Below are 230,686 nucleotides of genomic sequence, written 5' to 3' on the forward strand. Positions count from 1 at the left end.
TTGGGATACATCTGGCAGATTCTGCTCAACGGAGCCTTGACTTTACTGGAAAAGCCGCTTTTGGCATTGGATGAAAAATACGGATTTATCGGTTTGCTCATACTGATGTGCTGGCAACAGATCGGTTATATGATGATCATTTACATAGCAGGATTGCAGTCGATCCCGGATGATTATATTGAAGCAGCAAAGATTGATGGAGCTACAGAAGGACAAATATTATGGAAGATCAAAATTCCGAATGTTATGCCGTCAATTACCATTTGTATGTTCTTATCCCTTACCAATGGCTTTAAGTTATTCGATCAGAACTTAGCACTGACCGGCGGTGAACCGGCACATGCTTCCGAAATGCTGGCGCTGAATATCTACAGTACTTTCTATGCGAGAAGCGGACCACAGTGGAAGGGTTATGGACAGGCGAAAGCCGTGCTCTTCTGTATTTTAGTCATCATCATTTCCATGATACAGTTGAAGGCAACCAAATCTAAGGAGGTGCAGCAGTAATGAAAGAGAAAACAACCTTAAAAAGCAAGATCTTATTTGTTGTACTTTTGATCCTTAGTTTAGCATGGATCTATCCGGTATTTATGATCCTGATCAACTCCTTTAAGACGGATCGAAATATCACGACAAGAACGGTATTCCAACTGCCGAATGCAGATAGTTTTGCCGGTCTGTCAAACTTTGTGGATGCACTAACCTCCAAGGGTTTTGCAAAGGCATTTGGTTACAGTCTGATGATCACGATCACCTCAGTTGTACTGATTCTGATCTGCTGCTCTATGTGTGCATGGTTTATCACAAGAGTCAATGGCATCATATCCAAGATTTTATATTTCCTCTTTGTATTTTCTATGGTAGTGCCATTCCAGATGTTGATGTTTACCTTATCTTCTACGGCAGACAGATTGGATTTGAATAAACCATACAATATCTGTATTATTTACCTGGGATTTGGAGCGGGACTGGCGGTATTTATGTTCTGTGGTTTCATGAAGTCCATACCATTGGAGATCGAGGAAGCGGCGATGATCGATGGCTGTAATCCTTTGCAGACCTTCTTTTTGATCGTACTTCCGATCTTAAAACCGACACTGATCTCCGTTGGAATTTTGGAAACCATGTGGTTGTGGAACGATTATCTCTTACCATATCTGGTACTTGATCGTAAGAAGTATATGACCATTCCGATTTTGATCCAGTACTTCCAGGGAAGTTACGGAAAAGTAGAAATGGGACCAATGATGGCTTGTATCCTTATGACGGTATTGCCGATCATCATTGTATATCTGGTTTGCCAGAAGTACATTATCAAGGGTGTTATGGCTGGTGCTGTCAAAGGCTAAGACTTGTTCCCTTATAAAATTATGAGGTGAAAAATATGAATAGAAGTAGTGGAATATTACTTCCCATATCTTCGCTTCCATCACCATATGGTATAGGCACCTTTGGAGCGGCAGCATATGCTTTTGCTGATTTTTTGCATGAGGCAGGGCAGAAATACTGGCAACTTTTACCACTGGGGCCTACCAGTTATGGGGATTCGCCTTACCAGAGTTTTTCCACCTTTGCGGGAAATCCGTATTTTGTGGATCTGGATCTTTTGATCGAGGATGGACTGCTTTTGGCGGAGGAAGTAGAAGCATGTGACTGGGGAGAAGATCCCCGTCATGTGGATTATGGAAAGATTTACGAAAGCCGCTTTGCCATATTGGCAAAGGCAAAGGCAAGAGGCTATGCGAGAGACTATGAGGATGTGCAGGCTTTTTGTCAGGAAAATGAGCAGTGGCTGGATAATTATGCACTTTACATGGCATGTAAAAAGCATTTTGGCATGAAGGCATGGAGTGAGTGGGAGGATAAGGATATCCGTATGCACCGCCCGGAAGCGGTCGAAAAGTACCGCCGGGATTTGCAGGAGGATATGGAACTCTTTATTTACATCCAGTATCTCTTTTTTAAACAGTGGAATGCCCTGCGTGCCTATATCAATGATCTTGGCATTGAGATCATCGGGGATTTGCCGATCTATGTATCCATGGATTCTGCGGATGTGTGGGCAGAACCGGAGTATTTTGTTTTAAATGAGGAGCGTATCCCATTGGAAGTGGCAGGTGTACCGCCGGATTATTTCAGTGAGGATGGGCAACTCTGGGGCAACCCGATCTATGATTGGGAGGCTATGGCAAAAGATGGATACGGTTGGTGGATCCGACGGATCGAAGGAGCCGGCAAGTTGTATGATGTGATTCGTATCGATCACTTCCGCGGATTTGATACCTATTGGGCAGTGCCTTATGGGGAAAAGACCGCTAAGATCGGTCAGTGGAAGCAAGGACCGGGCATGGATCTGGTCGGACTTTTGAAAAAGACATTTCCAAAACTGGAATTTATCGCAGAAGATCTGGGTGAGCAGTCACCAAGTGTCAGACAGTTGCTTGCAGACAGTGGCTTCCCAGGCATGAAGATCTTAGAGTTTGCCTTTGATTCGGATGAGCCAAGCGACTATCAGCCGCACACCTATCCGAGACACTGCATTTGTTACACCGGAACCCATGATAACAGTCCGGTCATGCTCTGGAAGGCAGAGGCAAAGCCGAAAGATGCCGCCTATGCAGCAGAGTATTTAGGCATTGGGGACGAACCTTATTATTGGGGCTTTATCCGCGGTGGCATGCGGTCGGTAGCACTTCTCTTTGTGGCACAGATGCAGGATTATCTGGGACTGGGCAAAGGACATCGCATGAATGTGCCGGGGACGGCAAGTGGAAACTGGACCTGGCGTATGCTTTCGGAAGAGGCAACGACAGAGATTGCAGAGAAACTATATCGCATGACCAAGATATACGGTCGTCTGCAAAAGTAAATAAAAAAGAAAAGAGGTGGCTTTAAGACCCGTAGGAACGTGGTTTTAAGGGCACCTTTTCTTGACAATCAGAGGCTTTTTGCCTATAATAGATTGATTAAATATCAGAAAGGATATGCAGACATGGAAAAGAAAAATATCTTGACATATGGTGGACTTAAAAAATACGAAGATGAACTTCAGGAGTTGAAGGTTGTTCGTAGAAAGGAAGTTGCTCAGAAGATCAAAGAAGCAAGAGAGCAGGGCGACTTATCAGAGAACGCAGAGTATGATGCAGCAAAGGATGAGCAGCGTGATATTGAGGCTCGTATCGAGGAATTAGAGAAGATTCTTAAGAATGCAGAAGTTGTAGATGAGGAAGAAGTAGATCTTGACAAGATCAGTGTTGGATGTCAGGTCAAGATTTTGGATATTGAATTTGACGAAGAACTGGAGTACAAGGTTGTAGGTTCTACAGAGGCAAACAGCCTGACAGGCAGAATTTCTAATGAGTCACCGGTTGGCAGAGCCATCATGGGAGCAAGCGTTGGAGATATCGTGACCGTTGAGACTCCGGCAGGCGATTTACAGTACAAGATTTTAGAGATTCAGAGATCAAACTAATAGATATAGAGGTGTTACATGGCAAATCAGAATAATACACAGGGACAGGATCTGGACAACTTTTACAGATCAGACGTGAAAAGTTAGCCAACTTGCAGGCAGCAGGTCAGGATCCTTTCCAGATCACAAAGTATGATGTGACCCATCATACATCCGACGTAAAGGAAATCTATGCCGCACATGAGGCAGAACTTCTTGCTGGCAGAGAGGATCCGGATACCGAGGGTATGGATGAAGGGGAAGCAAGAGAGATCATCAAGAAAGAATACGACGAGAGAAGAAGCATTATGGATGCTTCTCCGATCCGGGTGTCTATCGCCGGACGCATGATGTTCAAGCGTGTGATGGGCAAGGCTTCTTTTGCAAATATCCAGGATTTAAAGGGCAACATTCAGATCTATGTGGCAAGAGATGCCATTGGTGAAGATTTATATGCTACATTTAAGAAATCAGATATCGGTGATATCTGGGGTGTTAAGGGATATGCTTTCCGTACAAAAACAGGAGAAGTTTCTATTCATGCAGAAGAAATGACACTTCTTTCTAAGTCTTTACAGATTTTACCGGAGAAATTCCATGGATTGACAGATACAGATACCCGTTATCGTCAGAGATATGTTGATCTGATTATGAATCAGGAAAGCAAGGATGTATTTGTAAAGAGATCACAGATTATCAAGGAAATCCGTAAGTTCTTAGATGGACGTGATTTTATGGAGGTGGAGACACCGATGCTGGTATCCAATGCCGGTGGTGCTGCTGCTCGTCCATTTGAAACACATTACAATGCTTTGAATGAAGATGTAAAACTTCGTATTTCTTTGGAATTATATCTGAAGAGATTAATTGTTGGTGGATTAGAGCGAGTATATGAAATTGGACGTGTGTTCCGTAACGAAGGTGTAGATACCAGACATAATCCGGAATTCACATTGATGGAATTATATCAGGCATATACAGATTATGAAGGAATGATGGAACTTACAGAGTCTATGTTCCGTTATTTGGCAGAGACTGTATGTGGTGGAACCAAGATTTCTTACCAAGGTACAGAGATTGATTTAGGAAAGCCATTTGCACGTCTTACTATGACAGATGCTGTCAAGAAATATGCTGGCATTGACTTTGATCAGGTGGCAGATGATGAAGAAGCGAAGAGATTGGCAGAAGAACATCATGTTGAATATGAAGAACGCCATAAGAAGGGCGATATTCTGAATCTGTTCTTTGAGGAATATTGTGAGCATGAATTGGTTCAGCCGACATTTATTATGGATCACCCAATTGAGATCTCTCCACTGACAAAGAAAAAGCCGGAAGATCCAAACAAGGTAGAACGTTTTGAATTGTTTATCAATGGATGGGAAATGTGTAATGCATATTCAGAGTTGAATGATCCAATTGATCAGCGCGAACGTTTTGCAGCGCAAGATGCAAATGCAGCAGCAGGTGATGATGAAGCAGAACATACTGACGAGGATTTCCTGAATGCACTTGAAATCGGTATGCCTCCAACAGGTGGTATCGGTTACGGAATCGACCGACTGGTTATGCTGCTTACAGACAGTGCAGCGATTCGAGATGTATTGCTCTTCCCGACAATGAAGTCACTCGGTGATGTAAATAAGAAAAATGATGAAAAAAATCAGGCTGCCGAAGAAATGAAAGCAGAGCCGGAAAAAATTGATTTCTCTAATGTAAAGATTGAGCCTTTATTTGAGGAAGAAGTTGATTTTGATACATTCAGCAAGTCAGATTTCAGAGCTGTAAAGGTTAAAGAGTGTGTTGCAGTACCGAAGTCAAAGAAACTGTTACAGTTTACGCTTGATGACGGAACAGGCACAGATCGCACGATTTTAAGCGGTATTCACGCTTATTACGAGCCGGAAGAACTGGTTGGTAAGACACTGATTGCCATCACAAACCTTCCACCGAGAAAGATGATGGGTATTGAATCTTGTGGTATGTTACTTTCAGCAGTCAATAATCTGAAAGACTCAGAAGATGAAGAACTGCATCTGATTATGGTTGATAACCACATTCCAGCAGGTGCAAAGCTCTATTAAGATGATGTATGGATGTACCGTTTCACAAAATAGACGGGATGTACTTCATTTGATAAAAAACTGAAAAAACAGCGATTTACATCAAACTTACATCATTTGATGCAGAAATCGGTGCAAGCAAGAAAAAATCGCATAATTAGTGCAATGAGTGGGCAATTCCAATCGGAGTTGCCCATTTTAAAACAAACAGAAATACAAATCGGGATTTGTGGAGATAGACTAGTGCGAACATACGAGAATAAAGATGAACTTAAGAACGAGATAAATAAAAGTTTTGCAAAGTACATTTCAGAATTTGATATTATTCCGGAATCATTAAAAGATAAGAGAGTTGAGGAAGTTGACAGAACTCCAGCAGAAAATCTTGCTTACCAGGTTGGCTGGACAACTCTTGTTATTAAATGGGAATCAGACGAAAGAAAGGGTATTCCTGTCAAAACTCCTTCGGATAATTTTAAGTGGAATCAGCTTGGCGAATTATATCAATGGTTCACAGATACATATGCTCAGCTGTCACTGCAAGAATTGAAAGACAGATTGAATGAGAATATCAACTCTATTTATGCAATGATTGATTCTCTGAGTGATGAAGAATTATTTAAACCACATATGAGAAAATGGGCTGACGAAGCAACTAAAACAGCTGTCTGGGAAGTATACAAATTCATACATGTTAATACAGTTGCTCCGTTCGGAACCTTTAGAACCAAGATTAGAAAATGGAAAAAGATTGCACTATAACTTCCAGTTTGCCAACTTGCCCTTTGAGAGAGGAGAAATCCTTTTCTCAAAGGGCTTTTTCTATTTATACAGATATTCGCAAACTACAAGATAAAGCCAAAACTTCATATACTCTAATTGATGGTTTATTCCATACGAGAATAAAAATAGAGTAGACGAATTATTTAGCAATCTTCATCAAATCTTTATTTTTCCCTGATAGATTATATTTCAGTGAGAAATGAAATATAGAAGGAAGGATAGTAAAGATGGAAATGATGTTGCAGACACAAAATCTATGTAAATATTTTAGAAAACAGAAAGCGGTAAATAATGTTTCGCTTAATATCGAAAAGGGACAGATTTATGGACTGCTTGGACCGAATGGTGCGGGAAAATCTACCACATTGAAAATGTTGATCGGTATGATGAAACCCACTGCAGGAAAGATTTACTTTGATGGAAAACTTTGGGATAGGAAAGATTTATCAAAAATAGGAGCGTTAATTGAAAATCCGCCTATTTATGAAAATCTTTCCGCCAGAGAGAATTTGAAGGTAAGACAATTATTGCTTGGTACAGATGAAAACAGAATTGATGAGGTCTTGCAGATTGTATCACTCACAAACACCGGAAAGAAGAAAGCAGGACAGTTTTCTTTGGGGATGAAGCAAAGACTAGGCATTGCAATGGCATTGCTTGGAGAACCGGAATTTTTGATATTGGATGAACCTACGAATGGATTAGATCCAATAGGCATCGAGGAATTACGAGAGCTGATCCGGTCTTTTCCGGAACAGGGAATCACTGTAATTCTCTCCAGTCATATTCTCTCAGAGGTACAGTTACTTGCAGATAAAGTCGGGATTATTTCAGGTGGAATCTTAGGATACGAAGGAGCATTAAAGCAGGGAGATAATCTTGAAGATTTGTTTATGAATGTGGTAAGAAAAAACCAGAAAGCAGGTGAAATCCATGGTTAATATTATAAAAGCAGAACATCAAAAAGCCAAAAGAACCATGCGAAAAAAGTTTATCTGGGGATTTCCTCTTCTTACATTTGTTATGGCATTTATATTTACTCTTGGGATGACAAATGCTTATGCAGAAAGTGTTTGGAACTGGTGGTATACACTTTTGCTGCCGGGGATGATTGCTCTATTTTGTTATCTTTCTGTGGCGCAGGAGAAAAAGATAAAATACTATCATTTAATGACTATTCCCATAGACAGAAGAAAATTGTTGCTGGGGAAAATTATTTATATTGGGTACATGATTTTGTTTTCTAATGTGATTGTGTTTGCAGGAGCAACGCTTGGAGGCTTTCTTCTAACGACACATGTTCCAGTTGGAGGAGCGTTGATTGCAGTATTGTTTCTGACGGTTTCTGAGTTATGGGAGATTCCGGTAGCTTTATTTTTAAGTGAACGATTTGGAATGATTGTAAACCTGTACGTCTGCCTGTTTATTACCGTCAGCGGCGTGGTAATATCACAAACCAGAATCTGGTATGTACTTGTTTCTGCAATCCCTATGCGAATGATGTGCCCGTTGCTTCATGTTTTACCAAATGGACTTGCCGCAGAAGCAGGGAATCCTCTTTTGGATACGGGAGTCATTGTTCCGGGAATGTGTCTCTCAATCATCTGGTTTGTTTTTGTAACGGTTCTGTTTTTGAAATGGTTTGAGAGAAGAGAGGTGAAATAAGATGATTGGAAGATCTCTTAATGCAGACTTGCGAAAGATGAAAGGAACATCTGTGATTCTGGCACACTTACTGATTCCGATTATAACCAGCGTTATATTTTTAATATATTACTTTTTTTCACCATGGAATGAAAATATGAAAGTGATTGCATTTTATCAGGCAATAGGAGCAGGACTTCCGGTACTTATTGGAATTTTTACAGCAAGTGTGATGGAACAGGAACAAAATGCAGGTGATTTTCAAAATCTGTTGTCTTTACCAGATAAACCTGCAGCATTTTTATCGAAACTGTTGATGCTACTGGTTTTGTGTCTGTGCTCTATCCTATTGACAGCAATCATATTCGGAATTGGATTTGGAAGAATCGCATCAAGCGATATCGAAATCATGAAAGGATGTATATTTGCAGCATTGCTGCTGTGGGGAAGCAGTGTTCCACTTTATCTGTGGCAGCTGATTCTGGCTTTTCAGTTTGGAAAAGGGGTATCCATTGGAGCAGGGATTATATCAGGACTAATTAGTGCATTGATGCTTACCGGACTTGGAGATTATGTGTGGAAATATGTATTTGTCTGCTGGACGGGTAGAGTACCATATACTTATCTGCAATCTGTATTGGGAGAAACTAGTGTAGGTGAATGGTTGTCATTCATACCAGGTTGCTTAATATTTACAGGGATTAGTATGGTATACTATTTTTGGTGGGTAAACCACTGGGAAGGAAACAGAATATCGGAATAGAATCGGGGGAAACTATGGCAAAAATACTGGTAGTTGATGATGAACCGGCAATTTTGGAAATGATAGAAAGCATTTTGAATAAGGATGGACATCTGGTTACCAAAGTAAGTAATCCACTAAAAATTAATATGGAAGAATTACATCGTTATGACCTGATTTTACTGGACATTATGATGCCTGGAATGGATGGCTTTGAATTATGCAAAAGAATCAGGGCACTTGTGGATTGTCCGATTTTGTTTCTTACGGCAAAAACGGAGGAAAACAGTCTTGTAAACGGACTTTCTTTAGGAGCAGATGATTATATTTCAAAGCCATTTGGAGTGATGGAACTTCGGGCAAGGATCAATGCACATCTTAGAAGAGAGCACAGGGAACATTCTGTCCGGATGGTTTTGGGGAGGGTCTGTATTCAAATATCTCAAAAGAAACTATTGGTTGATGATAAGGAACTTCCTCTTACGAAAGCGGAGTACGAAATCTGTGAATTTCTGGCTAAAAACAGAGGACAGGTTTTCTCGAAGGAACAGATTTTAGAAGCGGTCTTTGGCTTTGACAATGCGAGTAATGACAGTACTATAATCACGCATATCAAAAATATAAGAGCAAAATTTGCGGATTATGATTATATGCCGATAAAAACAGTCTGGGGGATTGGATATAAATGGGAAGAGTAAAGAGAAGCAATGCACTCAGCAGGATTTTTATGAGATATGTACTGGTCATGCTTGGATCATTAGTTGGTTTGGTGATTGTTGCTTATCTGCTGCTGTGCCTTTTGATTAGTGTGGGCTGTATTTATCCGGCAAATTATGCAGAGCAAAAGATTAATGAAGCATATGATACGATTCTACGTGCAGATAAAGTGACTGCTGAGATGATTCCCGCACTTTGTGATTATGTAATCTTTTCAGAGAATGGAGAGAAAATAGGTGGAGATTTGTCAGAACAATACGAACAGATAGCATGGAATGTTGCAAAGTACGGAAACGCATCCGGGAAATATTTTTATAAAGTAATTGTAAGGGAAAATGAATATGTTGTATTGCAATATCGCCTGACACCTCAATATCATTCAGCTTTTTTGAGGGAGCATTTTATAGAACCACAGAATGTGATGAGTATTATGTCTGTGATTGGAGCGGTAGCGATTATCATCATTCCGTCCATACGTTTTGGAAAAAGAATCAAAAAGCAGATGCAGCCTGTATTAGACGCAATCGGACAAATAAAGGATCAAAATCTGGAATATGAGACATCCTGTTCCGGTATCAAAGAGTTTGATGACTGTTTATCGGCAATCGATGATATGCGAGATGCATTGCGAGAATCTTTAGAAAAGCAGTGGAAAACAGAGCAGGAAAAGAAACAGCAGATGTCTGCTTTGGCGCATGATATTAAAACACCTCTTACGATTGTACGGGGAAATGCAGAACTACTTTCAGAGACTGAACTGACCACAGAACAGAAGAATAATATCACTTATGTTTTGAACGGCACAACACAGATACAAAGTTATGTAAAACAGTTGATAGATGTCACAAAATCATGGAATTGCAGTGATGTTACCTATACAACGGTGAGGTTAGAAGATTTTTTCGCAGATATAAAGGAACAGGCACTCGGACTGGTAGAAATCTATCACCAGAAGATAGATTGGAAGGCGGAACAAAGTGATAAAAAGGTAACGATTGCTTATGATCCAATGTTCCGAGCCGTAATGAATGTGATTCAGAATGCAGTGGAGCATACAAAAGAAAATGGAATCATTTATATTGACGCAAAGGAGCAGGATGGCCGGCTGACATTCATTGTGGAGGATAGCGGATCAGGATTTACAAAAGAAGCATTATTGCATGGCACAGAGCAGTTTTTTATGGATGACACAAGTAGAAATGGCGAAGCCCATTATGGGATTGGGCTTTTTTTCGCAAAAACTGTGGCTGAAAAATATGGCGGAGGGATTAAACTTTCAAGTTCTGAAAATACAGGTGGGGCGAGGGTAGAAATATTTTTCCTGAGTAGTCAAGAAACAAGCTAAATAGACCGCAATTAAGCTATGTAAAAGAAATTTTACATGCATTTATCTAAGGAGAACGCATGATTTTAAGCGGTCTTCACGACTAGTACGACTCTATTAATATTTATAATAAAACAAAATTACAATAAGATGTTTAAAATTACAATACGTATAAACAAATCGGTGATAAACTGGGATTATCAAAAAGAGTTTATGCCACAAAATATCAATTTGGAGGCAAAGTTGCTGGAGGAATAGAAGATGAAGAAAAAAAAGTGTGTTATTTTGACAATTGTACTGCTTCTTGTTGGTTGGATTGCCTTTTGTGGTTTCCAGTGGAGTTGGGGACCGTTTGACTTTTTGCATAATATAAAGACAAGTAAGTTGCCTGGCAATGCCACGGAATACGATTTAGAATATGCAGGAACCGTAGAAAACAGCGTGCTGCAGGGAAAGACGATTTGCTTTCTTGGCTCTTCTGTTACCAAGGGAGCAGCTTCCGGTGACGTTTCTTTTGTCGATTATATCGGACAGAGAAATCAATGCACGGTGGTAAAAGAGGCTGTTTCCGGTACAACACTTGTGGAAGAGGGCGTAGATTCCTACATTACCAGATTGAAAAAATTAGATCCGAATATGCAAGTTGACCTCTTGGTCTGCCAGTTGTCTACCAATGATGCATCACAGGGAAAGGAACTTGGAAAAATAAGTGATTCTGATGACATTTCGGATTATGATACAAAGACGATAACCGGCGCGATGGAATACATCATCGCTTATGCAAAGGAGACGTGGAACTGTCCGATCGTATTTTATACGGGAACAAAGTATGAGAGCGAAGCATATCAGCGCATGGTAACAAGGCTATTGGAACTTCAGGAAAAATGGGGCATCGGCGTCATTAATTTATGGGATGATGAAGAAATGAATCAGGTATCCAAAACAGATTATGCACTGTATATGGCAGACCCTATTCATCCTACCAAAGCAGGCTACCTCAAATGGTGGACGCCGAAGATTGAGGAAGGACTTTATGCACAATTTGAGTAAGGAAAGAGGCAAAAGAATAAACAGGTATTTAATCCATATCTTCCATTAGACACTTACATCCCGGATGGGGAACCACATGTGTTTGGTAATAGAGTTTATATTTATGGCAGCCATGATAAGGAGGGTGGGAATTTGTAATGGATACGCATGCACCGGTGATGAGAAAAATCATGCCGGGTATCATGAGCAGGATTTTTAACAAAACAGTGGAAGAAATCAGGCAGGAAGAACCACAGAGCATTTTAGGAGCAAATTTTGTGGAAAAACAAATGTAAAGGTTGTGACGCGGGGCGCTTCCGGTTTATTCCGCGTGATGACAGAACCAGAAAAGTTCGTTGCAGAAATTCCGTTAGAGGCTTCTGACAAATGGAAAGAGAGTAGAAAGTTATAAAACTTGTTATTCTTCATTAAATATTTAAGGACACTGGGGTTTTCTGCAACTAATGATATATTTGCGGAAAATGCGTGGTATTTTAGAAATGCACTTGTCCGTGCAAACTATACGAATCTGCAAAAAGGTATTCATGAAACAACAGAGTATCTGGAAACATTTCTCAGAAATCTGCCTTTGAACGAGAAGAATGAACTTCATAATCGAAATCTTCATATAAGTGGACTTTTGAATGAAGAAAAAGTGGACATTGGAGATGAAGAAGTGGATATTGAGAACGAAAAAGTGAACATTCAAGACCCAAAAGTGGATGTTGAGAGTGTGCTTTCCGAAAAAACTAGCGATTTTTCGGTAAAAACGACAGAACATATCCATAAACTCTTTGAAAAGTTTGGCTTTGATGAGGTGTTTGGAAGAAGTGCAGTTATGGAGCTTCTTGAACTGAAAGGTTCAGGTGCTTCAAAACTTCTTTCCAATTTGGCGCAGGCGGATATTATTGAACCAGTGTCCGGTCACGGAAAAGGAAGATATAAATTCAAGAAGTAATTAGAAATTCCAAGGAACGATGGCTATGAAGAATAAATTAGAAAAAATCGGTCAAATTTCTTCGCAGTGTTATTGCCGTATGCTCAAAACTCAGAAAAAAGAGATTGTAGTATAATTTTTTGAAGAATATTGATTTTGGCTAATAGATAAACAAACCAAATAAAGGATAATGAATAAGGCATTGGTCATAATTGGCTGATGCCTTTTTGCGTGCACCAAAAGCTTGTTACAAGGTAAATCAGTTGGTACTGGTCAATTTAGAAATAATGGATAAGTATCTGGAGACATTCCATATAGTTGAGGATTGCATTGATGAAACAATAATTTTAAAAAGAGTATTGACAACGGAAAGACTCGCATTACAATAGTGGTGTGGGGTATAACTACTATGAAAAGTTTTGAATTTTTGGAAAAACTCGGTTTTTCATCTAACGAGGCAAAAGTATACGGCACGTTGATAAAATACAAAGTGCTAAACGGCTACGAAATCGCCAAATTATCCGGCGTTGCGCGTTCGTTGGTTTATGAGGTCATCAATCGTTTGATTGCAAAGGGCGCGGTCATCCGTATAGACGGAGAACCTAATTTTTACAAGCCTATCGAGTATCAAGACCTTATCCGCAGCATTAAGGAAGAAAACGAAAAGAATATTGCCTGCGCCGAACGCGAACTTCAACAACTCGCAACGGAAAATGCCGACGTCGATTACGTAATGAATATAGTGGGCGAAGAAAAATACGTTGCCAAGGCAAAGGAACTTATCGACAGCGCGCAAGCGGAAATTTCGCTGTCCATTTGGCGGGAGTCGTTCGAAGTGCTGCGTAGTAATATCGAAAACGCAATATCTCGCGGAGTAAAGGTGCATATTTTTACCTTCGAAAGTATTTCGGTCGTCGGCGCAACGGTGTATTCGTACAATATCAACGACGTTTCAACTCTGTTTCCCTACCGCAGAACAACAATCATAATCGACGGCGGAGAGTGCTTAGTTGGCGAAGAGGGTGATCGCAACGTTTACGTGCATACGCGCAATCATTCGGTTGTTTCTCTTGCCACCGACGAAATAGTTTTGAATGTTTTTTGGAATAAACTTATCGAAAAAGAAAACCTGTTGTCCAAGGGATGCTCCGGTGCGGATTTTTTGCAAGCCATACACAATTTGGCGGAGCGCTACGGCATTACCGACGAGATGACCAAGAATTTTCTTGTTTACAATTTTCAAAAGGAGAAAACGCAAAATGGCAAAAAATGTTGAACGATTACAGGCGCGCGAAGCCAAAGAACTTATCCGCCGCGAAAAGCAGTTGGGCGCAAGAAGCAACAAGTTTTATATGATTTACTTGTTTATGATTTTGGCGCTCATCTACATAACGGACGAAATGGCGTCTACTATATCCATTCAGTTTCAGGCGAATATAGTTACGGAATTCTTCGTAAAAAATATGGGTATGGAATACGGCGCGGGATTATCGCTCTTTTCCGCCATAGGTTTTATTTCCTATCCGGTAACGGTGCTTATTATTTTCTACCGTCCCCTTGCGGACAAATTCGGGCGTAAGCCGTTTTTGGTTATTAACACATTCTGTATGGGGTTAGGGCTGTTCATTGTGTATTTATCTAAGGATATCTACGTTTACATGATAGGCAGCACGTTGATGAGTTTTATGGTGTCGCACGATATGCAATGTGTGTACATACTGGAATGCTCCGACGAAAAGTCCCGCGCCCGTAACTACGCAATCGTAAAAGCGGTGGCGATACTGGGTACGTTGCTTGTTCCGTTGCTTAGGGCTACGCTTATGCAAAATGTAAGCGAGCGTTGGCACGTTGTATATTTAGTTCCGGCAATGATCGGTTTTGTAATGGCGTTTTTCGCGTTGCTTTTTGCAAAGGAAACAAACGCGTTTTTAACCAAAAGAATAGAGTACTTAAAAACTCCCATCGAAGAACGCGAACAACGCAGTAAGGAAGAGTGCGAGCAAAACGCTCAAGGCGGAATTCTGACCGCTGTAAAATTCGCATTCAAACACAGGCAATTACGCTTTTTGATTATCGCCTGCTGTTGTTTCTATCTTGCTTCATTAGGTACGGCAACGTACAGTACGGTTATGGCAAAGTCTGCTTTGATGACGGAAGAAGAAATAACTCTTGCTCTATTCTTGTATCCCGTAGGCAACGCGCTGTTTACGTTAATATCGGGTTTTGTGTCGGACAAATTCGGGCGCAAAATAACTATAATTGCGATGTCTTGTTCGGCGTTGGCGTGCTATTTGCTGTTTATTTTAAGCGGTATGTTCAAGTGGACTCCGTATTTGACAGGCTTTGCAATCGGCGGATTTATGGGCAGTTACTGGGGCGCGGGCGATACTATCGGCGGAATAATGTTCTCCGAGTCTTCTCCTACAAACTTGCGTTCGTCCGTAACTGTAATCAACACGTTGCTTAACGGAATTATGGGCGGACTTGCAACGGTTATCAGTATGATACTGCTTCCTATCATTCCCGAAAAGATGTTCGGCTATATGTACTTGGGTTTGACTGTGCCGGGGCTTGTGGGCGCAATCGTAATAATGTGGCTGTTTGTCGGCGAAACTCGCGGGCTGGATCTTAAAACGGTAACGGGTACGGAATGGGATAAGCCTAAAAAAATTAAAGAAGAAACACAGGACGGTGAATAAAAATGGATAACAAATGTTTTGAACTCGGCGCAAACGAACAGCCGTTGGATATTATCAAGGAAACATGCGGTTTTGCAGGCATATTCAAACAAATAGGAGTGATAGGGGATTCTTTGGCGTCGGGTGAGTTCGAAAGCCACGACGAAAACGGCAGCATAGTTTATACCGATATGTACGAGTATTCGTGGCCCGCTGTTTTGGAGCGCATTACGGGGACGAAGTACAACAATTATTCTCGCGGCGGAATGACCGCGCGTGAGTATATGCAAAGTTGGGCGGATACAAACGGATTTTGGCAATGGAATCAAGCGTATATCATTGCGCTGGGCAATAACGATTCGTTTGTCTTCGGACATCCGTTGGGAAGCGTCAAGGACGTCAACGCAGAATGTCCGCAGGATAACGCCGATACGTTCTTCGGCAATATGGGCAAAATCGTTTGCAAACTTAAAACGATCGAGCCAAATGCGCGTATTTTTGTCGTTACTCCGCAACTTCGCGGTGAAGCCTGCGATAAAGATATTCGTTATATCGCAAGCGAACTTGCCAAATTGTGCGATATGTTTGACTTTACGTACTTGCTGGATATGACTGCGCATGCGCCCGTATACGATGCCGAAATGCGTAAGTCGTTCGGGCTGGGCTTCCATCCGAACCCGATGGGGTACTATGCTTACGCATTGATGGTGGCTAATTATATCGATTACGTTATACGTAGTAACCCTCGGGAATTTGCAACGATACCGTTTGTCGGTACGTCGCTCAAAAACAAAGATTACAAATAGTATGTATTTACTGAAATGAAAAGTGTTGGCGTAAGTTTTAGTAGATAAGAGAAGGGATATGACACATTTGAACCATTTAAGTTTATAGGTGGTGTCGCTAAGGGGTATGCTTGGAGTACGGCAATCGGATTTCGGGCAGTGGACGGACTCAAACCATTAAAATATTTGATTGATACCGCCATTCAGAATATTGAAGGCAAGATTACGATGAAAGAAGCGCAGTTGTGGAGCTTTTTGAACTGAAAGGTTCAGGTGCTTCAAAACTTCTTTCCAATTTGGTGCAGGCGGATATTATTGAACCAGTGTCCGGTCACGGAAAAGGAAGATATAAATCAAGAAGTAATTAGAAATTCCAAGGAACGATGGCTATGAAGAATAAAGTAGAAAAGTCCTCGTCAATACCACTAGTGTCATTCTTTTATGCTAGGAGAAGGTGGAATCTTGTTATTTTATAGGAGATGGCAGAGGCATGCATGCTTCTGCCATCTTTAGGTTTGTGGGTATTGATTCGGAATTGAAGTGCCCAGACTTTTTTTTCTATATTGTAGAGGGGTGATATTATAGTGTTTCTTAAAGGATCTCTGAAAATGGCTCTGGTTAGCAAATGTTAACAAGGATGCTATTTCTGAAAGAGATTTGTCGGAATGAGCTAGTAGAATCTTCGATTCCTCGAGCTTCGTACGGATAATAAATTCCCCTGGTGTAAATCCAAGTTCTTCGTGAAAAAGTTTGCTTGTATGTGATCGACTATAGCCCAATTGTTGAGCAACATCATCTACAGTGAGGCTCGAATACACATTTTGGCGTATGAAATGAATACTTGAGAGCAGTGACTGATCAAGATTTTGGGGTAGCGGAATAGAGTGGACTTTCTCTGCAAAGAAAAGAGCGCAGCGTCCGATTAAAAAGTCAATTTGTTCAATATCTTCAAGCTTTGTAATGTCGGAGTAATAATTTGCAACAATCTCGCTACATTCCTTTAATGGTATTCCTCCTCGTCTGGCTGCCTCTGCAAACAGAGCGATAGAATAGTATCCAATCTGCTTATGTTGCATAATACTGTTCTCCCCCCACGGAAGTTCTGTGTATGCCTCTGGGGAGCAAAGGTATTCCATAACAGAATGGATATTACCGGTTTCTATGTACATAATAATTGAATCTGGCTCGATAAGCATGGAAGAGGAATCCTCGTTGAATGATTGTTTCTTCATATATGTTTGATTGGAGGTGTCGGACAAAGTGTCATTTTGCAGGCGGAAAAAATCATTCCTGGTAATATCATCCTGGTTAAAAATGTATTGCAGAAATAAAAGTCTGTCAATGAAGTCAAGCTGCGTATAGAGTGGTATAGTTTTATATATTCTTTCAATTAGTTTACGTTTCACAGCAGGCACCTTCATTTGGTAAAAAAGATAAGAAAGCTGATTATCTGATAATGGGAGCGAAGAAATAGGACCTATAAGAAGTTTATATTCGGTATCTTTTATAGAAATACTTCCCCAGAAGAAATTGTCTTTGGTTTGATAGTATGAGATTGAATTACCAACGAAATTGGGGTTTTGTAATACCTCATGAGGATGATATGTCATTAATTCTGTTGGAATTGAAGATATCAGTTTTTCAGATTCATATAAATAAACAGGTATCCGGAAAATATTATATGAGTATTTACATATGGATTCCAAATTATGCTCTGACCAGTTCATTATTAATTCCCCCTAATAAGATAATAGTACAATAAAAGAGACGATTGTGCAATATTAAAAATATTAGATCTGATATATATAGAATAAAATAAAGATGTTCGTATACTGTAGGAGGTCAAAATGAGCGAGAAAAAAATAACAATGTTTCAAAAAGTGGTATGGAATTTGCCATCTCTAACATCGAATGGATTGTGGGGAATAATGGCGGGATATCTGACATATTATCTGACGCAGAGTGTGCTTTTATCATCGGCATCTGTTGGAGGAATACTGATGGCATCAAAAATATTTGATGGTTTTACAGATTTAATTGCAGGATACATTATCGAAAAAACAAATTCAAAATGGGGAAAGGGACGTCCATATTCATTATTTGCTTCTGTCGCGTGGGTATTTATTATTCTAATTTTTGCTGTACCAAGTTTCTTTAGTACAACAGCAAAACTCACATACGTTTTTGTATGTTATACGCTTATCAATTCTGTAGCATTAACATTTTTTAACTGTTCTGAACAGGTTTATATGCTTAGGCTATGCCAAATGAGAAGGATAAGTCATCTACTCTTGCAATAGGTGGAGCAATTGTAACCTATGGAAGCACAATACTTGCAATTGCAATGCCTATAATTATTACCACGTTATGTGCTAAAAGGCAGGGATGGACTGTTTTGGCTTTGGCAATGGGTATTCCTTCTATCATTTTAGCTGCACTCAGATTTGTTTTTGTAAAAGAAATTCCATTTACAAATGAAACAAATGATACTGCTAAAAAAACAAAGGTTTCTGTATTGGATATGATCAAGCATATTATTGGCAATAAATATGTATTGATCTGTCTTGGATTAGTATTCTTTTATTATTTTAATTCAAATTTGGGAACAATTGTAACAGGCTATTACTTTACATATAACGTCGGTAATCTTACATTATTATCAATCATCAGTGCGACTGCATTAATAACCCCAATTTTTCTTTTGTTTATTCCTAAAATGCTTGAAAAGTGGGGAAAAACTAAGGTTCTTAAGATGGGATTGTTATGTAATTTACTTGCATGTATTGTGAGAGCGTTTGCACCATTAAATCTTGTACTTTATGCAATAACTTCCCTTGTATGTTCATTTGGAACACTTCCTATGGTTTATTTTATTGGATTATTGCTTATGGATTGCATGGACTATGGCGAATGGAAAATGAAATACCGGGTTGAAAGTGCTTATTCAGCGGTGAGCAGTGCAGGTCAAAAAATTTCAGCCGGAGTGGCAAGTGGTGTGGCTGGACTTATCATGGGAGCAACAGGATTTGTTAGTGGTGCAGACACACAGAGTACTTTGGCAATGGCAGGAATCAAGGGATTAACCATTTATGCACCTATTATCGTGGGAGTAATACTGTTTGTTCTTATCAGTGTTTATAAACTGGACGACAAAATGGATCAAATCAAAAAAGAGATTGGACAAAACAGAGAATAGTAGAGAGAAAAAAATGGAATTAGATTTCAATAGAGATTGGCTTTTGATGAAAGAGGATGGGTCTAGTTGTCATGTTAATTTGCCACATGATGCAATGATTCATGAACAAAGAAGTTTTTCAAATAGAAATGGTGATAAGACAGGATTTTTTCCGGGCGGGAAATATGTCTATAAGAAGGAATTTTCGCTTGATAGCAGAAGTTCGGATGAGCAGATAATAATACATTTTAATGGGGTATACGGTCGAACTAAACTTCTATTAAACGGGCAAAATGTAGGAAATCATTTGTATGGATACACTCCATTTGATGTGGACATAACGGATGCAAGTGTTGATGGGCAAAATGTTTTGGAAGTCATTGTTGATAATACACTCGTTCCCAATACCAGATGGTATTCCGGCAGCGGAATCTATAGAATGGTAACACTGATTAGGAGAGATAGAACACATATTGATGATGTTCGAATCAATACAGTTTGTATCAATCCCCCTACTATTCATGTTTCATGTAACATGAAGAATGCAAATGTAATAATAATAGATGCGGATGGTAAGATTGTAGCTGAAGGACCACTCGGTGACCTTGTGATTGAAAATGCTAATTTGTGGAGTTCAAAAACGCCGTATTTATATACCTGTCAGATTAGCACTGAGTCTGAATATGTAGAGAAGAAGTTGGGAATTCGTGAGTTGAAGTGGAGTTCAGAGAAGGGGTTAACAATCAACGGACAGGTTGAAAAGTTAAGAGGTGGATGTATCCATCATGATAATGGTGTGATAGGAGCCTGTGCATTCAAAGATGCAGAATATCGTAAGGTTCGGATACTAAAGGAAGCCGGATATAACGCAATTCGTTCGTCACACAATCCTTGTTCTGAAAGCTTACTAGATGCTTGCGATGAGCTTGGAATGTATGTACTAGATGAAGCGTTTGATGGGTGGTATATGCCAAAGAATCATCATGACTATAGCAGAGTATTTTGGGATGAGTATAAAAGTGATTTATCGACAATGGTAGAGAGAGATTATAACCATCCTTCTGTCATTATATATTCTATAGGCAATGAGGTTAGTGAAGTTGGTACGGAAGAAGGAATTAAGCTGGCTTCAGAAATGACAGAATTTGTAAGGAAGCTGGATAGTTCAAGACCAGTAACCTGTGGAATAAATATTATGCTCACTGTCTGGGCAAAACAGGGAATGGGAATATATAGAGATGAAGCCGAATATGTAGCTGAACCATTACCAGAATTAGATTATGTTGAAGAAAAGAAATCGGGTTCCGCTTTCTTTAATGCTCTTGCACAGAAATTGGGATCTCTAATGTCAACCCAGACCAAGACAAAAAAGGCGGGAGTTGTTGTGGATGGGATAGCAGGTTGCTTTGATGTATTGGGATTAAATTATGGGCAATGCAGATATGATATGGAACTTAAAAATCATCCAGAACGAATATTGCTTGGTACGGAAACATATATTGGTGATTTGGCTTATAATTGGTCAAGAGTGATGAGTTCAAATGTCTTAATTGGCGACTTTTGCTGGACCGCTATGGATTATATCGGAGAAGCAGGAATTGGCGCATGGCAGTATGAATCGAGTAAAGAGATGCCACTTTTAGCCGGAAGTGGAGCAATTGATATCCTAGGAAATGCAGATGCACAAAATGGATTTCAAAAGGTGGTTTGGGGACTGGAAGATATATATATTGGCGTTCGACCGGTTAATATGAGTTCACAGAAAGTCTTAAAGAAAGCATGGAGATTTACGGATGCCATACCTAGCTGGAACTGGCCCGGGTATGAAGGCGAGAAGGCTCATGTTGAAGTCTACAGTAATGGAAGCTATGTAAAGCTTGAATTAAATGGAAAGACACTTGGAAAGAAGAGAGTTAAGGGCTATCGCACTGATTTTGTCTGCAAATATGATAAGGGGACGCTCACTGCAATATCCTATGATCTTCTGGGGAAGGAATTAGCTAGGACGGTGCTTTCTTCTGGCCACGGTATCTCAGAATTAAGTGTGAAAGCTGAGAAAAAAACATGAAAGCAAATGGACAGGATTTGAATTACATTATTCTGGAGTCCATAGACGAAGCAGGAATATGGTGCCCCGCAGAAGAAAAAGAGTTGACGGTTTCAATAGAAGGTCCTGCAGTGATTCAAGGCATAGGTACAGCGAAGCCCTACTCTAATCGATCTTTTACGGATAATGCGCAGAAGACCTATCAGGGCAGATGTCAGATTGTGATAAGATCTTTATATGAGCCAGGAGAAGTTACTATACATATCAAGACAGCGGATGGGATGGATAAGACGGTAAGGATGGATGTGATGTGATTGGGGGAGATGGAAAGTTGCGTTATTCCATACGCCAGCAAGAAGTGATGGTTTATAGATAAACTAAAATGTGTTAGGAATAAACCTGTTCGATATGATATAGAGTGAATTAAGGAATAATCCAAAGGAGACGTGGAACTGTCCGGTCGTATTTTATACGGGAACAAAGTATGAGAGTGAAGCATATCAGAGCATGGTAACAAGGTTATTGGAACTTCAGAAAAAATGGGTATCGGAGTCATTAATTTATGGGATGATGAGGAAATGAGTCAGGTATCCGAAACAGATTATGCACAATTTGAGTAAGAAGAAAGTAAGGAGGCAAAATGAAGAAACAGGTATTTAATCCATATCTCCCGTTAGACACTTACATTCCGGACGGAGAACCACATGTGTTTGGTAATAGAGTTTATATTTATGGCAGCCATGATAAGGAGGGCGGGGACTGTTTTTGTCTTCTCGATTATGAAGCGTGGTCTGCACCAGTTGATGACTTAACAGATTGGCGTTGTGAGGGAATAATTTATCAAGCCAAGCAATGCAGACATTACTGTGAGGAACGGCAGGATATGTATGCGCCGGATGTCGTGCAGGGAAATGACGGACGCTATTATCTGTACTATGATTTATCAGGTCGGGGAGACCATGGATTTGATGGACCGATTTCTGTGGCAGTGTGTGATACACCCGCCGGTAAATATGAATATTATGGAGATGTCTGCTATCCGGACGGAAGACCTATGCAACGGTTTATTCCCTTTGACCCAGCGGTTATAAATGATAACGGGCATATTTACCTTACATATGGATGGGGACTTGGAATGGATACGCATGCACCAGTGATGAGGAAAATCATGCCGGGCATCATGAGCAAGGTTTTTAACAAAACAGTGGAAGAAATCAGGCAGGAAGAACCGCAGAGCATTTTAGGAGCAAATTTTGTGGAATTGTGTGGTGACATGCTTACAGTAAAAAGTGAGCCGGTAAGAATTCTGCCTGCACTCAACAATGCGAAAAAGGGCAGTGAACTGCGGAAACATAGCTTTTTTGAAGCAGCTTCCTTACGTAAATTTGGAGATTTGTATTATTTTATCTATTCTTCTCATGTCAACCATGAACTATGCTATGCAACCAGTAAATATCCGGATCATGGATATAAATACCGGGGTGTCATTGTATCGAATGGTGATATTGGTTATCATGGCAGAAGTGCGAAGGATCGCCTTGCTGCTACGGGAACCAATCACGGAAGCATTGAGTACATCAATGGAAAATATTATATTTTTTATCATCGACTGACACATAATACCGCTTTTTCCAGACAGGGATGTGCAGAAGAAATAAAAATCTTGCCGGATGGTACCATTAAACAGGTGGAGATGACAAGTTGTGGTTTAAACGGAGAACCGCTTGTGACAGAAGGAAAATATCCGGCAGCAATTTGCTGTAACTTGACCAACGGAAAAATGCCACATTTAAGTAATGTGCAAAAAGGAAAATATTCACCTAACGTCAATCACGAGGGGAATACGCGCTTTGTCAAGGATCTGGAAAATAAAACACTGGTCGGATATAAATACTTTGCTTTTAGTGGAAAAACAAATGTAAAGGTTGTGACGCGAGGAGCTTCCGGTTTATTCCGCGTGATGACAGAACCGGGAAAAATCGTCGCAGAAATTCCGCTAGAGGCTTCTGACAAATGGAAAGAGAGCAAAGGTGTATCATTTATGGCAGAAGGAGTGAAGCCATTGTATTTTGAATACAGGGGAAGAGGAAAAGCAGATTTTCTGAAATTTATTTTGACGGGAAGAGAATCATGATGGACAGTTGCGTTGGTGCGAGGAATACATTCGCCCACAGATCGAAGCACTAGTAGAGCAGTTTGGACTTGAACATTTGGGAAGAGAGCAGTGAAGAATTATATGAATCAATTAAAGAAAAGATTTTATAAGGTTCCTATCTTTATAAAGATCAGGAAGCAAAGTACGATTATATAGCTGATGTGTTTGATACACTGATAGTGCGTGATATACGCAAAAAATACAAGATAAGAAATACGCAGCTGATGGATAGAATTGTGGATTTTCTTATGGATAATGTGTCTAATCTTTCTTCTGCGCGTAACATTACCAATACTCTCGGAAGCATGCAGGAGAAGATACACCATACGACAGTTGGTAATTATATGCAATACCTGTGCAATGCATTCGCGTTCTACAAGGTTAGGAGATATGATATTAAGGGGAAAAAGTATTTATCGAGCAACAACAAATACTATTTGAGTGACCATACTTTCCGTTATGCAAAGCTTGGAACAAAAAATATGGATTATGGACGCATATTGGAGAATATCGTGGCTGTTGAGCTTTTGCGTAGAGGATATGAGGTTTATGTGGGTATATTATATAAGAAGGAAATAGATTTTGTCGCAGTAAAGCGGAGTGAGAAAATCTATATTCAGGTATCTGATAATATCAGTGAAGAAAAGACCTTTGAAAGAGAGGTAGCTCCACTTTTGCAGATTAAGGATGCATACCCTAAGTATGTGATAGCCAGAACCAGGCATGATGAATACCAGTATGAGGGAATAAAGGTTATTGATATTGCGGATTGGTTGTTGGATAAATAATTCTATTAGCCAAAAATGAAAAAAATAAGAAATTGGCTAATAGAACAAAGCGAACCAAATAAAGGATAAGGTATAAGGCATTGGTAATAATCGGCTGATGCCTTTTTTGTGCACCATTTTAAGCAGATATAAAGTGGTTTATAAGAAAATAATTGAAAATAAATCATATTTTTTTGACCAATTTTTGCAATCAGCTTTTTTAACTCCAAGTAAATGATAGAAGCCAGCAAATAAAGGATGGCAACAGAAAGGAGAAGTTGATATGCAGGAACAGAAGAAGTATAACTTGGCGGATGGTAATATTCGTAAGCGTTTTGTAACGTACAAGCAGGCTGCAGAATTATATAGCATCGGTTGGAGTTTGAGAGATTATTCTAAGACAAACCCTGATTGGGTAAGAAATTTTGTTGAAAGTATTCATAATGTTTATAATCACATACAGCAAAGTTTAGAAGATGAAGAAGATAATTTACCAAGAGGACGTACTTATCTAAATCCTTGGTAATGCACAAAACGATGTGGCACTGTCAGTGATAGGTGTTTGTAGAGTGAACTACCAACTTCTTGGGCATAAGAAATTCAGACTTAATCCACGCCCATATAAATTTCTCCGCTGTCATTCCGTTGTATTTCACAAATCCGAGAGCCGCAAACGGTGCTGCTCCCAAAATACACACCCACGATACTGTTTCTGATAATAGAAATCTTCATATAAGTGGACTTTTGAATGAAGAAAAAGTGGACATTGGAGATTCAGAAGTGGACATTCAAGACAAAAAAGTGGATATTGGAAGTGTGCTTTTCGGAAAAGGCAGTAATTTCTCAGTAAAAACGACGGTTCATATTCATAGACTTTTTGAAAAGGGATATGTTAAAATATAAGAATCATTGCAAAATAAAAGGAGCAGGCACATGAGAAAATATATCAAGCGTTTAAAAGCGAGAATTTCCTTGAACAAAAAGCAGTTTATTACATATTCCATACTCAGAACTCTGGTCATTTTGACAGCAGTACGCTGCATTTTTACACGGAATTACGAGAGTCTGGCGATATGTATTCTTTCTCTTATCCTGTTTCTCCTGCCATCCCTTTTTGAGCAGCTTTTGAAAATAGAGATTCCGCCGGTATTTCAGATGATCATTTATGTATTCATCTACGCGGCAGAAATCTTGGGAGAAGTCAATAAGTATTACACGGCGATTCCGGGATGGGACACCATGTTACATACCATCAACGGTTTCCTGTGTGCGGCGATCGGCTTTTCTCTTTTCAACATCTTAAACCGCGGTAGCAAATCCATGCAGTTGTCACCCTTTTATCTGGCAATCGTTGCCTTTTGCTTTTCTATGACGGTGGGTGTTATCTGGGAGTTCGTCGAATTTACCTTTGATCAGGTATTTCTCTTGGATATGCAAAAAGATTTCATTGTCTCAAATATTGGTTCCGTGACTTTGGACGAAAGCAAAACCCAGACCCCGGTGCGGATCTATGATATTACAAAGACGATCATAGAAACAAAAAATGGAGATACCTATGTAGTGGATGGCGGTTATCTGGATATCGGAATCATTGACACCATGAAAGACCTTATGGTCAATTTTGTCGGTGCCCTTGTCTTTAGCGTGATCGGCTATTCTTATGAGGCAAAGCATAAAGCAAAATCGCTTGCAAAGGATCTTTTGATCGAGCCATTGACGGAAGATGCGATCAAAGAATACGATGACGATATTGAAAAGAGTGTCAACAGCAAGGGCATCAGAAACATCCATGACTCTGGAGGCTATGGCTGCCAGCGAGGACACCATCAACGCTGAAATGGAAGGTATCGAGGCTTAGGCTCGTTGATTTCGGTATTGCAGAGGTGTGATGCCGTAGTGTTTTTTGAACACATTTTGAAAATAACTCTGACTGGAGAAGCAAAGATAGCTGCTGATCTCACCAAGCGATTTGTCTGTATATCGCAGGAGAGAGGCAGCTTCTTTCATGCGCCGCAGGGTTATGTAGTCGTTTACAGACATACCGGTTTCCTCCTTGAAATGGCGGAGCAGGGAGGAACGACTATGGGAAGAATGCGCTACAACATCAGAAACACCAATGGGCTGGTTGATATGTGTTGTGATATATTGCAGGCACTGCTTGGTATCAGCAGAGATCGTCCGGGGGGATTTCTGCATGGCTACACGGTTGGCAAAATCCATGGTCATATTGTATTGGAGATTTTTGACCGCATCTTCACTTTGCAGTTTTTCACATTCCTGTGTATAGGTATCAATCAACTGATAGGTCTCTTCAATGTCCATGCCGCCTGGAATGGCAGCGTCTTTACCAACACTGACAACCAGTCCGATCAATAAATTCTTAGCCTGTCGCAAGGGAGTTTCCGCCAGTTTTCCTTCTTTGACATTCAATGTTTTGGCGGTTCTTAGTAAAAAATTCTCCAGACCGATTACATCGCCCTGACGGACCAGGGAAAGCATCTGTTGCTCAAAGAGGTAGGTGCCATGCTGTGCTTGTTCTTCTCTTGCTGTGTAGGCACGTTCTGCCTGTTGTTTTCCGATCTCTAACTGATATTTCGTATCGGTCAGACGAAAGGCTTCGTTTAAATCCAGTTTTTCCCCATTGAGAATAAAATGCAAAAAAAGTAAAAGTTCCAGAAATTGATTATATGTATACAAGGGAATAGCGGTTAAAAAGGATGCAATCTCGTCATATCTTGCTATTGGCAGACCATTCTTGGTCATATAGGAACGGATGAAAGATCTGTCAGGAGGCGTGCTATAGGCAGGCCCTAAGATGAAAAAATGCTGTTTGTCTTTGCAGACGACATAGCCATAGTACCCGGTGTCTGAGGATACATAGACGGATGGTGAGGAAGCATCACATAGTTTTGGCGTGACGAAAGGATAAGGATCCGTATTGTCATAAAATCCGGCAGAACACACATATTGATGACCTTTGTACAAGGCAATGGCAGATAGTGGGCAGCAAAAAACATTTCGCAAAAGTTGGAATAATCATCTATCATAGTAAAAACCTCCTGATTCAAATATACAATAGAATGTACGATATTACAATACAGAGGCGTGGAGATTTCTTATACTGATAGAAAAAGAAGGGAAAAGGGGATCCCGGAAAGGGTGAATGTATATGGGAAAAGAGGGCTTTTCAGAAGGGTTTTTATGGGGAGCATCATCTGCAGCAGCGCAGATAGAGGGAGGCTGGCAGGAAGATGGGAGAACGCCGAGTATTTGGGATATTGCCAAGCCAAAGCAGATCAAACATGGGGAAAACTGTCATGAAAGCTGCGATCATTATCATCATTGGAAAGAAGACGTGGCTCTGATGAAGAAGATGGGGCTTAAGGCATACCGGTTTTCTATCAGTTGGTCTCGTGTGATACCGGAAGAGGGAAAGGTAAATCCAAAGGGAATTCAATTTTATTCGGATTTGGTGGATGAACTGCTTGCAGCAGGAATCGAACCCTTGGTTACAATTTTTCACTGGGATATGCCGGTATGGATGCTGAAAAAAGGAGGCTGGTTATCGTCCAAAATCATTCCGGCGTTTCAGGATTATACCAGGGTGGCAGTGGAGGCGCTTTCAGATCGGGTAAAGTGGTGGATCGTCATGAATGAACCGGGCTGTTTTATCATGAATGGTTATATGCAGGGAGAACATGCGCCTTTCAAACATCGCTATCTGGCGTTGTCGCGACTGACACGCAATTGTATGTTGGCACATGCCGAGGGGGTCAAAACGGTCAGAGCGTATGCAAAGCAGCCGGTCAAGATCGGGATCGCACTTTCAACTGGTGCGTATGTTCCCGACACAGAGTGTCCTAGCGACATACAAAGAGCGCGCGAACTTAGTATGGATAAAGGAAATGGTCTGATGGGGAATAAATGGTGGATGGATCCGATCCTTGCCGGAAAGCCGGTGCGTGCCTATGGTATTTATGCATCACATCAGAAAGATATGGAAGCCATCTATCAGGAATTGGATTTCGTCGGATTAAATATCTATACATCCTATAATTATGCAGAATGGGGTGCAGAAAGACAGGAAGCAAAGCCTGGAACACCGCGCAATTCCCTCGGTTGGGTCATTGATGAACGCGTTATGTACTGGAATGTACGTTTCGTGTACGAACGATATCATCTGCCTATCATGATCACAGAAAATGGTGTTGCTGAACACGACGTTGTAAGTATCGATGGTGCCGTCCATGATCCGCAGAGATGTGATTTTATCTATCGTTATCTTGGACAGTTAAAGCGTGCAGCCAGTGAAGGGATTCCGATTTTGGGATATTGTCATTGGTCTGTTATGGATAACTTTGAATGGGCGGAAGGCTATGATCCACGGTTTGGTCTGGTCTATGTAGATTATCCGACGCAAAAAAGAATTGTTAAGGATTCTGCGTGGGAATACAAGAAAATAATAGAAAGCAATGGAAGTATTTTGTAGGGGGTTACACATGAAAAAAGAAGTTAGGTTATTAGATCATGGATTGTTTGAAAAGCCTTTTATGGATTCAAAGGCACGTACAAGAGCAGTATCGACAAAAGAGATTGCCTTTGGACATTTGATAGGACCACTGGGGTTGATCTTAATTGTTAACACGATTGCAGCACTGGTAGAAAAATTCTTCACACAGCAGACAGGTGCTATGTATGGTACGGCAAATGTGAATATGATTCGTATTATGGGTAGTCGTTATGAAGTTGTTATGACTGTGGCAAAGATCCTTGCAGTCGGTATGGGGCTCTTAAACGGATGGCTGGTTCAGCATACACATTCGAAACAGGGAAGACTGCGTCCCTGGTATCTGATTTTTGGTTTTTGTTCGATTATTATTGGTGCTCTGATTTTTCAGTTTGCGGGACCGAATGATCTGGGAGAAGCTTACTGGTATTACTTTTTCTTTTTACTGATCTGTTATCATACCGTGGGTTCCAGTTATTTCTTTGTCTTTAAAGATACGATCGTTTCGTTGACATCGCGAAATCCATCGGAGAAGATGCGCTTGAAATTTGTCCGTCAGTTATGCTGGACATTGATTTCCGGAATTTTAATTGGAATGATGGTTTCTATGGTCGTTCTTCCGATGTGGCTGGAAAATGACATTAGCGGTTATCCACTACTGATGATCATCTTATCCGTGATTGCCATACCATTGCTTTTACTGGAGTACTTCTACACCCGTGAGCGAATCACAGAGGATGTCACACAGGAATACGGAGATGAGAATAAGATTCCGTTAAAAGAACAGATGAAGGCTCTGTTTACCAACAAATATTATGTTTTGTTGACCATCATTGTAACGGTAGGAAGTATTGTTGATAATTTTAAGGGTGGTAATGTCCAGTACTTCTATATCAAGTTCTTATTGGGAGGTGCGGATAACCCGATCATGTTTACACTCTATCAGGTCGCAACCGGTATTCCGCTGGGGATAGGAGCCTTTGCTATTTATCCATTGGCAAAGAAGTTTGGGATAAAAAACGTATCCATTGTAGGATACATCTGTGTTCTGATAGGAAGTGTTGTTGGTCTACTGAACCCATCCAATATTCCGGTTGCAATTGCGGCTGGCTTCCTGCGCCAGACAGGTATGCTTCCAAATGCTTATGTGTTTGCAACACTTGTATGTTATGCCTATGACAGCGTGGAACATGATTCCGGTTATCGTCTGGAAGGCTTGCTTGGACCTGCCATTGTCCTTGCGGTCCAAACGATATTGACGGCTCCGTTCGCAGGAGGATATGAGTCCGGTATTTTAAAACTGGGATTTGTGGATGTTCAGGGCATTACACCGAACAGCGATGTACTTCAGTTTATGACTTTCGCATTTTATATGTTTGATATTGTGGCATCCATTATTTATATCGTACTTTTGCCGTTTGTTGATATTGAAAAGAAATTACCGCAAATTAACGAGGATTTGCGTGAACGTCAGAAGCAGATTGCCTTATCCAAAGGAGAAGAATGGATAGAACCGGAAGAAATTGCCAGACGGGAACGCGAAGAAACTGATCGTATACAGGAACAGGATCGTATCCATGATTTAGAGGAACGTTGCGCAAAGAAAGGACTTGACTTTGAGACAGAAAATCGCAAATATCTGGAGAAACAGTCAAGGAAGAAGAAAAGATTTGGAAAGAGGTAAGAAATGACACGTGATTTTAACGATGACTGGTTGTTTCAGAAAGAAGGTCAGGCTGAGGAAAGGGTTCATCTGCCTCATGATGCCATGATTACAGAACCGCGGGATGCTTCTTGCAGAAATGGTGTCAATACAGGTTTTTTCCCGGGAGGAAAATATGTCTATACCAAATATTGGAAAGTTAATCCGGAATGGTTAGAGAAGTCCGTCCGTGTTCATTTTGAAGGGGTTTATCAGAATTGCCATGTCTTTTTAAATGCAGTGGAAGTTGGCAGCCATAAATATGGATATACGCCGTTTGATATTGATTTGACAGGTAAGTTGCAAGCGGGTGAAAATTGTCTGCGTCTTATGGTAGATAACTCTCTAGAACCCAACTGCCGTTGGTATTCGGGGGCAGGTATTTATCGCCCGGTGCAACTGATTGTGGAAGAGAAGCAGCATATTGAGCGAATTCGCGTGAAAACACTTGCAATCAATCCTGCGGTGATTTCTGTGGATGTTATAGGAGATAGTCTGGAGGCTGTGACCGTTTCCATTTGTGATAGAAGCCACATTCTATATGAGGGAGAACCTGGGAAAATTACACTACAGCAAGTACAATTATGGAGTGATGAAACGCCAAAACTATATACCTGTATTGCAAAATGTAAAACAGATGAAAAACGATTGGATTTTGGCATTCGTAAACTGGAATGGTCAGCAGAAAAAGGACTTTTGGTGAATGAAAAAGAAATACTGTTGCGAGGTGGCTGCATTCATCATGATCATGGTGTCCTGGGGGCGTGTGAATTTTGGGATGCGGAAGAACGACGTATCCGTATATTAAAGGATGCGGGATTCAATGCCATCCGCATGGCGCATCACCCTGCGTCACAGATTTTACTGTCTATTTGTGACAGACTCGGCATGTATGTTATGAACGAGACTTTTGATGGCTGGTATGTACCAAAGACATATCATGATTATGCCAGATATTTTGACGAATGTTGGAAAGACGATGTTAGAAGCATGGTGGAATCTGCGGAAAACCACCCGAGCGTGATCATGTACTCTATTGGTAATGAGGTATCGGAGACAGCGACCCCAAAAGGCATTAAAGTCTGTCGGATGATACAGGATTATGTGCATGGATTAGATGACACGCGACCGGTAACAGCTGGTATCAATGTGCTGCTGAATGTATATGCGCATATGGGGATCGGTGTCTATCGTGACAAGGGGGAATATCAGCCAAAGCCTTTGCCACCGGGGAAAAGTTATCATGATAAAAAGTCGGGATCCGCTTTTTTTAATGCAATGGCACAAAAACTGGGTCCGCTCATGTTCTTTATGAGTAAAGGCAGACATGGGGATAAGGCGTGTGCGCCGGCGGGAGATGTATTAGATATCATAGGATTGAATTATGCGTCCTCGCGCTATGATGAAGATGCGAAAAAATACCCTGAGCGCATGATGGTTGGCAGTGAGACTATGGTGGCAGATTTACCTTATAATTGGAGTCGAGTGAAGAAATATCCGCAACTTGTCGGGGATTTCGTTTGGTCGGCATGGGATTATCTGGGAGAAGCCTGCATTGGAGATTGGACGTATCATTCCTACAAAGGTCTTCCTTTGCTGGCTGGTCAGGGGATGATTGATATTACGGGAAAAGCACTGGCATCCATGTATTACATGCAGATTGTATGGGGCTTGCGAAAGAAACCATTTATTGCTGTTAGTCCGCTGAATCATGCAGATGAGACGCCAACGAAAGGAGCCTGGCAGTTTACCAATGCGATTGATAGTTGGAGTTGGGAAGGCTATGAAGGTGTAAAAACGACGGTTGAGGTATATGCGGCGGGCGAGTCGGTTCGACTCTTTTTAAATGACAGACTGATTGGGTGTCGCAGGCTGAAAAAATTTAAGTCAAGTTTTTCCCTAGTTTACCAACCGGGAGTTTTACGGGCAGAGGCATTAGATACCAATGGAAATGTAATCGCGCAGCATTTCCTTGGAACAGCCCAAAAGGAGACGATTCTTTGGGCGGAAGCCGAGAAGAAAGAACTACGCGCCAACGGGCAGGATCTTTGCTATGTTCCAATTGAATTTACAGATAAGAAGCATTGTCTCAAGCCTTATATAGAGAAGCGTGTGGATATTGCGGTAGAGGGCTGTGTAAGTCTGGCTGGATTTGGCAGTGCCTTGTGTAAGACCAACGAGGTGTTTGACCGGAACCATCATATGGCATATCGGGGAAGATGTCTTGCTGTGCTTCGCGCAAAGAATGAGCAGGGGAAAGCCAAGGTTAGCATTTCCGCAGAGGGAGTGGAACCGGTAGTTATTAGATTGGAGGTAAAATAAAATGAAGAAATTTCAGTCGTTTGGAGTTCTTACACCAGAGGAATCAGAGCGTGAAAAAAAGCATAAGTCACTTGCCAGAAGAGCAGCGGCAGAGGGATATGTTTTGCTGAAAAATGAAGGCCTTCTGCCTTTGCAGAATAAAAATATCGCCCTATATGGAGCAGGCAGCAGGCGTACAGTGAAAGGAGGTTCCGGTAGTGGCGATGTTTACGAGCGCCATAGCGTGACCATCGAGGAAGGCTTAAAAAATGCCGGATTTACCTTCCCGACGACTCTGTGGATGGATCGTTTTGAAAAAAAGTTTCAGGAAGATATTGCGGAGTGGGAGGCGATGGTAGAAGAAAAGATAAAAGGTTTCTCACCAGTGCAATCCATGAAAATGTTTGATGTGATCCATGAATATCAGAAACCGAATCCAGCGTGTACGCCGATATTGGAAGATGAACTGAGTGACGAGACAGATACCGCTATTTATGTATTATCCAGACAGGCGGGCGAAGGCGGTGACAGACGCTATGAGAAGGGGGATTATCTTTTGTCGGATGTGGAAGAAGAAAGTCTTCGTCTTCTGTCTGCACATTATAAAAAACTTGTGCTGGTTTTAAATTGTGGCAGTGTGATAGATCTGTCCATTTTGGATCAGGTACGGATTGATGCCGTTATTTTCTATGCGCAAGGTGGTATGGAAGGTGGAAATGCCCTTGCGGATATTTTGACCGGAAAGGTAAATCCATGTGGAAAACTTACAGACACATGGGCATATCACTATGATGATTATCCATGCGCCGATACGTTTGGCTATCGCAATGGGGATGTGTCACAGGAAGATTACCGGGAAGATATTTATGTGGGATATCGTTATTTTGATGCCTTTTCTATTCATCCGCGTTTTCCGTTTGGTTTTGGTTTGTCCTATACAACTTTTTCTATGGGAAGAAAGGCTGTTCTGGTAGATGGAAGTAAGGTTACAGTAGATGTTTCTGTTAAAAATACCGGTAAATATGCCGGACGTGAGGTGGTTCAGTTATATTTGCAAAAACCACAGATGGTGCAAGGAGTAGAGGAGAAGTCACTGGCGGCATTTGCAAAGACCGGATGTCTGCAGCCGGGGGAGACAGAACTGGTTACTACAACTTTTGATGTCTGTGATCTTGCGGTTTATGATGAGGAAAAAGAAATGTTTGTCCTGCCGCAGGGCGAGTATGGAGTTCTGTTGGGAACGCATGCAGGAGCGGTCAGCCCTGTGGCGGTATTGACGCTTTCAGAAGATGTGGTTGTGGAGCAGGTGTCTGCCGTACATCCATTTGCACGTTCTTATGAACGTATGCAACCGGAACAAGGCAAGCGTGTTTACGAAGAAAGTCTTACCCGTTACGCGATGCAGGTGGATCCGAGGAGACGAAAAGAGAAGACACAGGCAAACCCTTATCAGAAGCGAGTAGAGGAACTTTTGCGAAATTTAACAATTTCCGACCGTATCAGATTGGTCACTGGCGGTGGATACAGCATGAAATGCTACAACAATGTCATGGGGGCGCAGGAAGAACCTGCACCAAATTATTAAAAAAAGGCGTCCCTAATATTGTTATGTCAGATGGTCCGGCAGGACTGAACGTTGTGCCGTGTACTGCGATCGCAAAAGACGGCACACCGCGTTTCCCGGATGGCGTACTTGTAGATTGGCGCTGGGGATGGATAAAAAAGCACGAGGAAATGATTAAACATCTTCCGGGAAAATATCAAAAGGTATATCGTTATATGACTGCCTGGCCGAGTGAAACACTTCTTGCGCAGAGTTTTGATATTGATTTACTGGAGGAAGTGGGACAAGCCATTGGCAGGGAGATGAAGGAAATAGGTATTTCTATATGGCTTGCGCCAGGCTTGAATATTCACAGAAATCCGCTGTGTGGAAGAAACTTTGAGTATTATTCAGAGGATCCGCTGGTATCCGGAAAGATGGCGGCAGCGGTGACAAGAGGCGTGCAGTCTGTAGGAGCGTCGGCGTTTCTGTCAAGCATTTCTGTTGCAATAATCAGGAAGATAATCGTATGGAAATGTCCTCCAATGTCACACAAAGAGCCCTGCGTGAGATTTATCTTCGGGCGTTTCGTATTGCGATTGAAGAGGGAGACCCATGGACGATCATGAGTTCTTATAATCGTGTGAATGGTCTGCATGTCTGCAATAACAAAGAACTTTTAACGGATGTCTTACGTGGAGAATGGGGATATCAGGGGCTGGTCATGAGTGACTGGACAGCGACAAATCAGTGTTCCCATGCCAAGGCAATCAATGCAGGAAATGACTTGATCATGCCGGGCGATAAATCTGTCTGGAAGGCGTTAGAACAGGCAAAAAAAGAAGGACTCCTGCAAGAGGATGCCTTACAACAATCCTGTGAAAGAGTCCTGACCTTAATCTTGAAGAGTGAAACCTGTAAAGATTTTCGTTAGGTCGGCGCATTTGCATTTTCAGCAACGATCTGATAAACACTGATCTTAAACTGCTGTTCCGGTGTAATGCCGACAAAGCAGCAGCCGTATTGAATAGAGTCATCGATACATTCGGCACGGATGACTTCAATAATGGTTTGGATACTTTCTTTGTTTTCAAGTGTTATATTGGCATCATAGTAGGTGCCGAGTTTGAATTGGTAGTCGGATTTGAAAGCCATGCCCGTTGTGGAAATATCTACGACATTGACATCAACGGCAGTTGGCTGATCCGCACTGTTCTCTATCATACCATAAAAAGCAGAAAAAATGCAGAGATTAAGCGGATACTTTTCGGTTGATTCGTGTGGCTTGACGTGATAGAGTAGTCATAAAAGATTGAGGACGAGAGGAAGATGGCATGATAAAGTTTATTTCATGGAATATTGATTCTTTAAACGCGGCACTGACATCAACATCGGCAAGAGCAGAACTTTCCAGAGCCGTATTAGACACCATAAAAGGGGAAAATGCAGACATTATTGGCATACAGGAGACAAAACTGCCTGCAACCGGAATGACAGACAAGCATAAGGAAGCATTGGCTTTCTATTTCCCGGACTATCAGGTGGAGTGGGTCAGTTCCGTACCGCCAGCCAGAAAGGGCTACGCGGGTACCATGGTTTTATACAAAAAGTCCCTGCAGGCACAGATGAGTGCACCGGCGATCGGCGCACCGGATACCATGGATGCGGAGGGAAGACTCCTTTGTCTGGAATTTGAGGATTTTTACTTTGTAAATGTTTATACACCGAATGCGGGAGACGGCTTGAAACGCCTTGCAGACAGGCAAAAATGGGATGCCTGTTATGCAGATTATCTGAGTGGGCTGGATCAAAAGAAACCGGTCATTGCCTGTGGTGATTTTAACGTGGCACATGAGGAGATCGACTTGGCGAACCCGGACGGCAACCATATGTCTGCGGGCTTTACAGATGAGGAGCGAGAGGGCTTTTCCCATCTGCTTGCCAAAGGTTTTGTTGATTCTTTCCGTTATCTGCATGGCAATGTGGAAAAGGTCTATTCCTGGTGGGCGCAGAGGGTCAAGACCAGCAAGATCAACAACTCCGGATGGAGAATTGATTATTTTCTGGTCAGTGACAGGATCAAGGATGGAATCCTAAGATCCGAAATGCTGGATTCAGGCGCCAGACAGGATCATACACCACTGGTACTGGAGATGGAAGAAAGTAAGTGATAAGCATATATAGGGTAGGGAGGTGCAAAAAACAGCGCAGGCAGCGAAGATTACCGCTTTAGGCAAGGAAACAAACCGCCCGGTGTCCTAAAAGACGCCAGACGGTCTGTTTTATATTTGAAAGATCCTATCTGCAATTAAATGTCCGTTGCAGATAAGTGCTGTGTTCTTATATAGTCACCGATCTTTTTGTCGGAACCAAGGATGTGATTGGATAACCATGCCAGAAGAAAATCGATCAGATTGATCAGATATTCCTGCTGGTTGTCGTCCATGGCATCCAGTTCGGACAGATCGATCTCTACCAGACGCTCTACAAAAGCAGAATGGGCGCGCTTTTGTGCCTCAAACTCCGGATAGGAGATCTGCTCCATCAGGCTTCCTCATCACTGAAATGAAACTCGGTGTATTGCCTTAATTCGGCAAGCAGGCGCATGATCTCATCGTACTTGTCATGAAGCAATTCTTCGTGGATCAGATCGTTGACTTCACGGATGATGGCAAACAACTGCTTGTGTTCGTTGTCGACCAGTTCGATACCGGTCTTGTACTTGTCTGTAAAGGCAAAAGGATCTTCGGTCGGCTCCGGTTTTTGACACATTTTGCCGATCATGATATCACTGCTTAAGATATGATGATAGAGCCAGCGTACCAGATAGGTCAGCAGATCATTTAAGGATGTGCGGGCGGCTTCCGGGGAGGATGTATCCAGTACAAAGGTATTCATCTTTTCTGTAAAAGCCGTATGTTCCTTACGCTGTAAGGGCAGTTCCGGGTCGTTGATGCTCTCCATGTAGGCTTCCTCATGGGCAAAATGTGTGGCAGCGTATTCCTTTAAACGAGGCAGAAGGCTGTCGGCGATGGTTGTGACATCCTCGGTGTGCGCTGCGAGATCGATCGCCTCGTTGATCATTTGGAACAATCTGCGGTGTTCGTTATCAATTTCTTCTATATGTATCATGCAATCTTCTGTAAATTCGTACATAAGAAACCTCCTTCCATAGATACCACAATCATAGCACAGAAACTTGGGGAGTCAAAGGAAACTATCGAAAATATACGAAAAAAATTCCATTTTATCGGTGGGTCTGTGCCTTGAACTGAGAGACATTTAATAGTATAATTTTTTCGATTGTTAGAGTAGATGCATGAGTGAGGAGGAAATTTTATGACACAGTGGAAAAACTTAGATACCCTTGCTTCTTTTGGTGAGTTGGCAAAGGTTCAAAAAGTAAATTTAGTAGAGGCTATGTCCGGACAGAACGGAGCAGATCGTGTAAAGAAATACAGCGTTCCGATGGCAGAAGGTCTTACATATAACTACGCAGCAAAACAGGTTGACGATCAGGTGATCGACGCACTGGAAAAACTGGCAGCAGAGGCAGAACTTTCTGACAAATTTGCAGAATTATACAATGGTGCCGTGATCAATACCGGGGAGAACCGTCTGGTTCTGCATCATTTGACCAGAGGTCAGTTGGGAGATACTGTTACCGCAGACGGCGTGGACAAGAGAGCCTTTTATGTAGAGCAGCAGCAGCGTATCGCTGATTTCGCCAACAAGGTACACAGTGGCGAGATCACCAATGCCGCAGGCGAGAAATTTACGACAGTAGTCCAGATCGGTATCGGTGGTAGTGACTTGGGCCCGCGTGCTATGTATCTGGCACTGGAGAACTGGGCAAAGAAGAACAAAACCTTCAAGATGGAAGCCAAGTTCATCAGCAATGTAGACCCGGATGATGCAGCAGCCGTACTGGCATCTGTTGATGTAGCACATTCGATTTTTGTTCTCGTGTCAAAATCAGGCACGACTTTAGAGACACTGACAAATGAGTCATTCGTCAAGGATGCATTGGCAAAGGCAGGACTCGACGCATCCCGTCATATGATCGCCGTTACCAGTGAGACATCACCGCTTGCCAAGAGTGATGATTATCTGGCAGCCTTCTTTATGGACGATTACATCGGTGGACGTTATTCTTCTACCTCTGCCGTAGGCGGAGCCGTACTTTCACTGGCATTCGGACCGGAAGTTTTTGCAGCATTCTTAGACGGTGCAGCAGCAGAGGACAAACTTTCAGCCAATGCTAATGTCAGAGAAAACCCTGCTATGTTAGATGCCTTGATCGGGGTTTATGAGAGAAATATCTTGGGCTATCCTGCAACCGCAGTCCTTCCGTATTCACAGGCGCTCAGCCGTTTTCCTGCACACTTGCAGCAGGCAGATATGGAGTCCAACGGTAAGTCAGTCAATCGTTTTGGAGAGCCGGTAGATTATGTGACCGGACCGGTACTCTTTGGTGAACCGGGAACCAATGGCCAGCATTCTTTCTATCAGTTGCTCCATCAGGGAACCGATATCGTGCCATTGCAGTTCATCGGCTTTAAGAATAGCCAGATCGGTACAGATGTTGTGATTCAGGACAGCACAAGCCAGCAGAAACTTTGTGCCAATGTCGCAGCACAGATTGTTGCATTTGCATGTGGTAAAGCAGATGACAACCGTAACAAGAATTTTGAGGGCGGTCGTCCATCCAGCATCATCATTGGAGATCAGTTGAACCCACAGGCACTTGGCGCTTTGCTTGCACACTTTGAAAACAAGATCATGTTCCAGGGATTCCTTTGGAATGTCAACAGTTTCGACCAGGAAGGAGTACAACTTGGCAAGGTTCTGGCAAAACGTGTTCTGGCTCATGAGACAGACGGCGCATTAAAAGAATTTAGTGATCTTTTGAACATTTAATTTTACAGAAAAATGTGATAGTATAAAGCGACGAGGTTTCGTTGCAAGAAAAGGGCATCCTCGAAATGAGGGTGCCTTTTTAGACGAAGAGGATGAAATGATGACATTAAAAGAACTAGAGATAGGACAGAGTGCAATCATTACGCGTGTGGGCGGAGAGGGTGCTCTGCGGCAACATTTTTTGGATATGGGAGTCATCCCGGGAGCAGAGATTACTTTGATCAAATATGCACCGATGGGAGATCCTATGGAATTTCAGGTGCATGGCTACGAATTGACCTTGCGTTTGGATGACGCAGCGCAGATTGATGTGGAACTGATTGCTGCAAGAGCACGCAGCCACGAAGGAACAAGTGATATCAATAAATCTGTTCATCCGGGTCTTGGTGAGGAAGGCAAGTATCATAGCAAGGGCGATGGGGATCCATTACCGGATAGCGAAGACCTGACCTTTGCTTTGGTGGGAAACCAGAATTGTGGCAAGACGACACTGTTCAATCAGTTGACAGGTTCCAACCAGCATATCGGAAATTTTCCGGGGGTAACCGTAGATCGTAAAGATGGTCCGATTCGAGGACAGGCGCATACGAAAGTAACAGATCTGCCGGGAATTTATTCTATGTCTCCTTATAGCAGTGAGGAAATTGTTTCGCGTAACTTTGTATTAGAGGAACATCCAAAGGCAATCATCAATATTGTGGACGCGACAAATATCGAGAGAAATCTTTATCTTACGATGCAGTTGCTGGAGATGGACATACCGACTGTTGTGGCGCTTAACATGATGGACGAGATGACGGGAAATGGCGGTTCTATTGATGTAAATCACATGGAAGAAATGCTTGGAGTTCCAGTGGTTCCAATCTCGGCAGCAAAAAATGAGGGGGTGGATGAACTGGTGCGCCATGCCATGCACATCGCGAAATATCAGGAGAAGCCGGGAAGACAGGATTTTTGTGATGAAAATGATTTTGGTGGGTCTGTACATCGCTGCATTCATGCCATCTGTCATTTGATCGATGATCATGCGAAAGCGGCAGAGATCCCGGTGCGTTTTGCAGCAGCAAAGATTATCGAGGGCGATGCTCTGATCATGGAACGCCTGAAATTGGATGACAATGAAAAAGAAGCGATTGAGCACTTGATCCTTCAGATGGAAAAAGAACGTGGTATCGACCGGAGCGCTGCTATTGCCGATATGCGATTTACCTTTATCGAAAAGGTATGCGAGCAGACGGTAGTTAAGCCAAAAGAAAGCAAAGAGCGTATCCGAAGCCAGAAGATTGACCGCATACTGACCGGAAAATACACGGCAATTCCTTGCTTCTTTGGCATTATGCTTCTGGTATTTTATCTGACTTTTAATGTGATCGGTGCATGGCTGCAAAATTTGCTGGAACTTGGCATATCACAATTATCCGATGCGACAGAACAACTGATGATCGCGGCGGATGTTAATGAAGTATTGCGAGGGCTGGTCATCGATGGCATTTTTACCGGCGTGGGAAGTGTCTTGAGTTTCCTGCCGATCATTGTAACCCTCTTCTTCTTCCTTTCTTTGATGGAGGACAGTGGCTACATTGCCAGAGTTGCCTTTGTCATGGATAAACTGCTTCGGAAAATCGGTCTGTCAGGCAGAAGTATCGTCCCAATGCTGCTCGGATTTGGATGTACGGTTCCGGCACTTATGTCAACAAGAACACTTCCGAGTGAGAGGGATCGTAAGATGACCATTTTGTTGACACCATTTATGAGTTGCTCTGCAAAACTGCCGATTTATTCTTTCCTGATCAGTGCCTTTTTCCCAGGACATGGAGCCTTGATCATGATGGGATTATATATACTTGGAATTGCTGTGGGCATTCTTGTGGCACTTGTTTACCGCAAGACGCTGTTTAAAGGAGAGGCAGTGCCATTTGTCATGGAACTGCCGAATTATCGTCTTCCGGGAGCAAAAAATGTGTTGCAGCTCTTATGGGAAAAAGCCAAGGATTTTATCCAGAAGGCTTTTACTGTAATCTTCATGGCAACCATCTGTATATGGTTCCTTCGCAGTTTCAGCCCGCACTTTAGCCTTGTACAAGATTCAAAGGACAGTATACTTGCCATGATCGCAAGCGTGTTAGTGCCAATCTTTAAACCACTTGGTCTGGGAGATTGGAGGATCTGTGTTTCCCTGATCAGCGGATTTATGGCAAAAGAAAGCGTGGTATCTACACTGGAAGTGCTTTTTGGCGGTGCGATGCAGCAGTTTATGACACCACTTGCAGCTATGTGCCTGCTTGTATTTAGTTTATTATACACACCGTGTGTTGCTGCAATTGCATCTATTCGTCGGGAATTAGGACGCAAGTGGGCGTGGGGCGTTGTTATCTGGCAATGCGTGATTGCCTGGCTCGTTGCCTATGCGGTAAATCTAATCGGCGGATTTATATTAGGATAAAAGAACAGGGAGAATGACGATATGAATATAGATCTTTTGATTGAGATCATGAACCTGATCGGGGATGTGGCATTTGCCGTGTCCGGGGCAATGACCGCGATCGAGAAGCGGATGGATATTTTTGGCGTCTGTGTCCTTAGCATTGTAACGACTGTAGGCGGGGGCATGACCAGGGATGTTTTGCTTGGCATTCTGCCCCCAATCGCTTTGCAAGATCCACTGGATATCGGTGTGGCGACGGTTGTTGCCTGCATTGTCTTTATCTGGGCGGCACGAAAGAAGCATCTGGATCAGAGCCAGAGCCCTATCACGGCAAATATGCTCAATATTTCCGATGCGATAGGGCTTGGTATTTTTACGGTCATTGGTATCAATGTGGCGCAGAGTCATCTGGAAGATGCACATGCTTTTATCCTGATCGTTGTCGGTGTGATCACCGGTGTCGGTGGAGGTGCCCTGCGAGATGTGCTGAGCGGTTCCATTCCTTATATTTTTAAAAAGCATGTCTATGCCATGGCATCTGCCGTAGGCGCGATCGCCTATGTGGTCATGGATGATCTGGTGGGCGTAGCATGGGCGACTATTCTCTGTGCGATCTTAGTGATTGCGATCCGGCTTCTGGCATCCTATTATCGGTGGAACCTGCCGCGGATCCATGAGATCGAGGAGAAAATCGGAAGCAACACAGAACCGTGATCTTTGGAAGGGGAGAAGATAGGACATAAAGTGAGAGGTGATATGGCGGATGAAGATACAGTTGGCACAGACACTGAGAGATTATGACAAGAAAAACTTGCCCAAGGATATGTTTGCGGGGCTGATCATTATGGCAGTTTCTATCCCGATATCCATGGGATATGCGCAGATTGCGGGCTTGCCCGCAGTTTACGGCTTGTATGGATCGGTATTCCCTATTCTTCTGTTTGCCCTCTTTTCCACATCGCCCCAGTTCATTTTTGGCGTGGATGCGGCTCCGGCGGCATTGGTCGGATCGGCGTTGCTTGGTATGGGGATAGAAAGTGGATCGGCAGAGGCGATGTCTGTCGTTCCGGTACTTACCTTCTGGGTAGCGGTATGGCTCTTAGTATTCTCTCTGCTTGGAGCCGGCAAATTGGTCAATTACATCTCAGCACCGGTCATGGGTGGTTTTATCACGGGTATCTGTACCACGATCATTCTGATGCAGGCACCGAAACTCTTGGGAGGAAGTGCAGGGACAGGTGAGTTGCCGGAATTGCTCTTGCATTTATGGGAAAGCCTGCCGGGATTGAATGTGCCGTCTCTGCTCTTGGGACTTCTGGCACTGTGTATCCTTTTGTTATCCAAGAAGATCATGCCAAAGTTTCCTATGGCAGTGGTCTTGATGGCGCTTGGCGTTTTGCTGTCTAAGTATCTGCCTTTGCAGACCTGGGGGATCGCCACTTTATCAGCGGTAGAGCCGGGTATGCCAGAATGGAGCCTGCCGGATCTTTCCGCAGTGCCTTTTGTGGATGCCATGACCATCAGTTTATCGGTTGCTGTCGTTATCATGGCAGAGACCCTTTTGGCAGAAAATTCTTTTGCCGGAAAGAACGGTTACCGGATTGATGACAACCGGGAGATCTTTGCCTTTTCTATGGGTAATTTTGTGGCGGCTCTGACCGGCTGTTGTCCGATGAACGGATCGGTTTCCAGAACTGCCATGGGAGAACAATATCAGGCTAAGACCCAGTTGACAGGGATTGTCGCAGGGCTATCCATGATCGTTCTTCTGCTGTGCGGAACCGGGTTTATCGGTTATCTGCCGGTGCCTATCTTGACGGCAATCGTGATCTCTGCCCTGCTTGGCGCGACGGAGTTTGATCTGGCGGCAAGACTGTGGAAGGTCAGTCGGACGGAGTTCTTTATTTTTGTCGGTGCTTTTGTCGGCGTTTTGCTGCTGGGTACGATCAACGGCGTTTTGATCGGTATGATCCTTTCTTTTTCTGAAATGATCATCCGTACCTCCAAACCGGCAAGGTGCTTTCTGGGTATCCAGCCGGGGCACAAACATTTCCGGGATCTGACGGAGAGCGACCAGATCCATGCTGTTTCCGGTGTCTTGATCTACCGCTTTAGCAGTAATCTCTTTTTGCCAATACCGCGGTCTTGGAGCAGGACATTACAGACCATATCACGCCGGAGACAAGGGCAGTGATCTTGGATGCCAGCGGTGTCGGCAGCCTTGATATTACCGCGGCAGACCGACTGGGAATTTTGTACCATAAATTAAAGGAAGAAAATATCCGTTTTTACATGACAGAGCACATTGCCGGTGTCAATGACCAGTTGCGCAAATTGGGACTGGGCTACATGATCGAGGAAGGAGCCGTCCGGCGCACCATCCATATTGCCCTAAAGGATATGGGCTATCAACGTCCTTATCCCTTGGAAGGCGGCGTGGATAATGAGGAGCGCAGTGCTTCGCGCAAGCGGGCAGACAACCGTGTGCAGGAATTTGTCTGGGCGTTTGGCAAGGAGAGCGAAGAACAGATCGAAAAACAGATTGCTCTACAGATTGAACAGTTGAAGCAGACAGGCGATGTCGAGGAACTTTTGCATGGCAGGTGGAGTCATATGGAGGCCTTGGATGAGGATGAGTGGTTGGAACATCTGGAGGAACATCTAAAGGAGATCGTTAATATTTCCGGTAAAGATGAGGAAACTTTAGCAGCCCGTCTGGAAACTCACAGACAGGAAGTGCATGACCGCATTGCCCTAGAGCATCCGGAACTGGCGGAACGTTTTAAGGAGCGCAGACATTTGCTGGACGATCATCTGAAAGAAAGACGACCGGAAGTATATGAAGTGGTCGTTCGGATGCGCCAGAAGAAAGAGCAGGAAAAAGAGATAGGAGAAAAGTATGGCAGAAGCAGTAGTAACACTGAAAAAAGGGGAAGGAAGAAGCCTGAAGGCGGGCGGACTCTGGATCTATGATAATGAGATCGACACCATCATGGGAACTTTTACCAATGGTGATATTGTACTGGTACATGACTTTGACGGATATATCATGGGACGTGGTTATATCAACCAGAATTCCAAGATCCGCATCCGCATGATGACAAGAGAACCGGATCAGTTGATTGATGAAGATTTTCTGCGGCGGCGTGTGGAAAATGCATGGCAGTACCGCAAGGATACGGTGGATACTTCCTCCTGTCGTCTGATCTTTGGCGAGGCAGACTTTTTGCCGGGATTGGTCGTGGATAAATATGAGGATGTCCTGGTGGTCGAGTCGCTGGCGCTGGGGATCGACCGCATGAAAGAGACCATCGTCGGGCTTTTGAAGGAGACACTGGCAAAAGACGGAATCATGATCCGCGGTGTCTATGAACGAAGCGATGCCAAGGTGCGGCTCAAAGAAGGGCTTCCGCGTGTCAAGGGCTTTATCGGGGAGCCTTTTGCCACCAATGTGGAAATTGTGGAAAATGGTGTACACTACATGGTGGACCTTGTGGACGGACAAAAGACGGGCTTCTTTTTGGATCAGAAGTACAACCGTCTTGCTATGCAGCGCATCTGTCAGGGCAAGACCGTCTTAGACTGCTTTACCCATATGGGAACTTTTGCCCTGAATGCCGGGATAGCCGGAGCCAAGGAAGTCACAGGGCTGGATATTTCCGAGTTTGCCATAGAACAGGCAAGAGCCAATGCAGTTCTCAATCATCTGGAAGATCGTGTAAAGTTTCGCTGTGCCAATGTCCTGGATGAATTGCCGCGTCTGGCAAATGAGGGGGCAAAGTATGATGTGGTGATCTTGGATCCGCCTGCCTTTACCAAGTCAAGAGAGGCGACAAAGAATGCCATCAAGGGCTATCGTGAGATCAACATGAAAGGCATGAAACTGGTCAAAAATGGCGGTTATCTGGCAACTTGTTCCTGCTCCCACTTTATGACACAGGAACTTCTGGCAAAGACCATCAAGGAGGCAGCCAAGGCAACCCACAAGCGTCTGCGTCAGGTGGAATTTCGCACCCAGAGCCCGGATCATCCGATCCTGTGGGCGGCAGATGAATCTTATTATCTGAAGTTCTTCATCTTCCAAGTTGTAGATGAGAGATAGACATAAAAAGAGTAGGCAATCAAATGCCTACTCTTTTATGGTTCTAAAATAAATTTACTGCTGACCTCTGACACTCTTGATGAGGTTGACGCCTTCTTCCTTTCCCTTGCTGATCTGTGTAGCAAAGGATACCAGTTCGTCGGATACCTTGATGATGCGGTCCGTCTCGCGCTCATTGGCAAGAGCGATATTGTGGAAGTGTTCCATATTCTTGCCGGTAATCTCGGCATTGTTGGCATTTTCCTCTGCGGAGGATGCCAGATTGTTTACAGTGTTTTCGATACGGTTCTTGTGATCGCCTAACTCAGTGATCTCGGTATCAATATCAGAGATAGACTGGGTTACCAGATTGATCTCCTCGTTCAACTGACCAAAGATATCCTTTGTCTCGTTGATCTTTTCGTTTTGCTTTGCAAAGGAATCGGTAACTTTCTCGGTAATCTCTACACTGACATTGGCATTGCTCAAAAGTTCATTGACAATCGTATTGATCTGCTCGGTAGAAGACTTGGATTGATCGGCAAGCGCGCGGATCTCGTCAGCAACAACGGCAAAGCCCTTGCCTGCATCGCCCGCTCTGGCAGCCTCGATACTGGCATTCAGCGCCAAAAGGTTGGTCTGTGCGGAAATATCTGCGATCAGTTCTGTAGCGGTACGAATCTGCTGGGTGGACTGGTTGGTAAGTTCTGTCTGCTGGCGCACCTGCTCAATGGCCTGACCGCTTTCCTCACTGTTGAGGATCAGTTCGCGGATGATGGTCTCTGCGGCTTCGTTGCAGGAACGAACCTTGTCAGCAGAAGCATTGAGGGCAGCGACATTGGCTACGATCTTGTCGATCGCATCGCCGATCGCGTTGATCTTGTCCTGCATATCCAGTGTGCTGTCTGCCTGTGCGCCGGTATTGTCAACGATGGATGTAATGGCTGACTCGGTATCGGTCATGGCATCGGACATCTCACCGGAGATCTGTTTGAAACTCTCGGAAACAGCGGCAAGTTCTTGTGTTGCACTGGAGATCTGTGTTACCATAGTAGCAAGACCAATGGTATTGCTCTGGATGGTACGGACAGCCTCGCCGAGTGCATCGTCGCGCTGTGCAAATTTTTTAAATTTCTCTTTTTGCTTTTCGGATTCTGCCGGTGCTTCCTTACCACGGATAGCGGCTAAGAAAGGGTGCAGGAGCGAAAGGATAAAAGAGGTCAGCAGTCCGAAGATAGCGGCGATGACGATGATCTGTATGATCATGGCAACCAGTGTATTCAGGAAACCATGAGATAAGAGTTCAAATAAAATAATCTCAAAGGCAAGCATCAGTACTAAAAAGCCTATGAGGGGTTTGAGTAGTTTGGCTATAAGATTTTTTTTGTTGTCCATAGGGAATACTCCTTCATATATAAATATCCATTATTTTAGTTCCTATTATTATAGCGTGAAAAATGTCATTTTTCAACGGAATTGTGATAATAGACAGATGTGGAAAAGAAAGGTGGCTAGGTATGAAAAAAAAGCAGAAAACAGTATGGATCACGGGTGCAAGTTCCGGTATTGGACTGGCATTTGCCAAAGCATATGCGAAAAAGGGATATCGCCTGATCTTAACAGCAAGAAGACAGGGGCGTCTGGAAAAATTAGCAGAAAATTTAGGAGTTCCCTGTCGGATTGAGACGGCAGATCTTTTCAAAGAGAAAGAGTGCTATCGTGTCTGTGAAATTTTAAAAGAGGAGACCATAGATATTTTTATCAATAATGCCGGATTTGGAAACTGCGGCGATTTTGCAAGGACAGATCTTTCCAAGGATATGGATATGATCCGTGTCAATGTCGAGGCTATGCATATCTTATGTAAGGAGGTCCTGCGCCAGATGCAGGTCAAGGGCAAGGGAACCATCCTCAATGTGGCATCGTCTGCCGGACTTTTGCCGGGGGGCCCTTATATGGCAACCTATTATGCGACCAAGGCATATGTTGTCAGTCTGACAAAAAGTATTGCAGAGGAACAGCGGGAGAAAAAAAGCGGTGTTTATGTCTGCGCGCTCTGTCCGGGACCTGTCGATACAGAGTTTAATGCGCGGGCGAATGTTGTTTTTGCCCTGCCCGGTATCACGGCAGACCAGTGTGTAGCGGAAGCCCTGCGAGGGATGCGCCTGCGCCGTACCATCATCGTGCCGACCTTTATGATACGCATAGGTGCAGTCTTGCAGCGTCTGGTGCCTGATTTTATCATGCTGCCACTGGTGGCAAGCCGACAGAAGTCAAAAATACGCATTCGTTGAGATGGACATCGGTGTGGCATTGCAAAAAAAGAAAAAAGGGGTACAATTCTTAGCGAGAAGTATTGTAGAGGGCAAATATTTATTTAAAATAGAAGAGGCAGGATGATGGGAAAAAAAAAGAAACAAAAGATGCAGACGTCGGAGACCTTTCTTTTGAGTGCGATCTTAGCGGTGTCGGGAGGCTTTCAGGATGCTTATACCTACAATGTGCGCGGGGAGGTCTTTTCCAATGCACAAACCGGAAACGTGGTACTCATGAGCCAGCACTTTTTGATGGGAGATTGGTATAAGGCACTGCATTATCTATTCCCGATCGTGGCATTTGCCTTTGGTGTGCTGGTGGCAGAGCAGATCGGGCATAAATACAAATATGCCAAACATATCCACTGGCGTCAGATCATTGTTGTGATCGAAATGACCCTGCTTTTTGTTGTGGGATTTATCCCGGCAAAATATAATATGGCGGCGAATATGATCGTTTCCTTTGCCTGCTCCATGCAGGTGCAGACCTTCCGTAAGGTGCACGGATACGGCTATGCCAGCACCATGTGTATCGGTAATCTGCGCAGTGGAACCGAGAGTCTGTCCGTCTATCTGCGTGACCACCAGAAGGGAGCCTTGAAAAAGGCGGCGCATTATTATGGAATCATCCTGATCTTTGCGCTGGGCGCAGGATTTGGCGGTATCTGCTCCCTGCATTGGGGCATGAAAGCCATCTGGGTATCCAGTGCGCTTTTGCTTGGTACCTTCCTTATGATGGTAAAGGAACGTCGATAAAGATATTGAACGTATGTTCGAAATGTGTTATCATACATAAAACAAAGAAATTAGGGCATTTGCTATAACAAGTGCCTTTTTTCGTATCAAATTATAAAGGGGGGATAGGCTTGGCTGAGGATAGAATCTATATTGCGATCGATCTGAAATCCTTCTTTGCATCGGTGGAGTGCAGGGAGCGGGATCTGGATCCTTTGAATACCAATCTGGTCGTGGCAGATGCTGCCCGCACGGAAAAGACCATCTGCCTGGCGGTCACACCCTCACTCAAGTCCTATGGTATTCCCGGCAGAGCCCGCCTTTTTGAAGTCGTACAGCGTGTGCGGCAGGAAAATCAAAAGCGGGCAGCGGCAGCACCGGGGCACCGCTTGGAGGGCACTTCCTATTTACATGACGATCTGCAAAAGGATCCATCCCTTGCGATTGATTATCTGATCGCCCCGCCACGGATGGCACTCTACATGGAATACAGCACCCGGATCTACCATATCTATCTGCAATATGTCGCCCCGGAGGATATTCATGTCTACTCCATTGATGAGGTCATGATGGATGTGACTGCCTATCTGCGCACTTATGGCATGAGTGCCAGAGATCTGGCACGCAAGATGATACAGGATGTCTTGGAGGAGACCGGCATTACGGCGACCGCCGGGATCGGCACCAATCTCTATCTCTGCAAGATCGCTATGGATATTGTGGCAAAGCATGTGGAGGCAGATGCGGACGGTGTGCGCATGGCGGAATTGGATGAGATGTCTTACCGCAGGCTTTTATGGGATCACAGACCCCTGACAGACTTCTGGCGGGTCGGCGCGGGTTATGCGCGCAAACTGGAGGCGAGCGGCATCTACACCATGGGGGATGTGGCACGCTGTTCCATCGGGCGGGAGGATAACTTTTATAATGAAGACCTCTTGTATCGGATGTTCGGTATCAATGCGGAACTTCTGATCGACCATGCCTGGGGCTATGAACCCTGCACGATGGACATGATCAAGTCCTACCGTCCGACCACCAACAGCCTTTGTTCGGGACAGGTTCTGCAGTGTCCTTATGATTTTACCAAGACCCGTCTGGTCGTACGGGAAATGATCGATCTGCAGGTCTTGGATCTGGTAGATAAGGGACTGGTGACAAATCAGGTCGTCCTCACGATCGGCTATGATATCGAAAACCTGACAGATCCCAAGCGGCGCAAGGCATATCGCGGAGAGGTCACCATTGACCGCTATGGCAGATCTGTGCCCAAACACGCACACGGTACTGCCAATCTGGGCAGGCACACATCCTCGACCCGGCTGGTGACAGAAAAGGTTTTAGCACTTTATGACCGCATTGTGGATCCGGCACTCCTGGTACGCCGGATCAATCTCTCGGTCAATCATCTGATACCGGAGGCGGATGCCCGGGAAGATCAGACCTACGAGCAGTTGGATCTCTTTACCGATTACCGGCAGAAGGAAGCCGAAGATCAGCAGGAAAAAAAGGATCTGGAACGTGAGAAAAATATCCAGCATGCCATGATCGATATTAAGAAAAAATATGGCAAAAACGCCATCTTAAAAGGCATGAATCTGCGAGAGGGCGCGACGGCAAAAGACCGCAACCGCCAGATCGGAGGGCATAGGGCATGATGCAGAGAAAAAGTAAGGACTACAGTGATATCATAAATCTGCCACATCCGGTATCAAAGAAGCATCCGCAGATGTCTTTATATGATCGGGCGGCACAGTTTTCGCCTTTTTCTGCCCTGACCGGACATGAGGCGGCGATTGCGGAGACCGGGCGTTTGACAGAGGAGAGAACTGAACTTGACGAGGATGCTAAGGAACGTCTGGATGAGAAATTGCAATATCTTTTGTCCCGTTTACAGGTGTGTGGATCTGAGGGACTGCCCATCCGTGTGACCTATTTTGTACCGGATGAGAAGAAAGAGGGTGGCGCTTATCAGGAATATACCGGCAGTCTCAAACGTCTGGATGCCTACGCGCGTGCCCTGATCTTTAGCGATGCTACAGAGATTTCTTTAGACGCCGTCTATGATATTGCCGAAGATACAAAATAAGCATTTGCATGCAGACAGGCTGTGCTATAATAGGTAGCAGTAATGTTTTTATAAAAGCAGGAAAGAAGGAATACAGCATGAGTCAAATGAAAGAATTACAGGACGCGATGATCGCAGCAATGAAAGCAAAGGATAAGTTTCGTAAGGATGCGATCTCTGTTTTGGTATCCGCTGCAAAAAAGAGTGGTATTGATGCGGGCTGCCGTGAGGACATCCCGGATGATATGGTAAATGCAGCAGTCTTAAAGGAATTAAAGTCTTGCAAGGAACAGATCGACACCTGCCCGGAGAGCAGAGAAGACCTCTTGGAAGAATATAAGAAGCGCTATGAGATCATGAGTGAATTTGCACCAAAGCAGATGGATGCAGAGGAGATCAAGGCATACTTGCAGGAGAAGTTTGCAGACGTGATCGCCACAGGCAACAAGGGACAGATCATGAAGGCTGTCATGGCTGACTTAAAAGGCAAGGCAGATGGCAAGCTCATAAATGGCATTGTCGCAGAATTGATGAAGTAGAGGATTGCGTATGAACATCTTTGAGGTGGTGGGACCGGTCATGGTAGGACCGTCAAGTTCTCATACAGCGGGAGCCGTCAAGATCGGCTATATTTCCGGGCGCTTGCTGGGGGAGCCTTTGGTGCGGGCAGAGATCAACCTGCATGGCTCCTTTCTTGCGACCGGGGACGGACACGGTACGAAAAAAGCGCTGGTGGCAGGACTTTTAGGTATGCAGACAGACGATATCCGCATCCCACAGGCACTGGAGATCGCTGAGGAGCGGGGAATTGTCGTCAGTTTTGGACAGGCCATCCTGCGTGAGGCACATCCCAATACCGCGCAGTTGATCTTACATGGCAGATCCGGGCAACGTCTGGAGATCATCGGACAGTCGCTGGGCGGCAGCCGGATCAATATTGCACAGTTGGATGGCATTGAGACCAACTTTTCGGGAGAGTCACCGACGCTTGTGGTCTATAATGAGGATCGTCCGGGGCATGTATCCGAAGTGACGACCATGCTTTCTAACCAGAATATCAATATCGCATCCATGCGCCTGTATCGCTCCAGCCGTGGCGGCGAGGCTGTCATGGTGGTTGAGTGTGATCAGGAAGTGCCAGAGAGCGGCATTGACTGGCTGCGTGGATTTGACGGTATCCGTAAGGTAACCTATCTTGGAATGACGGGAGAATAGATAGATGTATCATTCGATAGCAGATATTATCAGACAAAGTGAAGAGAAATCATGCCCTTTCTGGCAGATCGTCCTGCAGGCGGATATGGAGGAGAGAGGTGTTTCCTATGAGACATCTTTTGCGACCATGCGCCATATGTATCAGGCGATGAAAGCTGCGGATGCGGGCTATGATCCGACTATACATTCCGCATCCGGTATGGCTGGCGGTGCAGGGGAGAAACTGCATGTCTACAATGCCAAGGGTGCCAATCTCTGTGGAGAACTTGTAGGACAGGTCATGGAAAAAGCCATCAAGATGGGCGAGTCCAATGCCTGCATGCATCGTATCGTTGCAGCGCCTACGGCGGGCTCTTGCGGTGTGATCCCGGCAGTTTTTCTGGTGGTAGAGGAGAGGCTTTCTCTGCCTGAGGAGAAAATGGTTGAGGCTATGTTTGTCTCTGCCGGTATCGGTGCAGTCATTGCAGAGAATGCCTCACTTGCCGGAGCATCCGGCGGTTGTCAGGCGGAGATCGGTTCCGCCAGTGCCATGGCGGCAGGCGGACTGGCTTATTTACAGGGAGGTTCTGCCGAGCAGATTGCAGATGCAGCAGCCTTTGCCCTCAAGAATATGTTAGGACTTGCTTGTGATCCGGTCGGGGGACTGGTAGAAGTTCCCTGCATCAAGCGCAACGTGGCAGGCGCAGTGAATGCATTGACTTCAGCCCAACTGGCGATGGCAGGGATCACGTCTGCCATTCCGGTAGATGAGGTCATTGATGCCATGCGCAGGATTGGCAATGAGATGCCGTCTGCGATCAAGGAGACCAGTCTGGGCGGACTTGCCACTTCTCCTACGGCAGTCAGACTGACAGAAAAGTAATGCCGGACTATTTGTCCAGCATTTTCTTGTATTCACGCGGCTGACGCCGACGTGCTTTTTAAAGAGTTTAGAAAAATAACCGAAATCAGGAATACCGACCGCCTCAGCGACCTCAGCGACGCTCATGTTGGTCGTATTAAAGTAGCGCAGGGAGGATTGGATGCGCTGTTTGCCGATATAAGAAGTCAGCGTCTCGCCGACTTCTTTTTTAAATGCATTTGACAGATAGGAAGGATTTTTGTCAAATTCCTCTGCCAGTACAGAAAGGCTCAAGTCGGTAGCTAAATGTTGGTCGATATAGTTGACGACATTGCGAATCAGATAGGAGTATTTTTCATAGGTGTAGTTTTTGGCAAGCAGGGCATATTTTCTGGTCATCTCAAAAGGCAGATGTGTCAGAGCGCGTTGGGAGTTGAGTTCTGCAATCTTGAGGTCAAAGTTCTGCATTTGGTTAAAGACGTAGTAAGGATGAACTGCGGTCTCCAAAAGCCTTGCCGCGAGAAAGGTATTCATTGCAAATAATTCATGTCTTATCTGTGGCAGAGGACTGGACTGAAAAGGAGCCGCATAGTCTAACAGGGATTTCATATGATCGAGAGCCTGCGACTGATTTCCACTGGTTACAGCCTTGCTGCATGCCTCGATACGCTTGTGCATTTCCTCAATATAATCAGAAGAAAACTTATGAAAGCGTTCTTCGCTGGGATTGAGGGCGTGCTTTTCTGATTTGTAATTGACATATTCTACACGGTGATCCGCGAAGGCAGGAAAAAAGAACGTTATCAGATGCTCTATGGTCAAGATCAGATCGTTCAACTCTACGACCGGCAGGGACAGATAAAAGTGGGACATGGTCGAGGTATGCTGGGGAGCAATGCCGTTTTCTTTCATGATGCGGTTGATATTTGCCTGGTTGATCGGTTCCGTCCGAAATGGCATGATACCGATCAGATCCGGTTCTTCATCTGCGGTCAGGGAAATGATCATATTGTAAAAGCCCAGCGTGCTTTCCAAGACAACGATACGATAGGGAGAGTCCTCTGCTATAGAGAAGATGGGCGAATTGGTAGAGTATTCACCCCAGACCATGCGCCTAAGTCCCATATCCATTTTTTCGAAATCGTGGTAGGGCGCATGCATGAAAAAGGAATCGACCTTAAAACTGTCCGCTAGTGTCTGCTTAAATAATGGGAAAAAATCATCCGTACTGATATTCTCAAATGCCATAAGTGCTCCTTTCGTATATGTTTTTTCTATGTTTGACATATTTTGTTTCTATATATTTCCAGGTATCTGTAATTTTTTTGTCAAGAATACAATTCATGTAAAAATTTTACCAAAATAGCAAAAGTAAGACAAGAGCAATTTATCCTGGATTGCTATACTGGGTTCACAAAGCAAGTGAGAAAGAAAAGAGCCGTGTGCTCATTTTCGAAAAAGGAGGGTAAATTTAATGGCAACAAAGAAGAACATCAATGCATCTTGGAACTTCACAAAAGATGCAGTTTCTGTTGCAGAAGGCACATCCGTTTTATCTCAGGGCAACTGGGAGACATTGGATCTGCCTCACACATGGAATGGTGATGACGGACAGGACGGTGGTAACGATTACTATCGTGGAACATGCTATTATGCAAAGAGCATGAAGCGTGACGAGTTTGGCTCAGATCCGATCGTTTATATGGAATTTGAGGGAGCAAACTCAAGTGCATGGCTTTATGTCAACGGCAAAGAGGCAGGACACCATGACGGTGGTTACTCTACCTGGAGAGTCAATGTCACAGATCTTCTGGCAGAGGACAATGAGATCGTCGTTGCAGTAGACAATGCACCAAACGACCATGTATATCCACAGATGGCAGACTTCACATTCTATGGCGGTCTCTATCGTGATGTTAATGTGATCAGTGTATCTGATGCACACTTTGATCTGGACTATTACGGAACACCGGGCATTGCCGTAACACCGACGGTAGAGGGTGCTAACGCTAAGGTCGAGGTTGAGGTATTTGTTACCGATGCTGCAGAAGGCGACACTTTAGAGTATGTTATCAAAGACGGTGACGCTGTGGTGGCAACCAAGACTACTTCTGCTGATGAGACAAAGGCAACTTTTGAGATTGAAAACGTGCATCTTTGGAACGGACGCAAGGATCCACATCTTTACACCGCAGAAGTTTCTTTAAAGAGAAATGATGCAGTATTAGATGAAAGAAGCACGCGCTTCGGCTGCAGAACGTTCGCTATCGATCCGGAAAAAGGATTTATCTTAAACGGAGAGCGCTATCCACTGCACGGTGTATCCCGTCATCAGGACAGACCACACATTGGTAACGCTTTGACACATAAAGAACACAAAGAGGATATCGACCTTATCCTTGAAATGGGTGCCAATACCATCCGTCTTGCTCATTATCAGCACAATCAGTATTTCTACGATCTGTGCGATGAAGCAGGACTTGTGATCTGGGCAGAGATTCCATATATCTCTAAACATTTACCAAACGGACGTGAAAATACCGTTTCACAGATGAAAGAACTGATTACACAGAATTACAATCATCCATGTATCGTTGTCTGGGGACTTTCAAACGAAATCACTATGGGTGGAGCAGAAGATGCTGATCTGATTGAAAATCACAACATCTTAAATGATTTGTGCCACCAGATGGATCCAACAAGACTTACGACAATGGCTGTTGTATCTATGTGCAGTATTGATGCAAAATATGTACAGATTCCAGATGTGATTTCATACAACCACTATTATGGATGGTACGGTGGAACAACGGATATGAACGGAGAGTTCATGGATGACTTCCACAAGAAATATCCAAATATTCCAATTGGTATGAGTGAGTATGGATGTGAAGCTTTAAACTGGCATACATCAAATCCTGTTCAGGGTGATTATACTGAGGAATATCAGGCATACTATCATGAAGAACTGATTAAGCAGCTCTTTACAAGAGATTTTATCTGGGCTACACATGTATGGAATATGTATGACTTCGCCGCTGATGCAAGAGCAGAAGGTGGAGAGAACGGCATGAACCATAAGGGCTTGGTTACATTTGATAGAAAGTACAAGAAGGATGCTTTTTATGCATATAAGGCATGGTTATCAGATGATCCATTCGTGCATATCTGTGGTAAGCGCTATGTAGACCGTGTAGAAGATACAACAAAGGTTACGGTATACTCTAATCAGCCAGAAGTAGAATTGTTTGTAAATGGTGAAAGCCTTGGTAAGCAGACAAGTGATGTGCATTTCTTCTACTTTGATGTACCAAATGCAGGCGAAAGTACACTTGTTGCAAAAGCAGGTGATTGCAGTGATGAAAGCAAGATTCGCAAGGTGGATACCTTCAATGAAGAATATCGTTTGAAGGAAGAAGGCGAAGTTCTTAACTGGTTTGATATTGATATGCCAGAAGGATACTTCAACATCAATGATCAGATTGGTGATATCATGAAGACCATCAAGGGTAAGATGTTCATTGGCGAATTGATGCTTAAGATTATGAAAGACGCTGATGGCGGCGCAGCAGGAGCAGCAGCTGGTGTTGACCGTGAAGGCATGATGAAGATGCTTGGTGGTTTCTCTGTTAAGCGTATGCTCAACCTTATGGGAACTGCAGGCGGTGGCAAGCAGTTTACAAAAGAAGAACTTCTTGAACTGAACAGAAAACTCAATAAGATTAAGAGAAAAGACAAATAATAAAAAGTGTTTTTTAGGAGGAGTTTATTATGAGTAAAACAAAAGAAGTAAGACCTTTTGGCTTACGAGACAAAATCGGCTACATGTGTGGCGATTTGGCAAATGATTTCTCATTTATCTTTGCAAGTAGTTATGTAATGGTATTTTACACAAAGGTTATGGGTATTTCAGCAGGTATGGTAGGAACGATGTTCCTTGTTGCAAGATGTCTGGATGCATTTACAGATATCGGCATGGGACGTATTGTTGATAATTCAAAGCCGACAAAGAACGGACGTATCCGTCCATGGATTCTTCGTATGTGTGCTTTCGTAGCACTGGCATCCTTTATGATGTATCAGTCATTCCTGGTTGATGCTTCTTATGGTGCTAAAGTAGCATATATGTTTATCACATATATCCTTTGGGGATCTATCTTCTATACATCCATCAATATTCCTTACGGATCTATGGCATCTGTTATTTCAGCAGAGCCTAAGGACAGAAGTTCTCTTTCTGTATTCCGTTCTATGGGTGGTGGTGTTGCCGGTATTATGATTGGTATTATGGCACCGATGCTTGTATATCATACCGATGCACAGGGTAACCAGGTTGTATCTGCATCTCGTATTTCTGTGGTTGCAGGCGTATTCTCTGTCATCGCTATTATTTGTTACTTACTTTGCTATACACTCACAACAGAACGTGTTGCATATGTGCCAAAGCCAGCAAGCGAAAAGAAATCAACAGCAGAGACATTAAAGACTCTTTTTACAAGCAGAGCTTTGTTAGGACTTGTACTTTCAGCTGTATTACTTCTGTTGGCATCTCTTATGGGGCAGGGTATTAACACATACTTATTTGCTGATTACTTTAAGAACACAAAGGCATTGTCTGTATTTGCATTATTGATGCTTCCATGTATGATCGTACTTGCAGGTATTTCTACAAAACTTGCTACAAAATTTGGTAAGAGAGAATGTAGTATGGTTGGTATGTTCGTATCTGGTATTCTCTACTTTATCATTGGATGCTTACACATCAAGAATGTATGGGCATTCGTAGGAATGGTATTCGTAGCTATGCTTGGTATGTACTTCTTCCAGATGCAGTGTTGGGCACTTGTTACAGACGTTATCGATGATATGGAAGTACAGACAAGAAATCGTGACGATGGTACGATTTATGGTATCTACTCATTCTCAAGAAAGATTGGACAGGCAATCGCTGGTGGTCTTTCCGGATGGGCACTTGGATGGATTGGATACGATGAACTTGCAGCAGGACAGACAGAGGCAGTTGCAAATGGTATTTACAACTTGGCTACTTTCTTCCCAGCAGTGATCTACATTCTTTGTGGATTAGTACTTATGTTCATTTTCCCTCTGAATAAGGCAAGAGTAGATGCAAACGTTGCAGAACTTAAGAAGAGAAGAGAAGCAGCAAACTAGTCATTTATTAAGAAAAACTCAATTACGAATGAAAATCCACATGTCAGATCAAGGCATGTGGATTTTTTCCTGTGTTTTATTAGGAGTTTCGTAAATTTTCGGTAAAAATGCCGAAAAAGCGTAGATTTTGCAGGGACTCTATGTATATAATAGAAATATGTTTACAAAATGCTGATGAAGGGGGATTTCAATATCATGACAGAGACACAAAAATATCTTTATGCGGATAGTGATCGTCAGACCGAGCATGTGAACCGGTTGGAATGGCAGGTCTTTACGATTTTTTCTATCTGTAATTTTATGATCGTATTTGTTGCTTTTTTGAGGGGATACAGGACAGCGGCATTTACAGGGACGACTTTTCTTATTTCGGCGGTCACGGTGGTGGCTATGCTGATCGCATATCTGCGCAAGCGCGACAGCAGCAAGATCCGTTGGATATCACTGGTGGCACTGGTGCTTTTGACACTGTTTACGACCACTGCCTTTGACAGTTATTATATGCGCTTTGCAGTTGTTGCACCGATGGCAGTCTATATCCTGTATTATGACTCCAAGTTCATGGTCAGTTCCGCGGTAGCGATCATGCTGACAGAGATCGCAACAACCGTGCAAAAGTTCTTTAAACCGGATTGCACGGTAGACCGTATTGACATCTGTACGGCAACGGCGATCGTTATCTTCTACCTGATCGTAGTCTGCTTTATCGAAGGGACCGGCAAGAAGTTCCGTCTGGATATGCTGGGCAGCCTACAGGATGAGAAAGACCAGCAGGAAAAGATGATGCAGGATGTCATCTATGTGGCAAGTGAAGTACGAAAGGGTACGGCGGGTGCCATGGATATCATGAACCAGTTGAATGAATCCACCAGCGTTGTGACAGGGGCAGTCAAGGATATTTCCGACAGTACCCAGTCGACCGCAGAGAATATACAGAACCAGACCGTGATGACCCAGAGCATCCAGGATGCGATCGAAAAGACCCTTCATCACTCTGAGAGCATGGTTACGATCGCGGAAAAGGCAAAGGAGTTAAACGAGGAAAACTTATCCATCGTCAAGGAGATCCAGAACCAGTCTGAAACGATCGCAGAGACCAATGATGAGGTGGCAGTAACCATGCAGACTTTGCAGGAACGTGCCAATGCCGTTAAGGGTATCGCTGATACCATTTTTGATATTTCCAGCCAGACCAACCTGTTAGCGCTTAATGCATCCATCGAAAGTGCCAGAGCAGGCGAAGCGGGCAAGGGCTTTGCAGTCGTTGCAGATGAGATCCGTCAACTGGCAGAAAAGACCCGTGTGGAGACGGAAAACATTGCATCGATTCTGGGTCAACTTTCCGAAAATGCAGCAGATGCCGTGAATGTCGTTGCCAAATCTGCAAGCGCCGCCGGACAGCAGAATGAACTGATCGGCAGAGCAGTAGAGACCTTTGATGAAATGAATACTAATGTAGGACAACTGACACAGGATATCTCAGATATCGACACTATGCTGACAGATCTTTCCGAAGCCAACAATCATATCGTGGACAGCATTACCCACCTGTCAGCAACCTCGGAAGAAGTTACGGCAGCGTCGGCGCAGGCGGAGGGCTTGAGCAGCAAGAACCTGACCAATGCCGACCAGACCAAGAGTATTCTGGATCAGGTACTACATGTTTCCAAGCAATTAGACAAATATGTCGGCACAGAAGAAAGCGATGTGTCGGAGATTATTCTTTAAACACTACCCCGGAAGAAAAATTTTCCTCCGGGGTATAATATTTTTTTTCAGAATACCGATAATCATTGTGTAAAAGCAAAAAGAGCTTCATGTTTCAAGGAAGAAAGGAGAGTGCCATTATGCGTATAGAAGCATATAATCAGGTAGCACAACTCTATAAGACGAATAAGACTTCAAGCACCCGCCCGGCGTCAGCAAGTGCTATGGGAAGAGACGAAGTGCAGATTTCATCTTTTGGACGTGACTATCAGATCGCAAAGAAGGCAGTCGCAGAAGCTTCGGATATCAGGGAAGATAAAGTTGCTGAAATGAAATCAAAGTACGAGTCAAATGATTATCAGGTAGATACCGGAGATTTTGCAAGCAAATTGCTTGAAAAATATCAGATGGGACTGTAAGGAGAATCGTAAGTGGCTAGTTTAGTAGAAGAATTACTCGTAGGAATGAAAAAAGAAGATGCATGTTATACCAGATTACTGGAACTGTCCGAGAACAAGAGACAGGCGATCATTGCAGGTGCAGTGGCTGATCTGGAAGAGGTGACTGCTACAGAAGAAAGTATCAGTAGTGACTTGAAAAATCTGGAAAACAAGCGCGTGAGTATTCTTCGCGATATGGCTGTAGTTTTAGGACATGACGGTGAGCAGTTGACTGTGACCAATGTCATCGAGCAGTTAGACGGACAGCCAAAAGAGCAGGGCGATCTGACGGCAGCCAGAGACGCACTTGTAGACGTTGCCACACGTTTACAGACAGCAAATGCACAAAACAGTGTACTTCTCCAGCAGGCATTAGAGATGGTTGAGTTTGACCTGACTTTGTTCAAGAGTCTGAAGCAGGCACCCGAAACAGCGAATTATGACAAGAATGCTTACAACACGGGAGAACTGCTTGGCAGCAGTAGCTTTGATACATCCCAATAAAAGGATAACCGGGGCTTTTGAATTAGAGTTAGAGGAGGATATACCATGGCTAATGGATTCGGAAGCTTGTACGTGGGAGCGTCAGGATTACAGACACAACAAAATGCACTGAATGTTGTTGCCAACAATTTAGCAAACGTAAATACGAAGGGCTATGTACGCCAGCAGGTCGTATTTGCAGATAGAAATTATACATCTTTTGCATCAGCATCTATCAGTACACAGCGGGCAGGACTCGGTGTGGATATCGGTGATGTGGTTCATGCGAGAGATCTTTTTTTAGATAAAGCATATCGGTCCGCAACAGGACGTCAGGCATTCTATGCCGCCAGTTATGATGCGGTCTCCGAGGTAGAGACATATTTACAGGAAACGCAGGGACAGGCTTTTCAGACCTCGCTTGCCGATCTGTATGAAGCATTTTCTGAATTTGCAAAGGATCCGTCCGATGCAGTCAACCAGAATCTGGTCATGCAGAAGGCATCCCTTTTTGTCAGCCGTGTAAGTAGTCTGAATCAGGGACTTCAAAGTTATCAGTCAACGATCAATCGTAAGATTTCCGATGATGTTGACCGCATCAACGAACTGGGCACCAAAATCCAGGAATTAAATTTACAAATACAGAGAGTGGAAGCAGGCAAAGTGGAGACAGCCATGGATCTGCGCGATCAGAGAGACCTCTATTTAGATGAACTCTCCAGTCTTGCAAAGGTATCTTATTCCGAAAATGTTGATGGTATTGTCAAGGTACAGATCGACAATGTGGAATTTGTTACCGAGAATAATGTCTACCAGATGGCGATGCACGAGGATAAACTGACAGGTTTCCAGACCCCATACTGGCCGCAGTTATCTGATACCGAGAATGAAGACTACTATTATGTATTCGATACGGACAATGCCAATGCCACCAACGGCACGGATGTGGGAGAGGTCAAGGCGCTTCTTTTGGCAAGAGGTAGCGGTCATGCCAATTATCTGGATATGGCAGGGCTTAGCGCATACGACTATAGTACCGGGCTTTCCAATTCCATCATGATGAATACAGAGGCGGAACTGGACACTCTTTTCCATAGCATCGTGACCGCCATCAATGATACCCTCTGTCCGAATACGACCTATGGGGCAGTTAATTCCAATCTTGGCGGAGGTAGCATAACCGGTGTGGATGCGACAGGAAAGACTTGGACGATCACGGCGGATACCAAGATCTTAGATGAGGCAAATGCTTCGGTCGGCAGTGATGGAGAATTGCCGCCACACGAACTTTTCTCCCGCATCGGTTGCGACCGTTACACCAAGGTATCCCTTGCGGATGGCAGTACAGTTTATGTATATAACGAAGAAGATCCGAGCGATGAATCGACCTGCTATACCATCGAGGATACCGTCATCAACCCGGACATCATCGATGAAAAGAGTCTGATTCCCTATAAAAAACAGACAGGAGAGATCGATTATACTTTGGGCGCCAATCTGGAGCGTATCTGGGATCAGGAAAATTACCTGCTCAATCCTACCGATACGACACCATGTACCTTTACCGATTTTTACATCAAATGGATCGGCGAGGTTGGAACCGTCGGTTCTGTCTACAGTACGACTTCTGACAGTTTGCAGGGGACAGCAGATACCATCGACAACAACAGGCAGATGGTAGTAGGGGTTTCTTCCGACGAGGAACTGACCAACATGATCCGTTATCAATCAGCATACAACGCATCCAGCCGATATATTAATGTGGTGAGTACCATGATCGATTATCTGCTGAACTCATTATAGAAGGGAGGGCAAAGACGCTATGCCATCTTCATTTTTTGGACTTACCGTTGCCTACTCGGGCTTAAATGCCTCACAGGCATCCATCAATACAACGGCAAACAATATCTCCAATGTGCAGACCAAGGGATACAGCAAGCAGGTCGTCAATCTGACCGCATCTTCTGCCCTTCGCTGCTATCAGAGATACGGCAGCACAGGAACCGGTGTTACGGCGGATTCCGTTACTCAATTACGTGATGAATATTACGACGAGAAATACTGGAACAATCAGGCGACACTGGGGCTTTACGAAAAGAAACTTTACTATATGGAGCAGATCCAGAACTATTATACCGACGGAACGTTTTCGACCACAACAAGTTCCGGTTTCTCTACCATTTATGCCAAGATGTTCAATGCCTTAGATGCTGTCAAGACTAATGCCGGATCAAGTGCATCCCGCAATGAGTTCTTAAGCACCGCCGGAGAACTCTGCACTTATTTTAACAGTACGGCACAGCAGTTACAGAGTTTACAGACTTCCATCAATGATGAGATCAAGACGACGGTCGACAATGTCAATTCCATCGCCAAGAAGATCTCCATGCTCAACAAGCAGATCAATATCATTGAGATGGAGGGGGGACATGCCAACGAACTCCGCGACCAGCGTGCAACGCTGGTAGATGAACTTTCCAAGATCGTACCGACCAAGGTCGAGGAAAAGAAAGTAACCAACAGTAATTACGAGGATCAATATACAGGGGCTACCTATTATACAGTCAAGATCAACGGACAGACCCTGGTTGACAACTACGAATACAATGCCCTTGCCTGCAAGTCCAGAGATTACAAATACAATCAGTCCGATGTGGAAGGACTTTACGATCTGGTCTGGGCGTCCACAGGAGCAAGTTTTGATGCGACTGCGACTAACATGAGCGGCGAATTGCGTGCCATGTTTGAGATCCGCGATGGCAACAACAGCGAGAATCTGACCGGACGTGTGACGAAGACGAGCAGCACTTCCATGACGATCACGGGAGCCAATATTACAGATATCGACAAGATGAACATGCCGGCATCCGGCTCTATCTGGGTCAACAATAAGCAGTATTTCTATGATTCCTTTGAATGTGAAACGGATGCCGATGGCAACATCACTTCCTATACCTTTGATCTGAACAAGCCGCTCACGACGGATGAACAGACCAAACTTGCCAACAAGAAACTGGTAGTCGGGGAGAGCGTTAGTTTCATGGGGGTTCCGTATTACATGAACCAGATGAACACTTTCCTGCGATCTTTCTGTGAGGCGTTTAACAGCATTGAAAGAACCGGCGTGGATGCCGATGGCAATGACATGGGATCTGTCTTTGTGGCACAGAACAAAGCGCTGGGGACAGAGTATGATATGTCCGATGCCTTAAATGAGACCGATGCCAACGGCAATGTCTCTGGAACGACATTTACTTCTTCGGCAAATAATTACTATCAACTGACTGCGGGCAATGTCAAGATCGCAGAGGAATGCAGCGACCCGGATCGTTTTGCGACCCATACCAAGTCAGATACAGAGGATGGCGTAGATGCCTATGATCTGATCGAGCAATTAAAAAATCTGCAGAGCAAGACAGAACTCTTCCGCGGTGGCGGTGGCGATACTTTTTTACAATGTATCTATGCAGATGTTACGGTAGATACGCAGGAATGTGATGTTTTTACCGATAACTATACCAGCATAAGTACAACGATCAACAACCAGAGAATGTCCGTATCCGGCGTGGACGAGGACGAGGAGGCATTGGATCTGATGAAATTCCAGAATGCCTACAATTTGGCATCCAAGTGCATTTCCGTATTGGCAGATATGTACGACCAGTTGATCTTAAACACAGGTGTGTAGTTTAGAACGTGTGATTTATAAGAAAAGGAAAAGGTGACGAGTATGCGTGTTACGAACAATATGATTTTGAGGAACTCTTCCTATAATATCAATGGAACGAAAGGCAGTGTCAATTCATCCATGAACCAGATGACGACACAAAAGAAGATCAATAAGCCATCCGAAGATCCGGTGGTTGCCATTCGCTCCCTTCGTCTGAGCACCGGCCTGAGCCGTGTTGATCAGTATTACAAGAAGAATATCCCGGATGCAGAGTCCTGGCTGGATGTAACTGAGACAGCCCTCAACAACATGAAGTCATTGATGACGGATGTGCGTACCAGTGTGTCAACGGATCCACGGATACCCTGAATCAGGAAGACCGCAATACCATCCTCAAGCAGTTGAAGTCTTTGCAGAGCCAGTTGTATGCAGAAGGTAATGCAGACTATGCGGGAAGAACGGTATTTACCGGCTATCGTACCGATCAGGATCTGGTATTTACGGAGAATGAAACCAAGACCTCTTATCAGATCGATCAGACCTTTACCTATGAAGATCTGGAGAGTTTTCGCTATTATACCGGCAATGTCAAGGTGCCGGCAACTAAGGATGAGGTCTTAAACAGCGATATTTCCGATACCTTGCAGTCTAATTATTACAGACTGCGTACCTCTTATAACAAGATCGATGACATGCAGGCATTTTCTTACACGACCAAGGATGCCAACGGTCAGGAACAGACCAGGACCATCGATCTGGCAAATGCAACAGATCAGACCGGCACCAATGCCGATGGCTCTAATTTTACCTACAAGACGGCTACCGCAGTAGATGCAGGCGGTGCGGCAGTCAATCCGGCAAGAACCATGTATGTCTTTGATACTGAGGAGGACTGGGCGGCTGCTATGGGACAGAAGCAGGTCGGCGACAATGATATTGTCCTGATCAAGGAAAACGGAAACATTGTACTTGGCGAGCAGGTTTCCTCGGAGTTCCGTACCAACAAGGCGACCATTTCTACGACCTATGACAAGACCGGATTTGACAAAGGGGAACTGCGGCCGGAGTATTATTTCAACTGTACCAACAAGACGGATGCCAACAATCCGATCAGTTATAAAAAGTATGATGAAAATGGCAAGGAAATCGGCTATGATATCAATTATACCGTTGCCAACAATCAGGAACTGACGGTAAATACCGAGGCATCCGATGCTTTCAACAGTGATATCCAAAGAGATATTGACGATATGATCACATCTGTGACCAATGCGATCAGCGCGCATGACAAACTGACCGAGCTAAAGGCAATGAAGGGGGAAGCCCAGTATGCCGAGAAAGAGTACCAGACCAAACTGGATGAATGGATCACGGCAGCCCAGAAAGAGGCTGATTACGCAGACGACCATCTGCAAAAGTTGTTCAGTTCTGAGATCGGCAAGGTTGACGGCTATCTGAGCAATATTAACCTGTCTATCACCCAGGTGGGGTGTACAGGGGACCAGTTGCAGTTGACCGAGACCAGAATGAGCAACCAGCAGGAGACTTTGCAGGAATTGCAGTCTGACAATGACAACTTGGATCTTTCAGAGATCATCATCAATTATACAGCCATGTATAATGCTTATCAGTCATCACTGACGGCAGCAGGAAAACTGAGTGGCATGACACTTTTGAACTATTTATAAAATGTGCCATAACAAAGGCAAAAGGAGAGGAATATGCGAGTAGAAACAAGACTATTTGGGGAAATTGATATAGCAGAGGAAAAGATCATCACCTTGGGCAGAGGCTTGATCGGTTATCCGGATATGAAACGTTTTACCCTGATCTTTGATGAGGAAAAGCAGGGCAAGATCATGTGGCTGCAATCACTGGATGAGCCACAGTTTGCTATGCCGGTCGTAGATCCGGCGGGCATCTGCGCGGACTACAATCCGACCGTCAATGATGAACTTTTAACACCACTGGGTCAGTTTAGTGAGGAATCTTTGTTTGTGCTGGTGACGATCCGTGTGCCATCGGACATTACCCGGATGACGATCAATCTTAAAGGACCGATCATCATCAATACCGATAATCTCCGTGGCGAGCAGATCATCGTGGAAGATGAAGTGCAGACACGTTTCCCGATCTATGACATTTTAAAGAGCAGAAAAGAGAAGGCAGGTGAGTAAGAGATGCTGGCATTAACGAGAAAAAAAGGCGAATCCATCGTCATCAACAATAATATTGAGATCAGCGTATTGGAGATCCGCGGAGACCAGATCAAGATCGGTATCTCTGCACCAAAGGATGTGCCGATCTATCGCAAGGAAGTATATTTGCAGATCCAGGAAGAGACCAAGGAAGCCATGAATGTGGAAGGTCTGGAAGCACTGGAAAACCTGTTTTAAAAAGAATGGATAGGAAGAGATTTGTGGGAGAAGATCCGCAAATCTCTTTTTGCATATGGGGTTAAGAATTCCAGCGCACAGTCGATATAAGATGTAGAAGAATTGATGTCGTTTATATTTTGCACACGGAGGTGTAAGGATGAAAGTAGAATCAATGCAACAGGTAAACAGCAGTTACCAGAGCCAGGGAAGTGCTAATGTGGCTGCGCAGGCTGTACCGGCAAAGAGTGGTACAGCGTCTACCAATGACATGAGCATGCAGCAAAAGGCAAAGGATGCTGTTACGATCACGGAAGATGGTGTCAAGACAGGAAATGTTCGGGAAGATGGACAGGCGAGCAACGAACAGATCCGTCAGGCTGTAGATACGATCAATAAGAATGCACACAATGAGGAGGCTGTCTTTGGCATCCATGAGGCAACCAACCGTGTGACGATCAAGATTGTGGACAAGGAGACAAAGGAAGTCATCAAGGAGTTTCCACCGGAAAAGACATTGGATATGATCGCGAAGGTCTGGGAAATGGCGGGGATCATGGTAGACGAGAGAAGATAGGAGGCAGCATATGACAATTCGTATGTCAGGTATGGTATCAGGTATGGATACAGAATCATTAGTGTCCGCTATGGTATCTACTTATGTATCAAAGAAAGAAAAATATCAGAAAGCCCAGACCAAGTTGTCCTACAAGCAGGATGCATGGAAGGCTTTGAATACCAAAGTATATAGTTTATATTCATCTATCAGTAGTCTGCGTTTTTCATCTGCTTACAGCATGAAAAAGACGACGGTTTCAGATGCAACAAAGGCAACGATCACTGCGGGCAGCAATGCCATCAATGGTACACAGAGTCTGCAGATCAAGCAGTTGGCAAGATCCGGTTATATCACAGGGGCCAAACTTGCCAAAGGCACGAATGAGGATACGACACTGGCTTCTTTGGGCTATACCGGTGCAGATACGACAATCTCTGTCAAGACAGCATCCGGCACCAAGGATATCACGATTGGTAAGGACAGCAAGATCTCTGATGTTGTCAAAGCCATGAATGATGCAGGTGTTAAGGCTAGTTTTGATGCGACCAACTCCAGAATGTTTGTCAGTTCCACAGAGACCGGTACAGCCAATGATTTTGCTCTGACGGCCGCAGATGGCAATGGACTCAAGGTCTTGTCATCCCTGGGAATCCTGGTGAAGTCCGATGCGGCAGATGCTGCCTATAAGGCAAATGCTGCTTATGCACTTGGTACCATGGGCACCGATGCAGACGGCAATGTGGTTTCCTATTTTGAATTGGATGATGATGGCAATATCAAGTATGATTCTGACGGAAAGGCGATCGTGCGCGCAGGCGTTACTTACAGTGCTTCCGAGACTCAGAAGGCAATCCAGGAGATCATGGAAAAACTTGCCAATGCCTATGACAGCAACAGCAAGTTAGATGCAGAAAAGAAAGAACTGACTTCAAAGATTGATTATACCGAAGCAAAAAATGCGGTAAATGATGTTCTTGCAAAAGATAAAGGCGACCGCCTGATCCAATTATTAAAGACGGAAAATCAGGATAAGGTCTATGTCGGACCGGATGGGCAGACCTACACTGGACGGAGTGAGGTCAAGGACAACGATGGTAATGTAACCGGCTATCACTATTACAATACTAAGACTATCAAGGTCAACGGAACCTATCTGGATGTAGAAGATGAGGACAAGCCGTCTTTGGATGTATCTGCGGATGAGAAGATTGAACTGGCATCCAAAGAGATCAATACCCTTGCAGAGAAGTTGGGTTTGATCACGAAAAAAACTGAGACCGCGGAAGATGGCACAGAGACCGAAAAGACAGATTCTACAGCTTTAAATACCTTGAAATCACAGTTGAAGACGGTAATGGCTGTGGATGATAATGCCATCTATACCGACGAGGATAAGGCGGCATATTATCTGAGCGATGATCAGATGACAGAGGCAAAGGCAAGACTGGAAGAGATCGCGCTGGCAACCAAGACCAACGATGCTACCATTGCGGCTAACAGTTACTGGGATGTCAAGGATTATTCTGCGTACTATGAGAATGGAGTTTTAAGCAGTGATAAACTGGCAGATCTGGCAGCATCCATTACGGATAAGATCACAACGGCAAAAGAGATCGTGACCGGAGAGACAGCGTTTGCTTACAACGAAGGTGCGACCCGTGTAGATGCACAGGATGCGACCATCATCTTAAATGATGCGGAGTTTACGTCATCAACCAATACCTTTAATATCAATGGGCTGACGATCAAAGCACTTGCAACGACTGCTGCGGGTGAGACACTCAGCATCAATACCGATACGGATACCCAGGGGCTTTATGACAAGATCAAGGATTTTCTGACTCAGTATAATGAGATCATCAATGAGATTACCAGTCTTTACAATGCAGATTCCGCTAAGGGTTACGATCCATTGACAGATGATGAAAAGTCTTCTATGAGCGATTCCGAGATTGAAAAGTGGGAGACCAAGATCAAGGATGCCATCCTGCGAAAGGATTCCACGCTGGGAACCATTCAGAATGCTATGACGAGTGCCATGATGCAGTCTTATACAGTCAATGGTAAGTCCTATTCTCTGGCAAGTTTTGGTATCTCTACCTTGGGATATCTGAATGCTTCCAAGAATGAGAACTATGCATATCATATCGATGGGGATTCTGAGGATACTGCTACCTCCGGCAAGACCGACAAACTCATGACGGCACTGGAAAACGATCCGGATTCTGTTATTGACTTTATGAAGCAGTTGACTTCCGGTCTGTATACAGCACTGGATAAGCAGATGAAGGGTACCAATTTAAGAAGTACCTATACCATCTACAATGACAAGCAGATGGCTTCTGAGTATAGCAACTACACCACCTTGATCAAGCAGTGGGAAGAAAAGATCCAGGATTATGAAGATCGTTACTATAACCAGTTTTCAAAGATGGAGTCCTCTCTTGCAAAACTGCAGAGTTCGACATCATCCTTGTCATCCTTGTTTGGAAATTCATAATTGAGTAGGAAGGGGAAAAACAATGGTACCTAATAATGGGTATAATGCGTATGCAAAGAATAAGATCATGACGGCTTCACCGGCAGAACTGACACTTATGCTCTATGAGGGGGCAATCAAGTTTTGCAATATTGCGGTCGTTGCGATCGAAAATAAAGATTATGCCAAGGCGAATACCAATATCCAGAAGGCAGAACGGATTATCGGTGAGTTTAAGGCAACCTTGAATCATAAATATGCAACGGCAAAAGATTTCGATGCTGTCTATGATTATCTTCTGGATCGCCTGATTCAGGCGAATATGAAAAAAAATCCGGAGATTTTAGAAGAGGTCTTAAAACATCTGCGCACGATGCGTGATACATGGAAAGAAGTCATGAAGATCACAAAGAACGGCACAGTGGTAGCATAAGAGGAGCAAAGATGGACGAGAAGAATTATATTCAGATTTTAGAAGATAGTCTGGAATCCAAGATCGATCTCTTACGCCGCCTGCAGGTGCTGTGTCAGGAACAGGCAGAGATCTTGAAAGATCCCAATGCGATGCCGGAAGCCTTTGAAGAAAATATAGAGGAAAAGGGCAAGTTGATCGATCGGCTTTCGGCTCTGGATCAGGGCTTTGATGCTTTCTTTGCAAAGGTCAAGGATCAGTTGGAAAACAATCGGGATCAGTACCGTGATTCCATCGCTCACATGCAGGAGATGATCCGGGAGATCACACAGCGCAGTTCCAACTTACAGGTCTTGGAGAAGCAGAACTCTGAATTGGCAAAGGCAAAGTTCAGCCAGATCCGCACCCAGACCAAGGAGATCCGTCAGAGCCGTAAGGTTGTCAATTCTTATTATCAGAATATGATGAAGATGAATACGGTTGATCCGCAGTTTATGGATCGGAAAAAATAAAAAATTTCCATTTAGGTATTAAGTATTGGAAAATGTCTCCGATATAGAAAGTACAAGGGCAAGAAACACTTGCTCGTGAGGAAGCCGGAGCGTGTACGGCGAGGGCTGACTCACTGATAATCAATCACATCTGTCATGGAGGACAGATTATATTCAAGGAGGAATGAATTATGGTAGTACAACACAATATGCAGGCAGCAAACGCTAGCCGAGTTCTTAACGTAACAGCTGGACAGCAGGCAAAGAGCACAGAGAAGTTATCTTCTGGTTACAGAATTAACCGTGCAGCAGATGATGCAGCAGGTCTTTCAATTTCTGAGAAGATGCGTAAGCAGATCAGAGGTCTTGATCGGGCTTCTACAAATGCACAGGATGGTGTATCAGCAGTGCAGACAGCAGAAGGTGCTTTGAACGAAGTACACTCAATGCTCCAGAGAATGAATGAGTTGGCAGTTCAGGCAGCCAACGGTACAAATGCATCAAAGGATGTTCAGTCTATCAAGGACGAGATCAAGCAGTTAAATACGGAGATTACTCGTATTGCAGATACCACCGATTTCAATGGCAAGAAGATGTTAAAAGCTGGTCAGGATGAAGTAAAGATTTTTGTAGGCTATACATCAGATGCTCAGAATAATATTTCCATTGCGAATAAAGATTTAAATGCTGTAGCAAATGCTATTTCAGCAGATGCATTTATGACGGCACAATCTAATAAGGCAACGTCAGCACAGGCACAGAGTTTCCTTTCTACAATCTCATCACAGATTGAGACAGTTTCTAGTATGAGATCTGATTTCGGTGCTATCCAGAACAGACTTGAGCATACAATCGACAACTTGGATAACGTTGTAGAGAATGTAACATCTGCTGAGTCACGTATCCGTGATACAGATATGGCTGATGAGATGGTTAAGTACTCTAAGAATAACATTCTTACACAGGCTGGCCAGTCAATGCTTGCTCAGGCAAATCAGTCAACACAGGGTGTATTATCACTTCTTCAGTAATCTAGGTTACTAGGAGTAAATTGTAAAGTATTCGTACACAATACTTCCGGGAGTCATGGGAGACCATGGCTCCTTTTTTAGATGAATAGGAGAATAGATATATGCATAATCCAATACTTACAATATCTATATTAATATCAGGTGAGTACAATGACGTAAAGAGATGTCTGGATTCCATTCAGCCGCTGATGAGACTGGTTCCATCAGAACTGATTCTGACGGATACAGGTTGCAAGCCCGAGGTGCGCAGGCTGATAGAGCAGTACACGGACCAGATTATGGAGTTTACCTGGATCAATGATTTTTCTGCAGCCAGAAATGTGGGGTTAAAGGTGGCTCGCGGAGAATGGTTTATGTATCTTGATGATGATGAATGGTTAGAGAAGGCAGAGAAACTAGCCGAATTTTTTATGTCAGAGGAGCAGAGGGATTATGACGTGGTATTGTACTACCAGCGCAATTATTCTGATATGGATATGTCCGGCTATATGGATTATGCTGTTGACAGGATTATACGGATTAGTCCCGAATTACATTTTGAAAATCGTGTTCACGAAGCCTATGCCGGAATCAGAGTCAGAAAAAAGAAACAATTGAACGTAATAGCTCATCATCTTGGTTATGTTTATAAAAATGAAGCAGAACAACAGGCTAAATTTATGCGCAATGGCAAGCTCCTGGAACTTGAATGTAAGGAAAAACCACAGGATATGCGGCTTTGGCACCAATACGCTGCAAATTACTGGATGGTGAAGGACTGGAAAAAATCAGCAGATATCTGTTATCAAGCGATTAAGAAACCGAGCGATTCCAAATATTGGGATATGCTTCACACGGATTTGTTGTACTGTCTTGCAATGGAACAATCCTGGGAGAAGTTGATTGCTACGGGTCAGGAATTTGTTTGCAACAATCTTTATCCTTATCAAAAGTTTGGCGTACGCCAGTTTCTCGTAAAAGCATATTTTATGATTGGACAGTATGATAAAGTTTGTGAACAGGTTACAAAGGTAATTAATGCCTATAGATATTATAAAAGAGATCCTCTGCAGTTTGCAGATGGACAACTTGGGGGATACATCTTTTTTAATCGGGATAATATCTCAGAGATGTTATTATATATTGTGGTGGCAGTAATTCATGAGGAAAGAACAGATTTATTGCAACTTATAGCAAACAAAGAGATATGTAATGAAATGGCATATTTAGAGAGAGAAAGAAGAGAAGAACTGGCAGGGTATACACTCCAATGTGAACTGGTGACGAAGCATAAAGAATATATAGAGAACCATACATATATCAGGGAACTTTTGAGAAAAACAGGAGTTTATGATTATATTGCTCAATTGTATGAAATAAACGTGGAAGAGGAGAAAACGGCAGGAGACGTTTTGTTAGATAGGCTGGAATTTGAGCCCTCATTTTTTGAGCCTGAGACAAGAAATAGCTTTTATATTGAGCCGATGATGAAAAATGCCTGGGCAGCACAGCTGGAACTGTTAGACTTGATTGGAGAAATATGTCGTACATATGACATAAAGTATTTTGTGGATTGGGGAACTTTACTTGGGGCCGTAAGGCATCATGGTTATATACCATGGGATGATGCTGCTGATATTGGAATGCTTAGGGGGGACTATATACGGTTTCGTGAAGTGATAGAACAATATGAGGGATTGACGCTCCACGATAAAATTAACACAGAAGGTTGGGGAATGCATGCTGCAAGGGTCTCCACAAAAGGCAGAATAAGTCTAAGCAGAGGTAACTTAAAGGCGCATAGAGGCTTTCCTTTTCCGATAGGAGTTGACGTGTTTATAATCGATTATGCCCTGATGATGAAGAACTACGGAAAGAGCAGAAGAATATATTGATGGAAATTGCCGCAGTATATAATGATAGAAAGTGGCTTAGGGAGAATGAATTTTCATCAGATGAATATGAAAAACATTATGCGCGTTATGTTCGTGGAGTCAGAATGATTGAGGAACACTGTAGTATGAAGTTTTCCCAGACATATCCAACTGAACTGGAGTTGCTAATCCTTATAGAGGAAGTTTCAGGAATGTATGGACCGGAAGATGGTAGGATGTTAACACAGGCAACCTGTTTAGTGGCATATGACAATTATTTTATTTCGGAGACGGCGTATAAAGAGATGATTATGATGCCTTTTGAAAATATTATGGTTCCGGTGCCTGTAGGTTATGACGAGATTCTTCGCGCCAAATATGGAGAAAACTATATGGTGCCGGCTAACATAGGAGGAGGACATAATTATCCATTTTATAATTCGTATATTAGAGAATTGTATGGTAAGGGAGAGACGGAAGATATTACGGAACAGAGGATTTACATAGAGAAAGCAACCAGTCATTATTATGTCGATTTTATAAACAAAACATCAGAAAGCGCGGTGCCAACAAGTCTTGATAAAATACCGGCAGCTATGCTGGAGGTTTTGGCAGAAATTCAAAGAATATGCACTAAGTACGATATAAAATACTACGCATACGGGGATACATTGCGTGGGGCAGTAGAGTATCATGGATTTATGCCGGGTATAGAAGATATAGACTTGGCCATGCAGAGATCTGATTATGAGAGATTTCTTGACTTGCTGAAGACGGATTTGGGAGTTTGGTTTGACTATAGCAATGTGTATGTGAATGAAAGACATGAGGATATGCGATGTTATGTTATGTCCGATTCGTATCTGGTAAATGAGCAGGAATATGAGGGGAGATTTCACGGCTGTCTACATATGGTAGCAGTATGTGTAACAGCAATTGATGATGTGCCAATGGAACCTCAAAAACGTAATATGAGCACTATGTATATAAAAGAATTACTAAAGACAGCTAACACCATGCCGTCACTACCGCCATATTCTGAAGATGTTTTGCATGTGGTACAAGAGTGGCGGCAAATTTCAGATGTGGATATAAATGAAGAGGCTGATTTACGAAGAGAATTTATCAGATGTGCAGATATGGTAGCTATGGCGTATAAGGAGCCAGAGACAACGATGGTAAGGGTGTCTGCAGAACTGCAGAATAATATGGATAGAATCTATGCAAAATCTTGGTTTGAAGAAACAGTTGAAAAACCATTTGAGGAAATAACAATATCGATACCAATAGGATACAAATATATTTTGGGGGAAGAATGATGCAGGATATTGAAAGACAGATACAGGTAATTAATAAAATAATCCATGCTACAGACGAAGAAATCCATAATCTGAAATTTCTGTTGGATAGAATTAATGAATTTGGAATCACACCGTTGGCATGGCTGCAGGAACTGGATGACAAACCAATTTATACAGAAAATGGAATGATACAAGTGCCCGGGGAACTTGCAAGTTTTTGCCTTTTTTTGTCAGAACAAGAAATACATACCGCGTTAGAGGTGGGAGTATATAGGGGAAGAAGTTCGTATTTTATTTGTGCGGTACTGTATCGTATGTGCCCGAATCTAGTTTATCATATGGTGGATATTGCAGATTACTTGGATGGATTTGAAGAATTTCAACAAGTGCTTCCCTGCTTGAAAAAACATATTCCAAATACTACTGCAGATTTTATTGCCCAGCAGTATGATTTTGTTTTTATCGATGCGGATCATAGTTATGAAGGCTCTATGGCAGACTATCTGAATGTGGGACAATATGCGAAGAAGATGGTTTGCTTTCATGATATATACGCTCACGAATATGATTCGCAAAAAGGGGGGACAGTGCGTACCTGGGAAGAAGTGTGCACAATGACACCGGGCTTGCCAAAGATGGTTTTTTCACAGTTCCCAAATCGATGGATGGGGATTGGTGTTGTCATCAATCTTTCAAATGGCGATGCACCTATTACGGCGCCGGAAACCTATCATACGGTGGTCGCGAATAGGGATGATTTTATGCGGAATATTGAAAAGAAAACTGGTTTATATGTCTATGGCGCCAGAAATGATAGTCGTAGAATGTATCGGGCATTAAAGCAGATGCATTGTCCGGTCATAGGACTTCTGATTAGTGAAGAATCCGAGAATCCGGAAAAGGTCGAAGATATTCCGGTATTTAATATCAATGAGATTGTGGTGGGTGATACGGAGGAAATTGTTATTTGTTATCGTCCATCAATCCGTCAGGATGCATTGGATAAACTGGAAAAATATAAAGAACAGTTGATAGTATGCGATGATTTGATCGCTTCATTTATCAAGGGGTAGGAGAAAAGAATGCTACAGTTTACGGAGGACTATTTTCAAGAGGAAGAACGCGAGGGATTTGTGGTTTCATCTATGATGAAACGAGTGTGGGCAGCTCAGCTTGTGGTTTTAGAAGAGATTGGGAGAGTATGTCAGAAACTGAAAATTCCATTTTGGGCAGATTGGGGTACGATGCTCGGCGCTGTGCGTCATCATGGGTTTATTCCATGGGATGATGATATGGATATTTGTATGATGCGAAAGGATTATATGCGCTTTTTGCAGGAAGCCCCCGGTTTGTTGGATCATTGGTATGAGTTGAAGAGCGTCTATAATGATCCCACATATGATATTGTGAAAGCACGTATCATCAATGGTCGGCATATGAATTTCGAATCCGCATTTTGCAAAAATTCTATGGTTGTCCTTATGTTGTTGGAATTGACATTTTTCCTATCGATAATATTCCGATGGATGAAAAGAAATTAAAAAATCAGGTGGACCTGTTAAAATTACTTTTGAAGATAGAGGCGAGTATTCCGGAAGAAGCACCTTATAGTCAGGATGATATTTCGCTGATTCAAAATATGGAAAAGACATTGGGAATAGAGGTAGACTATCAAAATAGATTGCGTCATGAAGTTAAGAGAGCATTTGATTTGGTATCCGCCCAATATATTGATGAAGATACACCGGAAGTAAGTTGTATGATGGCATTGGCCGCGGATTGGGACTGGTATCACTGCAAACGGGATTGGTATAATAGGGATATAGAGATGCCTTTTGAAAATACAACAATACCGGTTCCAAGTGGTTATGATGGTATTTTAAAATGCAATTACGGCTCTGATTATATGATTCCTAAAAATGTCGGAAGTTCACATGATTATCCGTTCTATAAGGAACAGATGCAGGGGCTAAAAGAAGTTATGGAAAGAGAATTCCATCAGCAACTTTCAGATGAAATGATGGAACAGATAATCGATATGAAGGTGGCAGAAAACTATAGATAGATTATAGATAAATCAAGGATGATTTATTAGAATCATGGAGGAACAGATGAAGAAGGTAATTACTTATGGGACTTTTGATTTATTCCATGAAGGACACTACAGATTGCTAGAACGGGCAAAGGCATTAGGAGACTATCTGATAGTAGGTGTTACCACAGAGCACTTTGACGAGGCCAGAGGCAAAGTGAATGTGGTGGATTCGATTATGGAACGAATTGAAAATGTGCGAAAGACTGGTTTTGCGGATGAAATTATAATTGAGGATCACGAGGGACAAAAGATCGAAGATATCCAAAAGTATGGGGTGGATATTTTTACGGTGGGATCTGATTGGATTGGAAATTTTGATTATCTGAAGCAGTTTTGTCAGGTCGTCTACCTGGAACGCACACCGGATATCTCCTCCAGCATGCTTCGGAAAAATAAATTTCAGATTATTAATGTGGGTATTGTGGGAACAGGGCGTATTGTTCCGCGATTTATTGCAGAGGCAAAGTATGTTAGTGGTATCAATATCCGATGTACCTATAACCCGGAGATTATCGACACCTATGCCTGGGACAACCGACACGACATTCCAAACTACCACGATACATACGAGGATTTTTTGGATCAGGTGGATGCTGTCTATATTGCATCTCCCAATGAAACCCACTACGAATATGCAAAACAGGCTTTGGAAAGTGGAAAACATGTCTTATGTGAAAAACCGGTTGCCTTTACCAAAAGAGAGGCAGAGGAGTTGTATGGCTATGCCAAAGAACATCAAATAGTGTTGATGGAGGCGGTTAAGACAGCCTATTGTCCGGGATTTGGTCAGCTTTTGAACGTTGCAAAAAGTGGCAGGATTGGAGAAATCCGTGATGTGGAGGCATGTTTTACCAGACTTGCAACTATGGACTCTAGAGAGCGGTCAGATGCATCCTATGGTGGCAGTTTCTTGGAATTTAGTAGTTACACTTTATTACCGGCAATCAAACTATTAGGGACAGAGTATAAAGATGTGCATTTTGACATTCTTTTTGATGATAAAGGTGTGGATGTATATACCAAGGTGAGTCTGACATATGACGATGCTATGGCATTGGCAAAAAATGGTGTGGCGGTGAAGTCAGAAGGACAACTGGTAATTGCCGGTACCAATGGCTATATTCTGGCACCATCTCCTTGGTGGCTTACCAGGAGATTTGAAGTGCATTACGAAGACCCGGGAAGGTAGAAGTCTTTGAGCCGACATTCCAAGGGGAAGGCTTTCGTTATGAAATCAGTGATTTTGTGTCCAAGATAAACGGAGTGGATCGAAATGGTTATAAATTAAAGGCAGAAGAAGCCATTGCTATGGCAGGAATCACAGAGGCATTTATGAGAGAGAAGGACAGGTTATTGCATGGAAAAAGCAGGTATTAGCATTGGCATCGTCGGGACCGGAAGAATTGCAGAGCGATTCTGGGATGAAAGCCTGTATGTGGAAGGCATACAGGTGGCAGCCATCTATAACAGGCATATGGAGAGTGTACGATGGTTTGCAGCGAAAAAGAAGATATCCGGTGAAGAAGATATTTTACTTACAGATGATGTGGAAGCTTTTTATCATAAAGTGGATGCGGTTTATGTGGCATCGCCTCACGAATATCATGTGTCTTATACTATACAGGCCTTACAGCATAATAAGCATGTAATTTGTGAAAAACCTATGGCGGTCACCAAGCAGGAGGCAGAGGACATATTTGCACTGGCAAATGAAAAGCATCTGGTTTGTATGGAGGCCATTAAGACAGCTTATTGTCCGGGATTTCAGAAATTGCTATATCTGGTTATGGATGGAGCGATTGGAACTGTCCGGGATATTGATGCTACTTTTACCAAAATCGGTTCTGCAGCGGGACGGGAGATGTGGAGTGCATACGGAGGAAGCTTTGTGGAACTGGGGAGTTATGTGTTACTCCCTATTATGAAAATTTATGGGACGCAGGGAGAAAAACCAGAGATACATACATTTTCGTTGGAAGGGGCACCACAGCATGATTCCTACACTAAGATGATGTTTACTTATCATAATCACGTGGCAACTGTAAAGACGGGATTAGGGGTAAAGTCAGAAGGGGAACTGATTATTTCCGGAGACAGGGGATATCTTCGGGTACCATCTCCTTGGTGGTTGACAAAACACATTGAAGTACATCACGAAGATCCCAATCAGGTGGAGATATATGAAAAGCCCTTTGATGGAGCGGGATTGCGATATGAGATTGCAGAATTTGTGAAGAAGATTCAAGGTGAGGAAAGTTCAGCGGTAAGTGCAGAAGAAAGTATCTGGCTGGCGGAAATAATAGAGCATTTTCGTCTGGAACAGGATGAAAAAGGGAAGAATAGCGCTAACGAATCCGAATACAACAAGGCGGATGTGAAAATCTGGGCACACCGGGGATGTAGTATGGCATATCCGGAAAACACATTGCTTGCTTTTAAGAAAGCGGCAGAACTACCAGGGATTACGGGAATCGAATTGGATGTGCAGTTGAGCCGTGATGGGGAGATTGTGGTGATTCATGACGAACGGGTTGACCGGACAACAGATGGATGCGGGCGTGTATGTGATTTCAGTTTGGAAGAATTACGAGAATTATCTATTACAGGCTCCGGTCAAGATGAAAAACTGCAGATTCCTATGTTAAAAGAAGTATTTGAACTGCTGAGACCATATTGCATAAGAGATGGACTTCAAATCAATATTGAATTAAAAATAGCATTATTCCATATGAGGGTATGGAACAGAAAGTAATGGACTTGGCAAGAGACTATGGACTTAGCAGTTATATTGTCTATTCTTCCTTTAATCATAAGTCACTGGAGGTGGTGCGAAGTATAGAATCCGAAGCTGAGATTGCGCCTTTGGCGGGAGATTATCACAGTTGTCTTGATGGGTTTCATCAGTTGCAGGCAGATGCTATTCATCCGGGAAATTTGGGCATGCCGGTGAATGCAGATGATGTTAAAAAGTTGATGGGGTTATCTATCCCGGTGAGAATGTATAATGGCACAGAACCATTGTATGGACAGAGCAAGCGGTTACCAGATATGGATTTGCGAGAGTACTGTCTGTTGGGAACTACAGATATATTTACCAATGTGCCGGAGCGCTATCTTGGACAAACTAGTAAAAAGTAGTAAATCTGTTGGGGGAAAAAGATGTTATCAGGTGTACAATATATGCCATCATTAAAGATGGAGGCAATTGCAGAGGGTGGATTCTCATATGCGGAAATTCCCTATGAGTTGATTGAAAGAAACGGTTTACCCACCTACGAGAAGAAGGAGGGAGAGAGCCGTCTGTTGCGAGTCTCAGGTTTGACATATCCCTTACAGGATGTGGTGTCAGATAAGTTGTATGCGTTGTTGGAGGCGTGTAAAAAATACCAGGGAAATTATCTGGTACTGGAGACTATGAATTGCAAACCGGGAATATTGGAAGAGATTGTGGAAGAATGTGCTATGATGCTTGTGGATTATGGCATCCCAATTTTTATTGAAAACGGATGTCAAGGAGATGATATATCCGGTTATATTCATAGTGTTTATTCCGATGTGTCCGGTTTGAAGAGAATCGCGGATTATTGTAATAGGCTTTGTGAACGACCTATGGTGGGGATTTGCTATAATATCGGATATGGAAATCTTCTGGCAAAAAATATTCGCAGCCAACTGCATCAATGCCGGGAATATTTGTGTATGATTCATGCCAATGATAATGGTGGTATGAAAAACGATAGACAGATGCCTTATACCTTTACAAAGGGGAGAGGGGAACTGGTGACAGACTGGTATCATATTATCGGTCAGTTAATCCGTATGGACTTTCAAGGCTGGATGATTTTTGACACTATAGGATTGTTTGGAAGATGTCCGGAAAAATTGCAGACGCAATTTATTCGATTGCTTCGTGGGCTTGTTACAGAATGGGAAAGCCAGTACACCTTTGCAGAACGGGTATTAAACCAACCGGATAAAAAACTGATTTTATTTGGTGCAGGCAAGATGCTTGGAGAGTATATGCGGGTCTTCGGAGAACAGTATCCTCCCTACTTTGCGGTGGACAATGGATCGGCCAGATGGAATACGGAAATTCTGGGTGTTCCGGTAAAAAATCCACAGGAAATTTTGGCTGTGCCGGAGGAAGAAAGAAACGTGGTGATCTGTTGTATGTATTATGATGCCATTGGCACACAACTTCGGGAGATGGGGATAACATATAATGAGTTTCAGGACAGATACTTTGTCTAGAAGGAAATGATATGATAAAAGTAGGAGTACAGACAAAAGGGATATTACCGGAAATGGGATTGGAGGAAGGAGTAGCGCTGATTGCCTCCGCCGGTTTTGAGAGAGTGGATTTTAACCTGGATACCTTTCTTAAAAATTCAGATGTGTATGCAGGAAAAATAAATTCTTTTTTTGATGCGGATTTGGATGATTTGCTCAAATATTTTGGTGAGTATAAAGATACGTTTGAAAAGTATGGTATAAAACCATCGCAGATGCACGCACCTTATCCGATCCTGGTTCCTACGAGACCGGATATAACGGAATATATGCAGTCTGTAGTGATTCCAAAAAGTATTGCCATAGCAGGAATGATGGAGATTCCCTGGGTGGTGATGCATCCATTTAAACTACAGTATCTCTATGGGAGTGAGACGGAACGGGCTATGAATCTGGAGTTTTTCCGTTCCCTGATTCCGATGTTAAAAGAACATCATGCAGGTGTGTGTGTGGAGAATTTGTATCAAAGTGTAGGTGGGCGTATTACAGAGGGAACCTGTGCCGATCCGGCGGAGGCAATCTGGTATGTGGATACCTTGAATCAGCTGGCAGGAGAAGAACTGTTCGGATGTTGCCTGGATACCGGACATATGGAACTGGTTCACCGGACACCGGCAGACTATGTGAGGAAAGTCGGAAACAGATTAAAAATTTTGCATATGCATGAAAATGACGCCATTGGGGACTTGCACCAGATGCCATATACCTTTGGTAAAAAGCCGGAGGATGGAGTGGATTGGCAAGATTTTTCCAAGGCATTGGATGAAGTTGGCTTTGATGGAACTTTGAGTTTTGAGACGTTCCCATGTATGAATAGCTTTCCCAGAGGAGTGAGAGGGGAAGTGCTTCGGACGATATGTGAGATTGGGAGAAACATGTAGAAAAATGTAAATAATTAAAAATAGACATGTAAAATAATGCGAATAATCAAAAAAATACCATTGAAATTTACACGAGTATTTACTATATTGTAATCAGGACCCGTAAGGAGGAGAGATTATGTATAGGAAGATTACAGATTTTTTAGAGCAATGGAAAGAAAGTGAACATCGCAAACCTCTTATATTACAGGGGGCGAGACAGGTGGGTAAGACATATTCAATTTTGGAATTTGGTCGAACACACTATGACAATGTAGCATACTTCAACTTTGAAACAAATTCTAAATTGAATGAAACATTTGAGGAAAATATCAGCCCGGGATATTTGATACCGATTTTATCTCATATTGCAGGACAGACAATAGTGAAAGAGAGGACGCTTATAGTTTTTGATGAGGTACAACTATGCGAAAGGGCGTTAACATCCCTCAAATATTTTTGTGAAGAAGCACCGGATTATCACATTATTGTGGCAGGAAGTCTGCTTGGAGTTGCAGTCAACCGGCAGAAATTTTCATTTCCGGTTGGAAAAGTTGATATGAAGACATTATATCCTATGGACATTGAGGAATTTATGCTGGCATTGGGAGAAAACGATTTGGTAAATCAGATAAAGAACAGTTTTCAAACAGATAAACCGCTGCCGACTGCTCTGCATGATTATGCGATGATGCTCTATAGACAATATTTGGTTGTAGGTGGAATGCCAGAGTGTGTGCTGCAATATGCAGAAACAAAAGATTATATATTGGTACGTCACACACAGGATACGATACTAGCAAGCTATCTGAATGACATGAGCAAATATAACAACTTGAACGAAATCAAGAAAACAAGACTTGCTTATGATAACATCACAGTACAGTTATCGAAAAAGAATACACGTTTTCAATATAAGCTGATAAAAAAAGGCGGACGTGCATCTGAATTTGAAAATGCCATAGAATGGCTGAATTTATCAGGTATTGTATCTCAGGTATACAGAGTTGAGCAGATAAAGAAACCACTGGAAAATTATCGTGACATTGACGCGTTCAAAATTTATGTATCAGATATGGGACTTCTATGTGCAAAGAAGGATGTGATTGCAAATGATATTCTATATATGGTGGAGGAACTCAACGATTTTAAGGGTGGTATGGCGGAGAATTATGTCAATGTACAGCTTTCCATAAATGGATATAACACGTATTATTGGCAGTCAGACCGGGGAGCAGAGATAGACTTTGTTATCCAGCGTGAAGGGAAGCTTATACCAATTGAGGTAAAATCAGCTGATAATACAAGAGCGAAGAGTCTAAAAGTATATATGGATGCGTTTAAACCGGAATATGCAATTAAGCTTTCGTCTAAGAATTTTGGGTTTGAGGACAATAAAAAGATTGTCCCATTGTACGCAGCGTTTTGCATCTGAGGAACTGGGAAATTTATGAATCAAATGACAAAGCAAAATTAGAAGGAAAGGTTAATAAAGATAAGGATGTAACCGATATGGACAGTAGGCAAATTGGATTTGTGTAGCACAAATGTTGGGAAGTATGAGGCATTTGAAGGTGTGCGAATGGAGTCGCTTTATAGAATATATCGGAGAATGTGTTATTGCTAGTGTAACAGTTTTGTGTATGAAGCCCTGCATTTGGATGCAGGGCTTTTTGAGTTATAAACGAAAATTTGTATGGAGACGTTTAAAATGAAGAATTATATAGGAAATGAAATTGTATTTGCATTTAACATATGGGATATTAATTCTGCAAAAGCAATCATAGATGCAGCAGCAGTACTTAAGAAGAATGTAATATTACAGACGTCAGTAAGTATATACAAAAAGGTTGATGTTAGTTTCATAAGATACTTTATCACAGAGTATGCGAAAGCAAAAAATATAAATGCGTGGTTACATTTAGATCACTGTAAAGATGAAGGAATAATAAAAGATGCAATTGATAATGGGTATGATTCTATTATGATTGATGCGTCAAGTATGGATTTGCAGAATAATATAAAAATAACAAACCAGATTGCCAAAATAGCACATAATAAAAACGTGGTGGTTGAGGCAGAATTAGGACAAATAAAAGGAACAGAAGATGACATCGAGTGTAGTGGAGAAACGAAGGTGAGATTAGAAGAAATAGACACGTTTTTGTCAGAAACTGATGCGGATATGGTAGCAGTAGCGTTTGGAAATGCGCATGGAATATATAAAGGTAATCCCAAATTAGATTACAACATAGTAAAATATGTTACTGATAGAACAGACAGACCATTTGTGGTACATGGTGGAAGCGGGATGTCAGACGAAATTATAAAAAGACTTGTTCAAATAAAAGGTGTGAAGAAAATAAATATATCAACAGATGTAAAAGTTGCGTATAGAGAAGGAATATTGAATTCGATAGAAAATGGAAACTTTGATAGAGATGGATTTCAGGCTATTAAGGTAGAAAATGATATACACAATATGATAGAAAAGATGGCTACAGATAAGATGAAACTATTGGATGAGGTGGAATAATGAAAAATGTAAAGGTTATTAATATGGGACTAAAAAGCATACGTTCTATCATATTTGCTGAAAATGGTATGAAAATCGGAAGCGCATCAATCGCAATCAATACAGCCATAAATGATAAATGTGTAGAACAGAATCCTAATGAATGGTGGGAAAAAGCAGCTATCGTTATACATAAATCCATGAAAGATGCTGGAACGCAGAACATAGATTTTATTACAGTTACAACGTCGGCATCATGCCTTGTCTGTGTTGACAGGTATGGCAATTCGTTGGGTAGAGCACTTATGGTATCTGATAAGAGGGCAGAACAAGAAGCATTGGAAATAAAACAAATGCCAGAATTTCAGTCGACATTTGAAAAAACAGGGTTGGATATGTCATCGAGTTTAATGTTGCCAAAGATATTTTGGGTAAAAAAACATACACCTGAAATATTTGAAAAAACAGAATTCTTTATGACACCAAATGATTTTCTGATCTATAAACTAACTGGAAAATGTGTGACAGATTATTTAAACGCAATAAAATATCATTATAGTGCGGAAACGAGGGAATATCCAGAACAACTATTAAAAAGGCTAGGAATCAAGAATGAGACATTGCCGAAAGTGGAAAATATTGGTGTTTACATAGGATGTGTTTTGCCTGATATAGTACATAAATTGGGATTAAATGCTGAGACAAGAGTGGTACTTAGTTCTTATGATGCAATATGCTCATTTATCGGAAGTGGGGTCTGCGAAGAAGGGGAATCAAGCGATGTATCTGGAACAGTGACGGTTTTTAGAACATTAACGAAGAGAGAGCCTCGTAGTTCTTCTAAAGTGTACAATATCCCATACCATAATGAAAAGGCAAATATAGTAGGTGGATCAAATAATCTTGGTGGTGGTTTGATAGAATGGGTAAAACAATGTTATTATTTGAAGGACGAGTATCCATATGAAATAATGGAGAAAGAGGCCGCGGAATCCGATATAGGTGCAAGGGGTTTGATTTTCTTGCCATATCTGTTAGGAGAAAGGACACCTATATGGGATGACGATGCGAGAGGTGTGTTTTTAGGTCTTGAAAGAATGCATACAAGAAAGGATATGACAAGAGCTGTATTTGAAAGCACAGGATTTATAGATTTAAGTATAATAGATGCCATAAAAGAAAATGGAACGGACATTGATAATGTTAGACTTTCGGGGGGGCTTGCAAGGATTAATCTAATCTCGCAAATAAAAGCAGATATATTGGGGAAAAACGTTCTTGTATTATCAGAGTTTGAAACAACAGCATCAGGGGCAGCGATGATTGTTTTAAAAGAGCAAGGAGTATGTTCGAGTATGAAGGCTGCAGCAGATAAATTTGCTACTATTAGGATGATTATAAATCCCAATATGGATAATCATAAAAAATATATGTATATGTATGAGCTATATAAGGAATCATATAAAACTTTAAAACCGCTTTTCAAGAAGAGAAAGGAAATGGTTGATAAGTTAAAAAATGACAAAGAAATTCAGATAGAAAATTTGTAGGTGGGTAACAGTATGAGTTTTAATATTAGTCTTAAGACAAAAATTCATTTTGGAACCAATATCGTTGAAAAAGCATTAAACGATGAGGCACAAAACATCATAGGGAATGTCTTGATTGTGACAACAGGAAGAACGTTAGTTAAGAAAGGATATGTCGATAGTTTGTATAATATTCTTAAAACTAACAATAGAGTTAATCAGGTTTTAGTGTACGATAAGGTAAGTGGTAATCCTAAAATATCGGAAGTAGAGGAAGCAATTTCAATTGGGAGAGAGTCTGATGTTAATATTGTGATAGGATTTGGTGGCGGAAGTTCTATAGATGCTGCTAAAGCAGTTGCAGTTGGAATTGGGGCAAAAAATCCCATAGAGAATTATCTATTTAATGGTATGATTCCAGGAAAGGAAACATTACCGATAATAGCAATCCCGACAACAGCAGGAACAGGGAGTGAATTAAGCAAAGGGGCTATTATAACGAGTGGTGAGAAAAAAATAAAAACGGGAATTCGGGGAGAAAATATTATTCCGAAGATTGCAATTGTTGATGCGGCATATACATTGACTGTACCAGATAAAATTTCAATGGAAACAGGATTTGATGTACTGGCACATGCGATAGAAGCTTATGTTTCACAGAAGGCGAACATGTTTTCGGAAATGCTTTCGGAAAAGGCGATAAGAATAGTTGCGGAATATTTACCAATTATTCATGCAAATCCGAATAATATAAATGCTCGTGAACAGTTGAGTTATGCAAGTATGTTAATGGGATTAAATCTTGCAAATGTTGGAACATGTCTTCCACATAGAATGCAATATCCGATAGGAGGTGTAACAGAAAGCAGTCATGCCGAAGGATTGGTAGCCTTATATCCGTCATGGATATATCATCAATATAGAGTAAACGAAAACAAAATAAACAATATTTTATATTATATGGATTTACCAAAACCAGGGAATGCCAAAGCGGCAAAAAGTGAATTTCAGCAATTTATGAATAATCTGGGGTTAGATTATAATTTAAGACGACTAGGTATCTCAGAAAAGGATGTTGATATGTTATGCGATAAAGTGACAGGAAATATACAAAATGATAAATTGGCGGATAAACCGGATATTATAAAAATTATATATACTGAGTCAATGTAAGTAGAAGGAGAAAATATGCAAGCAATTATAATGGCAGCGGGTAAAGGTAGTAGATTAGGACAACTTACCAAGGATAAACCGAAATCATTTGTAGAGGTAAAAGGGATAAAACTACTAGAATATAACATAGCGTTGTTGCATGAATATGGAATAACCGATATCGTTGTAGTGACAGGGTATATGTCTGAAAAAATTGAAGAACTATGTAAAAACATAACAGGGGTACGGTGTGTGTTTAATCCATTTTATGAGCAGGTAAATGTGTTGGGATCATTTTACATTGGAATGCCGTACATACACGAAGATATCATTTATATGCATGCAGATACGTTGTGCGCACCATCTATATTTGATAGGTTAATTCATAAACTCGCAGATATTGTTCTTCCAATAGACTATAAAGTATGCGATGAAGAAGCAATGAAAGTTAGAACGGATGAAAACAAGGTTGTAGAAATTAGTAAAAATATCTCTTGTAGTGAAGCTGAAGGCGAATTTATTGGGATAGCCAAGATATCAAAAGAAGCGTTAGTTGATATTAAATATGCTACAAAAGTATTGATGCAGAAAAAAGAATTTACCTCGTATTTTGAAGGCGCAATAGAATATTTGATTAATCATAAGGACTATAAACCAAGTATAGTATCGACAGATGGAGAATTTTGGGGAGAGATTGATTTTATGGAAGATTATGAGAATGTATGCAGTAAGATTCCAGAAGAACTTTTTAGAATGGTAAAAATAGAAGAGGGAATGAACAGCATTGAAACTTGTATCAATGGGTAAGTCAAAAGAAGAAAAGTATATAAATAAACGAAAACGTAAAGCATTTAGGGAAAGATTATGTTTTTACATATGCAGAATATTTCCAATAAAAAATAATCTTATTAGTGTCTGCACATTTGAAGGAAAGGGTGGATTTGGATGTAACGCCAAGCCTTTAGTAGAAAAGCTACATGAGATAAATGATGAATGCCAATTTGTATGGTTTGTGAATGATATGAATAAGCAATTTCCAGACTACATAAAAAAAGTACCGAATACTTTGTGGAGCAGAGCGTATTGGCTCAGCAAATCAAAGGTGTGGATTGATAATTACCGAAAACCATTAGGAACATGTAAAAGAAAAAAACAATATTATATAAATATCAATCATTACACAATTGCAATTAAGAGTACTGGTTTGCTAAGAGGAAAAGGATTTTCCAAGATGGCATACCTTGTTAGTAAGAATGATTCAGATATGATAGATGATTTGGTTATTGATTCAAATTGGTGTGAACAGTGTTTTGACAAGGCATTGGTATATGAGGGAACGTATTTAAAGACAGGAGCGCCTAGATGTGATGTACTTTACGGAGATAGAAGTGATTTAAAAACTAAGTTTTATGAAAAACATAGCCTACCTAAATATGCAAAGGTTGTAATGTTTGCACCAACCTTCAGAGAGGAGGCCAAGAATGGTGTTCGTAGCGTATATTCTGAAATATGGTCCATAGACTTTAAGCGATTGATAGATAACCTTGAAAAGAAATTTGGTGGAGAGTGGTATGTATGTATAAGAGTTCATCCGCAGTTAGCACCAACTTTCAGAGAGTATAAAAATCCAGAGGTACAGAATAGACTTATTGATGAAAGTCAGGCAGATGATATGTATGAGATACTGGCAGCTATGGACGCATATATTACTGATTACTCAAGTGCATGCTTCGAGGCGGGATTTGCACATATACCGGTATTTATATATGCTGATGATATACAAAAATATGCCCAGGACAGAGGGGCATTGATGTGGAATATCGCGTCAGAACCGAGACATAATGTGGGAAATAATAAGAAATTTACACCGAAGATGGATGTAAAAATTCCATTTCCGATTGCAAGTGATAATGAGCAGTTGGAAGAGGATATTATGGAATTTCGGCAGGACGAGTATGATGATAGGCTGGACATATTCCATGAGAAAATGGGACTTGTGTTTAATGGGAATGCGAGTGAGAAGTTGGCTGAGATAATATTAAAAATACTTTGTGATACTTGATATAGATTCATAATACATAATCCCCAATTTAAAAAAACTTGTTGAATACGCATTAAAGGAAAGAGGAAAAATGATATATGAGTTGTCATCATTAAAGGAATTTTGTCAAATAATAGATGATAAAGAGAATGTTTTTCTTGCGGCTGCAGGATATTATGGAACTATGGTAGGAGAGTACCTGAATCACTCTAATATTCAATGGAGAGGATATATTGATAATAGTGAGGAAAAACAAGGGAAATGTTTGGAAGGCAAAGAAGTATATGAGTATGAGATATTGAAAAAGTATTCTGAGGTAATTGTTGTGATTTGCACAATTATGAGAGCAAAAGAGATAGAAGATCAACTGAAGAACTTTGGAGTAGATGATAAGGATATTATACGGTTTGACAATAGAAAGATATTTCACTTAGCGAATTATAATAATCTAAATCCGCAGACCAAAATTGAAAAGATAAAAAAACTCAAAAATATAGCAAATGGAAGGAAGAGATGTTTTGTTATAGCAACCGGACCTAGTCTTACCATAGAGGACTTGGAGTTGCTAGATGATGAATTTACTATTTCGGTTAATTCTATAGTAGAATGTTTCTCAGAAACTAAATGGAGACCAAATTGTTATGTTGCAGAAGATCCGGTGGTGTATGAGATGTTTATTAAGAACTATGGAGTGGAGAAACTATCTAAGGATTGTGAGTATTTAGTTTTCGCAATTAGTAGCGGAATGCTACCTTTTGGTGATATATATGATAATATGTACTTTTTTAATCTAGTTGATGAATCGTATGCTCGTATTCCTAATTTTTCAGAAGAATTTTCAGAAATTGTATATGAATCTAGTACCGTGATATATCCAGCAATACAGTTGGCTTTTTATATGGGATTTAAAGAGGTATATATGTTAGGTGCTGATTTGGGGTTTTCACTAGTCAAAAATGAGGAGGGAGATGTGGAACAAAAAGCAAATAAGGAAGCTACAGCATCTTTCTTGAAGAAACAAGTATCTAAAGCATCAATTTATGAGGAAAAAAAAATAATTCGTGGATATCGAGCGGCAAAAAAATATGCAGATGAGCACAATCTGATTTTAAAAAATGCCACTAGAGGTGGATATTTGAATGAATTAGAAAGAGTACAATTGGAAGAAGTCTTAAGAAGGAGATAGAGGAATATGCTTAATGGAAAAACAATATTGGTAACAGGGGGAACAGGTTCTTTTGGAAATCAGTTTGTTGAATATGTACTAAAACATTATCAACCTAAAAAGATCATAATTTATTCACGCGATGAATATAAGCAATTTATTATGCAAAATAAATTTAAGCAATATGAGGATATTATGCGGTATTTCATTGGTGATGTAAGAGATCTAAATAGAATGAGGAGAGCATTTGAAGGAGTGGATTATGTGATTCACGCGGCAGCTCTCAAGCAGGTGCCAGCCTGTGAGTATAATCCAATGGAGGCCATAAAGACAAATATAAATGGTGCTACTAACGTAATAGATGCAGCTTTAGACTGTGGGGTGAAGAAAGTAGTTGCGTTGTCTACAGATAAGGCAGTTAATCCAATCAACTTGTATGGTGGAACGAAACTTGTGTCTGATAAACTGTTTATTGCAGGTAATAGTTATTCGGGACAAAGAAAGACAACTTTTTCGATTGTTCGATACGGGAATGTTGCAGGAAGCAGAGGGTCAGTTATTCCTTTTTTCAGAAATGTTGTGGCAAATGGAGGCACGGAACTTCCAATTACAGATTATAAAATGACGAGATTTTGGATAAGCTTAGAAGAGGGCGTACAACTTGTGATTAAGGCTCTTTGCGAAGCACGAGGGGGGGAGACTTTTATATCAAAAATTCCATCATTTAAAGTTACGGACTTAGCACAAGCTATTTTGCCGGGATGTAGTATGCCAGAAGTGGGGATTCGAGAAGGAGAAAAACTTCATGAAGTTATGGTTACAAAAGAGGATGCGATGCACACATACGAGTATGATAAGAATTATGTGATTTATCCGTATATGAATTGGTGGCACGAAGATATGATTATTCCAGGCGGAAAAAAACTGGAGTATGGATTTGAGTATAACTCTGGCAACAATACAGAATGGTTGAATGTGGAGCAATTAAGAACATTATTAGAGGATGTAAAATAATAGATTAGGAAAGGTGAAAAAGTGAGTGTAATAGCAATAATTCCGGCAAGGGGTGGAAGTAAAAGGATTCCTCAAAAAAATATAAAAGATTTTTGTGGATTACCAATTATTAGTTATTCGATAAAAGCGGCATTGGAAAGCGGAGTTTTTGATGAAGTTATGGTATCAACCGATAGTGAAGATATAGCTAAGATTGCAAAAAAATTTGGGGCGAAAGTGCCTTTTTTCAGAAGCGAAAAAGCATCGAATGATTATGCTACAACAAGTGAAGTGATAATGGAGGTTTTATTAGAATATGAGAAAAGGGGACAGTATTTTGATGAAATCTGTTGTATATATCCAACAGCACCATTTGTTACAGCAAAAAAAATTAATGATGCAATTACAGTAATGCGAAGTGCACAGGCTGATACAGTTTTTCCGATTGTGGCATATTCATATCCACCTCAGAGGGGTGTAATCGTTGATGAAAACGGAATGGTTGTGTTATTACATCCTGAATTTATTGATTCACGTTCACAGGATTTACAGACGATCTATCACGATTGTGGACAGTTTTATTTTTTTAGACGAGACAGTTTTATGAAAAATAAGAGGATAAAAGTTGGAAAAATGGTTCCAATCATAACAAGTGAATTGGAAATGCAAGATATAGACAGCCAAGAGGACTGGAAAATCGCTGAACAAAAGTATTATAACCTACAAATGGGATAAGAAAGGTATGTAACGAGAATGAAAATCCTTGTAATTGGCTCTGGAGGGATGCTGGGGCATATAACGACATTATATTTGGCTGAACGCGGGTATGAAGTTTATGATATCTCAAAAACAAAAAAATGTCGCAAGGAAACAACACTGTTAGACGTATGCAATATAAATGTATTTTTAGAATATTTGCAACAACATCATTTTGATGTTGTTATTAATTGTGCGGCCCTTTTAGTCCATGCCAGTGAGGATAATCCTGAGATGGCAGAGATATTGAATGCAAAGTTTCCACATTGGTTAGAATCATATTATAAGGAGAAATCCACAAGGATTTTTCAGGTGAGTACTGCGGGAGTGTTTCGAGGCGACAATGCTCCATATTCAGAAACGGATATTTGTGATGCCAGTGGATGCTACAACGAAACAAAGATGCGTGGAGAATTAAATAATGAAAAGGATTTGACGATAAGATCTGATTTTTGGGGACCCAATATAAATGGGGCAACGCATGGATTATTTCATTGGGTAATGGCTGCGCAAGGAGAAGTTGCAGGATATTCAAATGTAGTAATAAATGGGGTTTCATCTTTAGAGTTTGCCCATTTTGTAGAATTGGCTATCCAAATTCCGTTAAGAGGGATATATCATTTGCATAGTGAGGAATGCATCTCAAAGGCAAATTTTATTAGGGGGATTTGCGAGGTGTTTGAGAAAACAGATATTTCAATAAGGGATGTTACAGAACCTCGAAAAAATACTTGCCTAGAAATAGGAAATAAATATATTCAATATCATACAAAGGATTATGCACAACAGATGAAAGACGTGAGAGAATGGATAAATAATCATAGAGATTTGTATTTGGGCTATTTTTAGAAACGAGGTAATTTATGAACTTTTATATTGGAAATAAAAAAATTGGCAATGGTTGCCGACCATATTTTATCGCTGATATTGCTGCGAATCATGATGGAGATCTGGAAAGAGCATACAAGTTGATTGAACTTGCTAAGGAAGCAGGAGCAGATTGTGCAAAGTTCCAGAATTTTAAGGCAAGAACCATTGTGAGTCGAAATGGATTTGACTCTATGGGTGGACAAGTTTCTCATCAAAAGAATTGGACGAAATCCGTTTATGATGTTTATGATGAGGCAAGTGTGGCAGATGAATGGTCTGCCTTATTAAAGGAAAAGTGTGATGAGGTGGGGATAGAATATATGACCAGTCCGTATGATTTTGCCAGTGTGGATTTGGCAGATAAATATTCTAATGCTTTCAAGATAGGTTCGGGAGATATTACATGGACTGAGATTATAGATTATATAGCACAAAAGGGAAAGCCTGTATTGCTTGCTACGGGTGCGTCATCTATGGAGGATGTGGAGAGAGCAATGAAGGTTTTAGAGCGAAATTGCAGAAAAATTGTATTGATGCAATGTAATACGAATTATACTGCCAGTCGAGAAAATTATAAAAATATAAATCTGAATGTCTTAAACACGTACCAAAGAAAATATCCGGAAGTAGTTTTGGGATTGTCAGATCATACGTTTGGATATGCAACGGTGTTGGGAGCTATTGCTATGGGGGCTAGAGTTATCGAGAAACATTTTACCGATGACAATGATCGTATCGGCCCCGATCATAAATTCTCAATGAATCCTCAGACTTGGAGAGAAATGGTAGAGGAGTCTGGAAAGTTATATGAGGCATTGGGAGATGGGATAAAGAGAGTGGAGGACAATGAAGAAGACACTGTAGTGGTTCAAAGACGTTCATTATATTTTAATAAGAAAATTGAGGCAGGACAGATAATTACAGCGGATGATGTTTTCCCATTAAGACCCGCTAAGAAAGGAATGGTAATGCCTTATGAAAAAGAAAAGATTATTGGGAAAAAGGTGTGTCGAGATATTGAACCGGATACAGAGGTCAGATGGGAGGATATTGAATGCTAATAGGAAATAAAGTAATGCTGAGAGCATTATGCGAAGAAGATTTACCGCAGCTTATGGAATGGCGAAATTTACCGAATTTTAAGCGTAATTTTAGAGAATATAGAGAACTTAACATGTCAATGCAGAAAAACTGGTTTGATAAGGCGGTAGTAGGAGATGCTAGTACAGTTATGTTTGCAATTTGTGATAAAGAAAGCAGAGAACTGTTGGGGTGTTGTGGTTTATGCTATATTAACTGGATTCAGAGAAATGCAGACTTGTCTCTCTATATAGGTTATAACAATTCATATATCGATGATATGGGGATTGCAAAAGAAGCTTGTAGGTTGATGTTTGATTATGGATTCAATGAATTAAATTTGCACAAGTTATGGACAGAATTGTATGAGTACGATGAAAAAAAGATTGATTTTTATACAAGGGAATTTGGATTTCATAGAGATGGAGTATTAAGGGATCATCATTATATGGATGGAAGGTGGTGGGATTCCTATATTTATTCTTTGATAAAGAGTGAGTGGGTTAAGTAGAAGATTTAGAGGTCGAAGATCAGTATGGTAGTCATTGATTCAAATGAGAAACTGAATAAACTATTTGAAAGTATGGAAAATGATATTTGGATATATGGAGATGGAACTGTCGCAAGAGAACTTGCACTTCAAATAAGAGAATATTATGGTACATTAAATAAAATAAAGGCTTTTTTTGTCTCTCAAATAAGTGGGGAATCGCGAATGCTGGGAAAACCAGTATTGCAATATGAAGAGAAGGCTGTCAAAAAAGGACAAATTATTATTGTTGCGCTGGGACGAAAAGCAAGAATGGAGGTTATAAAAACATTAGGAGATTCAAAAGGAAAAGTATATGTGATTGATAGTACGTTATTGCAGAATAATGGGAAGCAAGAAATATATTATGAGGATTGCATAGGGGAAGTGAGGGGATTTTTAGAGAAATCTAACTATAGTGTGAGGGGACTTATGGGTGAGAAATCTGACTATAACAATAAGCGATATGCGTGGACTTGTTGGTGGCAAGGGGAAGAAGAGGCACCGGATTTAGTGAAGGCATGCATAAACAGCCAGAAGAAGAATTTGCCAAATGAAGTGGAACACATAGTTATCACGGAAAAAAATTGTGAAAACTATGTTGAATTTCCAGATTATATTATGGAAAAAGTGAAAGATGGAAGTATTACGTTAACCACATTTTCAGATATGCTCCGTGAAAAATTGTTGTATAAATATGGTGGGATTTGGTTTGATGCAACGGTTCTTATTCATAAGCCATTTCCAGTAGGATTTTTTGAGTTACCATTATATACATGTAGGGGAAAAAAGCACCATTTCTCAAGTTACTCCCAATGGTCTTTGTGGTGTATGGGAGGAGTAAAGGGAAATGAAATATTTAAATTTCTTTTTGATCTATTTTGCGAATACTATAAATTCAACAATAAAATTAAGTACTATTTAACTGTTGATTATTTTATAAAAGCAGCTCTTGTATATGTTGATGGAGCGAATGATTTATACAATGAAATCCCAATCAACAATGAAAATTCAAGCAAATTAGCCGAAGGATTAAAGGAAGAGTATTCAACATCACTATTTGAAGAATTAACACATGATACGTATTTATCAAAATTGACTACCAAACATTTTGATGGTAGAAATGGTGAGAATTTTGTGGGATTTTCAGATACATCGGTTTATGCATATATACTAGAACATTATTGAGAGGTAGACCAAAACAGAATCCATTATACAGGACATACTAAAACTGTAAATGAAATAAATGGAGGGAAAAGATGTGATTCTAAAAAATTATACATGGGATTATTTGAACAATTATAATCATGGTAAAAAATTGTGCTTTTTTGGAACAGGAAGGTTACTCGAGAGATTTCTTAGAAGTCATGAAAATCCCCAAATAGATTTATTTATTGATAACAGTAATGAAAAACAAGGGAAATACTATGTAGTTAATGAAAAGGAAATTCCAATCATATCGGTAGAAGAATTTAGCAAGAAAAATGTCACAATGTACATTATGGTTATAGCAGTACTTAATGTGGCAGAGATTTATTCACAAATAGAAAAATTTGAAACTATGAAAGATATGGAATGTTGTATATTAGTATTTTTAATGGATATGGAAAACAATGAACTTGAAAATAAAAGATTTTATCCTAGCGATTATAGGATTTTGACGAAGCCTGTGATACCGAAAAGAATACACTATTGTTGGTTCGGAAAGAGTGCTATACCCGAAAAAAATAGGATATGGATGGAAAGTTGGAAAAAATATTGTCCAGATTATGAGATTATAGAATGGAATGAGGACAATTATGATATAAATAAAAACAAATTTATGAGGCAAGCTTATGAGGCAAAAAAATGGGGGTTTGTACCGGATTATGCTCGGTTGGATATAATATATTGTAACGGAGGTATTTATTTGGATACGGATGTAGAATTATTGAAGCCGTTAGATGATTTATTGTATCAGGAAGCATTTTGCGGAATAGATGAATCAAAATGTGTTAGCCTAGGGTTGGGGTTTGGCGCAAGAAAAAACAATGGTATGATAGGCGAATTACGAGAATTATATGATAATATAAAGTTTGATGTAAATAAAATGGTCGCAGCACCGGCTATGCAGAAGCAGTACTTTGCAAATAAGGGATATAAAACGAATGGAGATTACCAGATTATTGGCGATATGACTATTTATCCAGAAAAAGTTTTGTCTGGAAAAAGTAATATTACAGGGATAATAAGACCTACTGAGCATACTTATGCTGTACATCATTATGACGCATCGTGGGTGGATGAAAAAAGATTATACAATATTAGTAAACGGCAAGAGTTATATTGGGAGTTAAACAATTAAAACCATTAGATGGATATGTAAAAAATTCTGTGAATTAATCTATGAGGAAAGATACTTTATCTATTTTTGAATATAAGGCAAGAAGTTAATGAGAGGTAAGTTAAAATAGAATGAAGAGCATCGGAGTGGTAGTTCCAATTTACAATACAAAAAACTATTTAGTGCAATGTGTAGAAAGTATTTTAAATCAGAATTATGAAAAATTACAAGTTGTATTAGTTGATGATGGTTCAAATGATGGCAGTGAAAAAATTTGTGACGAATTTGAGAAAAAAGACTCTAGAATTAAAGTGATTCATCAGGTGAATAGAGGAAAATTAGAGTCGAGATATGTTGGCGCATTTAACTTAGAAACAGATTATATTACATTTGTAGATTCAGATGATTGGATTGCTAGTGATACATATAGTATTTTTTCTGAATATATGGAGCAGGAAGTAGATATTATTTCATATAAAATTATTCGTTATAAAAGTGCTGGCTATCAAATAGAATCTGTGGAGAAAATAGAACAAGGTTTTTTTGAAGAAACTGAATATAGGAATACGATTTGTTCCACAATGATTTGGGATGAGAATACAAACTCCTACGGCATAGATCCGTCATTATGTAACAAATTATTTAAGCGGGAAATCATTATGCCACACTTAGAAAGGGCAAGAAAAATTTGTATACTTTATGGCGATGATGCAGCGGTAGTATATCCAACTCTATATTCAGCTAATTCCTATGCCATTATAAATGCATATAAGTATTATCATAGAATTCGTGTGAGTGGTGAGGTTGCATATTATTTTCGGGACGATAATTATTATTATAAATTAGTACAGTTATATGAGTATCTAAAAGAGTGTTTTAATGGTGATGCTAATTATGTACGACAATTGGATATGTTTTTTGCACATAGCGCGCAATTGAGATTGCAAAAATATGAAATTACGTGCAATAGGGGGGGATACCTTGCTCCATATAACAAAATACCAAAAGGAAGCAAAATTGTTTTATACGGTGCAGGGAATGTGGGACAGTCATATTATAAACAAATTACGGAATTGAACTACTGTCAAATAGTAGCATGGATGGATAAGAATAAGACGTGTTGTGGTAGCAAAAAACTATCACGGTATATGGACTTTACTAGTGTCGATTATGACTATGTGGTAATAGCATTAAAATCAGAGAGTGCAGTCAAAAAAATTATACAGGAAATGTGTGATAACTATGGCGTTATTGCTGATAAAATAATATGGGAATTTCATGAACTATAAGGGTTTTGACAGGGTGCTGATTTAGGAGTATGTAGGTATAATTAACAAAAGGCAGAATATGTAATATGAAAAAAATTTGGATTTATGGAGCAGGGAAAAGGGGCTTAGAGGCTTACAAGAAATATGCTACATATAATAATCAACAAAATATGTTTGCGGGATTTGTGGATTCATACAGGTGTGGACAATTATGTGCAGGTATAAAAATCTCCGAATTAACAGAGGTTCCAAGGGAGGATATTATTGTAATATCTGTTGCAAGTTCAGATAAAATTGTACAAATATATGATTTATTAAGAGAACTTGAATACAATAATATATTTTTGTTTGATAACGAAAGGAATATGCAAAAAACAGCTTTTATAGATAATTGTTGTATAGACTGCAGTAATTGGGGAGTCGCTGTATTGTCACAGGCGGAAATGCATGTTTCAGATTATTGCAATCTAAATTGCAGAGGCTGCACGCACTATTCACCTATTTTTTCTAGACAATTGCCGGATACAACTGAACGAATACACGACATAGAATTATTGGCATCAAATTTTACTCATATTGTGGATTTTTATTTACTTGGAGGCGAACCTTTTTTGAATCCTGATATTGAGGAATATATTATCCAAGCATATGAGTTGTTGCCAGATACTCGATTACATATTGTTACGAATGGATTGTTGTTGCCTCAAATATCCTCTAATGTATTTCATACAATCAATCAGTATAATGTGGAAATCAGTATCTCTGAATATAAACCTACACATCAGATTATTGATAAAGTGAAGGACACATTAGAAAAATACAATGTAAGGTATAAAATAAGACCATATGACAGTAAACAGATGTTCAACAAACCATTGGTTGAACAAAGCAACAAAACTTATGACAAACTATGTATTTCTGATGGGTGTGTTAATGTATGGAATGGCAAAATTGCCAGATGTCCTTCGCTTATGTACGTACAAGAACTGAATAAAAGATTTGGACTAGATCTTCCGTCAGATGGAATATATCAATTGGATGGGAAGATATCTGGAAGAGAGTTAAAGAGACTTATGCAAGAAGGTGTCCCCTTGTGTGAACATTGTGTAAAGAATCCAATAGAATGGACATGCTGTGGTACTCAAGCTAAAGTTACAGATTTCGTGGAGGTATAGTTTATGATGCAACCAGATGTTTCCATTATTGTGCCAATACATAATTCTGAAAAATATATTGAAGAATGTATAAATAGTGCTGTTCGTCAATCATATAAGAATATAGAGATTATATGTGTTGGAGGATCAGGTGAAGATAATTCTGAAACTATAGTAAAAAAATATCAGAAAGAAGATGATAGAGTAAGACTTATTCTCGACAAAAACGGAAGTTATGGGCATAAAATAAACGTAGGCATGCAAAATGCGAATGGAAGGTATGTGGGTATTTTGGAAAGTGATGATTCCTTGCCCTATAATGCGATACAGATATTATTGGAACCAACAATATATGAAGATTATGACTATGTGGATGGAGATTATTTTAAAATATTTGACATTAGGGGACAACGCTACCAATATAGAGCAGAAAAATATCGGGATATCTTATGTAAGGACAAAAAATTGGAAGGGAAGGAAGCTCTGAAATCAGGAGTGGAATCTGAAATAACAGCGAATTGGACGGCTCTCTATAGAAAAGAATTTTTGGAGAAATACGAAATTTGGCATCAGGAGAGTCCGGGAGCATCTTTTCAGGATGTTTCATTTCGTTTTCTTGTTATAGCAATGGCAAAAAAACATATCATATTTCTCAAGGCGTTTATAATTATCGTATTGATAATGAACATTCTTCTGTGAAAAGTAAGTCGAAGGTATTTGCCATTTACGAGGAATATGAATATATAAAGAGATTTTTACAGAAAAAGAATTGCACGGATCAGGAAATATGGGATTATTATTATCTATGGAAGTACAGGGATTATTATTGGAATCTGACGCGCTTGGATGATAAAGAGAGAAATGATTTCTTGAAAACCTACGTTTCTGAGTTGGAAGATGATTTGAAAAAATGGAAGCAGTACAATACATATATAACAAAAGAGAGATGGAAATATTTGGTATTGCCATTAAGAGATAAGGAGATGCTTTTAAATGATATACGAAGTATACAATCATACTCTGTAGTCGAACATGTAAGACGAATTATTGATATGGCTGAGAATAAAGAGATTGTAATTGTTGGCTGTGGGGTATATGGTCGCCGTTTATTGGAGATATTTTCCAAAAGAGAAAAGGTTTATGCATGTGATAACGATTTCTTTAAGTGTGGAAAAAATTATCAAGGAATATGGATAGAATCTATGGACGAAGTGGTTGAAAAACATACAAAAGCGATCTATGTTATATCAAGTTCGAAGTATTTTGAAGAGTTAAAAAGTCAAGTGTTGAGTAGGGGAATTAGCCCAAAGCAAATTGTTGGTTTATAGTATTGGAAGAAAAATGACAGAACAAATGTTAACCAGCGGTCTTCTAAATTGGTATCCCTGGAGAGAAGGGGCCAGCGTACATTTTGTGGGAGATTGCTCGGAAGAATTCAAACAGGATATTATATCAAGGGGAGTTGTGGAGAAAACAACACCTCCCTTTGATTATGTTGTGGCAGTGCGTGCTTTGGAGCAATCGGAAAATCCGGAGGATACATTGCAGACATTAAAGAGTGACCTAAAGGTTGGTGGTCACCTTTTTTTGGCATGTGAAAATCGTTTGGGCTTACAGTATTTTGCGGGAGATTATGATCCATACACGAATCATGTCATGGATGGGATTGAGAATTACCCAGGACTGACAGAACAGAATCAAAAGGGAATGGAAGGCCGTTGTTACGCCAGATATGAAATAGAGAGGTTCTTGAAGAAAACTGGATTTGATGAATATCGGGGATACTCTATATTGCCGGGACTAATGATGCCTCAGCAGATTTACAGTTGGGATTATCTTCCGGAAGAGGATTTGGAGATTCGTTATACCGCATTATATCATCATCCGACGTCTGTTTTTATGGATGTGGCAAAGGTGTATAACAGTTTGATTCAAAATGGAATGTTTCATCAGATGGCAAATGCTACCTGATTGATTGCTGTATCGGTGACGAATTTTTTGAAGTAAAGCATGTGACCACGTCTATGGATCGAGGGAGAGATAACGCAGTAGCCACCGTTATATGTCAGAATGAGTTGGTGTACAAATTTGCGCTGTATCCGGAGGGATGTTCCCGCATAGACAAACTTCTGGAAAATGCTAAGGAGTTGGAAAAGAGAAATATCCCTGTGATTCCTATGGCACCCAAGACTATGGGTAAGTGTGAGGGAAAGGAATTGACGGGATGTTCGATGCCTTATATCCAGGCTCCTACAGTTATGCAGTACCTCAGAACACTGGTATATCAGGACAGGGAAAAATTTATTGAAAAAACGACTGAGTTTTTGGATAAGATTTTGGCGTCCTCATCAGAAGTTCCGGGAACAGAAAAAGAAGAATTAGCACCAATATATGAAAAGACATATATTGATTTGGTGCCATTGAATAGTTTTTATGTAAATGACACCTTTGTATTTTTTGACCAGGAATTTTGCGAAACCAAATATCCCATTGGCGTTGTGCTGGCCAGAACTTTGGATATTATTTATATGGGGGATAAGAGGATGAAAGAGATTGTGCCAATCTCATATTTTTCTACCTGCTATGGATTGGAACGGAAAATGCCTGTATATCGCGCAATGGGGGATAAGTATATAAAAGAACTACGTAATAGGGAGAGATTAATATCTTACAACAGTCGACATTTGGTGGATTATTCCTTGATAGATGTGAATCGGCAGAAAATAAATTATTCTGCAGCGGATTATCAAAGGATTTTCGTGGATTTGATGTGGGATGTTAGGAATAAGAAAATTTTTGTCTTTGGAAGCGGAGTTTGGGCAAAGAAATTTATTGCTGAATATGGGGAGGTGGTTCATATTGAAGCATTGTTGGATAACAACTGGGAAAAACAGGGACAGTTTGTTGATGGGGTGAAAGTGGAATCCCCCGATGTTTTGGTGGATATGAATCCGGATGATTATAAAGTTTTTCTTTGTATCAAACAGTTTAGCACAGTGCTTAGGCAGTTGCTGGATGCCGGAGTGAAAAACTATGGGATATATAATCCAAATATTGAACGACCTGCCGTAGCCAATCTAAATGATGATGTGCAAGAGATTGCTCGGAAAGAGGAGGCTGCTGATATAAAACCGAAGAAATATCATCTTGGTTATATTGCTGGTGTTTTTGATTTGTTCCATATTGGGCATCTTAATCTACTCCGGCGGGCAAAGGAACAATGCGATATCTTACTTGTAGGGGTTGTCTCCGATGAACAGGCGAGGTCAGGGAAGGCGCATGCACCGTATGTGGGGCAGCAGGAACGAAAGGAAATTGTTCAGGCGTGTAAGTATGTAGACAAAACTTTTATTTTGCCGGTTGCAGCGGCAGGAACTAGAGATGTATACCGGAAATATCATTTTGATGTTCAATTTTCAGGTAGTGATTATGAGCATGACGCTAGTTGGCTTACCGAGCAGGCTTGGCTTCGTTCCCAGGGTTCCGATATTGTTTTCTTTCCTTACACCGAAACGACAAGTTCTACTAAATTGAAAGAGGTTATAGAAGCAAGGAGTTGATATTGTGTCGCATTGGTTGCTAGGATTAACGAAAAAATAAAGCATATCCTTATGTTAGCCGGGATTGAATAAACTACGGAAACTGTAGAAAAGTGTCACGAATGAAAAAATGCTTTGAAGGATGCTATAATCCAGTCAAAGCATTTTTTCTATGTATGCGAGAATTGTGTACGGTTGTGAATACAGAGTACAAGAAGTATGAGTTATGGGTCAAGGATCATGATCAGATGCAGACGAATATGGATGCATTAAATTCGGTTGTTTCTCAACATACAGAGCAAATTTTTGAACTTCAACAAGTTTGTGGGTTATAGATGAGTATCATTTATGAATTCTTGCCTTATACAATGTTCCCAGAGGAAACATGTATGGAAAGGAGGTAAGGGGTTATGACAAATGAAGAATTGCTAGTTTTTGCCCCTTTTTTCCACCTTGTCAACTTCCGCATTAGAGTGGTATACTCCTATCAAAGCATTGTTTATGCGAACTGAAAGTGAGGATGACATGGATTACACAATTAACACATCCCAAGAGAAGGTACTGATAGAAAAAGCCTCTCAGCAATTGAATGATCGTTTGATTGACGAACTTGTAGCAATCCGAAAAGAGATGGATTTGACACAGCAGGACATTTCTGACAAAACAGGAATCAATCGAGCTAATGTGGCACGCATTGAAAACAAGAAGCATATCACTTCCATGGAGGTACTTGTCAAATATGCAAACTGTCTCGACAAGGATATACGAGTTAGTTTGGTGGATCGTCAATAAAAAACGGCGGATTCGGGATAACCTGAATTCGTCGTTTTTTCTATTACACAAGTATAATTCCCAGCAAAAAGCATAACTGTGCCACGAGATTCGTGCATTGCTCGATCCAGTTGCTTTTGACATCGGTTTTCATATAAGGATCTTTTTTTCTTTCATTATGCATATTGAAAACCTCATCATTTTATTCGTTTATACCTTAGCACATTTGTGGTACAATAGGAACACTTATTATGAAGGAAAGATGGGAGACATCATGGATACATTGGCGAAAGATTTTTTTGTGGAAGATTATATTGGCGATAAAGAAGATGTATTGCGTAGCATCGAACTGCTGCAAATGGAATTAGACAATTTCGTAAATCAGCATACCGATGAGGATTTGCAGGAGGCAGCACCGGAAGTGCAAAATGAAGTTGGATATTTGCTCTATACACTTGGAAAAAGTTTCTATATGATAGAGGATTATGCGACGGCTGCGCAGTATTTTGAGACGGGCTTAGCATTCAACTTAAATACAGAGGACGAATTTGTTATTGAGATGGTGAAGGGCTACGGCTTATCTTTACTTAACAGTGGTCAGGGGAAGGAAGGTATCGTTCTCGAGGCTGTATATGACGATTTTGGTAAATATGCCGATTTTTGCATGATTATGGGATTGGTTTATTTTGAACAGAACCAATTTGAACAGGCCGTGATCGAGTTTGCAAAGGCCACAAATGAGCGCCCGGATGCGATTGAGGGAAGCAATGCTTTTCTTTCGTATTATTATGCCGGTCAGTGTCGTGAAAAGCAGCACCGTATGGATGAAGCAAAAGAATTTTATAGAAAAGCGGGTCATTATGAGCCGGCGAAGGAGCGATTGGAGCGTATTGGATGATTTGGGTTTGATTTTTGTTTAAAACATGAAGAAGAACGTAAAAAAAATCGCCCGACGTGGGTATGAATGTGTAAAAGCAGATCATACCTACATCGAGCGAATGAGGAAAATGTGTAACATTCTGAAAGAAGAGAATGTCTTATAGAGCCTGGTCAATGAGCATTCCGGCATAAGCACTTGGGGCATATGGTGCCACAAAGGTTTTGCCGGGATTTTTATATTCTACAATTACTTTGTTGATGTAGCGCATCGGATCAATAGAGATGCGGTTGACTTCACCGGACAACGCACTCTTAAACTGATTCAACGTGTTAAAATGCTCGGAAGCATCATTTCCTGAGATGGCAGCAGAGAACTGCTCTTGATTCAGCTGTAAATGTCTGCTTTCATTAGAGGAAATGCCAACAGCAGCAAGTGCATCAGAAAAATGATTACTGATGGCAGAAACCTCGTTTAACAGGCGGTGGCTGCCATGCAATGTGGCATATTTGCTTCCTACATCATATAACTTATTGTATGCGCCCAGTAAATTGTCAATGCCTCGGTAATGGCGGCAGTGCTTGCTTGGAATCCGATATGGACTGGCTTGCCTGCATCTGCGGAGGTCTTATGCATTGTCACTTCAAAAGAGCGATTGATGGTAAAGGTATTTGACAAAGATGAGTGCTCCTGTCCGTTTAAACGGAAAACAGAGTTGGTTGCAGGCGTCGTAATATGTGAAATACCAAGGGTGTTGATTTCGTTCCAAGAACTTCCGGACTGAATGGAGAAAATGGATGTTTCATCTGCAGAAAGTCCGGTTTGTTTGGATTGGATGCTAAGGGCACTCTCGCCTCGGCGATTTAACTTTACTTCTGCAATCAGACCGATGTCGGACTGGTTGATCAAACGGGCGATTTTGCTCTGGACGTCAAAGTTGTTATCACCAGGATTGACATTGAACTGGAATTCATAGGAATTCGTTGGCATGTCCAAATCAAAGGAATAAGTTCCCTCTTCAAAGCTATAATCATTGCGGCGCAGATAATGACCTTCGTTGGTCTGTGGTCCGGCCAGAGAAATGACTTCCATATCGAAGCCGTTTTGTTCCTGGTCAGCATCGTTGCCTACAAAATGTACAGAAATGGTATCTTCATCAGAGGATACTGCCACTTTTTTCTTGAGCATAGATGCAATATCATCCCCGTCATCATTGAGCGCAGAAATGGCGCTTTGCAGCTGGTGTGCATTGGCCTTGATATCGATAGCAAATTCTTTGACATCCCCCGTCTGCGTAATCTTATATAGAGGGGATTCCTTGTTTGTCTTTATGATGTTGTTGTAAAGAGAGCGTAATTCACTCTTCTTATGGGAATCATAACGAGAACCTGTGGCCTTGCCATAGGTAGACAATAGATAATTGTAAGCGGCATCAATGCGTGCCATAAGACATCCCCTCCTTTCTTCCTTGAAATACGCTGCAAAACAATAAGAGAAACAATCCATGTTTCTATGGTGTTCTGTAGGCAGGGTATAAAAATCCATTTATTCACTTATATTATAGTACGGAAATGCCGGCTTGTCATCCACAAAATATGGAAACTTCTTATTTATAATGCGGATATAAAGTGTTATGATCACATTACGAAGCCAAAGGAGTGATGGCGCGGATTTTTACGGAAAAAACTTTCTGTGAAAAAACGCTTATGAAAAACAAAAAATATATTGACGGAAAAGCAAGGGCTATGGTATAGTTGTTAAGCGACGGAAGTAGGTCTTTTTTTTATGCCTAAATTTCTGGCATAGAAAAACACAAGAAAAATTTAAGTGGAGGTGGAAGTTGTGCGCACGAAAATAACATTGGCATGCACAGAATGTCAGCAGCGTAACTACAATACGACAAAAGACAAGAAAACTCATCCAGATCGTATGGAAACGAGCAAGTACTGTAAGTTCTGTAAGAAACACACTTTACACAAAGAAACCAAGTAATTGGGGTAAAGGAGAGTTGATATGGCAGACACAGAAAAGAAAAGCATGTCCCAGCGCTTTGCAGGTCTGAAGACAGAGTTCTCAAAGATCATCTGGCCGGACGGCTCATCGGTTGGGAAGCAGACGGTAGCAGTTGTTGCTACGTCAGTTGTAGTTGCATTTATCATCGTAATCCTGGATTACGTGATTCAGTATGGCGTTGATTTTCTAGTGAAATTATAATGGAGGCAGAAGTATTATGGCAGAGGCACACTGGTATGTAGTCCATACCTACTCAGGTTATGAGAATAAAGTCAAAGCGAATATTGACAAGACCATCGAGAATCGTCATTTGGAAGATCAGATTATTGAGGTTCGTGTTCCTATGCAGGATGTCACAGAATTGAAAGATGGTGTTAGAAAAACATCTTCCAAGAAGATGTTCCCGGGATATGTTCTGATCAATATGGTCATGAACGATGACACATGGTATGTGGTCAGAAATACCAGAGGCGTGACAGGGTTCGTTGGACCAGGAAGCAAGCCTGTACCACTTACAGATGCTGAAATGAGACCACTGGGGATCAAAACAGACAATGTGGTCGTTGACTTTGATGAAGGTGATACCGTTGCTGTTATCGGCGGTGTTTGGAAAGATACCGTTGGTGTTATTCAGACAATGAATCACAACAAGCAGAGCGTGACGATCAATGTAGAACTGTTCGGTCGTGAAACACCGGTCGAGATCAGTTTTGCGGATGTTAAGAAAATGAATTAAGGAGGAACAATCCAATGGCAAAGAAAATCGAAGGATATATTAAGTTGCAGATTCCTGCTGGTAAAGCTACACCTGCACCACCAGTTGGCCCTGCACTTGGACAGCATGGTGTAAACATTGTAGAGTTTACAAAGCAGTTTAACGCAAAGACAGCTGATATGGGAGATACTGTTATCCCTGTTGTAATCACTGTTTATGCAGACAGAAGTTTTAGTTTCATCACTAAGACACCGCCAGCAGCAGTTATGATCAAGAAGGCTGCTAAGATCCAGTCCGGATCAGGCGAACCGAACAAGAAAAAGGTTGCTAAGATCACAAAGGCTCAGGTAAAGGAAATTGCTGAGACAAAACTTCCTGACCTGAACGCAGCAACAGTTGAGGCTGCTATGAGCATGATCGAAGGAACAGCGCGCAGTATGGGCGTTGAGGTGACCGAATAGGCCGAAAGCAACTTAATGAGAGCGGGCGTAAGCACAGCTCGAATTTAGTGCGAGGTCGTTCTTTGAGATTAACGAGAGCGAGCGTAAGCGATGCTCGAGTTTAGCGAAAAGAACTTCCTTATTTGCGCGATTTAAAACAAGTTGAAACAGTGGGAGGGACCTCTCCCGATACTACCACAGGAGGTAAATAGAATGAAAAGAGGAAAGAAATACGTTGAGGCTGCAAAGTCATACGACAAGTCAGCTCAATTTGAAACAGCAGAAGCAATCGCTCAAGTAAAGAAGAATGCTACTGCTAAGTTTGATGAGACAATCGAGGCTCATATCAGAACCGGTTGTGACGGACGTCATGCAGAACAGCAGATCCGTGGTGCTGTAGTTTTACCACATGGTACAGGTAAGGCTGTCAAGGTTTTAGTATTCGCTAAGGGTGCTAAGGCTGATGAGGCTACTGCAGCAGGCGCAGATTTCGTTGGAGCAGATGAACTGATCCCAAGAATCCAGAACGATGGATGGTTGGACTTTGATGTAGTTGTTGCTACACCTGACATGATGGGTGTTGTAGGTCGTTTGGGACGTGTACTTGGACCTAAGGCTTAATGCCAAACCCAAAGGCAGGAACAGTTACTATGGATGTAACCAAGGCTGTCAACGATATCAAGGCTGGTAAGATTGAGTACAGATTGGATAAGACCAATATTATCCATGTGCCAATTGGAAAAGCTTCCTTTACAGAGGAACAATTAGCGGACAACTTCCAGACCCTTATGGATGCCATTAACAAGGCTAAGCCAAGCAGTCTTAAGGGCCAGTACATTAAGAGCATTTCTTTGGCTCCTACAATGGGACCTGGCGTTAAGGTAAATGTTGCAAAAGTTGCACAGTAGTTATTGACATTCGTATAATACAATGATATAATGCGAAAGCATGTTGCCGAAGACAGTAGGTGCCGCAAGGCATAACGTATACGACCTACCGAGGACAGTCGATCGTTTTTAAACGATATGATTATGATTTTTTGAGCCTCTTTGTCTAGCACAGAGAGGCTTTTGTTTTGCCTGTTGGCAGGACATCAGATAAAATCTCCAAAGTCTAAGCAAGATGAAATAAAATAAGGAGGTACACGAAACGTGGCAAAAGTTGAATTAAAGCAGCCGGTCATTGACGAGATCTCAGCAAACATCAAAGACGCACAGTCTGTAGTTGTTGTTGATTATCGTGGATTGACGGTAGCAGAAGACACACAGTTACGTAAGGAATTAAGAGAAGCAGGCGTTACTTACAAGGTATACAAGAACACAATGATGAACTTTGCTTTCAAGGGAACTGACTATGAAAGCCTGGCTCCAGTGTTAGAAGGACCTAGCGCTATTGCTATTTCTACAGAAGATGCGACAGCTCCTGCACGTATCCTTGCTAAGTTTGCAAAGACAGCACCTGCACTTGAAATCAAGGCTGGTGTCGTAGAAGGTACATTCTATGATGCAAACGGAATGCAGGCAGTAGCAGCAGTTCCGTCAAGAGACGAATTGTTGTCCAAGTTACTTGGAAGCTTGCAGTCACCTATCACAAATCTGGCTAGAGTTCTTAACCAGATCGCTGAGCAGGGCGGCGAAGCACCGGCAACAGAAGAGTAATCACTTCATTAAAAAGAAATTATTAAATCAAATTTAAAACGGAGGAAATTATCATGGCAAAGATGACAACAGAAGAATTTATCGAAGCTATCAAAGAGTTAAGCGTATTAGAGTTAAATGACTTAGTAAAGGCTTGTGAAGAAGAGTTTGGCGTATCTGCAGCAGCAGGCGTTGTAGTAGCAGCAGCAGGCGGAGACGCAGCAGCAGCTGAAGAGAAGGACGAGTTCGATGTAGAACTTACAGAAGTAGGTCCTAACAAGGTTAAGGTTATCAAGGTTGTTCGTGAAGCAACTGGTCTTGGCTTGAAGGAAGCTAAGGAATTAGTTGATGGCGCTCCTAAGATCGTTAAGGAAGCAGCTGACAAGGCTACAGCAGAAGACATCAAGACTAAGTTAGAAGCAGAAGGCGCTAAGGTTACATTAAAGTAATTCCCGCCTGATGGCATAATTAGTATTGCAAGCAGAGACACCAGGGTTATTCGTGATCCTGGTGTCTTTTTGTGTGATGGGATTTTTCCGTGGGATTCCCTATTACACAAAAGGCCCTAACGTGCCAAAAATCCGCACAATGCAAAAAAATGGCAATTTGTCAAGTGAAAAGTGAAAAAGTTCTTGCATCCTGAGAGAAATTGTTGTATAGTATAGGATGCTTTATTGTGGTGCAATGGGAATTTTATGCCCATTTTTCAATAGACTTAAAATATAAACGAGAGGTGAAACGTCAATGGAGAAAAACAGAATACGTCCAGTCAAGTCTGGAAAAAGCATGCGTATGAGTTACTCGAGACAAAAAGAGGTATTGGAGATGCCTAACCTGATTGAGATCCAAAGGGATTCTTATCAGTGGTTCCTCGATGAGGGATTAAAAGAAGTCTTCGATGATATCTCTCCGATCGCTGATTACAGCGGTCAGTTAAGCTTGGAGTTTGTTGATTTTACATTATGCAAAGATGATGTGAAATATACAATTCCACAGTGTAAGGAAAGAGACGCGACATATGCTGCTCCTTTGAAAGTAAAGGTTCGTCTTTACAACAAAGAGACCGACGAGATCAACGAGCACGAGATCTTTATGGGAGATCTGCCTTTGATGACAGAGACAGGTACCTTTGTGATCAATGGTGCAGAGCGTGTCATCGTCAGCCAGTTAGTTCGTTCCCCGGGAATCTATTATGCAATCGGACACGACAAGGTAGGTAAAGAATTGTATTCTTGTACCGTGATCCCGAATCGTGGTGCTTGGCTCGAGTATGAGACAGACTCTAATGACGTTTTCTATGTTCGTGTTGATAGAACCAGAAAAGTGCCGATCTCTGTATTGATCCGTGCACTTGGTGTTGGTACCAACCAGCAGATCATCGATCTGTTCGGTGAGGAGCCAAAACTCCTTGCATCTTTTGGCAAGGATCCATCTATTACGGAAAAAGAACCAAACGGTTCTTACGAAGGCGGTCTTTTGGAATTATACCGCAAGATCCGTCCGGGCGAACCGCTTACCGTGGAAAGTGCAGAAAGCCTGATTTCTGCTATGTTCTTTGACCCAAGACGTTATGACCTTGCAAAGGTAGGACGTTACAAGTTCAACAAGAAATTAGCACTCCGCAACCGTATCAACGGACAGATTCTCGCAGAGGACGTAGTGGACGAGACTACAGGCGAGATTCTTGCAGAGGCAGGTAAGGTCGTAAACCGTGAACTGGCAGATGCTATCCAGAATGCAGCCGTACCATATGTATGGGTACAGGCTGAGGAGAGAAATGTCAAAGTTCTTTCCAATATGATGGTAGATATCAGCAATTATGTTGACTTCGATACCAAGGCATTGGGCGTAAACGAACTCGTTTACTATCCGGTTTTGGCGCAGATCTTAGAAGAGAATGAGACAGCAGAAGACCTTGCTGATGCAATCAAGAAGAATATCCATGACCTGATCCCGAAGCATATTACAAGAGAGGATATCTTCGCATCCATCAACTACAATATGCACTTAGAGTATGGCGTTGGTCATGATGACGATATCGACCATTTGGGCAACCGTCGTATCCGCGCGGTCGGCGAATTGTTACAGAACCAGTATCGTATCGGTCTTTCCCGTCTGGAAAGAGTGGTACGTGAACGTATGACAACACAGGATCTGGAAGGCATTTCACCACAGAGCCTGATCAACATCAAGCCGGTAACGGCAGCAGTGAAGGAGTTCTTCGGATCTTCCCAGTTGTCACAGTTCATGGATCAGAACAACCCACTTGGCGAGTTGACCCACAAGAGACGTTTATCCGCATTGGGACCTGGTGGTCTGTCAAGAGACCGTGCCGGATTCGAGGTTCGAGACGTACACTATTCTCACTACGGTAGAATGTGCCCTATCGAGACCCCTGAAGGACCAAACATCGGTTTGATCAACTCTCTGGCTAGTTATGCACGTATCAACGAGTATGGTTTCATCGAGGCACCATATCGTAAGATCGACAAGAGCGACCCACAGAATCCGCGTGTTACGGATGAAGTTGTATATATGACAGCAGACGAAGAAGACAATTACCATGTAGCACAGGCGAACGAGAAACTGGATGAGGAAGGACATTTTGTACGTAATTCCGTTTCCGGTCGTTTCCGCGAGGAGACCCAGGAGTACGATAAGCTCATGTTTGATTACATGGACGTATCTCCTAAGATGGTATTCTCTGTCGCTACAGCATTGATCCCGTTCCTGCAGAACGATGATGCTAACCGTGCGCTGATGGGATCCAACATGCAGCGTCAGGCAGTGCCACTTCTTACTACAGAAGCACCTGTTGTCGGAACCGGTATGGAGCCAAAGGCAGCAGTCGATTCCGGTGTCTGCGTTGTTGCAAAGCACGCAGGTGTGGTAGAGCGTTCTGAGTCCAACCGCATCATCATCCGCACAGAAGATGGTGACAAGGATGAGTATATCCTGACAAAGTTCTCTCGAAGCAACCAGTCAAACTGCTACAACCAGCGTCCGATCGTATTCAAGGGCGATCATGTCGAAGAAGGCGAGGTTATCGCAGACGGACCTTCTACATCCAAGGGCGAACTTGCACTTGGTAAGAACCCTCTGATTGGTTTCATGACTTGGGAAGGTTACAACTACGAGGATGCGGTTCTTCTTTCAGAGAGATTGGTACAGGATGATGTTTACACATCTATCCATATGGAAGAATACGAAGTAGAAGCCAGAGATACCAAACTTGGACCGGAAGAGATCACAAGAGACGTTCCGGGTGTCGGTGATGACGCACTCAAGGATCTGGATGAAAATGGTATCATCCGTATCGGTGCAGAAGTCCGTGCCGGAGATATCCTGGTCGGAAAGGTTACTCCAAAGGGAGAGACAGAACTGACCGCAGAGGAAAGATTGCTCCGTGCCATCTTTGGTGAAAAAGCAAGAGAAGTCCGTGATACATCCCTTAAGGTGCCACACGGCGAATACGGTATTATCGTAGATGCCAAGGTATTTACCCGTGAAAACGGTGATGAACTGTCACCGGGCGTAAACAAGGCAGTCCGCATCTATATCGCACAGAAGAGAAAGATCTCTGTCGGTGATAAGATGGCTGGTCGTCATGGTAACAAGGGTGTCGTTTCCCGCGTGCTTCCTGTAGAAGATATGCCATTCTTGCCAAACGGTCGTCCGCTTGACATCGTGCTGAACCCACTGGGTGTACCTTCTCGTATGAATATCGGTCAGGTCCTGGAGATCCATCTTAGCCTTGCAGCAAAGGCACTGGGCTTCAATATCGAGACACCGGTATTTGATGGCGCAAAGGAAATCGATATTCAGGATACTTTGGAACTTTCCAACGACTATGTAAACATGGAGTGGGATGAGTTCGAAGCAAAATATAAAGATCAGTTGCGTGATGATGTCATGCAGTATTTATCTGATAACAGAGAACACAGAGAACTGTGGAAGGGCGTTAAGTTAGGACGCGACGGAAAGGTACAGTTGCGTGATGGACGTACAGGTGAGGAATTTGATTCACCGGTAACCATCGGACACATGCATTACCTGAAGTTGCACCACTTGGTAGACGATAAGATCCATGCTCGTTCTACCGGTCCTTACTCATTGGTTACACAGCAGCCACTTGGTGGTAAGGCACAGTTCGGTGGACAGCGTTTCGGAGAAATGGAAGTTTGGGCACTCGAGGCTTATGGTGCTTCTTACACATTGCAGGAGATTCTGACAATGAAGTCCGATGACGTTGTAGGACGTGTTAAGACATATGAAGCCATTATCAAGGGCGAGAATATCCCTGAACCGGGTATTCCAGAGTCATTCAAGGTGCTCCTCAAGGAATTACAGGCTCTGGGTCTGGATGTCAAAGTCTTAGACGAAGACAGAAACGAAGTACAGTTGATGGAGACCAGCGAATATGGCAATACAGACATCAATGCTATCATTGCCGGAGATAAGAACTTCGCATTTGAAAGCAGCGAATCTTTTGCAAAGAGTGGATTTACCAAGCAGGAATTCGATGCAGACAGCGAAGAGTTAGTCAACATTGAGGATGAGGAAGAAGAGCCGGATATGGATGCTTTTTCTGATGATTTCGATGGAGACGATCTTGGCGACGAATAGTAAGAAGGGAGATTAGCAATGCCAGAAGCAATGAATAAAGAAGCAACAAATCAGCCAATAGAATTTGATGCAATTCAGATTGGCTTGGCATCACCGGAAAAGATCAGAGAGTGGTCCAGAGGCGAAGTAAAGAAGCCTGAGACGATCAACTACAGAACTTTGAAGCCGGAAAAGGACGGATTATTCTGTGAAAAGATCTTCGGACCGAGCAAGGACTGGGAATGCCATTGTGGTAAATACAAGAAGATTCGCTATAAGGGTGTAGTCTGCGACCGTTGTGGTGTTGAGATCACAAAGGCAAGTGTTCGTAGAGAGCGTATGGGACATATCGAACTGGCAGCTCCTGTATCTCATATCTGGTACTTCAAGGGTATCCCATCCCGTATGGGACTGATCCTTGATCTGTCACCAAGAACACTGGAAAAGGTATTGTATTTTGCATCTTATATCGTACTTGATGCAGGAGACACACCTCTTATGTATAAACAGGTATTGTCAGAGCAGGAATATCAGGATGCCAGAGAGCAGTACGGCTCAACCTTCAAGGTGGGTATGGGTGCTGAGGCGATCCAGAAATTGCTCCGCGATATCGATCTGGAAAAAGATGCGGCTGAACTGAAAGCAGAACTCAAGACTGCTACCGGTCAGAAGCGCGCCAGAGTCATCAAGAGACTGGAAGTTGTAGAAGCATTCCGCGAGTCAGGCAACAAGCCGGAGTGGATGATCCTTACCGTTATCCCGGTTATCCCACCGGATCTTCGTCCGATGGTACAGTTGGATGGTGGACGTTTCGCGACATCCGATCTGAACGACTTGTATCGTCGTATCATTAACCGTAACAACCGTTTGAGAAGACTGCTTGAACTGGGCGCACCAGACATCATCGTTCGTAATGAAAAGCGTATGTTACAGGAAGCGGTTGACGGACTGATCGACAATGGTCGTAGAGGCCGTCCGGTTACAGGCCCTGGAAACAGAGCCCTCAAGTCTTTGTCAGATATGTTAAAGGGTAAATCAGGACGTTTCCGTCAGAACCTGCTCGGAAAGCGTGTTGACTATTCTGGACGTTCCGTTATCGTCGTAGGACCGGAACTTAAGATTTATCAGTGTGGTCTTCCGAAAGAGATGGCGATCGAACTTTTCAAGCCTTTCGTTATGAAAGAGTTGGTTGCTAACGGAACTGCACACAACATCAAGAATGCAAAGAAGATGGTCGAGAAGTTACAGCCAGAGGTCTGGGATGTACTCGAGGAAGTGATCAAAGAGCACCCGGTTATGTTAAACCGTGCTCCTACACTGCATAGACTTGGTATTCAGGCGTTTGAGCCAATCCTTGTAGAAGGCAAGGCAATCAAGTTACATCCACTGGTATGTACTGCATTCAACGCCGATTTCGATGGTGACCAGATGGCTGTCCATCTTCCACTTACTGCGGAGGCACAGGCAGAATGTCGTTTCATGCTCCTGTCTCCGAACAACCTGCTGAAACCATCTGATGGTGGTCCGGTAGCCGTTCCTTCACAGGATATGGTACTTGGTATCTACTATCTGACCATGGATCGTCTGGCAGATCATTCCAAGGAAGAGGGCATTACGACTGTTTCTGATAAGGTATATACTGACGCAGAGGACATCAAGGCAGACATTAATGCAGATGTCATCGACATTGATGATATGATCCATTTTGAGGATGTGACAGACGGTAACCGTCATGTCATCTGTAGAGCAAGAGACATACTTGGACATTATTACCCAAGTATGAACCAGGCACTGTTGGCATATGAAAATAAAGAGATCACATTGCATCAGGTCATTTACGTTCATAAGAGCGTGACACTTGCAGACGGAAGCGTTGTAGAAGGCAATGTAAAGACAACCTTGGGTCGCTTGATCTTTAATGAGATCATTCCACAGGATCTGGGATTTGTTGACCGCAGCAAGCCGGAAAATGCACTCCGCTATGAGATTGAGTTCCATGTTGGTAAGAAGGGATTAAAGCAGATCCTGGAAAAGGTTATCAATACACATGGAGCAACCAAGACGGCAGAAGTATTGGATGATATCAAGGCTATGGGTTACAAGTACTCTACAAGAGCAGCCATGACCGTATCTATTTCCGATATGACCGTGCCGCCACAGAAGCCACAGATGATCGCTGATACAGAAAAGACAGTTGACCGTATCACGATGAAATATAAGAGAGGTCTTTTGACAGAAGAAGAACGTTACAGAGACGTTGTTGAGACATGGAAAAAGACTGATGATGAGTTGACAGAAGCCCTGCTTTCCGGATTGGATAAGTACAACAACATCTTTATGATGGCGGATTCCGGAGCCCGTGGTTCTGACAAGCAGATCAAACAGCTTGCCGGTATGCGTGGTTTGATGGCGGATACAACCGGTCGTACGATCGAACTTCCTATCAAGTCAAACTTCCGTGAAGGTCTGGACGTATTGGAGTACTTCATGTCAGCGCATGGTGCTAGAAAGGGTATGTCCGATACAGCCCTTCGTACCGCCGATTCCGGATACCTGACCAGACGTATGGTTGACGTATCACAGGAACTTATCGTTCGTGAATCTGATTGTAATGCTGGAAAAGATCGTGAGATCCCTGGTACTTACATCACAGCATTCATGGATGGTCGTGAAGAGATCGAGAGTCTGGAAGAACGTATCACAGGCAGATTTTCGTGCGAGACGATCTGCGATGCTGATGGCAATGTGATCGTTAAGGCAAACCACATGATCACACCAAAGCGTGCACATGCGATCGTTACAGTTGGTGTGGATGAGAACGGAAAAGAGATCACACGCGTGAAGATCCGTAACATCCTTACCTGCCGTTCACATGTCGGCGTTTGTGCTAAGTGTTACGGTGCCAACATGGCAACCGGTCAGGCAGTACAGGTCGGTGAAGCAATCGGTATCATCGCAGCACAGTCTATCGGTGAACCTGGTACACAGCTTACCATGAGAACCTTCCATAGTGGTGGTGTTGCCGGAAACGATATCACACAGGGTCTTCCTCGTGTCGAAGAATTGTTTGAGGCAAGAAAGCCAAAGGGACTTGCAATCATCACAGAATTTGCCGGTACAGCAGAGATCAAAGATACGAAGAAGAAGCGTGAAGTTATCGTTACCAATAAGGAAACCGGAGAAAGCAAGGCTTATCTGATCCCTTATGGTTCACGTATCAAGATCGTAGACGGACAGGAACTGGAAGCCGGTGACGAACTGACAGAAGGTTCTATCAACCACATGATCTCTTAAAGATCAAGGGCGTGCGTGCCGTTCAGGATTACATGCTTCAGGAAGTACAGCGTGTATATCGCTTACAGGGTGTTGAAATCAGTGATAAGCATATCGAAGTTATCGTGCGTCAGATGTTAAAGAAGGTACGCATCGAGAACAACGGTGATTCTGAGTTCTTACCGGGAACACTTGTTGATGTTCTTGACTTTGAAGAAATGAATGAGAAACTTGCAGAAGAAGGCAAGGAAGTGGCAGAAGGAAAGCAGGTACTGCTCGGTATCACAAAGGCTTCCCTTGCAACCAACTCCTTCTTGTCAGCAGCATCCTTCCAGGAGACAACAAAGGTTCTGACAGAAGCAGCCATCAAGGGCAAGATCGACCCATTGATCGGTCTGAAGGAAAATGTCATCCTTGGTAAGTTGATCCCAGCCGGAACAGGTATGAAACGTTATGGCAACATCAAGTTGAATACCGATTACAATCAGGAGATCGAAGAACAGACAGAAGACTTCGGAGATCTTTATGATGATACGCCGGTCGAAGAAGCCAAGGCAGAAACAGAAGCAGAAGATACTGTTTCTATCGACTAAGGATAATAAATCATAATACAAGGCACCACGGAAAACAGATCATGCTTTCCGTGGTGCTTTTTGCTTGAGAAATCTCTTGACAGATGACGAGAATGTTTATATAATATTTTAGCGTGCATAAAACTGTGCACACTTATAAACTATACTACAGGAGGTGAAAATAATGCCAACATTTAACCAGTTAGTAAGAAAGGGACGTCAGACATCTGTAAAGAAGTCTACAGCACCAGCTCTTCAGAGAGGTTACAATTCTCTTAAGAAGAAGCCTACTGAGACATCTTCTCCACAGAAGCGTGGTGTATGTACAGCTGTTAAGACAGCTACCCCTAAGAAGCCTAACTCAGCGCTGAGAAAGATCGCCAGAGTTCGTCTTTCAAACGGAATCGAAGTAACATCTTACATTCCGGGTGAAGGTCACAACTTGCAGGAGCATAGCGTTGTATTGATTCGTGGTGGTAGAGTAAAGGATTTACCTGGTACTCGTTATCACGTAATCAGAGGTACACTTGATACAGCAGGTGTAGCTAACAGAAAGCAGGGTCGTTCTAAGTATGGTGCTAAGAGACCAAAGGACGCTAAATAAGACCTAGCAGACAATTGTATTTTCACAAAGAAATATGGTTAGTGTTGAAATTTATTTTCATTTGTCAGAATAAATTTAGCACGAACACATAACATGTGAGTACCGTTGAATTAATCGAAAAAATAATATGATTAAGGAGGGAAGTAACGTGCCACGTAAAGGACATACTCAAAAAAGAGACGTTTTGGCGGATCCAATTTACAATAGCAAGGTAGTAACCAAGCTTGTCAATAACGTCATGTTAGATGGTAAGAAAGGTGTTGCCCAGAAGATTGTATACGGCGCATTTGCCAGAGTAGAAGAAAAAGCAGGAAAGCCTGCTCTTGAGGTATTCGAAGAAGCCATGAATAACGTTATGCCTGTACTTGAGGTAAAGGCTAGACGTATTGGTGGTGCAACATACCAGGTACCGATCGAAGTAAGACCAGACCGTCGTCAGGCGCTCGGACTTCGTTGGTTGACTATGTTCTCTCGTAAGAGAAGCGAGAAGACTATGGAAGAAAGACTCGCAAACGAGATCTTAGATGCAGCAAACAATACTGGTGCATCTGTTAAGAGAAAAGAAGATATGCACAAGATGGCAGAAGCAAACAAGGCTTTCGCACACTACAGATTCTAGTAGTTACTTATTACTTGTGTACAATAATATTAGGAGGAAAAAATCTTGGCTGGAAGACAATATCCACTGGATAGAACCAGAAATATTGGTATCATGGCTCATATCGATGCTGGTAAGACCACATTGACAGAGCGTATCCTTTATTATACTGGTGTAAACTACAAGATTGGTGAGACTCATGACGGTGCATCTACGATGGACTGGATGGAGCAGGAAAAAGAGCGTGGTATCACGATCACATCTGCTGCAACCACATGTCACTGGACACTTGAGGATCATCATAAGCCAAAGGCTGGTGCATTGGAGCATCGTATCAATATCATCGATACCCCGGGACACGTTGACTTTACTGTAGAAGTAGAGCGTTCACTTCGTGTACTGGACGGTGCCGTAGGTGTATTTGATGCTAAGGCCGGTGTTGAGCCACAGTCAGAAAACGTATGGCGTCAGGCTGACACTTACAACGTACCTCGTATGGCATTTATCAACAAGATGGATAAGATGGGTGCAGACTTCTTCATGTCAGTACAGACTATCATTGATCGTCTTGGCAAGAATGCGATCCCGGTACAAATTCCAATCGGAGCAGAGGATGACTTCAAGGGTCTGATCGATCTGTTCGAGATGGATGCTTACTATTACAATGACGACAAGGGTGAAGACATTGAAATCAAAGAGATCCCGGATGATTTGAAGGATCTTGCTGATGAATGGCACACCAACCTTGTTGAAAAGATCTGTGACCTTGATGATGATCTGATGATGATCTACTTAGAGGGTGAAGAACCATCTGTAGAAGATATGAAGAAGGCACTTCGTAAGGCTACGATCGCATGTGAAGCAGTACCTGTTTACTGTGGATCAGCATACAAGAACAAGGGTGTTCAGAAGTTATTGGACGGCGTTATTGAGTACATGCCGGCTCCAACAGACATTCCTGACATCAAGGGTACTGACTTAGAAGGCAACGAGATCACAAAGCCATCATCTGATGATGAGCCATTTGCTGCTCTTGCATTCAAGATCATGACAGACCCATTCGTAGGAAAACTTGCATTCTTCCGTGTTTACTCAGGAACATTGAACTCAGGTTCTTATATCCTGAATGCAACAAAGGATAAGAAGGAACGTGTTGGACGTATCCTTCAGATGCATGCTAACAGCAGAACTGAGATTGACAAGGTTTACTCCGGAGATATCGCAGCAGCTGTTGGTCTTAAGATCACAACAACAGGTGATACAATCTGTGATGAACAGCATCCGGTTATTCTGGAGTCCATGGAATTCCCAGAACCTGTTATTGAGTTGGCTATTGAGCCTAAGACAAAGAATGATCAGGGTAAGATGGGCGAAGCTCTTGCAAAACTTGCAGAAGAAGATCCTACTTTCCGTGCTCATACAAACCAGGAAACAGGACAGACAATCATCGCCGGAATGGGCGAACTTCACTTGGAAGTTATCGTAGATCGTCTGCTTCGTGAATTCAAGGTAGAAGCAAATGTTGGTGCACCTCAGGTAGCATACAAGGAAACAATCACCAAGCCTGTTGATATCGACAGCAAGTACGCTAAGCAGTCCGGTGGTCGTGGACAGTATGGTCACTGTAAGGTTAAGTTCGAGCCAATGGATCCAAACGGAGAAGAGACATTCAAGTTCGAATCTACCGTTGTTGGTGGTGCTATTCCTAAGGAATACATCCCGGCAGTTGGAGAAGGTATCGAAGAAGCAGCACAGGCTGGTATCTTAGCAGGATTCCCTGTAATCGGTATTTCTGCTAACGTATACGATGGTTCTTACCATGAAGTCGATTCTTCCGAAATGGCATTCCACATCGCTGGTTCTATGGCATTCAAGGATGCTATGAAGCAGGGCGGTGCAGTTCTTCTTGAGCCGATTATGAAGGTTGAAGTTACTATGCCGGAAGAATACATGGGTGATGTTATCGGAAGTCTGAACGCTAAGCGTGGTCAGATCGAAGGTATGGATGACCTCGGCGGCGGTAAGATCGTACGTGCATTTGTTCCGCTTTCAGAGATGTTCGGTTACTCTACAGAACTTCGTTCTTCTACTCAGGGACGTGGAAATTACTCTATGTTCTTTGATAGATATGAGCCGGCTCCAAAGAGCGTTATGGACAAGGTTATCAGCGAGCATGCTAACTAATATTATTTCTTCGGAAATAGTTGAAAAACCATCATTTCCATATATAATTGGAAATAGTTGAATTAAGAAATGACATCCCAAAGGATGTAAATTTAAGGAGGAAATTAAAATGGCAAAGGCTAAATTTGACAGAAGCAAACCACATTGTAACATCGGTACAATCGGACATGTTGACCACGGTAAAACAACTCTTACCGCTGCAATCACAAAGGTTCTTTCTGAAAGAGTAGAAGGTAACGCAAAGGTTGACTTCGAGAACATCGATAAGGCTCCAGAAGAGAGAGAAAGAGGTATCACTATCTCTACTGCTCACGTTGAGTATCAGACAGAGAAGAGACATTATGCACACGTTGACTGCCCAGGACATGCTGACTACGTTAAGAACATGATCACTGGTGCTGCTCAGATGGACGGCGCTATCCTTGTAGTAGCTGCTACTGATGGTGTTATGGCTCAGACAAAGGAGCATATCCTTCTTTCTCGTCAGGTAGGTGTACCTTACATCGTAGTATTCATGAACAAGTGCGATATGGTAGACGATGAAGAATTATTAGAGTTAGTTGAGATGGAAATCACAGAGCAGTTAGAGGAATATGACTTCACAGACTGCCCAATCGTTAAGGGTTCTGCTCTTAAGGCTCTTGAAGATCCAATGGGACCTTGGGGCGACAAGATCATGGAACTTATGGATACTGTTGATTCTTATATCCCAGATCCACAGCGTGATACAGACAAGCCATTCCTTATGCCAGTAGAGGACGTATTCACAATCACAGGTCGTGGTACTGTTGCAACTGGTAGAGTAGAGCGTGGTACACTTCATCTTAACGACGAAGTTGAAATCATCGGTATCAAGGAAGACGTTCAGAAGACTGTTATTACTGGTATCGAAATGTTCCGTAAGCTTCTTGATGAGGCTCAGGCTGGTGATAACATCGGTGCCCTCCTTCGTGGTATTAACCGTGACCAGATCCAGAGAGGACAGGTTCTTGCTAAGCCAGGTTCTGTAACTTGCCATACAAAGTTCACAGCACAGGTTTACGTTTTGACAAAGGATGAAGGTGGTCGTCATACACCTTTCTTCAACAACTATCGTCCACAGTTCTACTTCAGAACAACTGACGTAACTGGTGTATGTAACCTTCCAGAAGGAACAGAAATGTGTATGCCTGGAGATAACGTAGAGATGACAATCGAATTGATTCATCCAATCGCTATGGAGCAGGGTCTTACATTCGCTATCCGTGAAGGTGGACGTACTGTTGGATCAGGACGTGTTGCTACAATCATCGAGTAATCAAATACTTTAAGAGTATCAATTGACTTGATTGGCTCAACCCTTTGTTGACAAGGGGTTGAGCCTTTTTATGTGCGTTCGGCGAAGCCGACGCATGGGCTTAAGTCATTCTTGTGGACTTGCTGTGGGCTTATTTTATCCTTTGGACTTACGACTTTGAACCTTGTGTTCTGTGGTTGTGGGTCCTTTTCTGGCTTATCTGAGGTTTCAGATGCACCGGCAGTTACTGTTTCCAACTTGTGCTGGCTCTGCATCATATCCACCACTTCCTGATGCTTGTTTGGATACAGGTGGGAGTAGGTGCTTAAAGTAGTTTGTACCTTTTCGTGTCCTAACCGTTCCGATATGAGCAGTGGTGCGCATCCCAAGTTGATAAGATAGCTGGCGTGAGTTTCACGTTCTAAAGGATACTTCTAGAACACACAACAGTTTATCAATACAACCGGCTTATCTGTAAAAACGATGGAAGGACAAAAATGCTATGAAACTTATATATGCTACATATAATCAATACTGCAATAGTATTGATATAACCACCTTTGATAATATGATTTTACGCATTGACTGTAATAAGGCAGAGGATGGTTTAAAGACCACACCAAATTCACAATGTGCATTGAATGCACTTGCTATTGACAATCCTGTGGAATATGCTCGATTGGCTTTAGCGGGTGAGTTGCAGGCATGGGTGGATGCTGAGGATTGTTTAGATGTGTGGTAAATTAACAGTGAAAATTTCAGATGAATTAAGGATGAATATGTGGTAGAATAACGCATATGGTAGCCTTGTTCAAAAGACCATGTGGAGTGTATTTCTGTGGAGAAAACGATTGAACGGATGAAGGAGTAAGTACAGAATGGAAGAGGTTATTAGAAAATATTTTCAGTGCTGGCTGGATAAAGATATTGATGCTGTAAAGGGGATTTTTAGCGACGATATTATTTACAGCGAGTGTTATGGTCCGGTGTATAAAGGAATTGGACAGATAATCAGATGGTTTGAGGAGTGGAATCAGAAAGGTACTGTTTTGCAGTGGGATATAAAACGTGTGGTTGTTTCTGGGAATACGGCTGTTGTGGAATGGTTTTTCCAGTGCGACTACGAGGGCAATGTGGATGGCTTTGATGGAGTGACCATTGCAGAGTTTGATGAGGATATGAAGATTTGTGATTTGAAGGAGTTTCAGTCGAAGGCAGAGCATTATTATCCGTATGGGGAATGAGTAAATTCCTATGTAAAAAGGGAGTGAGAATGTGAAAGAATTTGAGAATTTAGTTAGTATTAAGGAATTACAGCAACAGATTAATGCATCTAAGTTTTTTAGCATGTTTTTAAGCAAAGAGCAGCGAAAACAAAAGATATTGAAGAGCAATTGAACAGTTTGCTTAACCAAATGAGGTTGTTTTCTGAAAGATTTTCGCCATTGGGATGGTGTATGTATGATAGTATGAGTATGCCTCTGATTGAAAAAACTAATCAGGTTTATGAGACAGAGGGAGCAGAAGCTGCTGAGTGTGTTTTAATAGACTATTACAAAGGGGAAGCAAAAGATAGGATACACCAAATACACCATAAGTCAAAAGAGTTGCTGTTACGTTACGAACAGATTAAAAATGCATTACTACTGTATATTTTCATTCAAATGATGCGAAGAATGAGCAAATTGCAAAGTTGAGATTGTTTGGGTTATGATAAAATTTATAGTATGCAGTTGACACAGCCAGTTAATTGTCATATTATGATGATAGAGAGGTCTCCATTAACCTTATGGTCTTGAACCATAGAAGAGATGAACATTAAAGAAGGTCTCCATTAACCTTCGGTAATCAATCCGTAAAGAGATGAACATTAACGAGTGGGAAGTTTAGTCTTCCCACATTTTTTAACTCAAAATACAAAGGATTAGTATTATGTTTACACTAGAGGGAAAGTTGACATTTATCAACATTGACCAGAGTTACCTCAAAAAGCTGCATGATGCATGCTCAGAGGTGTATTACAAGCCACGCGGTTACGAGAATAAGCCATCCGCTTACAACTATATGGAGTACTGAATTTAGAAAGGTTCCAAACTATCCGCCGCATCCACCCATGCCTGCATCTCTCCATCCAGTGTAAGCCGGGCATATGCCAGTGGATTGTCAATCGCAAGAGCATTCAGGCACCGCTGTGAATTAGGAGTGGTCCGTATCCCGGATTCTGCCAGGTTGCAGTCAATCCGGAGGATGTAGCCGTCATAGTGGTTAATGGCGATACTGTTGTGCATCGGGTTATATTCCGCGTGTATCAATTTCATTGTTATCAGTCCTTTCATTTAAATTGGAGGTAAAAGCCATGGCTTATTTGGGACTTGAAAAACTTTCGAATAGATATAATAATCACAAAATGTACCATTATATAAAACAAAATATCATTAAAAATATTTAGAACAATACAAGTTGTGATATTAACAGTCGTGTTGCTACAATCATCGAGTAATCATAACTGATTATTTAAAAATGCAATAAAATCAAGGCTCTCGAGATTTTTTCTCGGGAGCCTTTTTGCATGTGTGAATAGAAAGAATATCGAACAAAAATCTAATGCCATTAATATGCCCTTAAAATAGGAATTATTTTTCTACCAGAATAAAGCGATGTATTCGACATTTCATAAAAACCTTCCCAATACACATTTTTATGTCATGGCGGGAATATTGATGCTCGGAAGAAATGAATCCACCCGATCGTTTTAAAGGTCAATAATATATGAGAGACCATTGTGACATTATTCTGGGCGAATGAAAAAAATTCTATATATTTCCCTTATTGCAGAGGCAGTTCTATTCTAGTACCATATAGAAAAACTGTTTTATATGAAAAAACAGTAGATATGTCGTAAAAATGAAAAAAATATAGAAAAAGACTTGACCTTCCACTGGGTGGAAGTTGTATAAAGAGGTCACCAGACAGGAAGGGCGGAAACATGAAGATTAAACAAGTGGAAGAGTTGGTTGGAATTACCAGCAAAAATATCCGGTTTTATGAGGAACAGGGCTTGTTGCAACCGAGAAGAACAGAAAATGGATATCGCGATTACCGAACAGAGGATGTGGAACTGTTGAAAAAGATAAAATTGTTCCGCAAACTGGGCGTTCCGGTGGAACAAATTCATAGACTTTTTCAGGGACAGATCTCGGTGGACGAATGCCTTGAAAATCAGAAAGCAGTATTGCAAAAAGAGCAGGATAACATCGAAAAGATGTGTACGCTGTCGCAGGCCATGCTTGCCGGATCTCTTTCCATTGAAAAACTTGATTCTGATTACTGGCTGGACAAAGTAGAAAAAATGGAGAAGGAGGGAATAGATTTTGTGAATGTAAGCAAAGTCGATATTCATATGAAGAAGAAACTGGGTGTATTTGGTGGCGCAGGTATTATGCTCATCCTTATGTTACTTGTGATTGGGGTGTTGATTTATGGATATGTGGTAGATGCTGATATGCCATTATGGGCATTGACACTCGTCATAGTGCCGATTGTTGCCGTCATAGTAGGAACGATTGTCGCGATGGTAAGCAGAATAAAAGAAATTGACAAAGGAGAAGAAGATGAAGCTGCTAAGTATTAACTATATTCCTGGCTGTGAAATAGAAGCCTTGGGGATGGTAAAAGGAACGATTGTACAAACGAAGAATATTGGACGTGATTTTATGGCAGGCATGAAAACTCTTGTGGGTGGTGAGATTGTCGGCTATACGGAAATGTTAAATGAAGCAAGACAGATCGCAGTTAAGCGCATGGTGGATGAAGCTAAGGAACTGGGCGCCGATGCAGTGATCGATGTAAAATATGGTTCATCTCAGGTTATGCAGGGAGCAGCCGAGGTGATCGCCTATGGCACTGCAGTAAAAATCATTGAAAAATGATGCGGGAAATATAGGGAGTAATTATGTGTAAATGTCCTTCTATTGACAAACTTTTATCTCCATATTAAACTATATGTATATAGTTAGTAACAACTAACCACGCGAGAAAATGTAATTTACAAGTTTTACAAAACACTAAGTATCAGCCTACATATAGAAAGCGCAAACATATGAACACAAATCTTATCACAGGTATACTAATACCATTTGCAGGCACATCGCTTGGTGCAGCATGTGTTCTGTTCATGAAAAAAGGTCTGAATGAACGAATTCAGCGTGTGTTGACGGGATTTGCCGCAGGTGTCATGGTTGCAGCCTCAATCTGGAGTCTGCTGCTTCCGGCAATCGAGCAATCAGAAAGCATGGGAAAATTGTCCTTTTTTCCGGCGGTAGTCGGTTTCTGGATCGGTATTCTGTTTCTATTGCTTTTAGATCACATCATCCCACATCTGCACATGAATAGCACAAGTGCAGAAGGTCCACAAACAAACCTTGGGAAAAGTGCCATGATGGTTCTGGCAGTCGTATTACATAACATTCCGGAAGGCATGGCAGTAGGCGTCGTTTATGCCGGTTGGAATGCAGGAAACAGCGGCATCACATTGACTGGCGCACTGGCATTGTCTATCGGCATTGCGATACAAAATTTACCGGAAGGAGCAATCATTTCCATGCCCCTTCATGCAGAGGGAATGAGTAAAAGAAAAGCTTTTATCTACGGTGTTTTGTCTGGCCTTGTGGAACCGATCGGCGCGATCATAACGATTTTAGCCTCAGGTGTTATTATACCGGTACTACCATATTTATTGAGTTTCGCGGCCGGAGCCATGATATATGTTGTCGTGGAAGAACTGATTCCGGAAATGTCTGCTGGCGAACATTCCAACATAGGAACGATTATGTTTGCGGTCGGTTTTACGGTGATGATGATGCTTGACGTTGCGCTGGGGTAGAAAAATCGTTGATGAGTGCAACAAATATGAAGTGAGAAAAGAACCATAAAAGATGAAGTACAGGGCAAGGAATTTGCCCCTTTTTTCGTTGACATAAAGTGTATTTGAGCGTATCATTATATACAAGATCTAGTATGATTATTTGTGCAGTCATATATAATATTTCATTCACGACAAGGGGAAAAGTATGTTAGAGAAACTAGAGAAAATGAGGATTCAAAGAAGGTTGACAGTGAGTTCGCTGATCACTGTTTTGATTGCCAGTGTGGCAGCGATCATCGCAGCAATTCTTTTATTTGTGGTTGCATCGCAGTACAATAAAGTATTGACGAATTATGCATTCCCCCAGGGAGATATCGGACAGGCGATGGCAGATCTGGCAGATGTTCGAAGTGCAACACGAGGCGCGATCGGTTACAGCGACCAGAGTCAGATTGATCAGATGGTAGAGATTCATGATCAGGCAGTGGAGGACTTACAGGCCGCATTGCCGGAAATCAAGAAATCAATTGTTGCCAAGGCTGGCGAGAAAGATTACAATAATATTGTCGCAACATTGGATAATTACTTAGAAGTGGATGCCAAGATTCTGAAAATGGGTGCAACAACTGACGCAGAACAGTCAAAGAAGGCACAGGATGCTGCTTTTGATGAACTGGCACCTGCATATGCAACAGCCTCAGAGGCATTTCAGGGTTTGATGGATGATAACATCAGTTAGGTGATAAGACACATTCATCTTTGCAAAAGATGGAACTTATCATGTTGTTGCTGATCATTGTGATCATTGTTGCAGCATGTATCCTTGCAACCAAGATCGGCGGCAAGATTGCCAAGGATATCGCACAGCCGATGGATGATCTGGCAAGGAGATTAGAGACATTCGCACAGGGTGATCTGACATCCCCATTCCCAGAGTATCACAACGATGATGAACTGGGCGAAATGGTACAGTCTGTTACAGATACAACGACTAAGTTGTCTGTTATCTTCGCAGATATGGAGAACTTGCTGGGACAAATGAGCAATGGTAACTTCAATATCCAAACTTCCTGCGAAGAAGAATATACCGGAGACTTCCGTCCACTTCTGGATTCTATCCGTGAGATGAAGATTCAGATCGATGGAACTTTGAAGGAAGTCCGTGAGGCTTCTGAAATGGTATCTGCCGGAGCATTGAACCTGGCAGAGGCATCACAGGCTTTGGCTGAAGGTGCTACAGATCAGGCTGCTTCTGCACAGCAGATGCAGGCTACCATTGATGAGATTACCAATGGATTGAACAATACAGTAGATCAGACCAATGACGCATATGCAGAAGCAGAGCGTGTTGCCGGTGAGGCAGAGAGCAGCCGCAACGAAATGAGCGTCATGGTAGAGGCTATGAACCGCATCAGTGAGACATCTGAGAAGATCGGTTCTGTCATTACAGAAATCGAAGATATAGCAAGCCAGACAAACCTTCTGTCTTTGAATGCTTCTATTGAGGCTGCAAGAGCAGGTGAAGCAGGTAAAGGATTTGCAGTCGTTGCAGATCAGATCCGTACCTTGGCTGAGCAGAGTGCTAAGTCCGCTGTCAATACCAGAGAACTGATTGAGGAATCTATCCGTGAGATCGAAGTTGGTAACAAGGCAGCAGAGAGAACAGAAAAAGTCTTGGTTGAAGTAGTAGAGGCTATTCATCAATTGGCAGATAACTCTAAGGGCATCAGTGAGACATCCGTACAGCAGGCTGAGTCAATGGGACAGGCAGATGCAGGTGTTACACGTATTGCAGATATTATCCAGTCCAACTCAGCAACCGCAGAAGAGACTTCTGCAACCAGTGAGGAGTTGTCAGCACAGGCAACCAGCATGGATGAGATTGTTGCAAGATTTAGTTTGACAGAAGAATAAAAGAGTTACTATAATAACTGTTGGTGCATAAGCGCCAGCAGTTATTTTTTTGTGCGCAAAACTGCACATACTATATCTATGAAGTATAAGGAAGAAGAAATGAAGTTTTTAAAACAATTTTTGATCATCTTGGTGATCACTTTTATGGGGGAAGGTCTCAAGTATCTCTTGCCCCTGCCAATCCCGGCAAGTATCTATGGCATGGTTCTCCTGTTTCTTGCTTTGATGACGAGAATCGTCAAATTGGAATCGGTGCGTGACGCAGGCAAGTTCCTGATTGAAATCATGCCGGTCATGTTTATCCCGGCGGGAGTCGGATTGATGGTGTCCTGGGGTGTGCTCAAGCCTATGTTGCTCCCGGTCAGCCTGATTACAGTCGTCAGTCTGATCACTGCTGCTGCGGCGACAGGATTGGTATCACAAACTGTGATCCGAAAAGAGCAGAAAAAGACCGAAAAAGCAGAAGGAAAGGAGCAGGCAGATGAATAGTTTTTTTCAGGAATCTTTATTTGCGGGCGTGACTATCAGCTGCTTGCTTATCTGGCAGGATCCTTTTTAAAGAAAAAGTTTAAACTCGGCATTCTAAATCCACTCTTGATCTCCATTGTGATCACGATCTTGGTCTTGGTGGTCGCGGATGTAGACTATGACACTTATGATGCAGGTGCCAAATATCTGAGTTGGTTTTTGACCCCGGCAACAGTCTGTCTTGCTATTCCTTTATATGAGCAGTGGCAGCTTTTAAAAAGGCATTGGCGGGCAGTACTTCTGGGTATCCTGGCAGGTGTTTTTACCAGCATGGGAACCGTATTTGTCCTGTCTCTTTTGCTTGGGTTGTCCCACCAGGAATATGTTACACTCTTGCCAAAGTCGATCACGACAGCGATCGGTATGGGACTATCGGAGGAGTTGGGCGGCTATGTGACGATCACGGTTGCTGTTATCGTGGTGACCGGAGTCTTGGGAAATATCATGGGCGAAGCCATTTGCAAGATCTTTCGCATTACAGATCCTATCGCAAAGGGATTGTCCTTTGGAGCATCTGCGCATGCCATTGGTACAGCCAAGGCAATGGAACTCGGAGAGGTCGAAGGTGCCATGAGCAGTCTTGCCATTGCAGTCACAGGTCTGCTTACCGTGGTATTTTCATCGGTATTTGCCGGATTATTATAGGAGGGAAAACGTATGATTATAACATTAGCGCGCGAGTGCGGCTGTCAGGGAGATTTGATCGGACAGGAACTTGCAAAAATGTATCAACTCCCGTTTTATGATCGGAAAAAAGTGAGCGATTTGATCCGTAGCAAGGGTACACTTGATCGTTTCCCGGATTTCTATGGTGAAAATCCGGTGGATACCTTGTCGTATAGTATTTTGTTGGCTGAGGATGATCAGGCACTTTACAAACGACCAAAGCAGGCGTTGAGTGAGATTATGCCTGAGGACGACTTTATTTTGTTGGGGAGATGTGGCAACTATGCCTATTGTGATAGAGAGGATGCGCTTCGCATTTTCCTGATGGGGCAAGTCGAGCAACGTGTAGAAACCATTGCAAAAAAACACGGTGTTTCTGTGCGCAAGGCAAAAGAAACGGTCAAAGAAACGGATGAGAGAAGACGTGCATATCATTTGCGCTATACCGGACAAGATTGGGGATACGCCGGTAACTACGACCTGTGCTTAAATGTTAGTCGCCTTGGCACCCAGGGGGTAATGGAAGCCATCCAGACGGCAGTTAGGACGATCACAGATCATTAGGATAGAGGCGCACTTGTGCGATTATGAAGTCTGTCACAAACGATCGCATCTGACATAAGCATGTGTCTGGGGTCATTCTTTATTTTTGTGCTTGCTGACAAAGTAGGCGCCAAGCCCTGCGGCGATCACAATGATGGCAAAACTAATAACCGCGATATGGTACTGGGCATTGCTCAGAGCATGTCCGCTGAGGACGGACAGGATAATGGCGGGCAGTCTGCCGACAAAACAAATAAAGAGCCAGTGGGAAACGGAGATATCCGTAAGCCCTACAAAGTAGGAGAGCAGATCTTTGGGCGTTCCTGGAATGAGGAACAAGAGAAAGAGGATGCTCTCCATTTTTTTGTGATCTTTTAAGAAAGTCAATTTTTCCAATTCTGTATCTTCAACGAACAGATGCAGGAATTTGTGTCCGAAACGGCGGACGAGGAAAAAGACAACCATACTGCCAAGGGTGGTACCGATGGCGCAGATCAGACTTCCTTTTACAATGCCGAAAGCATAGCCTGCTGCGATCTCAAAAGGACCACCCGGAATGATGGCGGCAAAGACCTGCAAGACCAGCATACCAAGAAAGAGGAGAACGCCGACAAAACCCTGTGCATCTACCCATGCCTGAAAGGCTCCCGGCTCGGATACAAAGGCAACCAGCGGTCGTCCCATGTAGTATGTGATAACGAAGAATAATATAATAGCCAGTATGGAAAAAAATCTTTGTACGTGTTTTTTCATGATGCCTCCCATATAAACGTCTTATTATGGTATATTTTAGCACAGATTATGGGAAGTGTATGGCGAAATGAAATTCTTAATAAAGATTTTAGAAACACAAAACCCAAAGGCAATTGATGACAATATAAAGGTGTAAGGGAATCTTACATCGATGTGAGAAATAGACAAAAAGGATAATCAATATGAAGCAAGCAGAATTTGAGCAGTTTGTCGAGGCAGAGGGAAAAGATATCCTCCGCTTCTGCCGGATCTTGACAGCAAGCCAAAGACAGGCTTTGGAGGAGATCCTGAGTCAGGTTGTGATCGATTGCAGCGTAGAATATACGGATGGCTCCAGCGCATCCATGAGTGTATCACCTCCTGTAAGAATCGCGTTGAATACGCAGACAGCAGAAGATAGCGGAAGCGATTTCGAGAATGAATATCTGGAGGTAACCATACAAAAGCAGTAAAATAGTTCATAAAAATGCACGGGAAAACCTGGAAAAACTTTAAATTATTCACAAAATTGCAGATATCGTGGAATAATTATAAGAAAATTTGTTGACATTGAAAAAAACCGGTGGTAATTTAAGAACAAACAAAGAGTAAATGCAAGGAACAGAACAAGATCATGAGGACATCTCATACAGTGCAGAGACTTGTCGGTTGGTGCGAGACAAGGTATGGTTCTTTTGATTATCCTCTGCGAGCAGTGCGCTGAATACCTTCCTGGTCAGTAGGTGCCACCGGTTTCCACCGTTATATGGAGACTTATTTCTGCAAGATGGATTGCGGTGATGAGGTTGAGAGGTCACATTTTGTGGCAATTAAAGTGGTAACGCGGAAGCATAGAGCCTTCGTCTTTAGTGAGTGCTAAAGACGGAGGCTTTTTTAGTACATAGACTCTTTGCTAGAAATTTTTAGAAGGGAGCCGCGTGAGCGCGGAAAAAGACATGAATGGATTAGTTATTGTTTTAATCGGAATTGTAGCACTTGGCGCCGGCTATCTGTTTTATGGAAGATGGCTGGCAAACAAATGGGGGATCGATCCAAAGGCAAAGACCCCGGCGTACACACATGAGGATGGAGAGGACTATGTACCGTCATCTAAGTTTACGGTATTTTCCCATCAATTTTCATCCATTGCAGGTGCAGGTCCTGTCACCGGACCGATCTTAGCATCTGTATTCGGCTGGGTGCCGGTACTCCTTTGGTTGATTATCGGAGGACTCTTTTTCGGAGCAGTACAGGACTTTGGAGCCTTATATGCCTCTGTTAAAAATGAAGGAAAGTCCATGGGAATGATCATTGAAAAGTATATCGGCAAGACAGGAAGAAAGTTGTTTATGCTTTTCTGCTGGCTCTTTACCCTCCTCGTTATCGCAGCCTTTACCGATATGGTTGCCGGTACCTTTGTAGGAAAGGGTGTGGCTGACATGAGCGAAACGACAGCATATGCAGATTCTGCTGCCGCTTCTATTTCTATGTTGTTTATCGTAGTTGCCATCATTTTTGGCGTTATTCAAAAATGCGTCGGACAGATGAAAGAGTGGGTCAGAGCCGTTCTTGCTATCGCACTTTTGGTCGGCATGTTTGCACTGGGTATGCATTTCCCGATCTATGCAACCAAGACAGCATGGATCTACATCATCATGGCTTACCTCTTTTTAGCATCGGTTATGCCAATGTGGCTTTTGATGCAGCCGAGAGATTATATGACAACCTTTATGCTATTGGGCATGATCATCGGTGCGGTTGTTGGTGTCCTCGTCGCACATCCGACTATGCAGCTCAATGCTTTTAATGGCTTTAATGTAGACGGAAGTTATCTCTTCCCGACCCTCTTTGTAACGATCGCCTGCGGTGCTGTTTCCGGATTCCACAGTCTGGTATCTTCCGGTACATCTTCTAAGACGATCAGCAATGAAAAAGATATGCCGATGGTTGGTTACGGAGCCATGGTCGTAGAATCACTGCTTGGTATCGTTGCGCTGGTTGTTGTAGGTGCCGTTGCCGTCAATGGTACAAAGCCGGAGGGAACACCATTTTCCATCTTCTCTACCGGCGTTGCAGGTTTCTTGGAAAAATTGGGATTGCCGGTACAGGTGGCAACCGTATTTATGACCATGTGCGTATCTGCACTGGCTTTGACATCTCTGGATTCAGTCGCAAGAATCGGTCGTATGTCCTTCCAGGAACTTTTCCTTGGAGATACCACAGATACGTCCAAAATGCCGGGATGGCAGAAAGTGCTCACCAATAAATATTTTGCAACCGTCATCACCTTATTCTTTGGTTATCTTTTGACACTGGGCGGATACAACAATGTATGGCCACTCTTTGGTTCTGCCAACCAGTTGTTAGCAGCCTTGGTTTTGATCGCGCTTTCTGTATTCTTAAAGACAACAGGAAGAACAGGCTGGACATTATACGCACCAATGTTTATTATGTTAGCAGTTACATTTACAGCACTGATCCAGAAGACCATTGCTCTGGTTCGCAATATCGCAAGTGGTCAGGCAACCTTCTTAGTAGATGGTCTGCAATTTATCGTTGCCCTCCTTTTGATGGTCTTAGGTGTCTGTGTTGCATTTTCTTGTTTGAAAAAATTATTTGGCGCAAAGGAAGAAGCGCAGGCATAATCCTTTGCAAAAGGAGACTGGTAATGAAAAAAAAGTGGTATCAGGCAGATTCTTCGGTCATGACAGGCGATGTATCGGTGGCAGAGGGTGTCAGCATATGGCATAATGCGACGCTTCGGGCGGATACGGCGCCGATCAGGATCGGGCGGAACAGCAATGTGCAGGATAATGTCTGCATACATGCAGGAGACGGGTACCCGGTAGAAATCGGAGAAAATGTTTCCATTGGACACGGTGCCATTCTGCATGGTTGCACGATCGCGGATAATACGATTATTGGTATGGGTGCAATTGTTCTGAATGGAGCACACATTGGTATGGATTGTATGGTGGGAGCCGGCGCATTGGTTACCCAGGGAATGCAGGTGGCGGATGGGAGTCTTGTGTTGGGAAGTCCTGCAAAACGACACCGGATGTTGACAGCAGAAGAAATAGAACACCAGCATGAAAATGCCTTGCATTACGTAAAGGCAGGTGAAGAACAATTGAGAGAAAAAGATGTGAAGCAAAGAAATACCGGAAAAATGCAAGCAGGCTATGAACGCCTTGCAAAAAATCTCATGGACTTTATCTGGGAAGAACAGATCAAACTGGGCTATCGGCGGGAGGTCATCCGCCTCTATTTCCCCCTGACATCCCTTTGCCATTTCTTTGGCAGGCAGATGAGCGAGGAAGAAATGCTGGATGTCCTGCATGCCTTGCCGGAAACGGTGACCCGGACACTGGGAAATGTCCGTTGCAGCAGCAAACAGGGACGCTTTTGTATCGAGATCCCGGAAGAAGGTGTGGCATATGTGCATGCGAATATGCACGATGACGGATTTTTAGAGGAACTGGTCGCTCTGGTGCAGACGCATGATTGCAGTAGGGAGAAACTCTTGACTTTGTTTGGCAAATATAGTCAGGCGGTTGAGATCCAGGATATGCAGGATGCAGACTTTGATTATGCCATCCATTGCAAAGACCGCGAGAACGATCCTTATTATTATTGTTTTCATGAGGAAGGCTGTCATATCATTTATCATCGTTTTACACCGGAAGACTATGCAGATCTGATTTCGTAAATGATCAATTGAGATTTGATGATCTGAATTCTATACAACACAACGCAATTCTTATAACTGCTCTTGTATCTTCACAAATACAAGGGCAGTTAAATTTTCTCCCACTATTCTATTGACACGATAGGAATAGTGGGATATAATCGGAAACATCGAAAAGAAAAGGAGGCAAAAACATGAAAGTGTTACATGAAAAAACAACGCGATGTATGTGCTACGCACGAATGCAGAACTCTCAAGCAGAATCAGAAATGGAGAGATGCGACTGTTGTTGTTGCTCTATTTTGATGTAAGACTTTTGCGGTTTTGCAAATTCGGTTTGAGAGGAAATACGCCGGCGCTTGAGACAGTCTGATAAGTTACGAGTCACAAGGCCAAAAATCGTGCGTAGTATAAGATATAGGAAGATAAAAGAGAAATTTACTAATTACAAAAAGGAGAACTTAAAATGAAGAATTTGAAAATAAAGAAATTATTAGCAGTGGCAGTAGCCAGTATCCTGACCGTAGGATTGGTAGCATGCGGAAGTTCCAATTCCGACAGTGCAAAATCAGATACAGCAAGCGGATCTGATGCAGCATCAGGAAGTTATCGTACCTTAGACGAGATCAAGGAAGATGGAACTATCAACATCGGTGTATTTTCCGACAAAAACCCATTTGGTTATGTGGATGAGAACGGCGAGTATCAGGGATATGATGTTTACTTTGCAAACCGTCTGGCAAAGGATCTTGGCGTAAAAGTCAATTTCGTATCTACAGAGGCTGCAAACCGTATCGAATATTTGCAGACAGGCAAGGTTGACGTTATCTTAGCCAACTTTACCGTTACCGAAGAAAGAGCACAGGAAGTTGATTTTGCACTTCCATACATGAATGTAGCACTTGGTGTTGTTTCCAGAGAAGACAATGTGATTAAGAGTCTGGATAACTGGAACAAAGATGATTCCATCATTGTTATTTCAGGAACAACCGCTGAGACATATCTGACAGAGAATTATCCGGATATCCCATTACAGAAATTTGATTCCTATGCAACTGCAAAAGAAGCCTTCCAGAACGGAACATCTGTTGCATGGGCAAATGACAACACAGAAGTTATCGCATTTGCACTTCAGAACAAGGGTTATACCGTAGGTATTTCTGAACTTGGCAACAAGGATACGATCGCTCCTGCAGTGACAAAGGGAAATGACAGCCTTCGTGAGTGGATCAACAGCGAGATCGAGACATTAGGACAGGAAAACTTCTTCCACAAAGATTACGAAGAGACATTAGTAGATACTTACGGAACAGATTATGAAGACAGCCTTGTAGTAGAAGGTGGCAAAACAGAGTAAGTAAGAATTTGAAAAATACAGGAAAGGAGAACGCGATACCATGGATATAGCATTTCTGACAAAGTATTTACCAATGTATGAAAGAGCGGCAGTGCTGACAGTCAAGATCGGTCTGATCGGTATCGCATTCGCTATCCTGCTAGGTCTGATCTGTGCCATGATTCAGTATCATAAGGTGCCGGTCGCAAGACAGATCGTAGCCGTTTATATTGAGATCAGCCGAAATACACCGCTTTTGGTGCAGTTATTCTTTATTTATTATGGCTTTCCAAAGATCGGCATCATGATGCAGCCGGAGACTTGCGGTGTCGTTGGTCTGGCATTCCTTGGTGGATCTTATATGGCAGAGGCTTTCCGCAGTGGTCTGGAATCTGTAGCAAAGATCCAGAGTGAAAGCGCCCTCAGTCTTGGCATGAACCGTGCGCAGGTTATGCGTTATATCGTTCTGCCACAGGCAGTTTCCGTCAGTATTCCGGCATTTGTGGCAAATGTTATCTTCTTATTAAAGGAGACAAGTGTATTCAGTGCCATCAGTTTGATGGATCTCATGTTTACGGCAAAGGATCTGATCGGACTTTACTATAAGACGACAGAGAGCCTTTTCCTCTTGGTAGTATTCTACCTGATCATCTTATTGCCGGTTTCTTTGCTTGGAACCTGGCTGGAAAGGAGAGTGCGCTATGCTGGATTTGGGGATTGATGTCCTTTTTAAGGGAAGCAATATGTTGCGCCTCCTGTCCGGTCTTTGGGTGGCAATGAAGATCAGTCTGTTTTCCATTTTGATCAGCCTGCCTCTGGGCGTCTTGGTTGGTGCGCTGATGACAGTAAAAAACCGTGTGGTAAAAGTAATTTTCCGTGTCTATCTGGAGATCATCCGTATCATGCCACAGTTGGTCTTGTTATTTATTGTATATTTCGGTACGACACGAGCCTTGGGCTGGAATTTATCCGGCGAGGTTGCATCCGTAATCGTATTTGTTCTGTGGGGAACGGCGGAGATGGGAGATCTCGTGCGTGGGGCGCTCATCAGTATTCCAAAGCATCAGTTTGAAAGCAGTGAAGCCTTGGGACTTACCAAACGTCAGACCTATATTTACATTATCATTCCGCAGACGATCCAGCGTTTGATCCCCTTGTCGATCAACCTGATCACGCGTATGATAAAGACGACCAGTCTGGTGCTGATGATCGGTGTTGTGGAAATGTTAAAAGTGGCACAGCAGATCATCGAAGCAAATCGTATGACCAGCCCGAATGCGGCATTTGGTGTCTTTTTGATTGTTTTCATTTTGTACTTTTTGGTGTGCTGGCCGATCAGTATGCTGGCGAGATACCTTGAGAAAAAATGGAACATAGCCTAGGCGTAAAGGAGGAAGTAAAGTGGCAGAAGCATTACTTCAGGTAAAAGATCTGATAAAAGAATATGAGGGCAACCGCATTTTGGACGGTGTGAATTTAGAGATCGAACAGGGGCAGGTTGTCGTTGTGGTCGGACCGAGTGGTTGTGGAAAAAGTACCCTGCTGCGCTGCATCAATGCATTGGAACCGATCCAGGGAGGTCAGGTCATCTTAGAGGGCAAGACCGTAGGAAAAGACAATCTGGAAGAGTTGCGTCAAAAGATCGGCATGGTGTTCCAGAGTTACGATCTCTTTCCACATTTGAGTGTTTTAGACAATATCACGATCGCACCGATCAAGGTGCAGAAAAGAAAAAAAGAAGAAGTACAGGCGGAAGCAAGAGAATTGCTCAAGCGTGTCGGTTTGGAAGATAAGGCAAACAGTTACCCAAGACAGTTGTCCGGTGGACAAAAGCAGAGAGTTGCCATTGTGCGTGCGCTCTGTATGCACCCGGAAATCCTGCTTTTTGACGAGGTGACAGCGGCTCTGGATCCGGAAATGGTACGCGAGGTCTTGGATGTTATGCTGGATCTGGCAAAGCAGGGCAGGACGATGATCATCGTGACACACGAGATGCAGTTTGCCAAGGCAGTTGCGGATAAAGTTGTATTTATCGACCAGGGAAAGATCTTAGAAGAAGCAGCGCCGGAAGAATTTTTCACCAATCCAAAGACGGAACGTGCAAAGCAGTTTTTGAATGTCTTCCAGTTTGATTAAATAGAAATTAAAATATTATGTATGCCAATAAAAAAGAGTTACAGGTTGGCAGATATCTTGTGAAAGAATCTGACTAGAACCGGTAACTCTTTTTGCATATGAAGATTTTATTTCAGGACGTTAATTCCGACTGCGGAGAGCACTCCGATGATGACGCCGGCAAGAAGAACGCCGCCCATAACGGAGATCGTGCTTTTTTTGAAATCCATATCAAGGAAAGAGGCTGCCAGTGTACCTGTCCATGCGCCTGTGCCCGGAAGTGGGATACCTACGAACAAAAGCAGGGCAACATAGAGTCCGCGTCCGGCTTTTGCCTGTAACTTTGCACCACCCTTGTGGCCTTTTTTCAGACACCAGGTAAAGAAGCCGCCGATGATCGGCTTATCTGCGCCCCACTCCAGCACCTTTCTTGCAAAGAAGAAAATGATCGGAACCGGGAGCATATTACCGATGATCGAGATAATGTATGCCTGAAGAAGCGGAACCGGTGGGTTACATAACAGTGTACCATAGGGAATCGCGCCTCGGAGTTCCACGATCGGAACCATGGAAATAAAAAATGTGATCAGATAACTTTTTAACATTGTATCCTCCTAAAAATGCTTAACTATGTAAATGATATATGATAAGAGGAAAGTTTGCAATGGTTTTTATCTTGGATTTGAAGCATAGATCTATCTACAATTACGCCCGATCGTGCTTCCACCATCCACTAATACATCGACACCGGCAAGATAGCCGTTACGTTCATCAGCAACAGAAGCGATCGCAAAGCCGAGTTCTTCCGGCGTACCCATGCGTTTTTCTGCAGCCGTTTCTAGGAGTGAGCCGCCTTCTTTGGCTTCCAGATTTCCCATATCCGTAGCAATTAGTCCCGGACTCAAAGAGCAGACACGGATGCCTTTTGATCCGTAATCAAAAGCGCATTTGGCAGCATACCAGATGACGAATTTCTTGGACAGACCGTAAGCCAGACCGGAAGACTTGTAATCATCTTTTAGCATCTTAGGTAGTTTCAGACATTTTTTTAAGAAGAGATCTTCGTCGGTATCAGCCAGAGTGAAAGTCTTTTTATTTGCCAGAAATCCCGGGATCATATAGGCGGAATTGGAGGAAATGTCAACGATCACGCTACCTGCTTTCATATATTTTGAAAACTCCTGATTGATATAGACGGTGCCAAGTGCATTGACGCGGAGCAGTTTCTCAGGATCTGCCATGGCAGGGGAAAGCCCGGCGGCATGGATCACATTTTTGATTTCGCCCAGTTCGGCGGCATATGCTGCTAACTCCTGCACCTGAGAACGAACTGAGGTGTCGCAGGTCTTGGCATAGGCTTCGTATCCTGCTTCCTGTAATTCTGTTACGGCACGTTCCAATTTTGCCAATGTTCGCCCTGTTACAAGGATGATCTTTTCCTTAGGCATATATTTTGCAGCAGCCAGTCCCATGCCACTGCCCCCACCGGTGATCACACATACTTCTTTTTTCATGATAAATTCTCCTTATAATACGGCATGCGGTATGCCGTTTGTTATCTTTCTATGCCCTAGCATAGAACTTTTATGTTTAAAAAATGTTAAACAGATTTTTTATATTATGAGATTTTTTCCGCAATCTGCTGTCTAATATATGTAAGGCGAAAACGAAGGACGCTTCGCACACGCTTTATAGAAGCGCGCGAAAGGACTATGAAATGTCAAAGATAGAAAATGGATATTTAATTGACCAGGCAAATGAAGACAATGCGGTACCGACCTTCTTTGGGGTAAAATTAAAAGATGGCAGTCTCTTATACCCATTGGCAAATGGCGGAAATTACGGCTATACGGATGACAGTCAGACTGCCTATGAAAGCCTGTTTGCTTTGGATCGGGTGATCGAAGCAGATCAGGTGGAGGCAATCCTTTTACAAAAGAATTATCCGAAGACAGATGCCGATGGCGGGGCGCATTATGAAGAAAGTGATTTCTTCGTGATTCCGCTACAATAACAGAAGAAAGGAAATCTTTACAAACATTGCAATTTCAGGCGCTTTCGTATATCATAAAACTAGATTTTTATGGTATGCGGAGGCGTTCTTTTTATGGCAGATAATAATTGGGATGATTTGGGCGAAGAATTAAAAGATGCGGTCAATGATGCGATCAACAGTGGAGACTTTGGAGATTTGGCGGGTTCCATCGGTGATATGGTCAATGGCGCACTCTACTCATTTAGCAAAGGGGTATCTTCCTCTATGCGCGATGCCTCCCAAAGAGCAAATGACAGAAATCGTATGGCGGGTGATATGGGACGCATGGCTGGAGATATGGGACGTATGGCAGGCAATATGGGGCGCATGGCTGGTGGCATGGGCAGAGCCTTTGGGCAAGCCGCAGCCCAGATGGCAGGCGGTGTGGCGCAGATGGCAAATGACATGAGCGCACGTCAGCGCGCGGATATGGCAGCAAGTCAGGGACTTCCTCTTTATGACAAGAGCCCGGCAAAGGCATCCTGTGTCCTGATGATGGCGATCGGTTATCCCCTCATGGGTCTTGGTATTTTCTTTTCAGCCGTGATGGCATTCGCATTTGGCGTTGCCGGATCCTATTTCCTGGCACCGCTGATCTTATTCCTTGCCATGGCAGTCGGCGGTACGGCATTGGGGATCGGTGGCACCAACAGGTTTAAAATGCTCAGCCGTTTTTCAAAATATACCTATCGTTTGGAGGAACATGCTTACATATCCGTGGAGGAACTGGCAAAAAAGGTTGGCAAATCCGTAGACTATACCATGAAGGATCTGGAGAAGATGATCGGACAGCATCTTTTCTATCAGGCACATCTGGACTATGATAATAAATATCTGATCTTATCAGACCGTACTTATGAGCAGTACCAGATGGCGCGTGAGGACTTCAAAAAAGAGCAGGCAGAGAAGAAAGCAAAAGAGGCAGAAGAAGACAAGTTGCCGGAAGAATGTCGCAAACTCATTGCGGAGGGACAGCGTTATGTTGCCCATATCAGAGAGTGCAACGATGCCATTCCGGGTGAGGAGATCTCCCGCAAACTGGATAAGATGGAGCAACTGGTACAGCGTATTTTTGAAGAAGTCAAGATCCATCCGGAGGTGGCAGGAGATCTGCACAAGATGATGGAATACTATCTGCCGATGACGGAGAAGTTATTAGACTCTTACCGCGAACTGGATGCACAGCCGGTAGCCGGTGAGAATGTGACCAAGACCAAGCATGAGATTGAAGATGCCGTAGATTCATTGAACGTGGCATTTGAAAAATTGCTGGACTCTTTATTTGCAGACCGTGCATGGGATATTTCTTCCGATATCTCGGTGCTCAACACTATGTTGGCACAGGAAGGTCTGAAAGAAGACGATTTTTCAGCAAAGAAATAGATCATAAATAAAAAGGACAAGGAGAAGAGACATGGGAGAAGAATTTAAGGATTTTACGACAACGCCTACACTGACATTTGGAGAGACACCGGACACGCAGGAATTGCCGAGCACAGTCGCAGAGGAGACAGAGTTTGTGGCAGATTCTGCATTTAACGAGAACAATCTGACAGCAGAAGAAAAGAAGATGGTCGAGGACTTTTCACAGAAGATCGATCTGCACAACTCACAGGCTATCTTACAGTATGGCGCAGGAACCCAGAAGAAGATGGCTGATTTTTCCGAAAATGCACTGAAAAATGTACGCACCAAGGACATGGGCGAAGTCGGAGATATGTTATCCGGTCTGGTCGTGGAACTCAAGAGTTTTGAGATCACAGAGGAGGACAAGGGAATTTTAGGACTCTTTAAAAAGTCTGCCAACAAAGTGACCGAACTCAAGGCAAAGTATGACAAGACAGAGACCAATGTCAACAATGTATGTCAGGCATTGGAGAAGCATCAGGTAACACTGATGAAGGATATTGCACTTTTGGATAAGATGTATGATGCCAACCTTTCCTATTTCAAGGAATTATCCATGTATATCATTGCCGGCAAGCAGAAACTGGAAGAAGTCAGAAATGGGGAACTTGCAGAAGCCAAGGCAAAGGCACAGGCAAGCAATCTGCCGGAGGATGCACAGGCAGCCAAGGATATCGAGGCTATGTGCGATCGTTTCGAGAAGAAACTGCATGATCTGGAACTGACTCGTATGATCTCGATCCAGACAGCACCGCAGATCCGCTTGGTACAGAACAATGACACCATGATGGCAGAAAAGATCCAGTCAACATTGGTCAACACGATTCCTCTTTGGAAGAGCCAGATGGTACTTGCCCTTGGTATCGAACATTCCAATCAGGCAGCCAAGGCACAACGCGAAGTAACCGATGTTACCAACGAACTGCTCAAGAAGAATGCAGACCTCTTAAAGACCGCATCTGTTGAGACAGCCAAGGAGTCCGAACGTGGTATCGTGGATATGGAGACTTTACAGCATACCAATGAGACCCTGATCTCAACCTTTGATGAAGTCATGAAGATTCAGGAGGATGGACGTGCAAAGAGACAGGCGGCTGAACAGGAAATGCAGCGTCTGGAGACCGAACTCAAGAACAAGATGTTGGAAGTTCGCGGATAATATAGTATAGGATGTAAATGCCATGCGCAAGACTTTTTGCGCGTGGCATTCTTGTTTGTCTAAAACGAAAAAACAGGCATAGTTTTTACAAATGACAAGAAAGAAGGGACACAAGATGCTTACTGTTTTAAAAGTGATAGGAATTATCATCTTAGTTATTGTTGTACTTTATTTACTCATGATCATGCCGCGCATGATAAACCGTCCGGATTTTACACCTTTTCAAGGGCGCTTGTATGCCCACCGTGGTTTACATGACAATGAGACCAACGCACCGGAAAATTCCCTGAATGCTTTTCAAAAAGCAGTGGATGCCGGATACGGGATCGAACTGGATGTGCAGTTGACCAAGGATGAGATCATGGTCGTATGCCATGATTTTGACTTGAAGCGTATTTGTGGGGCAGATGTCAAGGTGCGCGACCTGACTTTTGAGGAGTTGCAGGGCTATCATATCTGCAAGTCTGATCAGACCATTCCGACCTTTGAGGAAGTTCTGCGCCTGATTGACGGCAAGGTGCCGCTCATTATTGAATACAAGGTGCCTGGCATGAGCGCCAAGGTATGCGAGATGGCAGATGCTCTGTTACAGGACTATAAGGGGCTTTACTGCGTCGAGTCTTTTCACCCTTTAGCCGTGCTCTGGTATCGCCGCAATCGCAAGGAGATCGTGCGTGGTATCTTATCCGACTCCTACATAAAGGAGGGCATGACTGACATGCCCAAGGTTGTTTATGGCATTACCCATCATATGCTGGTCAATTTCCTGATCAGCCCGGATTTTATTGCCTACCATCATAAGTATTATAAGGATCTGTCGCGCACTTTATGTCGCAAACTCTATCACGCACCGGCAGTGGCATGGACGATCAAGAGCCAGCAGCAGTTGGAAGATCGTAAGGATGATTTCGACATCTTTATTTTCGACTCTTTCCTGCCAAAAGACGGACCGGTCTTTAAAAATTAGGCAAAGATAAGCAATATTCCGACAGAAAAACAAAATATCTAAAAGCACAGGACTTGTGGACTCCTATAATAAACTTATCGTATCAGAAAAATGACGAGTTTCGTTAGAGATAAGCAAAAAAGGAGACAAGTATGAAAGCAATCAGATTACGTTGTGAACAAATGGAAAATCCATTGGGGATTGATGTGCAAAAGCCATGTCTTTCCTGGATCTGTCAGGATGGTATTCATCAGACTGCCTATGAGATCGAGGCAAAGACCGGTGAAGATGTCATATACAACAGCGGCAAGGTAGCAAGTGACAGCATGAATGTCATGCTGGATGCAGATCTTGCAAGCAAGCAGCAGGTTGTCTGGCATGTGCGCCTGTGGGACGAAAAGGATGTCTGCGGCGAGTGGAGTCAGGATGCTCATTTTGAGATGGGGATTATCAAGGCAGATCAGTTTGTGGCAAAATGGATCAACCCGGAGGGACAGATCAATACGGACGAGATGCAGCCGGTATCTTATCTGCGCAAGACCTTTACTTTTGACGGAAATGCCAAAGATGCAAGAGCCTATGTCAGCGCACATGGTATTTATGAGGTCAGGATTAACGGCAAGCGAGTGGGCGATTTTGTCCTTGCTCCGGGAACATCTTCTTATGACAAGCAGATGCCATATCAGACCTATGATGTGACAGAACTTTTGGAAAACGGAGAAAATACCATTACAGCAGAAGTGGCAGATGGCTGGTATCGCAGTTATTCCGGCGTTGATGGAGACAGAAATCTTTTCGGTACCGAGCTTGCCTTTTTCTTCCAGTTGGAAAATGCCGGACAGGTCATCTGTATTTCGGATGAGACATGGGAGGTTTCCCAGGCAGGACCGCTTCGTCAGGCAGATATGCAGATGGGCGAGGTCTATGATGCAAATAAGGAAGACATTACGGATTGGCATGGCGTAAGTGTAGTGGATGCAGACAATAGTCTATTTAAGGCGACCAACAGTGTCCCGGTGCAGGAACATGAGCATTTTGAAGGAAAGATCATGACAACTCCAAATGGCGAGACCGTGATCGATTACGGACAGAATTTGGCAGGTTATATCTGCTTTACCTTAGAGGCGCATGAAGGCGATCGTCTTGTCCTGACACACGGCGAGGCACTGGATGAGAACGGCAACTTTACGGCAGAGAATTTTCAGGATCGCAAGCGTCATAAGGGCGGCGGAACCGAGCAGAAGGTTACCTTCATTTGTAAAGAGGGAACGAATACCTATCATACCAAGTTTTCTATCTGGGGATTCCAGTATGCTAAGGTGGAGACTGATATCGACCTGAGTACCGCACATTTTGAATCCATTGCCGTGTATTCCGCTATGGAGCAGATCGGACATTTCTCCTGTGGCAATGCAGATGTCAACCAGTTGGTGCACAACAGTATCTGGAGCCAGAAGTCCAACTTCTGTGATGTGCCGACGGATTGTCCGACCAGAGAGCGTGCCGCATGGACGGGGGATGCCGGCGTATTCGTAGATACCGGTATTTTCCTTGAGGACTGTTACAGTATCTTCCGCAAGTGGCTGGGCGAGTGCCGCCTTATGCAGTACGATGACGGAAAGATTGCAAACATTGCACCGCTGAACAGTAAGCCAAGTTTCTTCTCAGGACTTTTGTCAGGTTCGACAGGCTGGGGCGATGCTTGTATCATCGTGCCATATGCTCTTTACAAGCGTTATGATGATGTGCGTATTTTGGAAGAAAATTACGATATGATGAAAAAGTGGTACGCTTTCCTTGAAGATCGTGCCAAGAAAAAGGACATCAAGAAGATCTTTAAGAAAAAGAGCCCATATCGCGATTATACGATCGAGACAGGTATCGACTATGGCGAGTGGTGTGAGCCAGGCGTAGACTCTGCTTCCTTGATGGGAAAGACACCGGTTGACTCTGCTACTGCATATTTTGCACATTCCGGTAAAATGTTATCCGAGATCGCACAGATCTTAGGGCATGAGGACGAGGCAAAGCATTACGCAGAAGTTTCCGAGAAAGCGACCCTTGCTTTTCGTGATGCGGCAACAGAGAATGGTAAGATCATAGGTGAGCGTCAGGCACCATATGTCAGAGCCATTGCCTTTGATCTTTTGACGGAGGAAGACAAGAAGCAGGCAGTCGAAGACCTGAATGCTCTTGTAGTAAAGAATGATTATCATTTGAACACCGGCTTCCTTAGTACGCCATTCCTTTGTCAGGTCTTGGCGGAAAACGGACATACCGACACGGCTTATCGTCTGCTCTTGCAGGATACGGCACCAAGTTGGCTTTATGAGGTGAAAAAGGGTGCCAATACCGTCTGGGAGACATGGGATGGTATCAACGAAAAAGGGGAAGTGCATGCTTCTTTGAACCATTATTCCTATGGTGCGATCTGTGGCTGGCTCTTTGGTGGTGTCTGCGGTATCCACTTAGAGAATAAGCATGTTACTATCCATCCATACCCGGATGCATCCTTGGGGTATGCGCATGCGGAGTATGTCTCTCCGGTTGGAAAGATCGTCAGTGCTTGGAAGTATGAGGGAGATAACATCCATTACACCTTCGAGATCCCGGCGAACGTGACAGCGGAGGTCTACTTAGAGGACGGGCAGAAAGTGACCTTGGAAGCAGGAAAACATGAGATTGTATCAAAGTAGGATTGCTTCACAAGAGTATAGAGAAATGATAAAAAGGCTGTAGCGTTTTGCTACAGCCTTATGTTTTGTTTACGGTATTCACCCGGTGCGATTCCGGCAATCTTTTGGAAAGAGTCCGAAAAATAAGATCTGGAATTAAAGGATAATTCAATACTGATATCCAAAATGCTCATATTGGTCGTACTGAGGAGCACCTTGGCGCGTTCAATCTTTTCACGCATGATGTACTCGGTAATGGTACAGCCCATTTCCTGCTTGAACTTGCGGGAAAAATAGTATTCGGAATAACCGGCGCGCTCTGCCAGATCACCAATGGAAAGTTTCTCATTGATATGCACGCCGATATAATCACAACAGTTTTTGACGATCGGTGAGATGCCGTCGGTGTGTTTGGCTTCGCAAACTTTCTGGAAATAGACTGTTTGCATTTCTTCTATAACAGTACCGTTATCATCCAGAGAAACGGAGTCTTCAATGCGCTGCCCGTAAAAGTCACAAAGATCATAGGCTACGTTTGGAGAGACACCACCCTCAATCGCGGCGCGCGAGATCAGGGTCAAAAGCACAAAGGCATTGTTTTTGGCGGCACGTAGACTGTTTTTGGGATTGTGCTTGACCCCATTACTCAGATGAGATGAGTTCTGCAGAGCCTTGCTATAGTCCGGGTTTCCATCCTTGAAAAGACGCAAAAATTCCTGCTCGGAGGCCCAGATGCCGTGATGCTGTTGCGATGATGGAACAATGGAAGGATTTTCGTAGTTTCCTTTGTTCTGTACGCTCTCGATGGTGTTTATATCAATGGCTGTTCCGCTGATCAGATAGTGCAATTGACTAGCATAACTCATCATGACATTGCTTGCAACAATGGGAAGAGAGGTCAGCAGTTTGGAGACGTTTGCCTTTGTCTTGATGGACAGGTTGCGCTGATCCATAGCCTTTACCAGTTCGTTGTAGGAATTTTCTCCGGTAAAGGTTGGCCCTAAGACATAGAATTTTTTTAATTGGTTGTCAACAATCTCAAAGTCAATCAGCCAGGCAAGGTTGAAAAAGGAATAGATAAAGCGAGGATGGGAGGGCAATCCACCGTTTAATGCAGGGGGAACCTGCAGTTGGAACAAAGCATCAAAACCCTGATAGTCATCCCCGGGATAGGTGGTAAAAAGCATCTGCATATGCTCATCATAGATCCAGCCAAAGAGATTGTTGGTATGTAAGAGCAAATCCATATAGGACTTGATCTGTTCGTCCTTGGTCATGCTTAGTCCTCACATAAAAAATCGGCCAGAAGGCTATAATCTTCCTCATTTACACAACGGACAGAGCCGTTTTCCAATATACTTTCTTTTTCTGCAATGGAGCAGAAAACATACTGACTCAGTGTAGATGCAAGATTCAGGATATCTCCCTCATTAGAATCAAAAAACACGTCGTTTTTGCATGCTTTTACTGCGATCAGAAACTTGGCTAAATCGGTATCTTTTTTTAATTTTCTCATGATAAAATCCTCCTATCAAAAAGAATGCACATAGGTGCAACATGAAATCATTATGATTTTAACACAGATCAGAAAAAACGTGAAGAAAAGATGACGAATTTTCTGATAGGAAATACAAAATCTGGTCGAAACAATGTAAAGAGGCAGATAAAATTGTATAGGTAAAAAAAGATTTATAGATTTTTGGAGGAAAAGAATATGGCAATAAAAGCAATACAGCAGTTTCAGTTGCGCACCGTGATCGGTACAGAGGCAAAGGCGAAAGAGACTTTGCGCCTGATGGAAGAGGCAGGATACGATGGCATTGAACTCTGTAGTTATATGATAAAGCATATGTCGCTTACCATCCGCGCAATCACACGTCTTGCAGGCATGCCGATGGGAAAGAGTGGAAATCTGGACTGGCATGCGCTTCTGGCTGATACCAATTTAAAGGTGGTCAGCATCCATCAGGATCTGGGCACTTTGAAGCGTGTTCCGGAGGAAGCCATCGCAGAGGCAAAATCCTATGGAACAAAATATATCGTTATCACCGGAATGCATCATTTTGATTATTCTGACAAAGAGGCTGTGGATGGACTGATCGCAGACTGAATGCCTGCGGGAAACGTCTGAAGGCGGATGGTATCGAACTCCTTTATCACAATCACAACTGTGAGTTCCGTAAGATTGATGGTCAGACGGCTTATGATCGCATCATTGAAAACACGGATCCGGAATACGTTAATTTTGAGTTTGACTCTTACTGGCCGACAGAGGCAGGTGTTAATACCGTAGAACTCATGCGGCGTCTGGGAAGCCGTATCAAGTTGTATCACATCAACGACAGAGGCAGCCGTGTAGAGGGAAAGACTTCCTCTATTCTGACCTCAGACAGTATGGAACTGGGTTACGGCAATATGGATTTAAAGACCATGGTCGATATTGTGAAGGAAAATGGTGTGGATGCTGTTGTTCTGGAAAGTCATAAGAATTGGGTAGATAAATCCCCGATCAAGTCCTTCCAGTTGAGTGCCAAGTTCATGAATGAGAATGTCTAAACTTTAGTTGCCTATCACACGAAAAGTTGTTAAAATAAATCTATATGAGTTCGTGAGGTGGGGGATATATGAAAAAGGTTTTATTCGTTGGACATTTTAATGACCAGACAAAGCAGATACAAAAGGAACTGTCAAAGTTTGTCTCTATCCAGTTATGTTCGGACAATGTGACGATCGCTGAGAGCATGATGGGCATTTATGAGCCGGATCTGGTGTTGGTAAATGTCGAGGGATTTACGGACGGTCATCTGGAATTTTTCCAGATCTTAGCAGAAAAATATGTGATGACTCCTGTTGTTATCATTGGCAGTGAGGCGGCATATCGCCGCTATGCTCTTTATGATATGTCAGGGCAGGTATCTTACGTGGATCCGCAGGATATGGCGGAAAATGGTGTCTTGGAGGCGCTGATGGCACGCGTGGACATTGATGCGGAGGTCTTGCCGGATGGCTCGATCGTATCCAAGGATGATCGAAAGATCGTCTTGGTGGTGGACGACAGTCCGATGATGCTTCGCAGCATGAAGCAGATGTTAGAGGAACGTTATCAGGTGACACTTGCCACTTCCGGCCAGCAGGCACTGACCATGATCGATAAGCGCCAGCCGGATCTGGTTGTTTTGGATTATGAGATGCCGGATTGCGACGGTAAGGAGACCTTGGAGTTGATCCGCTCAAAGGAAGCGACCAAGGATATACCAGTTGTTTTTCTGACCGGACATGGAGATGCGGAGCATATCCGTTCTGTCTTGGATCTCAACCCAAGTGCATATTTCCTGAAACCGCCAAAGGCAGACAAGATCCTGGAGGTCTTAGGACAATTATTATAAATATGACAGGCTGTATTCCCCGAGAGGAAGTACAGCCTTTTTCTGCGTTGTAAAAAGAGGAGAGAAAGGAAATCAGTATGAAATGCTTGAGTTGCGGTAAGAATTTTGACTATGAAAAATATTATGGTATCTGCCCAAAGTGCGGAACATATAATAAGCAGGCGCCTAAGACAGATACGACGCAGACGTTCCAGGAAGAGTTTGTGCCAACCAAGGAACCGAAACTGACCCAGAAGCCAGAAATAACCCAGGAGTCAGAATCAATCTTATTTTCACAAACAAAGGAAGAAAAACAAAAAAGAATGCGGAAGAATCTTATACTTTGGATTGCCATTCTGGTTGCGTTGTCCATTATTTTGACGATTGTCCAGGGAATCGTGACAGGTTATCTGGGGGCATCAGATTATAGGGAAAAGAAAAGAAAGAATATTGAAGAAGTCGCCATAGAAAAGTCAGATCTGGGTGAGGCCCATACGATTGAAAACGAGTATGGCCGCACACTTACCGTGGCAAAAGCGGAGGTGTTAGCAGAAGCCGATACCATCGGAGGCTTCCCGGCGGGGCAACGACTGATTGCAGTGCGTATAGAGTCCAATAAGGTAGACGGTATAAGCTATGATACATATACACATGCACCGGTAAAAGATTTTTACATATCTTATGATGGTACATATCGTTCAACGGTACCAAATTATAAATTAACCAGTGGTGGTTATGATGATATTATTGGTAATCGACAGTCCATAGATTCTTATGAATTTTCTGATGCGGGTTCTCATACGGGATATTTGTTTTTCTTTATACCTGCGGATGCGCAAAAGATTGCTTTTGTGTATAGTGTAGTGGATACCGAAAACTGCGATCTTATAAAATATGTAAAGGTGCCGCTGGAAATAGATGTGCAGCGGGACGAGGCAGAAGCACAGTCGGCAGAGGAAACGATAACGACACTGCCGGCTAAAGAGGATGCAGCAGAAAAACCGGTCGTGGACTAAGGAGGGGCAAAATGGTGAATGAGTATGGAAGAAACCGACAAGGAAAAGGTCTTTTGATTGTTGTTCTCGTGATTGTTGTCTGCATGTTCATAGGTAGCCTGGTTCAATTTTTGGTTACTATTGGTGAAGTGCTTGGTGGACCATCTTATGTGGAGAGTAAAGCGGTATTAGATGGAGATGTTACGATTTCCTATCTTGGAAAGAATTATATGGATAATGCAAAAAGTGGATATTCTTACTATATGATTGATGTACCTGTGTATAACAACGGAAGTTATGAGATGGGGACAGGGTATGAAGTGCGTCTACAAGTAGAAACGGAAGAGTGGGATGAGGTAGAAGAATTTAACATGACGGATAACAGTGAATTCGCATATTCTTATGAGGATTTGGTACCACCAGCAACATCCGGCATCGCTCATAAAATCTATTTGATTAGAGATGGTGTGAAAGAAGTGAAGGCGACGTTCTATGAAAGTAGCGATGATTATTATGATGGAAAAAATGGAACCGAATTTGTATTAAAAGTACCGACAGAATAGTGGGTGAGTAGTGCTATGCGAATTGCAATTGTAGAAGATGAAAAAGAGTTTGCAAAACAACTGATGAACGACCTTGATAGATATGGGAAAGAGAGTGGCGTTGTAATGGATGTGCGCTGGTTTACGGACGGTGCACAGATTGTAGGAGATTATCGACCAGAATGGGATTTGATTCTTTTGGATATTGATATGCCAACAATGGATGGAATTACGACGGCAAAGGAAATACGTAGGCAGGACGCTGGTGTTCTTTTAATGTTTGTTACGAATTTGGCCCAATATGCAATTAAGGGATATGAAGTCGAGGCCGTTGATTATGTGTTGAAGCCGATTAATTATCAGGCATTTAAGATGAAAATGAATAAGGTGATGCGTATTTATCGCAATACGCAGGAAGAATTTGTTATGCTAAAAAAAGAGGGGGAAATAAAGCGTATCCCATTGTCACATATTTATTATATTGAAGTGACGGGACATCGCATGATTTATCATACATCAGAAGGGATTATTGAAAAATCAGGAGAGCAGACATTAACGGTATTAGAGAGGGAGCTGCATGACAGAGGGTTTGCCCGATGTAATGCTTGTTATTTGGTAAATTTACGATTTGTAGATACGATCACGGAACAAGAGATACGTGTGGCGGGGGAGTGTCTTACGGTTTCACGAGGAAAAAAGAAGGCTTTTTGTGAAGAGTTAATGGAATATGCGAGAGGACATTGATAAATGGGATGGAGTATGCGAATTTTATGTCCTGATTTTGTTCAGGAATTATTGGTAATATCTGTTATTTTTTATATGTTTTTACCAAAACGCGATCATACAAGAACTCGTTTGATTGTGGCGGTTTTGATATTATGGATTGGAATAGCTACGGTTAGTTTACATTTAATTGGGCATGTAAATATGTTTACCCCTCTTGAAAAATATGCCCCCATATTTATCTGGTATTCGATTTTTTATTTAGGAATACCACTGTTGGGCGTATTTTTATTTTTTGTTATCACGACAAAGATAACAATGGCAGATGCACTATATGCAACCTCACTTGTTTATGCTGTTCAGCATATTGGATATTGTGTTACTACATTTGTATCTGGAAAAACGGTGACACATACGATACTTGTGACTTTGATGACGTGGTTTTTTTATTTGCTTGTTACGGTTCCATTAGCTATTTTTTTATCGTATTCTTTCCATTGTGAACAAGGATATGGGGTGTCTTGGACGAAAGCACTTTTAAATTTTTTGCTTATTTGTTTTTTGGCATTGTTTTTAAATTGGGGTGTGCGAAATTATACCGTAGAAACGAATCAATTTTTTTATAATGCATGTAACATATATGACATGTGCTGTTTGTTATTTATACTTCTGGTGCAGATACAACAATGTCGGGAGGTTGAATTAAAATCAACCATTGCAGTGGAGCGTATGTTGCGCGATAAAATGAAAGAGCAATATGCGGTTTCTAAGGAGAATATTGAGATTATCAATCGCAAGAGTCATGATTTAAAACATCAGATTGGAATGTTGCGTCATATGCCGGCAAATGAGGAGAGGGAGGACTTCTTAACGAAATTGGAACGAGATGTGACGATTTATGATAATACCATGCAGACGGGCAATGAGGCTCTTAACATTGTTTTGACAGAAAAAGGCCTTCTTTGTTATGACCAGCAGATACAATGGACTTGTATGGTAGATGGGCACTTGATGGATTTTATGAAAACAATTGATGTATATACATTGTTTGGAAATGCGCTAGATAATGCGATTGAAGCATGCCGCAAAGTAAATGAGGTGGATTGTCGTGTGATTTCTGTTACAGTTTTAAAGCGCGCTGGAGTAACTGTGGTGGAAATAGAAAATTATTTTGATGGTGTTTTACAAAAAAATGGAAATCAACTCATGACAAGAAAAACAGAAAAGTCATCTCATGGACTTGGTATGGGAAGTATGCGTCAGATTGTGGATACCTATGGCGGAACTATGAAATGGGAAGCGAAGGATCAGATTTTCTGTCTTACAATGGCGTTTCCTTTTGCATAAAAACAGATTAGGAAGAAGAACTGCAGTTTATGCAGAGATTTCCAAATAAATAATTTCATAAAGTATAATTCTTATACAAGGATATAAAGTAGGAGGGGCTCCTGCTTTTCTTTTGAAGGAGGATTAAAGTTTATGAGTAAAGCAAAAAAGCAAAAAGTCAAACGTCCACATCAAATTAGAAGGATGGCTGGTATGATTGCAGCATGTCTTTTCCTGGTCGTTGTAATTGTGGCTAATGTAGCAGTGAGTATGCTGGGAGATGTTATGAATTCATATCTTAGCAGCAATAATATTGATGCTACAAATATGGAATCTGCATCAAAATCTGCACGAAAGCTGTCGAAGGAGGCGGAAAAAGATAGTGCAGTTCTTTTGCAAAATAAGGAAAATACGTTGCCACTATCTTCGGATGTAACAAAGGTTAACGTGTTTGGCTGGGCAGCAACAAATTGGCTGGGTGGCGGTTCTGGTTCTGGAGGTGTGACACAGGTTAAAATTGATTTTCTGAAATCGCTCGAAAAATATAATATTTCTTATAATGAAGAGCTGATTCAAATGTATCAGAATTTCCAGAACAAGCGAGAGTATGATCGCACGCTTGCGGCATGGCCAGAGCAGACGGCACGCTTGTATGAACCATCTATCAGTGATGCCAATTATTACTCTCAGGAGTTATTAGAGGACGCAAAGGCGTATTCAGATACAGCATTTGTTGTTGTTGGTCGTTGGAATGGAGAAAGTAATGATGCTACGCAGAAACAGTATAAACGTACAACAAAAGATGGCGATATCATTACAGATGAAACGAAAACGCAATTAGAATTATCAACAGAAGAAATCGAACTTCTACAATATGTTGGTGAAAATTATAAAAACGTTATTGTGGTTTTAAACACAGGAAATGTTATGGAAATGGGACAAATAGAAAGCATTCCTGGTGTAGACGCTTGTGTGATGGCAGGTCTTACAGGTAGTTATGGCGCAGAGGTTTTGCCAGAATTACTCTGGGGAGAGGATTCCTTCTCTGGAAAGACAGTTGATACATGGGCATATGATATGGCATCAGCGGCGAGTTATGCGAATACAGCAGAAAATGGTGTCGGTAAGTATAGCGGCGCAGAAGGTTTGTATCCTGCAAATGGTACGTTAGATGGAAATCTTGGAGAAGAATATTATTATGATCAAGTGTCGTATGTTGACTATGCTGAGGGTATTTATGTGGGATACAAATGGTATGAAACAGCAGACACAGAACATTATTGGGATAATGTATCAAATGAATATGGACAGGGTTATGAGGGGGTTGTTCAGTATCCATTTGGCTATGGACTTTCCTATACAGATTTTTCGTGGGAAGTAACGAAAGCACCGGAAGATGGTCAGACAATTACGGATAAGGATACGCTTAGTTATAAGGTAAAGGTTACAAATACAGGTAAGGTTTCAGGTAAAGATGTTGTAGAACTTTATTACAATCCGCCATATACGGCAGGTGGTATTGAAAAAGCATCTGTAAATCTTGCTGCTTTCGCAAAGACAGATGTTTTAGCACCAGGTGAAAGTCAGGAAGTGACATTGACAGTTGATGCAGCAGACATGGCATCGTATGACTGCTATGATGCAAATAGTAATTCGTTTTGCGGTTATGAATTAGAAGCAGGAGATTATGAATTAACATTACGTAAAAATGCGCATATGATTGCAGATGGAACATCCATGACATCGAAAGTTTCGGTTACGGACACTATTTGCATGGATAAAGATGCAACCACGGGAAAAGAAGTATCTAACAAATTTACCGGCGAAGATGCCATAGATGGTGTGAGCCTGGATGGTAAAGATTCTAATCAAAATATTACATATCTGACAAGAAAGGATTTTACTGGAACGTTCCCGACGGAAAATGTAGATACAAGAGCAATGGCAGATAATGTGAAGGCTTTGAATTTGTATACAGCAGATATGGCAAATGCCTGGATTGATGATTCTGATAAAGATATAGAAACCGGAAAAGATTATGGTCATCTTCTGACAAAGGATGGAAAGCTAACAGAATTAGGATATCAACTAGGTTTGAATCCAGAGGATGAAAAATGGGAAGAAGTGTTAGATCAAGTGTCTATTAAGGAAATGGAAGCACTAGTTTATCATGCATATGCACATACAGGAGAAGTAAAGAGTGTAGGAAAACCGGCAACATCAGATCAAGATGGACCGTCTCAGATTGGTGGATTCTTTGGAAATAAGAAGAGTACAGGATTCCCAAGTAGTTCCACAATGGCATGTAGCTGGAATGCAAAATTGTTTGAAAAAGTGGGTCTTGCAATTGGAAAAGAAGCAGTAGCCAGTGGTGTGCAGGGTTGGTATGCACCTGCAGTTAATATTCATCGAAGTCCATTCAATGGTAGAAATTATGAGTATTATTCAGAAGATGCATTGCTTTCTGGAGTCGCCTGTGGAAACACTGTTGCAGGTGCAAAACATGCAGGTGTTTACTGTTATGTAAAGCATTTTATTTGTAATGATGGAGAATCTTATATTTATCGAGACAGTGTTTATACGTGGATGAGCGAGCAGGCATTACGTGAAATATACTTAGAACCATTCCGTATGCTTGTAGAGGAATATGATGCAACAGGTCTTATGACTTCATATAATCGTATTGGCGCTGTATGGACAGGAGGAAGTCAAGCTCTTTTGACAGGTGTTTTACGTGATGAGTGGAATTTCCCTGGAGCAGTAATTACAGATTATTCTGACTGGCATGAATATATGAATGGTGATCAGATGCTTCGTGCTGGTGGAGACCTCTGGATGGACGGTATGGTCAAAGGCGAGACAACGTGTGAAACATCATCTAATAGTTATAAACAGGCATTGCGTCAGGCAACAAAACATACGCTTTACATGTATACCAATGCACTTGCTGAAAATGCGAATTACGCCAATGAAATCGGTGATGATAGCATGATTAGCGAAATTGGTAATAACAGTAGTGTTATAAATAAAATACTGATTGTTATGGATGTGATGGCAGTAGTATTTATGGCATTGGGTATCATGGGGGTTGTTAAAGACCAGAAATTGAAGAAAGAAATGAAATAATAAATCAACACCTTTAAGGAAACGTCGTAGAAAAATCAAGTTTCCAAAAAGGTACAAGAAATCCTATTGCACGACTCGCATGTGCTCCTTACTATAGTTAAGGGCATTATGAAAGAGGGAGCAATAGGATTTTTTATGGAAAAGTTAAAACCAAAATTTTTTACAACGATTCGGGATTATTCGAAAGAGCAGTTTATAAAGGATGTTATATCAGGAATTATTGTGGCAATTATCGCGTTGCCACTTTTTCGATTGCATTAGTACTTGCCTCAGGCGTAACACCGGAAAAAGGTATTTATACGGCGATTATTGCCGGATTTCTTGTGTCGTTTCTAGGTGGTTCTAAGGTACAGATTGCAGGACCGACAGCTGCTTTTGCGACAATTGTTGCAAAAAGTGGTATGGACGGACTGATCGTAGCGACGATTAACTGGCAGACATCGTTCCAATATGGAACGGATTGCACAGGGCGTAGGAAATGTTGGCTCTGCATTGTAACAAAATAGAATACACTTTGTAAAATGAAATCCATGTTGTCAGTAAAAGCTGGCGATATGGATTTTTTTGCGCCGGGTTCTCCCGCCTTGGAAACGACGCAAAAGCCAACCACCATTTTTAACACAATTTTTACAGAGACCATACATTTCATTTTACAAAGTGTTTGTATCATATGTCTTGTAAACGAAATAGAAAGAAAAAGTCAAAACGACAAAAGGAGATCAAAAATGAAATTGAAGGAAATCGCCGCAACACTTCTTGTTGCAACATTAGCACTGGGTACCATGGTAGGATGCGGAAGTAAAGGAAATGACAATACAGCCGATAGCGCAGATCAGACAGGAGCATCCGGGGATATCACCATTCTTTCTCGTGAAGATGGATCCGGTACAAGAGGTGCATTCGTAGAACTCTTCGGTATCGAGGAAAAGGATGCAGACGGCAACAAGGTTGACATGACAACCGAGGATGCAAAGATCACAAATTCTACCTCTGTTATGATGACAACTGTTGCAGGAGATGTAAATTCTCTTGGATATATTTCACTGGGTTCTTTAAATGACACGGTAACAGCTGTAAAGATCGATGGCGTTGAGGCGACCGCAGACAACGTTTCCAACGGTACATACAAGATTGCCCGTCCATTCAACATCGCCACCAAGGGCGAGGACTTAAGTGATGCAGCACAGGATTTCGTAAACTATATCTTGAGCAAAGACGGACAGCAGATCATCACAGACAATGGCTACATCAGCGTAGGCGAGGGTAAGGAATTTACATCCAACAATGCATCCGGAAAACTCGTGATCGCTGGATCATCTTCTGTAACACCGGTTATGGAAAAATTAGTAGAGGCTTATAGCAAGGTCAATGCAAACGTTGAGATCGAGGTACAGGAAAGCGATTCTTCAACCGGTATGCAGTCAACGATCGACGGCTTGTGTGACATCGGTATGGCATCCAGAGAACTAAAAGATTCTGAAACTGAGGCAGGACTTGTAGCAACAGAGATCGCAAAAGACGGAATCGCAGTTATCGTAAACAACGAAAGTGGAATCACAGATTTAACATCTGATCAGGTAAAGCAGATCTACACAGGTGAGATTCTTACATGGGATGAAGTGAAATAGAAAATCCCGATATTCAAGGAAATGAGAAAGGTCAGAATATGAAACATTTGAAAGAACAGATAATGAAGGTCATCTTTTTCATAGCGGCTTGCACTTCGGTGTTAGCCGTTGCCTTGATTTGTATCTTTTTATTCGCTAACGGACTTCCGGCGATGGGAAAGATCGGACTTGGCAAGTTCTTAACCGGCGTGATATGGAAACCTTCAAATAATATATTTGGTATATTGCCTATGATCATGGGCAGTATCTATGTGACAGCCGGAGCCATTATCATCGGTGTGCCGATCGGACTCTGTACGGCTGTTTTTATGGCGCATTATTGTCCGAAAAAGATCTACGGTATCTGTAAGGCGGCAGTCAATCTGATGGCAGGCGTGCCATCCGTAGTCTATGGCTTCTTCGGACTGGTATGTATCGTGCCGCTCATGCAGGACTTGACCGGACACGATGGCTCTACCATGCTGACAGCATCCATCTTACTTGGCATCATGATCCTGCCGACCATTGTCAGCGTCTGTGAAGCCGCTATCCGCAGTGTTCCGACACCATATTATGAAGGAGCACTTGCCCTGGGTGCGACCAAGGAGAGAAGCATTTTCCTTACGGTCATCCCGGCGGCAAAGTCCGGTATCGTGGCAGGTATCGTGCTGGGCATCGGCAGGGCGATCGGAGAGACGATGGCAGTTGTCATGGTTGCGGGCAATCAGGCACGTATGCCAAAGGGCATCACACGAGGTGTGAGAACCCTGACCTCCAATATCGTATTGGAAATGGGCTATGCAGCAGATCTGCATAGGGAAGCCCTGATCGCGACCGGCGTTGTCTTATTTGTATTTATTCTTTTGATCAACTTATGCGTGGCGGCACTCAAACGTCAGGACGCAAAGTAAGGAGGCAAGGCAATGAAACAAAATTTAAAAACAGCATTAAAGCATCCCCTGTCGTTTTTGCTTCGGATCTTCATCTTATTATCCGCAGCAATTACCATGGGCGTCTTGCTCTATATCATTATTTTTATCGTGGCAAAGGGGGCTCCCCATCTGTCATTAGATCTTTTTGCATGGGAATATACTTCGGACAATGTTTCCATGATGCCGGCAATCATCAATACCCTCATTATGACAGGATTATCCCTCGTGATCGCCGTGCCGCTTGGTATTTTTGCAGCCATCTATCTGGTGGAATATGCAAAGCGCGGCAGCAAATTGGTAAAAGTCATCCGCATGACCGCGGAGACCCTATCGGGTATCCCATCCATTATTTATGGTCTGTTTGGTCTTCTTTTCTTTGCAACCTATTTGCATTGGGGATACTCTATGTGGTCCGGGGCATTGACCTTAGTTATTATGATCTTGCCACTTGTTATTCGTACGACTGAAGAAGCCCTTATTGCCGTGCCGGATATGTATCGGGAAGCCAGTTTTGGACTGGGCGCAGGAAAACTGCGAACCATCTTTCGGATCATCCTGCCGGCAGCCGTACCGGGCATTTTATCCGGTGTCATTCTTTCCATTGGGCGAATTGTCGGAGAGACAGCTGCCCTGATCTATACTTCAGGAACCGTGGCACAGACGGCGACCGATCTGACAAAGTCCGGGCGAACCCTTGCTGTGCATATGTATAGCCTTTCGCGTGAAGGGCTGCACATGGATGAGGCATATGCGACAGCGCTTGTCCTACTGATTCTTGTTGTATTGATCAATGCCATATCCGATGGCATTGCAAAAAAAGTTTCAAAAGTGTGAGAAAGATAAAAAGGAGTCAATAAAACATATGGAGAACAAAGCAAAAATTTCCATTCAGGATCTGAATTTATATTATGGCGATTTCCATGCCCTAAAAGGCATTAACATGGAATTGCCGGAAAAAGAAATCTCTGCCTTTATCGGACCAAGTGGCTGTGGTAAGTCTACTTTGTTAAAATCTATCAACCGTATGAACGATCTGGTAGAGGGTTGCAAGATCACCGGGCAGTTGAGATTAGATGAAGAAAATATTTATGGTGATATGGACGTCAACCTTCTGCGCAAGCGTGTCGGCATGGTGTTCCAGAAGCCGAATCCTTTCCCGATGAGCGTCTATGACAACATTGCCTACGGACCGCGTACCCATGGAGTGCACAGCAAGGCGCAGTTGGATGAGATCGTGGAGACCTCTCTGCGCCAGGCGGCGATCTGGGATGAGGTCAAGAACCGGCTGAAAAAGAGCGCACTGGGCTTGTCCGGCGGGCAGCAGCAAAGACTCTGCATCGCAAGAGCACTTGCCGTCAAGCCGGAAGTTCTGCTTATGGATGAGCCGACTTCTGCACTGGATCCTATTTCTACGTCAAAGATTGAAGATCTGGTGATCGAACTGAAAAAAGATTTTACCATCATCATGGTAACGCACAACATGCAGCAGGCAGTGCGCGTATCGGATAAAACAGCCTTTTTCTTACTTGGAGAAGTCATTGAATACGGAGAGACGGAGCAGATCTTCTCTATGCCGAAGGAGAAAAAGACAGAGGACTATATTACAGGTAGATTTGGTTAAGGAGGAAGTATGAGAAATCGATTTGACAGACAGTTGGAAGAACTGCACGTAGAACTGATCGAAATGGGAAGTATGTGTGAGGATGTGATCCGCAAGACCTCAAAACTCTTGCAGTCCGGGGATGCAAAAGTGGCAAAGGAGATCCGCAAGGAGGACAGCAATATTGACGAACAGGAGCGTCTGGTGGAGAGCCTTTGTTTAAAACTTCTCTTGCAGCAGCAGCCGGTAGCGAAAGACCTGCGCAAGGTTTCCGCAGCCTTAAAGATGATCACGGACATGGAGCGTATCGGCGACCAGGCATCCGATATTGCGGAGATCATTGAAACGACAGACTTTAGTGTACCGACAAATGATGTAAAACTGGCAAAAATGGCAGAAACGACCATAGCCATGGTGACGGAGAGCATTGACGCCTATGTTAAGCAAGACTTGGAACTGGTGCGTGAGGTCATTGCCCGAGATGATGAAGTCGACGATCTTTTCCTGGAAGTCCGTCAGGAGATCGCAGACGATATGGTAGAAGCCGGGGATCCGATGAGCAGTCTGGATCTTCTTATGATCGCAAAATACTTTGAGCGTATTGGTGACCATGCGACCAACATTGCAGAATGGGTTGAATTTTCTATCACAGGGACCCACAAGGATGCAGATATTTTATAAATTTTATTTGCAAGATCGTCCGCGGTGCAATACTATGATAGTGATATGAGACACAGGAAACGCGAGTTGGAGATCATGGAGAAGATCATATGATTTATTATGTAGAAGATGAAAAGAATATCCGGGAACTGGTTGAGTATGCACTGCTGGCAAATGGATTTGAGATCAAATGTTTTTCGGAGGGGGCGGCTCTTTGGCAGGAACTGCGAAAAGATGTCAGACCGGAGTTGATCCTTTTGGATATCATGCTGCCGGGAGAGAATGGTCTGGAAATCTTACATCGCTTAAAAACTGATGGCAAGACCAAGGATATCCCGGTTATCATGGTGACCGCAAAGGGAAGCGAATACGATAAGGTCCTGGGGCTTGACAGCGGGGCAGATGATTACATAGCAAAGCCTTTTGGCATGATGGAAATGGTATCGCGCATCAAGGCGGTCTTGCGCCGCACCAAAAAGGAAGATGCAGGGGATGATCTGGTCTATGAGGATATCCGGGTCTGCAATGCGTCCCATAAGGTCTTTGTGAAAGATCGGGAAGTGGAACTGACCAAGAAAGAATATGATCTTTTGTCCCATCTGATCCGCAATCAGGGCGTGGTACTGACCAGAGATCAGTTATTAAACAGCATCTGGGGTTATGATTTTGACGGCGAAACGCGTACTGTGGATGTCCATGTCAGATCCCTGCGGCAAAAGTTAGGACCGGCAGGAGACTATGTGACAACCGTCCGCGGGATTGGCTATCGGATAGGGGAATGATATGAGAAAACGCATTTTTAGAAGCACGGCAATTCTGGTGACATTGGCGATCCTTGTTACCTTTGTCACTGCTTTTTTCTTTATGTATAACAAATTAGAAGAAAATATGACGGAGCGCGTGGATAACGAGGTGGATTATCTGGCAAAGGCTGTGGATGAACTGGGAGGAACTTCCCTTGAAACAGGTCTGGCAGATGGTGTGACCGGGCGCATTACCGTAGTCGATGCCGTCGGTAATGTCTTGTATGACTCTTATGAGGATGCAGCAGAGATGGAAAATCACGCATCCCGACCGGAGATAGCCCAGGCGATGAAAGAGGGCAGGGGAAGTGCCAGCCGCTACTCGACGACTTATGCCAAGCGCAGTTACTATGCAGCCGTTCGTCTGGATAATGGACAGATCCTGCGCGTGGGGGATACGATCGACAGCGTCTATGGGACCCTTTTTCCGGGCGTTTTCATGTTGCTGCTGCCATTGGTCTTACTGCTGATCCTGAGTTTTTATCTGATCGACCGGACGACAAAGCGCATGATGGAGCCTTTGGAGGCAATCGACCTGGATCATCCGCTGGAAAATGTCGCCTATGATGAACTGGTGCCTTTTCTGCGTCGTATCGCAGACCAGAACGAAGCCTTGAAAGAACAGGTGCAGGAGCGCAACAAGCAGCAGCAGGAATATGTAGCCATTACGGAAAATATGAAGGATGGTCTGATCGTGACCAACCGTCACCATGTGCTTTCCATCAACCGGGCAGCCCAGCGTATTTTTGAGATCAAACCGGAAGAGTGTATGGGACAGAATATCATTGTCGTAAACCGCAACCAGAAGTTGAAGGAAGTGGTGGACGCGCGCTTGCCGGAAAAGACATGGTCAAACATATGACCATTGATGATGTGACCTATGAACTGCATGGAAATCCGGTCATCCAGGACGGCACAAATACCGGTGTTGTCATCTTCATTATGGATGTGACCCAGAAAAAGCAGTTGGAGAATATGCGGCAGGAGTTTTCGGCAAATGTATCTCACGAATTAAAGACACCCCTTATGTCGATCTCCGGCTATGCGGAACTTTTAAAGGATGGGATCGTGCGGCCGGAAGATCAGAAGGAATTTGCCGGTAGGATCTATCAGGAGGCAGCCCGCCTGACAACACTGGTACAGGACATCATCCGCCTGTCAAAACTGGATGATGAAAATCTGGAACTGGAAAAAGAGACGATTGATCTGTTTGAGATGAGCAAGGAGATCATTGAGACTTTACAGCCTGCGGCAAAGAAACGGCATATCTCCATTTCTTATCAGGGCAAGCGTTTGTCTATCAGTGGCATGCCGCAGATCATTTATGAAATGCTTTACAATGTATGTGACAATGCCATTCATTACAATAAAGATGAGGGAACGGTGGTTATCACGACCGAAAAGACAGAAGAAGGCATCTGCTGGAGCGTGGCAGATACGGGAATCGGTATTCCACTGGCAGAGCAGGAACGTATTTTTGAAAGATTTTACCGCGTGGATAAGAGCCATTCGCGTGCGACCGGCGGCACGGGTCTTGGACTTTCCATTGTAAAGCACGGCGCAGAATTACATGGAGCGAGTGTCCGTGTGGACTCCGCCCCGGATCAGGGAACCACGATCACCATCGTATTCCCTGCCTAAATTTATTTTTGTCTGTTGTGGCGTTTCTCGTCGATCATGGTGCGCATACGCTGGCGCAATTCATTGCCATCTTTACTGCGCTTGAAGCCTTGGATACTGAGCAGGGTACTTTTCTGTGCAGCAGATGAGGACAGAAAAAGACTTTCCAGACGCTCTTTGGTCAGACGTTCGCGCAGGGCGGCAGCCTTTTCTTCTGCCAGTTCCTTGCGGACAAAAGCGCTCTCCTGGATCTGTTCGGACTTCTCGATCATGTTGCCGATGGCATCGGCTGCCTTGGTATCCAGTTTCTCGTAGGCACTTGCGATCTGCTCGTTGATCTCGCTTTCGATCCGGTTGAAGTTCTTGGCAAAATTGGTCAGGGCGGAAATCGTCAGAGCCATATCCATGCCAAATAAAAACATAAAGACCAGCGACAGGGCTTCCATCAGATAGACATTGGTATCGTGTGTCATGCCGCTGACAAAAGGATAAATGACGCGGACGACCAGAATGCCTGCCAGTCCAAAGCCGATGGATGCCGGCAGGCAGACACGACCATTGATATTGCAGATAACATTGCTGTAGTCCCACCAGTAAGCGTGGAAAAGTTTTTCCAGCGCCCAGGAAGTCGTATATTCCAAAACGATACTGCCAAAGAAGCAGATCAAAAAGATCTTTAAGTTGCTGGCTTCCTGCATACCGGAGATGGGAAACTCCGAAAACAGGATGGAGGCAAGCAGGGCACCGACTCCGTAGATGGGAACGATGGGACCGTGCAAAAATCCGCGGTTTTCCCAGTGATGCTTGCGGATGGTACAGTAGGTGGATTCATAGATCCAACCCATGAAACTGTATATGATGAACCAGACAAAATATTTGCTTACTAACATAGAATTATCCTTTCTTTGAGCTGCTACCGGTGCTAAAGATTATACAAAAATAAGATACTATAAGAAATACTAATAGTCAAAATAGAAATATGTAATTTGACAAAGATTAAACAATCTTTTATTCTGAGTAAGGAAAAGTTATAAATAAGACAAGTTAAAGGAGAAGTTATCATGAATGCACAGACAAAAACAACAGCACTTCGTACCGTAGACATTGCGTATATCGGACTCTTTGTTGCAGTTATGGCAATCTGTTCTTGGATTTCCATTCCGGCAACGGTTCCATTTACCTTACAGACATTTGCAGTCTTTATGGCAGTAGGTCTTTTAGGAGGAAAAAGAGGCACGATCGCAGTTTTAACATATGTATTATTGGGAGCCATTGGCGTTCCGGTCTTTGCCGGATTTTCCGGTGGTATTGGCGCCCTGCTCGGCAATAGCGGCGGTTATATCGTTGGCTTTGTTTTCTCTGCCCTCGTTATGTGGGCTATCACAGCAAAATTTGGCGAAAAGACATGGGTATTAGGTCTTTCTATGGTATTAGGACTGATTGTATGCTATGCTTTTGGAACCATGTGGTTCATGATCGCTTACACTGCAAATACAGGTGCTGTCGGCATCGTAGCCGTACTTGGCTGGTGTGTTATCCCGTTTATCATTCCGGATCTCTGCAAGATCGGTATTGCTTTGATCCTTACCAAGCGTCTGAAAAGACATGTAAAATTATAAGAGAAACGGTTCGCTGTCAGGAAGCACATCCTTTGGGGTGTGCTTTTTTATTTGTGTATTCTTACTGGTAAATCAGAGGAATTTGTGTAAAATAAAATGGAAAAGAGGTTATATTTATGGAAAAGGAAATCAGATCGGACAATCCTTTGGGATATGTCCCGGAAAATAAACTGCTGCGCCAGTTTGCCATACCAAGCATCATCGCCATGCTGGTATCGTCCCTTTATAATATCGTAGACCAGTTCTTTATCGGTAATGCGGTAGGGGAGTTGGGAAATGCGGCGACCAATATCGCCTTCCCCCTCAACACGTCCTGCGTGGCGATCGCGCTTTTGATGGGTATCGGCGGTGCGTCTACCTTTAATCTTTCTATGGGGCGGGGAGACTCTAAGGGCGCCGGAAAATACATCGGCAATTCGGCTACGGTCATGCTGGTATTAGGCGTTGTCTTATCCGCGGTCACACTTTTATTCTTAGCGCCGCTTTTGCGCTTTTTCGGTTCGCCGGAAGAAGTCCTGCCTTATGCTATGGAATATACGAGGATCACGGCATTGGGCTTTCCGTTTTTGATCCTGTCTACCGGAGGCGGACATCTGGTGCGTGCAGACGGTAGTCCAAAGATGACCATGGCGATCAACATTGTCGGTGCTGTGGTAAATACAGTTCTGGATGCCATCTTTGTCTTTGGTTTTGGCTGGGGTATGACAGGAGCCGCGGCTGCAACCGTGATTGGACAGGTCATTGCCAGTATCATGGTTATTGTCTATCTGTCACATTATAAGACTGTGCCATTGCATAGGGACGCTTTTTTGCCAAAGGCAGAGGTCGTCCTTTGGGTTGTATCGCTTGGCGCGGCACCTTGCTTTAACCAGTTGGCAATGATGCTGGTACAGATCGTGCTCAACCGTACCCTTAAATACTACGGCGGTCTGTCCATCTACGGCGAGTCTATCCCGATCGCCTGCTCCGGTATCATCGCCAAGGTATCCATGATCGTCATGGCATTTGTCATCGGTATTTCCCAGGCTTGCAGCCGATCGTTAGTTTCAACTATGGGGCAAAAAAGTATGGTCGCGTGAAGAAATCCTACTTTATGGCGATTCGCATTTCTGCTGTCATCTGCGTGATCTCCTTTGTCCTTTTTCAGGCATTTCCGAGACAGATCATTTCCATCTTTGGTAACGGATCGGAACTTTACTTTGATTTTGGCGTGAATTTCTTCCGCAAGTACCTGTTTTTTATCTGCCTGTGCTTTATGCAGCCGATTTCAGCCAACTTTTTCACGGCGATCGGTAAACCGAAAAAGGGTATTTTTATGTCGTTGACAAGACAGATCATCTTTCTTCTGCACTGCTTCTGATCCTGCCGCGTTTTATGGGGATCGACGGAGTCATGTATGCGGGACCGATCGCGGATCTGGTAGCGACGATCGTCTGCATAATACTGGTTGTTCTTGAGATGCGCAGACCGGAGTTTGCAAAGAATTAGATGATTTTGGGGGATTTTATATGATACGAATCGCAATCGTAGAGGATGAAAAAGAATATCAGGCTACCTTGCTTTCCTATATCAAGCGGTATCGCGAGGAGCATTTTGCTGACATTGCCACAAGCGTCTTTTCGGATGGGATGGACCTGGTTGATGATTATCACGGTGGCTTTGACATCCTGCTTATGGATATCAAGATGAAGCATTTAGATGGGATGAAAGCGGCAAGAAAGATCCGCAGTATGGATCAGGCAGTCGTCATTATCTTTATCACGACTATGGCGCAGTACGCGGTAGCGGGCTATGAAGTGGATGCTCTGGATTTTATCTTAAAGCCGATCGATTACGGCAGATTTGAGCCAAAACTTACCAAGGCGATCGGCGTGGTGGAAAAGCAGGGCAAAAAGAAATATGTCATGCTACAAAAGGACGGACGCAGGGAAAAGGTGTCCTCGGATGATATTTTGTATATCGAAGTCCGCAATCACAATGTCTATTATGTGACCGCCCACGAGACCTATACCATGCGTTCTTCCATGGCAGAAGCGGAAAAGGAGTTCGCAGACTATCATTTCAGCCGTTGCAACCAGGCGTATCTGGTCAACCTAAAAAATGTGATCAGTGTAGATAAGGATGATGTGCAGGTCGGCACCTATCATCTGCCTTTTTCCAGATCCAGAAAAAAGCCTTTCTTACAGGAACTCAGTCAGTTTTTGGAAGCCGGTTATGATAGGTAAGGAGGATTCATGTTAGCATTTCTACATCAATTTATTTTTCCAATGGAATTGTTTCTGGCAATCCTGATCTATGTACTGCCGCTGCGAATCAGAAAGGGTGGAGGCTGGCGCTGTCTTTTGACTGGTCTCGTACTTTTGATCGTTGAGGCGGTCTGGATGCAGTTTTTCCCACAACTGGCTGGCCTTATTCCGATCCCGGGACACGGAGATCTGGCGGCATTGACCTCTTTGTTTGTATATGTCCTGCTCTACGCTGTCCTGCTCGTGGCAATGTTGCTGGCAATCCTTTTTTGCTATGAAGTGACGCTCAAGGAAGCGGTCTTGTGTATCATGATGGGCTATGCGACCGAGCATGTGGCATATTGCATCCGCCTTCTGGTCAACAGTGCGACCCATAGCCAGATCGCGGAAAGCCCCCACCTTTGTTATCTGCTTATTCATCTGGGAGCTTATGTCTTTTTTTACTTCTTCTTCGCCAAGAAGATGGTGCAAAATCATCACTATGAGACAGATGCCATCACTTCGCTTTGGATGACTCTGGTTACGCTCTTTATCGTGCTTCTGATGAGTCTGGCCTCCTCTTTCTGGGGATTTCGGACGTTGCACGGGATCTATGGATTGGTCTGCTGTCTCTTTGTCATGATCAACCAGCGAAACTATATGGGACAGTGGCATCTGCAAAAAGAGATGTCGGCGCAGGAACAACTCTTTATGATGAATAAGGCGCAGTATGAACTCTCCAAGGAGAACATCGAACTGATCAACCATAAATGCCATGACCTGAAACACCAGATCGCAGGACTCCGCAATATCACGGATTCCGAGGAGCGTAGGCAGGTCGTAGACTCCATCGAGAAATCTGTTATGATCTATGACTCCATCCTACATACCGGCAATCCTATCCTCGATACCGTCCTGACGGAAAAGAGTCTGGTCTGTCAGGAAAACGGCATCCGCATGCATGGGATCATCGATGGCAAACTCCTCTTTTTTATGGATGCCATAGACATATACACCCTCTTTGGCAATGCTCTGGACAATGCTATTGAGGCGAACCGCAAGGTGGAGGAAGAAAAGCGCTGTATCAGTATTCTGATCCATGAAAAGGTCAATCTGATCTTTATCCAGATCGAAAACCCATACAGCGAGGCACTGCACTTTAAGCATGGTCTGCCCCAGACCAGCAAGGAAGATAAGGATTATCACGGCTTTGGCATGGAGAGTATCCGCACCATGGCGGAAAAGTACGGAGGCTTTCTAACCTTAGAGACCGGGCAGGATATCTTTGTCCTGCGTATTACCATTCCACGGAGCCGATAGACCGATTACGACACAAAAATGACAGAACAGGACACACATTGTTCACAAAAAGAAAAAGTATGCTAACCTCTTTTTTACAAAGATGGGGTAGCGCTTTGTGCGTTACCGCAAAATGTAAGAAGGAGGTTTTTCGTTATGAGGAAAAAGGAAAAAAAGCAGCCGACCAGACGAAGCAAGATCATCAAGACCGTCATATCATTGATCCTGATTGCGGTCATGGTCGCAGCGATCGTGGCTGCTAACACAATTTTGACGGATAACAATCGTATGGTAAATGCCATGATGGGAGCCAATGACTCTGTGATCGACAACTCCGGCGTGGATACTAAGGGATTGGATCTGGATTATAACAAGAGTGATTATTCGGAGGATGAGATCGGAGCGGCAGAAGATGCTCTGGCAGACCAGATCGCGGATGAGGGTATTGTGCTTTTGAAAAATGAGGACAATGCACTTCCACTTTCCAAGGATACGCCGATCAGTTTCTTTAGCAGAAACTCCGTTACCGTCACAACACATGCCGGTATCATGGGACATGGCAGCGGCAGTCTGAAAGAGGATTTTGAAGCAGACGGCTATACCGTCAATAAGACTCTTTGGAAGTTCTATGACAAGGGCGACGGATCATCTTATGGACTTGGCACAGGCTCTATCAGTTTTGGTGATGAAGAAGACTTTGCCATCAATGAGTGCCCGTTGGAAAAGATCACGGCAGACGACAAGGTGGTAGACAGTCTTTCCGGTACGACCGCAGTCTATGTCTTAAAGAGAGTGGCTGGCGAAGGTCGTGATATGCCGCGTTCTATGTATAATCACACAGACAAGGCAGAAGACCAGACCAAGTCTTATCTGGAGCCGGATTCCGTAGAGTTGGAAATCTTATCTTATTTAAATGATAACTTTGACAATGTGGTACTGGTGGTCAATTCCAATGCAGCCTTACAACTGGACTGGGTTAATGACTATGCTAATATCAAGTCGATCGTTTTAGCACCGAGTGGTCTTTCTTCTTTGCCAGAGATCTTGAGCGGAGAGGTCAATCCATCCGGCAGAACCGTAGATACCTTTGCAGCAGATGCCCTTGCATCACCGGCTGCACAGAACTTTGGTGATTACCAGTATTATGATGAAAATGGCGATGCAACCAAATATAACTATGTTAGTTATGAAGAAGGTGTCTATGTCGGTTACCGCTACTATGAGACACGCTATGAGGATGTTGTATTAGGACAGGGCAATGCAGGAGATTATGACTATGCTTCTGAGGTATGCTATCCGTTTGGTTATGGACTTTCCTACACGACTTTCTCTTGGAACGCACCACAGATCACCTGGAAAGATGGAAGCGCAACCGCTACGGTTGAAGTGACCAATACAGGATCTGTCGCAGGAAAAGATGTCGTAGAACTTTACGCACAAAGTCCATATACCGATTATGACAAGGAAAACGGAGTAGAGAAGCCGTCCGTAGAACTGTTGGCATATGGAAAGACATCTGTCTTGGAGCCGGGCGCATCTGAGACTGTCACCATGACCTTTGATGAAGAACAGTTTAAGGCATATGATGCCAATGGCGCAAAGACCTATATCCTGGATGCCGGCACATATTACATCACAGCAGCAAAAGATGCACATGAAGCCATCAACAATATTTTGACCGCAAAGGGCAAGACGACCGCAGATGGCATGACAGAGGCAGGGGATGCATCCATGGTAACCACGTACGAGCCGGAGAATGCAGACACTGATCTGACAACTTATGCCAAGGATACCTATAGTGGTGCAGAGATCACCAACCAGTTTGATGATGCCAAGGGTGATGTGAACTATCTGACCAGAAATGACTGGACCGGAACTTTCCCGACACATGATGGGGAGCCGACAGATGAGATCAGTACCTGGGGCAATGAGATCAACGGTAGTGACAAAGATGGCAATCCTGCATCTTATGTTTACAGCAAGACCATTGATGCAGGTGGCTTAAAGGCATTAGATTCCTTTGAATCCGGATCACCGGTCGATGCATCCGAGTTTGATGACAAGATCGTTTACGGAAAGAAAAACGGTTTGACCCTGATCCAGATGCGTGGACTTGATTTTGATGATCCACAGTGGGATGACCTTCTGGACGAATTGACTTATGAAGATTACTACAACACGATCGGACTTTCCGGTTATGGTATTGAGTATATTGATTCCATTGATATGCCATTCTGTACCGATGCGGATTCTGCAAACGGACTGATCTATGGCGGAACCGGGAAATATTATCCGAACTCTATGACACTGGCACAGACCTGGAATCAGGAACTGGCAGGAGAAATGGGAACCATGATCGGTAATGAGGCGATCATCGGTGGCATGGACGGCTGGTATGCACCATCTATGAATATCCATCGTACACCGTTCTCAGGACGTAACGGTGAGTATTATTCCGAGGATCCTTACCTCTCCGGTGCTGTTGCATCCAATCAGGTTTACGGTGCAGCAACCAAGGGGGTATATGCTTACATCAAGCACTTTGCCTTTAACGATCAGGAAGATCACCGAGGCGACCGTGACGGACAGTACGGACTTGCAACATGGCTCAATGAGCAGTCTGCAAGAGAGATCTACTTAAAGCCATTTGAAATGTGCATGAAACTGGGCGATGTGGAACTCAACTATCTGGAGCAAAAGAACGATGGCACTTATGAGAACGCGACCAGACAGATCCGTGCATGTCAGGCAGTCATGACCGCATTTAACCGTATCGGTTATACCTGGACCGGCGGAAGTTACAATCTTTTGACCGGCATTGCCAGAAATGAATGGGCATTCAACGGCATGATGATCACAGATAATGCCAATACTGGTGTATTCATGGATGGCTACCAGATGATCGAGGCAGGCGGAGACATCAAGTTGACCTACTTAGCAGATTCTGCACGATTTGATTTTGATAAAAATGATACAGCAACCTATCACTACGCGAGAGAGGCTATGCACCGTGTCCTTTATACGGTAGCAAATTCCAAGGCAATGCTTGGTGCAATGCCGGGAACCGATTTCGTGGATGAACCTTCTGATACAGAGAAGATCACAATGGCAGTGGATATTGTATGCGGTATTCTGATCGCACTCCTGGCAGTGACGACCGTGCTTCGCTTTGTACCGAGAAGGAAAAAGCAAAAGTAACAGCATATGAAAGAATAGAGAAGGCAGGGACGATCTGTGGATCGCCCTTGTCTTTTTTTGTCGGAAACTATATAATAAAACATCATAGATAATACATAGTGAGAAGGGGCTGTATTATGGAAAAAGAACGTGTAGAAAAGACAGAAACGAAAGAGGAAAAGAAACTAACAGAGGAGAAGGCTGCCAAGGTTCGCGGCAAAAAGGCTGAGAAAGCAAAGAAAAAGCCGGGCAAGTTACACAAGACCAGTATCGGTATGAAGATCTATTCTTGTATGGCGGTCATGGGGATCTCCTTTTTGGTCGTTGTTTTTGCTAATATCTCCATCCTTGGCACAGTTGAGAAGAATAACGACAAACTGGTCAACGTCTATATGGAGTTGGAGCAGGCAAAGAGCGTGACTGCAGAGTCATATCAGCAGACGGCAAAGTACGCAGAGTCCTGTGTCAACCGTCCAAAGGATGTCAACTTCTCCGGACTGGAATCAGCGATCCAGACCGTGCGTGACAATATGGATACGACCAAGAAATGTGTCAAGAAGACAGGAGACAAGAACTTGATCTCCCGCGTGGATGCATGGGAAGTCAAGATGGAAGATTTCCTGGATTCCGCAGAGTTGATCCTGACCAAGTGTCAGCAGGGGGATATCGAGGCGGCTTCCAATACTTTGTCTGCCCTGGGTGGACCATATACTTATGTGCAGATCGCACAGGGTGACTTCGAGGAATTATTTAACAGTGAATTAGCCAATATCGAAAGGACCAATACACAGGCGATCAGCCGTATCCGCCAGATCAACTATATCTGCTCCGGTGTGGTTGTATTTATCATCCTCGTTATGGTTCTGATCGTTTATAAGACCATCGTTCGTCCGACCAAGAAGTCCGGTGAGCAGATCCGTCAGATCTCTGATAAGATCTCCAAGAACGAGGGTGATCTGACCGAGCGTATCATGGTGCGTTACGGTGATGAAGTCGGTCAGATGGCAATGGGCATGAACGGATTTTTGGATCAGTTGCAGAATGTTATGCAAAACCTCAAGTCTGAGGCAGACAATATGACATCTTCTGCACAGGCTGTTCTGGATTCTGTAGATTCTTCCACAGCCAATGCAGACAATGTATCTGCCGCTATGCAGCAGATGGCAGCCAGCATGGAGGAGATCGCTGCAACACTTAGTACCATCACTTCCGGTAGTGATGCTATCCTTGCAGAAGTACAGAACATGGTAGACAGTGCCAGCGGCGGTGTCGATCTGGTACATGAGATCAAAGACAGAGCACAGAATCTGCATGCAGAGACGATCTCCGGCAAGAACGAGACCAGCGGACGTATCGTAGAGATCCGTGGCATGGTAGAAGATGCCGTGGAGGAGAGCCGCAGTGCAGAAAAGATCACAGAATTGACCGGCGAGATCTTGGATATTGCCAGCCAGACCAACTTACTCGCTTTGAATGCATCCATTGAGGCTGCAAGAGCAGGCGAGGCAGGCAAGGGATTTGCCGTTGTTGCGGATGAGATCCGTCAACTTGCAGACAGCAGCCGTGAGACTGCCAACAACATTCAGGAGATTTCCAAACTGGTTATCGGTTCCGTTGAGAAACTGGCATCCAATTCACAGAATATGCTTGCCTTTATCGACGAAAAAGTTATGCAGGACTACGATGGATTTGTTAAGGTTGTGGAGCAGTACGAGGCAGATGCAGACAGTATCAATGAAGTATTGGGACAGTTCGCAGCCAAGACAGACGAGATCCGCAATACCGTTGAGGATATGAACAATGGTATCAACGATATCTCTACTGCTATTGATGAGAACGCACAGGATGTGACAGGTGTTGCACAGAATGCCGTATCTTTGGTAGAGGCTATGAACAAGATCCAGGCAGAAACAGAAAACAATCAGGCGATTTCCCAGCAGTTGAATGAGCAGGTAAATCGCTTCAAGAGAGTATAATGGAAAAGAATTACAAATTAAAGATCAGTTATGACGGTTCGCGTTATTTCGGCTGGGAACACCAGCCGGATCGCGAAACCATCCAAGGAAAAATAGAGACAGTCCTTGCCCGTATGGTGGATAAGGACATGGTAGACGTGATTGGCGCGGGGCGTACAGATGCAGGTGTACATGCCCGCGCCATGATTGCTAATGTGCAGCTGGATACGCAGATGTCACCGGAAGAGATCCGTGATTATGCCAACCGTTATCTGCCGGACGATATTGCCATATTGGAAGTGCGGGAGGCGGCTGACCGCTTCCATGCCAGGTATAAGGCAGTGGGAAAGACTTACCAGTACACCTGTTTTGATGGTCCGGTCAAACCGGTCTTTGACCGTAAGTATTATACGCCACTGGATCAGGAACTGGATGTGGAAGCCATGCAGGAAGCGGCGCATTTTCTGGAAGGCAAACACGATTATAAGAGTTTTTGCGGCAACAGCCGTATGAAAAAGTCGACCGTCCGTATCGTAGACACGATCACCGTGCGCCGGCGTAAGGGATATGTTTATCTGACCTTCCATGGCACCGGCTTTTTACAGAATATGGTGCGTATCATGTCAGGAACGTTGATCGAAGTCGGTCTGGGGCGAAAGAGACCGGAAGAGGTCGGGGAGATTTTGGAGGCATGCGACCGTAAGGTGGCAGGTCCGACAGCACCGGCAAAGGGGCTTTGCCTCTTGAAGGTGGACTATTAAAGGAGAGCAGAATGAAGGATGAGTGAAGGTTTTTCAGACCTTCGCTCTTTTTTTGCCCTGTTTTTTGTATAGAATGTCGGAAATTATGGATAATATACAAAAACGATATGGAAAATTTGTTGAAGTTTATGACGGAAAATGATTGAAAATGACTGAATGTGATTGTATAATACGAACATCAAATGAATGATTTTGAATGAAGTTGAACGGAAGTGAATTTATGTTAGCAGAAGAAAGATTTGCAAGAATATTGTCCATACTAGAAGAAAGCGGTTCTGTGACGGTCGCAGAATTGATGGAACGTCTGGATGCGTCAGAGTCGACCATCCGCCGTGACCTCAACAGTCTGGATGCCAGAGGACAACTCATCAAGGTGCATGGCGGTGCCATGATGAAGGACGCTGCTTCTTACCGGACGCAGGATGATGACGTCCAGTTACGCAAGGAGCGCAACGTAGAGCAGAAAGTAGCGATCGCCCGCTATGCGGCGCATTTGATCTCTGATTATGATGTGGTCTATCTGGATGCAGGCACGACGACAGAGTTGATGATCGATCCTATGCTCAACCGCAATGCCATGTATGTGACCAATGCCATCGGTCATGCGAGAAAACTGGCAGCCTTAGGCTGTACCGTCTATCTTCTGGGCGGTGAGTTCAAGGGAACGACGGATGCCATCGTCGGTGAGGAGGCAGTGCTTTCCATCGCTAAATACAATTTTACCAAGGGCTTTTTCGGAACCAATGGCGTGACGGTAGAACAGGGATTTACCACACCGGAGGTCAAAGAGGCTTTGATCAAGCGCAGAGCACTGGCACAGACCAAGGATGCCTACATCTTAGCAGATGCCAGCAAGTTCGGTGAGATATCCACCGTGACTTTTGGGGACTTTGCGGATGCAACCGTTTTAACGGATCAGATAAACAAAAAGTATAGAGATTTTTCAAATATTAAGGAGGTGGGAGAATGATCTATACAGTGACCTTTAATCCTTCTTTGGATTATATCGTGTCAGTGGATGATTTTATGCTGGGGCGTGTCAATCGTACCAGGACGGAGATCGTTTATCCGGGAGGCAAGGGGATCAATGTTTCCATGGTGCTGAAAAATCTGGGGCATGATAGTCACGCACTTGGCTTCATGGCAGGATTTACCGGACAGGAGATCGTAAGACTCTTGGATGAATGGGGCGTACAGTCAGATTTCATCCGGGTAGAGCAAGGGATTTCCCGTATCAACGTCAAACTCCGTTCCAATGAGGAATCCGAGATCAACGGACAGGGACCTGCGATCGCCGAGGAACATATCAGACAGTTGTATCAACAGTTGGATCGTTTGGAGGACGGCGATGTCTTAGTGCTCGCCGGAAGCATACCGGATGTCATGCCGGATGACATCTATATGGATATCATGAAGCACTTATCTTCCAAGAAGTTGCATATCATTGTGGATGCGACCAGAGATCTGCTGGTAAATGTATTGCCTTATCACCCATTTTTGATCAAGCCAAATAACCACGAACTTGGTGAGGTCTTTGGCGTGGAATTGGAGGATAAGGAAGAAGTCTTTACCTATGCCGCAAAGTTACAGGAGCGTGGGGCACGCAATGTCCTGGTTTCTATGGCAGGGGACGGAGCAGTCCTTTTGACAGAGGATGGACAGAGATTTGAAAGTATGCCGCCGAAGGGCAAGGTCGTCAATTCGGTCGGTGCCGGGGATTCCATGGTAGCAGGATTCCTCGCAGGATATATGGAAGAACATGATTATGCCAAAGCATTTTATATGGGACTGTGTGCGGGAAGCGCATCCGCATTCTCAGAGGAACTGGCAACCAGGGACGAAGTCCTCGCTTTGATGCATAGTATCGGGAAGTAATGTGTCAAACATTATTTTATAGGAAAGGTAAAAGGAGGAATCACACATGAAAGTGAGAGATTTGCTTGGTGTAGAAAGCATTCAGTTGCAGGGGACACCAACAGGCAAGGAAGATGCCATCAGACAGATGGTAGACTTGATGTGCAAACGCGGCAACATCGCGGATCCGGACGCTTATCTGCAGGGGGTTTTTGCAAGAGAAGAAGAAGGAACGACAGGTATCGGAGAGGGGATTGCAATCCCACATTGTAAGTCGGATGCAGTATCGGCACCGGGGCTGGCAGCCATGGTCGTGCCACAGGGCGTAGAATACGATGCACTTGACGGAGAACCGGTGCATATCATCTTTTTGATCGCAGCACCAAATACAGAAGACAATGTGCATTTGGAGGTACTTAGTCGCTTGTCCGTCCTTTTGATGGATGAGCAGTTTACAAAGGATCTGATGCAGGCAAAGAGCCCGGAGGACTTCTTGCATGTGATCGATCTGGCTGAGGCGGACAAGGAAGAAAAAGAGGAAGCCAAGGCAGAGGCAGAAAAAGCAGAGGTCGGAGAGGAGACTTTTGTGGTTGCGGTTACCGGATGTCCTACCGGAATCGCACATACTTATATGGCAGCAGAAGCCTTAGAAAAGGCAGCAGCCGCAGCAGGATGCCGGATCAAGGTAGAGACCAGAGGATCCGGAGGAGCCAAGAATGTACTTACGGATGCAGAGATCGCCTCTGCAAAGGCAGTTATCGTTGCCGCAGATACCAAGGTGCCAATGGATCGTTTTGATGGCAAAGCATTGATCGAGTGTAAGGTGGCAGATGGCATCAGCAAGGCAGCAGAACTGGTTGACCGTGCTATGAGAGGGGATGCTAAGGCATACCATGCAAGGGCCGCTAAGAAAGAGAGCAAGGTCGAGACAGGAAAGACAGACAGCGTAGGACATCAGATCTATACACATCTGATGAATGGGGTATCGCACATGCTTCCGTTCGTTATCGGTGGCGGTATCTTAACAGCGATCGCCTTTTTGATCGATACTTTGATGGGCTATGGTGCGATCGGTGGCGGAAGTTTCGGTTCCTGCACACCGGTATCCGCATTCTTTAAATATGTAGGTGGTCTTGCTATGGGACTTATGGTTCCGGTACTTGCGGGCTACATTGCTTATTCCATCGCAGACCGTCCGGGTCTTGCGGTTGGTTTTACCGGAGGCCTTCTGGCATCCAATGGTAATGCTCTCTTTACCGATTATGATTGGGGCAATCTGTCCGGCTTTAGCGATTTTGTTGGACGTTTTGCTTTCCAGGGAGAGCATGGCGGTACGACCGTTTCCGGTTTCCTAGGCGGTATTCTGGTAGGTTTCCTTGCAGGATACATTATCTTGGGACTCAAGAAACTGTGCGAGAAACTGCCGGATTCTTTGGAGGGCATCAAGCCGACCCTGATCTATCCGGTCGTAGGTATGTTTATCGTGAGTGTCCTCATGTGCTTTATCTTTAACCCGATCATCGGATTGATCAACACCGGACTCTCTACCATGCTGACAGCCCTGGCAAAGGCAGGACTGATCACCTTGCTGGGATGTCTCTTGGGAGCCATGATGGCGATCGATATGGGAGGCCCGATCAACAAGGCAGCCTATGTCTTTGGTACAGGAATGCTTGCAACAGCATCTGATCTGATGGCAAGCGGCGCACAGTCAACAGACCCGGCAGTCCAGGCATGCTACATTGCAATGGCATCCATCATGGTCGGTGGTATGGTGCCACCAATCGGTATTGCCCTTGCCTGTCATTTCTTCCCGAAGAAGTTTACCGAGGCAGAGCGTGCGTCTAAGGTTTCCAACCTTGTTATGGGATGTTCTTTCATCACAGAAGGTGCCATTCCATTTGCAGCAAGTGACCCGGCACATGTGATCCCATGTACTCTGGTTGGTGCAGGTGTCGCAGGCGGACTCAGTGCATTCTTTGGATGTACCCTGATGGCTCCTCACGGCGGTATCTTCGTATTTGCAACCGTTGGAAAGCCTTTGCTTTACATCCTTTCATGGATCATCGGTTCCATTGTTACGACCGTCATGCTTGGTTTTATCAAGAAGGACGCACAGGAAGTTTAAAAAGGAATATAGATGGGCGGAAGCAGAAAAGCCGTATGCTTCCGCTGCATCTAAAATATAAAAAGAAAGATCATAAGGAGGAAAATATCATGAAAGAAATCACATACACGATCACAGATCCGGAAGGAATCCATGCAAGACCGGCAGGTGTCTTAGTGAAAGAGGCAGCAAAGTTTACAAGCAAGGTTATCATCGCAAAGGATGGAAAAGAAGTGGATGCCAAGAGAATCTTAGGCCTTATGGGACTTGGTGTAAAATGTGGACAGGAAATCGTTTTAAAGACCGAGGGCGAGGATGAGGACGCAGCCATCGAAGCACTTGGCAAGTTTTTGGAAGAAAATCTGTAAGACAGGATAGCGGGTAAGCGCTCGTAGTAGTTTAGCACAGTAACGAAGAGAGGGCGATGAATATGAAATTAGAAGGTAAAAGCGTTTTTAGCGGAATAGCAATCGGAAAGTGCAAGATCTTTGGAAAGAAGGATCAGGTCGTAAAACGTAGCAAGGTCACAGATACGGATCTGGAGATCAAGCGTTTTACCCAGGCAAAGGAGCAGGCAAAGAGCCAGTTGGCAGCCCTTTACGAAAAGGCATTAAAAGAAGTGGGCGAGGCAAATGCCGCCATTTTTGAAGTGCATCAGATGATGCTGGATGATCTGGATTATGTGGAGTCTATCACCAATATGATCTCATCCCAGGGCATCAATGCAGAGTATGCCGTGGCAACGACAGGCGATAATTTTGCCGAAATGTTTGCAGCCATGGATGATGATTATATGAGAGAGCGTGCAGCAGATGTCAAAGATATTTCCAATCGCGTCATCCATATCTTGCAGGGCGGCAGTGAGCAGGCAGGACTGGGAGACCAGCTGGTCATCATTTTGGCAGATGATCTGGCACCAAGTGAGACCGTGCAACTGGACAAGTCCAAGGTGCTTTCCTTTGTAACCCGTCATGGATCCACCAATTCGCATACAGCGATCCTGGCGAGAACCATGAATATTCCGGCGCTTATTGGAGTAGATTATCCCGAGGATGCAGAAGGTCATATGGCTGTCGTGGATGGCAGAAACAGTGTCTTTCTATTGGATCCGACGGAGGAAGAATTGACGAAGTATGAGGCACTTCGCCAGGAAGAAGTAGAAAAAGCAAGACTTTTACAGGAATTAAAGGGCAAAGAGAATGTCACGAAAGCCGGCAGGAAGATCGCCCTTTATGCAAATATCGGTGGTGTTGGCGATGTGGCAAGTGTACTTGCTAATGATGCCGGCGGTATCGGACTTTTCCGCAGTGAGTTTTTGTATCTGGAAACAGAGGATTATCCGAGCGAGAACAGCAGTTTAAGGCGTACCGGACAGTCGCAGAGAACATGGCTGGCAAAAAGGTCATTATCCGAACCCTTGACATCGGTGCGGATAAGCAGGTAGATTATTTTGGACTGGAACATGAGGAAAACCCGGCGATGGGATATCGTGCCATCCGTATCTGTCTGGATCGCAAGGAGATCTTTAAGACGCAGTTGCGCGCGATTTACCGTGCATCTTATTATGGCAATATTTCCATCATGTTTCCTATGATCATCTCTGTGGATGAAGTCAAGGCTGCCAAAGAGATGTGTGCGACCGTGCAGGAGGAGTTAAAGAGTGGGGGCATTCCGTATGGCAAGGTGGAACTCGGTATTATGATCGAGACACCTGCGGCGGTCATGATCTCGGATCTTCTGGCAAAGGAAGTTGACTTCTTTTCGGTTGGAACCAATGACTTGACCCAGTACACACTGGCGATCGACCGTCAGAACCCGAAACTGGATAATATCTATGATGCACATCATCCGGCAATCCTTCGGATGTTGCAGATGATCATTGATAATGGACATAAGGAAGGCTGCTGGGTCGGCATCTGCGGCGAACTTGGTGCAGATGTGACTCTCACAGACACATTCATTAAAATGGGCGTTGATGAACTTTCGGTCAGCCCTTCTATGATCTTAAAGGTCAGAGAACAGATCCGAAATAGCGATGCCAAATAATTTGATAAGCAGATGGCGGATGTTTGTTATGCTATCCGGACATTCGTCTGACTTTTGCCCCGTCGTCCCTGACTGCGCTGTGGGATGACGGTATATAGAAACCACCTTTGTAAGACAGAGGTGGTTTTTTTTCTTGCCTGCCTGTGGTAAGATAGGAACGTGAAGAAAGAAGGTAAACAAAAGATGAAATACGATATTGTTTTATTTGATTTGGATGGAACGCTTTTGAATACATTGGAAGACTTGGCGGACAGCGTGAATTACGTGATGATGCAGATGGGATATCCGGTGCATCCGTTGGAGAGTATTCGGCAGTTCGTTGGAAATGGTATCCGCACCCTCATGGTCAAGGCAACCCCACAGGGAGAGGAAAATCCACGTTTTGAAGAAGCCTTTGCCATGTTTAAGGCTTATTATCTGACCCATAATCAGATCAAGACCAGACCTTATGATGGTGTGATGGAACTTTTGCACGATTATGAGGAGCAGGATATGCCTATGGCGATCGTGACCAACAAAAATCAGGAGTCTGTAGATGTGCTGGTGCGTGATGTTTTCAAGAACCATGTGCGTGTTGCGGTGGGCGATGACGGTATCCGTCCAAGAAAACCGGCAGCAGCCCCGGTGGAAGAAGCACTGCGCAGACTGCGTCAGCTCTACGCCGACCGGGCATGGGCGCGCATGGGCGGAAAGGATGCCTTATCCGAGGCAGACTGGCTGGAATGGATCAAGCCGCACGTCCTGTATGTAGGTGATTCGGATGTGGATGCAGCGACAGCAGAAAACTCCGGTGTGGATTGTGCCCTGTGTGCATGGGGATTTCGCGAGGAATCTCTGCTTGAGACCCTGCCACATGTGGTCTTGTTACATAAACCATTAGAATTAGAAGCATTTGTGAGAGGTTAAATATGGGTTTAAAAAAGGCATATTGCCGTGTATATCAATGGATTTATAATATTGGAATGAAAGTGGTCAAATGGAAGGAGCCAGAGCGCTTGGAGGGCGTGGATAGTTTTCACAGTATCCCGGAGATCTTGGAGCAAGCAGGTGTCTGGGCGCCTATGATCGTCACCGGACCCCGCATTGGCAAGACCGGATTTTTGAAAGATCTCTACAATGATCTCTCCGAGCGATCGGTCATCTATGATCAGGTGCATCCTGATCCGACGATCTCACAGATCGAGGAAATGTACCAGATCTATCAAGACCATGACTGTGACAGCATCATTGCGATTGGCGGTGGTTCCAACATGGATGCGGCAAAGGCACTGGCGGCGCGTGTTGCCCGCCCGGATAAGTCTTTGCAGGACATGAAGGGACAATTAAAGGTCGGCCGGCAGGTTCCTTTTTTTGTCGCTGTTCCAACCACAGCCGGAACCGGTTCGGAGACGACCATTGCAGCAGTTGTGACGGATGATGCCGAGAACCACAAGTATGCCATCAATGATCCGGTATTGGTGCCGGATTATGCCGTGATGGATCCAAGTCTTACTGTATCCCTGCCTGCAGATATTACGGCAGCGACCGGTATGGACGCGCTGACGCATGCGGTGGAAGCCTATCTGAGTTGGACTTACCGCACGGAAGAGACTATCGAATATTGCGAAGAGGCGGTCACGGCGATCATGGGATTTTTGCCGGAAGCCTACGAACAGGGAAATTCTCTGGAAGCCAGGGAAGAAATGCTGATCGCATCCTTTAAGGCGGGGGCAGCCTTTACACGAGCCTGCGTCGGAAATGTGCATGCCATTGCGCATACGATCGGAGGGCTTTATCATGTGCCGCATGGTCTGGCGAACGCGGTGGTTCTGCCGATCGTCTTAGAAGACTACGGATCGGCGGTCTATGGAAAATTAGCGCGCCTTGCAACCCTTTCACAGGTGGCTTGCGAAGGAAGCGAGGCAGAACGTGCCAAAGAATTTATCAGACATATCAGACAAATGAATGAACACATGGGTATCCCGGAGCATCTGCCGCAGATCCGCGAGGAAGATATTGCACAGATGGCAGAGTGGGCAGATCAGGAAGCCAATCCCCTCTATCCGGTGCCTGTGATTTACGATAAAAAGCATTTTGAGGAAGTGATCCGAAAAGTTGCTGGAAAGTAGGAGGTAGACAGAATTGATAAACATTTACAGAACGGACAACCGTATCATCTCCGAAATAGATCAGTTCGATACCGGTGCATGGGTAAAACTTACCGCACCGTCACTGGAAGAATGTGCAGAGATCAGTGATCGTTTTCATATGGATATCGCAGATGTGCGGGCGGCCCTCGATGATGAGGAGAGTTCCCGTATCAATCTGGAAGATGAATATACACTTATTCTGGTGGATATCCCATCAGCAGAAATGCGTAACAACCGCCATTCCTATACCACAATCCCGCTGGGGATCTTGATTGCAGAAGATGTGGTGATCACGGTATGTGCGGAGGAGACTGCCGTACTGCGTTCCTTTGTGGAACAACGTGTGCGCGATTTCTCCACCAAAAAACAGATGCGTTTTACCTATCAGATCTTATACAATGCCTGCATGGTCTATCAGAGCCTGTTGCGCAGTATTGACAGAAAGCGTACTGAGATCGAGGAAAGAATCGATCAGAATACCGAGGATGTTGACTTGATCGACCTGCACGAATTGGAATCCAATCTGGTCTACTTTGCTACGTCACTGCGCGCAAATGGTGTGGTGTTGGATCGTTTGACACGTTATGGGAGGCTCCGTCAGTATTCGGAGGATCAGGAACTATTAGAGGATGTGATCATTGAGAACAGACAGGCGATCGAGATGACACAGATCTATCGTGACATCATCAATGGTACCAGAGAACTGATGTCGACGGTCATCAACAATCGCCTGAATAATGTAATGAAATATCTGGCAGCGATCACGATCGTTATGTCCATCCCGACGATCATATCGGGACTCTGGGGCATGAATGTCGGTGGCAAATGGATGCCGTTTTCGTCCACACCGCATGGTTTCGCGATCATTTGTGTGATAACGCTGCTGCTTTGCATCGTGGTTATGCTTTGGCTTCGGAAGAAAAAGATGCTTTAGCCTGAGCAAACTCGTCTGTGATTTGACGAAAGACCTGCATGATACGAGGATCAAAAGAAGTGCCGTCTTCATCTAAGAGAATGGAGACGGCTTTTTCATGCGAAAAAGCGTCTTTGTAACTGCGCTGGCTGGTCAGAGCATCGTAGACATCCGCGACAGCCAGAATACGTGCGCTGAGGGGTATATCTTCGCCGGCAAGTCCTTTTGGATAGCCGGATCCGTCCCATTTCTCATGATGGTAATATGCCATGTCTCTGGCATCGCTTAAGAAACTGTCCTCGCCAACGATCTCAACCGCATGGGTAAGCGCCTGACCGCCAAAGGTGGAGTGTTGGCGCATAAATTCCATTTCCTCCGGGCTGAGAGTGAAGGCTTTAAAAGGGTGTTGTCGGAAATACCGACCTTGCCCAGGTCATGCAGTGGAGCACCGCGAAGCAATCTTGCCTTGTAGTCCGGTGTGATCGCATCCGGGAAGGTATGTGCCTTGTCTAAGGCATTCAAGAGTATCTCGAAATATTTTGCCGTGCGTCTGACGTGGGAGCCGGTCATACCGTCACGGATTTCCAACAGGTCATTTAAACTGGCGACCAGTGCCGTCTCTACGCGTGCGACCTGCTCTGTCTTTTGCATGATGATCTCTTCCAGGTGATCCTGATAATGTGCCAGAACCAACTGGGTGCGGATACGCATGCGCATGATCTGGGGCTGCAAGGGCTTATGGATGTAATCGACTGCGCCCAGTTCCAGTCCGTGGATCTCATCGGCAACATTGTCCTGTGCTGTCAAGAAAATGATAGGTGTGTCCTCGGTCTGTGGCAGGGAACGGATGGCTTTCAATGTCTCGAAACCGTCCACCTCCGGCATTTGGATATCGAGCAGGATGATGTCTGGTGTATGTTTTTCTAAATAACGAAGAGCCATTTTGCAGGAATTGGCTGTGACGACATTGTAGTAGTCATCCAGTGCTTCCTTGGCGGTACGCAGGTTGATGCCGCTATCATCTATGATTAAAACTGTTTCCATACTGTCAAACTCCTTGTGGTGTTTATAATGAGGTCGGAAGATCCTGACCGGCAAATCTGCCGCTGGCTCCGCAAGGGAGGGTAAGTCCGTTGCAGGAAACAGGAAGACCGATTTCTTCTGCGGCTACACTTCCCGGATAGCCTTTTAAGGCGGTTGAAATCATATAGTGCAGTACAGCAGGCTGCAAGCCTGTGGTGTATGAGTTTACAAGGAAGAAAAGTGGCTGGTCGGTCAGCAGTTGCGCACACAATTCTATGAGCGGATAGATGGCATCCTCGATCTTCCAGATCTCACCCTTAGGACCACGTCCGTAAGATGGCGGATCCATAATGATGGCATCGTAGTGATTGCCGCGTCGGATCTCGCGCTCTACGAACTTTTTGCAGTCATCCACGATCCAGCGGATCGGGGCATCGGCAAGACCGGAGGATACGGCATTTTCCTTTGCCCAGGTGACCATGCCTTTGGACGCATCTACATGTGTGACTGCGGCACCGGTTGCTGCCGCGGCGATCGTTGCACCGCCGGTATAGGCAAAGAGATTTAATACTTTGATCGGGCGATCCGGGTGCTCTTTCTTCCTATTATATATAAGTGTGGAAAACCAATCCCAGTTGACTGCCTGTTCCGGAAAAAGACCGGTGTGTTTAAAACTGAAAGGTTTCAGATGAAAAGTCAGGCTGCCGTTATGGTTGACATAGAGATTGTCGTTATCGGTGTGGGGCAGTTGATAAGTGATGCTCCACTGCTGTGGCAGATCAAAGAACTCCCACTCGCCACCACCTTTTTTGCTGCGGTGATAGTGCCCGTTTAGTTTCTTCCATTCGCTGACCTTCTTTGGGGTGTTCCAGATGACCTGTGGGTCCGGGCGGAGCAGGGTGTATTTTCCCCAGTGCTCCAGTTTCTCACCGCCGGAGCAGTCGATGACTTCGTATTCTTTCCAATGGTCTGCTATCCACATAATGATTCCTCGCATTCTATCTATCGTATCGTTCGATTTGTATTCTTCTTATTGCTTCTATATTATATATGAAGAAAGACTAAGATGCCACTGAAAATATTGTATGCGAAAAAATACAATATTTATTCAAAAAACCTTGCAAGTATTGATTTTATCATGTATATTAGATGTTGCTGTGACATTGATAGCGTTGAAGCGTGAGGTTGCTGCCGATTATCACCATAGTAATCTGGCAGGTTTTCCGTGGAGCGAATGTCAAGTTAGGAAACTGGCGACAAGTCACTGTACAAAATATAGTCTACCATTGTGTAGAGACACGTGTGTTAATCTTTAGGACACACACGGAGAAGTGTACAGTCACCGCTTGTCGTACTATTGAAATAAGTGCGAAGGAGGCGACTTTTTTATGGCAACTCAGGTTATGAGAATCACACTCAAGGCATATGATCACGAATTAGTTGATGCATCTGCTAAGAAAATCATCGAGACTGTTAAGAAAAACGGATCACAGGTGAGTGGACCGGTACCACTTCCGACAAAGAAGGAAGTTGTTACTATCTTAAGAGCGGTACACAAGTACAAAGATTCCAGAGAACAGTTCGAGCAGAGAACTCATAAGAGACTCATCGATATCATGACACCTACCCAGAAGACAGTTGATGCATTGCAGAGACTCGAAATGCCAGCTGGTGTTTACATCGATATCAAGATGAAGTAAGAAGTTAACAAGGTTAACGATCCGGTATAGGTTTATATAGAAGCAACATTTATGTTCCACTTATATTGCCTGTTCTAGGATGATCGCTACGGCGATCCGCTGTAGAAAAACAGGAGGAAAGAAAATGAAGAAAGCTATTTTAGCAACAAAAGTCGGAATGACTCAAATCTTCAATGCTGATGGAGTTTTAACTCCTGTAACTGTTTTACAGGCTGGTCCTTGTGTAGTAACACAGATCAAGACTGTTGAGAACGACGGTTACGAAGCAGTTCAGGTTGGTTTCGTTGACAAGAAAGAAAAGGTAGTCAACAAGGATGCCAACGGCAAGAAAGAAATCAGAAACAGACATGGCGTCAACAAGGCTGAGAAGGGACACTTCGATAAGGCTGGTGTTTCTGGAAAGAGATTCGTAAGAGAATTTAAGTTTGAAAATTGCGCAGATTACAATCTTGCAGATGAGATCAAGGCTGACATCTTTGAAGAAGGTGACAAGATCGATGCTACAGCAATTTCAAAGGGAAAAGGATTCCAGGGTGCTATCAAGAGACTTGGTCAGCACAGAGGACCTATGGCTCATGGTTCTAAGTTCCATCGTCATCAGGGTTCCAACGGTGCTTGTTCTTCACCAAGTAAGGTATTCAAAGGAAAAGGAATGCCTGGACACATGGGAAGCGTTAAGGTTACAATCCAGAACCTTGAAGTTGTACGCGTAGATGCAGAGAATAACCTGCTTTTGGTAAAGGGTGCTGTTCCAGGACCTAAGAAGTCTTTAGTTACAATTAAAGAGTCTGTAAAGTCAGGTAAGTAATCGATAGTAGGAAAGGAGGAACTTTACGATGGCTAAAGTATCCGTATACAATATGGAAGGCAAAGAAGTTGAGACAATGGAACTTGACGATGCTGTTTTCGGTGTTGAAGTAAACGAGCATTTAGTTCACATGGCAGTTGTCCAGCAGCTTGCAAATAACCGTCAGGGAACTCAGAAGGCAAAGACACGTTCTGAAGTTCGTGGTGGTGGTAGAAAACCATGGAGACAGAAGGGAACAGGTCATGCAAGACAGGGTTCTACAAGAGCTCCACAGTGGACAGGTGGTGGTGTTGTATTTGCACCAACTCCAAGAGATTATTCATTCAAGTTGAATAAGAAAGAGAAGAGAGCAGCACTTAAGTCTGCATTATCTTCCAGAGTAGCAGAGAATAAGTTTGTTGTAGTTGACGAGTTGAAGTTCGATGCGATCAAGACAAAGGATTTTGCAAAGGTAATGAGCAACCTTGGTGTTGAAAAGGCGCTTGTTGTTATCAATGACAACGACACAAATGTTGTTATGTCAGCAAAGAACATTCCTACTGTTAAGACTGCTTCAACAAGCACGATCAACGTATATGACATCTTGAAGTACAACACAGTTGTTGTAACAAAGGATGCTGTTAATACAATTCAGGAGGTGTATGCATAATGGCTAACGTACAATATTATGATGTAATCCTCAAACCTGTAATCACAGAGAAGAGCATGAATGCAATGGCTGAAAAGAAGTACACATTTCTTGTTCATCCAGAAGCAAACAAGACAATGATCAAGGAAGCAGTTGAAAAGATGTTCGAAGGAACAAAGGTTGCTTCCGTTAATACAATGAACAACGATGGCAAGGAAAAGAGACGTGGCAGAAGCGTAGGCAAGACTGCTAAGACTAAGAAGGCTATCGTTCAGCTTACAGCAGATAGCAAGGACATCGAGATCTTCGCAGGGCTGTAAGTCGAAAGCAAGATTATGCGTCATGTTTAGACGCGATAAGTAAAACGTAAAAGTAGCGAAAGGAGAATTACAATGGGAATTAAAACTTATAACCCATATACACCTTCCAGAAGAAATATGACTGGCTCTGATTTCTCCGAGATCACAAAGAAGACTCCTGAGAAGTCTCTTACAACTTCTTTAAAGAAGAACGCTGGTCGTAACAATCAGGGTAAGATTACAGTTAGACACCAGGGTGGTGGAAACAGAAGAAAATATAGAATTATCGATTTCAAGAGAAAGAAAGATGGAGTTCCTGCAACTGTTATCGGTATCGAGTACGATCCAAACAGAACAGCAAACATCGCATTGATCTGCTACGCAGACGGCGAGAAGGCTTACATCCTTGCTCCTGAAGGACTTGCTGATGGCATGAAGGTCATGAACGGACCGGAAGCAGAAGTACGTGTTGGTAACTGCCTTCCGCTGGCAAACATCCCGGTTGGTACTTTAGTACACAACATCGAGATGTATCCGGGCAAGGGTGGACAGTTAGTTCGTTCCGCTGGTAACAGCGCTCAGTTGATGGCTAAAGAAGGCAAGTATGCAACTCTTAGACTTCCATCAGGCGAAATGAGAATGATTCCTTTGAACTGTAGAGCATCTATCGGTGTTATCGGCAATGGTGATCACAACCTTGTTAAGATTGGTAAAGCTGGTCGTAAGCGTCACATGGGTATCCGCCCAACTGTTCGTGGTTCTGTTATGAACCCTAATGACCATCCACATGGTGGTGGTGAAGGTAAGGCACCAATCGGACGTCCGGGCCCATGTACACCTTGGGGCAAGCCTGCACTTGGTTTGAAGACCAGAAAGAAGAACAAACAGTCTAACAAGCTTATCGTAAGAAGAAGAGACGGTAAGGCTATCAAATAAGGAGGATCATTATGGCTCGTTCATTAAAAAAAGGACCATTTGCTGATGAAAGCTTATTGAAGAAGATTGATGCAATGAACGCATCAGGCGACAAGAGTGTTATTAAGACATGGTCACGCCGTTCAACAATCTTTCCACAGATGGTAGGACATACAATCGCTGTTCATGACGGAAGAAAGCATGTGCCTGTATATGTTACAGAAGATATGGTAGGACACAAGCTTGGTGAGTTCGTTTCTACAAGAACTTACAGAGGTCATGACAAGAACGAAAAGAAATCAAGAGTACGCTAATTAATTTTTGAAAGGAGGTTTCACATCATGGCAAAAGGACATAGATCCCAGATTAAACGTGAGAGAAACAGTCAAAAAGATACTAGACCTTCAGCAAAGTTATCTTATGCTAGAATGTCAGTTCAGAAAGCTTGCTTCGTATTAGACGCTATTCGCGGTAAGGATGTTCAGACAGCTCTTGCTATCGTAACTTATAATCCAAGATACGCTTCAAGCATTATAGAGAAGTTATTAAAGTCAGCAATCGCAAATGCTGAGAACAATTACCCAGACAAGAACTACAGCCTGGAAAACCTTTATGTTGCAGAGTGCTATGCAAATAAGGGCCCAACAATGAAGAGAATTAGACCAAGAGCACAGGGTAGAGCTTACAGAATCGAAAAGAGAATGAGCCACATTACTGTTGTGCTTGATGAAAGATAGGAGGCAATCATGGGACAGAAAGTTAATCCTCACGGCTTAAGAGTCGGTGTGATCAAGGATTGGGATTCTAAGTGGTATGCTGAAGGTGAATTCGCTGACTACTTGGTTGAAGATTACAATATCAGAACATTTCTTAAGAAAAAGTTATATGCAGCTGGCGTATCTAAGATCGAGATCGAAAGAGCAGCCGGAAGAGTTAAGGTTATCGTTTACACAGCAAAGCCTGGTGTTGTAATCGGTAAGGGCGGCGCTGAGATCGAGAAGGTTAAGGCTGAACTTCAGAAGTTGACAGACAAGAAGCTTGTTGTTGACATCAAGGAAGTTAAGAGACCTGACAAGGACGCTCAGTTAGTTGCAGAGAATATCGCAGCACAGTTGGAGAACCGTGTTTCTTTCCGTCGTGCTATGAAGTCTTGCATGTCAAGATCTATGAAGACCGGTATCAAGGGTATCAAGACAAGCGTTTCCGGACGTCTTGGTGGTGCTGATATGGCTCGTACAGAGTTCTATTCAGAAGGTACTATTCCGCTTCAGACACTTCGTGCAGATATTGATTATGGATTCGCTGAGGCTGACACTACTTATGGCAAGGTCGGCGTAAAGGTTTGGATCTACAAAGGAGAAGTACTTCCTACAAAGGGAAATAAGGAAGGAGGAGCCAAATAATGTTAATGCCTAAGAGAGTAAAACATCGTAAGCAGTTCCGTGGATCTATGACAGGAAAGGCTTTACGAGGCAACAAGATCGTAAACGGTGATTTCGGTATTGTTGCTATGGAACCATGTTGGATTCGTTCTAATCAGATTGAAGCAGCCCGTATCGCTATGACACGTTATATCAAGCGTGGTGGTAAGGTCTGGATCAAGATTTTCCCTGATAAGCCTGTTACAGCAAAGCCTGCTGAAACTCGTATGGGTTCCGGTAAGGGAGCTTTGGAGTACTGGGTAGCTGTTGTTAAGCCAGGTCGTGTATTATTTGAAATCTCCGGGGTACAGGAAGATGTCGCTAGAGAGGCTCTTCGTCTTGCTACACACAAATTGCCTTGCAAGTGCAAGATCGTTTCTCGTGCGGATTTGGAAAGCGAGGTTGCAGCAAATGAAAACTAAGGAATATGTTAACGAATTAAAGAATGCATCTGTTGCAGATTTGAATGCACAGTTGGTGGAAGCAAAGAAGGAACTTTTCAATTTAAGATTCCAGAACGCAACCAATCAGTTAGAGAATACAGCAAGAATCAAAGAAGTTAGAAGAAACATTGCACGTATTCAGACAATGATTACTGCAGCTGATAACAAGTAAGCAGTTCGGAATTTTAAAGGTAGAAAGGAGACAATATCGTGGAAGAAAGAAATCTTAGAAAAACACGTGTAGGTATTGTTGTAAGCGATAAGATGGATAAGACAATCGTTGTTGCTGTTAAGGATAACGTAAAGCATCCACTTTACAACAAGATCGTTAAGAGAACTTATAAATTAAAGGCTCATGACGAGAACAACGATGCACACATCGGTGATACCGTCAGAGTTATGGAAACAAGACCATTATCTAAGGATAAGAGATGGAGACTTGTTGAAATCATGGAAAGAGCAAAGTAATTAGAAGGAGGCTACAAACATGGTACAGCAGGAAAGTAGATTAAAAGTAGCTGATAATACAGGTGCTAAAGAAATCCTTTGCATTCGTGTTATGGGCGGTTCTACAAGAAGATATGCAAATATCGGTGACGTGATCACCGCTACTGTTAAAGATGCAACACCAGGTGGTGTTGTTAAAAAGGGCGATGTCGTTAAGGCAGTAGTTGTACGCTCCAAGAAGGGTGCCCGTCGTAAAGATGGTTCTTATATTAAGTTTGACGAGAATGCTGCAGTTATCATCAAAGATGACAAGACCCCAAGAGGAACTCGTATTTTTGGACCTGTAGCTAGAGAGCTTCGTGAGAAACAGTTTATGAAGATTGTTTCCCTTGCTCCGGAAGTATTATAGGAGGTAGTACGATGGCAACAATGAAGATCAAAAAGGGCGATACCGTTAGAGTAATCGCTGGTGCAGATAAGGATAACGAAGGAAAAGTTATCGCTGTAAATCAGAAAAATCATACAGTTTTGGTTGAAGGTGTGAACATGATCAAGAAGCACACAAAGCCTAGCATGGCAAACCAGAACGGTGGAATCATCGAGCAGGAAGGACCAATCGACATTTCAAATGTTATGCTTCTTGTTGATGGTAAGACAACCAGAGTTGGTTTTCAGATGGACGGAGACAAGAAAGTCCGCGTAGCAAAAGCAACTGGTAAAGTGATCGATTAATATAACGAGAGGAGGCAAATCAGTTGAGTAGACTTAAAGAGCAGTACCAGAATGAGATCGTAAAGGCTATGATCGAAAAGTTTGGTTATAAGAATATTATGGAAGTTCCAAAGCTTGACAAGATCGTAGTCAATATGGGTGTTGGCGAAGCTAAGGAAAACGCAAAGCTTTTAGAGGCAGCAGTTAAGGACATGGAGACAATCACAGGTCAGAAGGCTGTTACAACAAAGGCAAAGAACTCTGTTGCTAACTTCAAGATCAGAGAAGGTATGGCAATCGGATGTAAGACAACACTTAGAGGCGAAAAGATGTATGATTTCGCTGATCGTCTTATCAATCTTGCACTTCCACGTGTACGTGACTTTAGAGGTGTTAGTGCTGATTCTTTCGACGGAAGAGGTAACTACGCACTTGGTATCAAGGAACAGATCATCTTCCCTGAAATCGAGTATGATAAGGTTGACAAAGTAAGAGGTATGGACATTATTTTTGTTACTACTGCTAAGACAGACGAAGAGGCTCGTGAATTACTGAGATTATTCGGTATGCCTTTCGTAAAGTAATTTAGGAGGGAATTTTAAGATGGCAAAGAAATCTATGAAAGTTAAGCAGCAGCGCAAGCAGAAATTCTCTACTAGAGAATATAGCCGTTGTAAAATCTGTGGTCGTCCACATGCTTATTTAAGAAAGTATGGCATCTGTAGAGTATGTTTCCGTGAGTTAGCATACAAGGGACAGATCCCTGGCGTAAAGAAGGCTAGTTGGTAAGCCGGAAGGAGGAAATTTAATCATGACAATGAGTGATCCAATCGCAGATATGCTTACAAGAATCCGTAATGCAAATACTGCAAAACATGATACAGTTGATATCCCAGCATCTAAGATGAAGATCGCAATCGCTGATATCCTTGTAGATGAGGGATATATCACAAAATATGACATCGTAGAAGATGGTAACTTTAAGAGCATCCGCGTTACATTAAAGTATGGCGCAGACAAGAACGAGAAGGTCATCACAGGCATCAAGAGAATTTCTAAGCCTGGTCTTCGCGTTTATGCTGGTAAGGATGAGATCCCAACCGTTCTTGGCGGACTTGGTATTGCAATCCTTTCTACAAACAAGGGAATCGTTACTGACAAAGAGGCTAGAAAGCTTCAGGTCGGTGGAGAAGTGCTTGCTTTCGTTTGGTAATTATCCGAAAGCAAGGACATTGGAACATTTCACGTAATGTATAAACCGTCCCCGAGGCGGACATACAATATAGCACCCCGCGCATAGCGGAGAAATTATAGGAGGTACGGGCATGTCACGTATAGGAAGAATGCCAATCGCAATCCCAGCAGGAGTTACTGTTGAAATTGCAGAAAATAATCATGTGACTGTAAAAGGTCCAAAGGGAACTCTTGAGAGAACACTTCCATCAGAGATGGATATCAAGTTAGAGGGTTCTGAAGTAATCGTTACAAGACCAAACGACTTAAAGAAGATGAAGTCTTTACATGGTCTTACAAGAACACTGATCCACAACATGGTAGTTGGTGTTACTGATGGTTACGAAAAAGTCTTGGAAGTAAACGGTGTTGGATATAGAGTCCAGAAGTCAGGAAAGAACCTGACATTACACTTAGGCTATTCTCATCCGGTTGAGATGGTTGATCCAGAAGGACTTGAGTCCACAGTTGATGGTAACAAGATTATCATCAAGGGTATCGATAAAGAAAAAGTTGGCCAGTACGCAGCAGAAATCAGAGACAAGAGAAGACCTGAACCATACAAGGGCAAGGGTATCAAGTATGCTGATGAAGTTATCAGACGTAAAGTTGGTAAAACTGGTAAGAAATAATTAAAGGAGTGACGAGAAATGGTTAGTAAGAAATCAAGAGAAGTAGTTCGCCAGACAAAGCATAGAAGACTTCGTAATACTCTTTCTGGAACAGCAGACAGACCACGTCTTGCAGTATTCAGAAGTAACAATCATATGTATGCTCAGATTATTGATGATACAGTTGGTAATACACTCGTTTCCGCTTCTACGCTTGATAAAGAGGTAAAGGCTGATTTAGAGAAGACAAATAATGTTGAAGCAGCAGCCAAGTTAGGTACTGTCATTGCTAAGAAGGCATTAGATAAAGGTATTTCCACAGTTGTATTTGACAGAGGTGGATTCATTTATCAGGGCAAGATTGCAGCATTAGCTGACGCAGCTAGAGAAGCTGGATTAGAATTTTAGGAGGAAATAACACATGAGACATGAAATTATTGATGCTAGTCAATTAGAGTTAAATGAAACAGTGGTATCAATTAAACGTGTAACAAAGGTTGTTAAGGGTGGACGTAACATGCGTTTCACAGCCTTAGTTGTTGTCGGTGATGGCAATGGTCATGTTGGTGCAGGACTTGGCAAAGCAGCTGAAATCCCAGAAGCGATCCGCAAGGGAAAAGAAGATGCAATGAAGAAGTTGATTACTGTAAAACTTGATGAGAACAACAGTATTACACATGATATTTCTGGTAAGCATACTGGTGCTTCTGTATTACTGAAGAAGGCTCCGGAAGGTACAGGTATCATCGCTGGTGGTCCAGCCCGTGCCGTTTGTGAGTTAGCAGGTATCCAGAACATCCGTACAAAGTCATTAGGTTCTTCTAACAAGCAGAACGTAGTACTTGCTACAATCGACGGACTCCGTCAGTTGAAATCCCCAGAAGAAGTTGCAAGACTTCGTGGTAAGACTGTAGAAGAGATTCTCGGTTAAGGAGGAAATAGATCATGGCAGAAAAGAAGTTAAAGATTACACTTGTTAAGTCTCCTATCGGAGCAGTTCCAAAGAACAAGAAGACTGTTGAAGCATTAGGCCTCAGAAAACTCAACAAGACTGTTGAGATGCCTGATAACGAAGCAGTTCGTGGAATGATCAGACAGGTAAGACATTTAGTTAAGGTAGAAGAGATTTAATCAAATAATTAAGGAGGTGTCACAATGGATTTATCAAACTTACAGCCGGCAGAAGGCTCAAAGCACAGTGATAATTTCAGAAGAGGACGTGGACACGGTTCAGGCAATGGCAAGACCGCTGGTAAGGGTCATAAGGGACAGAAGGCTCGTTCAGGAGCTCCAAGACCTGGTTTTGAAGGTGGTCAGATGCCTTTATACAGACGTATTCCTAAGAGAGGTTTCACATGCAGAAACTCTAAGGAAATCGTTGGTATCAACTTATCTTATCTTGAGAGATTTGAAGATGGTGCAACTGTAACAGTTGAATCATTGGTTGAGGCTGGTATCGTAAAGAACACCAGAGACGGTGTTAAGATTCTTGGTAACGGTGAACTTACTAAGAAGTTGACAGTCCAGGCTAATGCTTTTAGTGCAAGCGCTAAGGAAAAAATCGAAGCCCTTGGTGGTAAAGCAGAGGTGATCTAATGCTAGAAACACTCCGCAATGCATTTAAAATTAAAGATTTACGAAAAAGAATCGGATTTACATTTTTAATGCTCATTGTAGTGCGAATTGGAAGTCAGCTTCCAATTCCCGGAGTGGATCCGGATGTATTTTCACAGTTATTTGCAAACAATGGCGATGCGCTGAATTTCTTTGATGCGATTACTGGTGGATCTTTTGAAAATATGTCTATTTTCGCTCTGAACATTACACCATACATTACATCTTCTATTATCATCCAGTTGCTGACCATTGCATTCCCAAAGTTAGAGGAAATGCAGCGTGATGGGGAGCAGGGAAGAAAGAAGATTACACAGATTACCCGTTATGTTACGGTTGGATTGGCGATCATCCAGTCTGTTGCTATGGCAATCGGATTTGGACGTTCCGGTTATCTGACTGAGTTCAACGCACTGTATGTTATCATGACAGTCGCTGCTCTTACAGCGGGTTCATCTGTACTTATGTGGATCGGTGAAAGAATTACCGAAAAGGGTATCGGTAACGGTATCTCTATCGTACTTGTAATCAATATTCTTTCACGTATTCCGAGTGATCTGACTTCATTATTTGAGCAGTTCATCTCAGGAAAGACCATTGCAAAGGGTACACTTGCAGGTGTGATCATTGCAGCAATCATTGTTGCTATGGTTGTTCTGGTTGTATTCTTGCAGGGGGCTGAGCGTAGAATCCCGGTTCAGTATTCAAAGAAAATTCAGGGAAAGAGACAGGTTGGTGGTGCCAACTCCGTGATTCCAATGAAGGTCAATACGGCCGGTGTTATTCCGGTCATCTTTGCACAGTCATTGTTACAGACACCGGTTATCATTTGCACCTTGCTTGGTAAGACAGGCGGTACAAGTTTCTGGTACAAGATTCTTCGCGGTATGTCACAGTCAAACTGGTTCGATCCGAATAATTGGATTTATACCATTGGTGCTGTAGTGTATGTGCTGCTGATCATCGGCTTTGCATATTTCTATACGTCAATTACCTTTAATCCGCTTGAGATCGCTGACAACTTAAAGAAGCAGGGCGGTTCCATTCCGGGTATCCGATCAGGCAAGCCTACGAGTGATTACCTACAGGCAGTCCTGAACAACATTATTTTTATCGGTGCTATCGGACTTTCCATCGTGGCGATCATCCCGATCGTATTTAATGGATTATTTGGTGCAAATGTGTCCTTTGGTGGAACATCCATCATCATTATTGTTGGTGTTGTCATCGAGACACTGAAGCAGGTGGAATCCCAGATGCTCGTCAGAAATTACAAGGGATTTTTAAATGATTAATGAATAGACATCCATATGGAGATACTGGCCTAGCCGTATCTCCTAAGGTGTTATAAGGAGGTTTTTATCGTGAAGATTATTATGTTAGGTGCTCCCGGTGCCGGCAAAGGCACACAGGCAAAGCAGATCGCAGCAAAATATCAGATCCCTCATATCTCAACAGGAGATATTTTCCGTGCGAACATTAAAAATGGCACAGAACTTGGAAAAAAGGCAAAGGAATATATGGATCAGGGACTTTTGGTGCCGGATGAACTGACCTGTGATCTGGTTATGGATCGTATCGGTCAGGAGGATTGTGCAAATGGATTTGTACTGGATGGATTTCCACGTACCATTCCACAGGCAGAGAGTCTGGATGCAGCACTTTCTAAGATCGGACAGAAGATGGATTTTGCCATTGATGTCGATGTACCGGATTCCCATATCGTAAAGAGAATGTCAGGTCGTCGTGCCTGCCTTTCCTGTGGAGCAACATATCATATCGTTGCTATTCCGCCAAAGAAAGAGGGTATCTGTGATGCCTGCGGTAAGGAATTAGTCTTAAGAGACGATGATAAGCCTGAAACAGTACAGAAGAGACTGGATGTTTATCATGAGCAGACCCAGCCTCTGATCGATTATTATAAGAAGCAGGGTATCCTGCATTCTGTAGATGGAACGCAGCCGATGGAGGATGTATTCGCCAATATCGACGCGATCATAGGAGTCTAGCCCATGTCAGCAGTTACCATTAAATCTGCCCAAGAATTAGAGTATATGCGGGAGGCAGGCAGGATCCTTGCAAGTGTGCATCAGACCTTAGGGGATGCCCTTTGTGAGGGAATGTCAACGCTGGAGATCGATACTTTGGGAGAAGAGATCATCCGTAGTTTCGGATGCGAGCCTTCCTTTTTGAACTATATGGGATATCCGGCATCTGTGTGTGTTTCCGTCAATGATGAAGTCGTACATGGGATCCCGAGAGAAGATCATATCATTACAAATGGCGATATCGTCAGTCTGGATATTGGCGTGATCTATAAAGGCTATCATTCCGATGCGGCGAGGACTCATGGCGTGGGAGAGATCTCACCGGAGGCACAGGCGCTCATTGATGTGACGCGCGAGAGTTTCTTTGCCGGGATAGAGCAGGCGACAGCCGGACGGCATTTGAATGATATTTCAAGTGCGATCGGTGATTACGCGACCAAGCGCGGTTATGGCGTGGTCCGGGATCTGGTAGGTCATGGCATTGGCACACACCTGCACGAAGAACCGGAAATACCAAATTACCATAAATGGCGGCGCGGCATCAAGTTGCAGCCGGGTATGACCTTTGCGATCGAGCCTATGATCAATATCGGTAGTCCAAATGTCGTATGGATGGATGATGAGTGGACGGTTGTGACGGAGGATGAATCCTTATCTGCACATTATGAAAACACCATTATCATTACAGACGGTCGACCGGAGATACTGACACTGACAGAAAGTGAGAAGCATCTATGGACGAATTGATCTTAGCAAAATCCAAGGCAGGACATGATAAGAATCATATCTATCTTGTAATGAAACGGCAGGATGACATCGTCTATCTGGTCAATGGAAAGACCAGAACTTGCGATAATCCCAAAAAGAAAAAAGAAAAACATATACAGCCGATCAAGCATTTGCCACAAGAGATCTTAGATCTGGCAAAGGGCAAGACGATGAATGATGAGTTGGTCGGTCAGATTTTAGATCTTTATGTAGGAGGAATAAAATAAATGTCTAAGGCAGATGTAATCGAAGTAGAAGGTGTTGTAGTAGAAAAATTACCAAATGCTTTCTTTAAAGTGGAACTGGAAAATGGTCACCAGATCTTAGCAACGATCAGCGGAAAACTTCGTATGAATTATATCCGCATTTTACCGGGTGACAAGGTTACGATCGAGATGTCACCATATGATCTGACAAAGGGCAGAATCATTTGGAGAGATAAGTAAAAAGTTGTTGACAAGAGTTTGATACTTTTGCTATACTATCAAGTGCGTTTATGGGCATTTCTTTTCGCGCGCCTATAAATGCAGTAGATAAAAGACTTGTACATGCGTACAAGGAACACGAAAATGATGAGAAGGGAGGCATTTCCTACAATGAAGGTAAGATCATCAGTAAAACCTATTTGCGAAAAGTGCAAAGTAATCAAGAGAAAAGGTAGTGTTCGTATTATTTGCGAGAACCCGAAACACAAACAGAGACAGGGCTAATTCATAAGGATTAGTGTTATTTGTATATGTTATGTGCGGCTGATGTTCCCGATGATTAGTAAATAATTAGGCAACATTTTCATAATATATGCGGATCACCCTACATACCGAGGGTGGTTAGTTTCGTGGATTCGGAACTCTTCCTTACTATATGTTTAGGAAGAAAAGAACCAAATAAGGCATATACACACATTTCAGGCCGGCAACGGAGCTGTATAGGGTCTATTTGGGGATGGTAGTAGTTAATCAGAAAATTTTATGGAGGTGTAAACACACATGGCTCGTATCGCAGGTGTAGATTTACCAAGAGAAAAACGCGTAGAAATTGGTTTAACTTACATTTACGGAATTGGTAGAGTAAGTTCTAACAAGATTCTTGAAGCAGCAAATGTTGATCCTAGCACTCGTGTTAAGGACTTGACAGACGACGAAGTTAAGAGAATCAGTGCTGTCATTGACGAAACAATGATGGTAGAAGGTGATTTGAGAAGAGACGTAGCTCTTAATATCAAGAGACTGCAGGAGATTGGATGCTATCGTGGTATCCGTCACAGAAAGGGACTTCCGGTTCGTGGTCAGAAGACAAAGACCAACGCTAGAACAAGAAAGGGTCCTAAGAGAACTGTAGCAAACAAGAAGAAATAATTTCAGAAAGTAGGTTAGTTTAGATATGGCTAAAGTTGCAAAGAAAGTAACAAAAAAGCGTGTAAAGAAAAACGTTGAACACGGACAGGCACATATTCAGGCATCTTTCAACAATACAATTGTAACAATTACAGATGCACAGGGAAATGCTTTATCATGGGCAAGTGCCGGTGGTCTTGGATTTAGAGGTTCAAGAAAATCTACTCCATATGCTGCACAGATGGCAGCTGAAACAGCAGCAAAGGCTGCTCTCGTTCATGGATTAAAGACAGTAGATGTTATGGTTAAGGGACCAGGATCAGGTAGAGAAGCAGCAATTCGTGCACTTTCTGCATGCGGAATCGATGTAACCAGCATCACAGACGTAACTCCAGTACCACATAATGGATGTCGTCCACCAAAGCGTAGAAGAGTTTAATAGGAGGGATAATCTAAGATGGCAGTAAATAGAACCCCAGTTCTTAAAAGATGCAGATCACTTGGTTTGGATCCTGTATATTTAGGAGTGGATAAAAAATCAAATAGACAGTTAAAGAGATCAGGAAGAAAGACTTCCGAGTATGGTCTCCAGTTGAGAGAGAAGCAGAAGGCTAAGTTTATCTATGGCGTATTAGAGAAGCCTTTCCATAAGTATTTCGACATTGCAGACAGAAAGAAGGGTATGACTGGTGAAAACCTTATGACTATCCTTGAGAGCCGTCTGGACAATGTTGTATTCCGTATGGGATTTGCCAGAACACGTAGAGAAGCTAGACAGGTTGTAGACCACAAGATGTTCTTGGTTAATGGCAAGCCTGTAAACGTACCATCATACTTGGTAAAGGCTGGCGATGTTATCGAAGTTCGCGAAGCAAAGAAGAGCCTTCAGAGATTTAAGGATATCGTTGAGGTAACAAACGGCAGACTCGTTCCGGATTGGATCGATGTTGACCTTGAGAAGTTACAGGGAACTGTAAAAGAGTTACCTACAAGAGAGCAGATCGACGTACCAGTCGATGAAATGCTTATCGTCGAGTTGTACTCTAAGTAATTAGACACAATTTAGCAAGGTAAACCAGTATAAGGAGGGCCACCTAGTGTTCGATTTCGAAAAACCAAACATTGAGATTGCTGAAATCTCAGAAGACAAAAAGTATGGAAGATTTGTTGTAGAACCTTTAGAGAGAGGCTACGGAACTACACTTGGTAATTCACTTAGAAGAATCATGCTTTCTTCATTGCCAGGTGCGGCAGTAAGTCAGGTGAAAATCGAAGGCGTATTACATGAGTTCTCATCTATTCCTGGTGTTAAGGAAGATGTAACAGAGATCATCATGAACATCAAGAATCTTGCAATCCGCAACAACAGCGCAAGCAACGACCCGAAGATCGCATACATTGAGTTCGAGGGCGAAGGTGTTGTAAGAGCAAGTGATATTCAGGTGGATTCTGACATTGAGATCATGAATCCGGATCTTGTGATCGCTAATTTAAATGGTGGTGCTGACAGCAAACTCTACATGGAGTTGACCATTACGAAGGGTAGAGGATATATCAGCGCAGATAAGAATAAGTCAGAGGACACACCAATCGGTGTTATCGCTGTTGATTCTATCTACACACCAATCGAAAGAGTAAATCTGAAGGTTGAGAATACTCGTGTAGGTCAGATTACTGACTATGACAAACTTACCTTGGACGTATATACAAATGGTACAATTCAGCCAGACGAGGCAGTAAGTTTAGCCGCTAAGGTATTAAATGAGCATTTAAGCCTCTTCATCGATCTTTCTGATCGTGGAATCGAGGCTCAGGTTATGGCTGACAAGCCAATGGATCCAAAGGGCAAAGTCATGGATATGAACATCGATGAATTAGAGTTATCTGTTCGTTCTTACAACTGCTTGAAGAGAGCAGGCATCAACACTGTTGAGGAGTTATGCAACAAGACAGCAGATGATATGATGAAGGTTCGCAACCTTGGACGCAAGTCTTTGGAAGAAGTATTAGGTAAGTTAAGCGAGTTAGGACTCCAGCTTAGAACTGGAGACGAATAAAAGTCACATAGGGAGAACCGGTAAGACCAAAAGGCACGGAACTCTCATAATATCATGGATGGCATACCATGCACCTCGCGAATAAGACCAAAAGGCATCGCGAAGTGAGCCATCACATAAGGAGGAAAATGAAATGGCAAAGTATAGAAAGTTAAGCAGAACATCTTCACAGAGAAAGGCATTACTGAGAAATCAGGTAACAAACCTTTTATATCATGGAAGAATCGTTACAACAGAGGCTAAGGCAAAGGAAGTTCAGAAGATCGCTGAAGGAATCATTGCTATGGCTGTTAGAGAAAAGGACAACTTCGATGAAGTTACCGTACAGGCTAAGGTTGCCCGCAAGGACAAAGACGGCAAGCGTGTAAAGGAAGTTGTTGATGGCAAGAAGGTTACTGTATATGATACAGTAGAAAAGAAGATCAAGAAGGATCAGCCATCCCGTCTTCATGCAAGAAGAGAAATGCTTAAGGTATTATATCCTGTAAAGTCTGCTGGTAAGACTAAGAAGGAGATCAAGGAAGTTGATATGCCTAAGATGTTATTCGAGGAAATCGCACCTAAGTATGCTGACCGTAACGGTGGTTACACAAGAATCGTAAAGATCGGAACTCGTAAGGGTGACGGTGCTTTGGAAGTAGTTCTTGAGTTAGTATAATCCATTTATGAACGTAGAAAACCTCCCGTAGTTTGAAATGCTGCGGGAGGTTTTTTGTCGTTAAACCAAGTTATTTGAAAGTAACGATGGTGACACCGGCATCGCCCTCACCAAATTCGGCGAGATGGAATTCGTCGACGATCTTTTGTTTTCTTAAATATTGATGTACTGCCTTACGCAGAGCACCGGTTCCCTTGCCGTGGACGACACGGACCGATTTTAAATGCGATACATAGGCATCATCCAGATACTTATCCAGTTTGGCTACGGCTTCGTCGCCGTTGAGTCCTAGGAGGTTGATCTCCGGGGAGATGGTAGCAGCCTTGCTAAAGCCACCATTGCCTGTGTAACGGCTCTTTTTGCCGGTTGTCTTAGCGGCTGTATCGTTGTCCTCCAAAAGGATCAGATCATTGATATTGACCTTGGATCGCATAATGCCCATCTGTACCTGCAGATCGCCTCTGGCGTTTGGCAGGGAGTAGACGGTTCCGTTGATGTTCATGGAGAGCACCTTGACTGGATCCCCTACGCGCAGATTCTTTGGTACTTTGTGGTTCTTTGGCTTGTCGTTATCCTTGGCAGCAACAGAGGCCTTCTTTCGGCTGTCTGACAATTTCTTACCGACAGCAGCACGCTTGGCTTCCATCTTGGCCATGTCCGGGTTGGAATGACTGTATTTGTTGAAGTCGCGGATGGTTTCGTCTGCGATCTGCTTGGCTTCCTGTAAGATGTGGGAAGCGTCCTCATTTGCCTGACGCAGGATCTTATCCTTGGAGGCATTCAGACGATCTTCGCGCTCTTTTAGTTTCTTTTGCAGGTTTTCCATTTCTCTTTTCTGCCGGGCAATTTCCTCACTGTCACGCATCATAGAGACCCGTCTTTGTTCCAGATCGACCATGAGGTCTTCAAAGTTCTGATCATCTTCCGTGACGTGAGTCTTAGCGTCTGCGATCAAGTCGTCGGACAGACCGAGTTTTTTGGAAATGGCGAAAGCATTACTTTTTCCCGGAATACCGATGAGCAGATGGTAGGTCGGGCTCAGGGTCTCTACGGAAAACTCACAACAGGCGTTTTCTACGCCCGGTGTGGATAAAGCATACATTTTCAGTTCACTGTAGTGGGTAGTTGCCATGGTGAGGACACCGCGCTCATGTAAACTGGATAAGATGGCAGTCGCAAGGCTGCGCCTTCTTTTGGATCCGTACCGGCACACAATTCATCGAAAAGACAGAGATAATGTCCACTGGATCTTTCCACTTCCCGCAAGATATGCACAATGTTGGTCATATGTGAGGAGAAAGTCGAGAGGGACTGTTCAATACTCTGTTCATCTCCAATGTCAGCAAAGACATCATCAAATATAGATAACTGGCTTCGATCCTTGGTCGGGATATGCAGTCCTGCCTGCCCCATCAGGCTGAGAAGTCCGCAGGTCTTGAGGGAGACCGTCTTACCACCGGTGTTTGGACCGGTCACGATGAGAAGATTGTAATCCTTGCCCAGTGTCAGATCGATCGGTACGACATGTTTGGGATCCAAAAGCGGATGTCTTGCTGCGCGCAGATGGATGATGCCATCGGTATGAAACTCCGGCTCAACGGCGTTCATCTTGCGGGCGAGTTCTCCCTTGGCAAAGATGAAATCCAGTTCTGCCAAGATCACAAAGTCCTGTGAGATCTCCTCTGTATGTTCTGCGACAAGATTGGACAAGTCGGCTAAGATCTTTTCAATCTCCTCTGCCTCCTGCAATTCCAGTTCACGCAGGGAGTTGTTGAGATTGACGACGGACATAGGCTCGATAAATAGGGTAGAGCCACTGGAGGACTGGTCATGTACCATGCCGGGAACGTAGTTCTTGTACTCTGCCTTGACCGGCAGACAATAGCGCCCGCCACGGACTGTGATCACGCCATCCTGTAAGTAAGAACGTGTCGTATTGTTGTTTAACATGGTATTCATCTGGGTGCGGATACGCTCGCCGATGACATTCTTTTGCCTGCGGATATTTTTCAGCCCAGGACTGGCATCGTCCGCGATGCTATCTTCCGATAAGATACAGTGGCGGATCTCCTGACAGACCGGTGTGAGTGGCTCCAGATCGTTAAAGAAATGAGCCAGATGATCGCCCTCGATCGACAGATCATTTTCACTGCGTCCATAGGTCTTGACCCGCTTGGCAACCTCTAAAAGAGAGGCAATCGCCAATAGTTCCGAAATCGTCAAAGAAGACCCGATCTCCAGATGTTTTAGGAAAGGACGTACATCCGTAATGCCGGAGAAAGAGACACTTCCCCGTTTAAAGATACGGCTGAGAGCATCCTTGGTCTCTGCCTGCATGCGTTTGATCTGTGAAAGATCAGAAACGGGCAGAAGTTCACGGCAATAAGCCTTTCCCTGTGTACTGCCAGCACATTGCTCCAACAGAGCGATTATTTTGTTGTATTCGAGTGTTTTTAATGCTTTCTTATTCATAAAATGTATTATACACAAAAATATATTGAAAGACCAGTCATTCAACCGTATAATAAAAACTGCATGAATGTAGTAAAGATAGGGCGTAAGGGCATATAGAGGTATGGCGCAAGAAGACGCTCTGCATAGAAGAGGAGAATGTAATGAGATTTATCAAAGACCTCACAGAGGGAGAAAGAATCAATGAAATATATTTGTGCCGCAAAAAGCAATCGGCACTGACCAAGGCAGGAAAGCCATACGAAAGCCTGATGCTGCAAGATAAGACCGGGACACTGGATGCCAAGATCTGGGAACCGAGTTCCATGGGAATTGATGACTATGACGAATTGGATTATATCTGGGTGCAGGGAGATATCACATCTTTCCAGGGCGCATACCAGTTAAATATCAAGAGACTGCGCGTTGCGCAGGAGGGCGAATACATACCGGCGGATTATCTTCCGTGTTCTGATAAGGACGTGGATCTCATGTATGAGGAATTGCTGGGATTTATCGGGACGATCAAGGCACCATATATGAAGCAGTTGCTTTTGAGTTTCTTTGCAGACGAGGAGTTTGCCAAGCGTTTTAAATTCCATTCCGCTGCCAAGAGCGTGCATCATGGCTATGTTGGGGGACTTTTGGAACATACACTGGGTGTGACAAAGAATTGTGATTTTTACGCACAGACTTATCCGATTTTAAATCGTGATTTACTTTTAACTGCGGCTATTTTCCATGATATCGGAAAACTGGATGAACTTTCCCCGTTTCCACAGAATGACTATACCGATGAGGGACAGTTGTTGGGACACATTATGATCGGGGCTGCCAAGGTGCAGGAGCGCATCAATACGATCGAGGGATTTCCGGAGGTCAAGGCGAGAGAACTGATCCATTGTATTTTGGCACATCACGGCGAGTTGGAATTTGGTTCGCCAAAGAAGCCTGCGATCGCAGAGGCAGTGGCACTTAGTTTTGCGGATAATATCGATGCCAAGATGGAGACCATGAAAGAGGCTTTGGGCAATGTGGCAGAGGGCGATCTCAAGTGGCAGGGATTCAACCGTTTGTTTGATTCCAATATCAGAAAAACAAGTACAGAGGAATAATATGAAAAAGAATGATACCTTTATCCTGAAAATCGAAGATATGGGCATCGGCGGTGAAGGCATTGGCAAATATGAGGGGATGACCTTTTTTGTCAAAGATGCCGTCATTGGAGACGAGATTCTTGCGGGCGTGACTAAGCTGAAAAAAGGCTATGGCTACGCCCGCCTTGTTGAAATTGTGAAACCATCGCCGAAGCGTGTGGAGGCTCCCTGCAAGATAGCAAGACAGTGCGGGGGATGTCAGATCCAAAATCTCTGTTATGAGGAGCAATTGGTTCTCAAACAGAAAAAAGTCGAAAATAACTTAAGGCGGATCGGCAGCTTTTCGCAGGAACAAGTGGAAAAGGTCATGGAGCCAGTGGTCGGGATGGAGGATCCGTTCCGCTATCGCAATAAGGCGCAGTTTCCTTGTGGATATGATAAGGACGGCAATATCGTCTTTGGATTTTATGCGGCAAGGAGCCATCAGGTCATCCCGATTGATGACTGCCTGCTGGGGGTCAGTGAGAATGCAAAGATCCTAGCTGTCATCAAAGAGTACATGGAAGCCTGCCATATCAAGCCTTATGATGAGACGACAGGGCAAGGTCTGCTGCGTCATGTCTTGATACGCAAAGGTTTTCATAGTGGACAAGTCATGGTCTGCCTGATCATCAATGGGGATAAATTGCCGCAGGCAGATCGATTGGTGGAGAGTTTGTCGGAAGTCCCGGGCATGCACAGCATTTCTTATAATGTAAATAAGGAAAAGACCAACCGTATCCTTGGTGATAAGGTGCAGCTTTTGTGGGGAGATCTGTGTATCCGTGATACCATTCATCGGGTCAGAGAAGAAGAGTCTGGGGGATTTACCAGGACAGATGAGAGCGTGACTTTTGCTATCTCGCCAAAATCTTTTTATCAGGTGAACCCGGTGCAGACGGAGAAATTGTACAGTCTTGCTTTGGAGTATGCGGGACTGACAGGCAAGGAGATCGTCTGGGATCTTTACTGCGGTATCGGAACCATTTCTTTATTTTTGGCACAGGCGGCAAAGCATGTGTATGGTGTGGAAATTGTGCCGGAAGCCGTTGCGGATGCCAGAGAAAATGCCAAGAATAATCAGATCGAAAATGCAACTTTTTATGTGGGCAAGGCAGAGGAAGTGCTGCCGGCATGGGTAGAAGAACATGCAGATGATGGTGATGCAGGTCTGCACCCGGATGTGATCGTTGTGGATCCGCCGCGCAAGGGTTGTGATGAGAAGTGCCTGGAAACCATGGTTGCCATGGCACCGGAGCGGATCGTTTATGTCAGTTGCGATTCCGCTACTTTGGCAAGAGACTTGAAGTACTTACAGGGAAAGGGGTATGAGGTGCTGCGCGTGCGACCGGTCGACCAATTTTGCCATTCCATGCATGTTGAGACGGTAGTACTGCTTTCCCACAAAAAGCCAGACGGACATATCAACGTAAAAGTTGAGTTTGGCGAGGGTGAGGGAAAAGTTCCGCTTGATAATATCGCTAAAAGAGCCGAAGAATATAAGCCCAAAGAACGAGTGACCTACAAAATGATAAAGGAGTACATAGAAGCTAAATACGGCTTCAAGGTACATACCGCATATATCGCAGAGGTAAAGAGAGATTTAGGCTTGCCAATGTACGATGCTCCTAATGCGGTAGAGGAATTGAAACAGCCGAGGAAGCATCCGACAGCAGAGAAAGTGGAAGCCATAAAGGATGCGTTGAAGCATTTTGAAGTGATTTAATGAGGATAGGCGTATCATTAGAAATAGTGGTACGCTTATTTTTATCCCTTTTTGCAGATTTGTCCTTTCCCCTGCTTTCCAATATAATGAAGCTAAAGAAGTGGAGGTGTGCTTATGAGAGAGAAATTTAATCATCTGTATTTGGATAGCCACGAAAGAAAACTTTTAATACATAGCCTTGTAGAGTTAAAAAATCAACTCATTCAGCAAGGCAGATATACGGATTGTGTTGACGAGCTTGTTTTTAAGGTCATAAATGCACCGACCAAGAGAATGAAAATTGAATATGTCTAAGGCAAATTTCAAAGCCGCTTATTCTTATTGATTTTAAGAGTAGGCGGCTTTTTTGCGTTCTCTGGTACTGTTTACATAGCCACCTTGACAAAGTGGCTAGAAATAATGACTTACCACCTTATCTGCGTGAAGGAAGCAAAAGTGAAATCTATGCACCGAAAAATGGAAACAGGTTCAATATCACTACTTCCTCTTTCATTAACGGCGAAGAAGGAGTGAATGAACACGGATTTGCTGTAGCAATGACTTTTGTAATGACCGACCTTGAAAAGATAAAAGCAGGTTTCAATTCTTGCTTTATTGTAAGATATTTGCTTGAAAAGGCAGATAATACCGAACAGGCGGTTTCCCTTCTTATGGGCTTGCCAGTATCTTCTAACTGCAATATTTTACTTGCAGATAAAAAAGGCAATATGGTAGTGGTTGAATGTACGCCAATTCTCAAAAAAGTTCGGGCGGCAGAAATTTTTGAAAATGGCAGTATTGTTTGTACTGTTAATAGTTTTACATCTGATGAGATGAAACCATATGACGATGCAAAAGGAAATGATTATGACTCGCACAGGCGTTACAGGACAGTATTAGACAGCTTTTCTTCGGAACGCATAAAAGATGAATACATTGAAACTACCGAACATCTCTTAAAAGGTGATTATGGGTTTATGTGCCAATATGATGATGAGCCAGATTTTGAAACAGTTTGGAGTTCAATATTTGATTTAGACAGCTTAGTAATCTATCGTGCAGAGGGTGACCCCAGAAAAAAGAAATTTGTTACAGATAATCGGTTACATGACCTTATAAGGCGAGGATAATATGCTGAGTATAAATTCCCAATGGATTTTATGTCCTCTTTGTGGGAACAAAACCCGAAACAAAATCAGAGAAGACACAGTTTTGAAAAACTATCCTCTTTACTGCCCGAAATGTAGACAGGAAACTTTAATTGAAGTCGAGAATTTACAAGTAACCGTCATCAAAGAGCCAGACGCACAGACGCAGAGCCGATGAACTTGAGAAAGCTTTCACAGTTCATCGGCTCTGTTACTACTTTTATGCTTGATTTTATTGCCTGTCACAGGGGATAGAAGCTGTTATCTTCATTTTCTGTTCGGCAACAGCTAAACTTCTATGCAAAGGGATTGCCATAAATACTGTAATAAGTGCAGAGAGAACATCGGCAATCGGCTGTGCATATAAAATACCGTTTAATCCCCATATAAATGGAAAAATTAAGATAACGGGAATGAAGCAGATACCTTGTCGGCAAGTTCCAAGAATAAACCCTTCTTTTCCTTTTCCAAGAGCAAGGAATAAAGAGGAATATACCGTGTAGTATCCAAACAGCATAAATGTAATACCGTTTACTCTTAAAGAGGAAGCTCCAATGTGAATCATTTCTGTGTTTCCAGTTGTAAACTGTGAAACAATAGTCGTAGAAAACAGACTGAATAATAAACCTACGATCACACAAAAAATAGTTGACCATAAGATGGAAATTTTGATTGCAGTACGCAGACGATCAAATTTTTTCGCCCCATAACTGTAACCTGCAATCGGTTGAAAACCTTTGATAAAACCAAATACTGTTAAGTTGCCCATAGATATAAGACGGGTAACAACGCCCATTCCCGCTATGGCTGAATCGCCGTAATTACCAGCGGCATTGTTTATTAGAGAGATAGAAATACTTGTTAATAATTGAAATACAAGTGTCGGAACGCCAATTTTGAAAATTTCAGATAGAATTTCTTTAGAAAAGGTACAGTCCTTTATTCTAAACTGAAAAGCACTTTTTTGTCTGAAAATATAAAACAGATACACAAGAGTAGATACTACCTGAGAAATTGCTGTGGCAATAGCAGCTCCTGCAACACCAAAATTAAAAGTGTATATAAATAATGGATCTAACCCGATATTGAGGACTGCACCTAACAACAAGGCACACATTGTAGTTTTTGCTGCTCCTTCACTTGTCACGATATTGTTCATTGTGACATTAAAAACATTGAAAATGCAAGAAACAATGTAAATACCGGCATAGGTAGCCGCATAAGGAAGGACACTTTCTGTTGCACCTAAAAGTCTTAGAATGGGGTTCAAAAAGAGGATTGATAAAACAATCATAATTGCACCGACAACAAGACTGCTATATAGTGCAGTGCTTGCCACTTTGTTTGCCTGATCCTTATTTCTTTGTCCTAACAGTCGAGAAATGTAGGATGCTGCCCCATTGCCAAAAAGTAATCCTAAGCCGACGACTACTTGACCGAGAGGATACACAACCGAGATGGCAGCCATTTGACTTTCGCCTAAGCCACCTACAAAATAGGCATCAACAAGATTGTACAAGGCGTTGATGAGCATACCAATCATTGTTGGAATACCCATAGCTAAAAGGGCTTTTGGAATTGGAGCATTGCCCAATAACTCCAATTTTCTGTTTTGATTGTCCATAGTGTTCTTTCTCCTTTCACTTGATAAATAGAATAAAATATACTACTATAAATTATAGCAGTTGAAACGCAAGTGGTATTCTACTATAATTTATAGTAGTTGTCAAGAGAGTAAAGGAGGAAATTGATATGGCGACCATTGACTTAATTGTTTTGGGAATGTTAAAGAAAGAACCTCTGAGTGCGTATGACCTTCAAAAGTTGGTAGAGTACCGCAATATTTCAAAATGGGTAAAAATTAGTACCCCGTCTATTTATAAAAAGGTTATCCAGTTGGAGGAAAAAGGATATATTTCAAGTCATATAGAAAAAGAGGGTAAAATGCCAGAAAAATCAGTGTATTCTTTAACTGAAAAAGGGAAACAGCAGTTTGAAAAATTGATGCTTGAAATATCCTGTAAGCCGATAAACATTTTTTTGGATTTTAATGCTGTCATTGTAAATCTGGACAGTATGTCCAGAGAAAGACAGCAAGAATGTCTGGATAATATTGAGAGCAGTATGGAGGTATTGAAAAAATATCTGGAAGAAAATATTGCTTTGAAAAAGAGTAAAGAAGATATTCCTGTTACGGGTATGGCAGTTTTACGGCAACAATACACATTGGCAGAGGCAATAGAGGAGTGGATTGCTTCATTAAAAAAAGAAATCAATTCGTAAAAGTGCATGGTAGGAACAAAAGAAATGCTGTTATTTTTAGTTTGGATTGTAATGAGATTGTAAGAAGTGGTTGCTATACTGAACTTACAAAATAAAAACAGAAATTTGGAGGTTTTAATATGGCAATACTTGAAACAAAAGATTTACGAAAGATATACGGAAGCGGAGAAAACGAAGTCCATGCTTTGGATGGGGTATCCATTTCCGTAGAGGAAGGCGAATTTGTTGCTGTTATCGGTACATCGGGCAGCGGTAAATCTACACTACTCAACATGATTGGTGGGTTAGACCGTCCTACTTCTGGTAGTGTTACTATCCGAGGAAAAGAACTGTTGAAAATGAAAGACGAGGAACTGACGATTTTTAGGCGTCGAAACATTGGCTTTGTTTTTCAGAATTATAATCTGCTTCCTGTTCTTAATGTGTATGAGAACATTGTGTACCCTATTGAGATCGATGGTGGCAAGACCGATACAAGATTTGTAAAAGAGATTATCCATACTCTTGGCTTGGAACAAAAGCTTAAGAATATGCCGAATAATCTTTCAGGTGGTCAGCAGCAGAGGGTTGCGATTGCCCGTGCCCTTGCGACAAAGCCTGCCATTATCCTTGCCGATGAGCCGACTGGAAATTTGGACTCAAAAACAAGTATGGATGTTATTTTGCTGATGCAGTCGATTAGCCGTCAGTTCCACCAAACCACCATTATGATCACGCACAATGAGGAAATCGCTCAAATGGCAGACCGCACAATCCGCATTGAGGATGGCAAGGTTGTTTCGGGAGGTGTCAGATATGCACGCTAACCGAAATAAAAAAGCAGTTAAGCGAGTAGAAAAGGGAATGATGAAAGCAAACCGTATTCGTAACCTGTTTGCGGTGTTTGCGATCGTTCTCACTACATTTATGATTACTACCGTGTTTAGTTTGGGCATTAACTATATGGAAAATATGAAGTTAATGCAGGTGCGTACCGCAGGCACGACCGCTAATGCTTCCCTTGCGATGCCGACAGAAAAGCAGGAACAGCAGATTAAGAATTTGGAATATGTTAAAACCGTCGGTACGCAGTATATGGTCGGCTCGGTTGCCGAGAAGAACGATGAGGGGCGTGATCTTTCTATCGCACTTTCGTATTACGACACTACTGAATGGGATAAACACTATAAAGAAACAATCAAAGATATAGAAGGGAAATATCCCTCAAATGAAAATGAAATTATGCTGTCAAAGGATGCTCTTTCACAGCTTGGAATGAAAGAGCCGAAGTTGAATATGGAAATCCCTCTGTCCTATTATGATAAAAACGGTCAGCAGGAAAAAAATTTCACTTTAAGCGGATGGTTTCATTCCTATACAGGCACGGGAATGGGCTTTGTTTCCGAAGCGTATTGCAAAAATGCAGGCTATACAATGGCAGAGGACGGCGTTCTTTCTTTGTCGTTGAATAAAATGCCTGATGATTTTTATCGTATTCAAAAAGATGTGGAGCTTAACGAAAATCAATCTTTCGGCGGTGCGGTTTCCATGAAATCATCAAGCGGTTCAGTGATTGCAATGGTAATCCTATTGGTATTCTTTATTATTGGCAGCGGGTATCTCCTTATTTACAATGTTTTGTATATATCCATTTCAAATGATACCCGTTTTTACGGTTTGATGAAAACGCTTGGAACAACGCAAAAACAGATTAAATCACTGGTAAAAAATCAGGCAGTTAAGTTTGCTTGCATTGGTATCCCGATTGGTATTTTGTTAGCCACCGCTGTTTCCTTTGGAATTGTTCCATTTGTGTTGAACGAGGGTTTTGAACAGGGCAAGTCGATGATGGATGCCGAAGTGTTTTTCCATCCATCTATCTATATTTTGTCCGTAATCTTTTCAGCAGTAACCGTTTGGATTGCCTGCAATGCTCCTGCAAAAGCGGCTGCAAAAATTTCGCCAATAGAAGCATTGAAGTTTCAGAATTTTGCACCGAAGAAAACAAAAAGCAGAAATTCCACCAATGGTGGCAAGTTGCATGTGATGGCATTTCATAATGTATTCCGTGACAAAAAGCGTGCTGCCCTTGTGTTTATGTCCTTGTTTATGGGAATTACTATGATTTTAGGCGTAAATGGGGTTATAAGCAGTATGTCGGCTGAGAACTTTATTAAGGAATATATGGACTATAACTTTGAATACACTGATATTCAGTTTGAGCAGTATGAACAGCTCAATAAAGAAGTACCGCAGTTTGACGAACACTTTGTAGAACAAATCAAGCAGCTTGACGGTATTAAAAATATAGATGTTCAAAAAACAGTCTGGGCAGGTATTGACTTTAATGAAAACGATTTAGAAGGCTTTATGAAAATCAAATATGAGGACAGCAAATATAAAGCAAAGGGGCAGTCCTATGAACAGACGATAGAAACACTGAAAGGGTACGCTGAATCTGGTGACTATGGCTGCTATATTACAACGCTTCCAGACGACAGGGTACTGGAAGAATACAATGTAGAGCATCCTGATACGCCTATTGACATGGAAGCATTTAAGCGTGGCGAAACAGCGATTGCAGGAAAAGATACCGAATATAACGCTCCTAATACCGCTTTAGTGGGTGAAACATTGACACTAACTGCCGACAGTACAGACGGCAAGGCAACTGATTTCAAAATTGGCGGAGCTTTTTACTATGACGATTATGATAATACTCTTTCAGAAGGTATTGGCAGACGCAAAGAAATAAATATGGTGCCAGATGTTATCTTTGTCAGCGAAGCGGGTATGGAACGCCTGACAAAAGAACCAATAATTTCCGCAATCGGCGTTGACATTAAGAATTTCAACGATTTAGAGCGAATTGACAGCGAATTACAGGCGATCAACAGTACCTTGACCACATCGGAGTGGCAGCTGAAATCTTCCGTGAATCAGAAAGAACTATATAACCAGATGAACTACTCTTTGAGTTTGCTGGGAAACGGTGCTGCAATTCTGCTCATTGTCATCGGCTTGATTAACTTTGTAAATGTTATGTTGACGGGTGTGGTGGCAAGGAAAAATGAATTTGCCATTATGGAAAGTATCGGAACAACGAAAAAGCAGATCAGGAAGATATTGACCTTAGAAGGCGGTATTTATGCTCTGATTTCTACTCTGCTGATTATGACTTTTGGTAATGCGTTCCTAATGTTGGTGGCAGATGCAGTTCCGCATATGGCAAACTATGCAGTATTTAAATACCCTGTTGCACTTGTCATCGGTTTGATCGCAGCAATCTTTGTAATTTGCTTAAGCGTTCCTGCCATTGTTTACAAGGCAACTTCTGATGAAACGGTCATTGAAAGACTGCACAATTTTGATAGTTAAATGAGGTTGTGGGACGGACGCAGCATTGCTGCGTCTGTTCCTGCAATTTTGTATATTGAGGAAGGTGGTGCGTTTTGCGGCTATGGCAAATATTTTTCTACTTGAAGATGACAAAATTCTGAGCAAGGGTATTTCTATCGCCCTAAAAAAAGACGAGCATATGGTCACAGCAGTCTATGGGTATTTGGAAGCATTGAAGCAATACCAAAAACAAAAGTATGATTTGTTTCTGCTTGATATTAACCTGCCTGACGGCAATGGTTTGGAATTTTGTGAAAAAATTCGTGAAACATCGGAAACACCCGTATTATTTCTAACTGCTAATGATACGGAAGAAGATATGTTGGAAGGGTTTGGCGTGGGTTGTGATGATTATATATCAAAGCCTTTTTCTATCGAAGTTTTACGGAAAAAAGTATTGGCAGTTCTAAAACGAAGTGGCGTAGGAAAATTTCGTATGAAATACAGAGATTTAGAGTTAGATAAAGAAAAGTGTCTTGTTTTGATGAAGGGACAGGAAATACATTTGACCTCAACAGAATACAAATTGCTCCTTTATCTAATGGAAAACAGGGGAAGGGTTGTTACAAAGGCAATGCTTTTGGAACAGCTTTGGGATATAGATGGAAACTTTGTTGATGATAATACCGTGCGTGTGAATATTAAGCGGCTAAGGCAGAAACTGAATGATGAAAAGCAGGAATACATTGTAACAGTTTTTGGCATGGGCTACTCTTTTGGAGAATGACGATGAAGCATTTTGTGATTTATAGAAAACTGATTTTAATTATAGGTACTGCTACGGCGGTGGTATCTGTTGGTGTGTTCTTTTTTATGGAGGACATCCTTTTCCGTACGCTTTTTATCTCTTTTGCATTTGTATTTTTTGGGGGTCTGTTGTTCCTGCTGGACTTTCTGCACAACCGCTATAATGATAATCTGTTAGAGGAGATTACGCTGCTCATTGAAGCATTGGTAGAACAGCAGGAACGGACGGTCTTTTCAGAAGCTGAGGATACCCTGACCGCACGGCTGCAGCATCAACTTCTAAAACTCCGCAATATTTTAAAGGCACAGAATCAAATGCTGACACAGGAGAAAGAACAGATTAAAACTTTAATCTCCGATATTTCGCATCAAATTAAAACGCCCGTAGCAGCGGCAAACACCTTTGCACAGTTATTAGGTGATACAGGGTTATCCGATGAGGAGAGAAGGGAATATATTGCCACCTTGCAGATGTCCCTTGAAAAGCTGACTTTTTTGACAAACAGTTTGATTAAAATGTCCCGTTTGGAAAGTGGCATTATCCGATTAAAACCTGAACAAAGCAGTTTAAATGATATTGTTATGCAAGCGGTAAAAACGGTTTATGCCAAAGCAAGGGATAAAAATATTACGATTACCTTTGATTGTGGGCAGACCTTTGAAGCCCTGCTTGATTTTAACTGGACGGCAGAAGCTGTTACCAATGTACTTGACAATGCTGTGAAATATACACCAAGCGGAGGAGTTGTGGACTTGAAAATCACCGAATATCCATCGTATTTGCGATTGGATGTATCCGATAACGGAATGGGCATTCCTGAAGAAGAACAGGCAAAAATCTTCGGCAGATTTTACCGTGGAAAGCAGTCAGCAGGAGTTGACGGTGTAGGGATCGGTTTATATCTTACCCGTGATATTGTGAATAAGCAGAACGGGTATATCAAGGTGGCATCCGATGAAAAAGGTACGATATTTTCTTTATTCTTGAAAAAAGTTTAGAGAATAATAGTAATTCCAGATAAGTGTACGATATGAATTTGTCAAGATAGTAAATATAAAATAGAAAGATTAAATAAAACATGATAAATGGAGATGGATAATTTATGATTTCAGAATGGATAATTTGTCCGATTTGTGGCAACAAAACCCGTGATAGAGTTAGAGAAGATACTGTTTTAAAGAATTATCCTCTTTACTGTCCGAAATGTAAGAAAGAAACTTTAATAAATGCAAAGAAATTACATATAACCGTCATCAAAGAGCCAGACGCATAGACGCAGAGCCGATGAACTTGTGAGATAACCTCATAAGTCATCGGCTCTTTTTTTACATGAATATAGAATTTGACAAGTCCGCCAAATAAAAAAAAACGGTGTTTGGTGGGCAATTTTGTCATGCTCAGATGGCTATTTTATCCCTCCAGACCTGTTTCAGTTTGGAGGGATTTCTTATGTGTTGGTCTGATAACACTGTGCTGCTGATTTTAAGCAGCAGTTATTTACATACCGTTCGATAGAGATGAGAATAATCTGTTAAAAAAATTCTTATCTCCATTTGGGGAAATTATGTTCCAAAAGTAGATGTTAAATATCTATATAATAGAATTGTTATTTCTTATAACCGTAAGGGTTTGACAGCCTTTGCGGTTTTTCTTTTGTCGTTTTTTGTTGAATTAAGTCGTAAGCGTATTATGACAAGATGAGAAAAGTGGAAGTTGATGAGTAGATCATTTTCATTGCATAAAATGGATTTTGCGATGGAAGGAGAGAAATAACCTGCCATGCAGTTCACCTCGATAACGATGTTTCTGCTAAGCAAATATTTCCACTTGTTAGTCTAGCCTAACTACGATATAATGGTTAGCATAAACTAACAGGAGGGTATATTTTATATGAAGAAAAATCCACTACGAATCCTATGGCTGATCCTGGGATTTGCAGCGATCGGAATCGGTGCTGTTGGTGTGGTCTTGCCGGTACTGCCAACAACACCCTTTCTATTATTAGCATCATTTTGTCTTGCTAAGGGTTCTGAAAAGTTCCATACATGGTTTACCGGCACAAAACTATACAAAAATCACTTGGACGAGTTTGTGCAAAATCGGAGTATGACCTTAAAGACAAAGTTCAGTCTGCTTCTCCCGGCATCGGGCATGCTGCTCTTAGCCTTTGCAGCAATGCCGAATTGGTATGGGAGGGCATTTATCATATTCCTTATCATCTTTAAATATGTCTATTTTTTTACCAGGATCAAGACCATTCCGGTGGAGAAATCATAAGAGACATAACCTTTAGGTTTATACTGCCTAACAAAGAGAGACTTCTGTTTGGAGACATCTTTTAGTATAGTTATATGAGTAATAAAATATGTGTCAAAGGATGCAGATGCCGATCATTACCTCCAGATATTGGAATATGGTGCATGGCACAAATCCAAAAGAGGTGCAGCAGGATGCCGAGGGCATGCAGGTTATGCAGGTTTTAGGCAATAATATGGCATTTGGGCTGAATTGTAAGAATGTAGCGATGAAGATGGGACTTTCCATGCCGGAAGAACCGGAATTTACCTATACAAATTTTATCCACTAAGATAGATACCCTCCCTCAGGTTCGAGGGGGATTTGTATTTCATAAAGTACCAGAATGCCATTGTATTTGCTCTTTTACAAGCGTAGAATGAGTTGCGAATAAAAGAAGAAAAGAGATGGCATTTTATGAAGATTACATTGATCCATGGACAGAGCCACAAAGGCTCGACTTATCATGTGGCAAGGATTTTAGCAGAAAAAATAGACGGAGAGATCACGGAGATCGTCTTACCGCGCGACTTTGATCAGATGTGTGTCGGTTGTGCCCAGTGCATCAAAAAGGACGAAAAATTGTGTCCGCATTATGAGAAACTGGCACCGATCACAGAGGCGATCGATGCAGCAGACCTTTTGATCTTTGAAAGTCCGGTTTATGTTTACCATGTCACTTCTGCTATGAAGGCATTGTTGGAACATTATGGATGGCGCTGGATCATGCATCGCCCGGAGGAGAGCATGTTCAAAAAGCAGATGGTCTGTATCGCGACCGCGGCAGGTGGCGGACACAAGAACACCTGTCAGGATATGGCGGACAGTGCTGCTTATTGGGGTGTGGCTAAGACCTACAAGTATGGTATCGCTGTTCGTGCTATGAAGTGGGAAGATGTGACGGCAAAGACCAAGGACAAGATCGAGCGAGATATGGATGCGCTTGCGTCCAAGATCAAAGCCAACCAGGGCAGGGTAAAGCCACCTTTAAAGACCAGGATATTTTTCCCGGTCATGTCTATGGTCTTAAAGAAGCGTCCGGACAGTGTGGATGCAAAATACTGGAAGGAAAAAGGATGGCTGGATGGCAAGCGCCCTTGGAAATAGGGGATTGACGATACGAAAGAGGATTTTTTTGACAAATTCCATCATGGTCTTATTGTCTCTGCTGCTGCCTTTACCGGGAGCACAGGGGATCACGGAACTGACCTCTTTACAGATCTTGCAGGGCGTGTGTGCAGAATATGGCATACAAAGTGGGATCGTGCTGGAACGGCTGGTATTTTTTACATTCCCTTATTTGTGCCCGGGAGCCTGGTATGCTATACTTATGAAAAAATGAGGATAAAGGCAGGAGAAAAAAGATGAACATAGTATGCTTGGACTTAGAAGGCGTCTTGGTACCGGAGATCTGGATCGCATTTGCTGAGGAGAGCGGTATCCCGGAATTAAAGAGAACGACCAGAGATGAGCCAGACTATGATAAGTTGATGCATTGGCGGCTTGGTATTTTAAAGGAACATGGACTTGGCTTAAAGGAGATTCAGGAGACAATCGCAAAGATCGATCCGATCCCGGGCGCAAAGGAATTCTTAGATCAGTTGCGGGAAATGACACAGGTCATCATTATCAGTGATACTTTTACCCAGTTTGCAGGACCTCTGATGAAGAAATTGGGCTATCCGACCATCTTTTGTAATTCGCTGGAAGTGGCAGAGGATGGCGAGATTACCGGTTTTAAGATGCGCATTGAAAATTCCAAGTATTCCACGGTCAAGGCCTTACAGTCCATCGGTTATGATACGATCGCTTCCGGTGACAGCCACAACGATCTCGGAATGATCAAGGCGAGCAAGGCGGGATTTCTCTTTAAATCCACCGATCAGATCAAGCAGGACAACCCGGATATTCCGGCATATGAGACATATGACGAATTGCTGGCAGCCATCAAGGCAGCCTTATAAGAAGCAAGTGATAGGGGCATATCTTCTACAAGAGATATGTCCTTCTTTTTTTGCTCTATTTCATATAATTCCTATTGCAACAGTATGAAATGTATGATACAATCCAAAACATACACTTTAGAAAAGAATAGGGGACATATACATATGGCACGAGGATTTGAGACAAAATGTTTACACTTAGAAGAGGAGGAAGGAGACTGTAGCCACTTTGGCGCTCTTTCCTATCCTATCTATCAGACGGCAACGTATGCACACCCGGGCGTGGGACAGAGTACAGGCTTTGACTATAGCCGCTTGCAGAATCCGACCAGAGAACATCTGGAAAAGATTGTAGCAAGTCTGGAAAACGGCATTGATGCATTTGCATTTACCACAGGCATGGCGGCTATTACCATGCTGATGGAGTTGTTTGCGCCGGGAGACCATCTGATCGTAGATGAAGACTTATATGGTGGAAGCATCCGTCTGTTTAGCCATGTATCTTCCAAGAATGGGCTGACCTTTTCTTCTGTGCCGTGTCATGCGGTCAATGTAGAGGACTATATCCAGCCAAATACCAAGGCGATCTACATTGAGACACCGACCAATCCTATGATGAATGTGACAGATATCGCTGCCTTGGCTCAGGTGGCAAAAAAGCATGACATCCTTTTGATCGTGGATAATACCTTTTTGTCCCCATACTTCCAGAATCCGCTGGATCTGGGAGCAGACATTGTCATCCATAGCGGGACGAAATTCTTAGGCGGTCACAATGATACGCTGGCAGGCTTTCTTGTCACAAATCGGGAGGATATCAGAGAAAGATTTCGTTTCCTGATCAAGACGACCGGGGCGGGTCTGGCGCCATTTGACTGTTTCCTGATCCAGCGTGGGATCAAGACCTTAGGCATCCGCATGGAACGCGCTCAGGCAAACGCTATGGAGATCGCGCATTGGCTGCAAAAGCAGTCCTGTGTTACTGAGGTGATCTATCCGGGCCTCAAAAGCCATCCGGGACATGAGATCATGAAGAAGCAGGCGCGCGGTTTTGGTGCCATGCTTACTTTTCAGGTAAAAAATCAGGCGTATGCATATGCTATTCTTGGAAAAGTCCGCATGATCAAATATGCAGAGAGTCTGGGAGGCGTGGAAACACTTCTGACCTATCCGATGACACAGACCCATGCAGACGTACCGGACGAGATCCGCAGGAAAAACGGCATCACCGAATGTACCCTTCGTATGTCTGTAGGCATTGAGGATGTTAAAGATCTTCTGGCAGAACTTGAAAAAGTCTTTGCCGAGGCAGAGCAGAAAATAGAAGGCTAGGAAATATAGAAGATAGAGATACAAAAGGAGAAATCATGGCAGAGAGAAACTTAGATTTTGACAGACCAATCGACCGAAAAGGGACCAAGTGCTTAAAATATGACTTTGCGGTGGAGCGCGGCATGCCGGCAGATATCCTGCCGCTTTGGGTGGCAGACATGGATTTTCAGACATCTTCCTATATACAGGATGCGATCGTAGAGACCGCTTCGCATGGGATCTTTGGCTACAGTGAGTCGGATGATGCCTATTTTGAGGCACTGCAGGGATGGATGCGCAGACGCCATCAGTTTGAGATCGAAAAGAAATGGGTGGTAAAGACACCGGGCATTGTCTTAGCACTTGCCATGGCGGTCAAGGCATACACCAAATGCGGCGATGGCGTGCTCTTGCAGTCACCGGTCTACTATCCTTTTTCTGAGGTTATCCGCGATAACGGCAGACGTGTGATCAGCAATGATCTGGTTCTGGGCGAGGACAACCGCTACCATATAGACTTTGTGGATTTTGAAGACAAGATCGTGCGTGAGAATATCAAGTTATTTCTTCTCTGCAATCCCCACAATCCGGTGGGGCGCGTATGGACGGAGGAAGAACTTTTGCATATAGGACAGATTTGTCTGCGTCATGGTGTGACGGTGGTCAGTGATGAGATCCATCATGATTTTATTTTTAAGGGGAAACACCATGTTTTTGCCGGACTGAGTGATGCCTTGGCGGATATCACAGTGACCTGTACCTCTCCGAGCAAGACCTTTAATGTTGCAGGCTTGCAGGCATCCAATATCATCATTAAAAACGAAAATTTGCGCAAGGCATTTATCCACCAACTGGATGCAGCAGGTGTCAGCCAGATCGGGCTCATGGGGCTGGTTGCCTGTCAGACTGCCTATGCACATGGGGACGAGTGGTACGAAGGTATGCTTTCTTATGTGCGGGGAAATATTGACTATGTCAGATCCTTTGTAGAAGAACGATTGCCGGATGTTCGGATGATCGACCTGGAAGGAACCTATCTGGTCTGGCTGGACTTCCGCGGCACAGGTTTGTGTCAAAAGGAACTGGAGGACAAGGTCATCTATGAGGCAGGACTCTGGCTGGACAGTGGAGCCATCTTCGGCAAGTCCGGGAAAGGCTTTGAACGTATCAATGTAGCGTGTCCGCGCAGTACCGTGCAAGAGGCAATGGAGCGGATTGAAAAAGCATTTACAAAATAAAAGGAAGTAAGGGCAAAGAGGCAGGAGAGATTTCTGTCTCTTTTTCTATGTCAAAACGCACAGCAGATGTGTTATACTGGGGCTATCAAAAACTTGGAGGGCATTATGGATATCAAAGAACAGATTCATGGATTATCAGAAGAAATGATAGAAAATCTGGGCAAACTGGTTGCCATTGATTCGCAGTTGGCAGAGGCAAAGGAAGGCAAGCCATTTGGCGAAGGACCGGCAGAGGCGCTTCGTGTGGGACTTGAGATCGCAGAGGGACTGGGCTTTCGCACCGTCAATCTCGACAATTACTGTGGTTATGCAGAAATGGGCGAGGGGGATGAGCTCGTTGGTATCGCAGGACATCTGGATGTGGTTCCGACCGGCGGTGACTGGACATACGATCCTTTTACCCTGACGCGTGATGGCGATTACATCTATGGCCGCGGAACGACAGACGATAAGGGACCGGTCATCGAGGCGCTTTACGCTATGAAACTTTTGCGTGATTCCGGTGTCAAGTTGAACAAGCGTGTGCGTCTTATCATGGGATGTAATGAGGAGACCGGATCGAAATGTATGGAGCATTATAATGAAGTTGAAGAAGAACTTTCCTGTGGCTTTACGCCGGATGCAAGTTATCCGTGCATCCATGGGGAAAAAGGACATATGGAGATGATGGCATATTCCAAGCATACCAAGATCATTTCCATGAATGGTGGGTTCGTCTCAAATGCAGTATGTGATTCCTGTACGACCGTGATTCCGGCAAAGGATGGCTTGAAGGACCGTCTGGAAAAGGTTTTGGCAGAGACCGATCTGCAGGAATATAAAGTAAGCCAGGAAGGCGACAGGATCACGATCTTTGCCAAGGGTGTACCGGCGCACGCGTCTACACCGACACTTGGAGTCAATGCAGCGGCAGTTACCTGTCAGAGTCTGGCAGAAGCAGGCTTTGAGGATGACTTTGTGACCTTCTACAATAGCCATTTAGGCACAGCGTGTGACGGCGCAGGCGTTGGGCTCAAGTTTGCAGATGAGTACGGAGATCTGACCTTCTGCAACGGTATCGTTAAGACTGAGGACGGTGTCATTTCCTGCACCATCGATATCCGTGTGCCTGTGACTTTAAAGGCAGACGAAGTGCGCGCTATGTGTAAAAATCATCTGGAAGATGCAAATGGACGCATTGAGATTCTTGAGATTGGTGATCCTCTTTTCTTCCCAAGGGAGTCTCCACTCGTAGAAGCGCTATATAAGGCATATGTGGATGTGACGGGAGATACGGAGAATGAGCCGATGGTTATTGGCGGTGGTACTTATGCCAAGTCCTTAAAGAATATTATTGCCTTCGGACCGGAGAAATTGGGTGTGGATTATCGCATCCATGGTGCAGATGAGTATATTCTGGTATCCGGCATGGAAGAATCCGTATTGATCTACATGGAAGCGATCAAGAATCTTCTGGCAATCTAAATCATAAAATTTGTCAAAAAATGCATTTTCTAATTGCGAAAGAGCAGACTGCCATATATAATAATATTCGGAAATAAAGTTACATACTTTTAGATAAGAATACATTTATATAGATTGAGATAGCAAATGAGAACAACATATACATACAATGAAGGAATCAACTTCCTTCGGGCAGTTTCCATCTTGGGGATCGTGCTTTATCATATCTTTCCATTCGCCATGAAGGGAGGCTTTCTTGGCGTCTGCTTTTTCTTTTTAATATCGGGGTATCTGGCGGCAAAGAAAGGTCAGATCGACTGGGATAATGAGAGTTTTCACATTCGTAAATATTATATCAAAAAAGGGCTACGCATATATCCGGCACTCTATATCATGGTCATGGCGGTCATTGCCTTTTTTACCGTCTTTCATCAGGAATTATTATTAGGGGCAAGAGAGGAAGCGGCAAGTATCTTTCTGGGTTACAACAACTGGTGGCAGATGCTGACGCAGGCATCCTACTTTATGAAGATCACGGAACACTCGCCATTTACCCACCTGTGGTATCTGGGGGTGGAAATGGAACTCCTGGTCGTATGGCCACTTCTCTTTTTACTTTATAAAAAATGGATCGAGCCGCGTCTGGGCAAAGGGGCGATCTGGCTTTTTGTCCTACTGGCAGTTGCCTCTGTACTTGCCATGGGACTGATGTACCATGCAGACAATGTCAATCGTGTTTACTACGGCACGGATACACGTGCTTTTTCCTTCTTGATCGGCGTGGTCTTAGGCCTCAAGGAAGATGACTGGAATAAAAAAGGCAACATCCTCTTTCAGGGGGACAATGGGCGGGCTCTTTTTTTCGTATCTTTATTGGTGACGATCGCCTTGTTTGTACTTGTCGAAGGTGAGCAGGCATGGCTTTACCGTGGCGGTATGGCGCTGATCAGCCTGTTTTTTGCCTTTATGGTCTATGTGATGAACCAGTGTGATTTTACGACAACAGCACTGAACCGGAATAAGGTCCTGCAATGGATCGGCAGACATAGTTACTGGATCTATCTCTGGCATTATCCGCTTCTCTTTATTATCAACTTACAGCATATCTTTTAGAAATGGGGTGCGTAGCGATGAAAGATAAGAAGTATTACAAAAAGGTAGCCATTGGGATCGTGGTCGGTATCATTTCCGCGATCGCGATCGTGGGCTTTATCAAGGCTCCGTCCAAATCTTCCGATCGTCTGGCGGAAGATCTGCAAAAGGAGTTCAAAGCCAACCAGAAGATGTTAAAGGAGCAGGATGCAGCCAAGCAGACCAGCGCCGATCAGGATACATCCGACAGCAAGGATGCCAAGGAGGAGAGCGGACCAAAGATCACCTGTGTTGGCGATTCGGTTATGTTGGGAGCCGCACCGGAATTGATGCAGGCGATCCCGGATGGTGTGATCGACGCCAAGGAAAGCCGGCAGGCAAGGGACGGCGTGGAGATCTTAGAAGGTCTGAAAGAAGAAAATAAATTGGGCTCTACCGTAGTGATCGAACTGGGCACCAACTGTTATTTCAGTCAGGCGACCGGGCAGGAGATCATTGATTATCTGGGAAAAGATACCAAGATCTACTGGGTCACGGTCTATGGCAAGTATTTGCAGGATCAAGAGCGGACAAACGGTGTGATCCGCCAGTTGGCAAAGGACAACAAAAATGTGGAAGTCATTGCCTGGGATGCCTTAGGGGCAGAGAACCCGGACTGGTTTTATAATGACGGCATCCATTTGAATGGAGCAGGACGCAGTGCATATGCAAAGATGATCTGCAATGCGCTTGGAATCGAGACGACGGATGTCGACTTCTCACAAACGCAGACGACGGACAATGCAGGCGAATAAAAAGCACCATAAGGAGCATGTATGAATTACGAACATGAGGTGGTCGTGCCACGAGCGGGCATGCCGTTTAAAATTGATATTTTTGAGGGGGCGGGCGGCAACTACACCAGAGAGCCGCATTGGCACAATTCGGTGGAGATCTTTGCCATTTATGAGGGCAGCCTGGTCTTTATCCTGCGCGAAAAAAAGATCCGGGTCGAGAGCGGTGAATTTATCATCATCAACACCAACGAACTCCACTCTATCCGTGCGGAGAAAGCCAATCTGGCGGTCTATGTGCAGATCCCGATCAGTGAATTCAAGAATTACTTGACTGCCGATCATTTTATCTCTTTCCACAAAAAGGGAAAGGGGGCTATGGCAGATCTGGATCCGGCGCAGATGGAGGAGAATGAGAAAAAGATGATGACCCTCATCCGCAATATCTACGATCTGACCGGTACGGATGTGCCGGGGCATGAATATGAGATGTTGCGCGATTACTATGCCATGATGCAGTTGCTGGTGACCGTCTATCGCCAGGAGGAGGCAGACGATCTTTTGTACCGGTCTTCCAAGGCTTTGCAGAGATTATCGCCGATCACGGAATATATCAAAAAGCATTATGCGGAGGATATTTCCCTACAGTCTTTGGCGGAGCAATTTGGCTATTCCATCGAACATTTATCCCGTATGTTCCAAAAATACGCCCAGATCAATTATAAGTCCTATCTGTCCGGCATCCGTTTAGAGCATGCCGTGGAGGAGATGGAGAAGGGTGATAAGACCATCAGTGAGATCGCGACCCAGGTCGGATTTTCGGACAGCCGTGCCTTGGCAAAGGCATTTCAGAAAAAGTATGGTATGCTGCCGAGCGAGTACAATCGGAAAAATCGCGGGCAAATGTCAAAAAATTGATATGTACCAATCAAGTATAAAGTCGAGGAAAATCATTTCTTTTGATACAATAAGGATGTAGTTTCAGTGCATGAAATTACATCCTTTTTTGCAAAAAAACAATGGTAAAAGTATTAAGAAATATTGGAGGGTGAAACAATGACAAATATTCCAGAAGCAAAAATTGGTGTGGTAGCAGTCAGCAGAGACTGTTTCCCGGAGAGCCTGTCTGTTTCCAGACGAGAAGCTCTGATGAAGGCAGTACATAGTAAGTATCCGGATTTGGATGTTTACGAGTGCCCGATCTGTATCGTTGAGAGCGAGATCCATATGGTACAGGCGCTGGAGGACATCAAGAAGGCAGGATGCAATTCTCTGGTCGTATATCTTGGAAACTTCGGACCGGAGATTTCAGAGACCTTGTTGGCAAAGCATTTTGAAGGACCAAAGATGTTCATTGCAGCAGCAGAAGAACACGGCGATAGCCTTTTGGACGGCAGAGGCGACGCATATTGCGGTATGCTCAACGCAAGTTATAACTTACGCCTGCGCGGCATCAAGGCTTATATCCCGGAGTATCCGGTAGGCGACGCAGAGGACTGTGCAGATATGATCGCAGAATTCGCACCGATCGCAAGAGCCGTTGTAGCACTTTCTGACTTAAAGATCATCAGTTTTGGACCAAGACCACTCAACTTCTTGGCATGTAATGCACCGATCTATCAGTTGTATCAACTGGGTATCGAGATTGAGGAGAACTCAGAACTGGATCTGTTTGAAGCCTTCAATAAGCATGAAGGGGATGAAAGAATCCCTGCTGTTGTAGCAGACATGGAAGCAGAACTTGGCGCAGGCAACAAGAAGCCGGAGATCCTTGCCAAGTTGGCACAGTATGAGATCACCTTAAAAGACTGGATCGAAGAGCACAAGGGCTATCGCAAGTATGTTGCCATCGCAGGCAAGTGCTGGCCGGCATTCCAGACCCAGTTTGGATTTGTACCATGTTATGTAAATAGCCGTCTGACCAAGCAGGGTATTCCGGTTTCCTGCGAAGTAGATATCTACGGAGCACTCAGCGAGTTTATCGGTGCTGTGATCAGTCAGGATGCTGTTACCCTTTTGGATATCAACAATACCGTACCAAAGGATATGTACGAAGAAGATATCAAGGGCAAATTTGACTATACCTTACAGGATACCTTTATGGGATTCCACTGCGGCAATACCGCTTCCAACAAGTTATCCTTCTGCGAGATGAAGTACCAGAAGATCATGGCAAGAAGCCTTCCGATCGAGGTGACCAACGGTACCTTAGAGGGAGATATCGCACCGGGAGACATCACATTCTTCCGTTTGCAGTCAACTTCCGATGCCAAACTCCGTGCCTACATTGCACAGGGCGAAGTTCTTCCGGTAGCAACCAGATCTTTCGGATCCATCGGTATCTTTGCCATTCCTGAAATGGGCAGATTCTATCGTCATGTATTGATCGAGAAGAACTTCCCACATCATGGAGCCGTTGCTTTTGGTAATTACGGTAAGGCTTTATATGAAGTATTCAAATATATCGGTGTTCCGGTAGAGGAGATTGGATACAATCAGCCAGCCGGTGTACGTTATCCTACAGAGAACCCTTTTAAATAGGAGATAAAGATGTTATTTATTGGCGTAGATCTCGGAACATCAGCAGTCAAGTTGCTGCTGATGGACGAGACAGGAAAGATATTAAAGATGGCATCCAAAGAATACGGACTTTCCTTTCCGCATCCGGGATGGTCAGAGCAGGATCCGCAGGACTGGTACAGCCAGTCCATCGCCGGTCTGAAAGAATTATTAGCCGGTTGTGACAAGTCACAGGTGGCAGGAATCAGTTTTGGCGGACAGATGCATGGTCTGGTGGCACTGGATGACAAGGATCAGGTGATCCGTCCGGCGATCCTTTGGAATGACGGCAGGACGACAAAGCAGGTGGCATATCTGAATGAAGTCATCGGCAAGGACAAATTATCTGCCTACACGGCAAATATTGCTTTTGCGGGATTTACGGCTCCAAAGATCCTCTGGATGAAGGAGGAGGAACCGGAGAACTTTGCTCGCATCGCCAAGATCATGCTGCCAAAAGATTACCTGGCATACCGCCTGAGCGGTAGTTTTTGTACCGATTATTCGGATGCTTCCGGTATGCTGCTTTTAGATGTCAAAAACCGCAAGTGGTCAGAGGAGATGCTTGCGATCTGCGGTATTTCTCAGGAGCAGTTGCCAAGACTTTATGAGAGTTATGAGGTCGTAGGCACCCTGTTTCCTAAGGTGGCAGAAGAACTTGGCTTATCTTCGGAGGTCAAGGTCATTGCGGGAGCAGGAGATAATGCGGCGGCGGCTGTCGGTACCGGCACGGTAGGCGATGGGGCTTGCAATATCTCACTTGGTACTTCCGGTACGATCTTTATTTCCAGCGATCAGTTTGGCGTGGATGAGAAGAATGCCCTGCATTCCTTTGCTCATGCCAATGGCAAGTATCATTTGATGGGCTGTATGCTTTCCGCTGCATCCTGCAATAAATGGTGGATGGATGAGATCTTACAGGAAAAAGATTATGTCGCAGCCCAAAAGGATATTAAGACCCTGGGACAAAATCATGTCTATTTCCTGCCATATCTGATGGGAGAGCGGTCACCGCACAATGACCCGCTTGCCAGAGCATGCTTTATGGGCATGACCATGGATACAGGCAGAGCCGATATGATCCAGGCAGTTTTTGAAGGTGTGGCATTTGCCATGCGTGATTCTTTGGAGGTGGCACGGAGTCAGGGGATTGACATCAAGCGCACCAAAATCTGTGGTGGCGGTGCCAAGAGCCCACTCTGGTGCAAGATCATGGCAAATGTTTTGAATTTACAGGTAGACCTCTTGGAGGTTGAAGAAGGTCCGGCACTGGGCGGTGCCATGCTGGCAGCCGTCGGTTGCGGTGCTTACGGATCCGTAGAAGAAGCGGCAGATGCGATCGTGCGCGTAGCAGATACGATCTCACCGGAGCCGGCATTGGTGGAGGCATACGAGAAACGTTATGCGACCTTCCGCCAGATTTACCCTGCATTAAAGGAGATTTTTCCTCAAGTCTGATTTTGTATAACAATCACTCTCCTTTAAGTTGATAATTGATAAGTAGCAGCGACAGAGCCAGAAATGGCTCTGTTGTTGCGTTTTTTGCTTTGTCTGATATAATGGGAAAATGATGAAAAAAATAGGAAAAGTGGTGGGGCTGGCTCTTGGTGTCCTTGTAGTCCTTTACGGAATGTTCCGTCTGGGCGTACACGTCGTACAATATCCACCGGCACCCCATGTAAAAGAAGGAAAAATACACATTGCCTGTGTCGGTGATAGTATCACCTATGGGGCAGGCGTTTTAGGGCATCGGCGCAGTCAGTCTTATCCGGCATATTTGCAGGAAAATTTAGGCGAAAAATATCAGGTCTTAAATTATGGAC

General features: G+C 43.2%; 232 protein-coding genes, 12 pseudogenes and 2 other annotated features (2 of these 246 only partly in view). Of the genes and pseudogenes, 221 read left to right on the plus strand and 23 right to left on the minus strand.

Translation table 11 applies throughout. The annotated features are described in order from the left end of the window. The 18 genes and pseudogenes from DW996_RS05105 to DW996_RS05180 form a co-directional block, all read left to right on the plus strand. Positions 1 to 507: the 3' portion of a carbohydrate ABC transporter permease gene (locus DW996_RS05105; RefSeq protein WP_118280441.1), read on the plus strand. The gene continues 345 nt to the left of window position 1, outside the view; only the last 507 of its 852 coding nucleotides appear in the window; its start codon lies beyond the left edge, outside the window; it ends in the stop codon at positions 505 to 507. Next, positions 507 to 1,349 carry a carbohydrate ABC transporter permease gene (locus DW996_RS05110; RefSeq protein ID WP_118280440.1) on the plus strand — a complete coding sequence of 281 codons (843 nt, stop codon included), beginning with the start codon at positions 507 to 509 and terminating at the stop codon, positions 1,347 to 1,349. Before DW996_RS05105 ends, DW996_RS05110 begins: the two co-directional genes overlap by 1 nt. A gap of 35 nt (positions 1,350 to 1,384) precedes the next feature. Beyond that, entirely contained in the window at positions 1,385 to 2,869 is a 1,485-nt protein-coding gene (gene malQ, locus DW996_RS05115; protein WP_118535053.1) for a 4-alpha-glucanotransferase, read from the plus strand. 123 nt (positions 2,870 to 2,992) lie between these two features. Further along, complete coding sequence (gene greA, locus DW996_RS05120; RefSeq protein ID WP_118280438.1) at positions 2,993 to 3,472, plus strand: transcription elongation factor GreA; 480 nt, start codon at positions 2,993 to 2,995, stop codon at positions 3,470 to 3,472. Positions 3,473 to 3,564: 92 nt separating this feature from the next. Next, entirely contained in the window at positions 3,565 to 5,538 is a 1,974-nt protein-coding gene (lysS, locus tag DW996_RS05125) for a lysine--tRNA ligase (protein ID WP_243098674.1), read from the plus strand. A gap of 222 nt (positions 5,539 to 5,760) precedes the next feature. Further along, positions 5,761 to 6,279: a ClbS/DfsB family four-helix bundle protein gene (locus tag DW996_RS05130; protein ID WP_118535245.1), complete on the plus strand. Its 519-nt coding sequence runs from the start codon at positions 5,761 to 5,763 to the stop codon at positions 6,277 to 6,279. Positions 6,280 to 6,527: 248 nt separating this feature from the next. After that, complete coding sequence (locus DW996_RS05135; protein WP_118535055.1) at positions 6,528 to 7,241, plus strand: lantibiotic protection ABC transporter ATP-binding protein; 714 nt, start codon at positions 6,528 to 6,530, stop codon at positions 7,239 to 7,241. Further along, on the plus strand, positions 7,234 to 7,965 hold the full coding sequence (locus DW996_RS05140) for a lantibiotic immunity ABC transporter MutE/EpiE family permease subunit (protein WP_118535056.1): 732 nt from the start codon (positions 7,234 to 7,236) through the stop codon (positions 7,963 to 7,965). The genes DW996_RS05135 and DW996_RS05140 overlap by 8 nt, the downstream gene beginning before the upstream one ends. A gap of 1 nt (position 7,966) precedes the next feature. Further along, positions 7,967 to 8,707 carry a lantibiotic immunity ABC transporter MutG family permease subunit gene (locus tag DW996_RS05145; protein WP_005330844.1) on the plus strand — a complete coding sequence of 247 codons (741 nt, stop codon included), beginning with the start codon at positions 7,967 to 7,969 and terminating at the stop codon, positions 8,705 to 8,707. A 14-nt stretch (positions 8,708 to 8,721) separates the two neighbouring features. Then, complete coding sequence (locus DW996_RS05150) at positions 8,722 to 9,384, plus strand: response regulator transcription factor (RefSeq protein ID WP_118535057.1); 663 nt, start codon at positions 8,722 to 8,724, stop codon at positions 9,382 to 9,384. Continuing rightward, entirely contained in the window at positions 9,372 to 10,748 is a 1,377-nt protein-coding gene (locus DW996_RS05155; RefSeq protein ID WP_118535058.1) for a sensor histidine kinase, read from the plus strand. Before DW996_RS05150 ends, DW996_RS05155 begins: the two co-directional genes overlap by 13 nt. Before the next feature lie 240 nt (positions 10,749 to 10,988). Further along, complete coding sequence (locus tag DW996_RS05160; protein WP_118535059.1) at positions 10,989 to 11,777, plus strand: SGNH/GDSL hydrolase family protein; 789 nt, start codon at positions 10,989 to 10,991, stop codon at positions 11,775 to 11,777. Between the two features lie 137 nt (positions 11,778 to 11,914). Beyond that, positions 11,915 to 12,052: a hypothetical protein gene (locus tag DW996_RS12975; RefSeq protein ID WP_158575210.1), complete on the plus strand. Its 138-nt coding sequence runs from the start codon at positions 11,915 to 11,917 to the stop codon at positions 12,050 to 12,052. Positions 12,053 to 12,174: 122 nt separating this feature from the next. Then, positions 12,175 to 12,714, plus strand: a pseudogene (locus DW996_RS05165) (Fic family protein); the annotation flags it as partial. A gap of 206 nt (positions 12,715 to 12,920) precedes the next feature. Continuing rightward, positions 12,921 to 13,082 carry a DUF6462 family protein gene (locus DW996_RS13230; protein WP_279220145.1) on the plus strand — a complete coding sequence of 54 codons (162 nt, stop codon included), beginning with the start codon at positions 12,921 to 12,923 and terminating at the stop codon, positions 13,080 to 13,082. A gap of 20 nt (positions 13,083 to 13,102) precedes the next feature. Next, complete coding sequence (locus DW996_RS05170) at positions 13,103 to 13,969, plus strand: TrmB family transcriptional regulator (RefSeq protein WP_118535060.1); 867 nt, start codon at positions 13,103 to 13,105, stop codon at positions 13,967 to 13,969. Further along, positions 13,953 to 15,392: an MFS transporter gene (locus tag DW996_RS05175; RefSeq protein WP_118535061.1), complete on the plus strand. Its 1,440-nt coding sequence runs from the start codon at positions 13,953 to 13,955 to the stop codon at positions 15,390 to 15,392. The genes DW996_RS05170 and DW996_RS05175 overlap by 17 nt, the downstream gene beginning before the upstream one ends. Before the next feature lie 2 nt (positions 15,393 to 15,394). Further along, positions 15,395 to 16,177, plus strand: a complete 783-nt coding sequence (locus DW996_RS05180) for an SGNH/GDSL hydrolase family protein (RefSeq protein ID WP_118535062.1) — start codon at positions 15,395 to 15,397, stop codon at positions 16,175 to 16,177. Positions 16,178 to 16,665: 488 nt separating this feature from the next. Here the strand turns inward: DW996_RS05180 and DW996_RS05190 are convergent, their stop codons facing one another. Then, entirely contained in the window at positions 16,666 to 17,883 is a 1,218-nt protein-coding gene (locus DW996_RS05190; RefSeq protein WP_118535063.1) for an AraC family transcriptional regulator, read from the minus strand. 120 nt (positions 17,884 to 18,003) lie between these two features. Here DW996_RS05190 and DW996_RS13580 point away from each other — a divergent pair, with 120 nt between their 5' ends. From DW996_RS13580 to DW996_RS05225, 7 genes and pseudogenes are all read left to right on the plus strand, one after another. After that, positions 18,004 to 18,456, plus strand: coding sequence for an MFS transporter (locus DW996_RS13580; protein ID WP_118535064.1), 453 nt, complete (start codon positions 18,004 to 18,006; stop codon positions 18,454 to 18,456). Beyond that, positions 18,417 to 19,352 carry an MFS transporter gene (locus DW996_RS05200; protein ID WP_118535065.1) on the plus strand — a complete coding sequence of 312 codons (936 nt, stop codon included), beginning with the start codon at positions 18,417 to 18,419 and terminating at the stop codon, positions 19,350 to 19,352. Before DW996_RS13580 ends, DW996_RS05200 begins: the two co-directional genes overlap by 40 nt. 13 nt (positions 19,353 to 19,365) lie before the next feature. After that, positions 19,366 to 21,399, plus strand: coding sequence for a glycoside hydrolase family 2 protein (locus tag DW996_RS05205; RefSeq protein ID WP_118535066.1), 2,034 nt, complete (start codon positions 19,366 to 19,368; stop codon positions 21,397 to 21,399). Continuing rightward, positions 21,396 to 21,692: a hypothetical protein gene (locus DW996_RS05210; RefSeq protein WP_118535067.1), complete on the plus strand. Its 297-nt coding sequence runs from the start codon at positions 21,396 to 21,398 to the stop codon at positions 21,690 to 21,692. Before DW996_RS05205 ends, DW996_RS05210 begins: the two co-directional genes overlap by 4 nt. A 326-nt stretch (positions 21,693 to 22,018) precedes the next feature. Continuing rightward, on the plus strand, positions 22,019 to 23,512 hold the full coding sequence (locus tag DW996_RS05215) for a family 43 glycosylhydrolase (protein ID WP_118535068.1): 1,494 nt from the start codon (positions 22,019 to 22,021) through the stop codon (positions 23,510 to 23,512). Between the two features lie 131 nt (positions 23,513 to 23,643). Further along, positions 23,644 to 24,321, plus strand: a pseudogene (locus DW996_RS05220) (ATP-binding protein); the annotation flags it as partial. Between the two features lie 262 nt (positions 24,322 to 24,583). Continuing rightward, positions 24,584 to 24,826 (plus strand): DNA alkylation repair protein, encoded by a 243-nt coding sequence (locus tag DW996_RS05225; RefSeq protein ID WP_118535069.1) that lies wholly within the window; start codon positions 24,584 to 24,586, stop codon positions 24,824 to 24,826. Positions 24,827 to 24,851: 25 nt separating this feature from the next. Here DW996_RS05225 and DW996_RS05230 read toward each other — a convergent pair. After that, a pseudogene (locus tag DW996_RS05230) lies at positions 24,852 to 25,013 on the minus strand (PrgI family protein); the annotation flags it as partial. A 31-nt stretch (positions 25,014 to 25,044) separates the two neighbouring features. On the opposite strand from DW996_RS05230, the gene DW996_RS12985 reads away from it, so the two are divergent. Together DW996_RS12985 and DW996_RS05235 are read left to right on the plus strand one after the other, a co-directional pair. After that, the gene (locus DW996_RS12985; RefSeq protein ID WP_158575214.1) at positions 25,045 to 25,203 is read left to right on the plus strand and encodes a hypothetical protein; all 159 of its coding nucleotides are present in this window, start codon (positions 25,045 to 25,047) and stop codon (positions 25,201 to 25,203) included. A 30-nt stretch (positions 25,204 to 25,233) separates the two neighbouring features. After that, a complete protein-coding gene (locus DW996_RS05235) occupies positions 25,234 to 26,136 on the plus strand; it encodes a hypothetical protein (protein WP_118535070.1) in 903 nt (300 codons plus the stop codon). Between the two features lie 18 nt (positions 26,137 to 26,154). Here the strand turns inward: DW996_RS05235 and DW996_RS05240 are convergent, their stop codons facing one another. After that, a complete protein-coding gene (locus tag DW996_RS05240; protein WP_147403529.1) occupies positions 26,155 to 27,063 on the minus strand; it encodes a helix-turn-helix domain-containing protein in 909 nt (302 codons plus the stop codon). 47 nt (positions 27,064 to 27,110) lie between these two features. After that, positions 27,111 to 27,347: a hypothetical protein gene (locus DW996_RS12890; protein WP_147403530.1), complete on the minus strand. Its 237-nt coding sequence runs from the start codon at positions 27,345 to 27,347 to the stop codon at positions 27,111 to 27,113. A gap of 122 nt (positions 27,348 to 27,469) precedes the next feature. On the opposite strand from DW996_RS12890, the gene DW996_RS05245 reads away from it, so the two are divergent. Genes DW996_RS05245 through DW996_RS13590 form a run of 6 tightly spaced genes read left to right on the plus strand, consistent with a single transcriptional unit; the run spans position 27,470 to position 35,287 of the window. Then, the gene (locus DW996_RS05245; RefSeq protein WP_118280698.1) at positions 27,470 to 28,789 is read left to right on the plus strand and encodes a glycoside hydrolase family 1 protein; all 1,320 of its coding nucleotides are present in this window, start codon (positions 27,470 to 27,472) and stop codon (positions 28,787 to 28,789) included. A gap of 10 nt (positions 28,790 to 28,799) precedes the next feature. Next, on the plus strand, positions 28,800 to 30,491 hold the full coding sequence (locus DW996_RS05250; protein ID WP_158575216.1) for an MFS transporter: 1,692 nt from the start codon (positions 28,800 to 28,802) through the stop codon (positions 30,489 to 30,491). A 3-nt stretch (positions 30,492 to 30,494) separates the two neighbouring features. After that, on the plus strand, positions 30,495 to 32,831 hold the full coding sequence (locus DW996_RS05255) for a glycoside hydrolase family 2 TIM barrel-domain containing protein (protein ID WP_118535073.1): 2,337 nt from the start codon (positions 30,495 to 30,497) through the stop codon (positions 32,829 to 32,831). 1 nt (position 32,832) lies between these two features. Continuing rightward, positions 32,833 to 34,395, plus strand: coding sequence for a glycoside hydrolase family 3 C-terminal domain-containing protein (locus tag DW996_RS05260; protein WP_118535074.1), 1,563 nt, complete (start codon positions 32,833 to 32,835; stop codon positions 34,393 to 34,395). A 23-nt stretch (positions 34,396 to 34,418) separates the two neighbouring features. Continuing rightward, the gene (locus DW996_RS13585; protein WP_158575218.1) at positions 34,419 to 34,982 is read left to right on the plus strand and encodes a glycoside hydrolase family 3 N-terminal domain-containing protein; all 564 of its coding nucleotides are present in this window, start codon (positions 34,419 to 34,421) and stop codon (positions 34,980 to 34,982) included. Further along, entirely contained in the window at positions 34,889 to 35,287 is a 399-nt protein-coding gene (locus DW996_RS13590) for a glycoside hydrolase family 3 N-terminal domain-containing protein (RefSeq protein WP_279220147.1), read from the plus strand. Before DW996_RS13585 ends, DW996_RS13590 begins: the two co-directional genes overlap by 94 nt. Here the strand turns inward: DW996_RS13590 and DW996_RS05275 are convergent. Beyond that, a complete protein-coding gene (locus DW996_RS05275; RefSeq protein ID WP_118535077.1) occupies positions 35,284 to 35,577 on the minus strand; it encodes a PilZ domain-containing protein in 294 nt (97 codons plus the stop codon). The two genes, DW996_RS13590 and DW996_RS05275, sit on opposite strands and share 4 nt — an antisense overlap. Positions 35,578 to 35,687: 110 nt before the next feature. Here DW996_RS05275 and DW996_RS05280 point away from each other — a divergent pair, with 110 nt between their 5' ends. Beyond that, complete coding sequence (locus tag DW996_RS05280) at positions 35,688 to 36,524, plus strand: exodeoxyribonuclease III (protein ID WP_243098676.1); 837 nt, start codon at positions 35,688 to 35,690, stop codon at positions 36,522 to 36,524. A gap of 137 nt (positions 36,525 to 36,661) precedes the next feature. Here the strand turns inward: DW996_RS05280 and DW996_RS14085 are convergent, their stop codons facing one another. Together DW996_RS14085 and DW996_RS05285 are read right to left on the minus strand one after the other, a co-directional pair. Continuing rightward, positions 36,662 to 36,898, minus strand: a complete 237-nt coding sequence (locus tag DW996_RS14085; protein WP_330428791.1) for a bacteriohemerythrin — start codon at positions 36,896 to 36,898, stop codon at positions 36,662 to 36,664. Continuing rightward, positions 36,898 to 37,509: a bacteriohemerythrin gene (locus DW996_RS05285; protein WP_330428792.1), complete on the minus strand. Its 612-nt coding sequence runs from the start codon at positions 37,507 to 37,509 to the stop codon at positions 36,898 to 36,900. The genes DW996_RS14085 and DW996_RS05285 overlap by 1 nt, the downstream gene beginning before the upstream one ends. A 183-nt stretch (positions 37,510 to 37,692) precedes the next feature. Between DW996_RS05285 and DW996_RS05290 the strand changes: the two genes are divergently transcribed. The 5 genes and pseudogenes from DW996_RS05290 to DW996_RS05310 all read left to right on the plus strand — a co-directional run bounded on the left by DW996_RS05290 (position 37,693) and on the right by DW996_RS05310 (position 45,800). Continuing rightward, positions 37,693 to 39,273 carry a glucose-6-phosphate isomerase gene (locus tag DW996_RS05290; protein ID WP_118280411.1) on the plus strand — a complete coding sequence of 527 codons (1,581 nt, stop codon included), beginning with the start codon at positions 37,693 to 37,695 and terminating at the stop codon, positions 39,271 to 39,273. A gap of 100 nt (positions 39,274 to 39,373) precedes the next feature. Then, the gene (feoB, locus tag DW996_RS05295) at positions 39,374 to 41,716 is read left to right on the plus strand and encodes a ferrous iron transport protein B (protein WP_118535248.1); all 2,343 of its coding nucleotides are present in this window, start codon (positions 39,374 to 39,376) and stop codon (positions 41,714 to 41,716) included. Between the two features lie 21 nt (positions 41,717 to 41,737). Next, positions 41,738 to 42,412, plus strand: a complete 675-nt coding sequence (locus tag DW996_RS05300) for a trimeric intracellular cation channel family protein (RefSeq protein ID WP_118535078.1) — start codon at positions 41,738 to 41,740, stop codon at positions 42,410 to 42,412. Positions 42,413 to 42,461: 49 nt separating this feature from the next. After that, positions 42,462 to 44,671, plus strand: a pseudogene (locus tag DW996_RS05305) (SulP family inorganic anion transporter). Then, on the plus strand, positions 44,598 to 45,800 hold the full coding sequence (locus DW996_RS05310) for a class I SAM-dependent rRNA methyltransferase (protein ID WP_118280408.1): 1,203 nt from the start codon (positions 44,598 to 44,600) through the stop codon (positions 45,798 to 45,800). The pseudogene DW996_RS05305 and the gene DW996_RS05310 overlap by 74 nt, the downstream one beginning before the upstream one ends. Positions 45,801 to 45,854: 54 nt before the next feature. Here the strand turns inward: DW996_RS05310 and DW996_RS05315 are convergent, their stop codons facing one another. After that, positions 45,855 to 47,174: a methyl-accepting chemotaxis protein gene (locus DW996_RS05315; RefSeq protein ID WP_118535079.1), complete on the minus strand. Its 1,320-nt coding sequence runs from the start codon at positions 47,172 to 47,174 to the stop codon at positions 45,855 to 45,857. A gap of 122 nt (positions 47,175 to 47,296) precedes the next feature. On the opposite strand from DW996_RS05315, the gene DW996_RS05320 reads away from it, so the two are divergent. The 7 genes from DW996_RS05320 (at position 47,297) to sdaAA (ending at position 52,974) form a co-directional block, all read left to right on the plus strand. Beyond that, positions 47,297 to 48,073, plus strand: coding sequence for an SDR family NAD(P)-dependent oxidoreductase (locus DW996_RS05320; protein ID WP_118535080.1), 777 nt, complete (start codon positions 47,297 to 47,299; stop codon positions 48,071 to 48,073). A 105-nt stretch (positions 48,074 to 48,178) separates the two neighbouring features. Next, on the plus strand, positions 48,179 to 48,850 hold the full coding sequence (locus DW996_RS05325) for a YoaK family protein (protein WP_118535081.1): 672 nt from the start codon (positions 48,179 to 48,181) through the stop codon (positions 48,848 to 48,850). A gap of 110 nt (positions 48,851 to 48,960) precedes the next feature. Beyond that, a complete protein-coding gene (locus DW996_RS05330; RefSeq protein ID WP_118535082.1) occupies positions 48,961 to 50,487 on the plus strand; it encodes a Y-family DNA polymerase in 1,527 nt (508 codons plus the stop codon). Then, complete coding sequence (locus DW996_RS05335; RefSeq protein ID WP_118535083.1) at positions 50,484 to 50,918, plus strand: hypothetical protein; 435 nt, start codon at positions 50,484 to 50,486, stop codon at positions 50,916 to 50,918. Before DW996_RS05330 ends, DW996_RS05335 begins: the two co-directional genes overlap by 4 nt. 77 nt (positions 50,919 to 50,995) lie before the next feature. Next, positions 50,996 to 51,436 (plus strand): GatB/YqeY domain-containing protein, encoded by a 441-nt coding sequence (locus DW996_RS05340; protein WP_118535084.1) that lies wholly within the window; start codon positions 50,996 to 50,998, stop codon positions 51,434 to 51,436. Positions 51,437 to 51,446: 10 nt separating this feature from the next. After that, a complete protein-coding gene (gene sdaAB, locus DW996_RS05345; RefSeq protein WP_118280401.1) occupies positions 51,447 to 52,112 on the plus strand; it encodes an L-serine ammonia-lyase, iron-sulfur-dependent subunit beta in 666 nt (221 codons plus the stop codon). A gap of 4 nt (positions 52,113 to 52,116) precedes the next feature. Then, positions 52,117 to 52,974, plus strand: coding sequence for an L-serine ammonia-lyase, iron-sulfur-dependent, subunit alpha (sdaAA, locus tag DW996_RS05350; RefSeq protein WP_118280400.1), 858 nt, complete (start codon positions 52,117 to 52,119; stop codon positions 52,972 to 52,974). A gap of 51 nt (positions 52,975 to 53,025) precedes the next feature. On the opposite strand, the pseudogene DW996_RS14095 reads toward sdaAA, so the two are convergent. After that, positions 53,026 to 54,240 (minus strand): annotated as a pseudogene (locus DW996_RS14095) (helix-turn-helix transcriptional regulator); the annotation flags it as partial. Positions 54,241 to 54,427: 187 nt separating this feature from the next. Between DW996_RS14095 and DW996_RS05360 the strand changes: the two are divergent. From DW996_RS05360 to DW996_RS05595, 48 genes are all read left to right on the plus strand, one after another. Then, a complete protein-coding gene (locus DW996_RS05360; protein WP_118535086.1) occupies positions 54,428 to 56,695 on the plus strand; it encodes a glycoside hydrolase family 2 protein in 2,268 nt (755 codons plus the stop codon). Positions 56,696 to 56,724: 29 nt separating this feature from the next. Next, on the plus strand, positions 56,725 to 58,125 hold the full coding sequence (locus tag DW996_RS05365) for an MFS transporter (protein ID WP_118280397.1): 1,401 nt from the start codon (positions 56,725 to 56,727) through the stop codon (positions 58,123 to 58,125). Between the two features lie 195 nt (positions 58,126 to 58,320). Further along, positions 58,321 to 59,853 carry a methyl-accepting chemotaxis protein gene (locus DW996_RS05370; RefSeq protein WP_158572995.1) on the plus strand — a complete coding sequence of 511 codons (1,533 nt, stop codon included), beginning with the start codon at positions 58,321 to 58,323 and terminating at the stop codon, positions 59,851 to 59,853. A 119-nt stretch (positions 59,854 to 59,972) separates the two neighbouring features. After that, entirely contained in the window at positions 59,973 to 60,251 is a 279-nt protein-coding gene (locus DW996_RS05375) for a flagellar biosynthesis anti-sigma factor FlgM (RefSeq protein WP_118280395.1), read from the plus strand. A 12-nt stretch (positions 60,252 to 60,263) separates the two neighbouring features. Then, positions 60,264 to 60,776 (plus strand): flagellar protein FlgN, encoded by a 513-nt coding sequence (locus DW996_RS05380; RefSeq protein WP_118280394.1) that lies wholly within the window; start codon positions 60,264 to 60,266, stop codon positions 60,774 to 60,776. A 45-nt stretch (positions 60,777 to 60,821) separates the two neighbouring features. Further along, a complete protein-coding gene (gene flgK, locus DW996_RS05385; protein ID WP_118280393.1) occupies positions 60,822 to 62,558 on the plus strand; it encodes a flagellar hook-associated protein FlgK in 1,737 nt (578 codons plus the stop codon). 19 nt (positions 62,559 to 62,577) lie between these two features. Further along, positions 62,578 to 64,443, plus strand: coding sequence for a flagellar hook-associated protein FlgK (flgK, locus tag DW996_RS05390; protein ID WP_118280392.1), 1,866 nt, complete (start codon positions 62,578 to 62,580; stop codon positions 64,441 to 64,443). A gap of 42 nt (positions 64,444 to 64,485) precedes the next feature. Then, complete coding sequence (locus DW996_RS13245; protein WP_243098677.1) at positions 64,486 to 64,794, plus strand: flagellin N-terminal helical domain-containing protein; 309 nt, start codon at positions 64,486 to 64,488, stop codon at positions 64,792 to 64,794. 41 nt (positions 64,795 to 64,835) lie between these two features. Next, complete coding sequence (locus tag DW996_RS05395) at positions 64,836 to 66,113, plus strand: flagellar hook-associated protein 3 (RefSeq protein WP_243098678.1); 1,278 nt, start codon at positions 64,836 to 64,838, stop codon at positions 66,111 to 66,113. Positions 66,114 to 66,146: 33 nt separating this feature from the next. Beyond that, positions 66,147 to 66,602 carry a flagellar assembly protein FliW gene (gene fliW / locus DW996_RS05400; RefSeq protein WP_118280390.1) on the plus strand — a complete coding sequence of 152 codons (456 nt, stop codon included), beginning with the start codon at positions 66,147 to 66,149 and terminating at the stop codon, positions 66,600 to 66,602. A gap of 3 nt (positions 66,603 to 66,605) precedes the next feature. Continuing rightward, positions 66,606 to 66,821: a carbon storage regulator CsrA gene (gene csrA / locus DW996_RS05405; protein WP_118280389.1), complete on the plus strand. Its 216-nt coding sequence runs from the start codon at positions 66,606 to 66,608 to the stop codon at positions 66,819 to 66,821. Positions 66,822 to 66,960: 139 nt separating this feature from the next. Beyond that, complete coding sequence (locus DW996_RS05410; protein ID WP_118280388.1) at positions 66,961 to 67,377, plus strand: flagellar protein FlaG; 417 nt, start codon at positions 66,961 to 66,963, stop codon at positions 67,375 to 67,377. Positions 67,378 to 67,387: 10 nt separating this feature from the next. Then, positions 67,388 to 69,859 carry a flagellar filament capping protein FliD gene (fliD, locus tag DW996_RS05415; RefSeq protein ID WP_118535087.1) on the plus strand — a complete coding sequence of 824 codons (2,472 nt, stop codon included), beginning with the start codon at positions 67,388 to 67,390 and terminating at the stop codon, positions 69,857 to 69,859. A gap of 22 nt (positions 69,860 to 69,881) precedes the next feature. After that, on the plus strand, positions 69,882 to 70,271 hold the full coding sequence (fliS, locus tag DW996_RS05420) for a flagellar export chaperone FliS (protein ID WP_118535088.1): 390 nt from the start codon (positions 69,882 to 69,884) through the stop codon (positions 70,269 to 70,271). A gap of 11 nt (positions 70,272 to 70,282) precedes the next feature. Next, positions 70,283 to 70,762 carry a flagellar export chaperone FlgN gene (gene flgN, locus DW996_RS05425; RefSeq protein ID WP_158575222.1) on the plus strand — a complete coding sequence of 160 codons (480 nt, stop codon included), beginning with the start codon at positions 70,283 to 70,285 and terminating at the stop codon, positions 70,760 to 70,762. Between the two features lie 170 nt (positions 70,763 to 70,932). After that, positions 70,933 to 71,772, plus strand: coding sequence for a flagellin N-terminal helical domain-containing protein (locus DW996_RS05430; protein WP_118535090.1), 840 nt, complete (start codon positions 70,933 to 70,935; stop codon positions 71,770 to 71,772). Between the two features lie 101 nt (positions 71,773 to 71,873). Then, entirely contained in the window at positions 71,874 to 73,646 is a 1,773-nt protein-coding gene (locus DW996_RS05435; protein ID WP_118535091.1) for a LicD family protein, read from the plus strand. Then, complete coding sequence (locus DW996_RS05440) at positions 73,646 to 74,944, plus strand: LicD family protein (RefSeq protein ID WP_118535092.1); 1,299 nt, start codon at positions 73,646 to 73,648, stop codon at positions 74,942 to 74,944. Before DW996_RS05435 ends, DW996_RS05440 begins: the two co-directional genes overlap by 1 nt. After that, complete coding sequence (locus DW996_RS05445) at positions 74,941 to 75,999, plus strand: class I SAM-dependent methyltransferase (RefSeq protein ID WP_118535093.1); 1,059 nt, start codon at positions 74,941 to 74,943, stop codon at positions 75,997 to 75,999. Before DW996_RS05440 ends, DW996_RS05445 begins: the two co-directional genes overlap by 4 nt. Before the next feature lie 9 nt (positions 76,000 to 76,008). Then, a complete protein-coding gene (locus DW996_RS13595; protein WP_118535094.1) occupies positions 76,009 to 76,467 on the plus strand; it encodes a LicD family protein in 459 nt (152 codons plus the stop codon). Beyond that, complete coding sequence (locus DW996_RS05455) at positions 76,449 to 76,991, plus strand: hypothetical protein (RefSeq protein WP_118535095.1); 543 nt, start codon at positions 76,449 to 76,451, stop codon at positions 76,989 to 76,991. Before DW996_RS13595 ends, DW996_RS05455 begins: the two co-directional genes overlap by 19 nt. 46 nt (positions 76,992 to 77,037) lie before the next feature. After that, on the plus strand, positions 77,038 to 78,210 hold the full coding sequence (locus tag DW996_RS13600; RefSeq protein ID WP_199642625.1) for a Gfo/Idh/MocA family oxidoreductase: 1,173 nt from the start codon (positions 77,038 to 77,040) through the stop codon (positions 78,208 to 78,210). Positions 78,211 to 78,378: 168 nt separating this feature from the next. After that, entirely contained in the window at positions 78,379 to 79,773 is a 1,395-nt protein-coding gene (locus DW996_RS05465) for a glycerophosphodiester phosphodiesterase family protein (protein ID WP_118535096.1), read from the plus strand. Then, on the plus strand, positions 79,758 to 80,159 hold the full coding sequence (locus tag DW996_RS05470) for a hypothetical protein (RefSeq protein WP_118535097.1): 402 nt from the start codon (positions 79,758 to 79,760) through the stop codon (positions 80,157 to 80,159). Before DW996_RS05465 ends, DW996_RS05470 begins: the two co-directional genes overlap by 16 nt. Positions 80,160 to 80,201: 42 nt before the next feature. Continuing rightward, positions 80,202 to 81,272 (plus strand): sugar phosphate isomerase/epimerase family protein, encoded by a 1,071-nt coding sequence (locus DW996_RS05475; RefSeq protein ID WP_147403531.1) that lies wholly within the window; start codon positions 80,202 to 80,204, stop codon positions 81,270 to 81,272. Between the two features lie 11 nt (positions 81,273 to 81,283). Further along, a complete protein-coding gene (locus tag DW996_RS05480; RefSeq protein WP_118535099.1) occupies positions 81,284 to 82,192 on the plus strand; it encodes a sugar phosphate isomerase/epimerase family protein in 909 nt (302 codons plus the stop codon). Positions 82,193 to 82,310: 118 nt separating this feature from the next. Further along, entirely contained in the window at positions 82,311 to 83,606 is a 1,296-nt protein-coding gene (locus DW996_RS05485) for an ATP-binding protein (RefSeq protein ID WP_118535100.1), read from the plus strand. A 276-nt stretch (positions 83,607 to 83,882) separates the two neighbouring features. Next, complete coding sequence (locus DW996_RS05490) at positions 83,883 to 84,707, plus strand: class II fructose-bisphosphate aldolase (RefSeq protein ID WP_158575226.1); 825 nt, start codon at positions 83,883 to 83,885, stop codon at positions 84,705 to 84,707. Beyond that, positions 84,707 to 86,236, plus strand: a complete 1,530-nt coding sequence (locus DW996_RS05495) for an FGGY-family carbohydrate kinase (RefSeq protein ID WP_118535102.1) — start codon at positions 84,707 to 84,709, stop codon at positions 86,234 to 86,236. Before DW996_RS05490 ends, DW996_RS05495 begins: the two co-directional genes overlap by 1 nt. Before the next feature lie 12 nt (positions 86,237 to 86,248). After that, the gene (locus DW996_RS05500) at positions 86,249 to 87,388 is read left to right on the plus strand and encodes an iron-containing alcohol dehydrogenase (RefSeq protein WP_118535103.1); all 1,140 of its coding nucleotides are present in this window, start codon (positions 86,249 to 86,251) and stop codon (positions 87,386 to 87,388) included. A 15-nt stretch (positions 87,389 to 87,403) separates the two neighbouring features. Next, positions 87,404 to 88,174, plus strand: a complete 771-nt coding sequence (locus tag DW996_RS05505; RefSeq protein ID WP_118535104.1) for a phosphocholine cytidylyltransferase family protein — start codon at positions 87,404 to 87,406, stop codon at positions 88,172 to 88,174. Further along, on the plus strand, positions 88,152 to 89,429 hold the full coding sequence (locus DW996_RS05510; RefSeq protein WP_147403532.1) for a CDP-glycerol glycerophosphotransferase family protein: 1,278 nt from the start codon (positions 88,152 to 88,154) through the stop codon (positions 89,427 to 89,429). Before DW996_RS05505 ends, DW996_RS05510 begins: the two co-directional genes overlap by 23 nt. A 70-nt stretch (positions 89,430 to 89,499) precedes the next feature. Continuing rightward, positions 89,500 to 90,594, plus strand: coding sequence for a 6-hydroxymethylpterin diphosphokinase MptE-like protein (locus DW996_RS05515; protein WP_118535106.1), 1,095 nt, complete (start codon positions 89,500 to 89,502; stop codon positions 90,592 to 90,594). A 6-nt stretch (positions 90,595 to 90,600) separates the two neighbouring features. Then, a complete protein-coding gene (gene pseB / locus DW996_RS05520) occupies positions 90,601 to 91,587 on the plus strand; it encodes a UDP-N-acetylglucosamine 4,6-dehydratase (inverting) (protein WP_118535107.1) in 987 nt (328 codons plus the stop codon). 21 nt (positions 91,588 to 91,608) lie between these two features. Then, positions 91,609 to 92,301, plus strand: a complete 693-nt coding sequence (pseF, locus tag DW996_RS05525; protein WP_118535108.1) for a pseudaminic acid cytidylyltransferase — start codon at positions 91,609 to 91,611, stop codon at positions 92,299 to 92,301. An 18-nt stretch (positions 92,302 to 92,319) separates the two neighbouring features. After that, a complete protein-coding gene (locus DW996_RS05530) occupies positions 92,320 to 93,171 on the plus strand; it encodes a sugar nucleotide-binding protein (protein WP_118535109.1) in 852 nt (283 codons plus the stop codon). A 14-nt stretch (positions 93,172 to 93,185) separates the two neighbouring features. Further along, a complete protein-coding gene (locus tag DW996_RS05535; RefSeq protein WP_118535110.1) occupies positions 93,186 to 94,253 on the plus strand; it encodes an N-acetylneuraminate synthase family protein in 1,068 nt (355 codons plus the stop codon). Next, entirely contained in the window at positions 94,247 to 94,783 is a 537-nt protein-coding gene (locus DW996_RS05540) for a GNAT family N-acetyltransferase (protein ID WP_118535111.1), read from the plus strand. The genes DW996_RS05535 and DW996_RS05540 overlap by 7 nt, the downstream gene beginning before the upstream one ends. A 24-nt stretch (positions 94,784 to 94,807) precedes the next feature. Beyond that, a complete protein-coding gene (locus DW996_RS05545) occupies positions 94,808 to 95,989 on the plus strand; it encodes a capsular polysaccharide synthesis protein (RefSeq protein WP_118535112.1) in 1,182 nt (393 codons plus the stop codon). A gap of 73 nt (positions 95,990 to 96,062) precedes the next feature. Next, positions 96,063 to 97,145, plus strand: a complete 1,083-nt coding sequence (locus DW996_RS05550) for a glycosyltransferase family 32 protein (protein WP_158575228.1) — start codon at positions 96,063 to 96,065, stop codon at positions 97,143 to 97,145. Positions 97,146 to 97,255: 110 nt separating this feature from the next. Then, complete coding sequence (locus tag DW996_RS05555) at positions 97,256 to 98,413, plus strand: glycosyltransferase family 2 protein (protein WP_118535114.1); 1,158 nt, start codon at positions 97,256 to 97,258, stop codon at positions 98,411 to 98,413. Positions 98,414 to 98,478: 65 nt separating this feature from the next. Further along, the gene (locus tag DW996_RS05560; RefSeq protein WP_118535115.1) at positions 98,479 to 99,567 is read left to right on the plus strand and encodes a radical SAM protein; all 1,089 of its coding nucleotides are present in this window, start codon (positions 98,479 to 98,481) and stop codon (positions 99,565 to 99,567) included. A gap of 3 nt (positions 99,568 to 99,570) precedes the next feature. Beyond that, positions 99,571 to 100,245 (plus strand): glycosyltransferase family 2 protein, encoded by a 675-nt coding sequence (locus tag DW996_RS05565; protein ID WP_118535116.1) that lies wholly within the window; start codon positions 99,571 to 99,573, stop codon positions 100,243 to 100,245. Continuing rightward, a complete protein-coding gene (locus DW996_RS05570; protein ID WP_118535117.1) occupies positions 100,242 to 100,874 on the plus strand; it encodes a hypothetical protein in 633 nt (210 codons plus the stop codon). Before DW996_RS05565 ends, DW996_RS05570 begins: the two co-directional genes overlap by 4 nt. A 13-nt stretch (positions 100,875 to 100,887) precedes the next feature. Beyond that, positions 100,888 to 101,517 carry a hypothetical protein gene (locus DW996_RS05575; RefSeq protein ID WP_118535118.1) on the plus strand — a complete coding sequence of 210 codons (630 nt, stop codon included), beginning with the start codon at positions 100,888 to 100,890 and terminating at the stop codon, positions 101,515 to 101,517. A 53-nt stretch (positions 101,518 to 101,570) separates the two neighbouring features. Beyond that, positions 101,571 to 103,106, plus strand: coding sequence for an adenylyltransferase/cytidyltransferase family protein (locus tag DW996_RS13255; protein ID WP_243098679.1), 1,536 nt, complete (start codon positions 101,571 to 101,573; stop codon positions 103,104 to 103,106). A gap of 504 nt (positions 103,107 to 103,610) precedes the next feature. Further along, on the plus strand, positions 103,611 to 103,877 hold the full coding sequence (locus DW996_RS05590) for a helix-turn-helix domain-containing protein (protein WP_158575229.1): 267 nt from the start codon (positions 103,611 to 103,613) through the stop codon (positions 103,875 to 103,877). A 253-nt stretch (positions 103,878 to 104,130) separates the two neighbouring features. Further along, positions 104,131 to 104,754 carry a tetratricopeptide repeat protein gene (locus DW996_RS05595; protein WP_158575231.1) on the plus strand — a complete coding sequence of 208 codons (624 nt, stop codon included), beginning with the start codon at positions 104,131 to 104,133 and terminating at the stop codon, positions 104,752 to 104,754. A 139-nt stretch (positions 104,755 to 104,893) separates the two neighbouring features. Here the strand turns inward: DW996_RS05595 and DW996_RS05600 are convergent, their stop codons facing one another. Next, positions 104,894 to 105,232 (minus strand): hypothetical protein, encoded by a 339-nt coding sequence (locus tag DW996_RS05600; protein WP_118535122.1) that lies wholly within the window; start codon positions 105,230 to 105,232, stop codon positions 104,894 to 104,896. A gap of 17 nt (positions 105,233 to 105,249) precedes the next feature. Beyond that, on the minus strand, positions 105,250 to 106,179 hold the full coding sequence (locus tag DW996_RS05605) for a hypothetical protein (RefSeq protein WP_118535123.1): 930 nt from the start codon (positions 106,177 to 106,179) through the stop codon (positions 105,250 to 105,252). Between the two features lie 396 nt (positions 106,180 to 106,575). Between DW996_RS05605 and rpmG the strand changes: the two genes are divergently transcribed. From rpmG to DW996_RS05695, 18 genes and pseudogenes are all read left to right on the plus strand, one after another. Continuing rightward, a complete protein-coding gene (gene rpmG / locus DW996_RS05610) occupies positions 106,576 to 106,725 on the plus strand; it encodes a 50S ribosomal protein L33 (protein ID WP_118280366.1) in 150 nt (49 codons plus the stop codon). A 21-nt stretch (positions 106,726 to 106,746) separates the two neighbouring features. After that, on the plus strand, positions 106,747 to 106,947 hold the full coding sequence (secE, locus tag DW996_RS05615) for a preprotein translocase subunit SecE (protein ID WP_118535124.1): 201 nt from the start codon (positions 106,747 to 106,749) through the stop codon (positions 106,945 to 106,947). Positions 106,948 to 106,963: 16 nt separating this feature from the next. Then, on the plus strand, positions 106,964 to 107,482 hold the full coding sequence (gene nusG, locus DW996_RS05620) for a transcription termination/antitermination protein NusG (RefSeq protein ID WP_118280364.1): 519 nt from the start codon (positions 106,964 to 106,966) through the stop codon (positions 107,480 to 107,482). Between the two features lie 14 nt (positions 107,483 to 107,496). Beyond that, positions 107,497 to 107,922 (plus strand): 50S ribosomal protein L11, encoded by a 426-nt coding sequence (gene rplK / locus DW996_RS05625; protein WP_118280363.1) that lies wholly within the window; start codon positions 107,497 to 107,499, stop codon positions 107,920 to 107,922. Positions 107,923 to 108,114: 192 nt separating this feature from the next. Then, positions 108,115 to 108,809, plus strand: a pseudogene (gene rplA, locus DW996_RS05630) (50S ribosomal protein L1). A 28-nt stretch (positions 108,810 to 108,837) separates the two neighbouring features. Continuing rightward, positions 108,838 to 108,984 (plus strand) — a sequence feature (ribosomal protein L10 leader region). A 68-nt stretch (positions 108,985 to 109,052) separates the two neighbouring features. Further along, complete coding sequence (rplJ, locus tag DW996_RS05635; protein ID WP_118280361.1) at positions 109,053 to 109,559, plus strand: 50S ribosomal protein L10; 507 nt, start codon at positions 109,053 to 109,055, stop codon at positions 109,557 to 109,559. 53 nt (positions 109,560 to 109,612) lie between these two features. Continuing rightward, positions 109,613 to 109,987 (plus strand): 50S ribosomal protein L7/L12, encoded by a 375-nt coding sequence (rplL, locus tag DW996_RS05640; protein WP_118280360.1) that lies wholly within the window; start codon positions 109,613 to 109,615, stop codon positions 109,985 to 109,987. A 295-nt stretch (positions 109,988 to 110,282) separates the two neighbouring features. After that, positions 110,283 to 114,164, plus strand: coding sequence for a DNA-directed RNA polymerase subunit beta (rpoB, locus tag DW996_RS05645; RefSeq protein ID WP_118535125.1), 3,882 nt, complete (start codon positions 110,283 to 110,285; stop codon positions 114,162 to 114,164). An 18-nt stretch (positions 114,165 to 114,182) separates the two neighbouring features. Then, positions 114,183 to 117,437, plus strand: coding sequence for a DNA-directed RNA polymerase subunit beta' (gene rpoC, locus DW996_RS05650; RefSeq protein ID WP_243098680.1), 3,255 nt, complete (start codon positions 114,183 to 114,185; stop codon positions 117,435 to 117,437). A 32-nt stretch (positions 117,438 to 117,469) separates the two neighbouring features. Beyond that, positions 117,470 to 118,009 (plus strand): hypothetical protein, encoded by a 540-nt coding sequence (locus tag DW996_RS13260; RefSeq protein ID WP_243098681.1) that lies wholly within the window; start codon positions 117,470 to 117,472, stop codon positions 118,007 to 118,009. Positions 118,010 to 118,172: 163 nt separating this feature from the next. Next, complete coding sequence (gene rpsL, locus DW996_RS05655; protein WP_118280357.1) at positions 118,173 to 118,592, plus strand: 30S ribosomal protein S12; 420 nt, start codon at positions 118,173 to 118,175, stop codon at positions 118,590 to 118,592. Positions 118,593 to 118,740: 148 nt separating this feature from the next. Beyond that, the gene (rpsG, locus tag DW996_RS05660) at positions 118,741 to 119,211 is read left to right on the plus strand and encodes a 30S ribosomal protein S7 (protein ID WP_207662838.1); all 471 of its coding nucleotides are present in this window, start codon (positions 118,741 to 118,743) and stop codon (positions 119,209 to 119,211) included. A gap of 45 nt (positions 119,212 to 119,256) precedes the next feature. Then, positions 119,257 to 121,374, plus strand: a complete 2,118-nt coding sequence (fusA, locus tag DW996_RS05665) for an elongation factor G (protein ID WP_118280355.1) — start codon at positions 119,257 to 119,259, stop codon at positions 121,372 to 121,374. Positions 121,375 to 121,483: 109 nt separating this feature from the next. Next, positions 121,484 to 122,671 carry an elongation factor Tu gene (gene tuf / locus DW996_RS05670; RefSeq protein WP_118280354.1) on the plus strand — a complete coding sequence of 396 codons (1,188 nt, stop codon included), beginning with the start codon at positions 121,484 to 121,486 and terminating at the stop codon, positions 122,669 to 122,671. Positions 122,672 to 123,152: 481 nt separating this feature from the next. After that, the gene (locus tag DW996_RS05680) at positions 123,153 to 123,392 is read left to right on the plus strand and encodes a DUF6061 family protein (protein ID WP_118280353.1); all 240 of its coding nucleotides are present in this window, start codon (positions 123,153 to 123,155) and stop codon (positions 123,390 to 123,392) included. A gap of 136 nt (positions 123,393 to 123,528) precedes the next feature. Beyond that, positions 123,529 to 123,894, plus strand: a complete 366-nt coding sequence (locus DW996_RS05685) for a nuclear transport factor 2 family protein (protein ID WP_118535126.1) — start codon at positions 123,529 to 123,531, stop codon at positions 123,892 to 123,894. A gap of 213 nt (positions 123,895 to 124,107) precedes the next feature. Then, positions 124,108 to 124,347, plus strand: a complete 240-nt coding sequence (locus DW996_RS05690) for a hypothetical protein (protein ID WP_118535127.1) — start codon at positions 124,108 to 124,110, stop codon at positions 124,345 to 124,347. A 235-nt stretch (positions 124,348 to 124,582) separates the two neighbouring features. Next, complete coding sequence (locus DW996_RS05695; protein ID WP_199642627.1) at positions 124,583 to 124,726, plus strand: hypothetical protein; 144 nt, start codon at positions 124,583 to 124,585, stop codon at positions 124,724 to 124,726. Positions 124,727 to 124,728: 2 nt separating this feature from the next. Here the strand turns inward: DW996_RS05695 and DW996_RS05700 are convergent, their stop codons facing one another. After that, positions 124,729 to 124,968 carry a DUF6061 family protein gene (locus DW996_RS05700; protein WP_118535128.1) on the minus strand — a complete coding sequence of 80 codons (240 nt, stop codon included), beginning with the start codon at positions 124,966 to 124,968 and terminating at the stop codon, positions 124,729 to 124,731. A gap of 668 nt (positions 124,969 to 125,636) precedes the next feature. Here DW996_RS05700 and DW996_RS05705 point away from each other — a divergent pair. The 8 genes and pseudogenes from DW996_RS05705 to DW996_RS05740 all read left to right on the plus strand — a co-directional run bounded on the left by DW996_RS05705 (position 125,637) and on the right by DW996_RS05740 (position 131,186). Beyond that, on the plus strand, positions 125,637 to 126,281 hold the full coding sequence (locus DW996_RS05705; protein WP_118535129.1) for a MerR family transcriptional regulator: 645 nt from the start codon (positions 125,637 to 125,639) through the stop codon (positions 126,279 to 126,281). Continuing rightward, positions 126,262 to 126,579, plus strand: a complete 318-nt coding sequence (locus DW996_RS05710; RefSeq protein ID WP_118280348.1) for a YbjQ family protein — start codon at positions 126,262 to 126,264, stop codon at positions 126,577 to 126,579. Before DW996_RS05705 ends, DW996_RS05710 begins: the two co-directional genes overlap by 20 nt. 170 nt (positions 126,580 to 126,749) lie before the next feature. Further along, complete coding sequence (locus tag DW996_RS05715; RefSeq protein ID WP_118535130.1) at positions 126,750 to 127,532, plus strand: ZIP family metal transporter; 783 nt, start codon at positions 126,750 to 126,752, stop codon at positions 127,530 to 127,532. Between the two features lie 208 nt (positions 127,533 to 127,740). Next, a complete protein-coding gene (locus DW996_RS05720; RefSeq protein WP_279220148.1) occupies positions 127,741 to 128,253 on the plus strand; it encodes an MCP four helix bundle domain-containing protein in 513 nt (170 codons plus the stop codon). 41 nt (positions 128,254 to 128,294) lie between these two features. After that, positions 128,295 to 129,428: a methyl-accepting chemotaxis protein gene (locus DW996_RS05725; protein ID WP_158575235.1), complete on the plus strand. Its 1,134-nt coding sequence runs from the start codon at positions 128,295 to 128,297 to the stop codon at positions 129,426 to 129,428. A gap of 99 nt (positions 129,429 to 129,527) precedes the next feature. Beyond that, positions 129,528 to 129,917 carry a CidA/LrgA family protein gene (locus DW996_RS05730; RefSeq protein WP_118280345.1) on the plus strand — a complete coding sequence of 130 codons (390 nt, stop codon included), beginning with the start codon at positions 129,528 to 129,530 and terminating at the stop codon, positions 129,915 to 129,917. Next, positions 129,910 to 130,601: pseudogene (locus DW996_RS05735) on the plus strand (LrgB family protein). Before DW996_RS05730 ends, DW996_RS05735 begins: the two are co-directional and overlap by 8 nt. A gap of 12 nt (positions 130,602 to 130,613) precedes the next feature. Further along, entirely contained in the window at positions 130,614 to 131,186 is a 573-nt protein-coding gene (locus tag DW996_RS05740) for a cytidylate kinase-like family protein (RefSeq protein WP_118280343.1), read from the plus strand. Positions 131,187 to 131,258: 72 nt separating this feature from the next. Here the strand turns inward: DW996_RS05740 and DW996_RS05745 are convergent, their stop codons facing one another. Beyond that, positions 131,259 to 131,918, minus strand: coding sequence for a TVP38/TMEM64 family protein (locus DW996_RS05745; RefSeq protein WP_118280342.1), 660 nt, complete (start codon positions 131,916 to 131,918; stop codon positions 131,259 to 131,261). Between the two features lie 182 nt (positions 131,919 to 132,100). On the opposite strand from DW996_RS05745, the gene DW996_RS05750 reads away from it, so the two are divergent. The 7 genes from DW996_RS05750 (at position 132,101) to DW996_RS05785 (ending at position 139,057) form a co-directional block, all read left to right on the plus strand. After that, the gene (locus tag DW996_RS05750; RefSeq protein WP_118535134.1) at positions 132,101 to 132,370 is read left to right on the plus strand and encodes a hypothetical protein; all 270 of its coding nucleotides are present in this window, start codon (positions 132,101 to 132,103) and stop codon (positions 132,368 to 132,370) included. Between the two features lie 135 nt (positions 132,371 to 132,505). Then, positions 132,506 to 132,768, plus strand: a binding site (T-box leader). Positions 132,769 to 132,853: 85 nt separating this feature from the next. Further along, a complete protein-coding gene (locus DW996_RS05755; RefSeq protein ID WP_118280694.1) occupies positions 132,854 to 134,542 on the plus strand; it encodes a carbon starvation CstA family protein in 1,689 nt (562 codons plus the stop codon). Positions 134,543 to 134,565: 23 nt separating this feature from the next. Continuing rightward, positions 134,566 to 135,606 carry a DUF3877 family protein gene (locus tag DW996_RS13270; protein ID WP_243098682.1) on the plus strand — a complete coding sequence of 347 codons (1,041 nt, stop codon included), beginning with the start codon at positions 134,566 to 134,568 and terminating at the stop codon, positions 135,604 to 135,606. A 445-nt stretch (positions 135,607 to 136,051) separates the two neighbouring features. Beyond that, positions 136,052 to 136,942, plus strand: coding sequence for a transporter substrate-binding domain-containing protein (locus DW996_RS05770; protein ID WP_118535135.1), 891 nt, complete (start codon positions 136,052 to 136,054; stop codon positions 136,940 to 136,942). A 40-nt stretch (positions 136,943 to 136,982) separates the two neighbouring features. Continuing rightward, on the plus strand, positions 136,983 to 137,642 hold the full coding sequence (locus DW996_RS05775; RefSeq protein WP_118535136.1) for an amino acid ABC transporter permease: 660 nt from the start codon (positions 136,983 to 136,985) through the stop codon (positions 137,640 to 137,642). Further along, complete coding sequence (locus tag DW996_RS05780) at positions 137,623 to 138,303, plus strand: amino acid ABC transporter permease (RefSeq protein WP_118535137.1); 681 nt, start codon at positions 137,623 to 137,625, stop codon at positions 138,301 to 138,303. The genes DW996_RS05775 and DW996_RS05780 overlap by 20 nt, the downstream gene beginning before the upstream one ends. Before the next feature lie 19 nt (positions 138,304 to 138,322). Then, the gene (locus DW996_RS05785; protein ID WP_118535138.1) at positions 138,323 to 139,057 is read left to right on the plus strand and encodes an amino acid ABC transporter ATP-binding protein; all 735 of its coding nucleotides are present in this window, start codon (positions 138,323 to 138,325) and stop codon (positions 139,055 to 139,057) included. A 107-nt stretch (positions 139,058 to 139,164) separates the two neighbouring features. Here the strand turns inward: DW996_RS05785 and DW996_RS05790 are convergent, their stop codons facing one another. Then, positions 139,165 to 139,641, minus strand: coding sequence for a COG2426 family protein (locus DW996_RS05790; RefSeq protein WP_118280336.1), 477 nt, complete (start codon positions 139,639 to 139,641; stop codon positions 139,165 to 139,167). Positions 139,642 to 139,731: 90 nt separating this feature from the next. After that, the gene (locus tag DW996_RS05795) at positions 139,732 to 140,550 is read right to left on the minus strand and encodes an SDR family NAD(P)-dependent oxidoreductase (RefSeq protein ID WP_118535139.1); all 819 of its coding nucleotides are present in this window, start codon (positions 140,548 to 140,550) and stop codon (positions 139,732 to 139,734) included. A gap of 203 nt (positions 140,551 to 140,753) precedes the next feature. On the opposite strand from DW996_RS05795, the gene DW996_RS05800 reads away from it, so the two are divergent. From DW996_RS05800 to DW996_RS05820, 5 genes are all read left to right on the plus strand, one after another. Next, positions 140,754 to 141,050 carry a hypothetical protein gene (locus DW996_RS05800; protein ID WP_118535140.1) on the plus strand — a complete coding sequence of 99 codons (297 nt, stop codon included), beginning with the start codon at positions 140,754 to 140,756 and terminating at the stop codon, positions 141,048 to 141,050. A 93-nt stretch (positions 141,051 to 141,143) separates the two neighbouring features. Further along, complete coding sequence (locus DW996_RS05805) at positions 141,144 to 142,454, plus strand: 5-bromo-4-chloroindolyl phosphate hydrolysis family protein (RefSeq protein WP_158575237.1); 1,311 nt, start codon at positions 141,144 to 141,146, stop codon at positions 142,452 to 142,454. 31 nt (positions 142,455 to 142,485) lie between these two features. Further along, on the plus strand, positions 142,486 to 143,637 hold the full coding sequence (locus DW996_RS05810; RefSeq protein ID WP_118535142.1) for a toxic anion resistance protein: 1,152 nt from the start codon (positions 142,486 to 142,488) through the stop codon (positions 143,635 to 143,637). A 91-nt stretch (positions 143,638 to 143,728) separates the two neighbouring features. Beyond that, positions 143,729 to 144,604 (plus strand): glycerophosphodiester phosphodiesterase family protein, encoded by an 876-nt coding sequence (locus DW996_RS05815; protein WP_243098683.1) that lies wholly within the window; start codon positions 143,729 to 143,731, stop codon positions 144,602 to 144,604. A 131-nt stretch (positions 144,605 to 144,735) separates the two neighbouring features. Continuing rightward, positions 144,736 to 147,279, plus strand: coding sequence for a family 78 glycoside hydrolase catalytic domain (locus DW996_RS05820; RefSeq protein ID WP_118535144.1), 2,544 nt, complete (start codon positions 144,736 to 144,738; stop codon positions 147,277 to 147,279). Positions 147,280 to 147,329: 50 nt separating this feature from the next. Here the strand turns inward: DW996_RS05820 and DW996_RS05825 are convergent, their stop codons facing one another. Continuing rightward, positions 147,330 to 148,535, minus strand: coding sequence for an AraC family transcriptional regulator (locus DW996_RS05825; RefSeq protein ID WP_118280328.1), 1,206 nt, complete (start codon positions 148,533 to 148,535; stop codon positions 147,330 to 147,332). A gap of 2 nt (positions 148,536 to 148,537) precedes the next feature. Then, on the minus strand, positions 148,538 to 148,774 hold the full coding sequence (locus DW996_RS05830) for a hypothetical protein (protein WP_118535145.1): 237 nt from the start codon (positions 148,772 to 148,774) through the stop codon (positions 148,538 to 148,540). A gap of 198 nt (positions 148,775 to 148,972) precedes the next feature. On the opposite strand from DW996_RS05830, the gene DW996_RS14100 reads away from it, so the two are divergent. From DW996_RS14100 to DW996_RS05910, 17 genes and pseudogenes are all read left to right on the plus strand, one after another. After that, positions 148,973 to 149,368: a hypothetical protein gene (locus DW996_RS14100; RefSeq protein WP_330428796.1), complete on the plus strand. Its 396-nt coding sequence runs from the start codon at positions 148,973 to 148,975 to the stop codon at positions 149,366 to 149,368. Positions 149,369 to 149,400: 32 nt separating this feature from the next. Beyond that, on the plus strand, positions 149,401 to 149,814 hold the full coding sequence (locus tag DW996_RS14105) for a sugar phosphate isomerase/epimerase family protein (protein WP_330428820.1): 414 nt from the start codon (positions 149,401 to 149,403) through the stop codon (positions 149,812 to 149,814). Positions 149,815 to 149,882: 68 nt separating this feature from the next. After that, the gene (locus tag DW996_RS05840) at positions 149,883 to 150,644 is read left to right on the plus strand and encodes a response regulator (RefSeq protein WP_118535146.1); all 762 of its coding nucleotides are present in this window, start codon (positions 149,883 to 149,885) and stop codon (positions 150,642 to 150,644) included. 77 nt (positions 150,645 to 150,721) lie between these two features. After that, positions 150,722 to 151,639: a hypothetical protein gene (locus DW996_RS05845; RefSeq protein ID WP_118535147.1), complete on the plus strand. Its 918-nt coding sequence runs from the start codon at positions 150,722 to 150,724 to the stop codon at positions 151,637 to 151,639. Positions 151,640 to 151,650: 11 nt separating this feature from the next. Then, the gene (locus DW996_RS05850) at positions 151,651 to 152,181 is read left to right on the plus strand and encodes a hypothetical protein (RefSeq protein ID WP_118535148.1); all 531 of its coding nucleotides are present in this window, start codon (positions 151,651 to 151,653) and stop codon (positions 152,179 to 152,181) included. A 15-nt stretch (positions 152,182 to 152,196) separates the two neighbouring features. Further along, on the plus strand, positions 152,197 to 152,904 hold the full coding sequence (locus DW996_RS05855) for a LytR/AlgR family response regulator transcription factor (RefSeq protein ID WP_118535149.1): 708 nt from the start codon (positions 152,197 to 152,199) through the stop codon (positions 152,902 to 152,904). 3 nt (positions 152,905 to 152,907) lie between these two features. Next, entirely contained in the window at positions 152,908 to 154,230 is a 1,323-nt protein-coding gene (locus DW996_RS05860; RefSeq protein ID WP_118535150.1) for an ATP-binding protein, read from the plus strand. 132 nt (positions 154,231 to 154,362) lie between these two features. Then, on the plus strand, positions 154,363 to 157,335 hold the full coding sequence (locus DW996_RS05865; RefSeq protein WP_118535151.1) for a glycoside hydrolase family 3 protein: 2,973 nt from the start codon (positions 154,363 to 154,365) through the stop codon (positions 157,333 to 157,335). Positions 157,336 to 157,470: 135 nt separating this feature from the next. Continuing rightward, a pseudogene (locus DW996_RS14790) lies at positions 157,471 to 157,763 on the plus strand (SulP family inorganic anion transporter); the annotation flags it as partial. Between the two features lie 297 nt (positions 157,764 to 158,060). Then, entirely contained in the window at positions 158,061 to 158,963 is a 903-nt protein-coding gene (locus DW996_RS05875) for a substrate-binding domain-containing protein (RefSeq protein WP_118280323.1), read from the plus strand. Positions 158,964 to 159,001: 38 nt separating this feature from the next. Next, on the plus strand, positions 159,002 to 159,853 hold the full coding sequence (gene pstC / locus DW996_RS05880) for a phosphate ABC transporter permease subunit PstC (RefSeq protein ID WP_118280322.1): 852 nt from the start codon (positions 159,002 to 159,004) through the stop codon (positions 159,851 to 159,853). 12 nt (positions 159,854 to 159,865) lie between these two features. After that, complete coding sequence (gene pstA, locus DW996_RS05885; RefSeq protein WP_118280321.1) at positions 159,866 to 160,708, plus strand: phosphate ABC transporter permease PstA; 843 nt, start codon at positions 159,866 to 159,868, stop codon at positions 160,706 to 160,708. 28 nt (positions 160,709 to 160,736) lie between these two features. Then, on the plus strand, positions 160,737 to 161,495 hold the full coding sequence (pstB, locus tag DW996_RS05890) for a phosphate ABC transporter ATP-binding protein PstB (RefSeq protein ID WP_243098684.1): 759 nt from the start codon (positions 160,737 to 160,739) through the stop codon (positions 161,493 to 161,495). 9 nt (positions 161,496 to 161,504) lie between these two features. After that, complete coding sequence (gene phoU, locus DW996_RS05895) at positions 161,505 to 162,155, plus strand: phosphate signaling complex protein PhoU (protein WP_118280320.1); 651 nt, start codon at positions 161,505 to 161,507, stop codon at positions 162,153 to 162,155. Positions 162,156 to 162,244: 89 nt separating this feature from the next. Further along, positions 162,245 to 162,916, plus strand: a complete 672-nt coding sequence (locus DW996_RS05900; protein WP_118535153.1) for a winged helix-turn-helix domain-containing protein — start codon at positions 162,245 to 162,247, stop codon at positions 162,914 to 162,916. 1 nt (position 162,917) lies between these two features. Then, positions 162,918 to 163,799, plus strand: coding sequence for a PAS domain-containing protein (locus tag DW996_RS05905; protein ID WP_118535154.1), 882 nt, complete (start codon positions 162,918 to 162,920; stop codon positions 163,797 to 163,799). Then, on the plus strand, positions 163,784 to 164,578 hold the full coding sequence (locus DW996_RS05910) for a sensor histidine kinase (RefSeq protein ID WP_118535155.1): 795 nt from the start codon (positions 163,784 to 163,786) through the stop codon (positions 164,576 to 164,578). The genes DW996_RS05905 and DW996_RS05910 overlap by 16 nt, the downstream gene beginning before the upstream one ends. A 2-nt stretch (positions 164,579 to 164,580) precedes the next feature. Here DW996_RS05910 and DW996_RS05915 read toward each other — a convergent pair whose 3' ends face one another. Further along, positions 164,581 to 165,447 (minus strand): putative ABC transporter permease, encoded by an 867-nt coding sequence (locus tag DW996_RS05915; protein WP_118535156.1) that lies wholly within the window; start codon positions 165,445 to 165,447, stop codon positions 164,581 to 164,583. A 171-nt stretch (positions 165,448 to 165,618) separates the two neighbouring features. Between DW996_RS05915 and DW996_RS05920 the strand changes: the two genes are divergently transcribed. The 15 genes and pseudogenes from DW996_RS05920 to DW996_RS05990 all read left to right on the plus strand — a co-directional run bounded on the left by DW996_RS05920 (position 165,619) and on the right by DW996_RS05990 (position 184,663). Continuing rightward, positions 165,619 to 166,176: a biotin transporter BioY gene (locus tag DW996_RS05920; protein WP_118535157.1), complete on the plus strand. Its 558-nt coding sequence runs from the start codon at positions 165,619 to 165,621 to the stop codon at positions 166,174 to 166,176. A gap of 116 nt (positions 166,177 to 166,292) precedes the next feature. Beyond that, positions 166,293 to 167,664 (plus strand): annotated as a pseudogene (locus DW996_RS05925) (MATE family efflux transporter). Between the two features lie 20 nt (positions 167,665 to 167,684). Then, positions 167,685 to 168,401 carry a LytR/AlgR family response regulator transcription factor gene (locus tag DW996_RS05930; RefSeq protein ID WP_118535158.1) on the plus strand — a complete coding sequence of 239 codons (717 nt, stop codon included), beginning with the start codon at positions 167,685 to 167,687 and terminating at the stop codon, positions 168,399 to 168,401. A gap of 9 nt (positions 168,402 to 168,410) precedes the next feature. After that, positions 168,411 to 169,721: an ATP-binding protein gene (locus tag DW996_RS05935; protein WP_118535159.1), complete on the plus strand. Its 1,311-nt coding sequence runs from the start codon at positions 168,411 to 168,413 to the stop codon at positions 169,719 to 169,721. 135 nt (positions 169,722 to 169,856) lie between these two features. Further along, positions 169,857 to 172,898, plus strand: a complete 3,042-nt coding sequence (locus DW996_RS05940) for a glycoside hydrolase family 3 N-terminal domain-containing protein (RefSeq protein WP_118535160.1) — start codon at positions 169,857 to 169,859, stop codon at positions 172,896 to 172,898. Between the two features lie 116 nt (positions 172,899 to 173,014). Further along, positions 173,015 to 174,853 (plus strand): methyl-accepting chemotaxis protein, encoded by a 1,839-nt coding sequence (locus tag DW996_RS05945; protein WP_118535161.1) that lies wholly within the window; start codon positions 173,015 to 173,017, stop codon positions 174,851 to 174,853. Next, positions 174,853 to 175,593: a tRNA pseudouridine(38-40) synthase TruA gene (gene truA, locus DW996_RS05950; RefSeq protein ID WP_118535162.1), complete on the plus strand. Its 741-nt coding sequence runs from the start codon at positions 174,853 to 174,855 to the stop codon at positions 175,591 to 175,593. The genes DW996_RS05945 and truA overlap by 1 nt, the downstream gene beginning before the upstream one ends. A gap of 220 nt (positions 175,594 to 175,813) precedes the next feature. Beyond that, positions 175,814 to 176,563: a DeoR/GlpR family DNA-binding transcription regulator gene (locus DW996_RS05955; RefSeq protein WP_118535163.1), complete on the plus strand. Its 750-nt coding sequence runs from the start codon at positions 175,814 to 175,816 to the stop codon at positions 176,561 to 176,563. Beyond that, positions 176,560 to 177,468: a 1-phosphofructokinase gene (pfkB, locus tag DW996_RS05960; RefSeq protein ID WP_118535164.1), complete on the plus strand. Its 909-nt coding sequence runs from the start codon at positions 176,560 to 176,562 to the stop codon at positions 177,466 to 177,468. Before DW996_RS05955 ends, pfkB begins: the two co-directional genes overlap by 4 nt. 46 nt (positions 177,469 to 177,514) lie before the next feature. Continuing rightward, positions 177,515 to 179,575 (plus strand): PTS fructose transporter subunit IIABC, encoded by a 2,061-nt coding sequence (locus DW996_RS05965; RefSeq protein WP_118535165.1) that lies wholly within the window; start codon positions 177,515 to 177,517, stop codon positions 179,573 to 179,575. An 89-nt stretch (positions 179,576 to 179,664) separates the two neighbouring features. After that, complete coding sequence (locus tag DW996_RS05970; protein ID WP_118535251.1) at positions 179,665 to 179,922, plus strand: HPr family phosphocarrier protein; 258 nt, start codon at positions 179,665 to 179,667, stop codon at positions 179,920 to 179,922. Positions 179,923 to 179,984: 62 nt separating this feature from the next. Continuing rightward, positions 179,985 to 181,600, plus strand: a pseudogene (gene ptsP, locus DW996_RS05975) (phosphoenolpyruvate--protein phosphotransferase). Positions 181,601 to 181,783: 183 nt separating this feature from the next. Continuing rightward, positions 181,784 to 182,506, plus strand: coding sequence for an HAD family hydrolase (locus DW996_RS05980; RefSeq protein WP_118535166.1), 723 nt, complete (start codon positions 181,784 to 181,786; stop codon positions 182,504 to 182,506). A 2-nt stretch (positions 182,507 to 182,508) separates the two neighbouring features. Next, entirely contained in the window at positions 182,509 to 183,708 is a 1,200-nt protein-coding gene (locus DW996_RS05985) for an iron-containing alcohol dehydrogenase (protein WP_118535167.1), read from the plus strand. A gap of 13 nt (positions 183,709 to 183,721) precedes the next feature. Then, on the plus strand, positions 183,722 to 184,663 hold the full coding sequence (locus tag DW996_RS05990) for a magnesium transporter CorA family protein (RefSeq protein ID WP_118280303.1): 942 nt from the start codon (positions 183,722 to 183,724) through the stop codon (positions 184,661 to 184,663). Here the strand turns inward: DW996_RS05990 and DW996_RS05995 are convergent. The 3 genes from DW996_RS05995 to DW996_RS06005 are packed head-to-tail and all read right to left on the minus strand — an operon-like array spanning position 184,629 to position 186,647. Then, a complete protein-coding gene (locus DW996_RS05995) occupies positions 184,629 to 185,003 on the minus strand; it encodes an HD-GYP domain-containing protein (RefSeq protein ID WP_158575239.1) in 375 nt (124 codons plus the stop codon). The two genes, DW996_RS05990 and DW996_RS05995, sit on opposite strands and share 35 nt — an antisense overlap. Then, positions 184,928 to 185,686, minus strand: a complete 759-nt coding sequence (locus DW996_RS06000) for a response regulator (protein WP_118535169.1) — start codon at positions 185,684 to 185,686, stop codon at positions 184,928 to 184,930. Before DW996_RS06000 ends, DW996_RS05995 begins: the two co-directional genes overlap by 76 nt. Before the next feature lie 22 nt (positions 185,687 to 185,708). Continuing rightward, complete coding sequence (locus DW996_RS06005; RefSeq protein WP_118280301.1) at positions 185,709 to 186,647, minus strand: class I SAM-dependent methyltransferase; 939 nt, start codon at positions 186,645 to 186,647, stop codon at positions 185,709 to 185,711. A 406-nt stretch (positions 186,648 to 187,053) separates the two neighbouring features. On the opposite strand from DW996_RS06005, the gene rpsJ reads away from it, so the two are divergent. The 32 genes from rpsJ (at position 187,054) to DW996_RS06165 (ending at position 203,360) form a co-directional block, all read left to right on the plus strand. Then, the gene (gene rpsJ / locus DW996_RS06010; protein WP_118535170.1) at positions 187,054 to 187,365 is read left to right on the plus strand and encodes a 30S ribosomal protein S10; all 312 of its coding nucleotides are present in this window, start codon (positions 187,054 to 187,056) and stop codon (positions 187,363 to 187,365) included. A gap of 124 nt (positions 187,366 to 187,489) precedes the next feature. Continuing rightward, the gene (rplC, locus tag DW996_RS06015; RefSeq protein ID WP_118280299.1) at positions 187,490 to 188,173 is read left to right on the plus strand and encodes a 50S ribosomal protein L3; all 684 of its coding nucleotides are present in this window, start codon (positions 187,490 to 187,492) and stop codon (positions 188,171 to 188,173) included. Between the two features lie 28 nt (positions 188,174 to 188,201). Continuing rightward, the gene (gene rplD, locus DW996_RS06020) at positions 188,202 to 188,822 is read left to right on the plus strand and encodes a 50S ribosomal protein L4 (RefSeq protein ID WP_118535171.1); all 621 of its coding nucleotides are present in this window, start codon (positions 188,202 to 188,204) and stop codon (positions 188,820 to 188,822) included. Then, on the plus strand, positions 188,822 to 189,121 hold the full coding sequence (rplW, locus tag DW996_RS06025) for a 50S ribosomal protein L23 (RefSeq protein WP_118280297.1): 300 nt from the start codon (positions 188,822 to 188,824) through the stop codon (positions 189,119 to 189,121). Before rplD ends, rplW begins: the two co-directional genes overlap by 1 nt. Before the next feature lie 72 nt (positions 189,122 to 189,193). Continuing rightward, a complete protein-coding gene (rplB, locus tag DW996_RS06030; protein WP_118280296.1) occupies positions 189,194 to 190,036 on the plus strand; it encodes a 50S ribosomal protein L2 in 843 nt (280 codons plus the stop codon). Positions 190,037 to 190,047: 11 nt separating this feature from the next. Beyond that, positions 190,048 to 190,329, plus strand: a complete 282-nt coding sequence (gene rpsS / locus DW996_RS06035) for a 30S ribosomal protein S19 (protein WP_118280295.1) — start codon at positions 190,048 to 190,050, stop codon at positions 190,327 to 190,329. A gap of 27 nt (positions 190,330 to 190,356) precedes the next feature. Beyond that, positions 190,357 to 190,752 carry a 50S ribosomal protein L22 gene (gene rplV, locus DW996_RS06040; RefSeq protein ID WP_118280294.1) on the plus strand — a complete coding sequence of 132 codons (396 nt, stop codon included), beginning with the start codon at positions 190,357 to 190,359 and terminating at the stop codon, positions 190,750 to 190,752. A 9-nt stretch (positions 190,753 to 190,761) separates the two neighbouring features. Then, on the plus strand, positions 190,762 to 191,418 hold the full coding sequence (gene rpsC / locus DW996_RS06045) for a 30S ribosomal protein S3 (RefSeq protein WP_118280293.1): 657 nt from the start codon (positions 190,762 to 190,764) through the stop codon (positions 191,416 to 191,418). Next, complete coding sequence (gene rplP / locus DW996_RS06050) at positions 191,418 to 191,858, plus strand: 50S ribosomal protein L16 (protein ID WP_118280292.1); 441 nt, start codon at positions 191,418 to 191,420, stop codon at positions 191,856 to 191,858. Before rpsC ends, rplP begins: the two co-directional genes overlap by 1 nt. Then, positions 191,848 to 192,051 carry a 50S ribosomal protein L29 gene (rpmC, locus tag DW996_RS06055; RefSeq protein WP_118280291.1) on the plus strand — a complete coding sequence of 68 codons (204 nt, stop codon included), beginning with the start codon at positions 191,848 to 191,850 and terminating at the stop codon, positions 192,049 to 192,051. The genes rplP and rpmC overlap by 11 nt, the downstream gene beginning before the upstream one ends. Before the next feature lie 38 nt (positions 192,052 to 192,089). Then, positions 192,090 to 192,347, plus strand: a complete 258-nt coding sequence (gene rpsQ / locus DW996_RS06060; RefSeq protein ID WP_118280290.1) for a 30S ribosomal protein S17 — start codon at positions 192,090 to 192,092, stop codon at positions 192,345 to 192,347. Between the two features lie 19 nt (positions 192,348 to 192,366). Next, positions 192,367 to 192,735, plus strand: a complete 369-nt coding sequence (gene rplN / locus DW996_RS06065) for a 50S ribosomal protein L14 (RefSeq protein WP_118280289.1) — start codon at positions 192,367 to 192,369, stop codon at positions 192,733 to 192,735. Between the two features lie 11 nt (positions 192,736 to 192,746). Next, positions 192,747 to 193,058 carry a 50S ribosomal protein L24 gene (rplX, locus tag DW996_RS06070; protein WP_118280288.1) on the plus strand — a complete coding sequence of 104 codons (312 nt, stop codon included), beginning with the start codon at positions 192,747 to 192,749 and terminating at the stop codon, positions 193,056 to 193,058. Between the two features lie 23 nt (positions 193,059 to 193,081). Beyond that, a complete protein-coding gene (rplE, locus tag DW996_RS06075) occupies positions 193,082 to 193,621 on the plus strand; it encodes a 50S ribosomal protein L5 (RefSeq protein WP_118280287.1) in 540 nt (179 codons plus the stop codon). 19 nt (positions 193,622 to 193,640) lie between these two features. Next, positions 193,641 to 193,826 (plus strand): type Z 30S ribosomal protein S14, encoded by a 186-nt coding sequence (locus DW996_RS06080; RefSeq protein ID WP_118280286.1) that lies wholly within the window; start codon positions 193,641 to 193,643, stop codon positions 193,824 to 193,826. Between the two features lie 22 nt (positions 193,827 to 193,848). After that, on the plus strand, positions 193,849 to 194,250 hold the full coding sequence (gene rpsH / locus DW996_RS06085; protein WP_118280285.1) for a 30S ribosomal protein S8: 402 nt from the start codon (positions 193,849 to 193,851) through the stop codon (positions 194,248 to 194,250). Between the two features lie 112 nt (positions 194,251 to 194,362). Then, positions 194,363 to 194,902 carry a 50S ribosomal protein L6 gene (gene rplF / locus DW996_RS06090; protein WP_118280284.1) on the plus strand — a complete coding sequence of 180 codons (540 nt, stop codon included), beginning with the start codon at positions 194,363 to 194,365 and terminating at the stop codon, positions 194,900 to 194,902. A gap of 18 nt (positions 194,903 to 194,920) precedes the next feature. After that, positions 194,921 to 195,289, plus strand: coding sequence for a 50S ribosomal protein L18 (gene rplR / locus DW996_RS06095; RefSeq protein ID WP_118280283.1), 369 nt, complete (start codon positions 194,921 to 194,923; stop codon positions 195,287 to 195,289). A 13-nt stretch (positions 195,290 to 195,302) separates the two neighbouring features. Beyond that, the gene (gene rpsE, locus DW996_RS06100) at positions 195,303 to 195,812 is read left to right on the plus strand and encodes a 30S ribosomal protein S5 (RefSeq protein WP_118280282.1); all 510 of its coding nucleotides are present in this window, start codon (positions 195,303 to 195,305) and stop codon (positions 195,810 to 195,812) included. Between the two features lie 14 nt (positions 195,813 to 195,826). After that, entirely contained in the window at positions 195,827 to 196,012 is a 186-nt protein-coding gene (rpmD, locus tag DW996_RS06105; protein WP_118280281.1) for a 50S ribosomal protein L30, read from the plus strand. Positions 196,013 to 196,036: 24 nt separating this feature from the next. Then, a complete protein-coding gene (gene rplO, locus DW996_RS06110) occupies positions 196,037 to 196,477 on the plus strand; it encodes a 50S ribosomal protein L15 (protein ID WP_118280280.1) in 441 nt (146 codons plus the stop codon). Then, a complete protein-coding gene (secY, locus tag DW996_RS06115) occupies positions 196,477 to 197,790 on the plus strand; it encodes a preprotein translocase subunit SecY (protein WP_118535172.1) in 1,314 nt (437 codons plus the stop codon). Before rplO ends, secY begins: the two co-directional genes overlap by 1 nt. Before the next feature lie 69 nt (positions 197,791 to 197,859). Further along, positions 197,860 to 198,504 (plus strand): adenylate kinase, encoded by a 645-nt coding sequence (locus DW996_RS06120; RefSeq protein WP_118280278.1) that lies wholly within the window; start codon positions 197,860 to 197,862, stop codon positions 198,502 to 198,504. Positions 198,505 to 198,507: 3 nt separating this feature from the next. Beyond that, the gene (map, locus tag DW996_RS06125) at positions 198,508 to 199,290 is read left to right on the plus strand and encodes a type I methionyl aminopeptidase (RefSeq protein WP_118535173.1); all 783 of its coding nucleotides are present in this window, start codon (positions 198,508 to 198,510) and stop codon (positions 199,288 to 199,290) included. Next, complete coding sequence (locus DW996_RS06130; RefSeq protein WP_118280276.1) at positions 199,278 to 199,538, plus strand: KOW domain-containing RNA-binding protein; 261 nt, start codon at positions 199,278 to 199,280, stop codon at positions 199,536 to 199,538. Before map ends, DW996_RS06130 begins: the two co-directional genes overlap by 13 nt. Further along, positions 199,539 to 199,757, plus strand: coding sequence for a translation initiation factor IF-1 (infA, locus tag DW996_RS06135; RefSeq protein WP_118280275.1), 219 nt, complete (start codon positions 199,539 to 199,541; stop codon positions 199,755 to 199,757). Between the two features lie 150 nt (positions 199,758 to 199,907). Further along, on the plus strand, positions 199,908 to 200,021 hold the full coding sequence (gene rpmJ, locus DW996_RS06140; RefSeq protein ID WP_005339020.1) for a 50S ribosomal protein L36: 114 nt from the start codon (positions 199,908 to 199,910) through the stop codon (positions 200,019 to 200,021). Positions 200,022 to 200,297: 276 nt separating this feature from the next. Further along, positions 200,298 to 200,666: a 30S ribosomal protein S13 gene (rpsM, locus tag DW996_RS06145; RefSeq protein ID WP_118280274.1), complete on the plus strand. Its 369-nt coding sequence runs from the start codon at positions 200,298 to 200,300 to the stop codon at positions 200,664 to 200,666. 25 nt (positions 200,667 to 200,691) lie between these two features. Further along, positions 200,692 to 201,084 carry a 30S ribosomal protein S11 gene (rpsK, locus tag DW996_RS06150; RefSeq protein ID WP_118280273.1) on the plus strand — a complete coding sequence of 131 codons (393 nt, stop codon included), beginning with the start codon at positions 200,692 to 200,694 and terminating at the stop codon, positions 201,082 to 201,084. An 18-nt stretch (positions 201,085 to 201,102) separates the two neighbouring features. After that, a complete protein-coding gene (gene rpsD / locus DW996_RS06155) occupies positions 201,103 to 201,696 on the plus strand; it encodes a 30S ribosomal protein S4 (RefSeq protein ID WP_118280272.1) in 594 nt (197 codons plus the stop codon). Between the two features lie 46 nt (positions 201,697 to 201,742). After that, a complete protein-coding gene (locus tag DW996_RS06160) occupies positions 201,743 to 202,702 on the plus strand; it encodes a DNA-directed RNA polymerase subunit alpha (protein WP_118280271.1) in 960 nt (319 codons plus the stop codon). Positions 202,703 to 202,835: 133 nt separating this feature from the next. After that, positions 202,836 to 203,360: a bL17 family ribosomal protein gene (locus DW996_RS06165; protein WP_118280270.1), complete on the plus strand. Its 525-nt coding sequence runs from the start codon at positions 202,836 to 202,838 to the stop codon at positions 203,358 to 203,360. A gap of 70 nt (positions 203,361 to 203,430) precedes the next feature. Here the strand turns inward: DW996_RS06165 and DW996_RS14795 are convergent. Beyond that, a pseudogene (locus DW996_RS14795) lies at positions 203,431 to 205,832 on the minus strand (endonuclease MutS2). Positions 205,833 to 205,975: 143 nt separating this feature from the next. On the opposite strand from DW996_RS14795, the gene DW996_RS06175 reads away from it, so the two are divergent. The 5 genes from DW996_RS06175 (at position 205,976) to DW996_RS06195 (ending at position 209,978) form a co-directional block, all read left to right on the plus strand. Next, complete coding sequence (locus tag DW996_RS06175; RefSeq protein ID WP_118535174.1) at positions 205,976 to 206,926, plus strand: 3'-5' exoribonuclease YhaM family protein; 951 nt, start codon at positions 205,976 to 205,978, stop codon at positions 206,924 to 206,926. Between the two features lies 1 nt (position 206,927). Beyond that, a complete protein-coding gene (gene rlmD, locus DW996_RS06180; RefSeq protein WP_118535175.1) occupies positions 206,928 to 208,673 on the plus strand; it encodes a 23S rRNA (uracil(1939)-C(5))-methyltransferase RlmD in 1,746 nt (581 codons plus the stop codon). Positions 208,674 to 208,787: 114 nt separating this feature from the next. Continuing rightward, positions 208,788 to 208,967: a hypothetical protein gene (locus DW996_RS06185; RefSeq protein WP_118280264.1), complete on the plus strand. Its 180-nt coding sequence runs from the start codon at positions 208,788 to 208,790 to the stop codon at positions 208,965 to 208,967. A gap of 92 nt (positions 208,968 to 209,059) precedes the next feature. Beyond that, on the plus strand, positions 209,060 to 209,782 hold the full coding sequence (locus tag DW996_RS06190; protein ID WP_118280263.1) for a C45 family autoproteolytic acyltransferase/hydolase: 723 nt from the start codon (positions 209,060 to 209,062) through the stop codon (positions 209,780 to 209,782). 1 nt (position 209,783) lies between these two features. After that, complete coding sequence (locus DW996_RS06195; protein WP_081703188.1) at positions 209,784 to 209,978, plus strand: cysteine-rich KTR domain-containing protein; 195 nt, start codon at positions 209,784 to 209,786, stop codon at positions 209,976 to 209,978. A 54-nt stretch (positions 209,979 to 210,032) separates the two neighbouring features. Here the strand turns inward: DW996_RS06195 and DW996_RS06200 are convergent, their stop codons facing one another. Continuing rightward, on the minus strand, positions 210,033 to 211,424 hold the full coding sequence (locus DW996_RS06200; RefSeq protein ID WP_118535176.1) for an MATE family efflux transporter: 1,392 nt from the start codon (positions 211,422 to 211,424) through the stop codon (positions 210,033 to 210,035). A gap of 128 nt (positions 211,425 to 211,552) precedes the next feature. Here DW996_RS06200 and DW996_RS06205 point away from each other — a divergent pair, with 128 nt between their 5' ends. The 20 genes and pseudogenes from DW996_RS06205 to DW996_RS06300 all read left to right on the plus strand — a co-directional run. Further along, positions 211,553 to 212,083 carry a PadR family transcriptional regulator gene (locus DW996_RS06205; RefSeq protein WP_009320282.1) on the plus strand — a complete coding sequence of 177 codons (531 nt, stop codon included), beginning with the start codon at positions 211,553 to 211,555 and terminating at the stop codon, positions 212,081 to 212,083. A 119-nt stretch (positions 212,084 to 212,202) separates the two neighbouring features. Beyond that, positions 212,203 to 212,889, plus strand: a complete 687-nt coding sequence (locus DW996_RS06210) for an ABC transporter ATP-binding protein (protein WP_009243486.1) — start codon at positions 212,203 to 212,205, stop codon at positions 212,887 to 212,889. Continuing rightward, positions 212,879 to 215,440, plus strand: coding sequence for an ABC transporter permease (locus DW996_RS06215; RefSeq protein WP_118535177.1), 2,562 nt, complete (start codon positions 212,879 to 212,881; stop codon positions 215,438 to 215,440). Before DW996_RS06210 ends, DW996_RS06215 begins: the two co-directional genes overlap by 11 nt. An 82-nt stretch (positions 215,441 to 215,522) precedes the next feature. Next, positions 215,523 to 216,188, plus strand: a complete 666-nt coding sequence (locus tag DW996_RS06220; RefSeq protein WP_025577695.1) for a response regulator transcription factor — start codon at positions 215,523 to 215,525, stop codon at positions 216,186 to 216,188. Between the two features lie 2 nt (positions 216,189 to 216,190). Then, positions 216,191 to 217,207 (plus strand): sensor histidine kinase, encoded by a 1,017-nt coding sequence (locus tag DW996_RS06225; RefSeq protein WP_118535178.1) that lies wholly within the window; start codon positions 216,191 to 216,193, stop codon positions 217,205 to 217,207. Positions 217,208 to 217,311: 104 nt separating this feature from the next. After that, complete coding sequence (locus DW996_RS06230) at positions 217,312 to 217,482, plus strand: cysteine-rich KTR domain-containing protein (RefSeq protein WP_011527997.1); 171 nt, start codon at positions 217,312 to 217,314, stop codon at positions 217,480 to 217,482. Between the two features lie 617 nt (positions 217,483 to 218,099). After that, complete coding sequence (locus DW996_RS06235; RefSeq protein ID WP_118280260.1) at positions 218,100 to 218,486, plus strand: YbaN family protein; 387 nt, start codon at positions 218,100 to 218,102, stop codon at positions 218,484 to 218,486. 88 nt (positions 218,487 to 218,574) lie between these two features. Further along, positions 218,575 to 218,796, plus strand: a complete 222-nt coding sequence (locus tag DW996_RS06240; RefSeq protein WP_243098685.1) for a hypothetical protein — start codon at positions 218,575 to 218,577, stop codon at positions 218,794 to 218,796. 125 nt (positions 218,797 to 218,921) lie between these two features. Then, positions 218,922 to 219,611 carry a flavodoxin family protein gene (locus DW996_RS06245; protein WP_118535179.1) on the plus strand — a complete coding sequence of 230 codons (690 nt, stop codon included), beginning with the start codon at positions 218,922 to 218,924 and terminating at the stop codon, positions 219,609 to 219,611. Positions 219,612 to 219,639: 28 nt separating this feature from the next. Further along, the gene (locus DW996_RS06250; protein ID WP_118535180.1) at positions 219,640 to 219,846 is read left to right on the plus strand and encodes a hypothetical protein; all 207 of its coding nucleotides are present in this window, start codon (positions 219,640 to 219,642) and stop codon (positions 219,844 to 219,846) included. Positions 219,847 to 219,868: 22 nt separating this feature from the next. Further along, entirely contained in the window at positions 219,869 to 220,468 is a 600-nt protein-coding gene (gene thrH / locus DW996_RS06255; RefSeq protein WP_118280257.1) for a bifunctional phosphoserine phosphatase/homoserine phosphotransferase ThrH, read from the plus strand. Between the two features lie 144 nt (positions 220,469 to 220,612). After that, positions 220,613 to 221,779 (plus strand): trans-sulfuration enzyme family protein, encoded by a 1,167-nt coding sequence (locus DW996_RS06260; RefSeq protein ID WP_118280256.1) that lies wholly within the window; start codon positions 220,613 to 220,615, stop codon positions 221,777 to 221,779. A gap of 35 nt (positions 221,780 to 221,814) precedes the next feature. Next, a complete protein-coding gene (locus DW996_RS06265) occupies positions 221,815 to 222,996 on the plus strand; it encodes a MalY/PatB family protein (RefSeq protein WP_118535181.1) in 1,182 nt (393 codons plus the stop codon). 105 nt (positions 222,997 to 223,101) lie between these two features. Next, positions 223,102 to 224,460: a M20 family metallopeptidase gene (locus DW996_RS06270; RefSeq protein ID WP_199642628.1), complete on the plus strand. Its 1,359-nt coding sequence runs from the start codon at positions 223,102 to 223,104 to the stop codon at positions 224,458 to 224,460. A 126-nt stretch (positions 224,461 to 224,586) separates the two neighbouring features. Next, complete coding sequence (locus DW996_RS06275) at positions 224,587 to 225,552, plus strand: acyltransferase family protein (protein ID WP_118280254.1); 966 nt, start codon at positions 224,587 to 224,589, stop codon at positions 225,550 to 225,552. A gap of 17 nt (positions 225,553 to 225,569) precedes the next feature. Next, complete coding sequence (locus tag DW996_RS06280) at positions 225,570 to 226,325, plus strand: hypothetical protein (protein ID WP_118280253.1); 756 nt, start codon at positions 225,570 to 225,572, stop codon at positions 226,323 to 226,325. A 21-nt stretch (positions 226,326 to 226,346) separates the two neighbouring features. Next, positions 226,347 to 227,222, plus strand: a complete 876-nt coding sequence (locus tag DW996_RS06285) for a helix-turn-helix domain-containing protein (protein WP_118280252.1) — start codon at positions 226,347 to 226,349, stop codon at positions 227,220 to 227,222. Between the two features lie 138 nt (positions 227,223 to 227,360). Next, a complete protein-coding gene (locus DW996_RS06290) occupies positions 227,361 to 228,845 on the plus strand; it encodes an L-fucose/L-arabinose isomerase family protein (RefSeq protein ID WP_118280251.1) in 1,485 nt (494 codons plus the stop codon). A 9-nt stretch (positions 228,846 to 228,854) separates the two neighbouring features. Further along, positions 228,855 to 230,321 carry a xylulokinase gene (gene xylB / locus DW996_RS06295; RefSeq protein ID WP_118535182.1) on the plus strand — a complete coding sequence of 489 codons (1,467 nt, stop codon included), beginning with the start codon at positions 228,855 to 228,857 and terminating at the stop codon, positions 230,319 to 230,321. 172 nt (positions 230,322 to 230,493) lie between these two features. Beyond that, positions 230,494 to 230,686 (plus strand): annotated as a pseudogene (locus DW996_RS06300) (GDSL-type esterase/lipase family protein) (its annotated part continues 392 nt past the right edge of the window); the annotation flags it as partial.

Source organism: Roseburia sp. AM51-8, from assembly GCF_003478275.1.
Taxonomy (GTDB): domain Bacteria; phylum Bacillota; class Clostridia; order Lachnospirales; family Lachnospiraceae; genus Pararoseburia; species Pararoseburia lenta.

Coding starts and splice junctions, on each gene's coding strand:
- DW996_RS05160 (WP_118535059.1), top strand. CDS start 10,989: ATGAAGAAAAAAAAGTGTGTTATTTTGACAATTGTACTGCTTCTTGTT.
- DW996_RS05900 (WP_118535153.1), top strand. CDS start 162,245: ATGATTTATTATGTAGAAGATGAAAAGAATATCCGGGAACTGGTTGAG.
- DW996_RS05915 (WP_118535156.1), bottom strand. CDS start 165,447: ATGTTAGTAAGCAAATATTTTGTCTGGTTCATCATATACAGTTTCATG.
- DW996_RS05145 (WP_005330844.1), top strand. CDS start 7,967: ATGATTGGAAGATCTCTTAATGCAGACTTGCGAAAGATGAAAGGAACA.
- DW996_RS05340 (WP_118535084.1), top strand. CDS start 50,996: ATGAGTCAAATGAAAGAATTACAGGACGCGATGATCGCAGCAATGAAA.
- DW996_RS05365 (WP_118280397.1), top strand. CDS start 56,725: ATGAGTAAAACAAAAGAAGTAAGACCTTTTGGCTTACGAGACAAAATC.
- DW996_RS05575 (WP_118535118.1), top strand. CDS start 100,888: ATGACAGAACAAATGTTAACCAGCGGTCTTCTAAATTGGTATCCCTGG.
- DW996_RS05820 (WP_118535144.1), top strand. CDS start 144,736: ATGAAAGCAATCAGATTACGTTGTGAACAAATGGAAAATCCATTGGGG.
- DW996_RS05245 (WP_118280698.1), top strand. CDS start 27,470: ATGGGAAAAGAGGGCTTTTCAGAAGGGTTTTTATGGGGAGCATCATCT.
- DW996_RS05910 (WP_118535155.1), top strand. CDS start 163,784: ATGGTCAAACATATGACCATTGATGATGTGACCTATGAACTGCATGGA.
- DW996_RS05170 (WP_118535060.1), top strand. CDS start 13,103: ATGAAAAGTTTTGAATTTTTGGAAAAACTCGGTTTTTCATCTAACGAG.
- pstB (WP_243098684.1), top strand. CDS start 160,737: ATGGAGAACAAAGCAAAAATTTCCATTCAGGATCTGAATTTATATTAT.
- DW996_RS05705 (WP_118535129.1), top strand. CDS start 125,637: ATGAAGATTAAACAAGTGGAAGAGTTGGTTGGAATTACCAGCAAAAAT.
- nusG (WP_118280364.1), top strand. CDS start 106,964: ATGGCAGAGGCACACTGGTATGTAGTCCATACCTACTCAGGTTATGAG.
- DW996_RS05815 (WP_243098683.1), top strand. CDS start 143,729: ATGACAAGAAAGAAGGGACACAAGATGCTTACTGTTTTAAAAGTGATA.
- rpmC (WP_118280291.1), top strand. CDS start 191,848: ATGAAAACTAAGGAATATGTTAACGAATTAAAGAATGCATCTGTTGCA.
- rplD (WP_118535171.1), top strand. CDS start 188,202: ATGGCTAAAGTATCCGTATACAATATGGAAGGCAAAGAAGTTGAGACA.
- greA (WP_118280438.1), top strand. CDS start 2,993: ATGGAAAAGAAAAATATCTTGACATATGGTGGACTTAAAAAATACGAA.
- DW996_RS05590 (WP_158575229.1), top strand. CDS start 103,611: ATGGATTACACAATTAACACATCCCAAGAGAAGGTACTGATAGAAAAA.
- DW996_RS13585 (WP_158575218.1), top strand. CDS start 34,419: ATGTCAGATGGTCCGGCAGGACTGAACGTTGTGCCGTGTACTGCGATC.
- DW996_RS05190 (WP_118535063.1), bottom strand. CDS start 17,883: ATGAACTGGTCAGAGCATAATTTGGAATCCATATGTAAATACTCATAT.
- DW996_RS05970 (WP_118535251.1), top strand. CDS start 179,665: ATGAAAGAAATCACATACACGATCACAGATCCGGAAGGAATCCATGCA.
- DW996_RS05905 (WP_118535154.1), top strand. CDS start 162,918: ATGAGAAAACGCATTTTTAGAAGCACGGCAATTCTGGTGACATTGGCG.
- DW996_RS13255 (WP_243098679.1), top strand. CDS start 101,571: ATGGATCGAGGGAGAGATAACGCAGTAGCCACCGTTATATGTCAGAAT.
- feoB (WP_118535248.1), top strand. CDS start 39,374: ATGACATTAAAAGAACTAGAGATAGGACAGAGTGCAATCATTACGCGT.
- DW996_RS05860 (WP_118535150.1), top strand. CDS start 152,908: ATGGGATGGAGTATGCGAATTTTATGTCCTGATTTTGTTCAGGAATTA.
- DW996_RS05715 (WP_118535130.1), top strand. CDS start 126,750: ATGAACACAAATCTTATCACAGGTATACTAATACCATTTGCAGGCACA.
- DW996_RS06235 (WP_118280260.1), top strand. CDS start 218,100: ATGAAGAAAAATCCACTACGAATCCTATGGCTGATCCTGGGATTTGCA.
- DW996_RS05560 (WP_118535115.1), top strand. CDS start 98,479: ATGAAAAAAATTTGGATTTATGGAGCAGGGAAAAGGGGCTTAGAGGCT.
- DW996_RS05325 (WP_118535081.1), top strand. CDS start 48,179: ATGGGAAAAAAAAAGAAACAAAAGATGCAGACGTCGGAGACCTTTCTT.
- fliS (WP_118535088.1), top strand. CDS start 69,882: ATGGTACCTAATAATGGGTATAATGCGTATGCAAAGAATAAGATCATG.
- DW996_RS13595 (WP_118535094.1), top strand. CDS start 76,009: ATGCTACAGTTTACGGAGGACTATTTTCAAGAGGAAGAACGCGAGGGA.
- DW996_RS05470 (WP_118535097.1), top strand. CDS start 79,758: ATGGAACAGAAAGTAATGGACTTGGCAAGAGACTATGGACTTAGCAGT.
- rpsS (WP_118280295.1), top strand. CDS start 190,048: ATGGCTCGTTCATTAAAAAAAGGACCATTTGCTGATGAAAGCTTATTG.
- DW996_RS05360 (WP_118535086.1), top strand. CDS start 54,428: ATGGCAACAAAGAAGAACATCAATGCATCTTGGAACTTCACAAAAGAT.
- rpmD (WP_118280281.1), top strand. CDS start 195,827: ATGGCAGAAAAGAAGTTAAAGATTACACTTGTTAAGTCTCCTATCGGA.
- flgN (WP_158575222.1), top strand. CDS start 70,283: ATGGACGAGAAGAATTATATTCAGATTTTAGAAGATAGTCTGGAATCC.
- DW996_RS05310 (WP_118280408.1), top strand. CDS start 44,598: ATGGCAGAAGCAGTAGTAACACTGAAAAAAGGGGAAGGAAGAAGCCTG.
- DW996_RS06215 (WP_118535177.1), top strand. CDS start 212,879: ATGCACGCTAACCGAAATAAAAAAGCAGTTAAGCGAGTAGAAAAGGGA.
- DW996_RS06195 (WP_081703188.1), top strand. CDS start 209,784: ATGCTGAGTATAAATTCCCAATGGATTTTATGTCCTCTTTGTGGGAAC.
- DW996_RS06240 (WP_243098685.1), top strand. CDS start 218,575: ATGTGTCAAAGGATGCAGATGCCGATCATTACCTCCAGATATTGGAAT.
- DW996_RS05980 (WP_118535166.1), top strand. CDS start 181,784: ATGAAATACGATATTGTTTTATTTGATTTGGATGGAACGCTTTTGAAT.
- DW996_RS05110 (WP_118280440.1), top strand. CDS start 507: ATGAAAGAGAAAACAACCTTAAAAAGCAAGATCTTATTTGTTGTACTT.
- DW996_RS05680 (WP_118280353.1), top strand. CDS start 123,153: ATGAAACTTATATATGCTACATATAATCAATACTGCAATAGTATTGAT.
- DW996_RS06285 (WP_118280252.1), top strand. CDS start 226,347: ATGAATTACGAACATGAGGTGGTCGTGCCACGAGCGGGCATGCCGTTT.
- DW996_RS05840 (WP_118535146.1), top strand. CDS start 149,883: ATGAAAAAGGTTTTATTCGTTGGACATTTTAATGACCAGACAAAGCAG.
- DW996_RS05180 (WP_118535062.1), top strand. CDS start 15,395: ATGGATAACAAATGTTTTGAACTCGGCGCAAACGAACAGCCGTTGGAT.
- DW996_RS05500 (WP_118535103.1), top strand. CDS start 86,249: ATGAGTTTTAATATTAGTCTTAAGACAAAAATTCATTTTGGAACCAAT.
- DW996_RS06210 (WP_009243486.1), top strand. CDS start 212,203: ATGGCAATACTTGAAACAAAAGATTTACGAAAGATATACGGAAGCGGA.
- DW996_RS05750 (WP_118535134.1), top strand. CDS start 132,101: ATGAAGCAAGCAGAATTTGAGCAGTTTGTCGAGGCAGAGGGAAAAGAT.
- DW996_RS05445 (WP_118535093.1), top strand. CDS start 74,941: ATGATGCAGGATATTGAAAGACAGATACAGGTAATTAATAAAATAATC.
- DW996_RS05435 (WP_118535091.1), top strand. CDS start 71,874: ATGCATAATCCAATACTTACAATATCTATATTAATATCAGGTGAGTAC.
- rpsH (WP_118280285.1), top strand. CDS start 193,849: ATGACAATGAGTGATCCAATCGCAGATATGCTTACAAGAATCCGTAAT.
- DW996_RS06220 (WP_025577695.1), top strand. CDS start 215,523: ATGGCAAATATTTTTCTACTTGAAGATGACAAAATTCTGAGCAAGGGT.
- DW996_RS05690 (WP_118535127.1), top strand. CDS start 124,108: ATGTATGATAGTATGAGTATGCCTCTGATTGAAAAAACTAATCAGGTT.
- rplK (WP_118280363.1), top strand. CDS start 107,497: ATGGCAAAGAAAATCGAAGGATATATTAAGTTGCAGATTCCTGCTGGT.
- DW996_RS14085 (WP_330428791.1), bottom strand. CDS start 36,898: ATGGAGCAGATCTCCTATCCGGAGTTTGAGGCACAAAAGCGCGCCCAT.
- DW996_RS06000 (WP_118535169.1), bottom strand. CDS start 185,686: ATGGAAACAGTTTTAATCATAGATGATAGCGGCATCAACCTGCGTACC.
- DW996_RS05710 (WP_118280348.1), top strand. CDS start 126,262: ATGAAGCTGCTAAGTATTAACTATATTCCTGGCTGTGAAATAGAAGCC.
- tuf (WP_118280354.1), top strand. CDS start 121,484: ATGGCAAAGGCTAAATTTGACAGAAGCAAACCACATTGTAACATCGGT.
- rpoC (WP_243098680.1), top strand. CDS start 114,183: ATGCCAGAAGCAATGAATAAAGAAGCAACAAATCAGCCAATAGAATTT.
- DW996_RS05595 (WP_158575231.1), top strand. CDS start 104,131: ATGGATACATTGGCGAAAGATTTTTTTGTGGAAGATTATATTGGCGAT.
- DW996_RS05290 (WP_118280411.1), top strand. CDS start 37,693: ATGACACAGTGGAAAAACTTAGATACCCTTGCTTCTTTTGGTGAGTTG.
- DW996_RS06275 (WP_118280254.1), top strand. CDS start 224,587: ATGAGAACAACATATACATACAATGAAGGAATCAACTTCCTTCGGGCA.
- DW996_RS05740 (WP_118280343.1), top strand. CDS start 130,614: ATGATTATAACATTAGCGCGCGAGTGCGGCTGTCAGGGAGATTTGATC.
- DW996_RS05285 (WP_330428792.1), bottom strand. CDS start 37,509: ATGTACGAATTTACAGAAGATTGCATGATACATATAGAAGAAATTGAT.
- csrA (WP_118280389.1), top strand. CDS start 66,606: ATGCTGGCATTAACGAGAAAAAAAGGCGAATCCATCGTCATCAACAAT.
- DW996_RS05275 (WP_118535077.1), bottom strand. CDS start 35,577: ATGATAGAGAACAGTGCGGATCAGCCAACTGCCGTTGATGTCAATGTC.
- DW996_RS06005 (WP_118280301.1), bottom strand. CDS start 186,647: ATGTGGATAGCAGACCATTGGAAAGAATACGAAGTCATCGACTGCTCC.
- DW996_RS12890 (WP_147403530.1), bottom strand. CDS start 27,347: ATGATAGATGATTATTCCAACTTTTGCGAAATGTTTTTTGCTGCCCAC.
- DW996_RS06270 (WP_199642628.1), top strand. CDS start 223,102: ATGGATATCAAAGAACAGATTCATGGATTATCAGAAGAAATGATAGAA.
- DW996_RS05805 (WP_158575237.1), top strand. CDS start 141,144: ATGGCAGATAATAATTGGGATGATTTGGGCGAAGAATTAAAAGATGCG.
- pstA (WP_118280321.1), top strand. CDS start 159,866: ATGAAACAAAATTTAAAAACAGCATTAAAGCATCCCCTGTCGTTTTTG.
- DW996_RS05985 (WP_118535167.1), top strand. CDS start 182,509: ATGGGTTTAAAAAAGGCATATTGCCGTGTATATCAATGGATTTATAAT.
- fliW (WP_118280390.1), top strand. CDS start 66,147: ATGCGAGTAGAAACAAGACTATTTGGGGAAATTGATATAGCAGAGGAA.
- rplC (WP_118280299.1), top strand. CDS start 187,490: ATGAAGAAAGCTATTTTAGCAACAAAAGTCGGAATGACTCAAATCTTC.
- rpmJ (WP_005339020.1), top strand. CDS start 199,908: ATGAAGGTAAGATCATCAGTAAAACCTATTTGCGAAAAGTGCAAAGTA.
- DW996_RS05475 (WP_147403531.1), top strand. CDS start 80,202: ATGCCATCATTAAAGATGGAGGCAATTGCAGAGGGTGGATTCTCATAT.
- DW996_RS05260 (WP_118535074.1), top strand. CDS start 32,833: ATGAAGAAATTTCAGTCGTTTGGAGTTCTTACACCAGAGGAATCAGAG.
- DW996_RS05725 (WP_158575235.1), top strand. CDS start 128,295: ATGTTGTTGCTGATCATTGTGATCATTGTTGCAGCATGTATCCTTGCA.
- DW996_RS06080 (WP_118280286.1), top strand. CDS start 193,641: ATGGCAAAGAAATCTATGAAAGTTAAGCAGCAGCGCAAGCAGAAATTC.
- DW996_RS05315 (WP_118535079.1), bottom strand. CDS start 47,174: ATGGACAACAAAAAAAATCTTATAGCCAAACTACTCAAACCCCTCATA.
- DW996_RS05930 (WP_118535158.1), top strand. CDS start 167,685: ATGATACGAATCGCAATCGTAGAGGATGAAAAAGAATATCAGGCTACC.
- infA (WP_118280275.1), top strand. CDS start 199,539: ATGTCTAAGGCAGATGTAATCGAAGTAGAAGGTGTTGTAGTAGAAAAA.
- DW996_RS05280 (WP_243098676.1), top strand. CDS start 35,688: ATGATAAAGTTTATTTCATGGAATATTGATTCTTTAAACGCGGCACTG.
- DW996_RS05795 (WP_118535139.1), bottom strand. CDS start 140,550: ATGAAAAAAGAAGTATGTGTGATCACCGGTGGGGGCAGTGGCATGGGA.
- DW996_RS06185 (WP_118280264.1), top strand. CDS start 208,788: ATGAGAGAGAAATTTAATCATCTGTATTTGGATAGCCACGAAAGAAAA.
- DW996_RS05745 (WP_118280342.1), bottom strand. CDS start 131,918: ATGAAAAAACACGTACAAAGATTTTTTTCCATACTGGCTATTATATTA.
- DW996_RS06280 (WP_118280253.1), top strand. CDS start 225,570: ATGAAAGATAAGAAGTATTACAAAAAGGTAGCCATTGGGATCGTGGTC.
- thrH (WP_118280257.1), top strand. CDS start 219,869: ATGAACATAGTATGCTTGGACTTAGAAGGCGTCTTGGTACCGGAGATC.
- DW996_RS05250 (WP_158575216.1), top strand. CDS start 28,800: ATGAAAAAAGAAGTTAGGTTATTAGATCATGGATTGTTTGAAAAGCCT.
- DW996_RS05685 (WP_118535126.1), top strand. CDS start 123,529: ATGGAAGAGGTTATTAGAAAATATTTTCAGTGCTGGCTGGATAAAGAT.
- DW996_RS05455 (WP_118535095.1), top strand. CDS start 76,449: ATGGATGAAAAGAAATTAAAAAATCAGGTGGACCTGTTAAAATTACTT.
- DW996_RS06205 (WP_009320282.1), top strand. CDS start 211,553: ATGGCGACCATTGACTTAATTGTTTTGGGAATGTTAAAGAAAGAACCT.
- rpsK (WP_118280273.1), top strand. CDS start 200,692: ATGGCTAAAGTTGCAAAGAAAGTAACAAAAAAGCGTGTAAAGAAAAAC.
- DW996_RS05830 (WP_118535145.1), bottom strand. CDS start 148,774: ATGAGAAAATTAAAAAAAGATACCGATTTAGCCAAGTTTCTGATCGCA.
- map (WP_118535173.1), top strand. CDS start 198,508: ATGTCAGCAGTTACCATTAAATCTGCCCAAGAATTAGAGTATATGCGG.
- DW996_RS05200 (WP_118535065.1), top strand. CDS start 18,417: ATGCCAAATGAGAAGGATAAGTCATCTACTCTTGCAATAGGTGGAGCA.
- DW996_RS05945 (WP_118535161.1), top strand. CDS start 173,015: ATGGAAAAAGAACGTGTAGAAAAGACAGAAACGAAAGAGGAAAAGAAA.
- DW996_RS05135 (WP_118535055.1), top strand. CDS start 6,528: ATGGAAATGATGTTGCAGACACAAAATCTATGTAAATATTTTAGAAAA.
- DW996_RS05410 (WP_118280388.1), top strand. CDS start 66,961: ATGAAAGTAGAATCAATGCAACAGGTAAACAGCAGTTACCAGAGCCAG.
- DW996_RS05780 (WP_118535137.1), top strand. CDS start 137,623: ATGCTGGATTTGGGGATTGATGTCCTTTTTAAGGGAAGCAATATGTTG.
- DW996_RS05465 (WP_118535096.1), top strand. CDS start 78,379: ATGGAAAAAGCAGGTATTAGCATTGGCATCGTCGGGACCGGAAGAATT.
- rpsL (WP_118280357.1), top strand. CDS start 118,173: ATGCCAACATTTAACCAGTTAGTAAGAAAGGGACGTCAGACATCTGTA.
- pseB (WP_118535107.1), top strand. CDS start 90,601: ATGCTTAATGGAAAAACAATATTGGTAACAGGGGGAACAGGTTCTTTT.
- DW996_RS12975 (WP_158575210.1), top strand. CDS start 11,915: ATGGATACGCATGCACCGGTGATGAGAAAAATCATGCCGGGTATCATG.
- phoU (WP_118280320.1), top strand. CDS start 161,505: ATGAGAAATCGATTTGACAGACAGTTGGAAGAACTGCACGTAGAACTG.
- DW996_RS13270 (WP_243098682.1), top strand. CDS start 134,566: ATGAAAAAAAAGTGGTATCAGGCAGATTCTTCGGTCATGACAGGCGAT.
- rplB (WP_118280296.1), top strand. CDS start 189,194: ATGGGAATTAAAACTTATAACCCATATACACCTTCCAGAAGAAATATG.
- DW996_RS05370 (WP_158572995.1), top strand. CDS start 58,321: ATGACAGAGACACAAAAATATCTTTATGCGGATAGTGATCGTCAGACC.
- DW996_RS05965 (WP_118535165.1), top strand. CDS start 177,515: ATGAAAGTGAGAGATTTGCTTGGTGTAGAAAGCATTCAGTTGCAGGGG.
- DW996_RS05555 (WP_118535114.1), top strand. CDS start 97,256: ATGAAGAGCATCGGAGTGGTAGTTCCAATTTACAATACAAAAAACTAT.
- DW996_RS13590 (WP_279220147.1), top strand. CDS start 34,889: ATGTCCTCCAATGTCACACAAAGAGCCCTGCGTGAGATTTATCTTCGG.
- DW996_RS06225 (WP_118535178.1), top strand. CDS start 216,191: ATGAAGCATTTTGTGATTTATAGAAAACTGATTTTAATTATAGGTACT.
- DW996_RS06230 (WP_011527997.1), top strand. CDS start 217,312: ATGATTTCAGAATGGATAATTTGTCCGATTTGTGGCAACAAAACCCGT.
- DW996_RS05935 (WP_118535159.1), top strand. CDS start 168,411: ATGTTAGCATTTCTACATCAATTTATTTTTCCAATGGAATTGTTTCTG.
- DW996_RS05505 (WP_118535104.1), top strand. CDS start 87,404: ATGCAAGCAATTATAATGGCAGCGGGTAAAGGTAGTAGATTAGGACAA.
- DW996_RS05775 (WP_118535136.1), top strand. CDS start 136,983: ATGGATATAGCATTTCTGACAAAGTATTTACCAATGTATGAAAGAGCG.
- DW996_RS05140 (WP_118535056.1), top strand. CDS start 7,234: ATGGTTAATATTATAAAAGCAGAACATCAAAAAGCCAAAAGAACCATG.
- DW996_RS05790 (WP_118280336.1), bottom strand. CDS start 139,641: ATGTTAAAAAGTTATCTGATCACATTTTTTATTTCCATGGTTCCGATC.
- DW996_RS05495 (WP_118535102.1), top strand. CDS start 84,707: ATGAAAAATGTAAAGGTTATTAATATGGGACTAAAAAGCATACGTTCT.
- DW996_RS13260 (WP_243098681.1), top strand. CDS start 117,470: ATGCTTCAGGAAGTACAGCGTGTATATCGCTTACAGGGTGTTGAAATC.
- xylB (WP_118535182.1), top strand. CDS start 228,855: ATGTTATTTATTGGCGTAGATCTCGGAACATCAGCAGTCAAGTTGCTG.
- DW996_RS13600 (WP_199642625.1), top strand. CDS start 77,038: ATGAAGAAGGTAATTACTTATGGGACTTTTGATTTATTCCATGAAGGA.
- DW996_RS05605 (WP_118535123.1), bottom strand. CDS start 106,179: ATGGCACGCATTGATGCCGCTTACAATTATCTATTGTCTACCTATGGC.
- DW996_RS05700 (WP_118535128.1), bottom strand. CDS start 124,968: ATGAAATTGATACACGCGGAATATAACCCGATGCACAACAGTATCGCC.
- flgK (WP_118280392.1), top strand. CDS start 62,578: ATGCCATCTTCATTTTTTGGACTTACCGTTGCCTACTCGGGCTTAAAT.
- rpsC (WP_118280293.1), top strand. CDS start 190,762: ATGGGACAGAAAGTTAATCCTCACGGCTTAAGAGTCGGTGTGATCAAG.
- sdaAA (WP_118280400.1), top strand. CDS start 52,117: ATGTATCATTCGATAGCAGATATTATCAGACAAAGTGAAGAGAAATCA.
- rplL (WP_118280360.1), top strand. CDS start 109,613: ATGGCAAAGATGACAACAGAAGAATTTATCGAAGCTATCAAAGAGTTA.
- DW996_RS05920 (WP_118535157.1), top strand. CDS start 165,619: ATGAATGCACAGACAAAAACAACAGCACTTCGTACCGTAGACATTGCG.
- DW996_RS05810 (WP_118535142.1), top strand. CDS start 142,486: ATGGGAGAAGAATTTAAGGATTTTACGACAACGCCTACACTGACATTT.
- DW996_RS05755 (WP_118280694.1), top strand. CDS start 132,854: ATGAATGGATTAGTTATTGTTTTAATCGGAATTGTAGCACTTGGCGCC.
- DW996_RS05865 (WP_118535151.1), top strand. CDS start 154,363: ATGAGTAAAGCAAAAAAGCAAAAAGTCAAACGTCCACATCAAATTAGA.
- truA (WP_118535162.1), top strand. CDS start 174,853: ATGGAAAAGAATTACAAATTAAAGATCAGTTATGACGGTTCGCGTTAT.
- secE (WP_118535124.1), top strand. CDS start 106,747: ATGGCAGACACAGAAAAGAAAAGCATGTCCCAGCGCTTTGCAGGTCTG.
- rpsJ (WP_118535170.1), top strand. CDS start 187,054: ATGGCAACTCAGGTTATGAGAATCACACTCAAGGCATATGATCACGAA.
- DW996_RS05240 (WP_147403529.1), bottom strand. CDS start 27,063: ATGACCAAGAATGGTCTGCCAATAGCAAGATATGACGAGATTGCATCC.
- rplR (WP_118280283.1), top strand. CDS start 194,921: ATGGTTAGTAAGAAATCAAGAGAAGTAGTTCGCCAGACAAAGCATAGA.
- DW996_RS06175 (WP_118535174.1), top strand. CDS start 205,976: ATGAGATTTATCAAAGACCTCACAGAGGGAGAAAGAATCAATGAAATA.
- malQ (WP_118535053.1), top strand. CDS start 1,385: ATGAATAGAAGTAGTGGAATATTACTTCCCATATCTTCGCTTCCATCA.
- DW996_RS05720 (WP_279220148.1), top strand. CDS start 127,741: ATGAGGATTCAAAGAAGGTTGACAGTGAGTTCGCTGATCACTGTTTTG.
- DW996_RS05480 (WP_118535099.1), top strand. CDS start 81,284: ATGATAAAAGTAGGAGTACAGACAAAAGGGATATTACCGGAAATGGGA.
- secY (WP_118535172.1), top strand. CDS start 196,477: ATGCTAGAAACACTCCGCAATGCATTTAAAATTAAAGATTTACGAAAA.
- DW996_RS05155 (WP_118535058.1), top strand. CDS start 9,372: ATGGGAAGAGTAAAGAGAAGCAATGCACTCAGCAGGATTTTTATGAGA.
- DW996_RS05225 (WP_118535069.1), top strand. CDS start 24,584: ATGCAGGAACAGAAGAAGTATAACTTGGCGGATGGTAATATTCGTAAG.
- rpsD (WP_118280272.1), top strand. CDS start 201,103: ATGGCAGTAAATAGAACCCCAGTTCTTAAAAGATGCAGATCACTTGGT.
- DW996_RS14100 (WP_330428796.1), top strand. CDS start 148,973: ATGGCAATAAAAGCAATACAGCAGTTTCAGTTGCGCACCGTGATCGGT.
- rplW (WP_118280297.1), top strand. CDS start 188,822: ATGGCTAACGTACAATATTATGATGTAATCCTCAAACCTGTAATCACA.
- DW996_RS05540 (WP_118535111.1), top strand. CDS start 94,247: ATGCTAATAGGAAATAAAGTAATGCTGAGAGCATTATGCGAAGAAGAT.
- rplX (WP_118280288.1), top strand. CDS start 192,747: ATGGCAACAATGAAGATCAAAAAGGGCGATACCGTTAGAGTAATCGCT.
- DW996_RS05845 (WP_118535147.1), top strand. CDS start 150,722: ATGAAATGCTTGAGTTGCGGTAAGAATTTTGACTATGAAAAATATTAT.
- DW996_RS05955 (WP_118535163.1), top strand. CDS start 175,814: ATGTTAGCAGAAGAAAGATTTGCAAGAATATTGTCCATACTAGAAGAA.
- DW996_RS05855 (WP_118535149.1), top strand. CDS start 152,197: ATGCGAATTGCAATTGTAGAAGATGAAAAAGAGTTTGCAAAACAACTG.
- DW996_RS05545 (WP_118535112.1), top strand. CDS start 94,808: ATGGTAGTCATTGATTCAAATGAGAAACTGAATAAACTATTTGAAAGT.
- DW996_RS05440 (WP_118535092.1), top strand. CDS start 73,646: ATGGAAATTGCCGCAGTATATAATGATAGAAAGTGGCTTAGGGAGAAT.
- DW996_RS05730 (WP_118280345.1), top strand. CDS start 129,528: ATGAAGTTTTTAAAACAATTTTTGATCATCTTGGTGATCACTTTTATG.
- rpsE (WP_118280282.1), top strand. CDS start 195,303: ATGAGACATGAAATTATTGATGCTAGTCAATTAGAGTTAAATGAAACA.
- DW996_RS05430 (WP_118535090.1), top strand. CDS start 70,933: ATGGTAGTACAACACAATATGCAGGCAGCAAACGCTAGCCGAGTTCTT.
- DW996_RS05335 (WP_118535083.1), top strand. CDS start 50,484: ATGATGCAGAGAAAAAGTAAGGACTACAGTGATATCATAAATCTGCCA.
- DW996_RS05300 (WP_118535078.1), top strand. CDS start 41,738: ATGAATATAGATCTTTTGATTGAGATCATGAACCTGATCGGGGATGTG.
- DW996_RS05175 (WP_118535061.1), top strand. CDS start 13,953: ATGGCAAAAAATGTTGAACGATTACAGGCGCGCGAAGCCAAAGAACTT.
- DW996_RS05695 (WP_199642627.1), top strand. CDS start 124,583: ATGTTTACACTAGAGGGAAAGTTGACATTTATCAACATTGACCAGAGT.
- DW996_RS05940 (WP_118535160.1), top strand. CDS start 169,857: ATGAGGAAAAAGGAAAAAAAGCAGCCGACCAGACGAAGCAAGATCATC.
- DW996_RS05215 (WP_118535068.1), top strand. CDS start 22,019: ATGAAGAAACAGGTATTTAATCCATATCTCCCGTTAGACACTTACATT.
- DW996_RS05255 (WP_118535073.1), top strand. CDS start 30,495: ATGACACGTGATTTTAACGATGACTGGTTGTTTCAGAAAGAAGGTCAG.
- DW996_RS05530 (WP_118535109.1), top strand. CDS start 92,320: ATGAAAATCCTTGTAATTGGCTCTGGAGGGATGCTGGGGCATATAACG.
- rpsM (WP_118280274.1), top strand. CDS start 200,298: ATGGCTCGTATCGCAGGTGTAGATTTACCAAGAGAAAAACGCGTAGAA.
- DW996_RS05875 (WP_118280323.1), top strand. CDS start 158,061: ATGAAATTGAAGGAAATCGCCGCAACACTTCTTGTTGCAACATTAGCA.
- DW996_RS06165 (WP_118280270.1), top strand. CDS start 202,836: ATGGCAAAGTATAGAAAGTTAAGCAGAACATCTTCACAGAGAAAGGCA.
- DW996_RS13245 (WP_243098677.1), top strand. CDS start 64,486: ATGCGTGTTACGAACAATATGATTTTGAGGAACTCTTCCTATAATATC.
- DW996_RS06260 (WP_118280256.1), top strand. CDS start 220,613: ATGGCACGAGGATTTGAGACAAAATGTTTACACTTAGAAGAGGAGGAA.
- DW996_RS05535 (WP_118535110.1), top strand. CDS start 93,186: ATGAACTTTTATATTGGAAATAAAAAAATTGGCAATGGTTGCCGACCA.
- rplO (WP_118280280.1), top strand. CDS start 196,037: ATGGATTTATCAAACTTACAGCCGGCAGAAGGCTCAAAGCACAGTGAT.
- rpoB (WP_118535125.1), top strand. CDS start 110,283: ATGGAGAAAAACAGAATACGTCCAGTCAAGTCTGGAAAAAGCATGCGT.
- DW996_RS05770 (WP_118535135.1), top strand. CDS start 136,052: ATGAAGAATTTGAAAATAAAGAAATTATTAGCAGTGGCAGTAGCCAGT.
- DW996_RS06290 (WP_118280251.1), top strand. CDS start 227,361: ATGACAAATATTCCAGAAGCAAAAATTGGTGTGGTAGCAGTCAGCAGA.
- DW996_RS06265 (WP_118535181.1), top strand. CDS start 221,815: ATGGCAGAGAGAAACTTAGATTTTGACAGACCAATCGACCGAAAAGGG.
- sdaAB (WP_118280401.1), top strand. CDS start 51,447: ATGAACATCTTTGAGGTGGTGGGACCGGTCATGGTAGGACCGTCAAGT.
- fliD (WP_118535087.1), top strand. CDS start 67,388: ATGACAATTCGTATGTCAGGTATGGTATCAGGTATGGATACAGAATCA.
- DW996_RS05800 (WP_118535140.1), top strand. CDS start 140,754: ATGTCAAAGATAGAAAATGGATATTTAATTGACCAGGCAAATGAAGAC.
- pfkB (WP_118535164.1), top strand. CDS start 176,560: ATGATCTATACAGTGACCTTTAATCCTTCTTTGGATTATATCGTGTCA.
- DW996_RS05490 (WP_158575226.1), top strand. CDS start 83,883: ATGAAGAATTATATAGGAAATGAAATTGTATTTGCATTTAACATATGG.
- rplV (WP_118280294.1), top strand. CDS start 190,357: ATGGCAAAAGGACATAGATCCCAGATTAAACGTGAGAGAAACAGTCAA.
- rlmD (WP_118535175.1), top strand. CDS start 206,928: ATGAAAAAGAATGATACCTTTATCCTGAAAATCGAAGATATGGGCATC.
- DW996_RS05515 (WP_118535106.1), top strand. CDS start 89,500: ATGATATATGAGTTGTCATCATTAAAGGAATTTTGTCAAATAATAGAT.
- rplN (WP_118280289.1), top strand. CDS start 192,367: ATGGTACAGCAGGAAAGTAGATTAAAAGTAGCTGATAATACAGGTGCT.
- DW996_RS05205 (WP_118535066.1), top strand. CDS start 19,366: ATGGAATTAGATTTCAATAGAGATTGGCTTTTGATGAAAGAGGATGGG.
- DW996_RS05825 (WP_118280328.1), bottom strand. CDS start 148,535: ATGACCAAGGACGAACAGATCAAGTCCTATATGGATTTGCTCTTACAT.
- rplF (WP_118280284.1), top strand. CDS start 194,363: ATGTCACGTATAGGAAGAATGCCAATCGCAATCCCAGCAGGAGTTACT.
- flgK (WP_118280393.1), top strand. CDS start 60,822: ATGGCTAATGGATTCGGAAGCTTGTACGTGGGAGCGTCAGGATTACAG.
- pstC (WP_118280322.1), top strand. CDS start 159,002: ATGAAACATTTGAAAGAACAGATAATGAAGGTCATCTTTTTCATAGCG.
- DW996_RS06200 (WP_118535176.1), bottom strand. CDS start 211,424: ATGGACAATCAAAACAGAAAATTGGAGTTATTGGGCAATGCTCCAATT.
- DW996_RS05375 (WP_118280395.1), top strand. CDS start 59,973: ATGCGTATAGAAGCATATAATCAGGTAGCACAACTCTATAAGACGAAT.
- DW996_RS06130 (WP_118280276.1), top strand. CDS start 199,278: ATGGACGAATTGATCTTAGCAAAATCCAAGGCAGGACATGATAAGAAT.
- DW996_RS05210 (WP_118535067.1), top strand. CDS start 21,396: ATGAAAGCAAATGGACAGGATTTGAATTACATTATTCTGGAGTCCATA.
- DW996_RS05995 (WP_158575239.1), bottom strand. CDS start 185,003: ATGCGCCAACACTCCACCTTTGGCGGTCAGGCGCTTACCCATGCGGTT.
- DW996_RS05565 (WP_118535116.1), top strand. CDS start 99,571: ATGATGCAACCAGATGTTTCCATTATTGTGCCAATACATAATTCTGAA.
- DW996_RS05150 (WP_118535057.1), top strand. CDS start 8,722: ATGGCAAAAATACTGGTAGTTGATGATGAACCGGCAATTTTGGAAATG.
- DW996_RS06245 (WP_118535179.1), top strand. CDS start 218,922: ATGAAGATTACATTGATCCATGGACAGAGCCACAAAGGCTCGACTTAT.
- rplP (WP_118280292.1), top strand. CDS start 191,418: ATGTTAATGCCTAAGAGAGTAAAACATCGTAAGCAGTTCCGTGGATCT.
- DW996_RS05485 (WP_118535100.1), top strand. CDS start 82,311: ATGTATAGGAAGATTACAGATTTTTTAGAGCAATGGAAAGAAAGTGAA.
- DW996_RS05850 (WP_118535148.1), top strand. CDS start 151,651: ATGGTGAATGAGTATGGAAGAAACCGACAAGGAAAAGGTCTTTTGATT.
- DW996_RS05320 (WP_118535080.1), top strand. CDS start 47,297: ATGAAAAAAAAGCAGAAAACAGTATGGATCACGGGTGCAAGTTCCGGT.
- DW996_RS05235 (WP_118535070.1), top strand. CDS start 25,234: ATGAGAAAATATATCAAGCGTTTAAAAGCGAGAATTTCCTTGAACAAA.
- DW996_RS13580 (WP_118535064.1), top strand. CDS start 18,004: ATGAGCGAGAAAAAAATAACAATGTTTCAAAAAGTGGTATGGAATTTG.